The 225,361-nt window shown below is 64.4% G+C and carries 208 protein-coding genes, 2 tRNA genes and 1 other RNA gene (1 of these 211 running past the window's edge); 87 read left to right on the top strand and 124 right to left on the bottom strand.

Annotation, left to right across the window (positions count from 1 at the left end; translation table 11 throughout):
* Positions 1–466: 466 nt before the first annotated feature.
* On the bottom strand, positions 467–1,666 hold the full coding sequence (tyrS, locus tag CK498_RS10490; protein WP_095620791.1) for a tyrosine--tRNA ligase: 1,200 nt from the start codon (positions 1,664–1,666) through the stop codon (positions 467–469).
* 135 nt (positions 1,667–1,801) lie between these two features.
* Here tyrS and CK498_RS10485 point away from each other — a divergent pair, with 135 nt between their 5' ends.
* Entirely contained in the window at positions 1,802–2,932 is a 1,131-nt protein-coding gene (locus CK498_RS10485) for an anhydro-N-acetylmuramic acid kinase (protein WP_095620790.1), read from the top strand.
* A gap of 75 nt (positions 2,933–3,007) precedes the next feature.
* Here CK498_RS10485 and CK498_RS10480 read toward each other — a convergent pair whose 3' ends face one another.
* The gene (locus CK498_RS10480) at positions 3,008–4,042 is read right to left on the bottom strand and encodes a type IV pilus twitching motility protein PilT (protein ID WP_095620789.1); all 1,035 of its coding nucleotides are present in this window, start codon (positions 4,040–4,042) and stop codon (positions 3,008–3,010) included.
* 35 nt (positions 4,043–4,077) lie between these two features.
* On the opposite strand from CK498_RS10480, the gene CK498_RS10475 reads away from it, so the two are divergent.
* The 5 genes from CK498_RS10475 to CK498_RS10455 are packed head-to-tail and all read left to right on the top strand — an operon-like array spanning position 4,078 to position 7,667.
* Positions 4,078–4,785, top strand: a complete 708-nt coding sequence (locus CK498_RS10475; protein ID WP_095620788.1) for a YggS family pyridoxal phosphate-dependent enzyme — start codon at positions 4,078–4,080, stop codon at positions 4,783–4,785.
* Positions 4,786–4,833: 48 nt separating this feature from the next.
* Positions 4,834–5,424, top strand: a complete 591-nt coding sequence (locus CK498_RS10470) for a YggT family protein (RefSeq protein WP_095620787.1) — start codon at positions 4,834–4,836, stop codon at positions 5,422–5,424.
* 23 nt (positions 5,425–5,447) lie between these two features.
* On the top strand, positions 5,448–6,602 hold the full coding sequence (metX, locus tag CK498_RS10465) for a homoserine O-succinyltransferase MetX (protein WP_095620786.1): 1,155 nt from the start codon (positions 5,448–5,450) through the stop codon (positions 6,600–6,602).
* Positions 6,602–7,201, top strand: a complete 600-nt coding sequence (metW, locus tag CK498_RS10460; RefSeq protein ID WP_095620785.1) for a methionine biosynthesis protein MetW — start codon at positions 6,602–6,604, stop codon at positions 7,199–7,201. The genes metX and metW overlap by 1 nt, the downstream gene beginning before the upstream one ends.
* A 16-nt stretch (positions 7,202–7,217) precedes the next feature.
* Positions 7,218–7,667, top strand: coding sequence for a DUF4426 domain-containing protein (locus CK498_RS10455; RefSeq protein WP_095620784.1), 450 nt, complete (start codon positions 7,218–7,220; stop codon positions 7,665–7,667).
* Here CK498_RS10455 and sfsA read toward each other — a convergent pair.
* Positions 7,664–8,413 carry a DNA/RNA nuclease SfsA gene (gene sfsA / locus CK498_RS10450; protein WP_095620783.1) on the bottom strand — a complete coding sequence of 250 codons (750 nt, stop codon included), beginning with the start codon at positions 8,411–8,413 and terminating at the stop codon, positions 7,664–7,666. The two genes, CK498_RS10455 and sfsA, sit on opposite strands and share 4 nt — an antisense overlap.
* Entirely contained in the window at positions 8,413–9,579 is a 1,167-nt protein-coding gene (locus CK498_RS10445) for an aminotransferase class I/II-fold pyridoxal phosphate-dependent enzyme (protein WP_095620782.1), read from the bottom strand. The genes sfsA and CK498_RS10445 overlap by 1 nt, the downstream gene beginning before the upstream one ends.
* 244 nt (positions 9,580–9,823) lie before the next feature.
* On the opposite strand from CK498_RS10445, the gene dksA reads away from it, so the two are divergent.
* From dksA to CK498_RS10400, 10 genes are all read left to right on the top strand, one after another.
* On the top strand, positions 9,824–10,261 hold the full coding sequence (gene dksA, locus CK498_RS10440) for an RNA polymerase-binding protein DksA (protein WP_076746118.1): 438 nt from the start codon (positions 9,824–9,826) through the stop codon (positions 10,259–10,261).
* Between the two features lie 75 nt (positions 10,262–10,336).
* Positions 10,337–11,224 (top strand): tRNA glutamyl-Q(34) synthetase GluQRS, encoded by an 888-nt coding sequence (gene gluQRS / locus CK498_RS10435; RefSeq protein ID WP_095620781.1) that lies wholly within the window; start codon positions 10,337–10,339, stop codon positions 11,222–11,224.
* 35 nt (positions 11,225–11,259) lie between these two features.
* On the top strand, positions 11,260–11,436 hold the full coding sequence (locus tag CK498_RS26165; protein WP_163501664.1) for a hypothetical protein: 177 nt from the start codon (positions 11,260–11,262) through the stop codon (positions 11,434–11,436).
* A complete protein-coding gene (locus tag CK498_RS10430; RefSeq protein WP_095620780.1) occupies positions 11,426–14,383 on the top strand; it encodes an ATP-binding protein in 2,958 nt (985 codons plus the stop codon). The genes CK498_RS26165 and CK498_RS10430 overlap by 11 nt, the downstream gene beginning before the upstream one ends.
* The gene (locus CK498_RS10425) at positions 14,361–15,752 is read left to right on the top strand and encodes a sigma-54-dependent transcriptional regulator (RefSeq protein WP_095620779.1); all 1,392 of its coding nucleotides are present in this window, start codon (positions 14,361–14,363) and stop codon (positions 15,750–15,752) included. Before CK498_RS10430 ends, CK498_RS10425 begins: the two co-directional genes overlap by 23 nt.
* An 860-nt stretch (positions 15,753–16,612) precedes the next feature.
* Entirely contained in the window at positions 16,613–18,019 is a 1,407-nt protein-coding gene (gene pcnB / locus CK498_RS10420) for a polynucleotide adenylyltransferase PcnB (protein ID WP_095620778.1), read from the top strand.
* A complete protein-coding gene (gene folK / locus CK498_RS10415; RefSeq protein WP_095620777.1) occupies positions 18,012–18,509 on the top strand; it encodes a 2-amino-4-hydroxy-6-hydroxymethyldihydropteridine diphosphokinase in 498 nt (165 codons plus the stop codon). The genes pcnB and folK overlap by 8 nt, the downstream gene beginning before the upstream one ends.
* A 120-nt stretch (positions 18,510–18,629) precedes the next feature.
* Positions 18,630–19,421 (top strand): 3-methyl-2-oxobutanoate hydroxymethyltransferase, encoded by a 792-nt coding sequence (gene panB / locus CK498_RS10410; protein WP_095620776.1) that lies wholly within the window; start codon positions 18,630–18,632, stop codon positions 19,419–19,421.
* On the top strand, positions 19,421–20,269 hold the full coding sequence (gene panC / locus CK498_RS10405) for a pantoate--beta-alanine ligase (protein ID WP_095620775.1): 849 nt from the start codon (positions 19,421–19,423) through the stop codon (positions 20,267–20,269). Before panB ends, panC begins: the two co-directional genes overlap by 1 nt.
* A 142-nt stretch (positions 20,270–20,411) precedes the next feature.
* Complete coding sequence (locus CK498_RS10400) at positions 20,412–21,590, top strand: acetyl-CoA C-acetyltransferase (RefSeq protein WP_095620774.1); 1,179 nt, start codon at positions 20,412–20,414, stop codon at positions 21,588–21,590.
* Between the two features lie 70 nt (positions 21,591–21,660).
* Here CK498_RS10400 and CK498_RS10395 read toward each other — a convergent pair whose 3' ends face one another.
* The 17 genes from CK498_RS10395 to rlmE form a co-directional block, all read right to left on the bottom strand.
* On the bottom strand, positions 21,661–22,359 hold the full coding sequence (locus CK498_RS10395; protein WP_095620773.1) for a haloacid dehalogenase type II: 699 nt from the start codon (positions 22,357–22,359) through the stop codon (positions 21,661–21,663).
* Positions 22,340–23,575 (bottom strand): MFS transporter, encoded by a 1,236-nt coding sequence (locus CK498_RS10390; protein ID WP_095620772.1) that lies wholly within the window; start codon positions 23,573–23,575, stop codon positions 22,340–22,342. The genes CK498_RS10395 and CK498_RS10390 overlap by 20 nt, the downstream gene beginning before the upstream one ends.
* Positions 23,576–23,836: 261 nt before the next feature.
* Complete coding sequence (pnp, locus tag CK498_RS10385) at positions 23,837–25,969, bottom strand: polyribonucleotide nucleotidyltransferase (protein WP_176475763.1); 2,133 nt, start codon at positions 25,967–25,969, stop codon at positions 23,837–23,839.
* A gap of 365 nt (positions 25,970–26,334) precedes the next feature.
* Positions 26,335–26,604, bottom strand: a complete 270-nt coding sequence (rpsO, locus tag CK498_RS10380; RefSeq protein ID WP_095620770.1) for a 30S ribosomal protein S15 — start codon at positions 26,602–26,604, stop codon at positions 26,335–26,337.
* 108 nt (positions 26,605–26,712) lie between these two features.
* Positions 26,713–27,651 (bottom strand): tRNA pseudouridine(55) synthase TruB, encoded by a 939-nt coding sequence (gene truB, locus CK498_RS10375; protein WP_095620769.1) that lies wholly within the window; start codon positions 27,649–27,651, stop codon positions 26,713–26,715.
* A complete protein-coding gene (gene rbfA / locus CK498_RS10370; protein WP_095620768.1) occupies positions 27,651–28,043 on the bottom strand; it encodes a 30S ribosome-binding factor RbfA in 393 nt (130 codons plus the stop codon). Before rbfA ends, truB begins: the two co-directional genes overlap by 1 nt.
* Positions 28,044–28,060: 17 nt before the next feature.
* Positions 28,061–30,598, bottom strand: a complete 2,538-nt coding sequence (gene infB, locus CK498_RS10365; RefSeq protein ID WP_095620767.1) for a translation initiation factor IF-2 — start codon at positions 30,596–30,598, stop codon at positions 28,061–28,063.
* Positions 30,599–30,625: 27 nt separating this feature from the next.
* Positions 30,626–32,119, bottom strand: coding sequence for a transcription termination factor NusA (nusA, locus tag CK498_RS10360; protein WP_095620766.1), 1,494 nt, complete (start codon positions 32,117–32,119; stop codon positions 30,626–30,628).
* 46 nt (positions 32,120–32,165) lie between these two features.
* Positions 32,166–32,627 (bottom strand): ribosome maturation factor RimP, encoded by a 462-nt coding sequence (rimP, locus tag CK498_RS10355; RefSeq protein WP_095620765.1) that lies wholly within the window; start codon positions 32,625–32,627, stop codon positions 32,166–32,168.
* Between the two features lie 208 nt (positions 32,628–32,835).
* Positions 32,836–32,912, bottom strand: a tRNA-Met gene (locus CK498_RS10350).
* Positions 32,913–33,046: 134 nt separating this feature from the next.
* Positions 33,047–33,133, bottom strand: a tRNA-Leu gene (locus CK498_RS10345).
* Positions 33,134–33,163: 30 nt separating this feature from the next.
* Positions 33,164–33,523: a preprotein translocase subunit SecG gene (gene secG / locus CK498_RS10340; RefSeq protein ID WP_095620764.1), complete on the bottom strand. Its 360-nt coding sequence runs from the start codon at positions 33,521–33,523 to the stop codon at positions 33,164–33,166.
* 4 nt (positions 33,524–33,527) lie between these two features.
* Positions 33,528–34,277, bottom strand: coding sequence for a triose-phosphate isomerase (gene tpiA, locus CK498_RS10335; protein WP_095620763.1), 750 nt, complete (start codon positions 34,275–34,277; stop codon positions 33,528–33,530).
* Between the two features lie 84 nt (positions 34,278–34,361).
* Positions 34,362–35,708: a phosphoglucosamine mutase gene (glmM, locus tag CK498_RS10330; protein ID WP_095620762.1), complete on the bottom strand. Its 1,347-nt coding sequence runs from the start codon at positions 35,706–35,708 to the stop codon at positions 34,362–34,364.
* Positions 35,705–36,562, bottom strand: a complete 858-nt coding sequence (gene folP, locus CK498_RS10325; RefSeq protein WP_095620761.1) for a dihydropteroate synthase — start codon at positions 36,560–36,562, stop codon at positions 35,705–35,707. The genes glmM and folP overlap by 4 nt, the downstream gene beginning before the upstream one ends.
* A gap of 152 nt (positions 36,563–36,714) precedes the next feature.
* Positions 36,715–38,706, bottom strand: coding sequence for an ATP-dependent zinc metalloprotease FtsH (gene ftsH / locus CK498_RS10320; protein WP_095620760.1), 1,992 nt, complete (start codon positions 38,704–38,706; stop codon positions 36,715–36,717).
* Positions 38,707–38,865: 159 nt separating this feature from the next.
* Complete coding sequence (rlmE, locus tag CK498_RS10315) at positions 38,866–39,540, bottom strand: 23S rRNA (uridine(2552)-2'-O)-methyltransferase RlmE (protein WP_095620759.1); 675 nt, start codon at positions 39,538–39,540, stop codon at positions 38,866–38,868.
* 112 nt (positions 39,541–39,652) lie between these two features.
* Here rlmE and yhbY point away from each other — a divergent pair, with 112 nt between their 5' ends.
* Positions 39,653–39,979 carry a ribosome assembly RNA-binding protein YhbY gene (gene yhbY, locus CK498_RS10310; RefSeq protein WP_095620758.1) on the top strand — a complete coding sequence of 109 codons (327 nt, stop codon included), beginning with the start codon at positions 39,653–39,655 and terminating at the stop codon, positions 39,977–39,979.
* Between the two features lie 175 nt (positions 39,980–40,154).
* Here the strand turns inward: yhbY and greA are convergent, their stop codons facing one another.
* From greA to grpE, 13 genes are all read right to left on the bottom strand, one after another.
* Positions 40,155–40,631: a transcription elongation factor GreA gene (gene greA / locus CK498_RS10305; protein WP_095620757.1), complete on the bottom strand. Its 477-nt coding sequence runs from the start codon at positions 40,629–40,631 to the stop codon at positions 40,155–40,157.
* Positions 40,628–43,858: a carbamoyl-phosphate synthase large subunit gene (gene carB / locus CK498_RS10300; RefSeq protein WP_095620756.1), complete on the bottom strand. Its 3,231-nt coding sequence runs from the start codon at positions 43,856–43,858 to the stop codon at positions 40,628–40,630. The genes greA and carB overlap by 4 nt, the downstream gene beginning before the upstream one ends.
* Before the next feature lie 55 nt (positions 43,859–43,913).
* Positions 43,914–45,059: a glutamine-hydrolyzing carbamoyl-phosphate synthase small subunit gene (gene carA, locus CK498_RS10295; RefSeq protein ID WP_095620755.1), complete on the bottom strand. Its 1,146-nt coding sequence runs from the start codon at positions 45,057–45,059 to the stop codon at positions 43,914–43,916.
* A gap of 579 nt (positions 45,060–45,638) precedes the next feature.
* Positions 45,639–46,442, bottom strand: coding sequence for a 4-hydroxy-tetrahydrodipicolinate reductase (gene dapB / locus CK498_RS10290; protein WP_095620754.1), 804 nt, complete (start codon positions 46,440–46,442; stop codon positions 45,639–45,641).
* A 56-nt stretch (positions 46,443–46,498) separates the two neighbouring features.
* Entirely contained in the window at positions 46,499–46,801 is a 303-nt protein-coding gene (locus tag CK498_RS10285) for a HigA family addiction module antitoxin (protein WP_095620753.1), read from the bottom strand.
* 23 nt (positions 46,802–46,824) lie between these two features.
* Positions 46,825–47,106, bottom strand: coding sequence for a type II toxin-antitoxin system RelE/ParE family toxin (locus CK498_RS10280; protein WP_095620752.1), 282 nt, complete (start codon positions 47,104–47,106; stop codon positions 46,825–46,827).
* Between the two features lie 60 nt (positions 47,107–47,166).
* A complete protein-coding gene (locus tag CK498_RS10275) occupies positions 47,167–48,060 on the bottom strand; it encodes a DMT family transporter (protein WP_229359030.1) in 894 nt (297 codons plus the stop codon).
* Between the two features lie 11 nt (positions 48,061–48,071).
* Complete coding sequence (locus CK498_RS10270) at positions 48,072–48,350, bottom strand: DUF2218 domain-containing protein (protein WP_095620750.1); 279 nt, start codon at positions 48,348–48,350, stop codon at positions 48,072–48,074.
* 51 nt (positions 48,351–48,401) lie between these two features.
* Positions 48,402–49,649, bottom strand: coding sequence for an NAD(P)/FAD-dependent oxidoreductase (locus tag CK498_RS10265; protein ID WP_095620749.1), 1,248 nt, complete (start codon positions 49,647–49,649; stop codon positions 48,402–48,404).
* Between the two features lie 125 nt (positions 49,650–49,774).
* Positions 49,775–50,668 carry a DMT family transporter gene (locus CK498_RS10260; protein WP_095620748.1) on the bottom strand — a complete coding sequence of 298 codons (894 nt, stop codon included), beginning with the start codon at positions 50,666–50,668 and terminating at the stop codon, positions 49,775–49,777.
* A gap of 155 nt (positions 50,669–50,823) precedes the next feature.
* Positions 50,824–51,975 carry a molecular chaperone DnaJ gene (dnaJ, locus tag CK498_RS10255; RefSeq protein WP_095620747.1) on the bottom strand — a complete coding sequence of 384 codons (1,152 nt, stop codon included), beginning with the start codon at positions 51,973–51,975 and terminating at the stop codon, positions 50,824–50,826.
* A gap of 91 nt (positions 51,976–52,066) precedes the next feature.
* On the bottom strand, positions 52,067–53,998 hold the full coding sequence (gene dnaK, locus CK498_RS10250; RefSeq protein WP_095620746.1) for a molecular chaperone DnaK: 1,932 nt from the start codon (positions 53,996–53,998) through the stop codon (positions 52,067–52,069).
* 120 nt (positions 53,999–54,118) lie between these two features.
* Complete coding sequence (gene grpE, locus CK498_RS10245) at positions 54,119–54,748, bottom strand: nucleotide exchange factor GrpE (protein ID WP_095620745.1); 630 nt, start codon at positions 54,746–54,748, stop codon at positions 54,119–54,121.
* Between the two features lie 221 nt (positions 54,749–54,969).
* Between grpE and recN the strand changes: the two genes are divergently transcribed.
* Entirely contained in the window at positions 54,970–56,643 is a 1,674-nt protein-coding gene (gene recN / locus CK498_RS10240) for a DNA repair protein RecN (RefSeq protein WP_095620744.1), read from the top strand.
* A 79-nt stretch (positions 56,644–56,722) separates the two neighbouring features.
* Here recN and fur read toward each other — a convergent pair whose 3' ends face one another.
* Complete coding sequence (gene fur / locus CK498_RS10235) at positions 56,723–57,169, bottom strand: ferric iron uptake transcriptional regulator (RefSeq protein WP_076746082.1); 447 nt, start codon at positions 57,167–57,169, stop codon at positions 56,723–56,725.
* Between the two features lie 72 nt (positions 57,170–57,241).
* On the opposite strand from fur, the gene bamE reads away from it, so the two are divergent.
* Complete coding sequence (gene bamE, locus CK498_RS10230) at positions 57,242–57,778, top strand: outer membrane protein assembly factor BamE domain-containing protein (RefSeq protein WP_095620833.1); 537 nt, start codon at positions 57,242–57,244, stop codon at positions 57,776–57,778.
* Between the two features lie 11 nt (positions 57,779–57,789).
* On the opposite strand, the gene CK498_RS10225 is transcribed toward bamE, so the two are convergent.
* Together CK498_RS10225 and CK498_RS10220 are read right to left on the bottom strand one after the other, a co-directional pair.
* Positions 57,790–58,098: an RnfH family protein gene (locus tag CK498_RS10225; RefSeq protein WP_095620743.1), complete on the bottom strand. Its 309-nt coding sequence runs from the start codon at positions 58,096–58,098 to the stop codon at positions 57,790–57,792.
* A gap of 30 nt (positions 58,099–58,128) precedes the next feature.
* Positions 58,129–58,563 carry a type II toxin-antitoxin system RatA family toxin gene (locus tag CK498_RS10220; protein ID WP_089659560.1) on the bottom strand — a complete coding sequence of 145 codons (435 nt, stop codon included), beginning with the start codon at positions 58,561–58,563 and terminating at the stop codon, positions 58,129–58,131.
* Positions 58,564–58,691: 128 nt separating this feature from the next.
* Between CK498_RS10220 and smpB the strand changes: the two genes are divergently transcribed.
* Positions 58,692–59,174: an SsrA-binding protein SmpB gene (gene smpB, locus CK498_RS10215; RefSeq protein ID WP_095620742.1), complete on the top strand. Its 483-nt coding sequence runs from the start codon at positions 58,692–58,694 to the stop codon at positions 59,172–59,174.
* Between the two features lie 60 nt (positions 59,175–59,234).
* Positions 59,235–59,614, top strand: a transfer-messenger RNA (tmRNA) gene (ssrA, locus tag CK498_RS10210).
* 276 nt (positions 59,615–59,890) lie between these two features.
* Here the strand turns inward: ssrA and CK498_RS10205 are convergent.
* Both CK498_RS10205 and CK498_RS10200 read right to left on the bottom strand, forming a co-directional pair.
* Positions 59,891–60,616: a sulfite exporter TauE/SafE family protein gene (locus tag CK498_RS10205; protein WP_229359029.1), complete on the bottom strand. Its 726-nt coding sequence runs from the start codon at positions 60,614–60,616 to the stop codon at positions 59,891–59,893.
* Positions 60,617–60,700: 84 nt separating this feature from the next.
* On the bottom strand, positions 60,701–61,129 hold the full coding sequence (locus CK498_RS10200) for a fumarylacetoacetate hydrolase family protein (RefSeq protein WP_217987745.1): 429 nt from the start codon (positions 61,127–61,129) through the stop codon (positions 60,701–60,703).
* A gap of 639 nt (positions 61,130–61,768) precedes the next feature.
* On the opposite strand from CK498_RS10200, the gene CK498_RS26520 reads away from it, so the two are divergent.
* From CK498_RS26520 to CK498_RS10115, 15 genes are all read left to right on the top strand, one after another.
* The gene (locus CK498_RS26520) at positions 61,769–63,208 is read left to right on the top strand and encodes an SrfA family protein (protein ID WP_141246940.1); all 1,440 of its coding nucleotides are present in this window, start codon (positions 61,769–61,771) and stop codon (positions 63,206–63,208) included.
* Between the two features lie 18 nt (positions 63,209–63,226).
* Positions 63,227–66,289 (top strand): virulence factor SrfB, encoded by a 3,063-nt coding sequence (locus tag CK498_RS10185; protein WP_095620739.1) that lies wholly within the window; start codon positions 63,227–63,229, stop codon positions 66,287–66,289.
* The gene (locus tag CK498_RS10180; protein WP_095620738.1) at positions 66,286–69,006 is read left to right on the top strand and encodes a putative virulence factor; all 2,721 of its coding nucleotides are present in this window, start codon (positions 66,286–66,288) and stop codon (positions 69,004–69,006) included. Before CK498_RS10185 ends, CK498_RS10180 begins: the two co-directional genes overlap by 4 nt.
* A complete protein-coding gene (locus CK498_RS26160) occupies positions 68,999–70,126 on the top strand; it encodes a hypothetical protein (RefSeq protein WP_176475762.1) in 1,128 nt (375 codons plus the stop codon). The genes CK498_RS10180 and CK498_RS26160 overlap by 8 nt, the downstream gene beginning before the upstream one ends.
* Positions 70,126–72,096, top strand: coding sequence for a vWA domain-containing protein (locus CK498_RS10165; RefSeq protein WP_095620735.1), 1,971 nt, complete (start codon positions 70,126–70,128; stop codon positions 72,094–72,096). The genes CK498_RS26160 and CK498_RS10165 overlap by 1 nt, the downstream gene beginning before the upstream one ends.
* A gap of 66 nt (positions 72,097–72,162) precedes the next feature.
* Positions 72,163–72,804 (top strand): ABC transporter ATP-binding protein, encoded by a 642-nt coding sequence (locus CK498_RS10160; protein WP_217987744.1) that lies wholly within the window; start codon positions 72,163–72,165, stop codon positions 72,802–72,804.
* A 25-nt stretch (positions 72,805–72,829) separates the two neighbouring features.
* Positions 72,830–74,026 (top strand): ABC transporter permease, encoded by a 1,197-nt coding sequence (locus CK498_RS10155; protein WP_176475761.1) that lies wholly within the window; start codon positions 72,830–72,832, stop codon positions 74,024–74,026.
* A 1-nt stretch (position 74,027) separates the two neighbouring features.
* Entirely contained in the window at positions 74,028–75,575 is a 1,548-nt protein-coding gene (locus CK498_RS10150; protein ID WP_095620732.1) for a formylglycine-generating enzyme family protein, read from the top strand.
* Positions 75,576–75,602: 27 nt separating this feature from the next.
* Complete coding sequence (locus CK498_RS10145) at positions 75,603–76,337, top strand: hypothetical protein (protein WP_095620731.1); 735 nt, start codon at positions 75,603–75,605, stop codon at positions 76,335–76,337.
* 10 nt (positions 76,338–76,347) lie between these two features.
* Positions 76,348–76,848 (top strand): hypothetical protein, encoded by a 501-nt coding sequence (locus tag CK498_RS10140; protein WP_095620730.1) that lies wholly within the window; start codon positions 76,348–76,350, stop codon positions 76,846–76,848.
* Positions 76,849–76,884: 36 nt separating this feature from the next.
* Positions 76,885–77,958, top strand: a complete 1,074-nt coding sequence (locus CK498_RS25745) for a hypothetical protein (RefSeq protein WP_141246939.1) — start codon at positions 76,885–76,887, stop codon at positions 77,956–77,958.
* 94 nt (positions 77,959–78,052) lie between these two features.
* Complete coding sequence (locus CK498_RS10130; protein ID WP_095620728.1) at positions 78,053–78,499, top strand: hypothetical protein; 447 nt, start codon at positions 78,053–78,055, stop codon at positions 78,497–78,499.
* A 208-nt stretch (positions 78,500–78,707) separates the two neighbouring features.
* Positions 78,708–79,907 carry a saccharopine dehydrogenase family protein gene (locus CK498_RS10125; protein ID WP_095620727.1) on the top strand — a complete coding sequence of 400 codons (1,200 nt, stop codon included), beginning with the start codon at positions 78,708–78,710 and terminating at the stop codon, positions 79,905–79,907.
* Between the two features lie 3 nt (positions 79,908–79,910).
* Positions 79,911–81,089, top strand: coding sequence for a carboxynorspermidine decarboxylase (nspC, locus tag CK498_RS10120; RefSeq protein WP_095620726.1), 1,179 nt, complete (start codon positions 79,911–79,913; stop codon positions 81,087–81,089).
* A gap of 157 nt (positions 81,090–81,246) precedes the next feature.
* A complete protein-coding gene (locus tag CK498_RS10115) occupies positions 81,247–82,533 on the top strand; it encodes an aspartate kinase (RefSeq protein ID WP_176475760.1) in 1,287 nt (428 codons plus the stop codon).
* A gap of 5 nt (positions 82,534–82,538) precedes the next feature.
* Here CK498_RS10115 and CK498_RS10110 read toward each other — a convergent pair whose 3' ends face one another.
* A complete protein-coding gene (locus CK498_RS10110) occupies positions 82,539–83,282 on the bottom strand; it encodes a sulfite exporter TauE/SafE family protein (RefSeq protein WP_095620724.1) in 744 nt (247 codons plus the stop codon).
* 100 nt (positions 83,283–83,382) lie between these two features.
* On the opposite strand from CK498_RS10110, the gene rloA3 reads away from it, so the two are divergent.
* Entirely contained in the window at positions 83,383–83,940 is a 558-nt protein-coding gene (rloA3, locus tag CK498_RS10105; protein WP_095620723.1) for a retropepsin-like aspartic peptidase RloA3, read from the top strand.
* Here rloA3 and CK498_RS10100 read toward each other — a convergent pair.
* The 3 genes from CK498_RS10100 to CK498_RS10090 all read right to left on the bottom strand — a co-directional run bounded on the left by CK498_RS10100 (position 83,918) and on the right by CK498_RS10090 (position 85,032).
* Positions 83,918–84,319, bottom strand: coding sequence for a fluoride efflux transporter FluC (locus CK498_RS10100; protein ID WP_095620722.1), 402 nt, complete (start codon positions 84,317–84,319; stop codon positions 83,918–83,920). The genes rloA3 and CK498_RS10100 overlap by 23 nt on opposite strands.
* Positions 84,316–84,723, bottom strand: coding sequence for a CrcB family protein (locus CK498_RS10095; RefSeq protein ID WP_095620721.1), 408 nt, complete (start codon positions 84,721–84,723; stop codon positions 84,316–84,318). The genes CK498_RS10100 and CK498_RS10095 overlap by 4 nt, the downstream gene beginning before the upstream one ends.
* Positions 84,724–84,819: 96 nt before the next feature.
* Positions 84,820–85,032 (bottom strand): hypothetical protein, encoded by a 213-nt coding sequence (locus CK498_RS10090; protein WP_095620720.1) that lies wholly within the window; start codon positions 85,030–85,032, stop codon positions 84,820–84,822.
* A 330-nt stretch (positions 85,033–85,362) separates the two neighbouring features.
* Here CK498_RS10090 and ybiO point away from each other — a divergent pair, with 330 nt between their 5' ends.
* A complete protein-coding gene (gene ybiO / locus CK498_RS10085; protein WP_095620831.1) occupies positions 85,363–87,684 on the top strand; it encodes a mechanosensitive channel protein in 2,322 nt (773 codons plus the stop codon).
* A gap of 69 nt (positions 87,685–87,753) precedes the next feature.
* On the opposite strand, the gene CK498_RS10080 is transcribed toward ybiO, so the two are convergent.
* The 5 genes from CK498_RS10080 to hemC all read right to left on the bottom strand — a co-directional run bounded on the left by CK498_RS10080 (position 87,754) and on the right by hemC (position 93,820).
* Complete coding sequence (locus tag CK498_RS10080) at positions 87,754–89,127, bottom strand: NCS2 family permease (protein WP_095620719.1); 1,374 nt, start codon at positions 89,125–89,127, stop codon at positions 87,754–87,756.
* 213 nt (positions 89,128–89,340) lie between these two features.
* Positions 89,341–90,564 carry a heme biosynthesis HemY N-terminal domain-containing protein gene (locus tag CK498_RS10075; protein ID WP_095620718.1) on the bottom strand — a complete coding sequence of 408 codons (1,224 nt, stop codon included), beginning with the start codon at positions 90,562–90,564 and terminating at the stop codon, positions 89,341–89,343.
* Positions 90,561–92,081 carry a uroporphyrinogen-III C-methyltransferase gene (locus CK498_RS10070; RefSeq protein WP_095620717.1) on the bottom strand — a complete coding sequence of 507 codons (1,521 nt, stop codon included), beginning with the start codon at positions 92,079–92,081 and terminating at the stop codon, positions 90,561–90,563. Before CK498_RS10070 ends, CK498_RS10075 begins: the two co-directional genes overlap by 4 nt.
* A gap of 6 nt (positions 92,082–92,087) precedes the next feature.
* Positions 92,088–92,879 (bottom strand): uroporphyrinogen-III synthase, encoded by a 792-nt coding sequence (locus CK498_RS10065; RefSeq protein ID WP_095620716.1) that lies wholly within the window; start codon positions 92,877–92,879, stop codon positions 92,088–92,090.
* Positions 92,879–93,820, bottom strand: a complete 942-nt coding sequence (gene hemC / locus CK498_RS10060) for a hydroxymethylbilane synthase (RefSeq protein ID WP_095620715.1) — start codon at positions 93,818–93,820, stop codon at positions 92,879–92,881. The genes CK498_RS10065 and hemC overlap by 1 nt, the downstream gene beginning before the upstream one ends.
* A 234-nt stretch (positions 93,821–94,054) precedes the next feature.
* On the opposite strand from hemC, the gene argH reads away from it, so the two are divergent.
* The 7 genes from argH to CK498_RS10025 are packed head-to-tail and all read left to right on the top strand — an operon-like array spanning position 94,055 to position 100,101.
* Positions 94,055–95,452: an argininosuccinate lyase gene (argH, locus tag CK498_RS10055; protein WP_095620714.1), complete on the top strand. Its 1,398-nt coding sequence runs from the start codon at positions 94,055–94,057 to the stop codon at positions 95,450–95,452.
* The gene (gene lptM / locus CK498_RS10050) at positions 95,449–95,592 is read left to right on the top strand and encodes an LPS translocon maturation chaperone LptM (RefSeq protein ID WP_095620713.1); all 144 of its coding nucleotides are present in this window, start codon (positions 95,449–95,451) and stop codon (positions 95,590–95,592) included. Before argH ends, lptM begins: the two co-directional genes overlap by 4 nt.
* A 2-nt stretch (positions 95,593–95,594) precedes the next feature.
* Positions 95,595–96,872, top strand: coding sequence for a diaminopimelate decarboxylase (gene lysA / locus CK498_RS10045; protein WP_095620712.1), 1,278 nt, complete (start codon positions 95,595–95,597; stop codon positions 96,870–96,872).
* The gene (gene dapF / locus CK498_RS10040; RefSeq protein WP_095620711.1) at positions 96,872–97,705 is read left to right on the top strand and encodes a diaminopimelate epimerase; all 834 of its coding nucleotides are present in this window, start codon (positions 96,872–96,874) and stop codon (positions 97,703–97,705) included. The genes lysA and dapF overlap by 1 nt, the downstream gene beginning before the upstream one ends.
* 29 nt (positions 97,706–97,734) lie before the next feature.
* Positions 97,735–98,451, top strand: a complete 717-nt coding sequence (locus CK498_RS10035) for a DUF484 family protein (RefSeq protein WP_095620710.1) — start codon at positions 97,735–97,737, stop codon at positions 98,449–98,451.
* Positions 98,448–99,356, top strand: a complete 909-nt coding sequence (locus CK498_RS10030; RefSeq protein ID WP_095620709.1) for a tyrosine recombinase XerC — start codon at positions 98,448–98,450, stop codon at positions 99,354–99,356. The genes CK498_RS10035 and CK498_RS10030 overlap by 4 nt, the downstream gene beginning before the upstream one ends.
* A 10-nt stretch (positions 99,357–99,366) precedes the next feature.
* On the top strand, positions 99,367–100,101 hold the full coding sequence (locus tag CK498_RS10025; protein WP_095620708.1) for an HAD family hydrolase: 735 nt from the start codon (positions 99,367–99,369) through the stop codon (positions 100,099–100,101).
* Here the strand turns inward: CK498_RS10025 and yihA are convergent.
* A complete protein-coding gene (gene yihA, locus CK498_RS10020; protein ID WP_095620707.1) occupies positions 100,098–100,706 on the bottom strand; it encodes a ribosome biogenesis GTP-binding protein YihA/YsxC in 609 nt (202 codons plus the stop codon). The two genes, CK498_RS10025 and yihA, sit on opposite strands and share 4 nt — an antisense overlap.
* A gap of 277 nt (positions 100,707–100,983) precedes the next feature.
* Between yihA and CK498_RS10010 the strand changes: the two genes are divergently transcribed.
* The 5 genes from CK498_RS10010 to CK498_RS09990 all read left to right on the top strand — a co-directional run bounded on the left by CK498_RS10010 (position 100,984) and on the right by CK498_RS09990 (position 105,352).
* The gene (locus CK498_RS10010) at positions 100,984–101,604 is read left to right on the top strand and encodes a c-type cytochrome (protein ID WP_095620705.1); all 621 of its coding nucleotides are present in this window, start codon (positions 100,984–100,986) and stop codon (positions 101,602–101,604) included.
* A 196-nt stretch (positions 101,605–101,800) separates the two neighbouring features.
* Entirely contained in the window at positions 101,801–102,433 is a 633-nt protein-coding gene (locus CK498_RS10005) for a thiol:disulfide interchange protein DsbA/DsbL (protein WP_095620704.1), read from the top strand.
* Between the two features lie 2 nt (positions 102,434–102,435).
* A complete protein-coding gene (locus tag CK498_RS10000; RefSeq protein WP_095620703.1) occupies positions 102,436–103,251 on the top strand; it encodes an endonuclease/exonuclease/phosphatase family protein in 816 nt (271 codons plus the stop codon).
* Between the two features lie 136 nt (positions 103,252–103,387).
* Positions 103,388–103,939 (top strand): TRAP transporter small permease subunit, encoded by a 552-nt coding sequence (locus tag CK498_RS09995; RefSeq protein ID WP_095620702.1) that lies wholly within the window; start codon positions 103,388–103,390, stop codon positions 103,937–103,939.
* Positions 103,940–103,948: 9 nt separating this feature from the next.
* Positions 103,949–105,352, top strand: coding sequence for a TRAP transporter large permease (locus tag CK498_RS09990; protein ID WP_229359038.1), 1,404 nt, complete (start codon positions 103,949–103,951; stop codon positions 105,350–105,352).
* 4 nt (positions 105,353–105,356) lie between these two features.
* Here CK498_RS09990 and CK498_RS09985 read toward each other — a convergent pair whose 3' ends face one another.
* Positions 105,357–105,788 carry a YqaA family protein gene (locus tag CK498_RS09985; RefSeq protein WP_095620701.1) on the bottom strand — a complete coding sequence of 144 codons (432 nt, stop codon included), beginning with the start codon at positions 105,786–105,788 and terminating at the stop codon, positions 105,357–105,359.
* A gap of 62 nt (positions 105,789–105,850) precedes the next feature.
* On the opposite strand from CK498_RS09985, the gene thiD reads away from it, so the two are divergent.
* From thiD to dtd, 3 genes are all read left to right on the top strand, one after another.
* On the top strand, positions 105,851–106,663 hold the full coding sequence (thiD, locus tag CK498_RS09980) for a bifunctional hydroxymethylpyrimidine kinase/phosphomethylpyrimidine kinase (protein ID WP_095620700.1): 813 nt from the start codon (positions 105,851–105,853) through the stop codon (positions 106,661–106,663).
* Positions 106,664–106,821: 158 nt separating this feature from the next.
* On the top strand, positions 106,822–107,667 hold the full coding sequence (locus tag CK498_RS09975) for a universal stress protein (RefSeq protein ID WP_095620699.1): 846 nt from the start codon (positions 106,822–106,824) through the stop codon (positions 107,665–107,667).
* A 51-nt stretch (positions 107,668–107,718) separates the two neighbouring features.
* The gene (gene dtd / locus CK498_RS09970; RefSeq protein WP_095620698.1) at positions 107,719–108,156 is read left to right on the top strand and encodes a D-aminoacyl-tRNA deacylase; all 438 of its coding nucleotides are present in this window, start codon (positions 107,719–107,721) and stop codon (positions 108,154–108,156) included.
* A gap of 269 nt (positions 108,157–108,425) precedes the next feature.
* On the opposite strand, the gene CK498_RS09965 is transcribed toward dtd, so the two are convergent.
* A complete protein-coding gene (locus CK498_RS09965; protein WP_095620697.1) occupies positions 108,426–110,357 on the bottom strand; it encodes an ABC-F family ATP-binding cassette domain-containing protein in 1,932 nt (643 codons plus the stop codon).
* A 53-nt stretch (positions 110,358–110,410) separates the two neighbouring features.
* On the opposite strand from CK498_RS09965, the gene CK498_RS09960 reads away from it, so the two are divergent.
* The 7 genes from CK498_RS09960 (at position 110,411) to CK498_RS09930 (ending at position 116,450) form a co-directional block, all read left to right on the top strand.
* Entirely contained in the window at positions 110,411–110,956 is a 546-nt protein-coding gene (locus tag CK498_RS09960; RefSeq protein ID WP_095620696.1) for a TIGR02444 family protein, read from the top strand.
* An 89-nt stretch (positions 110,957–111,045) separates the two neighbouring features.
* Positions 111,046–112,062 (top strand): TRAP transporter substrate-binding protein, encoded by a 1,017-nt coding sequence (locus tag CK498_RS09955; protein WP_095620695.1) that lies wholly within the window; start codon positions 111,046–111,048, stop codon positions 112,060–112,062.
* 201 nt (positions 112,063–112,263) lie between these two features.
* The gene (locus CK498_RS09950; RefSeq protein WP_095620694.1) at positions 112,264–112,851 is read left to right on the top strand and encodes a TRAP transporter small permease; all 588 of its coding nucleotides are present in this window, start codon (positions 112,264–112,266) and stop codon (positions 112,849–112,851) included.
* 16 nt (positions 112,852–112,867) lie between these two features.
* Complete coding sequence (locus tag CK498_RS09945) at positions 112,868–114,151, top strand: TRAP transporter large permease (RefSeq protein WP_095620693.1); 1,284 nt, start codon at positions 112,868–112,870, stop codon at positions 114,149–114,151.
* 29 nt (positions 114,152–114,180) lie between these two features.
* Positions 114,181–114,615 carry a universal stress protein gene (locus CK498_RS09940; protein ID WP_095620692.1) on the top strand — a complete coding sequence of 145 codons (435 nt, stop codon included), beginning with the start codon at positions 114,181–114,183 and terminating at the stop codon, positions 114,613–114,615.
* A 93-nt stretch (positions 114,616–114,708) separates the two neighbouring features.
* Positions 114,709–115,395 (top strand): FKBP-type peptidyl-prolyl cis-trans isomerase, encoded by a 687-nt coding sequence (locus CK498_RS09935; RefSeq protein ID WP_095620691.1) that lies wholly within the window; start codon positions 114,709–114,711, stop codon positions 115,393–115,395.
* Between the two features lie 5 nt (positions 115,396–115,400).
* Positions 115,401–116,450 carry an extracellular catalytic domain type 2 short-chain-length polyhydroxyalkanoate depolymerase gene (locus tag CK498_RS09930; RefSeq protein WP_095620690.1) on the top strand — a complete coding sequence of 350 codons (1,050 nt, stop codon included), beginning with the start codon at positions 115,401–115,403 and terminating at the stop codon, positions 116,448–116,450.
* A gap of 193 nt (positions 116,451–116,643) precedes the next feature.
* On the opposite strand, the gene CK498_RS09925 is transcribed toward CK498_RS09930, so the two are convergent.
* Entirely contained in the window at positions 116,644–117,234 is a 591-nt protein-coding gene (locus CK498_RS09925) for an SCO family protein (protein WP_095620689.1), read from the bottom strand.
* Positions 117,231–117,743: a hypothetical protein gene (locus CK498_RS09920; protein ID WP_229359028.1), complete on the bottom strand. Its 513-nt coding sequence runs from the start codon at positions 117,741–117,743 to the stop codon at positions 117,231–117,233. Before CK498_RS09920 ends, CK498_RS09925 begins: the two co-directional genes overlap by 4 nt.
* Positions 117,744–117,850: 107 nt before the next feature.
* On the opposite strand from CK498_RS09920, the gene CK498_RS09915 reads away from it, so the two are divergent.
* A complete protein-coding gene (locus CK498_RS09915) occupies positions 117,851–118,768 on the top strand; it encodes an AEC family transporter (protein WP_095620688.1) in 918 nt (305 codons plus the stop codon).
* A 240-nt stretch (positions 118,769–119,008) separates the two neighbouring features.
* Here CK498_RS09915 and trmB read toward each other — a convergent pair whose 3' ends face one another.
* Genes trmB through thiS form a run of 3 tightly spaced genes read right to left on the bottom strand, consistent with a single transcriptional unit; the run spans position 119,009 to position 120,788 of the window.
* A complete protein-coding gene (gene trmB / locus CK498_RS09910) occupies positions 119,009–119,749 on the bottom strand; it encodes a tRNA (guanosine(46)-N7)-methyltransferase TrmB (RefSeq protein WP_095620687.1) in 741 nt (246 codons plus the stop codon).
* A gap of 30 nt (positions 119,750–119,779) precedes the next feature.
* Positions 119,780–120,577 carry a thiazole synthase gene (locus CK498_RS09905; RefSeq protein WP_095620686.1) on the bottom strand — a complete coding sequence of 266 codons (798 nt, stop codon included), beginning with the start codon at positions 120,575–120,577 and terminating at the stop codon, positions 119,780–119,782.
* A gap of 10 nt (positions 120,578–120,587) precedes the next feature.
* Positions 120,588–120,788, bottom strand: a complete 201-nt coding sequence (thiS, locus tag CK498_RS09900) for a sulfur carrier protein ThiS (RefSeq protein WP_076746030.1) — start codon at positions 120,786–120,788, stop codon at positions 120,588–120,590.
* 102 nt (positions 120,789–120,890) lie between these two features.
* Here thiS and CK498_RS09895 point away from each other — a divergent pair, with 102 nt between their 5' ends.
* The gene (locus CK498_RS09895; RefSeq protein ID WP_095620685.1) at positions 120,891–121,283 is read left to right on the top strand and encodes a DUF423 domain-containing protein; all 393 of its coding nucleotides are present in this window, start codon (positions 120,891–120,893) and stop codon (positions 121,281–121,283) included.
* Here the strand turns inward: CK498_RS09895 and CK498_RS09890 are convergent.
* Both CK498_RS09890 and CK498_RS09885 read right to left on the bottom strand, forming a co-directional pair.
* On the bottom strand, positions 121,259–121,672 hold the full coding sequence (locus CK498_RS09890) for a PaaI family thioesterase (RefSeq protein ID WP_095620684.1): 414 nt from the start codon (positions 121,670–121,672) through the stop codon (positions 121,259–121,261). The genes CK498_RS09895 and CK498_RS09890 overlap by 25 nt on opposite strands.
* A gap of 151 nt (positions 121,673–121,823) precedes the next feature.
* Complete coding sequence (locus CK498_RS09885) at positions 121,824–123,998, bottom strand: malate synthase G (RefSeq protein WP_095620683.1); 2,175 nt, start codon at positions 123,996–123,998, stop codon at positions 121,824–121,826.
* 216 nt (positions 123,999–124,214) lie between these two features.
* Here CK498_RS09885 and CK498_RS09880 point away from each other — a divergent pair, with 216 nt between their 5' ends.
* Both CK498_RS09880 and CK498_RS09875 read left to right on the top strand, forming a co-directional pair.
* Positions 124,215–125,195: an alpha/beta hydrolase gene (locus tag CK498_RS09880; protein ID WP_095620682.1), complete on the top strand. Its 981-nt coding sequence runs from the start codon at positions 124,215–124,217 to the stop codon at positions 125,193–125,195.
* Positions 125,192–125,683: a hypothetical protein gene (locus CK498_RS09875; protein WP_095620681.1), complete on the top strand. Its 492-nt coding sequence runs from the start codon at positions 125,192–125,194 to the stop codon at positions 125,681–125,683. Before CK498_RS09880 ends, CK498_RS09875 begins: the two co-directional genes overlap by 4 nt.
* A 12-nt stretch (positions 125,684–125,695) precedes the next feature.
* On the opposite strand, the gene CK498_RS09870 is transcribed toward CK498_RS09875, so the two are convergent.
* Both CK498_RS09870 and CK498_RS09865 read right to left on the bottom strand, forming a co-directional pair.
* Complete coding sequence (locus tag CK498_RS09870; protein WP_095620680.1) at positions 125,696–127,207, bottom strand: YifB family Mg chelatase-like AAA ATPase; 1,512 nt, start codon at positions 127,205–127,207, stop codon at positions 125,696–125,698.
* A gap of 31 nt (positions 127,208–127,238) precedes the next feature.
* Positions 127,239–127,571 carry an accessory factor UbiK family protein gene (locus CK498_RS09865; protein ID WP_095620828.1) on the bottom strand — a complete coding sequence of 111 codons (333 nt, stop codon included), beginning with the start codon at positions 127,569–127,571 and terminating at the stop codon, positions 127,239–127,241.
* A gap of 292 nt (positions 127,572–127,863) precedes the next feature.
* On the opposite strand from CK498_RS09865, the gene CK498_RS09860 reads away from it, so the two are divergent.
* The 3 genes from CK498_RS09860 (at position 127,864) to glnK (ending at position 130,045) form a co-directional block, all read left to right on the top strand.
* Positions 127,864–128,202, top strand: coding sequence for a P-II family nitrogen regulator (locus CK498_RS09860; protein WP_095620679.1), 339 nt, complete (start codon positions 127,864–127,866; stop codon positions 128,200–128,202).
* Positions 128,203–128,311: 109 nt separating this feature from the next.
* Entirely contained in the window at positions 128,312–129,562 is a 1,251-nt protein-coding gene (locus CK498_RS09855) for an ammonium transporter (RefSeq protein ID WP_095620678.1), read from the top strand.
* Between the two features lie 144 nt (positions 129,563–129,706).
* Positions 129,707–130,045 carry a P-II family nitrogen regulator gene (gene glnK, locus CK498_RS09850; RefSeq protein ID WP_095620677.1) on the top strand — a complete coding sequence of 113 codons (339 nt, stop codon included), beginning with the start codon at positions 129,707–129,709 and terminating at the stop codon, positions 130,043–130,045.
* Between the two features lie 240 nt (positions 130,046–130,285).
* On the opposite strand, the gene CK498_RS09840 is transcribed toward glnK, so the two are convergent.
* A complete protein-coding gene (locus CK498_RS09840; protein WP_095620676.1) occupies positions 130,286–131,062 on the bottom strand; it encodes a ferredoxin--NADP reductase in 777 nt (258 codons plus the stop codon).
* 168 nt (positions 131,063–131,230) lie between these two features.
* Between CK498_RS09840 and CK498_RS09835 the strand changes: the two genes are divergently transcribed.
* On the top strand, positions 131,231–132,157 hold the full coding sequence (locus tag CK498_RS09835; RefSeq protein ID WP_095620675.1) for a LysR family transcriptional regulator: 927 nt from the start codon (positions 131,231–131,233) through the stop codon (positions 132,155–132,157).
* Here the strand turns inward: CK498_RS09835 and CK498_RS09830 are convergent.
* The 3 genes from CK498_RS09830 to CK498_RS09820 all read right to left on the bottom strand — a co-directional run bounded on the left by CK498_RS09830 (position 132,145) and on the right by CK498_RS09820 (position 136,672).
* The gene (locus tag CK498_RS09830) at positions 132,145–134,253 is read right to left on the bottom strand and encodes a methyl-accepting chemotaxis protein (protein ID WP_095620674.1); all 2,109 of its coding nucleotides are present in this window, start codon (positions 134,251–134,253) and stop codon (positions 132,145–132,147) included. The two genes, CK498_RS09835 and CK498_RS09830, sit on opposite strands and share 13 nt — an antisense overlap.
* The gene (locus tag CK498_RS09825; RefSeq protein ID WP_095620673.1) at positions 134,243–136,126 is read right to left on the bottom strand and encodes a methyl-accepting chemotaxis protein; all 1,884 of its coding nucleotides are present in this window, start codon (positions 136,124–136,126) and stop codon (positions 134,243–134,245) included. The genes CK498_RS09830 and CK498_RS09825 overlap by 11 nt, the downstream gene beginning before the upstream one ends.
* Before the next feature lie 117 nt (positions 136,127–136,243).
* On the bottom strand, positions 136,244–136,672 hold the full coding sequence (locus CK498_RS09820; protein ID WP_095620672.1) for a host attachment protein: 429 nt from the start codon (positions 136,670–136,672) through the stop codon (positions 136,244–136,246).
* Between the two features lie 201 nt (positions 136,673–136,873).
* Here CK498_RS09820 and CK498_RS09815 point away from each other — a divergent pair, with 201 nt between their 5' ends.
* Positions 136,874–137,359, top strand: a complete 486-nt coding sequence (locus tag CK498_RS09815) for a hypothetical protein (protein WP_095620671.1) — start codon at positions 136,874–136,876, stop codon at positions 137,357–137,359.
* Positions 137,360–137,368: 9 nt separating this feature from the next.
* Here CK498_RS09815 and phnE (CK498_RS09810) read toward each other — a convergent pair whose 3' ends face one another.
* Genes phnE (CK498_RS09810) through phnD form a run of 4 tightly spaced genes read right to left on the bottom strand, consistent with a single transcriptional unit; the run spans position 137,369 to position 140,838 of the window.
* Positions 137,369–138,178 (bottom strand): phosphonate ABC transporter, permease protein PhnE, encoded by an 810-nt coding sequence (gene phnE, locus CK498_RS09810; RefSeq protein WP_095620670.1) that lies wholly within the window; start codon positions 138,176–138,178, stop codon positions 137,369–137,371.
* Positions 138,172–138,981, bottom strand: coding sequence for a phosphonate ABC transporter, permease protein PhnE (gene phnE / locus CK498_RS09805; protein ID WP_095620669.1), 810 nt, complete (start codon positions 138,979–138,981; stop codon positions 138,172–138,174). The genes phnE (CK498_RS09810) and phnE (CK498_RS09805) overlap by 7 nt, the downstream gene beginning before the upstream one ends.
* Positions 138,968–139,771, bottom strand: a complete 804-nt coding sequence (phnC, locus tag CK498_RS09800; protein ID WP_095620668.1) for a phosphonate ABC transporter ATP-binding protein — start codon at positions 139,769–139,771, stop codon at positions 138,968–138,970. Before phnC ends, phnE (CK498_RS09805) begins: the two co-directional genes overlap by 14 nt.
* A 59-nt stretch (positions 139,772–139,830) precedes the next feature.
* On the bottom strand, positions 139,831–140,838 hold the full coding sequence (phnD, locus tag CK498_RS09795) for a phosphate/phosphite/phosphonate ABC transporter substrate-binding protein (RefSeq protein ID WP_095620827.1): 1,008 nt from the start codon (positions 140,836–140,838) through the stop codon (positions 139,831–139,833).
* Between the two features lie 154 nt (positions 140,839–140,992).
* On the opposite strand from phnD, the gene CK498_RS09790 reads away from it, so the two are divergent.
* Complete coding sequence (locus CK498_RS09790) at positions 140,993–141,586, top strand: histidine phosphatase family protein (protein WP_229359026.1); 594 nt, start codon at positions 140,993–140,995, stop codon at positions 141,584–141,586.
* Between the two features lie 30 nt (positions 141,587–141,616).
* Here the strand turns inward: CK498_RS09790 and CK498_RS09785 are convergent, their stop codons facing one another.
* The 6 genes from CK498_RS09785 to hemE form a co-directional block, all read right to left on the bottom strand.
* Positions 141,617–142,345 (bottom strand): amino acid ABC transporter ATP-binding protein, encoded by a 729-nt coding sequence (locus CK498_RS09785; protein WP_095620826.1) that lies wholly within the window; start codon positions 142,343–142,345, stop codon positions 141,617–141,619.
* Between the two features lie 90 nt (positions 142,346–142,435).
* On the bottom strand, positions 142,436–143,536 hold the full coding sequence (locus CK498_RS09780; RefSeq protein WP_095620666.1) for an amino acid ABC transporter permease: 1,101 nt from the start codon (positions 143,534–143,536) through the stop codon (positions 142,436–142,438).
* 9 nt (positions 143,537–143,545) lie between these two features.
* On the bottom strand, positions 143,546–144,736 hold the full coding sequence (locus tag CK498_RS09775) for an amino acid ABC transporter permease (RefSeq protein WP_095620665.1): 1,191 nt from the start codon (positions 144,734–144,736) through the stop codon (positions 143,546–143,548).
* 119 nt (positions 144,737–144,855) lie between these two features.
* On the bottom strand, positions 144,856–145,884 hold the full coding sequence (locus CK498_RS09770) for an amino acid ABC transporter substrate-binding protein (RefSeq protein WP_095620664.1): 1,029 nt from the start codon (positions 145,882–145,884) through the stop codon (positions 144,856–144,858).
* 266 nt (positions 145,885–146,150) lie between these two features.
* Positions 146,151–146,528: a VanZ family protein gene (locus CK498_RS09765; protein ID WP_095620663.1), complete on the bottom strand. Its 378-nt coding sequence runs from the start codon at positions 146,526–146,528 to the stop codon at positions 146,151–146,153.
* A 1-nt stretch (position 146,529) separates the two neighbouring features.
* Positions 146,530–147,597, bottom strand: coding sequence for a uroporphyrinogen decarboxylase (gene hemE, locus CK498_RS09760; RefSeq protein WP_095620662.1), 1,068 nt, complete (start codon positions 147,595–147,597; stop codon positions 146,530–146,532).
* A gap of 183 nt (positions 147,598–147,780) precedes the next feature.
* On the opposite strand from hemE, the gene ribA reads away from it, so the two are divergent.
* From ribA to CK498_RS09700, 12 genes are all read left to right on the top strand, one after another.
* Positions 147,781–148,416 carry a GTP cyclohydrolase II gene (ribA, locus tag CK498_RS09755; RefSeq protein WP_095620661.1) on the top strand — a complete coding sequence of 212 codons (636 nt, stop codon included), beginning with the start codon at positions 147,781–147,783 and terminating at the stop codon, positions 148,414–148,416.
* Positions 148,417–148,471: 55 nt separating this feature from the next.
* Positions 148,472–149,134, top strand: a complete 663-nt coding sequence (gene trhA / locus CK498_RS09750) for a PAQR family membrane homeostasis protein TrhA (RefSeq protein ID WP_095620660.1) — start codon at positions 148,472–148,474, stop codon at positions 149,132–149,134.
* A gap of 136 nt (positions 149,135–149,270) precedes the next feature.
* Complete coding sequence (locus tag CK498_RS09745) at positions 149,271–150,992, top strand: sensor histidine kinase (protein ID WP_095620659.1); 1,722 nt, start codon at positions 149,271–149,273, stop codon at positions 150,990–150,992.
* Between the two features lie 38 nt (positions 150,993–151,030).
* Positions 151,031–152,371, top strand: a complete 1,341-nt coding sequence (locus CK498_RS09740) for a sigma-54-dependent transcriptional regulator (RefSeq protein ID WP_095620658.1) — start codon at positions 151,031–151,033, stop codon at positions 152,369–152,371.
* 220 nt (positions 152,372–152,591) lie between these two features.
* Positions 152,592–153,932: an ABC transporter substrate-binding protein gene (locus CK498_RS09735; RefSeq protein WP_217987743.1), complete on the top strand. Its 1,341-nt coding sequence runs from the start codon at positions 152,592–152,594 to the stop codon at positions 153,930–153,932.
* Between the two features lie 107 nt (positions 153,933–154,039).
* Entirely contained in the window at positions 154,040–155,362 is a 1,323-nt protein-coding gene (locus CK498_RS09730) for an ABC transporter substrate-binding protein (RefSeq protein ID WP_095620657.1), read from the top strand.
* A 157-nt stretch (positions 155,363–155,519) separates the two neighbouring features.
* Entirely contained in the window at positions 155,520–156,419 is a 900-nt protein-coding gene (locus tag CK498_RS09725) for a branched-chain amino acid ABC transporter permease (RefSeq protein WP_095620656.1), read from the top strand.
* Complete coding sequence (locus tag CK498_RS09720) at positions 156,419–157,351, top strand: branched-chain amino acid ABC transporter permease (protein WP_095620655.1); 933 nt, start codon at positions 156,419–156,421, stop codon at positions 157,349–157,351. Before CK498_RS09725 ends, CK498_RS09720 begins: the two co-directional genes overlap by 1 nt.
* Positions 157,348–158,130, top strand: coding sequence for an ABC transporter ATP-binding protein (locus CK498_RS09715; protein ID WP_095620654.1), 783 nt, complete (start codon positions 157,348–157,350; stop codon positions 158,128–158,130). Before CK498_RS09720 ends, CK498_RS09715 begins: the two co-directional genes overlap by 4 nt.
* Position 158,131: 1 nt before the next feature.
* Positions 158,132–158,821 carry an ATP-binding cassette domain-containing protein gene (locus CK498_RS09710; protein WP_095620653.1) on the top strand — a complete coding sequence of 230 codons (690 nt, stop codon included), beginning with the start codon at positions 158,132–158,134 and terminating at the stop codon, positions 158,819–158,821.
* Between the two features lie 19 nt (positions 158,822–158,840).
* Positions 158,841–159,971, top strand: a complete 1,131-nt coding sequence (locus CK498_RS09705) for a zinc-dependent alcohol dehydrogenase family protein (RefSeq protein WP_095620652.1) — start codon at positions 158,841–158,843, stop codon at positions 159,969–159,971.
* 61 nt (positions 159,972–160,032) lie between these two features.
* Complete coding sequence (locus CK498_RS09700) at positions 160,033–161,076, top strand: cyclase family protein (RefSeq protein ID WP_095620651.1); 1,044 nt, start codon at positions 160,033–160,035, stop codon at positions 161,074–161,076.
* 71 nt (positions 161,077–161,147) lie between these two features.
* Here CK498_RS09700 and CK498_RS09695 read toward each other — a convergent pair whose 3' ends face one another.
* The 31 genes from CK498_RS09695 to CK498_RS09560 all read right to left on the bottom strand — a co-directional run bounded on the left by CK498_RS09695 (position 161,148) and on the right by CK498_RS09560 (position 199,334).
* The gene (locus CK498_RS09695; protein WP_095620650.1) at positions 161,148–161,777 is read right to left on the bottom strand and encodes a glutathione S-transferase family protein; all 630 of its coding nucleotides are present in this window, start codon (positions 161,775–161,777) and stop codon (positions 161,148–161,150) included.
* Between the two features lie 79 nt (positions 161,778–161,856).
* On the bottom strand, positions 161,857–162,615 hold the full coding sequence (gene djlA, locus CK498_RS09690) for a co-chaperone DjlA (protein ID WP_076746003.1): 759 nt from the start codon (positions 162,613–162,615) through the stop codon (positions 161,857–161,859).
* 444 nt (positions 162,616–163,059) lie between these two features.
* Positions 163,060–163,638: a hypothetical protein gene (locus CK498_RS25735; protein ID WP_217987742.1), complete on the bottom strand. Its 579-nt coding sequence runs from the start codon at positions 163,636–163,638 to the stop codon at positions 163,060–163,062.
* A 168-nt stretch (positions 163,639–163,806) separates the two neighbouring features.
* Complete coding sequence (locus CK498_RS25730; RefSeq protein ID WP_141246936.1) at positions 163,807–164,943, bottom strand: hypothetical protein; 1,137 nt, start codon at positions 164,941–164,943, stop codon at positions 163,807–163,809.
* 366 nt (positions 164,944–165,309) lie between these two features.
* Positions 165,310–165,561, bottom strand: a complete 252-nt coding sequence (locus CK498_RS25725; protein WP_141246935.1) for a hypothetical protein — start codon at positions 165,559–165,561, stop codon at positions 165,310–165,312.
* 57 nt (positions 165,562–165,618) lie between these two features.
* Positions 165,619–166,338, bottom strand: coding sequence for a hypothetical protein (locus tag CK498_RS09680; RefSeq protein WP_229359025.1), 720 nt, complete (start codon positions 166,336–166,338; stop codon positions 165,619–165,621).
* Positions 166,339–166,576: 238 nt separating this feature from the next.
* A complete protein-coding gene (locus tag CK498_RS26365; protein WP_217987741.1) occupies positions 166,577–166,948 on the bottom strand; it encodes a hypothetical protein in 372 nt (123 codons plus the stop codon).
* Between the two features lie 444 nt (positions 166,949–167,392).
* On the bottom strand, positions 167,393–168,139 hold the full coding sequence (locus tag CK498_RS09675) for a hypothetical protein (protein ID WP_095620648.1): 747 nt from the start codon (positions 168,137–168,139) through the stop codon (positions 167,393–167,395).
* A 325-nt stretch (positions 168,140–168,464) separates the two neighbouring features.
* The gene (locus CK498_RS09670) at positions 168,465–169,202 is read right to left on the bottom strand and encodes a hypothetical protein (protein ID WP_095620647.1); all 738 of its coding nucleotides are present in this window, start codon (positions 169,200–169,202) and stop codon (positions 168,465–168,467) included.
* A 14-nt stretch (positions 169,203–169,216) separates the two neighbouring features.
* Positions 169,217–172,552 carry a toxin VasX gene (locus tag CK498_RS09665; RefSeq protein WP_095620646.1) on the bottom strand — a complete coding sequence of 1,112 codons (3,336 nt, stop codon included), beginning with the start codon at positions 172,550–172,552 and terminating at the stop codon, positions 169,217–169,219.
* Positions 172,545–173,489, bottom strand: coding sequence for a DUF4123 domain-containing protein (locus CK498_RS09660; protein ID WP_095620645.1), 945 nt, complete (start codon positions 173,487–173,489; stop codon positions 172,545–172,547). The genes CK498_RS09665 and CK498_RS09660 overlap by 8 nt, the downstream gene beginning before the upstream one ends.
* A complete protein-coding gene (locus CK498_RS09655; RefSeq protein WP_095620644.1) occupies positions 173,490–175,550 on the bottom strand; it encodes a type VI secretion system Vgr family protein in 2,061 nt (686 codons plus the stop codon).
* Position 175,551: 1 nt separating this feature from the next.
* On the bottom strand, positions 175,552–175,839 hold the full coding sequence (locus CK498_RS09650; RefSeq protein WP_095620643.1) for a type VI secretion system PAAR protein: 288 nt from the start codon (positions 175,837–175,839) through the stop codon (positions 175,552–175,554).
* Positions 175,840–175,870: 31 nt separating this feature from the next.
* Entirely contained in the window at positions 175,871–176,449 is a 579-nt protein-coding gene (locus CK498_RS09645) for a GNAT family N-acetyltransferase (protein WP_095620642.1), read from the bottom strand.
* The gene (gene tssM / locus CK498_RS09640) at positions 176,433–180,083 is read right to left on the bottom strand and encodes a type VI secretion system membrane subunit TssM (RefSeq protein WP_095620641.1); all 3,651 of its coding nucleotides are present in this window, start codon (positions 180,081–180,083) and stop codon (positions 176,433–176,435) included. Before tssM ends, CK498_RS09645 begins: the two co-directional genes overlap by 17 nt.
* A gap of 79 nt (positions 180,084–180,162) precedes the next feature.
* Positions 180,163–181,593, bottom strand: coding sequence for a type VI secretion system protein TssA (gene tssA, locus CK498_RS09635; RefSeq protein ID WP_095620640.1), 1,431 nt, complete (start codon positions 181,591–181,593; stop codon positions 180,163–180,165).
* A gap of 8 nt (positions 181,594–181,601) precedes the next feature.
* Positions 181,602–182,243 (bottom strand): type VI secretion system-associated protein VasI, encoded by a 642-nt coding sequence (vasI, locus tag CK498_RS09630; RefSeq protein WP_229359024.1) that lies wholly within the window; start codon positions 182,241–182,243, stop codon positions 181,602–181,604.
* Positions 182,240–183,829 carry a sigma 54-interacting transcriptional regulator gene (locus CK498_RS09625; RefSeq protein WP_095620639.1) on the bottom strand — a complete coding sequence of 530 codons (1,590 nt, stop codon included), beginning with the start codon at positions 183,827–183,829 and terminating at the stop codon, positions 182,240–182,242. The genes vasI and CK498_RS09625 overlap by 4 nt, the downstream gene beginning before the upstream one ends.
* A 4-nt stretch (positions 183,830–183,833) precedes the next feature.
* A complete protein-coding gene (gene tssH, locus CK498_RS09620; RefSeq protein WP_095620638.1) occupies positions 183,834–186,455 on the bottom strand; it encodes a type VI secretion system ATPase TssH in 2,622 nt (873 codons plus the stop codon).
* A gap of 8 nt (positions 186,456–186,463) precedes the next feature.
* Positions 186,464–187,300 carry a type IVB secretion system protein IcmH/DotU gene (gene icmH, locus CK498_RS09615; RefSeq protein WP_095620637.1) on the bottom strand — a complete coding sequence of 279 codons (837 nt, stop codon included), beginning with the start codon at positions 187,298–187,300 and terminating at the stop codon, positions 186,464–186,466.
* A 2-nt stretch (positions 187,301–187,302) separates the two neighbouring features.
* Positions 187,303–188,637, bottom strand: a complete 1,335-nt coding sequence (gene tssK / locus CK498_RS09610; RefSeq protein ID WP_095620636.1) for a type VI secretion system baseplate subunit TssK — start codon at positions 188,635–188,637, stop codon at positions 187,303–187,305.
* Entirely contained in the window at positions 188,637–189,182 is a 546-nt protein-coding gene (gene tssJ / locus CK498_RS09605; protein WP_095620635.1) for a type VI secretion system lipoprotein TssJ, read from the bottom strand. The genes tssK and tssJ overlap by 1 nt, the downstream gene beginning before the upstream one ends.
* Positions 189,179–190,543, bottom strand: a complete 1,365-nt coding sequence (tagH, locus tag CK498_RS09600; RefSeq protein ID WP_095620823.1) for a type VI secretion system-associated FHA domain protein TagH — start codon at positions 190,541–190,543, stop codon at positions 189,179–189,181. Before tagH ends, tssJ begins: the two co-directional genes overlap by 4 nt.
* A 5-nt stretch (positions 190,544–190,548) precedes the next feature.
* Positions 190,549–191,565, bottom strand: coding sequence for a type VI secretion system baseplate subunit TssG (tssG, locus tag CK498_RS09595; protein WP_095620634.1), 1,017 nt, complete (start codon positions 191,563–191,565; stop codon positions 190,549–190,551).
* A complete protein-coding gene (tssF, locus tag CK498_RS09590) occupies positions 191,529–193,292 on the bottom strand; it encodes a type VI secretion system baseplate subunit TssF (RefSeq protein WP_095620633.1) in 1,764 nt (587 codons plus the stop codon). Before tssF ends, tssG begins: the two co-directional genes overlap by 37 nt.
* 23 nt (positions 193,293–193,315) lie before the next feature.
* The gene (gene tssE, locus CK498_RS09585) at positions 193,316–193,744 is read right to left on the bottom strand and encodes a type VI secretion system baseplate subunit TssE (RefSeq protein ID WP_076745989.1); all 429 of its coding nucleotides are present in this window, start codon (positions 193,742–193,744) and stop codon (positions 193,316–193,318) included.
* A 16-nt stretch (positions 193,745–193,760) separates the two neighbouring features.
* Positions 193,761–195,242, bottom strand: coding sequence for a type VI secretion system contractile sheath large subunit (gene tssC / locus CK498_RS09580; RefSeq protein WP_095620632.1), 1,482 nt, complete (start codon positions 195,240–195,242; stop codon positions 193,761–193,763).
* 55 nt (positions 195,243–195,297) lie between these two features.
* Complete coding sequence (gene tssB / locus CK498_RS09575) at positions 195,298–195,813, bottom strand: type VI secretion system contractile sheath small subunit (RefSeq protein WP_095620631.1); 516 nt, start codon at positions 195,811–195,813, stop codon at positions 195,298–195,300.
* 441 nt (positions 195,814–196,254) lie between these two features.
* Positions 196,255–198,180, bottom strand: a complete 1,926-nt coding sequence (gene dxs, locus CK498_RS09570) for a 1-deoxy-D-xylulose-5-phosphate synthase (protein ID WP_095620630.1) — start codon at positions 198,178–198,180, stop codon at positions 196,255–196,257.
* Between the two features lie 12 nt (positions 198,181–198,192).
* Positions 198,193–199,074 carry a polyprenyl synthetase family protein gene (locus tag CK498_RS09565; RefSeq protein WP_095620629.1) on the bottom strand — a complete coding sequence of 294 codons (882 nt, stop codon included), beginning with the start codon at positions 199,072–199,074 and terminating at the stop codon, positions 198,193–198,195.
* The gene (locus CK498_RS09560; protein ID WP_324615517.1) at positions 199,071–199,334 is read right to left on the bottom strand and encodes an exodeoxyribonuclease VII small subunit; all 264 of its coding nucleotides are present in this window, start codon (positions 199,332–199,334) and stop codon (positions 199,071–199,073) included. Before CK498_RS09560 ends, CK498_RS09565 begins: the two co-directional genes overlap by 4 nt.
* Before the next feature lie 244 nt (positions 199,335–199,578).
* On the opposite strand from CK498_RS09560, the gene serA reads away from it, so the two are divergent.
* From serA to CK498_RS09540, 4 genes are all read left to right on the top strand, one after another.
* Positions 199,579–200,829: a phosphoglycerate dehydrogenase gene (gene serA / locus CK498_RS09555; protein ID WP_095620628.1), complete on the top strand. Its 1,251-nt coding sequence runs from the start codon at positions 199,579–199,581 to the stop codon at positions 200,827–200,829.
* A gap of 173 nt (positions 200,830–201,002) precedes the next feature.
* Complete coding sequence (gene trhO / locus CK498_RS09550) at positions 201,003–201,968, top strand: oxygen-dependent tRNA uridine(34) hydroxylase TrhO (protein ID WP_095620627.1); 966 nt, start codon at positions 201,003–201,005, stop codon at positions 201,966–201,968.
* 175 nt (positions 201,969–202,143) lie between these two features.
* The gene (locus tag CK498_RS09545; protein ID WP_095620626.1) at positions 202,144–203,031 is read left to right on the top strand and encodes a DMT family transporter; all 888 of its coding nucleotides are present in this window, start codon (positions 202,144–202,146) and stop codon (positions 203,029–203,031) included.
* Positions 203,032–203,126: 95 nt separating this feature from the next.
* The gene (locus CK498_RS09540) at positions 203,127–203,360 is read left to right on the top strand and encodes a hypothetical protein (RefSeq protein WP_141246934.1); all 234 of its coding nucleotides are present in this window, start codon (positions 203,127–203,129) and stop codon (positions 203,358–203,360) included.
* Positions 203,361–203,367: 7 nt separating this feature from the next.
* On the opposite strand, the gene CK498_RS09535 is transcribed toward CK498_RS09540, so the two are convergent.
* The 11 genes from CK498_RS09535 to CK498_RS09485 form a co-directional block, all read right to left on the bottom strand.
* Positions 203,368–204,519 carry a mandelate racemase/muconate lactonizing enzyme family protein gene (locus CK498_RS09535; protein ID WP_095620624.1) on the bottom strand — a complete coding sequence of 384 codons (1,152 nt, stop codon included), beginning with the start codon at positions 204,517–204,519 and terminating at the stop codon, positions 203,368–203,370.
* Positions 204,520–204,550: 31 nt separating this feature from the next.
* Positions 204,551–205,735: an alpha-hydroxy acid oxidase gene (locus CK498_RS09530; RefSeq protein ID WP_095620623.1), complete on the bottom strand. Its 1,185-nt coding sequence runs from the start codon at positions 205,733–205,735 to the stop codon at positions 204,551–204,553.
* A gap of 16 nt (positions 205,736–205,751) precedes the next feature.
* Positions 205,752–206,660 carry a dihydrodipicolinate synthase family protein gene (locus tag CK498_RS09525; RefSeq protein ID WP_095620622.1) on the bottom strand — a complete coding sequence of 303 codons (909 nt, stop codon included), beginning with the start codon at positions 206,658–206,660 and terminating at the stop codon, positions 205,752–205,754.
* Positions 206,661–207,027: 367 nt separating this feature from the next.
* Entirely contained in the window at positions 207,028–208,599 is a 1,572-nt protein-coding gene (locus tag CK498_RS09520) for a rhodanese-like domain-containing protein (protein WP_095620621.1), read from the bottom strand.
* A 156-nt stretch (positions 208,600–208,755) separates the two neighbouring features.
* Positions 208,756–210,270, bottom strand: coding sequence for a tripartite tricarboxylate transporter permease (locus CK498_RS09515; RefSeq protein WP_095620620.1), 1,515 nt, complete (start codon positions 210,268–210,270; stop codon positions 208,756–208,758).
* 8 nt (positions 210,271–210,278) lie between these two features.
* A complete protein-coding gene (locus CK498_RS09510) occupies positions 210,279–210,785 on the bottom strand; it encodes a tripartite tricarboxylate transporter TctB family protein (RefSeq protein WP_095620619.1) in 507 nt (168 codons plus the stop codon).
* 74 nt (positions 210,786–210,859) lie between these two features.
* Positions 210,860–211,870 carry a Bug family tripartite tricarboxylate transporter substrate binding protein gene (locus tag CK498_RS09505; RefSeq protein ID WP_095620618.1) on the bottom strand — a complete coding sequence of 337 codons (1,011 nt, stop codon included), beginning with the start codon at positions 211,868–211,870 and terminating at the stop codon, positions 210,860–210,862.
* Positions 211,871–212,039: 169 nt separating this feature from the next.
* Positions 212,040–213,134, bottom strand: a complete 1,095-nt coding sequence (locus CK498_RS09500) for a tartrate dehydrogenase (protein ID WP_095620617.1) — start codon at positions 213,132–213,134, stop codon at positions 212,040–212,042.
* Entirely contained in the window at positions 213,127–214,218 is a 1,092-nt protein-coding gene (locus CK498_RS09495) for an isocitrate/isopropylmalate dehydrogenase family protein (protein WP_095620616.1), read from the bottom strand. Before CK498_RS09495 ends, CK498_RS09500 begins: the two co-directional genes overlap by 8 nt.
* A 44-nt stretch (positions 214,219–214,262) precedes the next feature.
* Positions 214,263–215,612 carry an MmgE/PrpD family protein gene (locus CK498_RS09490; protein ID WP_095620615.1) on the bottom strand — a complete coding sequence of 450 codons (1,350 nt, stop codon included), beginning with the start codon at positions 215,610–215,612 and terminating at the stop codon, positions 214,263–214,265.
* Between the two features lie 74 nt (positions 215,613–215,686).
* Entirely contained in the window at positions 215,687–216,766 is a 1,080-nt protein-coding gene (locus CK498_RS09485) for an AbrB family transcriptional regulator (RefSeq protein WP_217987740.1), read from the bottom strand.
* Positions 216,767–216,982: 216 nt separating this feature from the next.
* Between CK498_RS09485 and CK498_RS09480 the strand changes: the two genes are divergently transcribed.
* The gene (locus CK498_RS09480) at positions 216,983–217,708 is read left to right on the top strand and encodes an FCD domain-containing protein (RefSeq protein WP_217987739.1); all 726 of its coding nucleotides are present in this window, start codon (positions 216,983–216,985) and stop codon (positions 217,706–217,708) included.
* Positions 217,709–217,711: 3 nt separating this feature from the next.
* On the opposite strand, the gene CK498_RS09475 is transcribed toward CK498_RS09480, so the two are convergent.
* The 8 genes from CK498_RS09475 to CK498_RS09440 all read right to left on the bottom strand — a co-directional run.
* The gene (locus CK498_RS09475; RefSeq protein WP_095620613.1) at positions 217,712–218,440 is read right to left on the bottom strand and encodes a GntR family transcriptional regulator; all 729 of its coding nucleotides are present in this window, start codon (positions 218,438–218,440) and stop codon (positions 217,712–217,714) included.
* 89 nt (positions 218,441–218,529) lie between these two features.
* Positions 218,530–219,450 (bottom strand): alpha/beta fold hydrolase, encoded by a 921-nt coding sequence (locus CK498_RS09470; protein ID WP_229359023.1) that lies wholly within the window; start codon positions 219,448–219,450, stop codon positions 218,530–218,532.
* 36 nt (positions 219,451–219,486) lie between these two features.
* Positions 219,487–220,575, bottom strand: coding sequence for an AbrB family transcriptional regulator (locus CK498_RS09465; RefSeq protein WP_095620611.1), 1,089 nt, complete (start codon positions 220,573–220,575; stop codon positions 219,487–219,489).
* Entirely contained in the window at positions 220,575–221,321 is a 747-nt protein-coding gene (locus CK498_RS09460) for an SDR family NAD(P)-dependent oxidoreductase (RefSeq protein ID WP_095620610.1), read from the bottom strand. The genes CK498_RS09465 and CK498_RS09460 overlap by 1 nt, the downstream gene beginning before the upstream one ends.
* An 85-nt stretch (positions 221,322–221,406) precedes the next feature.
* A complete protein-coding gene (locus CK498_RS09455; protein ID WP_095620609.1) occupies positions 221,407–222,852 on the bottom strand; it encodes an MmgE/PrpD family protein in 1,446 nt (481 codons plus the stop codon).
* Positions 222,853–223,025: 173 nt separating this feature from the next.
* Positions 223,026–223,763, bottom strand: a complete 738-nt coding sequence (locus CK498_RS09450) for a sulfite exporter TauE/SafE family protein (RefSeq protein WP_095620608.1) — start codon at positions 223,761–223,763, stop codon at positions 223,026–223,028.
* Positions 223,764–223,871: 108 nt separating this feature from the next.
* Complete coding sequence (locus tag CK498_RS26860; protein ID WP_141246933.1) at positions 223,872–223,979, bottom strand: integrase core domain-containing protein; 108 nt, start codon at positions 223,977–223,979, stop codon at positions 223,872–223,874.
* Positions 223,980–224,648: 669 nt separating this feature from the next.
* A protein-coding gene (locus tag CK498_RS09440; protein ID WP_095620607.1) for a tripartite tricarboxylate transporter permease crosses the window boundary here: on the bottom strand, positions 224,649–225,361 show its 3' end. Its footprint extends 793 nt past the window's final position; the window shows 713 of its 1,506 coding nt (coding positions 794–1,506); the start codon falls outside the window, past its right edge; the stop codon is at positions 224,649–224,651.

Raw genomic sequence — 225,361 nt, 5'->3', positions numbered from 1 at the left:
CTGTTGCCGTGGCTCGTGAAGAGCCGCCGGCGCCCGACGAGGAAGGCGTATTCTACAGAAGCAGCGTGGCGTGTCAAGCCGTGGCGGGGCGCGTCATATCGATAGAACCGATCTCGTCGCGTCCTGCCAGGCGTCTTGCGACGCGCTGCCGAGTGGTGCGCATTCTACCGTCTCCGGCGGGTCTGTCAATCGCTTTCTCTTTCGTATCGACAAGAAAAAACCCAACAAAACCAACTGCTTGCACCTCTCTTCACCGCCACCAACGTATGCCCGTCGGCAGCAGCGGATGCGTACTTTACGGCTTTACCTTGAGGCCCGCAAGCCCCCGGCGAAGAAAAACTTATCCACACCCCAAAAGCCGCGAGCGCCTGTGGATAGTTGCCCACGAACAGCAGCCCGCCAGACGGGCCATGCAGACGACAACGCCCGCGCGAGGCGGGCGTTTCAAGACGAACTCATGCCAGCGTCAGACGAGGGTCACCCGGGCATAGCGTTTCTTGCCGGCCTGAATGACGTAGGCCTTGCCGGTATCGAGCATATGCTCCTTGGCCACCACTTCGCCGTCGACCTTGACCCGGCCGTTGCCCAGCATGTCCTTGGCCTGGGCACTGTTGTTGGCGAGCCCCGAACGATTGAGCACCGCGGCGATCGGCGCCTGGGGGCTACCTTCGAAATCGACCTCGACCTCGGGCAGGTCCTCCGGCAGCTCGCCCTCGGCGAGCTGATTGCCCGCCGACTTGTGGGCATTGGCCGCCGCTTCTTCACCGTGATAGCGGGCGATCAGCTCCCGAGCCAGGATCATCTTGATATCGCGCGGGTTGGCGCCCTGCTCGGCATCGCGCTTGAGCGCCTCGATCTCCTCGTTGCTCTTCAGCGAGAGCAGCTCGAAGTAGCGCCACATCAGGCTGTCTGGCATGGAGACCAACTTGTTGAACATCGAGCCCGGTGCCTCGTCGACGCCAACATAGTTGCCCAGCGACTTGGACATCTTCTGCACGCCATCGAGGCCTTCGAGCAGCGGCATGGTGATCACCACCTGAGGCTCCATGCCGAAGTGCTTCTGTATCTCACGGCCCATCAGCAGGTTGAACTTCTGGTCGGTACCGCCGAGTTCGATATCTGCCTCGAGCGCCACCGAGTCGTAGCCTTGTACCAGCGGGTAGAGGAATTCGTGGATCGAAATCGGCTGCCCCGACTTGTAGCGCTTGTCGAAGTCGTCGCGCTCGAGCATGCGCGCCACGGTGCTCTGGGCCGCCAGCTCAATCATCTTGGCCGCCGACAGTTCACCGAACCACTCGGCATTGAAGCGCACCTCGGTCTTGTCGGGATCGAGGATCTTGAACACCTGCTGACGGTAGGTATCGGCGTTGGCCTTGACCTCGGCCTCGGTGAGCGGCTTGCGAGTGACATTCTTGCCCGTCGGGTCACCGATACGTCCGGTGAAGTCGCCAATCAGGAAGATGACCTCATGCCCGAGATCCTGGAACTGGCGCATTTTGGTCAGCAGCACGCTGTGGCCCAAGTGCAGGTCCGGCGCGGTCGGGTCGAACCCCGCCTTGATACGCAGTGTGCGGCCGGAGGCGAGCTTCTTCTTCAGCTCGTCTTCCAGCAGAATCTCGTGGCTGCCACGTTGCAACAGCGCCAGGGCGCTCGCGACATCGGTCATCGTCTCCTACTCCCGTCAAGGCGGTGAATCCGGCAAGCCAAGGTGGCTCGCAAAATGATGCGCAATGGTAGCATGTCTTATTGATCACCGGTGACGCCCCACCGCCCATACCGAGCCGCGCTCAGGGAGCCGTAAATGCCACGTTTTCTGGGATTGATGTCGGGCACTAGCCTCGATGCCATTGATGCAGCGCTGCTGCACGTTGACGCCAGCGGCCGGCTGAGCCTCGAGCAGACCCACGCCGAACCGCTGCCACCGCCGCTGCGCCAGCGGCTGCTCAGGCTGTGCCAGGCCGACTCGGTGAGCTTTGCCGAGCTGGCCTATCTGGAGAACGCCTTCTGCCATCACCAGGCCAGCGCTGTGTCACGCTTGCTCGATAGCGCTGGCCTCACGCCAGGCGATATCGAGGCCATCGGCAGCCACGGCCAGACCGTCGAGCACGCCCCCTACGGCCATGCCGGCGGCCCGGCCTATACGCTGCAGCTCGACAACCCGAGCCTGCTGGCCGAGCTTACCGGCTGCACGGTGGTCGCCGACTTCCGCCGCCGCGACCTGGCCGCTGGCGGCCAGGCCGCTCCGCTGGCCCCGGCTTTTCACGAGGCGGTGTTTCGCCACCCCAGCGAATGGCGGCTGGTGCTCAACCTAGGCGGCTTTGCCAACCTGACCCTGCTGCCACCGTTGGACAGCGAGCTCCAGGTGATCGGCTTCGATAGCGGGCCCGCCAACGCCCTGCTGGATGCCTGGCACCAGCGCCACCGCGGCGGGAGCTTCGATGCCGACGGCGCCTGGGCGGCTGCGGGAAGCGTAGATGAAGCGTTGCTCGAGCGTCTGCTGGGCGAGCCGTTCTTTCATCGCCCGCCGCCGCGCAGCACCGGACGCGAGGTGTTCCATCTCGCATGGCTCGAAAGCCATCTTACCGGCAAAGAGCGCCCGGTTGACGTGCAGGCGACCCTGGCCGAATTGACCGCCACCAGCGTGGTGCTGGGTATCGAGATGGCACGCGAGCTCAGCGCTGCACCGCCGGCTTCAGCGCTTATCCCCTGCGGCGGCGGCGCCCACAACCGAGACCTGCTCGGCCGCCTGGCCCGCCGCCTACCCGATACCGCCCTGATGCCCAGCAGCGACTGGGGCTGGCCGGCCGACTGGCTCGAGGCCGCGGCCTTCGCCTGGCTGGCCTGGCAGCGCCTCGCCGGGCGACCCGGCAACCTGCCCTCGGTGACCGGCGCCGCCGGGCCGCGGGTGCTAGGCGGCCTCTATTTTCCCTAGACGTCGTCTTCGTCGCGCAACGTCAGATAGCCGGCATCCTCCTTGAGTTGCTCGATGCCACCGTCGTGGGTCGAGTCAGGCACCCAGCGTGCCCTTGGCCTGGGCCTGGGCCTCTTCGCGGGTCACCAAGCCCTCGCCGATCAGCTTCGCCAGCGAAGCGTCGAGGGTCTGCATGCCCAGGTTGCCGCCAGTCTGGATCGCCGAGTAGACCTGCGCCACCTTGCCTTCGCGGATCAGGTTGCGCACCGCCGAGGTGGCCACCAGGATCTCGTGGGCGGCGATACGCCCCCCGCTCTGGCGCTTGAGCAACGTCTGCGACACCACGCCCTGCAGCGACTCGGAGAGCATCGAGCGCACCATGGACTTCTCGTCGCCCGGGAAGACGTCGATGATACGGTCGATGGTCTTGGCCGCCGAGGTGGTATGCAGGGTGCCGAACACCAGATGGCCGGTCTCGGCGGCGGTCAGCGCCAGGCGGGTGGTCTCCAGATCGCGCATCTCGCCGACCAGGATCACGTCCGGGTCCTCGCGCAGGGCGCTGCGCAGCGCCGGGGCAAAGCCGTGGGTATCGCGATGCACCTCGCGCTGGTTGATCAGGCAGCGCTTGCTGCGGTGGACGAATTCCACCGGATCCTCGATGGTCAGGATATGGTCGTAGCGGGTGTCGTTGATGAAGTCGATGAGTGCCGCAAGCGTGGTACTCTTGCCCGAGCCGGTGGGGCCGGTGACCAGCACCAGACCGCGCGGCAGCAGGGCCAGGCGACGAAACACATCGCCCAGGCCAAGATCCTCCATGGTCAGCACCTCGGAGGGAATGGTGCGGAATACCGCGCCGGCGCCGCGACCGTGATTGAAGGCGTTGACACGGAAGCGCGCCACCCCCGGCACCTCGAAGGAGAAGTCGGTCTCGAGGAACTCCTCGTAGTCGCGGCGCTGGCGATCTCCCATGATGTCGTAGATCAGCTTGCGCACCTCACGGTCGTCCATGGCCGCCACGTTGAGGCGGCGAATGTCGCCATCGATCCGGATCATCGGCGGCAGCCCAGCCGATAGATGCAGGTCGGAGGCGTTCTGCTTTGCCGAAAACGCCAGCAATTCGGTAATATCCATGGACTTTCCCCGCTCCCAGTAAGGTCGTTATCAGTATGACAGAGGTTGCGATTGACGAGACACTCGAGGCCGCACGCCAGCGCCTGGCGCGCGCCCTGGACGCAGCGGGACGCCCCCCCTATGCCGCCGAGCTGCTGGCGGTAAGCAAGACCAAGCCGGCGGACCTGATCCGCGCAGCCTACGCCTGCGGCCAGCGCGCCTTCGGCGAGAACTACCTTCAGGAAGCGCTGGACAAGCAGCAGGCACTGACCGACCTCGATGACATCGCGTGGCATTTCATCGGCCCACTGCAATCCAACAAGACCCGCCAGGTCGCCGAGCACTTTGCCTGGGTGCACAGCATCGAGCGGGAGAAGGTTGCCCGTCGGCTCAGTGAGCAGCGCCCCGCGGATCTTGCGCCACTCAACGTCTGCCTGCAGGTCAATATCAGCGCCGAGGCCAGCAAGGCCGGCGTCAGCCTCGACGCACTGCCGGCGCTGGCAGAGGCCGTCATGGCGCTGCCGCGCCTGCAGCTGCGCGGCCTGATGGCGATTCCTGCGCCAAGCGACGACCCGCAGCACCAGCGCGAGCCCTTCGCCCGGCTGCGCCACGCCCTCGAGGATCTCCAGGCGCGTTATCCCGAGGCGCCGCTGGACACCCTGTCGATGGGCATGAGCGACGACCTGGAAGCGGCCGTGGCCGAAGGCGCGACCCTGGTACGCCTGGGCACCGCGATCTTCGGCCAGCGCCCGCCACGAGACTGACCCGGCAACCGCCGCCAATAACCAACACCCAACTGCAAGGAGCCCCGCATGGGCAATCAACTGGGAAGCGCAGGACTGCTACTGGTCAATACCCTGGTCAATATCTACCTGTTCCTGATGATGCTGCGCTTTCTGCTGCAGGCATCCCGCGCCGACTACTACAACCCCATCAGCCAGTCGGTGGTCAAGATCACCCAGCCGGCGGTGCGCCCCTTCCAGGGGCTACTGAGCCCGGTGGGACCCTTCGACCTGGCCACCCTGGTGTCGGCCCTGCTGATCAAGGCGGTGAGCATCGTGGTGATCCTGCAGATCGCCGGGTTCGGCATGCCGCCCATCGCCGGCATTGCCATCGCCAGCGTTGCGGCACTGGCCAACGCCATCCTCAAGATCTACTTCTTCGCACTGATCGCCATGATCATCCTCAGCTGGGTGGCCCCCAATGCCAGCCACCCCGGGGCCCTGCTGATCATGCAGCTGGTCGAGCCGATCATGGCCCCGGTACGCAAGGTGATTCCGCCGCTGGGCATGATCGACCTGTCGCCGATCGTGGTGTTCATCGGCATCAGCCTGATCGATGGCATCGTGGTCGGCGCGCTGACCCGCGCCGCCGGCATACCCGGCGCCCTGGTCGGCCTGTGACAGCCAAGGAGTCGACACGTCCGATGTCCGAGTTCGCCCCCGATTCGGTCGACCTGGTGACACCGCAGACCGCGCGCTTCGACGATCCGCTCGAGCTGGCCTGCGGGCGCACGCTGCCCGGCTACGAGCTGGTCTACGAGACCTATGGCACCCTCAATGCCGCACGCAGCAACGCCGTGCTGATCTGCCATGCGCTGTCCGGCCATCATCATGCCGCCGGCTACCACAGCAACGACGAACGCAAGCCCGGTTGGTGGGATGCGCACATCGGCCCCGGCAAGTCGATCGACACCGAACGCTTCTTCGTCATCTCGCTCAACAACCTCGGCGGCTGCCACGGCAGCACCGGCCCGACCAGCGCCAACCCCGACACCGGCCGCCAGTGGGGCCCTGACTTCCCGATGATTACCGTCGAGGACTGGGTGCACAGCCAGGCGCGCCTGGCCGACCGGCTGGGCATCCAGCGCTTCGCCGCGGTGGTCGGCGGCAGCCTTGGCGGCATGCAGGTGCTGCAGTGGACGCTGGCCTACCCCGAGCGTATCGCCAACGCCGTGGTGATCGCCGCCACGCCCAAGCTGACGGCGCAGAACATCGCCTTCAACGAGGTCGCGCGCCAGGCGATTCGCTCCGACCCCGACTTCTTTGACGGCTGGTACGCCGAGCACGCCACGCTGCCCAAACGCGGCCTCAAGCTGGCACGCATGGTGGGGCATATCACCTACCTGTCGGAAGACGCCATGGGCAGCAAGTTCGGCCGCGACCTGCGCAGCGACGACCTCAACTTCGGCTTCGACGTGGAGTTTCAGGTCGAGTCCTACCTGCGCTACCAGGGCGACACCTTCTCGACCTCGTTCGACGCCAACACCTACCTGTTGATGACCAAGGTGCTCGACTACTTCGACCCCGCTGCCAGCCACGGCGGCGACCTGGCCCGCGCCCTGGCGCCGGCCAGTTGCCCGTTCCTGGTGGTCAGCTTCTCCACCGACTGGCGCTTCACGCCGTCGCGCTCGCGGGAGCTGGTCAACGCGCTGATTCGTGCCGGCAAGCGGGTCAGCTATGCCAATATCGACTCGCCTCACGGCCACGACGCCTTTCTGCTGCCCGAGCCGCGCTATCAGGCGGTCTTTGGCGGCTTCATGGCCCGCGTGGCACGCGATCTCGATCTGGAGGGCAAGTGATGCGCGCCGACCTTGCGCTGATTCACCGCTGGGTGCCCGAGGGCGCTCGTATTCTCGACCTGGGCTGTGGCGACGGCACCCTGCTCGATGCCCTGGCCCGCGACAAGAACGTCACCGGCTACGGCCTGGAGATCGATCCCGACGGCATCACCGCCTGCGTCGCCAAGGGCGTCAACGTCATCGAGCAGAACCTCGACGACGGCCTGGCCAACTTCGACGACGATGCCTGCGACCTGGTGGTCATGACCCAGGCGCTGCAGGCGCTGCGCCGCCCCGACCTGATGCTCGACGAGATGCTGCGCGTCGCCGGGGAGTGCATCATCACCTTCCCCAACTTCGCCTTCTGGCGCCACCGCGCCTACCTCGGCTTCAAGGGCTACATGCCGGTCTCCAAGACGCTGCCCCACGCCTGGTACGACACCCCCAACATCCACCTGTCGACCTTCAATGACTTTGAACGCCTGTGCCGCGACAAGGGTCTGATCATCACCGACCGCGCCGTGGGCAACGGTGGCGGCGAAGGTAACTGGACCACGCGTCTGTGGCCCAACCTGTTTGGCGAAACGGCGATCTTTCGGGTCAGTCGCCGTACCCCGTGATCGAAGGAGGATAAGCATGCGTAGCGCGATTCTCGCCGCTCTTGGCCTGGCCGCGTGGCTACTGAGCCCGCTGGTCGGCGCCCAGCAGTTCGAGCAAGTCGGCGACTACCAGATCCACTACAGCGCCGTTAATACCAGCTTCCTCAGCGACGAGATCGCCGAGGAGTACGGCATCCAGCGCAGTCGCGCCCATGCGCTACTCAACGTCAGCGTGGTGGAAGAGCAGGACGACGGCACCACCCGCCCGGTCAATGCCGGAGTCAGCGGCAGCGCCGGGCCACTCTCGGGCGGCCAGTCGGCGCTGGCGTTTCGCAACGTGCGCGGTGCCGGCGACACCCGCGCCCAGATCGCCACCTTTCGCATCCACGACGACGAACCGATGCGCTTCGACCTCGACGTGACCTACGATCGCAACCGCGAGCCAGCCCGGGTCAGCTTCATTCAGCGCTTCTATATCGAGCGCTAATCCGGCGCCACGAAGGTGCGCGCCAGCGTCACCGGCAGGCGCTGCGCCAGGCGAATCGCGCGGGGCACGCCCTCCTCGCGCTCGATCGCACAGCGGTAGGCCAGCACCTCGACGCCACACTCGGCGACCTCGCGTAGCGTCGCTGCATAGGCCGGGTCGAGGTGCGCCGCCGGCGCCACCGCGTCGATTCCCTCGTGGGCCACGCAGAACAGCAGCACCGCCCGCTGCCCCTCGGCGGCGAGTCGCGCCAGCGCCGTGAGGTGCTTGCGGCCGCGCTCGCTCACCGCATCGGGAAAATAGCCGTGGCCGTCGCTCTCCTTGAGGGTGACCTGCTTGACCTCGACGTAGGTCGCGCTACCGTCAGCCGCGTCGAGACGGAAATCGAGGCGGCTTTGCGCCACCGTCGCCTCGCGCCTGAGCGTCTCGAAACCGGTCAGCGGCGCAATGACGCCAGCGTGCAGCGCCTCCTCGACGATGGCGTTGGCGCGCCCGGTCTGTACCGAGGCGGTGGCCAGGCCACCATCCGCCTGGGGCAGCTCGATCAGCTCCCAGGTCCAGGCCAGCTTGCGCTTGGGGTTGGCGCTGGGCGACAGCCACACCCGGCAGCCAGGCACGTTGACCGCGCGCATCGAGCCGGTGTTGGGGCAGTGGGCGACCACCACCCGGCCGTCGTCGAGCTCAATATCGGCAAGAAAACGCTTGTAGCGCCGCAGCAGGGTACCGGGCACCAGGGCCGGATACTCCATCACGCCCCCTGGCGGGCCAGGAAGCGCTCGAGGCGCTGCAGCGCTTCCTCGAGCCTGGCCACGTCAGTGGTGAAGGCAATCCGCACATGGTGCTCACCGCCGCGCACGGCGAAATCGATGCCCGGGGTGATCGCCACGCCCTCCTCGGCCAGCAGCCGCCGGCAGAACGCCTGGCTGTCGTGGCTGTAGCGGGCGATATCGAGCCACACATAGAAGGCGCCCTGGGGCGCCAGTGACGGCGCCAGACCGAGCCGCGCCAGCCCCGCCAGCAGCGCATCGCGGCGCCGGCCGAGCTCACGGCGCTGGCTCTCGAGAATCTCCCGGCACTCGGGGGTGAAGGCCGCCAGCGCGGCGTATTGGGACGGTGTCGGGGCCGCCAGGAAGACATTCTGCGCCAGCCGCGTGAGCGGCTCCACCGCCGCCTCGGGCGCCACCAGCCAGCCCAACCGCCAGCCGGTCATGCCGAAGTACTTGGAAAAGCTGTTGACCACGAACGCCTCCGGCGCCAGCGCGGTGGCCGAAAGCGGTTCCAGGTCATAGCTGAGCCCCTGGTAGATCTCGTCGACCAGCAGCTCGCCGCCGCGTGCTGTGACCGCCTGGGCCACCGCCGTGAGCTGGGCGGCATCCAGCATGTGCCCGGTGGGGTTGGAGGGCGAGGCCAGCATCGCCAGCCGCGTCGCGTCTCGCCAGTGGCGCTCGACCAGCGCCGCGTCGAGCTGCCAGCCGCTATCGTCGCCCACCGACACGCAGTCCAGCTCGGCGCCGGCCATGCTCATGAAGTGGCGATTGCAGGGATAGTTGGGGTCGGCCATCAACACCCGGTCGCCGTGCTCCACCAGCAGCTGGCTGGCCAGCAGCAGCGCCCCGGAGGCGCCGGGAGTCACGATGATCCGCGACGGGTCGACCGCTGCGCCGAAATGCTCGCGATAGTGGCCGCTGATCGCCTCGCGCAACGCCGGCAGCCCCGCCGCCGGCGTATAGCGCGTGCGCCCCTCGGCCAGCGCCCGCTGACCGGCGACCACCACCGGTGCCGGGGTGGCAAAATCGGGCTCGCCGACCTCCAGATGAATCACATCGGCCCCCGCTGCCTCCAGGGCCTGAGCCTCCTCGAGCAGGCCCATCACGCGAAAAGGCTGAACGCCCGCCAGCCGGCCACTCCACCGCATTGCCATCCTCCTGTGTCACGCCTCGTCTCGGCACCTGGGGCCACTCGTGTGGTCAAACGCCTAGTGTAAGCGGACTCTCCCGCCTTGCGCAGCGTCAAGAGCAGCATCGATAAGCACCATGACGATACAGGCAGTGGTTGCAAAGGCGGCGTTTTTTCGCTAAACAAGCAAACCTTTGGCACAAGTGTCTCTCAGCTTGGGTCAGGGTATTGTTCAGCAGTCACACAAGTAACGAGGCAGCCCCATGCCAGTAGCAGCCAAGAAAACGGAAGCGCCCAAGAAATTCACCCCCTACGAGCCGGCGGCGGGTGAAGAGTACATGAACGAGAAGCAGCTCGAGCACTTCCGACAGATCCTGCTGGGCTGGAAGCAGGAGCTCATGGAAGAGGTCGATCGCACCGTGCGCCACCTGCAGGAAGAGGCCAACAACTACGCCGACCCGGCGGATCGCGCCACTCAGGAAGAGGGCTTCAGCCTCGAGCTGCGCACTCGCGACCGCGAGCGCAAGCTGCTCAAGAAGATCAACGAGACCATCGACAAGATCGACGAGGACGACTACGGCTTCTGTGAAGCCTGCGGCGTCGAGATCGGCATCCGCCGCCTCGAGGCGCGCCCCACCGCTACGCTATGCGTCGACTGCAAGACGCTAGCGGAACTCAAGGAAAAGCAGCTGGGCGGCTAACGTCATGCGACCGGCACATACCCATCACGGCAACGGGCACCCAAGCGGTGCCCGTTGCTCTGTTGGGGTAGCGCCATGAGCGTCTACCGTGGCCGCTTTGCGCCGACGCCCTCGGGCCCGCTGCACTTCGGCTCGCTGGTAGCGGCACTCGGCAGCTACCTGGATGCCCGCCACGCCGGCGGGGAGTGGCTGCTGCGCATCGAAGACATCGACCCACCCCGCTGCCCGCCAGGCACCGCCGACACCATCCTGCGCCAGTTGGAGGCGTTCGGCCTGCACTGGGACGGCCCCGTGCACTACCAGAGCCAGCGCCACGCCGCCTACCAGGCCGCCCTTGAGCGGCTGATCAGCGCGGGCCTCGCCTACCCGTGCAGCTGTTCGCGCAAGCAGTGGCGCGACTACCCCATTTACCCCGGCTGGTGCCGCCACGGCGTGCGCGAGCCCGACAAGCCCCTGGCCTGGCGGCTGCGCAGCGACCTCGGGCTGCGCCCGGTGGCGTGGCAGGACCGGCTGTTCGGCCCCCAGCATTTCGACCCCGCCGAGCTCGGCGACGTGGTGCTCAAGCGCAAGGACTCACTGTGGGCCTATCAGCTGGCGGTGGTGGTCGACGATGCCGAACAGGGCATCAGCGACGTGGTGCGCGGCCTCGACCTGCTCGACAATACCCCCTGGCAGCGCCAGCTGCAGGACGCCCTGGGCTACCCCGAACCGCGCTATCTGCACCTGCCACTGATCGTCGCCGCCAACGGCCAGAAGCTCTCCAAGCAGAACTTGGCGCCGGCGCTGCCCGACGACGACGGTGCCGCGCTGCGGCGCCTGCTGCACCGGGCACTGCTGGCCCTCGACCAGGCCCCGGACCCGGCCGCGGGCGAGGCGCCGGTGGCCGCGCAATTGACCCAGGCGGTGCGCGACTGGGATCCACGCAGGCTCGCCGCCGAACGCCACCGGCGCGACACGAGCTGATACCATCGGCGCATCGGTATCGTTCGAGGACGCCCATGTACGTCTACCGCATCATGCTATTCCTGGTGTTCGGCGGCTACCTGCTGTCGCCACTGCTGATGAGTGGCTGGGCCAGCCCCGACACCGCCTGGTATCGCCCGTTCCTGATCTGGGCCGGGCTGATCGCCCTGACCGTGTGGCTGGAGCAGAAGAGGAAGCTCGATGAGCGCTAGTCTCAGCGTCCCCGCCGTGCTGCTGCTCGGCAGCGGCTATCTGGCGCTGCTGTTTCTCTGCGCGCTGGCGGTGGAGCGTGGCTGGGTGCCATCGCGTATCGCCCGCCACCCGGCGGTGTATACCCTGGCGCTGGGGGTCTACGCCAGCGCCTGGGCGATCTACGGCAGCCTCGAGCTGGCCAGCGCAGCCGGCTATGGCTACCTCGCCTACTACCTCGGCGTGGCCGGCGCCTTCCTGCTCGCCCCGGTGCTGCTGCTACCGATTCAACGCATGACCCGCACCCATCAGCTGTCATCGCTGGCCGACCTGTTCGCCTTCCGCTTTCGCTCGCGCTGGGTCGGCAGCCTGATCACCCTGGTCAGCCTGCTGGCGGTGCTACCGCTACTGGCCCTGCAGGTACAGACCCTGGGCAGCGCCATTCACCTGATGACCGGCAGCGCCACACCGGCACTGCTGGCGCTGGGCTTCTGTGCGCTGATCGCACTGTTCGCGATCCTCTTCGGCGCTCGCCACACCCGACTCCACGCCCGTCACGACACCCTGCTGGCGACCATCGCCGTGGAGTCGCTGGTCAAGCTCGCCGCCATGCTGGCGCTGGGCGGCGTAGCGCTGTTCGGCATCTTCGACGGCCCCGCCGACCTGCAGGCCTGGCTCGACGGGCCGGGCCTGGCCCAGCAGGCCGCCATCCCGCCCCTCGACCCGGCCCACTGGCGAACCCTGCTGCTGCTGTTCTTTGCCGCGGCTTTCCTGATGCCGCACATGTTCCACATGACCTTCGCCGAGACACTGTCGCGGCGCGCCCTGCTCCAGGCCGGCTGGAGCCTGCCGCTCTACCTGCTGCTGATGGCGCTGCCGGTGCCGCTGATCCTGTGGGGTGCCCAGCGCGTCGGCGCCGACCCCGCGCTGCTCGGCAACGCCTATCTGGCATTCGGCCTGGCCGACGCCTGGTGGGTCGACGCGCTGGCCTTCATCGCCGGCCTGGCCGCGGCCAGCGGCACCATGATCATCATCGCGCTGGCGCTGTCGGGGATGATCCTCAACCATATCGTGCTGGTCGCCCACCCGCCGACCTACCAACCCGACCTCTATCGCTGGCTGCGCTGGCTGCGCCGCGCGCTGATCGCCGCAGTGATCTTCGGTGGCTGGCTGCTGTACCGCACCGTCGGCGTACACCACGACCTCACCGCGCTGGGCATTACTGCCTTCGTCGGCATGGCCCAGTGCCTGCCCGGCATGCTGGCAGTGCTCTACTGGCCGGGTGCCAATCGCAAGGGCATGGTCTCGGGGTTGCTGGTGGGGGTGTCGATCTGGTTGGCCGGGCTATGGCTGCCGCTGCTCACCGCCCAGCCAGGGCTGGTGATCATCCCGCCCGGGCTCGAAGCCCTGGAGGGCGAGCCGGCCTGGTACGTGGTGACGCTGCTGGCCCTGGCCGCCAACATCATCACCTTCATCCTGGTGTCGCTGCTCACCCGCACCTCCGAAGGTGAGCGCGCCGCCGCCGAGGCCTGCTCGGTGGATGCGGTGATCCGCCCCAAGCGCTTGCCGCTGAGTGCCGCCAACGGCGCCGAGTTTCAGCACCAGCTGGCCCAGGCGCTGGGCGAAGAGGTCGCAGAACGCGAAGTCAGCCGCGCCCTCGGCGCGCTGCGTATGAGTGCCGACGACGGCCGCCCCTACGCCCTGCGACGGCTGCGCGACCGCATCCAGGCCAACCTGTCGGGACTGATGGGCCCCTCGGTGGCCCAGGACATCGTCGATCGCTTCCTGCCCTACCAGCGCAACGGCCAGGCCGAGACCGACGACATCCACTTCGTCGAAAGCCGCCTCGAGGCCTACCGTTCGCGCCTCACCGGCCTGGCCCGCGAGCTCGACGGCCTGCGCCGCTACCACCGCCGCACCCTGACCCAGCTACCCATCGGCCTGTGCGCCTTCGGCGACGACGGAGAGCTGCTGATGTGGAACGACGCCCTCGCCGAACTCTCCGGCATCAGCGGCGCCAGCGTCATCGGCGCGCGCCGCGACAGCCTGCCGGCACCCTGGAGCGAGCTACTCGGACGCATCCTCGAGCAGCAACACAGCCATCTCTACAAGCAGCAGGTCAACTTGACCCAAGGCACCCGCTACCTGACCCTACACAAGGCGGTGCTGCAGCCCGGCGACGCCGAACGCGGCGGCAGCGTGATCCTGGTCGAGGACCACAGCGAGATGAAGTGGCTGGAGGACGAACTGGTTCACGCCGCGCGGCTGGCCTCGATCGGCCAGCTGTCGGCAGGTGTCGCCCACGAGATCGGCAATCCCATCACCGGCATCTCATCGCTGGCCCAGAACCTGCGCTACGACACCGATGACCCCGAGGTGCTGGAGACCGCGGTACAGATCCAGCAGCTAACCGACCGCGTCTCGCGCATCGTCTCCTCGCTGGTCGGCTTCGCCCACGGCGGACGTCACGTCCAGGGCACCGTGTTCCAGCCGGTGGTGCTGGCCGAAATCGGCGACGAAGCGCTGCACTTGATCCATCTCGCACGCTCGGGCGAGGATGTGGAGTATCGTAACCTGTGCCCGCCGGCGCTGACGGTCGACGGCGACGCCCAACGGCTGGTACAGGTGCTGGTCAACTTGCTCAGTAATGCTCGCGATGCCAGCCCCGCAGGAGGCGAAGTGACCATCGATGCCTACCGCGACGGCGACGGGGTCAGCCTGACGGTCAGCGACCAGGGGCCGGGCATCGCTGCCGAGATCCGCGACCACCTGTTCGAGCCCTTCACCACCACCAAGGCGCCCGGTGAAGGCACCGGCCTCGGCCTACCGCTGGTCTACAGCATCATCGCCGAGCATCACGGCCAGATTCATATCGACTCGCCGCCCCCCGGGCGCGACGCCGGCACCCGCATTCGCCTGTGGCTGCCCATCACCAGAGAGGACGGCAATGAGCCGGATTCTGATCGTTGAAGACGAGAGTATCATTCGCAGTGCCTTGAAGCGCCTGCTCGAACGTCACGACTACCAGGTCAGCGAGGCCGGCTCGGTGGACGACGCCCTGGCCCTCGATCCGCAGTGCTTCGACCTGGTGATCAGTGACCTGCGCCTGCCCGGCGAGCCGGGGACCGCGCTGATCGACGCCGCTGCCCCGGTGCCGGTGCTGATCATGACCAGCTACGCCAGCATGCGCTCGGCGGTAGACGCCCTCAAGCAGGGCGCCCTGGACTATATCGCCAAGCCCTTCGACCACGACGAGCTGCTCGAGACCGTGGCCAAGGCGCTCGAGTCGAGTGCCAGCCGTAGCGCCGCGCCAGTGGCCAGCGCCAGCCAAGCCACCACCCAGACCATGATCGGCAACTGCGCCGCCATGCAGGTGGTGTATACGCGTATCCGCAAGACTGCCCCGGCAGACGTCACGGTGCTGATTCAGGGCGAGTCGGGCACTGGCAAGGAGCTGGTGGCCCGGGCCATCCATCAGCAGAGCCGGCGCGCCCGCGCGCCGCTGATCTGCGTCAACTGTGCGGCGATCCCCGAGACGCTGATCGAGTCCGAGCTGTTCGGCCACGAGAAAGGCGCTTTCACCGGCGCCAGCGCGGCACGTACCGGCCTGGTCGAAGCCGCCGACGGCGGTACCTTGTTCCTCGATGAGATCGGCGAACTGCCGCTCGACGCCCAGGCGCGCCTGCTGCGGGTACTCCAGGAGGGCGAGATCCGCAAGATCGGCTCGGTGGAAACGCGCCATGTCGACGTGCGCCTGATCGCCGCCACGCACCGCGATCTGCGCGCGCTGTCGAAGACCGGCGAGTTCCGCCTCGACCTCTACTACCGCCTCAACGTGATGCAGATCGACCTGCCGCCGCTGCGCGAGCGTGACGACGATATCCTGGCCCTTGCCGATGTGCTGCTCGACGGCGCCTGCAAGCGCCACGAGCGGTGTGGGCTCAAGCTGTCGCGGGCAGCACGTCGTGAGATTCGCGACTATCCCTGGCCTGGCAACGTGCGCGAGCTGGAGAACGCCCTCGAGCGCGGCGTGATCCTCGCCGAGGGCCACCTGATACATCCCGACGATCTGGGTCTCAACCCAGCGAGCCCCGCCACGCGTCCGGCCCAGCCCGCCAGCCAGCCGCCGCACGCCAGCAGCACAGCCGTCGAAGGCACCAGCGAGGAAGACCTGTCGCTGGAAGACTACTTCCAGCACTTCGTGCTCGAGCACCAGGACCAGATGAGCGAGACCGAGCTCGCCCAGAAGCTCGGCATCAGTCGCAAATGCCTCTGGGAGCGCCGCCAGCGGCTCGGCATTCCGCGCAAAAAGAGCGCCCGCAGTCGCGCCGCCGGCTAGCCGCCCAGCACAACCCGACCATGGTCTAAGCGCCTTCGCCCTACTCAGCGAAGGCGCTTTTGTCTCGCTAGCAAGCGCCCGTGCACCAGTTGTTACCATCCCACACAGGAATTGCCCCAGCATGGCTCCCAGGAGGTAACACAGCGGCCACCCATATCGGCGCAAGCTTATGCGACAAAGCATAACTCATTGTAAATAAAGACAATTCAACATCGTGGCACGGTCGCTGCTATAACTTAGGGCAAGAAAAACAACATCCGGACGCTGTCTCCTGCCACGTAACAACAACAAGGTGGCCAACAGCGCGACTCGACGCTCAACAACAACAAGTCTGCGTCGAGATACGACACGCGAGCATTCGGTAGGCTCTACGAGCCCAACAACAACAACACACCGTCGCCGCGACTCGACCACAACAATGACAACAGGGTCGAGAGTCCGGAAGATGAACCAGGACGCGACGCACCGCGCAGCCGCAACAACAACAGCAAGCGGCTCACAGGTGCACCTTCGGCAACAACAACAACACGCCGAAGGAAGGTAGCTTGCTACCGTCGTGGTTGGATTATTGTTTTGAATACGAGACGGTCGCCACCAGGAAGATCGACAACAACAAGAAGCGTTGCTTGCCTGCTGATCCCTTGGCTGACTGTGGTGCGTATTCAAGGCGATGCGCCATCACGAAGAAAAAATATCAGCACGGACCGCTGAACGCATGCTTCGGGGGAGGCCTTACGGCCTCCCCTTTCTGCGTGGCCAACTACACGGCTTGCGCCAACTTCGGCTACACGCGATGGTTTCCAAGGTGTCGGCGGTCGGCTACACTGGAGTTTTCGCCCATAGCGAGTCGATATCGCTGCATGTTCAAAGGATTTACCCGCTTTCTCCAACGCCCCGGTGAACGTTTGAAGAGTCTTTTCGGAAGCCAGGACGGCCCCGCTGTCAGCCACGGGCTCCAGATCATTCCCCGCGACCAGCACCCGGTCTCCCGCCGCCAGTTCAGCGAAGCGGCGCTCAAGGTGTTGTATCGCCTGCATAATGCTGGCTTCGAAGCCTATCTGGTGGGCGGCTGCATCCGCGATTCGCTGCTCGGCCAGACACCCAAGGATTTCGACGTCGCCACCGACGCCACCCCCGAGCAGCTGCGCGACCTGTTTCGCAACTCGCGTATCATCGGACGGCGCTTTCGTATCGTCCACGTGCGTTTCGGGCGCGAGGTGATCGAGGTCACCACCTTCCGCGGGCGCCCCAACGACGACCACGGCACCCATCTATCGCAGCAATCCGAAGATGGCCTACTGCTGCGCGACAATGTCTGGGGCGACGTCGAGGAGGATGCGCTGCGCCGCGACTTCACCGTCAATGCGCTCTACTACAATATCGCTGATTTCTCGATTCATGACTGGGCTAACGGTATCCGCGACATCGAATCGCGCACCCTGCGCCTGATCGGCGATCCCGAAACCCGCTACCGCGAAGACCCGGTGCGCATGCTGCGCGCCATCCGCTTCGCCGCCAAGCTCGACTTCGCCATCGCCGAGAGCACCGAGGCACCGATTCGCGAGCTGGCCCCGCTACTGCTACAGATCCCGCCCGCCCGGTTGTTCGATGAAGTCCTCAAGCTAATGCTGGCCGGCCAGGCGCTGGCGACCTTCCGGCTGCTCCGCGAGTACGGCCTGTTCGCCATGCTGTTCCCCGAGGCCGACGAAAGCATCGCCGAACTGCCCTGGGCCGAGGCGCTGATCGAGCGTGCCCTGGCCAACACCGATGCACGCATTCAGGAGGGCCGTCCGGTCACCCCGGCGTTCCTGTTCGCCGCCCTGCTGTGGCCCGGCGTCACCCAGCGCATGGCGCGCCTGGCCGAGGACGGGATGCCGCCGATCCCGGCGCTGCAGGCGGCATCCCAGCAGGCGGTATCGCGTCAGTTACAGCATATCTCGATCCCCAAGCGCTTCAGCCTGCCGATGCGCGATATCTGGGACCTGCAGCAGCGGCTGCCCAAGCGCCGCGGCAAGCGCGCCTTCCAGACTCGCGAGCATCCTCGCTTCCGCGCCGCCTATGACTTCCTGCTGCTGCGCGAGGAGGCCGGCGAGCTCGAACCCGGCCTCGGCGCCTGGTGGACCGCCTTTCAGGACGCCGACGAGCACGAGCAGCGCCGCCTGCTGGGCAAGGTCGACGCCGACCCCGCCGGCACGCCCGGACCGCGCAAGCGCAAGCCACGCAAACGGCGGCGGCGCGCCTCGTCGCCCTCCGAGAACGATGGCTGATAACCAGATTGCCTATATCGGCCTGGGCAGCAACCTCGACGACCCTCTAGCGCAGGTACAGGGCGCCCTCGACGCCCTCGGCCGCCTACCGCTGACCCGACGAGTGGCAGCGTCGCCATGCTATGCCAGCCGCCCGGTGGGCCCTCAGGACCAACCCGACTTCATCAACGCCGTGGCCGCCGTCGAGACCTGCCTCTCGCCGCTGGCGCTGCTCGACCAGCTGCAGGCACTCGAGCAGCGCCACCGGCGCCGACGCCAGCGCCACTGGGGGCCGCGCACCCTCGATCTCGACCTGCTGCTCTACGCCGACGTCTGCCTGGCCACGCCGCGTCTCACGCTGCCGCACCCGCACATGGCCAGCCGTGGCTTCGTGCTGCTACCCTTGAGCGATATCGCCCCCGAGCTGTGCCTGCCGGACGGCCGCCGAGTGGCCACGCTGGCCGCCCGCCATGCCGGTGATGGCTTGCGCGCGCTGTTACCCCACAGGTAGAGTTGCCGCACTAACGTTACTGTTTCACCCCTGTTTGCGCGAACGCCCGGCTCGGCGGTAACAGGTGGCGTAACACCCGAGCCGAACCACGCCAGCACGATAATGACGAGATCGGATACCATGAAAACGATCACCTTGAGCACGCTGCAGGCCTACAAGCGTGCCGGCGAGACGTTCAGCTGCCTGACCGCCTACGATGCCTCCTTCGCCCACGCCGCCTCCGAGGCCGGCGTCGAAGTGCTGCTGGTGGGCGACTCGCTGGGTATGGTGCTCCAGGGGCATGCCAGCACTCTGCCGGTGACCCTCGACGACATCTGCTACCACACCCGCTGCGCGGCGCGCGGCAAGGGTGCCAGCCTGCTGATGGTCGACTTGCCGTTCATGAGCAACACCAGCCTCGAGCGGCTGCTGCAGGACGCTGGAGCGCTGATGCGCGCCGGTGCCGAGCTGGTCAAGCTCGAGGGTGAGGCATGGATGGCCGACGGCATTCGCGAACTGACCCGCCGCGGCGTGCCGGTGTGTGCCCACCTCGGCCTGACTCCGCAGACCGTCTACCAGCTCGGCGGTTACAAGGTTCAGGGCCGCGACAGCGAGCGCGCCGAGCAGATCGTCGACGACGCGCGCACCCTGGTCGCGGCCGGCGCTTCGGTGATCCTGCTCGAGTGCGTGCCGGCAAGCCTGGGTCGCGCGGTGCGCGAGGCGGTCGAGGTGCCGGTGATAGGCATCGGCGCCGGCGTCGATGTCGATGGCCAGATCCTGGTGATGCATGACGTACTTGGCGTCACCCACGGCCGCACGCCGCGCTTCGTCAAGAACTTCATGGCCGAGGCCAACGATATCCAGGGCGCCTTCCGCCGCTACCATGAGGACGTCAAGGCCCGCCGCTTTCCTGCCGATGAGCACAGTTTCTGATGCACACCCTGTCAGATATCGCCGCCCTGCGTGCGGCACTGGAAACGCCACGCCGCCAGGGCCGTCGCATCGCCCTGGTGCCGACCATGGGCAATCTCCACGCCGGCCACCTGGCACTGGTCGAGGCGGCGCGCCAGCGCGCCGAGCTGGTGGTGGCGACGATCTTCGTCAACCCCATGCAGTTCGGGCCCGGGGAAGACCTCGACGCCTACCCGCGCACCCTGGCCGACGACCAGGCCGGGCTGGCCGGTGCCGGCTGCGACCTGCTGTTCACCCCGGATACCACCACGCTCTATCCCCACGGCCTCGAGACCCACACCCGGATCCGCGTGCCCCAGGTCAGCGAAGGGCTGTGCGGTGGTTCGCGCCCGGGACACTTCGACGGCGTGGCCACCGTGGTCAGCATCCTGTTCAACCTGGTGCAGCCCGATGTAGCCTGCTTCGGCGAGAAGGACTACCAGCAACTGGCGGTGATTCGTCGCCTGGTCAGCGACCTGCACCTGCCGATCGAGATCGTCGGCGTTCCCATCGTGCGCGCCGACGACGGCCTGGCGCTCTCCTCGCGCAACGGCTATCTCAGCGCCGCGCAGCGCGCCCAGGCGCCGGGCCTCTACCGTACCCTGTGCGAACTGCGCGATGCACTGCTGGCCGGCGAGCCCCGTGCAGCGGCCATCGATAGCGCCCTGCTGCGCCTCGCCGACCGCGGTTTCACCCCGGACTACCTCGAAGTACGCGCCCCCGACCTGAGCCCGCTGGGGCCCGGTAGCCGCGAGGCGGTGATCCTCGCCGCTGCCCAGCTCGGCCCGGCCCGCCTGATCGACAACCTGACCCTGACGCTGCCACAGTAGTCGACAATCCTGCGGCCTCACAGCCACCTTGCACTGAATCAGGGCATGCCGAATTAACGGCATGCCCTTTTTGGTGATTGCCGCAGCGCACAAGCCTCCCCTATGCTGAGAGTGTAGCCCTCACAAGTCCAAGGAGTCTCACATGCAAGACGTGGTGATCGTCGCAGCACGCCGCACCGCCGTCGGCACCTTTGGTGGTGCGCTGGCAGGCATTCCCGCCAGCGACCTCGGTGCCCTGGTAATCAAGGACATCCTCGCCCAGACCGGTGTCGCCGGCGACCAGGTCGATGAAGTACTGCTGGGCCAGGTATTGACCGCCGGCACCGGCCAGAACCCGGCCCGCCAGGCCGCCATCAAGGCTGGCCTACCCGACGCGGTCCCCGCCATGACCATCAACAAGGTGTGCGGTTCCGGCCTCAAGACCCTGCATCTCGCCACCCAGGCGATCCGCTGCGGCGACGCCGAGCTGATCATCGCCGGCGGCCAGGAGAACATGTCGGCCTCACCGCACCTGTTGCCCAACTCGCGCAACGGCCAGCGCATGGGTGACTGGAAGGCCATCGACTCGATGGTCCACGACGGCCTGTGGGACGCCTTCAACGACTATCACATGGGGATCACCGCCGAGAACCTGGCCGCGAAGTACGCCATCACCCGCGAGCAGATGGACGAGTTCGCCGCCGCCTCCCAGCAGAAGGCTGCCGCCGCCATCGATGCCGGCAAGTTCAAGAGCCAGATCGTGCCGGTGGAGATTCCCCAGCGCAAGGGCGACCCGATCGTCTTCGACACAGACGAAGGGCCACGCGGCGGCACTACCGCCGAGAAACTCGGCGCCATGCGCCCCGCCTTCAAGAAGGACGGCACCATCACCGCCGGCAACGCCTCGTCGATCAACGACGGTGCGGCCGTGGTGATGTTGTGCTCCGCCGACAAGGCCAAGCAGCTCGGCCTCGAACCGCTGGCACGCATCAAGGCCTACAGCAATGCCGGCGTCGACCCCAGCATCATGGGCATCGGCCCGGCACCGGCCACTCGCCGCTGCCTGGAGAAGGCCGGCTGGTCGCTGGATGACCTCGACCTAGTCGAGGCCAACGAGGCCTTCGCCGCCCAGGCGCTATCGGTCAACAAGGAGCTCGGCTGGGATGCCGCCAAGGTCAACGTCAACGGCGGCGCCATCGCCATCGGCCACCCCATCGGCGCCTCCGGCTGTCGCATCCTGGTCACCCTGGTCCACGAGATGATCGCCCGCGATGCCAAGAAGGGCCTGGCCACGCTGTGTATCGGCGGCGGGCAAGGCGTGGCGCTGGCCATCGAGCGGTAAGGCCTGAGCTCGACAGGTATGCATGAACACCAAACGCCCGACTTGCCTGTGCAGAAGGGCGTTTGGTTGGTTAATCGCTCACCAGCCGACCACTCAGTGCCACGAGATCTTCGGCCACCATATCCCAGTCCTCGTCAGCCTGCAGATCCTTGTCCTGATGGGGGCCATATTCGCTCGGCCGCGGAATGAAAGCGGTCTTCATACCCAGCGCGCGTGCAGCGTGCAGGTCATAGTTGTGTGCAGCACACAGCATCACCTCCTCAGGCAGCAGGCGCAGCAAGCGGCAGGCACCTAGATAGACCTCCGGATCGGGCTTGTAGTGCTGGAACAGCTCGGCACAAAACACCATGTCCCATGGCAACTCGGCGTGGCGAGCGACATCCACCATCAGCGACAGGTTGCCGTTGGTCAGCGTGGCGATGATATAGCGCTGCTTGAGCCGTTGTAGGCCCGGCACTGCATCCGGCCAAGGCGTCAGGCGATGCCAGAAGAGATTGATACGCTCGATGGTGGCCGCATCGAACCTCAGTCCGTGCTGGCCGAGCAGTTCGACCAGACTCTCGCGATGCAGATCATCCAACCCCGTCCAGGGCAGCTCCCCCTTGCGCACCCGATCCATCGAGGGTCCATAGCGACCCCGCCATTGATCTACGATAGCCTCCCCGGGAATGTCGATATCCAGTTCCAGGGCAAGCTGATGAAACTGCTCGATCAGGCTGGAACGCCAGTCGACGACAGTACCGAACACATCAAACACGATCGCTCTCATCACTCCCTCCTCGTCGCTGACTGGTCAATACCAACCCCAACAGCGTCATGCCAATCAGCAGGCCCCAGCCAGGCAGAAAGCTTCCACTCATATCCAGCATCCAGCCCAGTAGCGGCGGCACGGAGACGATGGCGACCTGGTTAATGGCCATCGCCAGCCCCAGCACGAAGCCAGTCTTGTCCGGCGGCGCCGACTCCGCCACATAGGCCACCCAGGGCCCATACCAGCCGAAACCGAAGAACCCCAGCCAGGCCATCAAACAGCCCAGCATGAAGGGGGAACTCAGCGGAAGCCAGACCAGCACACCTAACCCGACAATCACTGCCGCCATACACACTATCACCGGGAAGTAACGCGAGCGGCAGCGGTCGCTCCAGGCCGCCAACGCGATGCGCCCCACCACGCCTGCGGCCTGGGCGACGAACAGCAGCGTCGCCGCCTGCAGCACGTCCATCTGCAAGCGGCTGTGCAGATAGAGCACCGTAAAGACCAATATGCCGTATTGGACCGAGATCAAGCTGATCCCCGACGCCATGATCTGTTTCATGGCTGGCTCACGTATCATTGCCAGCCGCGACGATACGACGTTTCTCATGCTTCCCTGCGTAGCTCGAGTGGCCGGCAACACGTCAGCAGGAGCCCGGTAAAAGAGCATGAAGATTAGTGCGCCCAGGATAGCCACCATGCCACCGACCAGAAAGGAGGCACGCCACCCCCAGGTGACCGCCACCAGCGGCAACGTCACCGCCGCCAAGGCCCCGCCCAGCGGCAAGCCCGCCTGGCGGATCCCCATGGCAAAGCCGCGTTGGGACCTGTCGAACCACGCAGCGACGGATTTGCTTCCACCGGGTTGAGCGGTGCTGTAACCGGCCCCGACGACGATCAAGATCAGCAGCATCGCCCAGTAGCTTTCGGCCAGCATGGCGACACTCAGCGCAATGCCCACCACCAAGGTGCCAAGCCCCACTACCAGGCGCTCACTGAACCGGTCCAGCAGCTCTCCCGCGATCAGCAGTCCCACCAAGGGCACCAGCTGCGCCGCCGAGACCAGTGCCCCGATCTGCAGTGCGGAGAGGGCCATGTCCGCCTGGATATAGACGGCGATTGCGCCGATTCCCTGGACGAAGAAGCAGGCCGCCGTCTGCGCCAGGGTGGCGATCGACAGGATGACCCAGCGATAGCTGGCACGCCTAACAGGCGGATTGCCGGTACTCATGCTCTTGCCCCACGGTGTGCCGAAGGAGACGTCCCCTGACAGCGCTCAGCATGGCGTCGAATGCAGATGCTCAGGATTGACCAGGCTGCTCGATCATCTGACATTAGCGATGCGTCATCCCATAATATACCGCATGGGTTTCGATCGGCGTCATCTTGCTCCGTCCCCTCCTCCGCCCAGTGAGACCACACACGAAATCGCCCCCGCAGTTCACACTGCGGGGGCGATTCGTCTTGCGCCTGGATCTTTGCCGCTTAGGCGTTAGATCTCGGTCTCGGTCGCTTCGGCCTGGAAGGCTGCCTTCTCTTCCTCGGTGATCTCCTTGATCGACAGCTTGACGCGGTTGCGGTTGTCGATGTCGAGCACCTTGACGATCACGTCGTCGCCCTCGTTGAGGAAATCGCGCACATCGTTGACCCGCTCCGGGACGATCTGCGAGATGTGCACCAGGCCGTCGGTACCCGGCATGATGTTGACGAAGGCGCCGAAGTCGGCGATGCGCACCACCTTGCCCATGTACAGCTTACCGATCTCGGCCTCGGCGGTGATCCCCAGCACGATGTCGATGGCTGCCTTGGCGGCCTTCTTGTCCTCGGCGTAGATGCGTACGGTGCCGTCGTCGTCGAGGTCGATGGAGGCGCCGGTGTCGTCGCAGATCTTGCGGATGGTGGCACCGCCCTTGCCGATCACGTCGCGGATCTTGTCCGGGTCGATCTTGATGGTGGCCATCGACGGGGCGTTCTCGGAGACTTCGCTACGGCTCTGGCCGATTACCGCGTTCATCTGCTCGAGGATACTGAGGCGCGCCTCATGGGCCTGCTGCAGCGCCTGCTCCATGATCTCCTCGTTGATGCCCTCGATCTTGATATCCATCTGCAGGGCGGTGACACCCTCGGCGGAGCCGGCCACCTTGAAGTCCATGTCGCCGAGATGGTCTTCGTCACCCAGGATGTCGGTCAGCACGGCGAACTTGTCGTCGTCCTTGACCAGGCCCATGGCGATCCCCGCCACCGGTGCCTTGAGCGGCACGCCGGCATCCATCAGCGCCAGTGAGGTGCCGCACACCGAGGCCATCGAGCTCGAGCCGTTGGACTCGGTGATCTCGGAGACCACGCGGATGGTGTAGGGGAAGTCGTCCTCGTTGGGCAGCATGGCCTGAACGCCGCGCCGCGCCAGACGGCCGTGGCCGATCTCACGACGCTTGGGACCGCCCATGAAGCCGGTCTCGCCCACGCAGTAGGGGGGGAAGTTGTAGTGCAGCAGGAAGCGGTCTTTACGCTCGCCTTCCAGCGACTCGATCAACTGAGCATCGCGCAGGGTGCCCAGGGTGGCGATGACGATCGCCTGGGTCTCGCCGCGGGTGAACAGCGCCGAACCGTGGGTCTTGGGCAGGTTGCCGACTTCGATGTTCAGCGGCCGCACGGTCTTGCTATCGCGGCCGTCGATGCGCGGTTCCCCGCTGGTCACGCGGGCACGCACGACCTTCTTCTCGAGGCTGGCAAAGGCACCCTTGACCTCGTCGGCGTCGAACTTGCCCTCCTCGTCGCCGGCCAGCTGCTCGACCGCCTCGGCCTTGGCCGCAGACAGGGCGTCCTGGCGCTGCATCTTGTCGGTAATGCGGTAAGCGTCGCCGATCTTGGCCTCGAAGCCGGCCTTGACGGCGTCCTTGAGGGCGGTGTTCTCGGCCGGCGGCTGCCAGTCCCACTTGGGCTTGCCGGCTTCCGCCACCAGCTCGTTGATGGCGCCGATCGCCACCTGCATCTCCTGGTGGGCAAACAGCACCGCACCGAGCATTTCGTCCTCGAGCAGCTCCTTGGCCTCCGACTCGACCATCAGCACGGCCTTGTCGGTGCCCGCGACGACCATGTCCAGTTCGGAGGCGGCGAGCTCTTCCACGGTGGGATTGAGGAAATAGCCCTTGTCATCGTCGAAGCCTACCCGTGCAGCGGCAATCGGGCCGTTGAACGGCACACCGGAAATGCACAACGCCGCCGACGTGCCGAGCATCGCGGCAATGTCCGGATCGTGGTTACGATCGGTGGACAGCACGGTACACACCACCTGCACTTCGTTCATGAACCCCTTGGGGAACAGCGGGCGAATAGGCCGGTCGATCAGCCGCGAGGTGAGGGTTTCTTTTTCGGTGGGGCGGCCTTCGCGTTTGAAAAAGCCCCCCGGAATCTTGCCTACGGCGTAGGTCTTTTCCTGATAGAACACGCCCAGCGGGAAAAAGGGCTGTGCGGGGTTGGCGTCTTTCTTGGCCACTACGGTGCACAACACCACGGTATCGTCCATGGTGACCTGTACGGCGCCCGTGGCCTGGCGAGCAACGCGGCCCGTCTCGAGAGTGACGGTGCTGCGCCCGTACTGAAATGTTTTCTTTACCGGATTCACGGTAGCATCCTTCAACTTGTCTGTGTCGTTTAGGTCGTTTTGACTCGCCGACCATTTTAGTGGTTGACGCGCGCCGGAGCCACCGGTTAGCGACATTTCCGGCCTATAAACAGGAAACGGGTAGCCCCCTAAAGGGCTACCCGTTTCGAATGTCCTGAAGAAATGGAGGATTTCGCGTTGCGAGCGACGAGAGGCTGGTCGCCGCCGGAGCGCAGAACCGAGCGTAGCGACAAACATCCGGCGGATGACCCCGAAGGGGCGAGAAACCGAAGGTTTCGAGTCAACCGGAGTGTAGCTCGCTACATGAGGATTCCGAGCACCGCCGGCGACCAGGATATCGAGCGCAGTAGCGAAATACCCTTTTCTTAGCGGCGCAGGCCCAGGCGCTGAATCAGCGACTGATAGCGCTCGAAATCCTTACGCTTCAGGTAGTCCAGCAGCTTGCGGCGCTGGTTGACCATGCGGATCAGGCCACGACGTGAGTGGTGATCCTGCTTGTTGGTCTTGAAGTGATCCTGCAGGCCATCGATGTTGGCGCTCAGCAGGGCCACCTGAACCTCGGGGGAACCGGTGTCGTTGTCGCCACGGCCGAATTCATTGACGATCTCGGCCTTCTTTTCAGCGGTCAGTGCCATCTGTCTCTCCAGTAAGCAATATGCCTAAGTGATGAATGTCGAAGACCACGCATATTTGCAGTCTCCACGCCTGCCGGGCGCTGCCTCGGGCAACGCCTGGCGGGTTGCTTACGCGCGACCGTCGCTAGTAGCGGCAGCCGCGGTATTCAACAGACGCCGGGGGGCGATTTCCCCCGCCGTCTTGACCGTGCCGAGACCCAGGAAGGTCTCGTCACGGTAGAGTCTTGTCAGGCTGCCGGCGTCGAGTGCCAGCCGCTCGCTGTGGATCGGCTGGCCGTGCAGCAGACGCCCGGCCTGTTCGGCGTCAACGTCCAGCGCCGGCAGGTGCTCCACCAGCACGTCCACCGGCATCAGCTGCGCCTCGCGGGCAGCCTGGTCTTGCAGCGCTTCCAGTGCCGCCAGGTCGAGCATCGCCTCGCCGCTGAACGGGCCGGTCTTGAGCCGCCGCAGCGCGGTGATATGCGCTCCACAGCCCAACGCGCGGCCGATGTCCTCGGCCAGGGTACGAATATAGGTACCCTTGCTGACCCGCACCTCGAGCTCGAAGCCCTCGGCATCGTGCGCCAGGAGGCGCGCATCATACACCGTCACGCGGCGCACTGCACGCACCACCGTCTTGCCCTCGCGGGCCAGTTCGTAGAGCTTGCGGCCCTGATGCTTGAGCGCCGAATACATCGGCGGCGTCTGCTCGATCTCGCCGCGAAAGCCCTCGAGCACCCGCTCGATGTCGTCGGCCGTGAGTGGCGGCACCGCACAGCGCTCGACCACCTCACCCTCGGCATCGCCGCTGTCGGTCACCTCGCCGAGCTTGACCCGGGTACGGTAGACCTTGTCGGCGTCGAGCAGATACGAGGAGAACTTGGTGGCTTCGCCGAAGCAGATCGGCAGCAGGCCGGTGGCCATCGGGTCCAGGGTCCCGGTATGGCCGGCCTTCTGGGCCTGAAACAGGCGCCGGACGCGCTGCAGAATCTGGTTGCTCGAGGCGCCCTTGGGCTTGTCGAACAGCAGCACCCCATCCACCGGCAGGCCGCGACGGCGTCGCGCCATCAGCGCTGGCCCTCGTCATCGTCGCCATCCCGCGAGCGGTCGCTGGCGACCGCCTCGTCGATCAGCGACGACAGTCGCTGGCCGCGCACCACGCTCTCATCGTAGTGAAAGCGCAACTCCGGCACGTGGCGCAGCTTGATGCGACGTGCGATCTGGCTACGCAGGAACCCCGCGGCGCGCTTGAGCACCTTGAGGTTCTCCTTGACCCGCTCGGCGTCGTTATCACCCAGCAGCGTGATATAGACGTCGGCATAGCCGAGGTCGCGGCTGACCGTGACCCCACTGACGGTGACCATCCCCAAGCGCGGGTCCTTGACCTCGCGCTGGATGAGTACCGCCAGCTCCTGCTGCAGCTGGTCAGCAACCCGATCGGTACGCTTGAACTCGCTCATGCTGACTCCTGGCGCCGTTACAGGCTGCGCTCGACCTTGACCTGATCGAAGACCTCGATCTTGTCACCGGTCTGGACGTCATTGTAGTTCTTGACGCCGATACCGCACTCCATGCCGTTGCGCACTTCGTTGACGTCATCCTTGAAGCGGCGCAGCGACTCGAGCTCGCCCTCGTAGATGACCACGTTGTCGCGCAGCACGCGGATCTTCTTGTTGCGATGTACGCTGCCCTCGACCACCATGCAGCCGGCCACGGCGCCGATCTTGGGCGCGCGGAAGACGTCGCGAACCTCGGCCACGCCGACGATCTCTTCCTTCCACTCCGGCGCCAGCATGCCACTCATGGCCTGCTTGACCTCGTCGATCAGCTGGTAGATGACGCTGTAGTAGCGCAGATCCAGGCCTTCACGCTCGATGATCTCGCGGGCCGAGGCGTCGGCACGCACGTTGAAGCCGACCACGATGGCGTCACTGGCCAGCGCCAGGTTGGCGTCGGTGCCAGTGATACCGCCAACACCGGAAGAGACCACGGCCACCTGCACTTCGTCGGTGGAGAGCTCTTCCAGGGCGCCCTTGATGGCTTCCAGAGAGCCCTGCACATCGGCCTTGAGCACGATGTTGACCTTGGCCACCTCGTCCTGACCCATCTGGCTGAACATGTTCTCCAGCTTAGCCTTCTGCTGGCGCGCCAGGCGCACCTCGCGGTACTTGCCCTGACGGAAGTTGGCGACCTCGCGGGCCTTCTTCTCGTCGGCCAGAACCATGAAGTCATCACCGGCATCCGGGGTACCGTCGAGGCCCTGGATCTCCACCGGCATGGCCGGGCCGACGCTGTCGACCTGCTTGCCGAGCTCGTTGGTCAGCGCACGTACGCGGCCGTAGTGCAGGCCGGCCAGCACGATATCGCCCTTCTTCAGGGTACCGTTCTGGACCAACACCGTGGCCACCGGGCCGCGCCCCTTGTCGAGGCGCGACTCGACCACCACACCCTTGCCGGGCGCCTCGGGTACCGCCTTGAGCTCGAGCACTTCGGAGACCAGCAGTACCGCCTCGAGCAGCGCATCGATGCCTTCGCCGGTCTTGGCCGAGACGTGGACGAACTGGGTATCGCCGCCCCACTCCTCGGAAATCACCCCGTGCTGAGAGAGCTCGTTGCGAATCCGGTCGAAGTCGGCGCCTTCCTTGTCGATCTTGTTGACCGCTACCACGATCGGCACTTCTGCCGCCTTGGAGTGCTCGATCGCCTCGACCGTCTGGGGCATCACGCCGTCATCGGCGGCCACCACCAGGATGACCACGTCGGTGGCCTTGGCACCGCGGGCACGCATGGCGGTAAACGCCGCGTGGCCCGGGGTATCCAGGAAGGTCACGCCGCCGTGCTTGTCTTCGACATGATAGGCGCCGATGTGCTGGGTGATGCCGCCGGCTTCGCCGGTGGCGACCTTGGCCTTGCGAATATGGTCGAGCAGCGAGGTCTTGCCGTGGTCGACGTGACCCATCACGGTCACCACCGGGGCACGGGTGATCTCTTCGCCCTCGTAGGAGATGCCCTCGAGGACTTCGGTCTCCAGCGCATCGTCCTTGACCAGCTTGGGCGTGTGGCCCATCTCCTCGACGACGATCGCCGCGGTATCCTGGTCGATGGTCTGGTTGATGGTCACCGCGGCACCCATGGTGAACATCGCCTTGATCACTTCGTTGGCCTTGATCGACATCTTGTCGGCCAGGTCGGCAACGCTGATCGACTCGGGGATCGAAACCTCGCGCACGATCGGCTGGGTCGGCTTCTGGAAGCCGTGCTTACCGCCGCCGCTGTCGCGACCGCCGCGCCGCGTACCACGCCGCTCGGCGCGCTTGACCTTCTTGGCGCCAGCGCCGCGACGGCGCTCTTCGCGATCACCGCGATCGTCATCGTCGCGCCCACCACGGCCACCCTTCTTGGCCGCGGCTTTCTTGGGCACGCGGCGCTGCTCGCGGCCCTCCTTGGGCGGTGCCGGCGGCTGTTCGGCGTCGCCCGGTGCGGCGCTGAGGTCGGGAACCGGAACCGCCGGCTCGCTGACAGGTTCAGCCGCCTTGGCCTGCTCGGCCGTCTTGGCCTGTTCAGCCGCCGTGGCTTGCTCGGCGTCGGCAGCGGCCTGGCGCGCCTGCTCGGCCTCGGCGGCCTTGGCCTGCTCTTCGGCCTGCTGACGCGAGTCGGCCATGTCGCCGACCAGCTGGCGCGGACCGCTTTCCTCGGCCTTGGGCTCTTCCGCCGCCGGCTCCTCGCGCTTGACGTAGGTGCGCTTCTTGCGCACCTGCACCTCGATGGTCTTGCCGCGCTCGCCGCTTCTGATACGGCTCTTGGTCTGCCGCGTCAGGGTGATGCGATTGCGCGCCCCGGCGCTGCTGCCGCCGTGGCTCTTGGTCAGGTAGTCGAGCAGGCGCTGCTTATCCTCTTCGGACACGGCGTCGCCCTCGGACTTGTGCGGCAGCCCGGCTTCTTTCATCTGTTCCAGCAGGCGAGGCACGTCGCGCCCCACCTTGACTGCGAAATCTTTAACGGTCATTTCTGACATTACGACCCTCCTGAGCCCGTGACCTGATTACTGTTCGCTCTCGAACCAAGGCGCACGGGCAGTCATTATCAGTGCCGCGGCGCGCTCCTCGTCCACACCCTCGATGTCCTTGAGATCATCGACGGACTGCTCGGCAAGGTCCTCCATCGTGACGATCCCCCGGCTGGCCAGAATAAAGGCCAGATGACGCTCCATGCCGTCCATCTCGAGAAGGTCCTCGGCCGGCTGGGCGCCGTCGAGCTCCTCTTCGGAGGCGATGGCCAGGTTCAACAGCTCGTCCTTGGCGCGTGCGCGCAGCTCTTCGACGAGATCCTCGTCGAACTCCTCGATCTCGAGCATCTCCTCGAGCGGCACATAGGCGATCTCCTCCAGCGAGGTGAAGCCCTCCTCGACCAGGATGCGTGCCAGCTCGTCGTCGATTTCGAGGTGGTTGATAAAGTGCTCGACCAGGCTGTCGATCTCCTGCTCGCGCTTGCCCTCGGCTTCTTCTTCGGTCATCACATTGAGCCGCCAGCCGGTCAGCTCGGACGCCAGGCGTACGTTCTGCCCGCTGCGACCGATGGCCTGAGCGAGGTTGTCTTCGGCCACCGCGACATCCATCGCGTGGCTGTCCTCGTCGACCAGAATCGAGCCAACGTCGGCCGGGGCCATGGCGTTGATCACCAGTTGGGCGGGGTTGTCATCCCACAGGATGATATCGACCCGCTCATTCTGCAGTTCGGTAGACACGGCCTGAACCCGCGAGCCGCGCATGCCGACGCAGGCGCCGACCGGATCGATGCGGCGGTCGTTGGTCTTGACCGCGATCTTGGCCCGCGAGCCCGGATCGCGCGCCGCACCCTTGATCTCGATGAGCTGCTCGGCGATTTCCGGCACCTCGATCTTGAACAGTTCGATGATCAGCTCGGGGCAGGTACGCGACAGGATCAGCTGCGAGCCGCGCGCCTCAGCGTCGACCTTGACCAGCAGGGCACGCACCCGCTCATTCATACGGTAGCGCTCGCCGGGAATCATCTCGCCGCGCGGCAGAAACGCCTCGGCGTTGTCGCCCAGGTCGATGATCAGACCGTCGCGGGTGGTCTTCTTGACGATGCCGGCAACCAGCTCGCCCTCACGGTCCGTGTATTGGCGAACCACCTCGGCGCGTTCGGCCTCGCGCACCTTCTGCACGATGACCTGCTTGGCGGTCTGTGCCGCGATGCGCCCGAAGACGGCGTTGTCGATCTTCTCCTCGACCACGTCGCCAAGCGCCAGCGGCGGATCGCGCTGCTCGGCGATGCTCTGCTTGATCTCATGATCCGGGGTCTCGAACTCGTCGTCCTCGACCACGGTCCAGAAGCGGAAAGTGTCGTAGTCGCCGGTGGCGCGGTCGATCTTGACCCGCACCGTGGCCTCCTCCTGCTCGAAGCGCTTGCGCGACGCGCTGGCCAGGGCTGCTTCCACGGCCTCGAAAATCACATCACGGGGCACGCCCTTTTCGTTCGAGATCGCATCTACGACCGTCAGAATCTCTTTGCTCATGCCTTTGCCTCGCCAGAAAACCTATCCTTATTCATCGCCACCGGCCTCACTCCTCGAACTGCGGCACGACGCGTGCCTGATCGATGCCGTCGATGGGAAAGCAGTACTCTTCACCGTCGAGCTGTAGCAGCACGTCATCGCCTTCGATGCCGGCCAGCAAGCCCTGATACTTGCGACGTCCCTCGTAGGGGGCGCGTAGCTTGAGTGCCACGACGTGTCCGGCGTAGCGCTCGAAATGATCGAGGGAGAACAGCGGCCGATCCATGCCGGGAGAAGACACTTCGAGACGATATTCCCCGGCGATCGGATCCTCGACGTCGAACACGGCGCTAACCTGCCGGCTGATGTCTGCACAGTTCTCGACCGTCACCCCCTCGGGACCGTCGATATAGATCACCAGCCGGGAGTGCTTGCCCTGAGAAAGATAGTCTATCCCCCACAGCTCGAAACCCATGGAGGTCACCACCGGCTCGATTAGCGCGTGTAGCGCGGCGTCCTTGATTGCCACAGACGAAGACTCCTACAGCCGTTGCGTCAGGCACCTGGCCAGGAGATGAAGAGACAGCTAGGTGGCTGATTGGCGTGCTATCAGCACGGGCTGTTAACGAATGAACGGTCAACAGATGAGCTGCTAACAAAAAGCCCCTTCACTGGAAGGGGCCTTTTACAAGAAACCTTTCATACCAACTCGGCCCCTGATTGCATCAGATCCAAGATGGTAGCGGGGACCGGATTTGAACCGATGACCTTCGGGTTATGAGCCCGACGAGCTACCAGACTGCTCCACCCCGCATCACAGGTCGGCGAGTATAGCTAGCGGGCTATCCAGCGTCAAGGAAGCTCATTGAGCAAACCACCCTGGGCCGGCCGCTATCGCCGATGCCACTCTTGCTACTGAAATCCGCGCCTGGCGCGTGCTTCAGGTTTTGGTGCCGAAGGCGGGACTTGAACCCGCACGACCGTAAGGTCACTACCCCCTCAAGATAGCGTGTCTACCAATTCCACCACTTCGGCAACAGGGGAGTACTGAATCGGCAGCGCCAGTTAGTCGCTGCTTTCCTCGAGCACTGGCGCGGTATTATCCATGTCCGCGGCCTCATCGTCAAGGGTTGGTACGCCCTGCTGCTGCTCGATCAAGCGCGAATCGGGAATCCCCGCTTCCGGCGCCTGGCTGGCCTGGGTAGCGAAGTAGGCCAGCGCCATCGAGGTCACGAAGAAGGAGGCGGCAAGCAGCGCGGTGAACTTGGCGAGAAAGCTTCCAGAGCCGCGCGAACCGAACACCGTCTGAGAGGCACCGCCGCCGAAGGCGGCGCCGGCTTCGGCGCCCTTGCCCTGCTGCAGCAGGATAAGCGCAACCAGGGTGATGGCGATCACCACGTGAATCATGAGAATGGCTACTTGCATGGGTTCAACCTGCTGACTGACAAATGGCTAGAAAATCGTCGACCTTGAGCGAAGCACCGCCCACCAGGCCGCCGTCGATGTCCGGCTGAGCCAATAGCTCAGCCGCGTTGCTGGCATTCATGCTGCCGCCGTAGAGCAGCGGCAGGCGCGCGGCGAGGTCGCGGTCATAGCCCGCCTGATAGGCGCGGATCGCGGCCATCACGTCCTGCGCCTGCTGCGGCGTTGCGGTGCGCCCGGTGCCGATTGCCCAGACCGGCTCATAGGCGATCACCAGCCGCGCCCGCTGGGCCGGCTCTAGTCGCGCCATGGCGTGCCCGACCTGGCGCAGCACCACCTCCTCGGTGCGCCCGGCATCGCGCTCTTCGAGGGTTTCGCCAACGCATAGAATGGGCCGGATATCGGCGCTCAGCGCGGCGATCAGACGGTCGTAGACGTCGTCATCACTCTCGCGGTAAAGCTGGCGACGCTCGGAGTGGCCGACCAGCACATAGCCGACGCCGAACTCCTTGAGCATGGCACCGCTGACCTCACCGGTGCGCGCACCGCTATGCAGCGGATTGAGGGTCTGCGCGCCGAGCCCCAGCGGCGTTGCGGCGAAGGCCCGCCGTGCCGCCTCGAGGTAGGGGAACGGCGGATGAATCACCACCTCGACGCCACTCGGCAAGCGCGCCTCGGAAAAAGCACGGCCGAAGGCCTCGACCAGCTCGGTGGAGCCGTTCATCTTCCAGTTGCCGGCAATCAGCGGCGCACGCATCAGCTGTCCTCCCTCAAGATGGAGCGAAATGGTATAGGAGCGGCCCTAGCATGACAACCGCGGCTTGACAACCCGAGCCGTGATTCAGGCCAGCTGCGCCTCGACATCGCCGGCCAGGCGCCGCGCCAGCCCCTCTACGTCGAGATGCGGGCGCCCCTCGACCATCACCCGAATCAGCGGCTCGGTACCCGACGGCCGCAGCAGCACCCGGCCCTGGTCGCCCAGCACCTCCTCGACCGCAACCACTGCCGCCTGCAGCGCCGGCTTCTCCATCACTGCCTTGGCATTGGTGCCCTGGGTCAGGCGTACGTTGATCAGCGCCTGGGGCGCCTTTTCCAGCCCGGTCAGCAGGCTCGCCAACGGCACACCCTCGCGCACCATGATCGCCACCACCTGCAGCGCCGAGACGATGCCGTCGCCGGTGGTCTGCACGTGGCCGCAGACGATATGCCCGGAGGACTCGCCGCCCAGCTGCCAGCCGTTGGCGTTGAGCTTCTCGATCACGTAGCGGTCGCCGACCTTGGCGCGCTCGAAGGGCACCCCCATCGTCTCCAGCGCCGCAGCCAACCCGAAGTTGGACATCAGCGTGCCGACCACGCCGCCGCCCAGCTCGCCGCGGCCGTGGCGATCGCGGGCGATCAGATAGAGGATGTCGTCGCCGTCGATCTCGCGGCCGTCGGCGTCGACCAGCAGTACCCGGTCGCCGTCGCCATCGAAGGCGATGCCCAGATCAGCGCCCTGCTGGATCACCGCCGCGCGCAGCGCCGCCGGATAGGTCGAGCCAACCTCCTGGTTGATATTCAGACCATCGGGGTTGGCACCGATCAGGCTGACCTCGGCGCCCAGCTCGCGGAACACGCTGGGGGCGATGTGGTAGGTGGCACCGTGGGCGCAGTCGAGGACGATCTTCAGGCCATGCAGGCTGAGCCGATCGGGAATGGTCGACTTGCAGAACTCGATGTAGCGCCCCGGCGCATCGTTGATGCGCACCGCCTTGCCAAGTTCGGCGGCGTCCACCGTAGTCAACGGCTCCTCGAGCATCGCCTCGATGCGCGACTCCAGTGCGTCCGGCAGCTTGGTGCCCTCGGCGGAGAAGAACTTGATGCCGTTATCGGCGAAGGGGTTGTGCGAGGCCGAAATGACGATCCCGGCGTCGGCGCGAAAGGTGCGGGTCAGGTAGGCGATGCCAGGGGTCGGCATCGGCCCCAGCAGCGAGACGTCCACCCCTGCCGCCGAGAGGCCGGCCTCCAGGGCCGACTCGAACATATAGCCCGAGATGCGGGTATCCTTGCCGATCAACACCTTGGCACTCCCCTCCTCGGTCAGCACCCGCCCCATCGCCCAGCCAAGCTTGAGCATGAAGTCGGCGGTGATGGGGTACTCCCCCACCGTGCCGCGAATCCCGTCGGTACCGAAATAGCGTTTGCTCATGGTTCCAAGCCTTCCTGTAGCACAGCCCATGTCATGTTGACGGCGTCCACGCTGGGCCCCACATCGTGAACGCGCAGTATGCGCGCGCCGCGCTCGACGGCCAGCGCCGCCAGCGCCAGTCCGCCGGGCAGGCGCTCCTCCACCGGCCGCTCAAGCACCTTGCCGATCATGCTCTTGCGCGACATGCCCACCAGCAGCGGCAGCCCCAGCGTCTCGAGGTGCTGCATACGCCGCAGCAGGCGCAGGTTATGCTCGACGGTCTTGCCGAACCCGAAGCCCGGGTCGAGGATCAGCCGCTCGCGCTTGAGCCCGGCCGCCTCGCAGGCGTCGATGCGCTCGGCGAGAAACTGCGCCACCGCCTCTTCTATTGGCTCAGCATAGTGCGGGGCGCGCTGCATGTCGCTGGGCTCACCCAGCAGGTGCATCACGCACACCGGCAAACCGCTGCGTGCCGCCGCCTGCAGCGCGCCCTCTTGGCGCAGTGCGCGCACGTCATTGAGCATGCCGGCGCCGAGCGCTGCGGTTCCGCGCATGACCTCGGGACTGCTGGTGTCTACCGAGATCAGCGCATCGAGTTCGCGCACCAGCCGTTCGACCACCGGTGCCACGCGATCCAGCTCCTGCTGGGCGGGGATCGGCCGTGAGCCGGGACGCGTCGACTCACCGCCGACGTCGATGATCGCCGCGCCCTCGGCCAGCATGCGCTCGGCGTGGCGCAGCGCATCATCGACGACGATATGGCGGCCGCCGTCGGAAAACGAGTCCGGGGTGACATTGAGAATCCCCATCACTCGGGGATAGGAGAGGTCGAGACGGTGCCGCCCACAGTGCAGTACGGCGCTGCTATCGCTCATGAAGTGATCCTGATGCTGTGCGTGGCTCGCGCGGCCAGGCAAAGGCGTTCACTCTAATCAGCCCCTCGGCAAGGCGCAAGCCGCGCTGTGGCGGGTCGTAACGCAACGCAACGAGGCGCCTTGCGGCGCCTCGCTACATGGCTGACGGATGCTCAGTGGCCGGCCGGACCGCCCAGTGGGTCGGAGGGACGACGACGCGGCTCGTCGTCGTCCTCTTCGCCGCCATCGTCGAGATCATCGGCCGGCGCATCGGGCTTGGCCTCGGCCGCCGGCGCTTCTGCGCCAGGCGCGCCGCCGCTGGGATTGCTGGGATCTTCCCAACCTTCCGGCGGCTTCGGCGGACGCCCTTCCATGATGTCCTTGAGCTGGGTGGCATCGATGGTCTCATACTGCATCAGCGCCTCGGCCATGGCATCGAGCTTGTCGCGATTCTCCTCGAGAATGCGCTTGGCCTCGGCATAGCAGCCATCGATGATCTTGCGCACTTCCTTGTCGAGCCGCGAGGTGGTCTCGCCGGACTTGAGCTTGCCGCCCTGGCCCGGGCCGCCGAGGAACTGGTGCGACTCGTCCTCGTCGTACATGATCGGGCCCATCTCGTCGGAGAGCCCCCACTTGGCGACCATGTTGTGGGCCAGCTCGGTGGCGCGCTTGATGTCGTTCGAGGCACCGGTGGTAACGCCGTTGGGGCCAAGCGTCATCTCTTCGGCGATACGCCCGCCGAACAGCGAGCAGATCTGGCTGATGATCTGCTGGCGCGACAGGCTGTAGCGGTCCGCCTCGGGCAGGAACATGGTCACGCCCAAAGCACGCCCACGCGGAATGATGGTGACCTTGTAGACCGGGTCGTGCTCCGGCATCACCAGGCCGATGATGGCGTGCCCCGACTCGTGATAGGCGGTGTTGAGCTTCTCCTTGTCGGTCATGACCATCGACTTGCGCTCGGCGCCCATCATGATCTTGTCCTTGGCCAGCTCCAACTCCTCCATGCTGACCAGGCGCTTGTTGCGCCGCGCGGCGAACAGCGCCGCCTCATTGACCAGGTTGGCCAGGTCGGCACCGGAGAAGCCCGGAGTACCACGGGCGATCAGCACCGGCTTGACGTCGTCGGCCAGCGGCACCTTGCGCAGGTGCACACCGAGGATATGCTCGCGGCCACGGATATCGGGCAGGCCGACCACCACCTGGCGGTCGAAGCGCCCAGGGCGCATCAGCGCCGGGTCGAGCACATCGGGGCGGTTGGTGGCAGCGATCACGATGATGCCCTCGTTGGCCTCGAAGCCATCCATCTCGACCAGCAACTGGTTGAGGGTCTGCTCGCGCTCGTCGTTGCCGCCGCCCATGCCGGCGCCGCGCGAGCGGCCCACGGCATCGATCTCATCGATGAAGATGATGCACGGCGCCTGCTTCTTGGCCTGCTCGAACATGTCGCGCACCCGCGAGGCGCCCACGCCGACGAACATCTCGACGAAGTCGGAACCAGAGATCGAGAAGAACGGCACCTTGGCCTCACCGGCGATCGATTTCGCCAGCAACGTCTTACCGGTACCCGGCGGGCCCACCATCAGCACGCCGCGCGGGATGGTGCCGCCCAGGCGCTGGAACTTGGAGGGGTCGCGCAGGAAGTCGACCAGTTCCTCGACCTCCTCCTTGGCCTCGTCGCACCCCGCCACATCGGCAAAAGTGGTCTTGATCTGGTCCTGGGAGAGCAGCTTGGCCTTGGACTTGCCGAAGCTCATTGGCCCACCCTTGCCGCCGGCACCGCCCTGCATCTGGCGCATGAAGAACAGGAAGATGGCGAGGATGATCAGGATCGGGAAACTGGCAATCAGCAGCCGCGTCCACAGGCTCTGCTCCTGAGGCTCACGCCCCACCACGGTGACGTCGTTGGAGAGCAGATCGTTGATCAGCTGCGGGTCTTCTGCCGCCGGACGGATGGTCTGGAACTGCGAACCATCGGTGCGCTCACCGCTGATGGTATAGCCATCGATGGTGACGCTACGGATCTGCTGGTTCTGCACCTGCTGGACGAACTGCGAGTAGTTCATCGCCTGGGGTGAGCTGTCGACGCTGAAGTTGTTGAACACCGTCAGCAGCACTGCCGCGATGACCAACCACAGAATCAGGTTTTTCGCCATATCATTCAAGGGAGTACCCTCATTGCTGAAAACGGACTGCCAAGCGGGCATAGGTCTTCGACACTACAGCAGATGCGGGCGTTCAACCACATCCATGCTCGTCGATCGACATTGCCACACTTGTCTGCGGGTGTCTGTCTATCGTGGCGGTAGCCTGACGCTATCCGCTCAACCACGAAATCGCTCCGCCAGCAGGTAAACCTCACGGGAGCGCGCCCGGGAAGCGTCCGGCTTGCGAGTGACCACCTTGCCGAAGCTGCTGCGCAGCGCCTTGAGGTAGTCGTCGAATCCTTCGCCCTGAAAGACCTTGGCCACGAACCGGCCGCCCGGCCTCAGGGTCTGCTGCGCCAGATCCAGCGCCAGCTCGACGAGATACATCGCCTGGGGCTGATCGATGGCGGCCATACCACTCATATTGGGGGCCATGTCGGACATCACAAGGTCTACCGGGCGCCCATCGAGTGCCGCGAGGATCGCCTCGAGCACCGCCTCCTCGGTAAAATCGCCGTGGATGAAGTCGACCCCGGCCAGAGCGTCCATCTCGAGGATGTCCGAGGCGATCACCACCCCCTCTGGGCCGACCTTTTCCGCGGCGATCTGGCTCCAGCCGCCGGGCGCCGCGCCCAGGTCGATCACCGCCATGCCCGGACGCAGCAAGGCGTCCTTGGCGTCCAGCTCGAGCAGCTTGTAGCTGGCCCGGCTGCGGTAGCCATCCTGCCAGCTGCGCTGCACGTACTGGTCGTCGAAGTGCTCTTTCAACCAGCCTTTGCTGGTCTTGCTGGCGCCGCGCGCAGCAGCCGCAGCGGGCGAAGAGGACTTGCTGGAGCGGGTAGAGCGGCCCACGGCATCACCTGGTTCTGATGTCGGTTCGAAGAGTAGCGGAGGGAGGCTTTCGCACGCGCCGCTTTCGCCGTAACATGGCGGGTTCAGCGCAACTTTGGACCCTCAAGATACCATGAGCTTGTCACAGGCACAAAAGAAAGCATTTCGCAGCATCGGCCACCACCTCAACCCGGTGGTCACGGTGTCCGAGAACGGCATCTCCGAGGGCGTGCTCGCCGAGCTCGAGCGGGCGCTCAACGACCACGAGCTGATCAAGATCAAGCTGGCCCTGGCCGAGCGCGACGACCGCGCCGCGATGCTCGAGGAGCTGGTGACTCAGAGCGGTGCCGTACGCATCCAGACCATCGGCAAGGTGGCCCTGCTCTACCGCCACAACCCCAAGGCCAACCCCAAGCTCTCCAACGTCAAGCGCTTCGAGGGCCACCACGGGCGGCACTGACGCGCTTCGCGCGAGCTGGAAGCTGGAAGCTGGAAGCTGGAAGCTGGAAGCTGGAAGCTGGAAGCTGGAAGCTGGAAGCCAGCATGATGTAGCACCTTCAGATACCAAACACCCCGCGGCCATGGTCGCGGGGTGTTTTTTCTTCAAGCTTCCAGCTTAAGGCTTCGAGCTTGGGTCAGAGATGCTCGACGCTGAGGATCTCGTACTCGACCTCGCCGCCGGGGGTGTTGACCACCACCGCGTCCCCCTCCTCCTTGCCGATCAGCGCGCGGGCGATGGGTGAGGTGACCGAGATCCGGCCGGCCTTGATGTCCGCCTCGTCCTCGCCGACGATGCGGTAGACCACCTCGTCGTCGGTATCCAGATTGAGCAGCGCCACGGTCACGCCGAAGATCACCTTGCCGGTCTTGGGCAGCTTGGTGACGTCGATCACCTGGGCGCTCCCGAGCTTGCCTTCGATCTCCTGAATGCGCCCTTCGATAAAGCCCTGCTGCTCGCGAGCGGCATGGTACTCGGCATTCTCCTTGAGATCGCCATGCTCACGCGCCTCGGCGATGGCATTGATCACCTTGGGCCGTTCGACGCCCTTGAGCTGATCGAGCTCTTCACGCAGGCGCTGCTCGCCTGCGACGGTCATCGGGACCTTGTTCATTGTGGTGCTCCTGCATGCAGTTCCTGAAGCCGCCGCACGGTAATCTGGTTGCCATATTCCAATGCCATGCACACGGCCCTGGCACCTGCCAGGGTCGTTGCGTAGGGCACCTTACGGGCGAGAGCGGTGCGGCGGATCACCGAAGAGTCGTTGATGGCCTGACGGCCTTCGGTGGTGTTGACGATATAGGCCACTTCGTCGTTCTTGAGCATATCGACGATATGCGGACGACCTTCGAAGACCTTGTTGACGGCCTCGACGGGGAGCCCGGCAGCCTCGAGAGCAGCGGCGGTGCCGCGAGTCGCGCAAAGGGTAAAACCCAATCCTAGCAGAGTTTCGGCCACCTCGATAACGTCGGCCTTGTCCGGCTCGCGCACCGAGAGAAACGCCTTACGCTCGCCGCTCAGCGCCGGGATCGCCTCGCCGGCGCCGAGCTGCGCCTTGTAGAAGGCCTCGGCAAAGGTGTCGCCTGAGCCCATCACTTCGCCGGTGGACTTCATCTCCGGCGACAGGATCGGGTCGACGCCGGGGAACTTGTTGAACGGGAACACCGCCTCCTTGACGCTATAGAAGTGCGGCACGATCTCGCGGGTGAAGCCCTGGGCCGCCAGCGTGGTACCGGCCATGCAGCGCGCCGCCACCTGCGCCAGCGAAGTGCCGATGCACTTGGAGACAAAGGGCACGGTGCGCGAGGCGCGCGGGTTGACCTCGATGACGTAGATCTCGCCATCCTGCCAGGCCAGCTGCACGTTCATCAGCCCCTTGACGCCGAGCTCCACCGCCATGCGCTTGACCTGCTCGCGCATCTCGTCCTGCACCTCGGCGGGTAGCGAATAGGGCGGCAGCGCACAGGCCGAGTCGCCGGAGTGCACCCCGGCCTGCTCGATGTGCTGCATGATGCCACCGATCACTACCTCGTGGCCGTCACTGACCGCGTCGATATCGATCTCGATGGCGGCGTTGAGGAAGTGGTCGAGCAGCACCGGCGAGTCGTTGGAGACCTTGACCGCATGGGTCATGTAGTTCTCCAGCTCCGAGGCGTCGTAGACGATCTCCATGGCACGACCGCCGAGCACGTAGCTGGGGCGTACCACCAGCGGGTAGCCGATCGCCTCGGCCTTGGCGAAGGCCTCCTCGAAGCTGCGCGCGGTGGCGTTGGGCGGCTGCTTGAGACCCAGCTTGTCGATCATCTGCTGGAAGCGCTCGCGGTCCTCGGCGCGGTCGATGGCGTCCGGGGTGGTGCCGATGATCGGCACCCCGGCGGCCTCCAGCTCGCGGGCCAGCTTGAGCGGCGTCTGGCCGCCGAACTGCACGATCACGCCGACCGGTTTTTCCTTGTCGGCGATCTCCAGCACGTCCTCCAGGGTCACCGGCTCGAAGTAGAGGCGATCACTGGTGTCGTAGTCGGTGGAGACGGTCTCCGGGTTGCAGTTGACCATGATGGTCTCGTAGCCGTCGTCGCGCATGGCGAAGGCGGCGTGGACACAGCAGTAGTCGAACTCGATGCCCTGGCCGATGCGGTTCGGGCCACCGCCCAGCACCATGATCTTCTGGCGCTCGGAGACCTCCGCCTCGCACTCCTCCTCGTAGGTGGAGTACATGTAGGCGGTATCCGAGGCGAACTCCGCCGCACAGGTATCGACGCGCTTGTAGACCGGACGGATGCCGGCCTGCTGGCGGGTCTTGCGGAACTCCTTCTCGGAGACGCCCAGCAGCCTGGCCAGGCGTGCATCGGAAAAGCCCTTGCGCTTGAGCCCGAACAGCTCGCGGGGCGACAGCTCGGAGAGCGAGCGCTTGGCGACCTCGGCCTCGCTCTTGATCAGGTCCTCGAGCTGGACCAGGAACCAGCGGTCGATGTTGGTCAGCGCAAAGATCTCATCGACGCTGAGCCCGGCACGCATGGCATCGGCGATGAAGAAGATACGCTCGGCCCCGGCGGCCTGCAGCTCGCCCTTGATATGCGCCATGGCCTCGGCGGTGAACTCGGTAACGATGGGGTCGAGGCCGTCGTTGCCGGTTTCCATGCCGCGCAGCGCCTTCTGCAGCGACTCCTGGAAGGTGCGGCCGATGGCCATCACCTCGCCCACCGACTTCATCTGGGTGGTCAGGCGGTCGTTGGCCTGGGGAAACTTCTCGAAGGTGAAGCGCGGAATCTTGGTGACCACATAGTCGATGGACGGCTCGAACGAGGCCGGGGTGCGCCCACCGGTGATGTCGTTCTGCAGCTCGTCCAGGCTGTAGCCGATCGCCAGCTTGGCGGCGATCTTGGCGATCGGGAAGCCGGTGGCCTTGGAAGCCAGCGCCGAGGAGCGCGACACCCGCGGGTTCATCTCGATCACCACCATGCGCCCGGTGGTGGGATCGACGCCGAACTGCACGTTGGAGCCGCCGGTCTCGACGCCGATCTCGCGCAGCACCGCAAGCGAGGCGTCGCGCATGATCTGGTACTCCTTGTCGGTCAGCGTCTGGGCCGGGGCCACGGTGATGGAGTCGCCGGTGTGCACGCCCATGGGGTCGAAGTTCTCGATGGCGCAGACGATGATGCAGTTGTCGTGCTTATCGCGCACGACCTCCATCTCGTACTCCTTCCAGCCCAGCAGCGACTCGTCGATCAGCAGCTCATGGTTGTTGGAGAGCTCGAAGCCGCGGGTGCAGATCTCCTCGAACTCCTCCTTGTTGTAGGCCACGCCGCCGCCGGAGCCGCCCATGGTGTAGGAGGGGCGGATGATCACCGGAAAACCCAGCGACGCCTGGATGCGCCAGGCCTCGTCCATGCTGTGGGCGACCTCGGCCTTGGGGCACTCGAGGCCGATGCGGCGCATGGCCTGGTCGAACAGGTCGCGGTCTTCGGCCTTGTTGATGGCGTCGGCGTTGGCGCCGATCATCTCCACGCCGTACTTCTCCAGCACGCCGTGCTTGTCGAGTTCCAGCGCACAGTTGAGCGCGGTCTGGCCGCCCATGGTGGGCAGGATGGCGTCGGGGCGCTCGGCCTCGATGATCTTCTCCACCGCCTGCCAGGTGATCGGCTCGATATAGGTGGCATCGGCCATGGCCGGGTCGGTCATGATGGTGGCCGGATTGGAGTTGACCAGAATGACCCGGTAACCCTCCTCGCGCAGCGCCTTGCAGGCCTGGGCGCCGGAGTAGTCGAATTCGCAAGCCTGGCCGATGACGATGGGGCCTGCGCCAATGATCAGGATGCTGTTGATGTCGGTACGCTTGGGCATGACGGTTCCCGCGGCAAATCGGTGAAAGAACGGACTCAGTGGTGAGGGCCGGCGCTCAGCGGCGTGCCTTCATCATCTCGACGAAGCGGTCGAACAGCGGCGACACGTCGCGCGGCCCGGGGCTCGCCTCGGGGTGGCCCTGGAAGCTGAACGCCGGCCGGTCGGTACGCTCGATCCCCTGCAGGGTGCCGTCGAACAGCGAGCGGTGCGTGGCACGCAGATTGGCCGGCAGGCTCGCCTCGGCGGCGGCGAAGCCGTGGTTCTGACTGGTGATCATCACCTGGCCGCTGTCGAGGTCCTGTACCGGGTGGTTGGCGCCGTGGTGGCCGTGGCTCATCTTCAGCGTCTTGGCGCCGCTAGCCAGCGCCAGCAACTGGTGACCGAGGCAGATGCCGAACACCGGCAACTCGGTCTCGAGGATCTCGCCGATGGCCTTGATGGCATAGTCGCAGGGCTCGGGGTCGCCGGGGCCGTTGGCCAGGAACACGCCGTCGGGTTTCATCGCCAGCACCTCGCTGGCCGGGGTCTGGGCCGGCACCACGGTCAGGCGGCAGCCGCGCGAGGCGAGCATGCGCAGGATGTTGCGCTTGATGCCGTAGTCGTAGGCCACCACGTGGAAGGGGCGCTCGCCCTGCGTGGTGTCGGCATAGCCTTGCCCTAGGGTCCACTCGCCCTCGCTCCATTCGTAGGACGTCTGGCAGGAGACCACCTTGGCCAGGTCCATGCCCTTGAGGCCGGGGAAGGCGCGGGCTGCGGCCAGGGCACGCTCGACGGCGTCGTCACCTTCGGCATCAACGCCGGCCAGGATCGCACCGTTCTGCGAGCCCTTGTCGCGTAGAATGCGGGTCAGGCGGCGGGTGTCGATGTCGGCGATGCCGAGCACGTTCTGGCTCTTGAGGTAGTCGGAGAGCGACTGCTCGCAGCGGAAGCTGCTGGCCAGCAGCGGCAGGTCGCGGATCACCAGGCCGGCGGCGGCGATGGCGTCGGACTCGACGTCCTCGGCGTTGACGCCGGTATTGCCGATATGCGGATAGGTGAGGGTGACGATCTGTCGGGTGTAGGAGGGGTCGGTGAGAATCTCCTGATAGCCGGTCATGGCCGTATTGAACACCACCTCACCGCTGGTTTGCCCATCGGCGCCGATCGCGGTGCCGTGGAATACGCTGCCATCTTCCAAGGCCAATATCGCGGATCTGTTCAACGCAACTTCCTCCCATGCTCTTAAGAGACCGCCGACGAGTCACGCTCATCCGACAGATGTTTCAAGGGCGGGCGCCAGGCTGGGTCACGCGGCAGGCGAGCCGTAAAAAAGCGGGACGAAACCTGAAAGACCGGTTTCATCCCGCTTGTTGTCATTGCTCGGTGTGCCCGTGGCCGACTCAACAAGCGCTATGGTGGATGCAGCATCCGGCGCCCGGCCAAAATTTTTGGAATGTTACAGGATTCAGCCCCACCTGGCTACCACCTTGAGCCTAGCACCCCAGCCAGGCTGGCCTTTCCCGGGGCTGATCCGAGGGCAGGCCTACAGGGAGGCGCTGTAAACCCGTCCCTGGGCGCTACCTTCGCCCTGGCTTCGCTCTCGCATCCTGCTCCGCTTGCAGGGCCGGTGCTGGCCATCCATGGCCAGCCCGTTCGGAGCAACACTCCTCACCCATGGCGAAGAACCTCCCTTTCGACCTGTCCTCGGCGCCCCTCACCAAGGGCCTTTAGGCTTACCATCAGGAGCACCCGCTCGGGCCTCCCCATCAGCTTGCCCAAGGAGCTCCGGACACTTGAGCGCCTATAGCCCCAGCACATCCTGCATGCTATACCGCCCCTTGCCCTGCTCGGCCACCCAGCGCGCGGCACGCACCGCGCCCTTGGCGAAGGTCATGCGGCTACTCGCCTTGTGGGTGATCTCGATGCGCTCGCCCTCGGTGGCGAACATCACGGTATGCTCACCGACGATATCGCCGGCGCGCACGGTGGCAAAGCCGATCTCCTTGGCATCCCGCGGCCCACACTGGCCGACCCGCTCGAAGACGCCGTGCTCCTTGAGCGTCCGCCCCAGGGAATCGGCCACCACCTCGCCCATCTTCAGCGCCGTGCCGGAGGGGGCATCCACCTTGTGGCGGTGGTGGGCCTCGATCACTTCGATATCGTAGCCCTCGTCGCCCAGCGCCTTGGCCGCGGTCTCGAGCAGCTTCAGGGTCAGGTTCACCCCCACGCTCATATTGGGCGCGAAGACCATCGCCAGCTTGTCGCGGTAGCCGTCGAGCTCGGCGAGCTGCTCGTCGCTGAGGCCGGTGGTACCGATCACGATGCGCTTGCCGTGCGCGGCGCAGAACGCCAGGTTGGCCAGCGTTACCTGCGGCGCGGTGAAGTCGATCAGCACATCGAAGTCGTCGACGATATCGTCGAGCGTCGCCGCCGCCGCGACGCCACACTTGCCAAGCCCGGCCAGCTCGCCGATATCGGCACCGGCAAGCGAGCTGCCCGGCTCGACCACGCCACCCGCCAGGGTAGCCTCGGCATCCTGCTCCACGGCAGCGACCAGGGTGCGGCCCATGCGGCCAGCGACGCCGACGATAGCGATACGGGTCATGCGGACTCCTCTAGCAGCGATAGCAATTCGAAATGGGGCGGCAGTATAACAGAGCCTCAGGCGGCATCTCGCGGCGATACGCTACGCTTGATCTCGTCGCCATGGTCGAGCTCGACCCGCTTGAGTTCATAGGCTGCCTGCAGATTCAGCCAAGACTGGGCATCTCCACCGAAGAAGCGTGCCAGCCTCAACGCCGTATCGGCCGAGACGGAACGACGCTCCTTGACGATCTCATGCAGGCGCGTTGCTGGAACGCGCAGCTCACGCGCCAGGCTATTCACACTCAGGCCGAGTGGCTCCAGGTACTCTTCACGCAGCACCTCTCCCGGGTGAATGGGCCGCATGCCGTTGTTGATCATGTAATTCGCTCCCCCAGCCATGTTCAATGGTAATCCACGATTTCGACATCGAAGGCGCCGCCATGCTCAAAACGAAAACAGAGGCGCCACTGACCGTTGATCCGAATGCTGTACTGACCCTGTCGATCGCCCTGCAAGGCTTCCAGTCGATTGCCAGGCGGTGAGCGTAGAAAATCCAGCGTTGCAGCAGAATCCAGCAATTGAAGCTTGCGCTCAGCCTGCCGCTGAAAGGCGCGAAACGCCTTTGGGCAGTCTCTGCCCTCAAATAATTGGCGCGTGTGCTTGCAGGCAAAGGATTCGATCATCACCCAACAATATTACGCTATACGTAATACGTCAAACGGAATGTCCACACCTCGCCCCAATCAGGAGCAGCCATCGCTCCTTCCATCACGCAGCAGCAGCGCGATGGCCGTCAGCACCAACAGACTACCCGGCAGCCAGTGCCAGCCGATCTGCGCCGGGTCGCTAGCGAACAGCAGCAGCATCGAGACGAAGGGCACCAGGTAGCCGTAGGCGGTGACGGCACCGGGGGTCAGCGCCGAGGTGGCCCGCTGCATCAACCAAAAGGTCAGGGCACTGGAGAACAGCCCCAGATAGGTTACCAGCAGGAGGTCCTGCCAGCGCATCGAGGCAAGCTCGGCGACGGGCTCTATCGCCAGCCCCAGCAGGCCGATCCATACCCCGCCTAGCCCCAGGCTCCAGAAGGTGCGCACCGAGGCCGCCTCCGGCAACCAGCCATGGGCGAGCCCCCACTTACTGAGCACCGGGTAGAGCGCCGAGGAGACACAGCCGAGGAAGAACACCGCCTCGCCGATGCCGAACTGCAGCCCCTCGCCATGCCCCATCGACTCGGCCACGGCCAGACCCAGAGCCCCCATCGCGCCGAGCGCGAGAATCGCCGGCAGCTGCCAGGTCAGGCGCTCGACGCGAAAGCCGAGTCCCAGCACGAAGGCCAGCAGTGGCACGGTGACATAGAGCGTCGACATGGAGAGCGCGGTGGCATGGTGCGCCGCCCAGAACATGGCCCCGAAGAAGCCCGCCAGGCACAGCCCCATCAGGCTATAAAGCGGGAGCAGCCGCCAGCCGGGCAGGAAATCGGCGGCGCGGCGCGCCAGCCACCATAGTCCGGCACAGGCGATGGCAAAGCGCAGCGCGGTCAGTGACAACGGCGGCAACTGACTCATCTGCTCAACGGCGGGAAACGACAACCCCACCAGCAGCGCCCATAGCAGCATGCCAAGATGGGCACGGCGCACACGGGCAAGGCTCAATTTTCCCAGACGATGTCGAGCGATTCGCCGGCCATGCGGTCCAGATGGCTGCTGACCACGCCCTCGAGGTGATCGAGGGTCGGTTCGTCCAGCGCCTCGATGGCTATCGTTAGGCGTTCATCCGTGGCATGCATCAAACAGGTGCCCTCGGCGAACGCCACCCGGCCCTGCTCGGCGTCGTGCTCGACCTCGAGCTTGTGGGCCCAGTGCTTGCACAGGCGGTTGATCAGCTTGCTGCCGTCGATGGTGGCGATCTCAGTACGCGAAATAGGCATGGAACCTCCGTTGGGCGTCGGGCACCGTGCCCAACGCAGGGCAAGAAAACATTACGACGCGAAACGCGCCAACTGAAAGGGGGCGAGATCCACCGCCGGCGTTTCGCCACACATCTGCTCGGCGAGCACGCGGCCGGTGACCGGCCCCAGGGTAAAGCCCTGATGGCCGTGGCCGAAAGCCAGCCACAACCCGTCGTGGCGCGGCGCGGCACCGATCACCGGCAGCATGTCGGCCACGCAGGGGCGGCTGCCCATCCACGGCGCCACATCGCGCCGCTCACCGAGCGGCAGCAGCTCGCGGGCGACGCGCTCGGCGGCGTCGAGTTGGCCGTAGCGCGGCGCGGCGTCCAGGGTGGTCAGCTCGGCGCCGGTGGTCAGCCGCACCCCGGCACGCATCGGCGCCAGCAAGTAGCCGGCATCGGCGTCGCGCAGCCAGTGGTTGAGCCGGGCATCGTCCTGCATTGCATAGTGCATATGGTAGCCGCGCTTGGGAAACAGTGGCACGCGATAGCCAAGCTCGGCCAGCCAGCGCGACGACCAGGGCCCGGTGGCCAGCACCAGCTCCTCAGCCTCGTGCACGCCAGCCTCGGTATGCAACCGCCAGCCGCTGGCGGTCTGTTCCAGGCGCCGGGCCTCGGCCTGCTCGACGCGCCCCCCGGCGGCCTCGAAGGCCGCGGCATAGGCCTTGACCAGCGCGCCGGGGTCGCGCACCGTCCAGCCGTTGGTCCAGTGCACTGCGCCCAGCAAGCCGCCGCGCAGGTGGGGCTCGCAGGCCTTGAGCGCGGCGGCGTCGAGCACCTCATGGGTGACGCCGTACGCCTCGCCGATGGCCTCGGCGTTGTCGACCTGGGCCTCCAGTGAGGCCTGCTCACGAAAACCGTCCAGCCAGCCCTGCTTGCACACCAGCGACTCGGCACCGGAGGCGGCGATCAGCGCCTGGTGCTCCTCGGTACAGCGCACCGTCAACGAGGCGTAGGCCGGCACCGCCGCGGCGTGGCGCGCCGGCGTAGAGTGCCGCCAGTACTGCAGCAGCGGCCCGGCCGCGGCGAGCAACCCATGAGGGCGGTAGCGGATATCGATCTGGCGGTTGGGCAGCACCCGCAGCAGGGTCGCCAGGTCGCGGGGAAAAGGGTACGGCTTGACCGCCTCGCGCTGGATGATCCCGGCATTGCCGAAGGAGGTCTCCTCCCCCGGCCCGCGGCGGTCGAGCAGCGTCACCGCGCGCCCGCGCCGCGCCAGGTGGTACGCAACCGAAGTGCCAACCATGCCGGCGCCAAGCACCAGGGTCTCGCGGGTCATGTGGGTCGTCCTTGCTCACGGCCAGGCAGCAAATTCTGCCGTCTCAACAGCCTACCAAGAGTGCAGCGTCATGCGCACGCGCCTGGCGCGGTCAGCCGCACGAGACGCAGCGCAGTGGCCTCGACTCATCGCCGCCTAGGCCATCTGATCCTGCGCCCTTCGAACGCGGCCAGAATGGCTCCGGCCAGCACCAGGGGCAGGGCCAGCAGAAAGCCCACAGAGGGCGCCAGCCCGAAGATCACCAGGTCGGCCAGGACTGGCCAGATCAGGGCCAGGTACTCGAAGGGCGCCAGCCGCGAGACCTCCGCGTAGCGCAGCGCCAGGGTCATGCAGATATGCGCTGCGCCACCGAACAGCCCGGCGAGCATCAGCAGCCACAGCTGCGGTCCGGTCAGCACTGCCCAGCCCAGCGGCCAGGTGGCCAACCCCGCCAGTGCTGACATCAGGATAAAGTAGAACGCGATGGCGCCAGGTGTCTCGGTGCGCGAGATGCGCCTGACGGTCAACAGTGCACCCGCCGTGAGCAGGGCCGCCAGCAGCGCCAGCAAATAGCCGGCCAGTGAGGCCTCATCGGCGCCCAGGTTGGGCAGTATCAGCACGGCGACTCCCGCCAGCGCCAGCAGCAGGGCGGCGGCCCGATGCAACGTGAGCCGCTCACGCAGCAGCAAGATGCCGCCGAGCGCCATCAGTACCGGGGTCAGCTGTGCCAGGAGCGTCGCTTCGGCAACCGGCAGCAGCGCCAAGGCGGCGAAAGAGGCGAACATCGCCGCCGCACCCAAGCCGGAGCGCAGCAGGTGCCCGCCAGGCCGGCGGGTCGCCAAGCCAGCGGGGAACTCGCGCCGCCAGGCCAGGAACAGCACCACCGGCAGCAGTGCGAAAATCGAACGAAAGAAGACGATCTGCCCCAAAGGGGTCGCCTCACTGGCGCCCTTCACGCAGACCATCATCCCGGTGAAGAGCACCCCCGACAGCAGTCTCAGGAGGATACCGGCCAGCGGCCTATCGGGGAGCTCGTCCATGAATATCTGCGCCTGGCGCAATGAGAAGGGGCTAGTCTAATAAGGGAACACGCCCTTGCCCAGCAGCGGCGATGCTGAAGCCCGACTGCCGATACACTAAGGCCCCGGTATCCGAGGATAGCGGGGCCAGTGATGCCAGGACAGAAGCCGAGTGATTACGGCTTCATGTCCTCGAAGAACTTCTTCACGCCGTCGAAGAAGCCGCTCTTCTTGGGCGAGTGGCTGTTGCTCTCACCGAGGCTGTTCTGGAACTCGCGCAGCAGCTCCTTCTGGTGCTCGCTGAGCTTGATCGGGGTCTCGAGCACGACCTTGCACAGCAGGTCGCCGGGAGGGCCCCCGCGCACCGGCTTGACGCCCTTGCCCTTGAGCCGGAACAGCTTGCCGGTCTGGGTTTCGGCGGGGATCTTGAGCTTGACCCGACCGTCCAGGGTCGGTACTTCGAGCTCACCGCCGAGGGCGGCATCGACGAAGTTGATCGGCACTTCGCACTGCAGGTGGCGGCCATCGCGCTGGAAGATGTGGTGCGGCTTGATCGCCACCTGCACGTAGAGATCCCCGGGTGGGCCGCCGTTGATGCCGGTTTCGCCCTCGCTGTTGAGGCGAATGCGGTCGCCGGTATCGACCCCGGCGGGGATCTTCACCGACAGGGTGCGGGTCTCGCGCACGCGGCCCTCGCCGTTGCACTTATGGCACGGCACCTTGATGTGCTGACCGCCGCCGTGGCAGGTGGGGCAGGTCTGCTGCACGGCGAAGAAGCCCTGCTGCATGCGTACCTGGCCCATGCCGTTACAGGTCGGACAGGTCTCCTTGGTGGAGCCGGGCTCGGCGCCCTCGCCGTCGCAGCGCTCGCAGTCGACGTGGCGTGGCACGCGGATATCGACGCTGGTGCCGGCCACCGCATCCTCGAGGTCGAGCTCGAGGTTGTAGCGCAGGTCGCTGCCGCGCTGCGGGGCGTTGGGGTGACGGCGGCCACCGCCACCGCCGAAGATATCGCCGAACACGTCGCCGAAGATATCGCTGAAGCCGCCGGCACCCGCGCCGCCGCCGAAGCCACCACCGCCACCGAAGCCACCGCCCTGGCCGTCGACGCCGGCATGGCCGAACTGGTCGTAGGCGGCGCGCTTCTCGCCGTCGGTCAGGACCTCATAGGCCTCGGAGACCTCGCGGAATTTCTCCGCCGCGCTGTCGTCGTCCGGATTGCGGTCCGGGTGAAATTTCTGGGCCAGGCGCCGATAGGCCTTCTTGATCTCTTTCTGATCGGCCCCGCGCTCGACGCCGAGCACCTCGTAATAGTCACGTTTGGACATGGGTCTGTCCGCCTCCATAGCGACACTGCGGAAACACCAACGCGGGAGTCAGGCCCCCGCGCTGGCGTCATCCGAAGCTCAGATGTCGTGGTTACTGCTTTTTCTGGTCGTCGTTGACTTCTTCGTACTCGGCGTCGACCACGTCATCTTCAGGCTTGGCACCAGCGTCCTGCTCGCCGCCGGCTTCACCCTGAGCGGCCTCGGCCTGCTCGGCGTACATCTTCTGGGCCAGATTGCCGGAGGCCTCGGTGAGGGCGCTGAGCTTCTGCTCGATGTCGTCCTTGTCGTCGCCCTTGACCGCTTCCTCGAGCTCGCTGATGGCGCTCTCGATGGCCTGCTTCTCCTCGTCGCTGGCCTTGTCGCCGGCCTCTTCGAGGGTCTTGCGGGTGGCGTGGATCATGCCGTCGGCCTGGTTGCGCAGCGCTACCAGCTCCTCGAACTTCTTGTCCTCGTCGGCATGCGCCTCGGCGTCGCGCACCATCTGATCGACTTCTTCATCGGACAGGCCACTGGAAGCCTTGATGACGATCGACTGCTCCTTGTTGGTCGCCTTGTCCTTGGCCGAGACGTGCAGGATGCCGTTGGCGTCGATGTCGAAGGCGACCTCGATCTGTGGCACGCCACGCGGCGCCGGCGGAATGTCGCTGAGGTCGAAGCGGCCCAACGACTTGTTGCCGCTGGTCTGCTTGCGCTCGCCCTGCAGCACGTGGATGGTCACGGCGGTCTGGTTGTCATCCGCGGTCGAGAAGGTTTGGGTCTTCTTGGTCGGGATGGTCGAGTTCTTCTCGATCAGCGGCGTCATCACGCCCCCCAGGGTCTCGATGCCCAGGGTCAGCGGAGTGACGTCGAGCAGCAGCACGTCCTTGACATCGCCGCCCAGCACGCCGCCCTGAATCGCCGCACCCACGGCCACGGCTTCATCCGGGTTGACGTCCTTGCGGGCGTCCTTGCCGAAGAACTCGGCGACCTTCTTCTGCACCATCGGCATGCGCGTCTGGCCGCCGACCAGGATCACATCGTCGATCTCGGAAGCCGATAGGCCGGCATCGGCCAACGCGGTCTTGCACGGCGCCAGCGAGCGCTGCACCAGGTCTTCCACCAACGACTCGAGCTTGGCGCGGGTGACCTTGACGTTGAGGTGCTTAGGCCCGGTGTTGTCGGCGGTGATATAGGGCAGATTGACGTCGGTCTGCTGGGTCGCGGAGAGCTCGATCTTGGCCTTCTCGGCGGCTTCCTTGAGGCGCTGCATGGCCAGGTTGTCGCCGGACAGATCGATGCCGGAATCCGCCTTGAACTGATCGACCAGGTAGTTGATCAGGTGCATGTCAAAGTCTTCGCCACCCAGGAAGGTGTCGCCGTTGGTGGCCAGCACCTCGAACTGAGTCTCACCGTCGACGTCGGCCACTTCGATGATCGAGATATCGAAGGTACCGCCGCCCAGGTCGTAGACCGCGATGGTCTTGTCGCCGCGCGCCTTGTCCATGCCGTAGGCCAGCGCTGCCGCAGTGGGCTCGTTGATGATGCGCTTGACCTCGAGACCGGCGATGCGCCCGGCATCCTTGGTGGCCTGACGCTGGCTGTCGTTGAAGTAAGCCGGCACGGTGATCACCGCCTCGGTCACTTCCTCGCCCAGGTAGTCCTCGGCGGTCTTCTTCATCTTCTTCAGCACTTCGGCGCTGACCTGCGGCGGGGCCAGCTTCTTGCCCTTCACTTCCACCCAGGCGTCGCCGTTGTCGGCCTCGGTGATGGCGTAGGGCACCATCTTGATGTCCTTCTGCACCACGTCGTCCTTGAAGCGACGACCGATCAGGCGCTTGATGGCGTACAGGGTGTTGTGCGGGTTGGTGACCGCTTGGCGCTTGGCGGCCTGGCCGACCAGCGTCTCGCCATCATCGGTGTAAGCGATGATGGACGGCGTGGTGCGGCCACCTTCGGCGTTCTCGATGACTTTGGCGCTGTCGCCGTCGAGAACGGCGACACAGGAGTTGGTCGTCCCCAGGTCAATACCGATGATGCGTCCCATAGGAAATCCTCGAAAGTTGTCACTTGATTCGTACATCGCGGCCTTCGCCGCGGGGTTGTCGTCTATCTGGGGGCCGCCTGGCGCTTTTCAAGACCCGCGCCCCCAATCGCCTGACGTTGCTCAGTTCGCCGCCTGGCTGACCACCACCATGGCCGGGCGTACCAGGCGCCCGTTGAGCAGGTAGCCCTTCTGCATCACGTCCATCACGGTGTTGGGCTCGAGCTCGGGGTTGGGCACCATCGCCATGGCCTCGTGATACTGAGGGTCGAACGGCTCGCCGTGGGGCTCCACCGCCTCGACGCCGAACTTGGCGAACACGTCGAGCTGCAGCTTGAGGGTCATCGATACGCCCTCGCGGTGAGCGTCGCTGGCGCCGTCTTGCATGGCTTCCAGCGCCTTCTCCAGGCTGTCGACCACCGGCAGCAGCTCCTTGACGAACTTCTCGAGCGCGAACTTGCGCGCCTTGTCGGCTTCCTGCTCGGCGCGACGACGCACGTTCTGCGCCTCGGCAGCGGCACGCAGCGCCTGGTCCTTGGCATCGGCGGCGCTCTGCTCGAGCTCCTCGATGCGCGCGTTGAGTGCATCGACATCGGCGTCGCTGGCGACCGGTTCCTCGACCGGCTCGCTCTCGTCGGTGGCGGCCTCGATGGCCTCTTCGAGATCGCCATCCAGCGGCGTCTTTTGCGGCTCGGCGTCCTGCTCGGCACGCTCCAGCTCTTCGTCTAGCGGCGTCTGCGGCTGTTTGGCCATGAGTGTCTCCTGACATCGAAAGACGGCACGCGGCCGCCTGAACATTTCACGACATGCAGTATCTGCAAGGCTGATTACATCGATTTGCTGCCTATATGGGGATGCTGGCGTCAATCTCAAGGCGTACAAGCGTGCGGCGCGAGCACGAGCATTGTCGGCCCACATCAGCTACTGTATAAACGCACAGAGGGGTGATCCATACTGCAAGGAGATAGGCGGCCATGCTGGTACAGCTCGCAATTCGTGATTACGCCATCGTCGATAGCCTCGACCTGGAGCTTCACGGCGGCATGACCGCCATCACCGGCGAAACCGGGGCCGGCAAGTCGATCCTGCTCGGCGCCCTGGGGCTGTGCCTGGGCGAGCGCGCCGACGCCGGTAGCGTACGCCACGGCCGCGAGCGCGCCGACCTCTCGGCACGCTTCGATATTGCCGCCCTGCCCGAGGCGCGGGCCTGGCTGGAGCAGCGCGAGCTGCCCGGCGACGACTGCCTGCTGCGCCGGGTGATCACCGCTGCCGGGCGCTCCAAGGCGTGGATCAACGGCCAGCCGGCAACCATCACCGACCTCAAGGCGCTGGGCGAGCACCTGATCGAGATTCACGGCCAGCACGCCCATCAGGCGCTACTGCGCGAAGACACTCACCTGCGCCTGCTCGACGACTACGCCGGCCAGCGCGAGGCGGTCGCCGCCCTGGGCGAGACCCATCGCCGCTGGCAGCAGGCGCGGCGCAACCTCAAGCGGCTGAGCGAAGATGGCGATGAACTGGCAGCGCGCCGCCAGCTGCTGCGCTATCAGGTCGAGGAGCTCGACCAGCTGGCGCTGGCCGAGGGCGAGCTGGACGCCCTGGAGGAGGAGCAGACACGCCTCGCCCACGCCGAGGAGACCCTGCGCGAGGCGCAGTTTGCCGCCGACTGCTGCGACCACGATGACGGCGGCGCCCAGTCGCTGCTGGCCCAGGCGATCGGCCGGCTGGGCGCGCTGCCCGGCAGCGACCGCGGCAGCCTCGCCGAGACCCTCGGCATGCTCGAGGAGGCGCGCATCCAGGTCGAGGAAGCGGGTCGCGAGCTGCAGCGCTTCGTCGACACCACCGAGCTCGACCCGGCGCGCCTGGCCGAGGTCGAAGAACGGCTCGGCGCGGTGCATCGCATTGCCCGCAAGCATCATGTGCTGCCGGACGAACTGGTCGCGCTGCATCAGCGCCTGCAGCATGAGCTGGCCGAGCTCGATGGCGGCGAACATGACCTCGAAGCGCTCAGCCAGGAGGTCGAGCAGCTGCGCGACGCCTGGCGCCAGCAGGCCAAGGCGATCAGCGCGGCGCGCCACACAGCGGCGACGCGCTTCGCCGACGAGGTACAGGCGCAGCTGGGCTTCCTGGCCATGGACAAGGCAAGCTTCGCGGTGCAGGTCGAGGCCCGCGAGACCGCAGCCGCAGACGGCATGGACACGGTGCGCTTCCTGATCAGCGCCAACCCGGGCCAGCCGCCGCGGCCGCTGACCAAGGTCGCCTCGGGAGGCGAACTGTCGCGCATCAGCCTGGCGATCCAGGTAGTGGCGGCCAGCCACTCGACCATTCCCAGCCTGGTGTTCGACGAAGTCGACGTGGGTATCTCCGGCGCCACCGCCGAGATCGTCGGCCAGCTGCTCAAGCGCCTGGGCGCCGGCGGCCAGGTGATGACCGTGACCCACCTGCCCCAGGTCGCTGCCCAGGCCCACCAGCACCTGCATATCGAGAAGCAGGCCGAGGCCGACACCACCCTGACCCAGATGATGCTGCTCGACGGCGCCGGACGGGTACGCGAGCTGGCACGTATGCTCGGTGGGGTCAAGCTCTCCGAGCGCACCCTGGCCCACGCCCGCGAGATGCTCGACGCCAGCCAGCGCGCCCATCACTAGCGGCTGGCGCCGCGGCCCCACACGCACTCGGCCCCGATCATGGATCGGGGCCGAGAGGTGTGACGCAGCCGCCTTGCGCTTACTTCTTTTGAATGCCTTCCTGACGGGTCGCCTTGGAGCCCTTGGGGCGCACGTACAGCACCAGGGCGTGATCCACCAGTTCGAAGCCGTGCTCCTCGGCGATCTCCTGTTGACGACGCTCGATGGTCTCATCGAAGAACTCGATGATCTCACCGCTCTCGAGGCACACCATATGGTCGTGGTGCTCGTCCTGAGACAGCTCGAACAGCGCGTGCCCGCCGTCGAAATTGTGACGTATCACCAGGCCGGCAGACTCGAATTGAGTAAGCACGCGATAGACGGTGGCTAGGCCCACGTCTTCGCCGGCCTCCAGCAGTGCCTTATAGACATCTTCGGCACTCAAGTGGTGCTGACCCGGGGCATTCTCCAGGATCTGCAGGATCTTGACGCGGGGCAGGGTCACCTTCAGACCCGCCTTGCGTAATTCATGGTTCTGATCGGCCATGGTCGCTCTTCGCAGTAACGTGTAGGGTCGGGTATGATCGACCGACTCAACGATAGTGAAGAACAGGCTCAAATGCAAAAGCTGATCAAAACCGTCACCCTTTCCGTTGCCCTCACCACGCTGGTCAGCGGCTGCAGCTATTTAGGCGTCTACAAGCGCGACCTGGCCCAGGGCAACCTGGTGACCCAGGACATGGTCGGCCAGCTGCAGCCGGGCATGAGCCGCGACCAGGTGCGCGGTGTGATGGGCACCCCGCTGCTCGAGGGCCCGTTCGACGCCAGCCAGTGGGACTACCTGTTCCGCCTCGACGAAGCCTACGGCGGCGTTGACCAGCGCCGCGTCACCCTGACCTTCGACGGCGACCGCCTGGTCGACATCAGCCGCGACGGCGACCTGTCCCGCGATATCGAGCTGATGCCCGAGGATGGCCCCGGCCCGGCCCCGGAGGGCGTCGGCCCGGACGACGGCATGGCCCCGCAGAGCCCGCAGCCCGAGGCGCAACCCGAGCCTCAGCAGGGCGGCGGCACCGCCCCGGCCGGCGGCGCACCCGCCGAGCGCGCGCCGGAGCCAAGCGCACAGGAGCCGGTCCAGCAGGATCCGTCGCTCTGATCGCGACCTGGCTATCGATAGCGCGCCTTGCCCTGCTCGGCGCGCCGCTTGCGCGCCTGCTTGGGGTCGATCTGCAGCGGACGGTAGACCTCGACCCGATCGCCCTCGCTGAGCGGCTGGTCGTCGCGCTTGAGTGGCGTGCCGAAGATCCCTAGCGGCGCTTCGCGGAAGAACGCTTCGCCCTGCTCGGGAAACGCCTGCGCAAGCCCGGCCTGCAGCACCGCCTGACGGGCCGACGTACCAGGCGGCACCGCCAGCGCCACCAACCGCTGGCGCTCGGGCAGCGCGAAGGCCACTTCAACCTCGATCATATCGCTCATCACCCAGCTCCCGGCGCGCGTTTACTGCGCTCAGCGGCCATAGAGGTCATCTGCGCGGCGGGTAAACGACTCCACCAGTTGCCCGGCAACCTGCTGAAACAGCTTGCCGAAGGCCATACCCAGCAACCGGTTGGCGAACTCGAATTCCATCTCCAGACTCACCTTGCAGGCATCCTCGCCCATCGGCGTGAACAGCCAGCGCCCGCGCAGGCGCTTGAAAGGCCCCTTCACCAGCGACAGCTCGATGCGCTCCGGCTCGACCAGGTCGTTGCGGGTCATGATGCTGTGCTCGATACCCGCCCTGCCCAGGGTCATCTCGCCGATCAGGTGCTCGTCGTCGCGCTCCACCAGGCGTGCCCGCCGGCAGCCCGGCAGGAACTCCGGATAGCGCTCGAAATCGTTGACCAGGTCGAACATCGCCTGAGGGGAGTGCCGCACCAGGGCGGACCGATTGACCGTAGGCATTTACCTCTCCGCTGACTTTGCTGGGCCGTACGCGTATCATGGTCGGCTATTTCGTCAAGCCTTGAATCTTATCACGCTTCCCCCCATCTCGAACGGGGCTGCCAAGGCATATCGACACACGAGGTTCCATGGCCAACAAGAAAGGCAAGGGCAAAGGCCCGTCCAGTTCCGTCATCGCCCAGAACAAGAAGGCGCGCTTCGAGTACCACATCGACGAGACCTTCGAAGCGGGCCTCGCGCTGGCCGGGTGGGAGGTCAAGAGCCTGCGTGCCGGCAAGGCCCAGCTCACCGACACCTATATCCTGATCAAGAACAGCGAGGCCTGGCTGCTGGGCAGTCACATCACCCCGCTCAATACCGCCAGCACTCACGAGATCGCCGATCCGACGCGCACCCGCAAGCTGCTGCTGCACCGCAAGGAGATCGCCAAGATCTTCTCGCGCACCCAGGACAAGGGCCACACCTGCGTGCCGCTCAAGCTGTACTGGAAGAAGAACCTGATCAAGTGCGAGCTGGCACTGGTGACCGGCAAGAAGCAGCACGACAAGCGCGCCACCGAGAAGGAGCGCGACTGGAACCGCCAGAAGGCGCGGATCATGCGCGACCACTGAACGGCGCGCGCTTGAACTGGCGTCGCGCCGTCCCCACCTGATAGAATGATGAGGTTCCACGGGGGCGACATGGCTTCGACGCCGGTGACAACCTCCTAGGTGCATGCCGAGAGCGTGATGTATCTCGTAAATCCAACATCACGATTAAATAGTCGCAAACGACGACAACTACGCTCAGGGCGCGCTGGCAGCTTAATAGCTGTTAGCTTCTAGTCCGGCCCCAAAGTGATGTGCCCATTCATCACGGCGGGGATATGAGCGCAAACTGATGGGATCGCGGTTGGTGGTGTCCTCTCACCAATCGCTAAAACTTAGAGGAATCGCGTAGCTGGATCCTGCCCGTCGGAGCCAGTAGCGTTAAATCAAAAGACGGACCTAAGCATGTAGAGCCGAAGAGCGAGTGCCGGCGGACGCGGGTTCAATTCCCGCCGCCTCCACCAATCAAGTAGTCGAATCAAGCACCTACGGGTGCTTTTTTCGTTTACTGGCCATCCCAAGCGCCATCCAAGCCAAGGACATTTGACCCGCCCACTCGGCTCCATGCCAGTCGCGCCAGGCGCTGCGCTGCTCGCCATCCGGCATCGCACGCTCCCGTCAAGCCAGTGAGACCGAGGCCCCTTCGACAATTGGACGACGGGTCATCCTGCAATTGGACGATACTCTAGATGAAGTTGCTGGCCTATCGCACAGCCAGCCTGATCAACGTCAGCAATCTGCTACCCGTTCACCGATGTCAGCAAGGCATCCAGCAAGATGCGCATGGCGATCAGGAACAGCAGCGCCATGATGACCTTGTCGAAGACGTCTCGGGCCAGGTACTGCCCCAGGCGCCCTCCCAGCGGCATGGCCAGCCAGATCACCAGGAATGCCACCACGCTGGCCATGGCGAGCGGCCATGTGACGAGCCCAACGGAGAGCAGCGCAGGAAGCTGGACCACTGTGATGGCCGCAAAGAACGTCGAAATGGAACCAATGAAAACTCGCCGCTCAAGGCGCATGAAGTTGAGAAACGCCACCGACACCGGCGCCGACATTCCCACCGCGCCTTGCAGCACGCCCCCGCATAGGCCGGCAGGGATGACCAGCTTATTGGCTAGCGCGTACCCCAGCTCGGCATCGCGGCGCAACACGCGCAACCCCAGGTAGGCCAGCATGGTCACGGCGACGGTGATCGACAGCAGCTTCTCGTTGATACTCACCAGCGCCCAGGTGCCCAGCAGCACGCCCACCCCGCCCGCCACGGCAAACCCTGCCAGGAAACGCAACGGCAGCAGATGGCGGCGGTAGCGCCAGACCTGCAACATATTGCTCAGCAGGTTGGGTACCAGCAAGACGACGATGGCGGTCTGGATATCGTAGAGCACCGTGAAAATAGGCACCACGATCAGGGGGACTCCAGAACCAATAGCGCCTTTGACAAACCCTGCCAGTACCAGCGTCACTATTGACAGCAGTATCAGCATCGCGACAAGGGGCTTTTGAGCCGCCTCTCCAGAATTGATGCTGCAAACCAGCTGCCCGATAACTTACCAGCCAGCCACCACGCGTGTATGCAACTCACCAACACCTGCTATGCCTCCCTGCAAGGTATCCCCAATCGATACAGTACCAACGCCAGAGGGCGTTCCCGTCATGATGAGGTCACCAGCACGCAAGCGGAACAGTCGAGAGAGCTGGGAGATGACTTCCGGCACTTTCCAGATCATCTGATCAAGATTGCCCTGCTGACGCTGCTCACCGTTGATATTTAACCAGATTGCTCCCGAGTCGGGATGGCCGATCTTCGCGGCTGGCACAAGAGCGCCACAAGGAGCGGCACCCTCGAAGCTTTTCGCGGTATCCCATGGACGCCCCATTTTCTTCATCTCGGCTTGAATATCCCGTCGTGTCACATCGAGACCAACGGCATATCCATACCCATGCGCTAGAGCCTGATCAACGGGAATATTCTTCACCACCCTTGGCCAAGGCTACCACTAGCTCAACTGCATGGTGCACGGCACACACTGTGTGGACGCTTCGGCCCCACCCCCAAGCGAGCTGCCCCACCTCGAGATGCAACTGGGACCATCGGTGGATTATGCCGCACTGGTGAGTTGTCAGGCGATGGGTAGTTTGCCATGAACACTTCCTCAACTACTGATGCCAGGCGGCCTCCACGGATGCTCAACGAGCTTGTGCCTGCCCGCCATCAAGGTCGCGTGGTCACACTTCACCAACCAAACAAATCAATAGGACTGGCCAGCGGTGATGCTGCTGCCCCTCCTCTCACCGAACCAGGAAAATTCAAGTTTGCCGCCTGCAGGCCGATACATGCATTCAGGCTAAGCGGCAGCGCTGTTGGTATCTGCTGCTTTCAGCACTAACAAACATGTGCTAGCTTGAAATGTATCCAGACAATAACAGTTTTTTACACTAAGTATCAGAGCTGGCACTAGCCGGCCGGCAGTACGCGAGGGATTACATTACAGTGACAGCTGATCAACGATCTAGTCTGGTGCAAGAATTGTGCCTGGAAATAGCCCTTACTCTGACACTTGGCAGACCATCTGGCTGTGCAACCACCGCAGCTTGCCATGTCATGGGGGGCAGCCATGTCAGCGATACTGCTGCATAGCGATAAGTCCGAGCATTTTCGTGCCCTGGGTGAAACCGGGCAGCCCGTTTATCACTCCGCACTTCAACTGCGTAACGTCATTTCACGTCGGCTTCCCGGCAAGGAACGGCATCTAGCCATGCCGCAGCGAGATCAGCAGGGCGAAAGTGTCGACTGGTACAGTGATATCCGCGGCGACGTTATTCCCTGGCGCAGTGCCACGGAAGACGAGCGTGAAGATGCCCGCATACAGCTCGAGGCCTTCAGAAAGGAAGTGATCGACCTCAATAAGGCGCCTGCTGATGGTCAAGGCGGCGATCATGAGGTCTTTTCCCGGCTGGTCAAATGGGTATGCCATTTTCCAGACGAAAATTACGTCTATCTGGTCGATGGCACTCCCGTTATCACCTTCTGGGGGTTTATCCATCCTGAAGCGGATCGGCATGCCAATCCATTGCTATGCCTGTACCCCTCATCGGTTCCGCAGGCTGTCCAGCCTGCTGCAGCCAGTGCTGCAACGGCCCCGGTGGCGCCACCGGTAGTTCACCCTGAGGTGGTTTCCGTTCGGCCATGGTGGCGACGCTGGTGGTGGCTGTTGCCGCTTGCCCTCGCACTTGGCTTACTTCTCTTCGGGCTCAGGGCCTGCATGCCCTCTGCCACCCCTCCCAGCCTCTCCCCCCCGTCCCTGGATGTCGGTGCAGCATCGCCCTCTTTCCCACGCTCTCTATGGGCCGAATGGGATAACTGGCCCTTCAGCCGCTGGGGAGCCGGCTCGGCCTCCACTCCAAGTCTAACTTCTCCTAGGCTCGATGGCAGTCTGCCTGAGATTGGCATACCCGAAATGTCCACGCCAGAGGGTGAAATGCCTGGCCTGGCACCATCCAACGTCAGCCCTCCGGTCCCCGTAAGCCTTGATGAACCCCCGCCCGCCGAGATACAGGCACCAGATGTCCCTGGGTCAGCCGAAGCCGGCATGGCTCCGCCCGAGATTCCGCTCGATGCCCCCCCTGTGACGGCAGTCCCGGGAAGGGTAGACGCGGAGCCGACAGCCGCCGTCCCTACCGTGGCCCCGCTCACTCTGCCTGCCGACGCACCCGACGGAACCGCCGATTTCCTTGATGGCAACTGGCGAGGTGCTGGTGTGATGGATAGTCAGACTGGCCGCCCCCTGCAGGTGACCTACGCGTTCGATCAGGGCGAGGGGCATATGTACATCCGCCGCGGCGGCCAGAACGGAATGACCTGTGCGGGCCCTGTCAGCGCCGCAATGCAGAGCGGAGAGCTCCAAGTGGAAGCTCAACAGCGAGCGCGCTGCGAAGACGACAGCCACTACGAGATGCCACGTGTGCGGTGCCACCAGACCGAGAGTGGAGTTGCCAGCTGTGCTGCAAACTACGACGACGCACCCTTCCCCATTCAGTTGCGGAAAGCCAATTAACAGGACGGTCAACCGAGTATGCTGCCAGAAATCAACAAATTCGAAGAGGTCGCCACTCTGGTCAGTCATTCCGGGGTTCAGTTCATGGACTTCGGCCTGACGCTTGACCCGCGCAGGGAACCCGCCGGCGAGTTCAAGTACCTGGCCAACACCCCGCGCATACCGACTCGTCTCCTGGTCAATGAGGAAGACGGATCGCTGTTCCATGTTGTGGAAAGAGATGGTGTCAAAGAGTCAATCGAGACGGTTAAGCAGCCTGATTTTGACGTCGCTATGGCCACTAGCCTAGAGCAATTGAACGGTGCTTGGTTACCTATTCCTTTCCTGCGCTTCCGGCCTCCGGGTATGTTTGAACAAGGCCCGGCGAACTGGTCACGCATGCGCCTGGTGGCGCTTGACGAGCCGGATCTCGACGGGCAGACCCATCGACTGTCTCTGGCCTTTGATACTCGCACGCTGCCTCGTCGTGACAATACCGCCTATCTCTGCCCAACAGTGGATGACGTAAGCGCTGGCGCCAACTTCCGTCTTGCCACCATGATGATCGATATGCGTTGGTTCCTGGACCAGACCTGGGTCAGAGAGTGGCTCGAAGAGCTGTTTAAAGAGGCCAACCCGGGGCTCGACAGCCAGGAGATGGCAGCAGCCCTCGAAGAACGCCAGCACTTGGCTCATTATCTCAACGTACTCAGCCTTCTACACCAACCTATCAAACCACAGCACTGCGACCCAGCGCCGCGGGTCGCTATCCCCGACCTTAAGGTTATTGCCCAGAATGAGGGTGACATCCCGGTTGACTTGGTCCTTGATGTAGGGAATTCACGCACCTGCGGCATTCTGATTGAAGATCATGGCCAGTCGGGCATGGGACTCAAGCATAACTATGTGCTGCAACTGCGCGATCTGATCGATGCGGAGCGGGTCTACCATGAGCCTTTCGAGAGTCGCGTGGAGTTCTCCCAAACCTTCTTTGGCAAAGACCACCTGTCGGTAAAGAGCGGTCGGCCCGATGCCTTCCAATGGCCCACCATCGCCCGAGTCGGTGTCGAAGCGGGACGCCTGGCCGGACGCCGCCGAGGCACAGAGGGGTCCACCGGACTCTCCAGCCCCAAGCGTTATCTGTGGGATGAAGAGCTTTATCGGCACGGCTGGCGTTTTAACAGCGCCTACGTGCGTACCGATACCGAACCTCACGCTACCGCTGCTCCCTTCTCACATCTGATCAACGAACTGGGGGACGCGCTCTACACCCTGCCGGAAGCCGAGCAGATGCCGGTGTTCAAGCCGCACTACTCCAGAAGTTCGCTGATGACTTTCATGCTGGCCGAGGTGTTGGCTCAGGCATTGATGCAAATCAACAGCCCCGCGCAGCGCATCCGTCAAGGGCATACCAACCGGCCGCGACAGCTGCGCTCGATTACCCTGACCGTACCTCCTGCCATGCCACAGGCGGAACGCAGCCTGCTGGTCTCGCGACTGGAGCAGACTGTTGCCCTGCTGTGGAAAAGCCTCGGCTGGCATACCGACTTGGAAGAGAGCAATCCTTACGAGGCCGCCAACGATGGTACGCTACAAGTTCCCATGCCGAAGCTCCGAGTGGAATGGGACGAGGCCTCCTGCGGTCAGCTGGTCTACCTCTACACCGAGATCAAGGAAAACTTCGCCGGTCACCCCGAAGAGTTTTTCGCCACCCTGGCACGCCCTGGCAAATCCGCCCGGGAGAGTGTCAGCCTCGCCACCATCGATATCGGCGGAGGCACCACCGATCTAGTGGTGACCGACTACCACCTAGATCGAAGTGGCAATAATGGTAGCGGCAGTAACGTCTTTGTGGTTCCTGAGCAGCGCTTCCGCGACGGTTTCCGCGTTGCCGGCGACGACATCCTCCTCGACGTCATACAACTGTTCGTACTGCCCAGCTTCGAGGAAGCGCTCAAGCAAGCCGGTGTGGCCTCCCCCGATGCCATGATGTCACGGCTATGCGGCCAGGAGGGCGCCAATGCCCAGGAACAGGTGCTTCGTCAGCAGCTCAATCTGCAAGTTTTCACTCCTCTGGGGCTGGCCCTGCTGGAAGCCTACGAGGCATTCGACCCCGAGCAGCCCGGCGGTCCAGTAACGCTCACCTACGGTGAACGCCTCGGAGAGCACGCCGTCAGTGATTCGGTACACCGCTATGTAGAGAACGCCCTGCGTCGCGAATTGGGCGCCGACCTTGAGTTCGATCTGCTGAGCATTCCGCTGACCGTCAAGCTGGTGGAAGTACACCGAGCCTTTCTCAAGGACCGCTTCAATATCTGCAAGACACTGGCCTCACTTTGCGAGGTGGTATTCCAATATCAGTGCGATACCCTGCTCATTACCGGCAGACCCTCACGTCTGCCCGGTATTCAAGCCTATATCCGCAAGATGCTGCCGCTACCGCCGGGGCGTATCCTGCCGCTGCAGGGCTATCGCACCGGTAGCTGGTACCCGTTCCATCGCAATGGCCGCATCGATGACCCCAAGAGTACTGCCTCGGTCGGGGCCATGCTGTGTCTGTTATGCGCCCAACGCAACCTCTCCAATTTTTTCTTCCGGGCCGCCGCCCTACGCCCCTACTCGACCATTCGTCACATCGGCCTAATCGATAACAACAATACCGTCCCCGACGCCGATGTGACCTATCGCAACATCAAGACCCGTGAGGGTGGTACTGCGATACAGCTGGAAGATGACAGTGGCAACACACCGGTCATCGAGATGCGCGGCCCTCTACGCATAGGCTTCCGCCAGCTGGCCGCCCAGCGCTGGACAGCCTCACCGCTCTACACCCTGAATTTCACTGCCTCAGGCACCGAGAAGCTTGCCCGAGCAGAAGCCAAGGGGGGGCAGGCGCCGGTGTTGAAAGTCCAACTGGCCGTAGATGACAGGGCGAGTCGGGGCAGCTTGATCAGCGATCGGCTGAAGGTTGCCAACGTCGATGCCGGTGGTGACGCCAGCTTCAGCACACGCGACCTTAGGCTGCAGCTCAACACCCTTAATGATGCCGGGTTGGGCGACACCAACTACTGGCTGGATAGCGGGAGTGTAAAGCGTACATGAACCAGTTGACCCCCGAACAGCAGCGACTCAGCGAAGGCTGGCAGGCTTTTCACCGTGGCGCCGGTGAGGCCGTCGAGTGGATCGACGCCGTCCGCAATAGTGCCCCCAGCCTCGACAGCGAGGCCGACCAGCTCAGCCTGGAGCTCTACCGGGCTCGCAATCTTGCCCAAAGCCTGTCACGCGCGGCCACCACGCCGATGACGGTCGGCTTCTTTGGCCTCTCCCAGGCGGGTAAGTCCTACCTCATCTCGGCGCTGGCCGCCGGCGAGAACGGTAAACTGGAAACTTGCTACGGCCCGGCGCGCCTGGACTTCATCGAGCATGTCAACCCAGCGGGCGGTGGCAAGGAGGCCACCGGCCTGGTCACCCGCTTCAGCCGCACGGCTAGCTCCGGTCCCACGGAATTCCCGATCGAACTCAAGCTGTTCAGCGAGATCGAGCTCGCCAAAATACTCGCCAACGGCTGGTTCAACGACTTCGATCACCAGCGCGAGGACGTTTACGAGATCGACGAGAACAAGGTCGCGACGATACTGGCGCCCCATGAAGGTGAGCTAAACGATACCCTGCAGCCAGGCGTCACCCCCGAAGATGTCGTGGAGCTATGGGACTACCTAAGCGACAGTTTCCCTAAATCGGCCAGCAAATTGAACGCCCGCTATTGGCCACGGGCGATCAAGCTGGCCCCGCGTTTGACTATTCATGAGCGTGCCAGGCTGTTCTCCATTCTGTGGGGGGAACAGAAGGAACTGACGGATCTTTACCTCATGCTGACCCAGACGCTTAGCGCCCTGGGCCATGCACCGCGGGTCTATGCCCCGCTGCGCTGCCTGGTAGTGCCCGACAGCGACGGCTTCAAGCGGCATGAGAGCATCATGAACGTGGATATCCTCGAGCGGCTGGGCACTGCTAAGGACTTGGCGCTGGAGGTCTGCCCTGCCGACGGTGACGAAGTCGGCCCCCCAGTCAACCTGCCGGTCGCCCAGCTCGCGGCCCTCACCGCCGAACTGACCTTTCCGCTGGTGGAGCCCACTCGTGATCCGCGAGTCGAGCGGGTCGACCTGCTCGACTTCCCCGGCTACCGAACCCGCATAAAACTAAGGAAGTTTGGCGAGCCCGGTAGTGAAGAGGGGGTCTCCAAACTGCTGCTACGTAGCAAGGTCGCCTACCTGTTCGAGCGCTACACCGACAGCCAGGAGATGAACGGCCTGGTATTTTGCACTAGCGTCGAGAAGCAGAGCGAGGTCATCACAGTCGGCCCGGTGCTGTCCCGCTGGATCGAGAAGACTCAAGGGGCAACGGCCGAGGAGCGCTCTCATCGCGACCCCGGGCTGATCTGGGCGCTCACCATGTTTGATAAGCGCATCACCAGCGATCTAACGAAGTCCGCCAACCAGCTGCATGAAGGCTGGGAGGATCTGGTCTATATCACTATGTTGGAACGCTTCAGCACCTTCGACTGGATGCAGGAGTGGTCGCCCGGTCAGACGTTCAGCAATACCTTCCTGGTACGTAAACCTCGCCTGCCCGTCCCGTTCCTGGTCAGCGAAGACCAAGACGGGCGCGAAGTCGCCATCCATGACAACCATGCAGCCGCTCTGACACGCATGCACACCACCTTTATTGAGAGCCCTTCGGTGCTGCGTCATGTGAACCAACCGGCCGAGGCCTGGGACGCCATGTTAGCTCTAGACGATGGCGGCATGGCCCGTATCGGCGCTTACCTGGAGCGCATCGAAGGCCTTGAATACAAGCTCGGGCGTATCGAGAGCCAGCTCGAAGATACCCACCGCAGGCTGATTACCGGCCGCCTGGCCAAGTGGCACTTTGGCGACTCCGGCGGAGAGGTTGCCGAGAAGCGCGAGATCGCGACACGCTTCTGGAAAGAGCTCCAGACGCGCCTGCCATCGCTTGGCGAGCTGCAGCACCACCTTCAACTTCCCGACGAGCTGGTGCGCGACCTCTATCTCACCGACAGCGAAGATAGCCTGACGCCTGAGGCTGGCGGCGGCGAGGAGGACACGCCAGTCGATGATGCCGGGCTCTACGGCAGCAGCGGTCCGGTTAGTGGCTTCGGTGACCTACCCTTCGGCGCAGAGTCCGGCGCCTCGTTCTCCGCTGAGACGCCACAAGCCCCGGTACTGCAGAGCGCCGATCATCGCTTTTCTCGAGCAGTTTACAACGCCTGGGTCGGCCATGTCCGCGAACTGTCCCAACGACAGGGCCTGCTACGCATGCTTGGTCTAGACCGTGATCTGGTGAAGTTGCTGGGTGATGAGCTCATCACGGGTGCCAGTCGGTTGAAAGTTCAGGAAAGGCTGCACGAGGCGTTGCTACAGCGGGTACAGAGCGGCGCCCGTCGCGATCGCCTGGTCGCTCGCCAAGTATTGGCCGCCCAGCTTGTACTGGGCGACTTCATCGCCTGGCTGGGCTTCCACTACAGCAAGGTCGAGGAGCGCCCGAACAGCCTCATTGGCGCCAAGGACCGCCTGTTCGGCTACGAGCAACAGCAGATACCCCGTGACGAGCTACCCCAGCTACCCGAACAGCCTATCAACCAAGCCGTGGTCTATCTAGGCGACTGGCTCTCCGGGCTGTGCCTGATGACCCAGGAAAACGCCGGCCACAGCGGCGGGCGCGAAATTAGCATCGAACAGAATGAGCGCCTCGGCGAGCTGCTGGAAATATTCACCGCCAGGGAGAAGGCCCATGCGTAGGATTGAACTACGTCCACTGGATACCCACCAGCCCGGCTATGGCCAACTGGTCATCATCGGCTGGCAGGGCACCAGCGAGGGCCTCTCACTCGACATCCAGCGCAACCTGGATGAAAACTTCCTGCAGGACGATGGAGAGTGGCGCAGCCAGTCGTTCAAGTTCCACCTGCCGGCCCTACAAGCCAGCACTGACGGAATTCTGACAGCGGTGGTCGATAGCAAGATCGTCGACCCGCTTCTGGAAAACCCAAATGCCACCAATATGACGAGGCTGTATGGCCCCGATGGCGCAGAAGTCGGCAAAGCACGCCTGCGTCTCGCTCAGGGCCTGATGCCCTCAGGGGCCAGCGGCAGCTCACTCTCGCTGGAAGCCGGGGCTAACTTGAACACGCCTCAGCCCACGCCTGTCGCTAAACCTGAGCGCGAACCCGAGCTAGAACCAGATTCCGAGTCCGAGTCCGAGTCCGAGTCCGAGTCCGAGTCCGAGTCCGAGTCCGAGTCGCAAGCTGACCCGGCTCCTAGGGGCAAGAGCAAGCGCTGGCTATGGATCCTGGTTGCCATCCTGGCCCTCGCCGTCATTATTGGCGCCACCGCCTGGTTCGGATTGTCCATGCGCGACAGCAACGAAGCTGGTCTCGGGGACGAAACCACCGTCGACGAGAGCGAGACTCTGGATCTGGAAGAGACACCTGAGCCTAAAGAGATATCTCAGCCAGAAGAGGTACCCGAGCCGATAGCCGATGAGCCGCCCCTTGACGACGCCAGCGAGGAGAGCGCCTCAGCAGAGCCCTGCTCGCTGCAGCGGATGGGTGAGGTAGGCGAGCTGGAGTTCATTCAGTCCTGCGTTGGTAGCGACGACGGCGATATGCTGAACGTGGTGAATCAAGCTCTTGCCAATGATCACTGCGGTATTGCACGCCGCCTCTATGCTCACCAGGCGCTCAACGGTGATGCCGCCGCTGCCCTGGCCTATGCCCAGGAGTTCGATCCTGCTCAGCACACACCTAGCACCTGCTTCCCTGAGGCAGATGTGGAAACCGCCATCTTCTGGTACGAGACTGCGCTGGGCATCGACGCCGATAACGCCGAAGCCAGTCAGCGACTGGAGGAGATGCAGTGATGATGGCACCTCGGCCCTTATTGAGCCTGATAGTGGCGCTGCCGCTGAGCATCACCGCCCTGCCAGCGATCTCTGATGTGCGTCCGCTACTACAAGAAGGTAAGCAGACACTTCATCAGCGTGTGCTGACAACCCCCGGCTGCCAGCTTGCCGAGCAAGAAGCGGGCTCCAGCGGAGAACTTCAGCCAGCCTTCAGTCGCTTCTATGTCTACCAGCGCCGTGAACATAGTGGTGAGGAGTGGCTCGAGGTTGGCCCCGATAGCTATGGAAGTATCAGCGGCTGGTTGCCAGCCTCCTGCACCGTCGACTGGAAGATGCAGCTCACGCTCTCGTTCACCAACCCGGCTAACCGCGACCGCCTAATCTTCTTTGATGAGCAAGACGGCTTGATGACGATTTTCGACGACTTCGAACCCTCCGCTCAGGTCGCTCCGCTGCGCGCCCAGCTGCGTCGCGATGGCCAGGCCTCGGGCGTCGTCGCACAGGAGCCGGAATATTTCGTCGACCTCCATGAGCAGTTCTATCTGCTGCCGATCCTGGAAGGTGAGGAGATCATGACCGAGGCGGGCTTCATGACCCGCCTGCTGAGAGTCGCCTCGGTCAGTGAGGCCGCCGAGGAGGAGGTACAACAGGAGTCCGGCGACGTATCCGCCCAGCTACGCGAATTCAACGCTGGCGTGGTCTTCGTCATCGACTCCACCATTTCCATGGGGCCCTACATCGAGCGCACCCGTGAAGCGGTAGAGCGAATCTACCAGCGCATCGAGCAGGAGGACCTTACCGACCAGGTGCGCTTCGGCCTGGTGTCCTACCGCGACAGCGTCGACCACGCACCCGACACCGAGTATGTCACGCGTATGTATGCCGACCCCGGCCAGGTCGAAGACGGCCGCGATTTCATGGACAGAGTGGCTGGCCTGAGCGAAGCCCAAGCCTCTACCGTGGGATGGGAAGAGGACGCCTATGCCGGCGTGATGCAGGCAATCGACGAGGTCGAATGGAGTAACTTCGGTGCGCGCTATATCGTGCTGATCACCGACGCCAGTGCCATCGAAGGCGATGGCGAGCGCTCTTCTACCGGACTCGATGCTGATCAAGTACGCCTCGAGGCGGCTCGCCATGGCATAGCGGTCTATACCTTGCATCTCAAGACACCCGCCGGCGAGCAGCGCGGTGATCATGCCGTTGCCGAGGCGCAATATAGCAACCTTTCCACATTCACCGGCACCGGAACCTCGCTCTACTACCCGGTTGATACCGGTGACGTAGCCATCTTTGGCCAGCGGGTCGACGCACTGGCGGCGGCTATCACCGATCAGGTGCATGCCGCCTACCTCGGAGACGAAGCCATCGGCAGCGCACTTCATGCCGAGGAGCCGCTTGATGATCCCAGCCAGCAGCGACTGGTGGATGACATGGCGTTGATTGGCCATGCCATGCAGCTAGCTTATCTGGGACAAGCCACCGGCAGCCAGGCGCCACCAATATTCGAGGCGTGGATCAGTGATCGCGACCTGATCGCCCAGCATGTCCCTACCACCGAAGTTCGGGTGCTGCTAACCAAAGGCCAGCTGAGTGACCTCAGTGACGTGGTTAGCGAGATTCTCGACGCCGCCAACGCAGGCTTGATCTCACCCACCGACATGTTCGATCGACTACGTTCGGTGGCCGCTGCCATGGGTGCCGACCCCAACCAAATGCAGCAGAGTGACGGTCAGCGACTCGGCGAGCTAGGGCTGATGGGCGAATACCTCGAGGACCTCCCCTATCAAAGCGAGGTGCTCAACCTCGACGAAGAAACCTGGCTGAGCTGGGACGGCCTGCAACAGGAGCGCTTTATTCGCCGCCTGACTACCAAGCTGCGCCACTACCAGCGCTATAACGAGGATGTGGATCGCTGGGTATCGCTCGCCGAAGGCGCCGACCCACGCGACGACGTCTATCCCGTGCCACTTGAAATGATGCCCTGAGCCGCCGTGCTGACCTTGAGTGAACTCCGCGTCGTACGCGGTGAGGGAACAACCGGACGCCATGAGGTGTATCTCCCTCATCTGGAACTGGCCTCTGGCGACATGCTGGCCATCGTGGGTCCCAGCGGCTGTGGCAAGAGCACCCTGCTGGAGGCCCTGGGCCTACTGCTCCAACCGAGTGCGCTAGGCCGATATGTTCTGGGACCAAGCGCCACCGATCTAGCAGCGCTGCTACAGGTAGAAAACGAATCTGCCCTGGCCAGGATACGTTCCCGAGAGCTCGGTTTCCTGCTACAGAACGGCGGACTGCTGCCCTTCTTGAACGTCCGCGACAACATCTCTCTGCCCCGCCGCCTGCTCGGCTTACCAGCCAGCAGCGAACGGGTGCACCACGCCTGCGCAATCTTGGGCCTGGAGCCGCTGCTCGACAAGCGTCCTGGAGCGCTCTCTATCGGCGAGCGGCAGCGTACCGCCTTCGTTCGCGCCATGGCCCATGAACCACGCCTGCTACTGGCCGACGAGCCCACCGCCGCCCTGGATCCCCAGGCCGGCGAAGTGCTGTTCGGGTTAATCCTCTCACTGGTACAGGAGCTCGATATGGCCGCGCTAGTGGTTTCCCACGACCGCACACTGGTGAACCAATTCGGGCTACCAAGGCTGATCGCCACCCTGACGTCAGGAGGATCTCGCTTTGAGCCAGAGCCTTAGCCCATCGAGATCAGGTCGAACCGCCTTGATCCTGCAGCTTGCTGTTCAGGACCTCTGGCATGACCGCCAGGTATCGCTGTGCATCGCCGCCGCGCTGGTCGCAGTCATTGCCCCTCTACTGCTGCTGTTTGGGCTCAAGCACGGCGTGGTCAGCCAGCTGCAGCGCGAGCTACTCGACGACCCGCGCAACCTCGAGATCCGCATGCTGACAAGCGGCAGCTACGACGAAAACTGGCTAGATGAGGTGCGTGCGCTACCTGGCGTCAGCTTCGCCATCGGTCAGACCCGGTCTCTCAACACCCAGGCCGACCTGCTACGTGACCGTCAGCACTTTCTAAACGGGATAGAGCTGATTCCTTCTGCCGCTGGTGATCCACTGCTTAGCAACCAAACCGACTACCCGCAAGGCACCGGCATAGTACTTAGCGAGCCAGCCGCGCGACGCCTCGAGGTGAGCGTGGGGGATCGATTGACCCTGGCGGCCAGCCGCCGCCTGGAAGGGCGACAGGAGCGCGGCCGGTTGCAAGTGGAGGTGATAGGAGTAATCGCAGCAGCCCGCTTCCCGCGCCCGGCGGCTTTTGTGGAACTACCGCTGCTGATAGAGCTGGAGCGCTTTCGCGACGGCCACGCCAGCTCGTTGCTCGGCATAGAGCACGGCACCCAGCGTGACGACTATCCCGTGCGCTTCGCCCGGGCGCGCATATTCGCCAGCGAGGGAGATGCCGTAGCCGGCATTGTCGAAGCCCTGGAAGCCCAGCGCATCGAGACCGCCAGCCGACTGGCCGAGATCGATAATGTGCGCGCCATCAACAGAGTACTCGGGTTGATCTTCGGGGTCATCGCCATCACCGCCCTAGTCGGCTGCCTAGCCTCCATGGCCGGAGCCTTCATGGCCAATATCGATCGCAAGCGCCGCGAGTACGCCGTACTCCGGCTGCTAGGGTTCCAACGCCCCGCCGTGGCCGCCTTCGTGGCAGCACAGGTGGGCCTTTTGACGTTATTGGGCTTCATCATCGGCCTGGGGCTATTCGCTCTTGGCTCTGCCGTTTTCAACCGTGCCCTGGCCACTAGCCACATGGCGGCCGGCGTCGTCAGTCATATCACCCCGGCCCATGCCCTTATCGCCCTGGCACTGACCCTAGGAGTCGCCCTGCTGGTGGCAATCATAGGCGTCGTGCGTGCCTTCGGCATTCAGCCAGCGGAGAGCCTACGTGAAGCCTGAAATGTATCCTGTCCCCCTTCTCACCATCCTGGCGGCCGGCCTAGGCATCTCCCTTGCCGCTCATGCCCAGCCGGAATGGGATGAGCGGCTCTATAACCCAGCCCCCCTGCAGGAAGACGTTATCCTGCCGATGCCCTGTGGCGGTGCCATGGCGTTTCGCCAAATTCACGTGCCGGCCAGCAAGCCGCTTGACGATTTCCCAGTGCAGGTGGGCCAGGACGGCACTGGATGGGGGTACGTGGAACAAACCAGGCCAGCCTTTATCTCCGGCAGTTTCAGTAGCAACGATGGCGGCGCTTCGCGCCACTACCTGCTGGCCAAGTACGAGCTGACGGAGCTGCAGTACGAGTCGCTGATGGGCGACGAGTGCCCTGCGCCTTCCAACCGCAAGCGGCTACCCCGTGTAGCGCTAAGTTGGTTCGATGCCATGCAGCTCAGCGATACCTATAATTTGTGGCTACGTGAGCAGGCCCCGGAAGCCTTACCCATGGAGGACAGTGCCCAGGGCTTCTTACGTCTGCCTACCGAAGTGGAATGGGAGTTCGCCGCCCGCGGAGGCCTAGAGGTTAGCACCGCCGAGTACCGCGACTCCCGTTACCCAATGCCCGATGGGCTTAACGCCTACGAGTGGTTTGCTGGTGCCCAGTCCTCTAACGGGCGACTGCAGTTGGCCGGCTTACTGTCCCCAAACCCGTTAGGGCTGCACGACATGCTTGGCAATGCCGCCGAGATGATGTTCGAGCCTTTCCGCCTCAACAAGCTGGATCGTCAACATGGCCAAGCGGGGGGCTTCGTGGTGCGTGGAGGCAGTTATCTGACCCCCCGGGAAGACCTGCGTACCGCTATGCGTGGCGAAGAGCCCTACTACGGAAATGACGCACATAATCGCGGCCGCGCCAATGGCCTGCGTTTAGCGCTGGTCGCCCCGACTCTCACCTCCCGCGAGCGTATCGCCGATATAGAAGCTGGCTGGAAGGAGCTGGGCCTGGGGGACAACGAATTCGACGGTGCTCCGGGCACAGTGGTGCAGCTAGCCGAACTAGCCTCCGGCGTGGACGACGACGGCCTGCAGGAACAGCTGCAGTCTCTGGAGCGCCAGCTGCGTGCCAGCAACCAGCGTCAGGAAGAAGCTCGCAACCAAGCCATTCGGGCCAGCCTCAACCTGGGCGCCTTCCTATGCACCAAACTCGAGGATGACGGCGTCTTCTACGACTTCCTGGCTGACAACTATCGCCTCAACTGCGAAGGCGATGACCCAGATGCTAGCTGCGCCATGCGCCAGTCACGCCTTACCGAGCAGGAGCAGCGGCTTCAGGGACTGAGCCGTTACTACGCCAGCAGCCTAGTGGAGGCCGCCACGCTGTATGGCCATGAATCCATCGCACATCAGGTCGAGGTATTCAGCGAAATCCTCTCACGCAACCCGCAGACAAATGGGCTTGGCCCCTACCTGCAGACCTATTGGCAGCACCAGCACCAGTATCTTGAAGACCAGCACATCACCGCCGAGGCCTGGCTGGAAAGCTGCAAGGCCATTGCGAACCAGTAATCAACCTAAATACCAAGAGAAACCATCATGGCACTGACCGTCCCCACCTCATTCAAGAAATTACTGCTCGGCTCCGCCGTCGCTGGCGCAATGATGCTCACCGGCTGTGCTAGCACTGGCAGCGGTATGCTGGGTGCCAACCAGTCCGCCGATCCGCGCTTGACCCAGGGCAATGATGCCCAGTTCTTCAGCAAATCTGGCTATCAGGCATGTGCCGCCGGCGCCGCTGTTGGCCTTGCTGGTTGCATGCTCAGCGGCACCAGCAACCACGCAACCTGCATGATAGCCGCCGGTATTACCGCCTGCGGCGTGGCCATGGGCGCCAACTACTACCTTGACCAGCGCCGAAGCGAATACGCCTCCACCACGCAGCGCCTGGAAATGATGAGCCAGGACATTCAGCAAGACACCCAGAAGGTGGTCGCGCGTACCGAGACGGCTCGCCAGGTCATGGCCGAAGACCGTGCGCGAATCGAACGGCTCGAACAAGAAATGGCCGAGCAGCGAACCGATATGGGCACTGCCGAGCGCGAACTCGCCGCCATCGATAGCAATATCAACATCCTACGTCGTGACATCGGCAACATGCAGCGCACCGTCAAGGAATACAGAGATGTCGCTCAGCTTGAGCAGCAGGAGGCCAGCCCGCAGCAAATCAACAAGATCGAGCAGGAAATCAACGTCTTGAACCAGCAAGTTGTGGCACTGCAGCAGGAGGTCGATGATCTCTACAACATGCGTTCCGCCATTACCCTGAGCTGAGGAGGCCAACATGATGATTCGTGTTCTTCTTGCCCTGAGCGGACTCGCTCTGCTCAGTGGCTGTGCCACCACATCAGAGGCCTGCGACCCCTATAACCGCGACGCCAGCCTGGTAGCCAAGTTCTCCTGTGATGCCGGTGGCGGCTATCGCGCACGTATAGACGCCGGAGAGCAGCAGGTGCTGCTTGATCAGGAAGAGAATGCCTTGTTCCGCCAGATTGATCGTCAGATCGCCGAGCAGCAGCGCGCCACTCGTAACGAGCTACGTGTTACCAACCAGCAGCACTATGAGCTGGAGCGCGATCTTCACGCACTCATTGAACGGCTGCAGCAACGCACCCAAGACCAGCTTGGTCTGCAACATCAGCTCAATGAACTGGAGTTACAGGTTGATGCAGGGCCCGGCGAATCAGGCGCCGAGTCCGAAACGCTGCAGGAGCGCCAGGAGCGTCTAGAGTCGCTCCAACAGCAGGTCAACCGACTGCAGCAGAGCCTGGGCTATACCCCGTGATGCAGACCACCAGCCCCGCTATCAGGGAGAGTCGCCATGCAGCGTATATTGCGTGATGACGGTTATCCTCTGGTCGACCTGCAGGAGCCTGCACGTCTGCAGGGGCTGATACATCGCTATTGTCCTCCCAGTATCGGTAACCTCTTTGCCATTCCACGCCAAGGCCGCACTGGAGACCTGGAGTGGTGGACCGAGCTTACGGGTCAGCCCCGCCGCCTGGATGAGTTGTCTGAGGCAGAACAAGCACTCCTCCGGAGACAACTTTCCCAGCGCCTATTGGCGCTGGGAAACCTGATCGCCGAATTAGAGCAGCGTGACGACCCGTCCGCTGCCGCACTACGGGCACTGCCTACGGCAGCGGCGCCGGACACCCTCTATTCTGTAGGCGGCGAGCCCCTGCTGATTCGCTGGGTGCCCAACACGCCCGAAGGGGGCGCAGGCTCCTCACCGGCAGTAGTTGGCACCGCTCCGCGGTCTGTCATGCCAACGCCCTCCCCTGCAATTCGTCCCCGACGCCGCTGGGTGATTCCCCTGTTGTTGCCGCTGCTGAGCGTGCTAGCGCTACTTGGCCTGTGGCTAGCGTTCCATCATTGGGAGCGCTTCTCGCTGCCCTGGCAGCAAGGCCAAGATCCGGTCGCCCCCCTTGCCTCACGAGATGCAGTCACTTCGCCAGCGGAGTTCATCCCCCTTTCCAGTGAGAGCGATAGTGCGAGTACAGAGCCTGTTTTAGGGACCGGGGATATCCAAGTCACCTTGCGCTGGAGTAGTCGGGATGACCTGGATTTGGCCGTCACCGATCCTAACGGAGGCACCGTCTCATTTACCCGTCCCTCCATTCCCTCCGGGGGACGACTCGATGTCGACTCCAACGCCGGCTGCATATCGTATACACCCGTAGGCCAGAACCCCGTTGAAAACGTCTTCTGGAACTCCGGTAACACCCCTGAGGGAGAGTATGTGGCCACCGTCTCCCTCTATAAACGCTGCAGCGGCGATCGCGACCCCATTCCCTTTGATCTCTCCATCACACTTAACGGAAGCACCGAAATCCACACGGGAATGGTCTACGAGCAATCCCCCAGCCAATCCTTCGAGTTTAGCTTTCCCTAGGAAGCTCACTCGAGGCCTGAGTGGTGTGTTCAGCGTTAACGGATAAAACCGCCACGACCTCACCCACGTAAGACTTAGTACTCAAGGAAATGACATGTCTCAACTGAAAAATGACATCGCCCCCGCCCTGCTGCCCGCCGTGGTCAGCGCGCTGACCGTCTGTGTGGTTCGCTTCTTCACCATTCCCTGGAGCATCTGGAAAGGTGCCGCCCTACGACTGGCCGACATGCGCCAGCGTGATGAGGCCGAAGTGCTCGCCTCCAGCCGCTCGGAGTTCCCGGTGTTCGACTGGCTACGTACCGCCTGGGATGGCCTGATTTTTCTCTCCTGGTTCATCGGCGCCATCATGGCTCTGATGGCTTTCTTCACCGTTGCATTCAGCTTCTACGGAGGCTTTCTTTCAGGCATTTCCGCCATGATCGGCACCTTGGTCACCACCTACTTCTCGGTCATCGTCATGTCACTGGCCAAGGAGAGCCTGATCATCATTCTGTCGATTGCGCTCAACGTTGAACGCATCTCCAAAGAGAAGCGCACCTGACAAAAGGGATCACTGGGGACGCCGCCGCAGGGTGGCGTCACCACTACTAACAGCCCCTTTACCACCACCCGCGACCATAGGCCTTGAGCTTGACGCGAAAACCACTTGCGAGCAGCCTCAAGGGGAGCCATTATCTGCGCCCTCTCGCCGGCCCACCGGGTCCTGGGCGAGGCCACGACCGAACATTACCCGATCTGGATGCGAACCCATGAGCAAAGTCCTGATTATCGGCGCCGGCGGCGTCGGCGGTGTCGTTACCCACAAGTGCGCCCAGCACCCCGCGGTGTTCAGCGAGATCATGCTGGCCAGCCGCAACGAGGCCAAGTGCAAGGCGATCGCCGACCAGCTGGATCGCCCGATCCAGACCGCCCAGGTGGATGCCGATGACGTCGAGGCGCTGGTCGCCCTGATCGAATCCTTCCAACCCGACGTGCTGATCCACGTGGCGCTGCCCTATCAGGACCTGACCATCATGGAGGCCTGTCTGCGCACCGGCGTGCCCTACCTGGACACCGCCAACTACGAGCATCCGGACGAGGCCAAGTTCGAGTACAAGGAGCAGTGGGCCTTCCAGGACCGCTACAAGGATGCCAGCAACATGGCCACCCTGGGCTGCGGCTTCGACCCGGGCATGACCAACATCTACTGCGCCTACGCCCAGAAGAACCTGTTCGACGAGATCCACCACATCGACATCCTGGATGCCAACGGCGGCGATCACGGCTACCCGTTCGCCACCAACTTCAACCCGGAGATCAACATTCGCGAGATCACCGCGAAGGGTCGCTACTGGGAGAAGGGCGAGTGGAAGGAGACCCCGCCACTGGCCGAGAAGCGCAAGTTCGAGTTCGACGGCATCGGCGAGAAGGACATCTACCTCCTCTACCATGAGGAGATGGAATCCCTGTGCCAGAACATCAAGGGCCTGGAGCGCATCCGCTTCTGGATGACCTTCTCCGACAAGTACATCACCCACCTCAAGGTGCTCGAGAATGTCGGCATGACCAGCATCGAGCCGATCAAGGTCGGCGATGCCGAGATATCTCCGCTGGAGTTCCTCAAGGCGGTGCTGCCCGACCCAGCCTCACTGGGCCCGCGCACCAAGGGCAAGACCAACATCGGCATCATCGCCGACGGCATCAAGGACGGTAAGCGGCGCAAGGTGCATATCTACAACATCTGCGACCACGAGCAGTGCTATGCCGAAGTGCAGTCCCAGGCGATCTCCTACACCACCGGCGTGCCGGCGGTGACCGGTGCCATGCTGATGCTGGAAGGCATCTGGAAGGGGGCGGGCGTGTTCAACGTCGAACAGCTCGACCCCGACCCCTTTATGGCGCGCATCGGCGAGATGGGCCTGCCCTGGCAGGTGGTCGAGCTCGATCCCGACCACGACCCCCTGGCCTGAGCCATGGCCAACGCACGCGAGCAGGGCCTGGACTTCAAGCTCAATTTTGACATTATGGCCTGCCCCTCCCCGGCCTACGTAGTGGACGACGCCCTGCTGCGCCGCAACCTGGAGCGCCTTGCCGACGTCCAGGCGCGTAGCGGCGCGCGGATTCTGCTGGCACTGAAGGGCTTCGCCATGTGGGACTTCTTCCCCATGATCCGCGAATACCTGGTGGGCACCACGTCCAGCGGCCAGGACGAGGCGCGCCTGGGGGCGGAGACCTTCGGCGGCGAGGTGCACTGCTACTCGCCGGCCTTCACCGAGGATGAGCTGGCCGTGGTGCTGCGCTACGCCGACCACATCAGCTTCAACTCGCCGGGCCAGTGGCGGCGCTTCCGTGAGACCATCGCGGCGGCGCCGCGCCGGGTCTCCTGCGGGCTGCGGGTCAATCCGGAGCACTCCACTGGCGCGGTGCCGCTCTACGACCCCTGTGCGCCGGGCTCACGGCTCGGTACCCGGGCTCAGGATCTCACCCCCGAGGACCTGGACGGCCTCGAGGGGCTGCACTTCCACACCCTGTGCGAGCAGAACAGCGACGCCCTGGAAGAGACCTTGGCGGCCTTCGAGGCCAAGTTCGGCCACTACCTCGCCGGCATGAAGTGGATGAACCTGGGCGGCGGCCACCATATCACCCGCGCCGACTACGACGTCGAGCGGCTGGTGCGAGTGGTCCGCGACTTCAAGGCGCGCCATCCGCACCTGACGGTCTACCTGGAACCGGGTGAGGCGATCGCGCTGAACACCGGCTACCTGATCTGCTCGGTGCTGGATATCGTCGACAACGACGGCCCCATCGCCATCCTCGACACCTCCGCCACCGCGCATATGCCCGACGTGCTGGAGATGCCCTACCGGCCCGAGATCATCGGCGCCGGCGAGCCGCAAGAGAAGGCCCACACCTATCGCCTGGGCGGCATGACGTGCCTGGCCGGCGACGTGATCGGCGACTACAGCTTCGACGCGCCGCTCGAGATCGGCGACCGCCTGGTATTCACCGACATGGCCCACTACACCATGGTCAAGACCACCACCTTCAACGGCATCCGCCTGCCGTCGATCTGCCGCATCGACGCGGCAAGCCGCAAGGTGCGCACGGTCAGAACCTTCGGCTACGTGGACTATATGCAGCGGCTCAGCTGAGCGAGTCAGAGTGGCATTCGACAAGGCACCTTCGGGTGCCTTTTTGCTGCGCGCTACTGCGCCACTGGCGTGAGTCGCTTGTGCGACACGCCTCTTTCGTCCACCCCGGGATTGCCGCATGGTATTGGTGCTACATCCACCGCCAGGGAGAGACGGTATGACGACGGTATTCAAGTTCGGCGGCGCCTCGATCAAGGACGCCGATGCGATTCGCCACCTGGGTGATCTGCTCAGGCAGCTCGGGACGCGCCCCGACGTGGTGGTAGTCTCCGCCATGGGCAAGACCACCAATGCCCTGGAAGCCCTGCTTGCCGCAGCCCGCGGCAGCGACGAGGACGACTATCGCCAGCAGCTCGCGGCGCTGCGCAGCGATCACCTGGCCACCGTCGAGGCCCTGTTCAGCTCGCACAACAACGCGGTAGGTGAACGCGTCGAAGCACTGCTAAACGACCTCGACGCCTGCCACCGCCAGTATCGCGACGACGAGCGGGCACGCCACTACGACCAGACGATCGGCTATGGCGAACTGCTCTCCACCACCATCGTCAGCGCCTGGTTCAACGAGATCGGCCTGGTCTGCGACTGGCATGACGCCTGCCGCCTGATCATCACCGATGCCAACCACCAGGCCGCCAACGTCGACTGGGCCGAGACCTCGCAGCGGCTGCAGGCGCTCGCCAGCGGACGAATGGTCATCACCCAGGGCTTTATCGGCGCCAGCACCGACGGCGTCTCGACAACGCTTGGCCGCGAGGGCTCGGATTTCAGCGCAGCGATCATCGCCCACTGCCTGGACGCCGATGAGGTGGTGATCTGGAAGGACGTGCCGGGGCTGTTCAACGCCGACCCACGGCGCTTCGACAATGCCCGCCAGCTGATGAAGCTGAGCTACGACGAAGCCATCGAGCTGGCCTGGCTGGGTGCCAAGGTGATCCACCCCAAGACGTTGGCGCCGCTGCGCAAGCGCCACATACCGCTCAAGGTGCGCTCGTTCGAAACCCCGGATGCTCCGCCCAGCGTCATCTCGCAGCACGGCGACGACGACCCCACGCCAGCCTGCATCCTGGCCGAGGAGCAGGTGCTGCTGAAGATCCAGCCCCGCGACTTCTCATTCATGGACGAAGTCCGCCAGCACGAGGTGTTTGGCCGCCTGGTCGACGCCGGCCTGCACGCCAACCTGATCGACGGCGGCGCCATGCGCCTCTCGCTATGCCTCGACGCCCACCCCGCGCGCCTCGAGCCCTTTGTCGAACAACTCACCGCCGACTACGTCCTCACCCGCCACGACGACCTGACGCTGCTCTCGGTGCGTCACCCCACCCAGGCGCTGCTGGCATCGCTCAGTGCGGATCGCGAGATCCTCGCCGAGCGCCGCAACACGCAGACCGCCCAGAGGCTGTTTCGCACCGAGGAGTGCCCGGAGACCTGGCATATCCCGGAGTAAGCCCATCATCCCAGCGCCTTGACCATCAGCTGCACGCCGACGACGGCCATGGCGATGATGATCAAGCGGTAGAACAGCGTCTCGTTGACCCGGTGCTGCAGCCATAGGCCGCTCTTGACCCCGGCCCAGGCCACCGGCACCAGCGCCAGCGAGGCCCAGGCGCTGGTCAGGTTGATCTCGCCGAGCCACAGGTAGGGGCCGAGCTTCATCAGGTTGACGGCGGCAAACACGATGGCGCAGGTGGCGATAAAGGTGCGCTTGGCCAGGCGGCGGGGAATCAGGTAGAGGTTGATCGGCGGCGCACCGGCGTGAGCCAGAAAGCTGGTGAAGCCGCAGCCGATCCCCGCCGGCAGCGCCCAGAACGAGGCGATGGGACGTCCCGCAGCGGGCCTGAACAGCATGTAGGCGGCAAAGCTCAGCGACAGCGCCCCCAGCAGCAGGCGCACGCCGTTCTCGTCGAGACTGCCGATCAGCAGCGTGCCGATGACCACTCCCAGCACCAGCCCGGGCAGGATGCGCCACACCTCGGCGCGGTCGTGATGCCCCCACCACGCCTTGACGGTGAAGGCATCCATCACCAGCAGCAGCGGCAGCAGCAGGCCGGCCGCCTCGATGGGGCCGATGGCCAGTGCCATCAGCGGCACCGAGAGGGTGCCAAAGCCGCCGGCGAAGCCGCCCTTGGAGACACCGGTAAGATAGGTGGAGAAGATGATCAGGCTCCAGGCGAGCCACGAGTAGTCGGGTAGCATCGGTGCTCCTCGAGAGCTTGGCGCCAGGCTGGCAGCCAGCGAGGGAATTATTCGCCGCAATGGTACTCTATCCCTGCGTTGCATAAGACAAGGAGATCCCATGCCACCCCGTGCTGCACTTTCGCGTCACCTGGTCGGCGCCGCCAGTGCCCTGCTGCTGGCCATCCCATCGCTTACCGCCAGTGCCGACGAGCCGGTCTTCGGCTGGATCGAGATGGCCACCGTTGAACCCTGGGGCACCACCGTCAAGGCCAAGCTCGACAGCGGCGCCCTAACCTCATCGCTGGACGCCCGCGATATCGAACGCTTCGAGAAAGATGGCGAGGAGTGGGTACGCTTCCGCCTCGAGCTGGAGGACGAGCGCAGCGACGCAGTGCTCACCGAAGAACTCGAAAAGCCGATCTACCGCAGCATCAAGGTCCGCGGCGCGGGCGGTAGCGCCAGGCGCGCCGTGGTGCTGATGGAGTTCTGTATCGGTGATCGTCGCTATGAGGAGCAGGTCGGGCTGCGCGACCGCAGCGAAATGTTCTACCCGCTGCTGTTGGGGCGTCGCACCATCGAGCACCTGGGCCTGCTTGACGTGCGCGAAACCTTTATCAACGGCGCCAATTGCGACGACGATGCCGAGCTGGTGGCTAACGACCCGGACGCCGATTGAGCCATTCGCCAGCGCCGTTGCCCAACCAGGCGCCGGCCAGCCACAGCGCCACGGACAGGCCGATATAGAACAGCGCCAAGCCCGGCGCGCCGGTACCGGCCAGGGTCAGCACCTCGAGACTGAAGATTGAGAAGGTGGTGAAGCCGCCGCAGAAGCCGCCAATCAGAAACAGCTGCATGCGCAGCGACAGTGGCCAGCGCCCGGCGCTCAGCGTGGCAATCAGGCCGATGGCAATCGAGCCCAGCAGGTTGACACTCAGGGTGCCCAAGGGCAGCCCCCCCGGGCTTGCCAGCAGCCACAGCGAGACAAGGTAGCGCACCATCGCCCCCAGGGCGCTGCCGGCCGCCACCGCCGCATAGTTGGCGAGTGCCGCCTTCATAGCGAGCCTCCTGCCACCAGCCGGCCAATGATCAGGCCCAGCGATACCGCCAGCAAACACCCCAGCAGTGACCCGGCTATATTCAGGTAGCCGCGCCACGGTTCAGCGCTGCGCAGCAGCGTAAGGGTCTGCAGGCTAAAGGAAGAAACGGTGGTGTAACTACCCAGCACGCCCACGGCGAGCAGCCACCAGCTGGCGGTCGGCCCCTGCTGCAGCAGCACATCCAGCCCCCAGGCGCCGGCCAGCAGGCCGAGCAGCAGCGCTCCGCTGAGGTTGACCGCCAGCGTGCCCCAGGGAAACACCGCGCCCCAGCGAGCGGTGACGACGGCCGTGAGCCAGACCCGCAGTACGCCCCCAAGCGCCCCCCCGGCACCGACCCATATCAACGGATGAACATCCAACACGACACTTCCCCCTTACGCCAGCGGCCATATTAGCAGACACAAAAAACCACCCGCGAGTGGGTGGTGGAAGTTACCGCATGCTTGCCAATGTTCGGTTCAGACGGCGTTCAACCGCCGCGGGGTTTTCCCCGGCTGTGGCGTCAGGCTAGAGGCGGCCGCCAGCATATGCTGCTCCAGGTCGTCGGCGTGGCACTTGAAGGCCAGGCATTCGCCGCAGCGCACGTCCTGGTCCATGGCATCCGCGGCCGGGAGAGTGAAACGGTCGTGGCCGCAAACGTTGCAGCGCAGCTCCAAGGGGACTTCCAACATCGAGGGTTCCTCCTAATCCGTGATGCTCTTCCCTGATCACCAAGGCAGTAGCTGTTGACAATTACAGTGGCACAGTTATCACTATACGTACAATGTTTGTATAGATTAAATCTTGCGTATAATGAGGTCGGAATGTGGCTCGCAACCAGTGTCGTCGTGTCTCATGACGCGCACATGACGGTCATCGACTTGTCTGGCTTGGCGCCGGCATGTTGAGATGCGGCATCATGGCCGCGCTGTATCAATGTCGCCACTCGCCTTTTCACGCTGACTCACGGAGGTAGAAGCGTGCTTGCACCACGTCTCTTCACGATACTCGCCGGCCTGCTGATGGCCCTGCTGCTGCTGGCACCGGCTCATGCGCAGCAGGCTGACCCCACCGCGCCACCGCCGGCCTACGATACCCTGGCTGACCTGCTCGAAGACGAGCAATCACGCAACCGCCTGATCGAGGAGCTGCGCGGCCTGTCGCAGCAAGATCCGGTGGCGCCATTGGGCCTGGAGGGTGAAGTCTCCGCCGAGGCCATCGCCGCCACCGCGCCCAGCGGCCAGGCCGCCGAGCAGGTCTCGCTGCCGCGCCGCCTGGCAGAAGCGACCAGCAACATCGCCGGCGACATCGGTAGCCAGTTCAACAACCTGATCAGCGTGATCGGCGGCCTGTTCAGCGGCCAACCCACCGGCGAGCCGGGCTTCGATAGCGCCGCCTTCATGAACGCCGCGATCAACCTGGGGCTGGTGATACTGGCGACCTTCGCGCTATTCATCGGCTTTCGCTACCTGGCCAAACCGGCCTTTACGCGCATCAGCCTGTGGTCGCGGGAGGGCGCCGGCCTGACGCCGATCCTGCGCCTGGTCATCGCGGTGGCAGTGGCTGCGGTGATCGACGTGCTGGTGGTCGCGCTGGCCTATGTCGGCGGCAACCTGATCGCCACCTTCGCGGTGGGCGAGACCGGCGAGCTCTCGACCCGCGCTTCGCTGTTCCTCAACGCCTTCCTGGTCATCGAGCTGTTCAAGGCGGCGGTGCGCATGCTGTTCGCCTCGCGCTACGAGGGACTGCGCCTGCTGCCGATCGCCGCTGACGATGCCTCCTACTGGAACCGCTGGATCGCGCGGTTGATCGGCCTGGTCGGCTACGGCCTGCTGGCGGTGGTGCCGCTACTCAACTTCTACCTGTCGCCGGCCCTAGGCCAGAGCGTCGGCACACTGATCATGTTCGGCGCCTTCGTCTACGCCGTCGGCAAAGTGCTCAAGAATCGCCTCAAGCTGCGCCACGCCATCAAGGGCATGGCTGAGCGCAGCTCGCTGAGCGCCACGCGCATGTCGTTGCAGCTATTCGCACGGCTGTGGCACTGGCTGGCGATTATCTACTTCCTGATGGTGCTGGTGGTAACGCTGGTGCGTCCTGAGGATGCCCTGCCGTTCGTGATGATCGCCACCCTGCAGACACTGCTGGTCGTCGGCGCCGGCGCGCTGCTGTCGGCACTACTGACCCAGACCATCGGCCGCCATATTCGTCTCTCCGACGATATGCGCCGCAAACTGCCAATGCTCGAGCCGCGCCTCAACAGCTACGTCCCCAACGCTCTGCGGGTCGTACGCGCGGTGATTCTGATCGCCGTGATCATGCTGGTGCTCAACGCCTGGGGCGCCTTCGATGCTGCTGCCTGGTACGCCTCCGAGGCCGGCCGCGGGCTGATCGGCAAGCTGATCAGCGTGGCAGTGATCCTGGCCGTGGCCTTGGCCGCCTGGCTGGGCCTGGCCAGCATGATCGAACACAAGCTCAATCCCGAGACCGGCAAAGGTGAGCCCGACGCCCGCGCCAAGACGCTGCTGACGCTGTTCCGCAACGCCCTGGCGATCGCCCTGGTGACCATCACGCTGATGATCGTGCTGGCCGAGATCGGTATCAATATCGGCCCGCTGATCGCCGGTGCCGGTGTGCTCGGCCTGGCCATTGGTTTCGGTGCCCAGAAGCTGGTCCAGGACATCATCACCGGTGTATTCATCCAGATCGAGAACGCCATGAACACCGGCGACGTGGTCACCGTGGGCGGTATCACCGGTACCGCCGAGCGCCTCAGCATTCGCTCGGTGGGCATCCGCGACCTCAACGGCACCTACCATATCGTGCCCTTCTCCAGCGTGGACACCGTCTCCAACTACATGCGCGAGTTCGGCTATCACGTCGGCGAGTACGGCATCGCCTACCGCGAGAGCATCGATGACGCCATCATTGCCCTGCGCGAGGCCTTCGACGAACTGGCCGCAAGCGAGGATAGCAAGATGAATATCCTTGCCCCGCTGGAAGTCGCGGGGGTCGTCGCCCTCGCCGACAGCTCGGTGAATATCCGCGTGCGCATCAAGACCACGCCGGGCACCCAGTGGGCCACCGGCCGCGCCTTCAACCGCCTGGTCAAGCTGCACTTCGACGCCAAGGGCATCGAGATCCCCTTCCCGCACACCACTCTCTACTTCGGTGTCGGCAAGGAGGGCGAAGCGCCGCCGGCCAACCTGCGCCTCATGCAGCAGCCGTTCGATATCGACGGCCGCCCGGGTGGCCAGCCGCGCTCCGGGGAGCAGAGCCGCAGCGGGCAGGACGACCCGCGCTCGCAGCCCAACCCCGAGTTCAAGGGCGACTTCGACGAAGACTGATCGCGCCCTTGCCACCCACGCGAAAGGGGCTGCCGTTGGCAGCCCCTTTTTCGTCGACCAAGCGCTCGATCAATGGGTGGTGACCAGCATCACCACGCTGAGCGCCGCCGAAACCCACATCGCCGGCTTGATTTCGATACCGCGGCCGGTGAACAGCTTGATGATCACGAAGCTCAGGAAGCCGAAAGCGATCCCCAGGGTGATCGAGTAGGTCAGCGGCATCAGGATGATCGCCAGGAAGGCCGGGAAGGCCTGGTCGTAGCGCGTCCAGTCGATCTTGCCGATCGGCGCCAGCATGAACAGCCCGACCAGCACCAACGCCGGGGCGGTAGCGATCGACGGTACCAGCGAGAGCAGCGGCGAGAGAAACAGGAACGGCAGGAATAGCACTGCGATGACCACCGCCACCAGCCCGGTACGCCCGCCCTGGGCCACCCCGGCGCCCGACTCGATAAAGGTCTGGGCGGCGCTGGTACCGAGCGGCGCGGCGATCATCGAAGCGAAGGCGTCGACGGTCATCGAGCGCTTGAGGTTGCGCGGATTGCCGTCCTTGTCCTTGAGGTCGGCGGACTCGGAAAGCGCCATGAAGCACGACAACGCATCGAAGAAGTTGGTGAACAGCATCACGAAGATGAACGGCAGGTAGGCGACCTTCAGTGCGCCCCAGATATCCACTTGCATGACGGCGCTGAAGTCGGGCCAGGCGGCCAGGCCGCTCCATTCGACCATCACCTCGCCGCCCCACATCCGCCCCATCGGCGTGGCCAGCAGGGTGGTCAGGGCGATGCCCAGGATCAGCGCACCGTTGAAGCGCATGATGACCATGATCACGGTGGCCATCATGCCGATGAAGAAGGTGATCAGCGTCGGGTCCATGCTGCCCAGCGATACCAGGGTAGCGTCGCTGCCAACGATGAAGCCGGCGTTCTTGAGCCCGATGAAGGTGATGAACAGGCCGATACCGCAGGTGATGGCATAGCGCAGCGAGGCCGGGATCGCCTCGATGATCGCCTTGCGCACATTGAACAGCGCCAGGGTCGCGAACAGCACCCCCGACCAGAACACGCAGCCCAGCGCCACCTCCCACGACAGCCCGGCACCGTGCACCAGGGTGTAGGTGAACAGCGCGTTCATGCCCATGCCCGGCGCCACCAGAATCGGGTTGCGCGCGTACAGCCCCATCGCCAGGCTGCTCAAGAAGCTGATCAGCACGGTAGCCGAGAGTGCCGCCGAGAACGGAATCCCGGCATCACTGAGGATCGCTGGATTGACCACGATGATGTACATCGAGGCGAGAAAGGTGGCGACACCGGCCAGCACCTCGGTCCGCAGGGTCGAGCCACGATGACGTATACGGAAATAACGCTCCAGCCAGTTGCCCTCACCCGGGGCCTGGCTAGACGACGCTGATGCCGTGTCGGCAGTAGTGGAGGAGTGTTGCATCGTCATGGTCCTGTTGTTGTTGGCTGTCGTAGAGCAGGAGCGCCGCAGGCGACCCTGACCTTTCGGTCAAACAATCACAGGGTAGGCAATTTTTGACCACTTGGACAAGCAAGGATAGACCAATGACGTATACAAAAGAGAAAAACACTGGATACGTTTTTCCAGGTATAAAAAAAGGCGCCTGACGGCGCCCAGGAGAGCAAGATGGCAAGCTCAGCGATTGTCGTCGCTGGGCTGGGGAAGCGAGGGCAGCGACTTGTCGAGCAGCTCGACGCTCTGGCGATAGTAGAGCTGGCTCTTGTTGTGCTCGCCGAGGTTGGCGTAGAGCCGCGCCAGCTCGGCGCACACCACGCCGCTGGGGCGCTGGCGCTGGCTGGCCTCGAAGTACTCCTGCGCCTTGCCCCAGTAGGCGTTGCGCAGCGACAGCCGGCCCAGGGTGAGCAGCAGGTCGGGGTCGTTGGGGCGCTCCTGCAACCACTTCTCGGCGTAGACCAGCTGGCGCGCCGCATCGACGCTGAGCAGGCCGTAGCGTAGCACCAGGCGATGGTCCCAGTGCTCCTTGAGCGAGTGGCGCAGCAGGCGCTCGGCGATGCCCTCCTCGCCGCCGCGCACCAGCGCCTCGGCGTAGATCACCACCAGTTCGATGTCGCCGCGCAGGTAATCGGGCATGTCGGCCCACAGGTTGCGCACCCGTTCGATGTCGCCGGGCTGGCGCGCCGCCTGCACGATCAGCTCGCGGTAGGCGCGCTGCTCGAGGGTCTGGCGCTCCTCGGGGGCGATCAGCTGCTGGGCGGCGAGGCGCGGTATCAGCCGCCGCAGTCCGTCCCAGTCGTTGACGCTGAGATAGGCCTGCTTGAGCTGCTTGAGCACCTGGGGATGGTTGGGCAGCTGCTTGTCGAGGCGGGTCAGGGTGGCCAGGGCTTCCTCGAACTGATGACGGTCGAGCATCAGCTGGGCCTGGACCATGCCCACCGCGGTATCGGCGCCCTCGGTGCTCAGGTGAGCGCGCTTGAGCAGGGTGTCGGCCTGGTCGTAGCGGCCCTGGTAGTGAGCCGCCAGCGCCGCGGAGAGGTAGTTGACCAGCGGCGTACTGGAGTCGTCCGCCGACTTGACCAGCGCCTTCTCGGCGCGCTTCCAGCGCCCCTCGGCCAGCGCCACCAGGCCGCGCACGGTACTCTTCATGGCGTTGCGGTTGCGCGTGCGGCTGTTCCACAGCTTGAGCCGGCTGACCGGATGGCGCAGCCGGCTGAGCACGCGCAACGCGAAGTGCAGCGCCAGAAAGCCCCCCAGCAGCAGGATCAGCCCAAACCAGAACGAGGTCTGCAGCGAGGTGTCGCCGACCCGCACCAGCCAGTAGCCGGGCACGCTGACCATCAACTGGCCGAACAGGGCCCCCAGCGCCAGGCCGAGAACGACGATCAGGATCAGTTTTCTCATGCCTCGTCTCCCGCATCGTCGCCGTTATCCATGCGGCCGTTGAAGCGCCGCTCGATAAACTCGGCCAGCGCTTGCTGGGAGCCGCTGATATCCGGCAGCTCGGGGCGAATCGCCGCCTCACGCAGCTCGCCGAGCCGCTCGAGGACCCGCTGCACACCCTCGCTGTCGGTGTCGTAATAGGCGTCGACCAGGGCGAGCGCCTTGTCGAGGCTGGCCTCGTACAGCGCTTCCTCTTCCTTGAGCAGCGCCAGCTGGGCCTGTTCGATCAGCAGCCGGACGTTCTGGCGCAGGTAGGCCTCCTGCTCGGGAGCGATCAGTGCCTCCAGCGCTTCGTCGTGGCGGCGCACCGTGACCAGGTCGCGCAGCTCGGCACCGAAGCGCGACAGCTGCTGCTGCCAGTTGCCGGAAGGCGGCTGCTCGATGCCCGACTCGGCGGCGATCTGCTCGATGTCCTGGCCCAGCGGCAGGCCGGCGAGCTGTTCCTGCTGGGCGTCGAGAGCCAGATAGAGGCCGGTGCGGTCGACCCGTGGCACCGAGTCCAGGGCCGCCAACTCCGACGAGATCGCCCGGCGTACCGGGGTCAGCGCCGGATTGTCGGCATCGCGCAGGCGGCCGTCGGCGGTGCGCAGCAGCGCCGCGGCGCCGTCGGCGTCACGCTCCAGCTGCAGGCGCTGATTGGCCAGGCGCAGCAGGTAGGCGGCCTCGGCGTGGAGCCACTCGCGCTCGTCGGCATCCTGTTCGCTGGAGAGCTCATCGAGCACGCGGTCGAGGGTCTCGTCGACCTCACCGCGGTAGGCGCTGAACTCGTCACGCAGTTCGGCGAGGGCGCCATCCAGCGCAGCATCGCGCTCGCTTTCGCCCTCATCGAGGCGCTCCTCCAGCACCGCCAGTTCATCGCGCGTCGCCGCCTCGCCGCTGCGCGCCTCGAGATCGGCGATGCGCTGCTGCTGCGCCTCGAGCCGTTCCCAGCCCTGCCAGGCGGCCAGCAGCAGCGCCAGGCCGAGCAGTATCGCCAGCACCAGCGCAATCAGCCCGCTCTTGCTGCCGCCGCCGTCGCGGGGCGGCGGCGTGGCCGGCGACGCCGGGGGCGGCTTGCCCGCGCCGCCAGCCTTGCTCGAGGACGTTTTCGCCGCCGTATCGGCACCGGGCTTGGTGGCCGCGCTCGACGGCTTGCTGGTGGACTCGCCAGCGCCGGACTTGCTGGCGCCCTTGGCGTCAGATGTATCGCTGGCCTGGGCAGCGGCGGAGGCCTTCGGCGCGGGCGTTTCGCCGGACGTGGCCGCCGACGTCTCGCTTGGCTTGGCCGCGGCGCTATCGCTGGACTTGGCCGCGGCGCTGCCGTCGGCGGGCGCCTTGGCGCCGCGGCGCCGGCTACGCGAGCGGCCGCCGCTCTTGCCCGGCGCGGCGGGATCAGATGAGGTCGCGGCGGTGTCGCCAGCATCGCGGGAAGACGTCTCAGGCGGGGTCTCACCGGATGGCGTCTGGTTATCGTCCTGATCGTGTGGTTGCTTGCTCATCTGTCGCTAGCCCTTTTCAAGATCGTCATGATCGATTGCTGCGCCATCGTCCCGCGCGTCGATATCGGCGACTGCTGCACTCAGGGCCGCCACCGAGGCACCACCGGCACTCCGCACATCGGTGAACCCCAGGCTGCCTGCCAGTGTAGCCAAACGCCGACTGGAAACGATTAGCGGTTGGTTCAAGGCGCGTGATTGACACCATCCTGCCAGATATTCGAGCAGTTCTCCGCTGGAGATCACCAACGCCATATAGTCGCCGTGTTTCAGGCGCTCGGCGGCGGCGCCCTGCGGCGGCCGCAGCACTCGTCGATAGAGTGCCAGACGCGTGACCCGGGCGCCACGCGCCGCCAGGATCTCGGCGAGCAGCGGCCGGCCACCTTCGCCGGCCACCAGTAGCACCTTCTGCTCGGCCAGCCGCGCCAGCGACGCTAGCGCCAGCAGGTCTTCGCTGGTGTCGCCGCCACCCGCTGGCGGCACGTGGACCCGCACCCCCAGGCAGCGGTGCAGCGTCGCCGCGGTGGCCTGCCCCACCGCGTAGAAGGCCAGGCCCAGCGGCAGCTGCGGCCAGTAGCGGTCGAGCGCCTCGGCCAGCCGCTCGGCGGCGTAGGGGCTGACCACCACGATGCGCGCGAACTGGTCGATATCCAGCCACACGCTGCGCTGGCGGGCATCCTCCTCGAGCGGTTCGAGCTGCATCACCTCGAGGTGCTGCACGGTGTGACCCTCGGCGACCAACGCCGCGGCCAGCCGCGCGCCGCGTTCGCCGGGGCGCGTCAGCAGGATCGGCCACGCCATCAGGCGTCGCCGTAAACCTGAGCGAGGATCTCTCCAGCGCCCTGGTCGAGCAGGTCCTCGGCGACGCGGATGCCCAGCGTCTCCGGCTCGCTGGCCGAGCCGCGGCCCTCGGCGCGCAGCACGTGAGTTCCCTCGGGGTTGCCCACCAGCGCGCGCAGCCACAGCGTCTGGTCGTCGTTCTCAAAGATCGCATGGCCGCCGATGGGCACCTGGCAGCCGCCCTCCAGGCGCGTGTTCATGGCCCGTTCGGCGCGCACCCGGGTGGCGGTCGCGGGGTCATCCAGCGGCGCCAGCAGCTCGATCAAGGCGTGGTCGTCGCTACGGCACTCAATGCCCAGCGCGCCCTGACCGCAGGCCGGCAGGCACACCTCGGGCGGCAGTTCGGCGGTGATGCGCTCGGCCAGCCCCAGCCGCCGCAGGCCGGAGGTGGCCAGGATGATGGCATCGAACTCGCCGGCGTCGAGCTTGCCGAGGCGGGTCTGGACGTTGCCGCGCAGGCTCAACACCTCGAAGTCGGGGCGCGCCTCGCGCATCTGCAGGCCGCGGCGCAGGCTCGAGGTGCCAATACGCGCGCCCTCGGGCAGCGCATCGATCGAGTCATAGTGGTTGGAGACGAAGGCGTCGGTGGGTTCGGCGCCGGCGAGGATCACCGACAGCCCCAGGCCCTCGGGAAAGTGCATCGGCACGTCCTTCATCGAGTGCACGGCGATATCGGCGCGGCCGTCGAGCATCGACTCTTCGAGCTCCTTGACGAACAGCCCCTTGCCGCCGACCTTGGCCAGCGGGGTGTCGAGGATCTTGTCGCCGCGGGTGGACATCGCCACCAGTTCCACCTCGAGGCCGGGGTGCGCCGCCATCAGGCGGTCACGCACGTGTTCGGCCTGCCACATGGCGAGCAGGCTCTTGCGGGTGGCAATACGCAGGGTGGTATAAGCGGGCACGGAAGGCTCCCTGGATGAGCCCGGCCGATGGCGGCCGGGCGATGAGCAAGGCGAGGAGCGCACCCTCGCATGATGCCACCATCATAATGCACCGGCGCAAGCAGGAAAAATGCGCCGCGCTCGCGACGGTACGCAGCGTGGCCAGCCTGCGCGACTCTGGTACACTTTGCGGCCATGAGCGCGCGTCTTTGACCGTATCACCGCCGACAAGATCACAGCAGGATGCCCAGCCCGATGAGCAAACCAACCAACCAGTCCTGGGGCGGCCGCTTCAGCGAGCCCACCGACGCCTTCGTGGCCCGCTTCACCGCCTCGGTGGACTTCGACCAGCGCCTTGCCCAGCACGACATCCGCGGCTCCATCGCCCACGCCACCATGCTGGCCCGGGTCGGCGTGCTCAGCGACGCCGAGCGCGATGCCATCGTCGCCGGGCTCGGCGAGATCGCCGAGGAGATCGCCCGCGGCGAGTTCGCCTGGTCGGTGCCGCTGGAAGACGTGCATATGAACATCGAGGCGCGGCTCACCGACAAGATCGGCATCACCGGCAAGAAGCTGCACACCGGCCGCTCACGCAACGACCAGGTGGCCACCGATATCCGCCTCTACCTGCGCGACGAGATCGATATCGTCGACGCCGAGCTCGGCCGCCTGCGCGAAGGGCTGATCGAACTCGCCAACCGCGAGGCCGACACCATCATGCCCGGCTTCACCCACCTGCAGACCGCCCAGCCGGTGACCTTTGGCCACCACCTGCTGGCCTGGCAGGAGATGGTCGCCCGCGACCAGCAGCGCCTCGCCGACTGTCGCCGCCGGGTCAACGTGATGCCGCTGGGCGCCGCCGCCCTGGCCGGCACCACCTACCCCATCGACCGCCACGTCACCGCCGAGCTGCTGGGCTTCGAGCGCCCGGCCGAGAACAGCCTCGACGCGGTCAGCGATCGCGACTTCGCCATCGAGTTCACCGCCTTCGCCAGCCTGCTGCTGATGCACCTGTCGCGGATGAGCGAGGAGCTGGTGCTATGGACCAGCGCCCAGTTCGACTTCATCGACCTGCCCGACCGCTTCTGCACCGGCTCGTCGATCATGCCGCAGAAGAAGAACCCCGACGTGCCCGAACTGGTGCGCGGCAAGAGCGGCCGGGTCTACGGCCACCTGATGAGCCTGCTGACGCTGATGAAGTCGCAGCCGCTGGCCTACAACAAGGACAACCAAGAGGACAAGGAGCCGCTGTTCGACACCCTCGACACCGTCAAGGGCTGCCTGCGCGCCTTCGCCGACATGATCCCCGCCATCCAGGCCAAGCCCGACAACATGCGCGAGGCGGCGCGGCGCGGCTTCTCCACCGCCACCGACCTGGCCGACTACCTGGTACGCAAGGGGGTGGCCTTCCGCGACGCCCACGAGATCGTCGGCCAGTCGGTGGCCTATGGCATCGAACAGGGCAAGGATCTGTCCGACATGCGCCTCGACGAGCTGCGCCAGTTCTCCGATACGATTGGCGACGATGTCTTCGAGGTGCTGACCCTGGAGGGCTCGGTGGCGGCACGCAACCATATCGGCGGCACCGCCCCCGACCAGGTGCGCGCCGCCGCCCAGCGCGCCCGCGACGACCTCGCCAGGGGGCAGTCATGATCGCGCGCGCGGCACTGCTGGCCCTGGCGCTGCTGCTGCTGGCCGGCTGCGGCCAGAAGGGGCCGCTCTATCTGCCCGACGACCAACAGGCCGCCGAGCGCTACGGCGTCCCCGACACGTCCGACGACGACGAGAGCTGAGCATGGATCATTTCGAATACCGCGACGGGGTGATGTACGCCGAAGACGTGCCGCTGATGCAAGTCGCCGAGCGCATCGGTACGCCCTGCTACGTCTACTCCCGGGCCACCCTGGAGCGCCACTTCCGCGCCTACAGCGAGGCGCTGGGCAGCCATCCGCACCTGATCTGCTATGCGGTCAAGGCCAACTCCAACCTGGCGGTGCTGGGCCTGCTGGCACGCCTCGGCGCCGGCTTCGACATCGTCTCGGTGGGCGAGCTGGAGCGCGTATTGGCGGCCGGCGGCGACCCCGCCAAAGTAGTGTTCTCCGGCGTCGCCAAGCAGGAGAACGAGATGGCCCGCGCCCTGGAGGTGGGCATCAAGTGCTTCAACGTCGAGTCGCTGCCGGAGCTCGAGCGCCTCGACGCGGTGGCCGGCGGGCTGGGCAAGGTCGCGCCGGTATCGCTGCGCGTCAACCCCGACGTCGACGCCAGGACCCACCCCTACATCTCCACCGGGCTCAAGGCCAACAAGTTCGGCATTCCGGTTGACGAGGCGCTGACGGTCTACGAGCGCGCCGCGGCGCTGCCCAACCTCAAGGTGGTCGGCCTCGACTGTCATATCGGCTCGCAGCTCACCGAGCTGGCGCCGTTCCTCGACGCCCTCGACCGCCTGCTGCTGCTGCTCGACAAGCTCAAGGCGCGCGGCATCGAGGTCGAGCACCTCGATCTCGGCGGCGGCCTCGGCGTGCCCTACCGCGACGAGCGCCCGCCAGCGCCGTTCGACTATGCCGCCTCGCTGCTCGAGCGGCTCTCGCAGTGGCAGGGTCGCCAAGCGCTGACGCTGCTGTTCGAGCCCGGCCGCTCGATCGCCGCCAACGCCGGCGTGCTGCTGACCCGGGTCGAATTCCTCAAGCCCGGCGAAGAGAAGAGTTTCGCCATCGTCGACGCCGGCATGAACGACCTGATCCGCCCGGCGCTCTACCAGGCCTGGCAGGCGATCCTGCCGGTGGATACCCGCACGCCCCGCGACACCGGCACCTATGACGTGGTCGGCCCGGTGTGCGAGACCGGCGACTTCCTGGGCAAGGAGCGCGAACTGGCAATCGCCGCCGGCGACCTGCTGGCGGTGCGCTCGGCGGGGGCCTATGGCTTCGTGATGGCCTCCAACTACAACAGCCGTCCGCGCCCCGCCGAGGTGATGGTCGACGGCGACCGGCTGCACCTGGTGCGCCGCCGCGAGCGCCTCAGCGACCTGTGGGCCGGCGAAGCGCTGCTGCCCGAGCCCGAGGAGGCACGCTGATGCTGCTGCACTTCACCAAGATGCACGGGCTCGGCAATGACTTCATGGTCGTCGACCTGGTCACCCAGCGCGCACGACTCAGCGACGCACAGATCCGCCAGCTCGGCGACCGCCACCTCGGCATCGGCTTCGACCAGCTGCTGATCGTCGAGCCGCCCCACGACCCGGACATGGACTTCCGCTACCGGATCTTCAACGCCGACGGCAGCGAGGTGGAGAACTGCGGTAACGGCGCACGCTGCTTCGCGCGCTTCGTGCGCGACCAGCGCCTGACCCACAAGCACCAGATCCGCGTCGAGACCCAGGGCGGCCCGCTGACCCTGGTGGTGGAGGACGATGGCAGGGTCAGCGTCGACATGGGCGCACCGCGCTTCGCCCCCCAGGCGATCCCCTTCGATGCCGCCGAAGAGCGGCTGACCTACCCACTCGAGGTCGACGGCGAACGCCTCGAGATCGGCGCCGTATCGATGGGCAACCCGCATGCGGTAGTGCGCGTCGACAGCGTCGATGCCGCCCCGGTGGCGCGCCTCGGCCCGGCCATCGAGCGGCATCCGCGCTTTCCCCAGCGGGTCAATGCCGGCTTCATGCAGGTGGTATCGCCGCATGAGATCCGCCTGCGCGTCTTCGAGCGCGGCAGCGGCGAGACCCTGGCCTGCGGCACCGGGGCCTGCGCGGCGGTGGCCTGCGGCATCCGCCAGGGTATCCTCGAGAGCCCGGTCACGGTGCACCTGCCCGGCGGCGAGCTGACCATCGACTGGCCCGGCGACGCGGCCAGCCTGATCATGACCGGCCCGGCGACCCGGGTCTTCGACGGTCGGGTGGCACTGACCTGACCGCCCTGCTGCGATAGAAGGAGTCCCGTATGGCCCGAGCCCCGGCCCCCGAACCGCGCCAGACGCTGGCCCCCGAGCGCGTCGCCGAGTGGCTGGCGCGCCACCCCGACTTCTTCGTCGGCCGCGAAGGCCTGCTGCAGCAGCTCAAGGTGCCGCACCCCGAGACCCGCGGCGCCACCTCGCTGCTCGAACGCCTGGTCCACGACCTGCGCGAGCGCGCCGAGAGCGCCGAATGGCGCCTCGAGCAGCTGCTGGAGTCGGCGCGCCACAACGAGGCGCAGTACCGGCGCACCCGTGAGATGGTGCTGGCCCTGCTCGAGGCCGAGGACAACGACGCCATGGGCCAGGCCCTGGCCACCCAGCTGGCCGAGCGCTTTCGCACCCCGGCGGTGGCGCTATGGTGTCCGACCAGCCTCACCGATCGCGAGCCGCGCCCGCCGCAGCCGCCGCGACACGTCCTCGACGACGCCGCCGGCACCCGCCTGGCGGCACTCCTCGACGGTCGCACCAGCCGCTGCACGCGGCTCACAGTGACCGACTGGAAGCGCCTGCTGCCACACCTGCCGGCCCCCGAGCAGCCCGGCTCCTGCGCCATCAGCCGGCTATCGCTGGGCGAGCCGCTGGGCTACCTGGTGCTCGCCAGCCCCGACCCGGAGCACTTCCGCGCCAGCCTCGATACCCTGTTCACCGAGTACCTCGGCGACGTGGTGGCGCGGCTGCTGGTTCGTCACGGGCCGCCGGCGTGAGCGCCGCCAGCCTGCAGGATGAGGTCGCGGCCTTCCTCGCCGAGTTGGCCGCCCACGCCAGCCCGGCCACCGTCGCCGCCTACCGCCAGGACCTGGCCGCGCTGACCCATTTTGCCGAGGCCGCCGGACTCGACGCCTGGAATGCTCTCGATGTGGCGCTGCTGCGCCGCTTCCTCGGCGCCGAGCGCAGCCGCGGCCTGGCCGCGCGCAGCCTGGCGCGGCGCCGTGCGGCGCTGTCGCGCTTCGCCGACCACCTGGTGCGCCGCGGCCTGCTGGCCCACAACCCGGTGAGCCTGACCCAGGCGCCGCGCCAGCCGCGCCACCTGCCGCGCCCGGTCGACGTCGACCTGCTCGGCCGTTTCCTCGACACGCCCCACGACGACTCGCCGCTGGCGCGGCGCGACCAGGCCATGCTCGAACTGCTCTACTCCAGCGGCCTGCGCCTCGCCGAACTCGCCGCGCTGGATATCGACCAGCTCCAGGCCCAGCGGGTACGGGTGATTGGCAAGGGCAGCAAGCCGCGCCAGGTGCCGGTAGGAGCGCGGGCGCGCCAGGCGCTGGAGGCCTGGTTGGCGGTGCGCGGCCAACTGGCCGGCGACGCTGAAACCGCGCTGTTCGTCGGCCAGCGCGGGCGGCGTCTCGGGCATCGGGCGATCCAGCTGCGCCTCGCTGCCCTGGCCCGCCAGCGCGGCCTGCCGGAGCACCTTCATCCGCACCGCCTGCGCCACTCCTTCGCCAGCCACCTGCTGGAGTCGAGCCAGGATCTGCGCGCGGTGCAGGAGCTGCTCGGCCATGCCAACCTCTCCACCACCCAGGTCTATACGCGGCTCGACTGGCAGCACCTCGCCGCCAGCTACGACGCCGCCCACCCGCGCGCCAAGCGGCGCCGTGACCCGACACCCTGAGCTACCTGCCATGCCACCCATCGATGCGCTGACCTTCGATCTCGACGATACCCTGTGGGACAACCGCCCGGTCATGGAGCACGCCGAACACGGCCACTACCGCTGGCTGGACGAGGCACTGGCCGCCTGGCACGGCGCGCAGGCGGCGAGCCTCGGGCGCTACGCCGAGCGTTTCCCCCTCAGCGCCTACCAGACACGCCGCCAGCAGCTGGCCGAGCGCGTGCCGCTGCGCCGCGGCGACTTCACCTGGATTCGTGAGCGCGCCCTGCGCGAGCTGCTCGAGGAGTATGGCCTGCCACGCAGCGCCGCGGCGATGTGGGCGGCGGCGGGGCTGGCACAGTTTCTCGACCTGCGCCACCGGCTGACGCCCTATCCTGAAGTCGCTGCCCTGCTCGAAGCGCTCGGCAGCCGCTATCGCCTCGGCGCGATTACCAATGGCAATGTCGACCTGGCTCGGCTGCCCATCGCCGCGCACTTCCGGGTCACCATCGCCGCCGGCGAGATGCTCGCCCCCAAGCCCGATGCACGGCCCTTCCTGGCCGCCCTGGCGCGGCTCGGCAGCCGTCCGTCGCGGGCGCTCCACGTGGGGGATTCATGGCGTGAGGATGTGCTGCCGGCCCAGCGGCTCGGCATGCGCGTGGCGTGGATCGATGCCCGCAACGAAGGCGCTACCAGCCTGCCACCGGGGGTTCACCGGCTGCGCCACGTCAGCGAGCTGCCGGATCTCCTGGCCGGCCTGGATTAGCCGTCCACCAGCCACTCGTCCAGCTTGGCCTGGGCCGCGTCGACCCCCTCGCGCTTGAGCGACGAGAACAGCTGCACGCTGACCAGGTCCTCCCATTCGCGCAGCCGGCTGCGGACCTTTTGCAGCTCGCTCTTGGCCGCGCCGCTCTTGAGCTTGTCGGCCTTGGTCAGCAGGATGTGCACCGCCATGTCCTGCTCGTCGGCCCAGCCGAGCATCATCTCGTCGAACTCGCTGAGCGGATGGCGCACGTCCATCACCAGCACCAGGCCGCGCAGCGACTGGCGGTTACGCAGGTAGTCGGCGAGGTGGCGCTGCCACTCCAGCTTGACCTTCTCCGGCACCTTGGCGTAGCCGTAGCCGGGCAGGTCGACCAGCCGTTGGGACTCGCCGCCGACCAGCGAAAAGAAGTTGATCAGCTGGGTGCGGCCGGGGGTCTTGGAGGTCCGCGCCAAGGCCTTCTGCTGGGTCAGGGCATTGATGGCGCTCGACTTGCCGGCATTGGAGCGACCGGCGAAGGCGACCTCGGCGCCGGCATCGGGCGGGCACTGCGCCAGGGTCGGGGCGCTGGTGAGAAAGCGGGCAGTCTGGTAGTTGAGGCGCGACATGGGGAAGCGAGATCCTGTCTGGGGCCGGTATTCGACGATTGATGGCGCACGGCGCAGTGCGGCCGCATTCACGTTATCGGGCGGATTCGTTATAATGCGGTGTCTTTTGTCTGCGACCTGGGGCACGCTAGTGTACCACCGTGCTCTCGTCGACAGCGACCTGCCCACTTTCGGCATGGCTGTCGTGCGACTGGCGGGCTCGGCTGCGGTCACCGCGGGCCCGGGCGGCACCCAGGGTGCGTACCGGTAAACAACGAAACGGCATAGTGGATTAGCGATGAGAAAGTTACTGGCAAGCCTGGCAATTACCGTGGGCGCCGTGGGTGTGGCCCACGCAGAAGAAATCGAGGGTGATCCGGCCGCAGGCCAGGAATTGGCCGGCACCTGTGCCGCCTGCCACGGCCAGGAGGGCATCAGCCCGTCGGCTTCCTTCCCGCACCTGGCCGGCCAGCAGGCCTCCTACCTCGCCAAGCAGATCATGGACATCCGCGACGGCAACCGCGAGGTGCCTCAGATGGCCGGCCAGGTCGACGACTACTCCGACCAGGACGCCTGGGACGTGGCGGCCTTCTATGCCGAGCAGGACGCCAACATCGGCCAGGCCGATGACGAGGCCGAACTGCTGGCACGCGGCGAAGCGCTCTACCGCGGTGGCGACATGGCCAAGGGCATTCCCAGCTGTGCCGCCTGCCACACCCCCACCGGCGAGGGCATCGGCAGCGCCGTCTACCCGGGGCTCGCCGGACAGTTCCCCGACTATACCGTGTCGACGCTGCAGGACTTCGCCGCCGGCGAGCGCGCCAACGACCCCAACAACGTGATGCGTGACATCGCCGCCAAGATGAGCGATGCCGACATGCAAGCGGTGGCCAACTACCTCTACGGCCTGCACGACTGAAGCACCTGCGACATGCTGTCGCATCTCGCTGCGGCGAGACCCTCGAAGGCGGCCGACGGCCGCCTTCGGCGTTTTACCGCATGACGATTTGCTGCATCATGTCCTGGGAACCCTGGCCGGTGCGCCCGCTCCAAGAGTGGCGTCCGACCTGCCGGGCGTCATACGTTATGCGCGATGCGCCGAGGAGAATAACAGCATGTTCAAGACATTGATGGTCGCGGTGGCCGGCCTCGGCCTGTCGGGCCTGGTTGCCGCCCAGCAAGTGGTCGAGGGCCAGCACTATGAAGCGCTCGACGAGGCGGTGGAAACCCGCGTCGATGCCGATATGATCGAGGTCACCGAGGTGTTCTGGTACGGCTGCCCGCACTGCAACCGCCTGCAGCCCACCCTCAACGCCTGGCTCGAGGAGCTCGACGACGATGTTGCCGTGATCCATATGCCGGCGACCATGGGCGGCGACTGGAACAAGCACGCCGCGGCCTACTATGCCGCCGAGGAACTCGGCATTCGTGAGGATCTTCACGCCGACTTCTTCGCTGCCATCCACGACCAGGGCCGCGCACTCACCGATGACGACGACATCGCCGACTTCTTTAGCGACTACGGCGTCAGCGAGGACGAGGCGCGCCAGGCGCTGGGCTCCTTCGGCGTACGCAGCCAGGTCAACCAGGCCCACTCGCGGATGCGTGCCATGCAGCTGATGGGCGTTCCGGCATTGGTCATCGACGGCCGCTACGTGGTCAGCCCGTCGAGCGCCGGCAGCCTCGAGAACATGCCGCAAGTCGCCGATGCGCTGATCGACATGGTGCGAGAAGAGCGGAGCCAATAGCAGTGAGCCAGGCCGACGTCCTGCATCGCCCCCACGATGCCAGTCATCTGCGGCTGTTGACCTTCAATCTGCAGGTCGGCATCCATACCTCGGCCTATCACCACTACCTGACCCGCAGCTGGCAGCACTTTCTGCCGCACCCCAAGCGCGCCGGACGCCTCGACCTGATGAGTGAGGTGCTCGGCAAGTTCGATATCGTCGGCCTGCAGGAGGTCGACGGCGGCAGCTTCCGCTCCGGCAACGTCAACCAGGTCGAATACCTGGCCGGCCGCGCCGGCTTCCCGCACCACTTCCAGCAGCTCAATCGCAACCTGGGGCGCTTCGCCCAGCACAGCAACGGGCTGCTGTCGCGGCTGCCGCCGGCACGCATCGAGGAGCACCGCCTGCCCGGCACCCTGCCCGGGCGCGGCGCCATCCACGCCAGCTATGGCGAAGGCCCCGATGCCCTGCATCTGTTCGTCGCCCATCTGGCCCTCAGCCATCGCGCCCGGGTGCGCCAGCTCGACTATCTCAGCGAGATCATCTCGCCGCTGCGCCACGTGGTGGTGATGGGCGACCTCAACTGCACCCCCGAGCAACTGCACACCCACGACCGCTTCTGCCGCTCGCTGCCGTTGCACCCGGTGCTACCGCTGCCCAGCTACCCCTCGTGGCAGCCGCGCCGCGCGCTGGACCACATCCTGCTCTCGTCGTCGCTGGCCACCACCGAGGTACGCGTCCTCGACCAGCTGTTCTCCGACCACCTGCCGATCGCCGTCGACCTGGCCCTGCCGCTGGCCTGCCAGCAGGCACTGGGGCGTATCAAGTCCACGGGGTGAGCCGTCCCAAGCGAGGGACGCCGGGGGCAGGTCCTAGAGGAGGGCTGCGTACGAGGCAATGGTGGATGATTTTGTCGCCATAATCGGCGATCATGTCGCGCCACGCTAGAACAACCGTTTACCGTTGAGAGGTCCCATGAGCCGCGCGACTCGCGAGCCGGTGCTGCTGTCCCGACTCGATGCCTTCACCGAGGTCATCGGCCGCAGCATTGCCTGGCTGGTGCTGATGATGATGCTGGTGCAATTCGCCATCGTGGTGATGCGCTACCTGTTCAATGTGCACAGCATCGTCATGCAGGAATCGGTGATGTACATGCACGCCGCGGTGTTCATGCTGGCCGCCGCCTTCACCCTCAAGCACGATGGCCATGTGCGCGTCGATGTCTTCAACCGGCGCATGTCACCCCGCGGCCGCGCCTGGATCGAGCTGTTCGGCACCCTGTTGCTGCTGATCCCGGTGGTGCTGTTCCTGGGCCTTGGCAGCCTGCGCTACGTGGCCAGCAGCTGGGCGATCCTCGAGCGCTCCTCCGACGGCGGCCTGCCGGCGGTGTTCCTGCTCAAGACGCTGATCCCGCTGATGTGCCTGCTGCTGCTGCTGCAGGGCATCGCCCAGGCCTGGCGCCAGATCCTTATCCTGCGCGGGCGCCTGCCTGCCGAAAAGACCCACGAGCACGAGGAGATACTGTAAGTGGAAGCCGTGCTCGTCTATATGCCGTTCCTGCTGTTCTTCGCCGTGTGCGGCGTGCTGATGCTGGGCTACCCGGTGGCGCTGTCGCTGGCCGGCACCGCGCTGGCCTTCGCCGGCCTGGGGTTTGCGCTGCAGAGCCTGGGCGTGGCGGTGCCCTTCGAGGGCCGCTTCATGTCGGCCATGCCCAACCGCCTCTACGGCATCATGACCAACCAGACCCTGCTGGCGGTGCCACTGTTCGTGCTGATGGGGGTGCTGCTCGAGAAATCGCGGGTCGCCGAGACCCTGCTCGACGCCATGGCACTGCTGTTCGGCGCGCTGCGCGGTGGTCTGGGCATCTCGGTGGTGCTGGTCGGCATGCTGCTGGCCGCCTCCACCGGCATCGTCGGCGCCACCGTGGTCACCATGGGGCTGCTGTCGCTGCCGACCATGCTCAAGCGCGGCTACTCGCCGGCCCTTGCCACCGGCACCATCTGCGCCACCGGCACCCTGGGCCAGATCATCCCGCCGTCGATCGCCCTGGTGCTGCTCGGCGACGTACTCTCCAACGCCTATCAGCAGGCCCAGCTGTCGATGGGGGTGTGGAGCCCGCGCACCCTGTCGGTGGGCGACCTGTTTATCGGCGCACTGATCCCCGGGCTGATTCTGGTGGTCGCCTATATCGTCTATGTCGCGGCGGTGGCCTGGCTCAAGCCCGAGGTCGCACCGCCCGCCAACCGCCAGGAGCTGATGCGTGAACTCGACTACCGCGGCAGCCTATGGCCGCTGCTGCTCAAGGGGTTGGTGCCGCCGGTACTGCTGATCGTCGCGGTGCTGGGCTCGATCCTCGGTGGCTTCGCCACCCCCACCGAGGCCTCGGCGGTAGGCGCCTTCGGCGCGCTGGTGTTGGCGCTGGCCAAGCGCCGCCTGTCGCTGCCGGTGCTCAAGGACGTGGCGCGCACCACCACCCACGTCACCAGCATGGTGTTCCTGATCCTGATCGGCGCGGCACTGTTCTCGCTGGTGTTCCGCGCCTATGGCGGCGAGCACCTGGTCACCGAGCTGTTCGAGGCGCTGCCCGGCGGCGTCATCGGCGCCACCCTGGTGGTGATGCTGGTGATCTTCCTGCTCGGCTTCATCCTCGACTTCATCGAGATCACCTTCGTGGTGGTGCCGATCGTCGGGCCGGTGCTGCTGGCCATGGGCGTCGACCCGATCTGGCTGGGGATCATGATCGCCATCAACCTGCAGACCTCGTTCCTGACACCGCCGTTCGGCTTCGCACTGTTCTATCTGCGCGGCGTGACGCCGGACTCGGTGCCGACCACGGCGATCTACCGCGGCGTGATCCCGTTCATTCTGCTGCAGCTGGCGATGCTGGGTGCCCTGGCGCTATTCCCAGCGCTGGCCACCTGGCTGCCCTCGGTGCTGTGACCGCCTACTGGCAGAGCGGCGCCAGCCAGGCGTGGGCCAGGTAGAGCACCACGGCGTAGCGGGTGCCCTTGGCCAGCGTGATCAGCAGGATCGCCCGCCACCACGGCAACCGGAACACCCCGGCCAGCACGGTAAGCGGGTCACCGATCAGCGGCGCCCAGGAGAGCAACAGGCTCCACTCGCCGAAGCGATGGTACCAGCGCTCGGCGCGGGCAAGCCCGGCGGGGCTTGCCGGAAACCAGCGCCGATCCTGGAAGCGCCGCGCATAACGGCCCATCCACACGTTGATCAAGCTGCCCAGGGTATTGCCGCTGGTCGCCACCAGCCACAGCGCCAGTGCCGGCTGCCCCAGGCACCACTGGCGCGCCAGCCATACTTCCGAGCCGCCGGGCAGCAGAGTGGCACTGACCAGCGCCACCACGAACAGGCTCAACATGGCGTCCACCCCGTCATCTGCAGTAGCCTAGCCTTCATCGACACCACCCTGACGCCCTTGCCATGACCGCTCCCATTTCGATTGCCAATGCCCTGACCATTGCCGGCTCCGACCCCAGCGGCGGCGCCGGCATCCAGGCCGACCTCAAGACCTTTTCGGCGCTGGGCGCCTATGGTACCAGCGTGATCACCGCACTGACCGCCCAGAACACCCAGGGCGTGCGTGGCGTTCACCCAGTGCCCGCCGACTTCATCGCCGCCCAGCTCGAGACCCTGCTCGACGACGTCGAGATCGACGCAGTGAAGATCGGCATGGTGGCAAGCCGCGAGGTCGCCGAGGTGATCCGCGCGGCGCTGACGCGCCGTCGCCCGCGCTGGGTGGTGCTCGACCCGGTGATGGTCGCCAAGAGCGGCGACGTGCTGGTCGACAACGCCGGTATCGCCGCGGTGCGCGACATCCTGGTGCCGCTGGCCGACCTGATCACCCCCAACCTGCCCGAGGCGGCGGTGCTGCTGGAACGCAGCACGCCGACCACAGCCAACGAGATGGAGGCCATGCTGCCAGCACTAAGCAGCCTCGGCGCCCCCCATGTGCTGCTCAAGGGTGGCCACCTGCACGGCGAGCGCTGCCCCGATCTGCTCGCCGATGCCGGCAGTGCACGCTGGCTCGACGGTCCGCGCATCGCCACCGACAACCTCCACGGCACCGGCTGCTCGCTGTCGTCGGCGGTGACCGCCTGCCTGGCCCGCGGCGACGCCCTGCCCGAGGCCGTCGGCGCCGCCAAGCAGTGGCTGAACGAGGCACTCACCGCCAGTGTACGGCTGCGGGTCGGCCGCGGCCGCGGGCCGGTGCACCACTTCCACGCCTGGTGGTGAACGCGGCGAGGGCCCCGTCTCGGACGCCGCTTACTGTGATAACCGTGGGGTGGGAAATCCCTCAGCTTGCAGGCTTGGGCAACTGGCACCATGCTGGGGAGTGATGGCGCCATCGCCCCAGGCGGCGCCACGTGCCCCGCATCGAGGGAGGGAAGCTCATGGCCCACACCCTGCTGTTTGCCTGCGACCTGTCCGCCGAGAACCGCGCCGCCTTTGCCCGTGCCCTGCGCATGGCCAACGAAAGCGGCGCGCGCCTCGATGTCATCCACGTGCTCGACCCGCACCTGCCGCGCCAGGCGCTGCGCGACCTGGAACCACTGGTGGTCGAGGAGATGCAGCGCACCATGACCGACCTGCGCGAGGACTACGCCCTCGCCGAGCCGGCCACCCTGCTGCAGACCGTGGCCGGCGCGCCCTATGCCGAGATCATCCGCGAGGCCCATGAGCGCGAGGTCGACATGATCGTGCTCGGCGCCCACCGCAAGCGCGGCCAGCTCGATCTGGTCGGCGGCACCACCCTGGCCCGGGTACTGCGCGGCGCGCCCTGTCCGGTGCTCTCGGTAAGCCATCTGGCGACCCAGACCTGGCAGGACATCCTGGTGCCGGTCAACTTCTCGCTGACCTGCCGCCACACCCTGCGCGAGACCCTCAAGCGCTTCCCCGAAGCCAGCGTCACCCTGCTCCACGCCTGGAACATCCCCGGCGAGCGCGAGCTGGGCTCCGAGAGCCACTACGCCCAGTGGCGCGATCGTGAAGTGGCGCGCCTGCGCCAGCAGCTGGAGCGCGAGATCGACCAGCTGATGAGCGAGTTCGACGCCGTGCCCGAGGTGCACCTGGAGCTCGAGCAGGGCGATCCGCTGGAGGTGTTGATGAATCGCCTGCGCCGCCAGCCACCGGACCTGCTGGCACTGGGTAGCCGCGGCCCGCTGGGTCGTCAGGGCCAGCTCACCGAACGACTGCTGGCGGAGCCGCACTGCGACGTGATGGTGTGCCGCGCCTGGTAGATCACCGTGTTACGCTCTCGCTCCACATCCATGATTGCCAGGAGACGTGGCATGCGAGCCCTGATCCAACGCGTACGCCGCGCCAGCGTCGAGGTCGACGGCCAGACCGTCGGCGCCATCGACCACGGCCTGCTGGCACTGATCGGCGTCGACAAGGGCGACGACGAGGCGCGCGCCGACAAGCTGCTGCACAAGCTGCTGCACTACCGGGTATTCAGCGATGCCGAGGGCAAGATGAACCGCAATTTGCAGCAGGCCGAGGGCGGGCTGCTGCTGGTCTCGCAGTTCACCCTTGCCGCCGACACGCGCAAGGGCCTGCGCCCGAGTTTCTCCAGCGCCGCGCCGCCCGCCGAGGGTGAGCGACTGTTCACTTACCTGCTGACCCGCGCCCAGGCCAGCTGGCCGCGGGTCGCCTGCGGCGAATTCGGCGCCGATATGCAGGTGGCGCTGATCAACGATGGGCCGGTGACCTTTCTGCTCGAGAGTTGATCGCGCCACCGGCCTGCACTCACTAGGTAAGCACGAGTCGCGCCCCCCGGGTTGAAACCCTGGCGCTGCACTCGCGACCTGTCCGTCGGGGCACAACATAATCCCTCACGAGTGCCCCTCGCTCGCCATCCATGGCGAGCGCCGGACGTCGCTTCATTTGCGCCAGCAACCCGGGGTATATGTCGCTTTCGTGCTTACCCGTGAGTGCGCCGCACTTTACCCGGCGGATCTCGTGAGTGCGCCATGCATTGCACCAACCGTCAGCTAACTTACCCCTCGCTCAGCTCGGCTTCCATCGCCTCCAGCGCCTCCTCGGCGGCCAGCCAGTCGGCCTCGAGGTCGTCGAGCTGCGACTTGAGCTCGCCCTGGCGCGCCAGCGCCGCGGTCAGCTCCGCCTTGCGCGCGGGATCGGTGTAGAGCTCGGCATCGCCCAGCGTTTCCTCCACCGCGGCCAGTTGCGTCTGGATCTTGTCCATCGCCTGCTCGGCGCGGTCGCGCTGCTTCTTCAGCGGGCGCAGCTTCTCGCGCAGTTCGGCGGCGGCACGGCGAGCCGCCTTGCGATCCTCGCGGGGCGCCTCCTCGGCCTTGTCGACCCGCGCCTCGCGACGCTCCCCCTCCAGGCGCGCCTTGAGCCAGGCGCGGTAGTCCTCCAGGTCACCATCGAAGGGCTCGACGCGGTGGTCGGCCACGCGCCAGAACTCGTCGACGCTGGCACGCAGCAGGTGGCGGTCGTGGGAGACGATGATCACCGTGCCCTCGAAGCTGGCCAGCGCCTCGGTGAGCGCCTCGCGCATCTCCAGGTCAAGGTGGTTGGTGGGCTCGTCGAGCAGCAGCAGGTTGGGCTTCTGCCACGCCACCAGGGCCAGCGCCAGGCGCGCCTTCTCGCCGCCGGAGAAGCTGTCGGCTACCTCGAAGGCGTCGTCGCCCTTGAAGCCGAAGCCGCCCAGGAAGTTGCGGATCTCCTGGTCGCTGGCAGTAGGCGAGAGCCGCTGCACATGCATGAACGGGCTGGCGGCCAGGTCGAGCCCCTCGATCTGGTGCTGGGCGAAGTAGCCGATCGCCAGGTGCTCGCCGGGCACCCGCTTGCCGGCCAGCAGCGGCAACTCGCCGGTCAGCGACTTGATCAGCGTCGACTTGCCGGCGCCGTTGGGGCCGAGCAGGCCGATACGACTGCCGGGCAGCAGGGTGACCTTGACGTCATCGAGCTGCACGGTCTCATGGCCCGCGGCGTCGCGATAGCCGAGCCGCGCCTCGTCCAGCACCAGCAGCGGATGCGAGCTCTTGTCGGCGGCGGGAATCGTGAAGTGGAACGGTGAATCGGCGTGGGCCACGGCGATATCGCCCATGCGCTCGAGCATTTTCAAGCGGCTCTGGGCCTGGCGCGCCTTGGTGGCCTGGGCGCGGAAGCGCGCCACGAAGCGCTCGATCTCCGCCTTGCGCGCCTGCTGCTTGGCGGCCTCGGCCTGCTGCAGCGCCAGCTTCTCGGCGCGGGTGCGCTCGAAGGTCGAGTAGTTGCCGCGATACAGCACCAGGCTGCCGCGATCGAAGTGCACGATGTGGTCGCACACCGCGTCGAGGAAGTCGCGGTCGTGGGAGATCAGCAGCAAGGTGCCGGGATAGCGCGTCAGCCACTGTTCGAGCCACAGCAGGGCGTCGAGGTCGAGGTGGTTGGTGGGCTCATCGAGCAGCAGCAGGTCGGAGGGCATGAACAGCGTGCGCGCCAGGTTGACGCGCATTCGCCAGCCGCCGGAGAAGTCCGCCAGCGGCCGCGTCAGGTCGGCCTGGGCAAAACCCAGGCCGACCAGCAGTTGAGCGGCGCGGGCCGGGGCGCTATAGCCGTCGAGGGCCTCGATCTTGCCATGCAGCTCGGCCTCGCGGTGGGCCTGGCCGCTGGCCTGGGCCGCGGCCAAGGCAGCTTCGGTGGCGCGCAGCTCGCGGTCGCCGTCGAGCACGTAGTCGACGATGGCACGGTCCAGCGCGGCGATCTCCTGGTCCATGTGGGCGATGCGCTGACCGCCGGACATCTCGACCTGGCCCTTGTCGGGGGCCAGCTCCCCCAGCAGCAGCTTGAACAGGCTCGACTTGCCGGCCCCGTTGGGGCCGACGATGCCTGCCTTGTGGCCGCCGTGCAGGGTCAGCTCGGCGCCCTCGATCAGCGTCTGGGTGCCACGTTGCAGCGAGAGTTGGCGCAGTGCGATCATGCTGGCTCCGGTAGGTCGGCAGGGTGGCTCGCCACCCCGTAGGAACGAATGGCATGGATTCTACCCAATTGTTGGCGCGCTTGCGGGCCTCTCTGCGCGACGCGCCGCTGTGGGACTTCGCGCTGGCATTTTATGCCCGCGAGGGCGTCGCGGCAGCCTGCCTGCAGCTGCAGGACGAGGCCGGCGCCGATGTCTGCGAACTGCTGTGGCACTGCTGGCTGGCTAGCCACGGCCTCACCGCAGTTGGCGGTCTCGACGCCGAACTCGACGCGCTGCGCCGCTGGCAGGCCGAGCTGACCCGGCCGCTGCGAGAGCGTCGCCGCAGGCTCAAGCAGCGAGCGCTCACCAACCCCGAGATCGCTGAACTGCGCGACACCCTCAAGCGCGCCGAGCTGCTGAGCGAGCGTGAGGCGCTGCGCATGCTGCAGCGCAGTAGCGACGAGACGCTGCTGGAGGCGGGTGCGATACGTCCGCTACGCGAGACCGACCCGCCCCTGGCTGAACGCCTCTTCGCCAGGCTGCCAGAACAGAAAAAACACCACCTTTACGCCCTGCAAACCCTCGAACGCTGCCTTGACCCCTCACCGGCCGCGCGCTAGCCTGAAATCACAACTGCATGTTTTTAAACCTGCACTTCAGCCAGCCGGGACCTGTTTATGCTGGCTCAACCTTGTGAGGGAAGACAAAAATGATAGTACGCAACCTACTCACCGCCGCCAGTGTCGGCGCCCTGCTGTTCGGCCTCTCCGCCGCTGCTAATGCCGATAACTGGCGTTACGCCCACGAGGAGTTCGAAGGCGATGTTCAGGACGTCTTCGCCGTTGCCTTCAAGGAGTATGTCGAGGACAACTCCGATCACACCGTGCAAGTCTATCGCTTCGGTGAGCTCGGCGAGTCCGACGACATCATGGAGCAGACCCAGGCCGGCATCCTGCAGTTCGTCAATCAGTCGCCGGGCTTTACCGGGTCGCTGATTCCCGAGGCACAGATCTTCTTCATCCCCTATCTGCTGCCCACCGATGAAGAGACCGTGATCGAGTTCTTCAACACCTCCACGGCGATCAACGAGACCTTCCCCGAGCTGTATGCCGAACAGGGCCTCGAGCTGCTCAAGATGTACCCGGAAGGCGAGATGGTCGTCACCCTCGACGAACCCTTCACCAGCCCGGATGATCTGCGCGGCAAGAACATCCGCACCATGACCAACCCGCTGCTCTCCGAAACCTACCGCGCCTTCGGCGCCACGCCGACCCCGCTGCCGTGGGGCGAGGTTTACGGTGGCCTGCAGACCAATATCATCCAGGGCCAGGAAAACCCGATCTTCTGGATCGAGTCAGGCGGCCTGTATGAGGTCTCGCCCAACCTGGTATTCACCGGCCACGGCTGGTTCACCACCGCGATGATGGCCAACCAGGACTTCTTCGACGGCCTCTCCGAAGAGGACCAGCAGCTGGTGCGTGACGCCACCGAGGCCGCCTACGAGCACATCATCGAGCACATTTCCGGGCTCGCCGATGAGTCGCTCGAGGCGATCCAGGAGGCCTCCGACGAAGTCACCGTAACGCGCCTCGACGAGGAGCAGATCCAGGCCTTCCGCGAGCGCGCCCCACAGGTCGAAGAGCGCTTCGTGGAAATGACCGGCGATCGCGGTGCCGAACTGCTCGAGCAGTTCAAGGCCGACCTCGAGGCCGTCACCAACGAGTGATGCCGCGCCGTGCACGCCAAGCGTGCGACGCAGCTAACCGCACAGGGGGCAGCCGCAAGGCTGCCCCCTCGTCGTTGCCACCCGGCCAATCAGCGTTGATTCTGCGCCTGCAAGTGCCGGCGCGACGGCATAGGCTGGGGGTGTCACCGTTCGTTTACACGCCAACCGACACGCCATCCAGACCGCGAGGAGTCCTTCGACATGGACATGAACGAAGAAGACGTCGCCGAACAGCAGTACCGCTCCACCCTGCCCGGCCCGCTGGGCGTCGTCGACACCTGGATCAGCAAGGCCGAGGCCGTGATCCTCGCCATGGGGGTGATCCTGATGGCGATCAACACCGTGGCCAACGTCATCGGCCGCTTCGTGTTCGGCGAGAGCCTGCACTTCTCTGAAGAGGTCAACCGCATCCTGATCGTGATGATCACCTTTGCCGGCATCGGCTATGCCGCGCGCCACGGCCGCCATATCCGCATGTCGGCGATCTACGATGCCCTGCCCACCGGCGGACGCCGCTGGCTGATGATCTTCATCTGTCTGTTCACCGCACTGGTCATGTTCACGCTCTGCTACTACTCGATCGGCTATATCCAGACCACCTACAGCCGCGGCCGGGTGCTGCCGTCGCTGAGTATTCCGGTGTGGCTCATGTACCTATGGGTACCGGTGGGTTTCACCATCACCGGGATCCAGTACCTGCTAACCGCCATCAAGAACCTGACCTCTCGTGACGTCTATCTCTCGACCCATGTGGTCGACGGGTACAAGGACACGGAAACCGAAGTCTGACGCGGGGAACGCACCAATGACGACAATCATTATCTCCATCATGATCGTGCTGCTGCTACTCGGCTTCCCGATGATGATACCGCTGGTCACCGCCGCCTTCGTCGGTTTCTACATGACCTTCGGCGGCACCGGCCAGATGGAAACCCTGATCCAGCAGTTGATGGGTGGCATACGCCCTACTGCGCTGATCGCGGTGCCGATGTTCATCCTGGCTGCCGACATCATGACCCGCGGCCAGTCCGCGAGTCGCCTGATCAACATGGTGATGAGCTTCGTCGGCCACGTGAAGGGCGGCCTGGCGGTAAGTACCGCGGCCTCCTGTACGCTGTTCGGCGCCGTCTCGGGCTCGACCCAGGCCACCGTGGTGGCCGTCGGTTCGCCGCTGCGTCCGCGGATGCTCAAGGCCGGCTACAAGGACCCCTTCACCCTAGCGCTGATCATCAACTCCAGCGATATCGCCTTCCTGATCCCGCCGAGCATCGGCATGATCATCTACGGGGTGATCTCCGGCACCTCGATCGGCGAGCTGTTCATCGCCGGTATCGGCCCCGGGCTGCTGATCCTGTTCATGTTCTCGATCTACTGCGTGTTGTATGCGGTGATCAAGGACGTGCCCACCGAGCCCAAGTCAAGCTGGCGCGAGCGCCTCACTGCAGTGCAGAAGGCGTTATGGCCGTTGGGCTTTCCGGTACTCATCGTCGGCGGTATCTACGGCGGCATATTCAGCCCCACCGAGGCCGCCGCCGCCTGCGTGCTGTACGCGGTGCTGCTGGAGTTCGTGGTGTTCCGCTCGCTCAAGCTGCAGCATATCTACACCATCGCCAAGTCCACCGGGCTGATCACCGCCGTGGTCTTCATCCTGGTAGCGGTGGGCAACGGCTTCTCGTGGGTGATTTCGTTTGCCCAGATTCCCCAGGAGATTCTCGCCGCGGTGGGCATCAACGAGGCCGGACCGGTGGGGGTGTTGATTGCCATCTCGGTGGCCTTCTTCGTCGCCTGCATGTTCGTCGACCCCATCGTGGTGATCCTGGTGCTGACGCCGATCTTCGCCCCGGCGATCGCTGCCTCCGGCCTCGACCCGGTGCACGTCGGCGTGCTGATCACCCTGCAGGTGGCGATCGGCTCGGCCACACCGCCGTTCGGCTGCGATATCTTCACCGCCATCGCGATCTTCAAGCGCCCCTACTGGGAGGTGATCCGCGGTACGCCGCCGTTCATCTTCATGCTGGTACTGGCGGCAACGCTGGTGATCATGTTCCCGCAGATCGCGCTGTTCCTGCGTGACCTGGCGTTCCGGTGAGCCACTCGCCCCACAAGGAGAAGGTGACGATGTTCAAGCGAATCCTGGTCCCGGTCGACGGCTCCAAGCGCGCCCTACGGGCGCTGGACAAGGCCATCGAGCTGCAGCAACTGACCGGCGCCGAGCTCTACGTGCTGTGCGTGTTCAAACATCACAGCCTGCTCGAGGCGTCGCTATCGATGGTGCGCCCGGCCAAGCTCGACATTCCCGACGACGCGCTCAAGGAGTACGCCACCGAGATCGCCCTCAATGCCAAGCACCGCGCCATCGAGCTCGGCGTCGAGGGGGTGCGCGCCTTCGTCAAGGGCGGGCGACCGTCGAGCACCATCGTGCGCTTCGCCCGCAAGCGCGAGTGCGACCTGATCGTGCTCGGCTCCAAGGGCACCAACGGCGAGTCGAGCATTCTTGGCAGTGTCTCGCAGCGGGTCGCGAGCATGGCCAAGTGCCCGGTACTGGTCGTGTAGCCAACTGTTGCACCGTAATGGCGCGGGTGCGGAAACTCATGGCGCCTGATAGAGTCCGAGACACGACGCCTTACATTGAATCGAGGACTCTGCATGAAAACACTGGTTTCCGCTGCGGCATTCGGCACCCTGCTAGCCGCCGCGCCGCTGGCCCTGGCCGCCCCTGAAAGCGACGAGGAGAAGCTCAGCTACAGCCTCGGCGTGACCCTCGGCCAGAGCCTGGTACAGGACGTAGAAGCACTTGATCTCGATGCTTTCACCCAGGCCATCGAGGATGTCTATGCCGGCGGCGAACTGGCGATGAGTGAAGAGCAGATGGCCGAGGCGCTGACCCGCTTCCAGGAGAGCGCCATGGCCAGCCGCGAGGCCCAGGCATCCCAGGCCGCCGAGGCCAACCGCGAGGCCGGCGAGGCCTTCCTGGCCGAGAACGCCGAGGAGGAGGGCGTCGAGGTCACCGACTCGGGACTGCAGTATCAAGTGGTCGAGTCCGGTGACGGCCCGTCGCCGAGCGCCTCGGATAGCGTCGAGGTGCACTATGAGGGCACCCTGATCGACGGTACCGTATTCGATAGCTCCTACCAGCGCGGCGAGCCGGTCAGCTTCCGCGTCGATCAGGTCATCGAGGGCTGGCAGGAAGCCCTGCAGCTGATGAGCGTCGGCGATACCTGGATGATCTACCTGCCTTCCGAGCTGGCCTACGGTGAAGCCGGTACCGGCGGCCCGATCGGTCCCAACGAAACGCTGATCTTCAAGGTCGAGCTGCTCGGCATCGACGATTGATCGCGATGAAACCCACTCTGCTAGCGTGCGGTCTGGCGCTGGGCCTTGTTGGCCCGGCGCTGGCCGACAGCGACACCCCTCCCCCACTGCCCGTGCTCGACATCGACCCCAGCCGCGTCAGCGTGTTGGGTGTTTCGTCGGGTGGCTATATGGCCACCCAGCTGGCGGTGGCCTTTCCCGAGACCTACCGCGGCCTGGGTGTGTTCGCCGCCGGCCCCTGGGGCTGCGCCCAGGGCAGCCTGCGCCTGGCGCTGGGGCAGTGCATGAGCCAGCGCCACGGCTCACCCAGCCTGGCCGAGCTGGAGGGCCGCCTGACCGCCTACCGCGCCGAGGGGCGCCTGGGCGCGGCCGAGGCGCTGGCCCAACAGCGGGTCTTCGTGTGGCACGGCGAAGAGGACGAGGTGGTCGACCCGGCGCTCGGCGAGATGCTGGCCACGCAATATCGTGGATGGTTGGAGCGTCCTGAACAGCTGACGTTCGTCAGCGCCGAGGAGGTCGGCCACGGCTTGCCGGTGGGCGGCACCGGCCTGGCACACATCACCGAGCTGGCCGACTGCCGCCTCGGTGGCAGTCCTCACCTGCTGGCCTGTGACCGCGATGCGGCGGGCGAGGCGTTGAACTGGCTCTACGGCGGCCTTGAGCCCCCCGAGGAGGACGGCCACGGCACACTGCTGCCCTTCGATCAGGGCGAGTTCTATCGCGGCTCAGGGCTCGCCGAGCAGGGCCAGCTCTACCTGCCCAAAGCCTGCGAGGAGGGCGCACCCTGCGGCCTGGTGGTGGCGCTGCACGGCTGCAACATGGGCCAGCAGCAGATCGAGGACGCCTTCGTCCGCCATACCGGGCTCAATGCCTGGGCCGCGGCGAATCGCCTGGCCGTGCTCTATCCCCAGGCCGCCACCAGCATGGCCAATCCCCAGGGCTGCTGGGACTGGTGGGGTTTCGATGAGAGCAGTTGGGAACCCTCGGCCGGCTATGAAACCCGCGACGGCCATCAGGTGCAGGCGCTGCACGCCATGGTCGAGCGGCTCAGCGGCGGCCCGGCAAGGTCGCCCTGAGCTATGCAGATAGCCGACACCGCTCGAACTATTCCGTCGACAAGCCTACGAGGAGGCGCTGTAAACCCTTCCCTGGGCGCTACCTTGCGCCATCCATGGCGCAAACCTCCTCTTCGGCTTGCCCCCGGCGTCCCTCGCTCAGGAGTAACTGCGATCGCCTTGGCCCTGAGCCCTGACTGCTTGACGCCGCGCCTCAGCCGCCGTTGAACTCGTGCCTGACGGCCGAGATCAGCGAGTGCGGGGTCGGCGAGTAGAGCACTCGCTGGCGGATCTCGCCGTGGCGGTCGACCAGGTACATCGAGGAGCTGTGGTCGACGGCGTACTCCATCGCCGAGTCTTCCATGTCGTGCTTGCGCCAGAACAGGTTGTAGCGCTCGGCGATATCGTCGAGCTGCTCCTCGCTGCCGCGGGCGCCGATGAACTGCTCGCCGAAGTAGCCGACGTACTCCTCGAGGCGCTCGAGGGTATCGCGGTCCGGATCGACGGTGATCAGCACCGGCACCAGACGCTCGGCGTACTCCGGCTCGAGCTGCTGCAGTGCCTGGCGAATCACCGCCAGGGTCATCGGGCAGATGTCCGGGCAGTAGGTGTAGCCGAAGAACAGCACCGCCAGCTCATCGTCCTCCATGGATGCCAACGAAAACTCGCCCTGGGTGGAGGGCAGCGCCACCTCGCCGCCGCGCGGTTCACCGTCATCGCCCTGCTGCTGCACCCACCAGATGGTAGCGAGGGCCACCACCAGCACCAGCGAGGCGAGGCCCGCCCACAGCGTCTTGCGCGTCATACCGCACTCCTCTTGATATCGAAGTCGAACCAGCTGCCCTTGCGGCCCTGAGGGGTCTCGATCACCACCTGGGCGCGCCACGGCATCACCGCCTCGGTGCACACGCCGATCTGGGCGTCGCCGCGAAACACCCCGTTACCCTGCGACTCGAGGATAAAGCGATGCACACCCATGTGCATATTGCGCCCCACCAGCTCGACGATCACCGCCCGCGCCTCGACGTTGTCCAGTTGGACCTCGACGGGCAGCACCTCGAGCTCGCGCAGCTCGCCGTCGAAATTCAGCGATAGCCGCGACGCCATGCCCAGGCTCGCCTCGCAGGCGCCCTGATGGAGGTCGCAGGGCGAGCTTGGCGGATACCAGGTGACGTCGTCACTGCTGCCGCGTAGATAGTAGTTGCCGAGGTACCACATCGCCACGACCACCGTCACCAACGTGACCATGATCAGCAGATTGAGCAGCGCTGAGCGCGGGGTCGCCTCGTCCGAGGCTGGGGGCAGTGGCGTCACCAGGACCCTCCAATGCAGTGGCAATAGCCGGTAAGCTTATCAGCGTTTGCCTCATGGCAACCTGTGAAAGGTTGTCGCATCCCAAGGTCGATGACAAGGAGCGCCCCATGGGTGACGTGGCCGGAGCATTGGGCCCGCTGTTCTTGCTGATCCTGCTGGGCGCCGCGCTGGGCTGGAAACGCCTGCCGGGCGGTGATTTCTGGCCCCAGCTGGAGAAGCTGATCTACTTTTTGCTGTTTCCCGCCATGCTGGTGGCGACGCTTGCCACGGCGGACGTCAGCCAGGTGCCGGTGGGGCGGGTTGCGCTGGTGCTGCTCGGCGTGATGGCCGTTCTCGGCGCCCTGCTGTGGCGGCTGCGCCAGCGGCTGGGGCTCGATCCGGCGGCCTTTACCTCGGTGTTCCAGGGCGCGCTGCGCTTCAATACCTATGTCGGCGTGGCCGGCGCCAATGCCCTGCACGGCAGCGCCGGGGCCACCGTCGCCGCGGTAGCGGTGGCGCTGATGGTGCCGGTGGTCAACGTGCTGTGCGTGGCGAGCTTCATCGCCGCCGGCACATTAGGGCCGGCCAGCCTCGGCAAGAGCCTGCTGGCGCTGGTGCGCAACCCGCTGATCCTCGGCTGCCTGGCGGGGATCGCCCTTAACCTGAGCGGCATCGGCCTGCCCGGCTGGAGCGCCCAGACCGTCGGCCTGCTGGGCAGCGCGGCACTGCCACTGGGCCTGGTGGCAGTGGGCGTGGCGCTACGCCCACGGGCGCTGGTGCGTCTCGACCGCGGCGTATGGGCTGCCAACCTGCTCAAGCTAGTGGCGATGCCGGCACTGGTGCTGGCACTCGCCCTGCTACTGGGACTCGATCCGGTGAGCCGCGACGTGGCGCTGCTGTTCGCCGCCCTGCCGACCGCCACCTCGGCCTATATCCTGGCCCGCCAGCTGGGCGGCGACGCCGAGCTGATGGCCGCCTTGATCACCGGCCAGACGCTGCTGGCGATGTTGACGCTGCCACTATGGCTGCGCCTGGTCGGCGGATAAATAAAAAATATTCTCGTTACGCTTGACGGCGCGAATGCGAACGATTATCTTAACAACCGTGGCGCTTGCCAGGCGCCACACGCCATAGCAGAGAATGTCAGGTTTTCTGCCATGGTTTCTCCTCATCAAGCTAGTCACGGTCTTTCGCCGCTCCTCCCGGAGCGGCTTTTCTTTTCTATCCCTGCAACGAGCGCACCCCACCATGGAGATGGGGCGCAGCGCCGAATGCGATGCTGGCGTTCAGGAATCGCGGGCGTAGATCAGGTCCCATACGCCGTGCCCCAAACGCTCGCCGCGGGCCTCGAACTTGGTCAGCGGCCGGAACTCGGGGCGCGGCACATAGGGCGCCGTCTCTGCCGCCGCGGTGTTGCGATAGCCCGGCGCGGCATTCATCACCTCGGCCATCCACTCGGCGTAGGCCGCCCAGTCGGTGGCCAGGTGAAAGGTGCCGCCCGGCTTCAAGCGGGTGCGCACCAGCTCGACGAAGGCCGGCTGGACGATGCGCCGCTTGTGGTGCTTCTTCTTCGGCCAGGGGTCGGGGAAGAACAGCTGCAGGGTATCGAGGCTGGCCTCGGGCAGGCACTCCTCGAGCACGCGCAGGGCGTCCTCGCGGTACACACGCAGGTTGCTCAGGCCGCGCTTGTCGGCCTCGTCGAGCAGCTTGCCGACGCCGGGGGCGTGTACCTCGATGCCGATGAAGTCAGTCTCCGGGTGGGTTTCGGCCTGCTCGATCAGCGAAGCGCCCATGCCGAAGCCGATCTCCACCACCCGCGGTGCGCGCCGTCCGAACAGCGCTTCGAGGTCCTGGCGGCCCTCGGCCAGGGTCAGCCCCAGCCGCGGCCAGACCTCCTCGAGACCGCGAGTCTGGGCAATGGTCATGCGCCCGGCGCGCAGCACATAGCTCTTGATGCCGCGCCGGTGCAGCGGCGCCGCGGGCGCACCGGTGGCGGCGTCGGGTCGGTCGTGGTGGGTATCACTCATGCGTCACGCGGATCTCATCGTAGCGGGCAATCAGCCGTTGATACGGCCGGCGAAGGGCGAGGAAGGCTCGGCGCTCTGGCGGCGCGGCATGCGCCCGGCCAGAAAGGCGGCACGGCCGGCCTCGACGGCTTGCTTCATGGCGCCGGCCATCAGCACCGGCTGGCGGGCGTGGGCGATGGCCGAGTTCATCAGCACGCCGTCGCAGCCCAGCTCCATGGCCATGGCGGCGTCGGAGGCGGTGCCAATGCCGGCATCGACCAGCACCGGCACCTCGGCCTGCTCGATGATCAGGCGCAGGTTGTGCGGGTTCTGGATACCGTGACCGGAGCCGATCAGCGAGCCCAGCGGCATCACCGCGCAGCAGCCCAGGCGCTCGAGCTCCTTGGCGACGATGGGATCGTCGCTGGTGTAGACCATCACCTCGAAGCCGTCGGCGATCAGCGTCTCGGCGGCTTTCAGCGTCTCCACCACGTTGGGGTAGAGCGTCGCGTCATCGCCGAGCACTTCGAGCTTGACCAGCTTGTGGCCATCGAGCAGCTCGCGGGCCAGTTTGCAGGTGCGCACCGCATCCTTGGCGGTGTAGCAGCCGGCGGTATTGGGCAGCAGGGTATAGCGCTCCGGCGGCACCACGTCGAGCAGATTGGGCTCACCGACTTGCTGCCCCAGGTTGGTGCGCCGCACCGCGAAGGTCACCACCTCGGCACCGGAGGCCTGGATGGCGGCGGCGGTCTCGTCGACATCGCGGTACTTGCCGGTGCCGACCAGCAGGCGCGAGGCAAAGCGATGTCCAGCCACCTGCAGCGGCTGGTCCTGGAAACGATCTGTCATGATGGCTCCTCTAGCCCCCGCCGATGGCGTGGACGATTTCGACGCGGTCGCCGTCGGCCAGCCCCTGCTGGGCATGCTGGCTGCGCGGCACAATCTCTTCGTTGACCTCGACGGCGATGCGTCGGCCGGTCAGGTCGAGGGAGGCGATCAGGTCGCTGATCGTGGCCTCGGCCTCGAGGGTTCTGGCTTCGCCGTTGAGCAGGATCTGCATATTGGTCCTCCAGCGAATCGCAGCGGTTCGGGGGTCACTATTGTAGCCTGTAACGCGCCAGCGGGGTACGGTATGGGCGCCTTCGACAAGGAGATTTCCCCCATGCGCGACACCCCCTGGTGGCTGGCGATAGCGCTTAGCGGCGGCCTGGCCGTGGCCCTCGGCGCCTTCGCCGCCCATGGCCTGCAGGGCCAGCTGCCGGCACGCCTGCTGGCGGCCTTCGAGACCGGCGTGCGCTATCAGATGTGGCATACCCTAGCGATGCTCGGGGTGCTGGCCTGGCGCGCCGGCCAGCCCCTGCGCGGCCAGCAGCTGACGCTGGGCCTCTGGGCGCTGGGCATAGTGCTGTTCTCGGGGTCGCTCTACGCCCTGGCGCTAAGCGGCATCGGCCGCTTGGGCATGATCACGCCGCTGGGCGGCGTCGCCTTTATCGCCGGCTGGATCACACTGGCCGTCAGCGCGCTGCGTGCTCAGTCAGCGTCGGGAAGTACATAGGTCGCCGTCACCAGCGCTACCGGCTCCTCGTCGCCGGCGGAGAACAGCTGCACCTCGCCCACCGCCAGGCGGCGGCCGAGCTTGACGATGCGCGCGTTGGCGATAAGGTCGCGGTCGCCGCGGGCGCGGCGCAGGAAGTGGCAGTTCATGTCGCTGGTCACCGCCATCGGCTCAGGGCCGATCTGGGCCAGGATCGCCACGTAGAGGCAGACATCGGCCAGCCCCATCATGCTGGGCCCGGAGACGCAGGCGCCGGGGCGCAGGTGCTCGTCCTCGATGGCCAGGCTCATGGTGGCGCGCATCTCGTCGACGCCCTCGATGGTGCCCTGGCGATGCGGAAACACCTCGTCGAGAAATTCCTCGATGGCGGCTGCGGTCATTACGGTCATGGCGCCCTCCTGGCGGCTCGGCGGCGAGTGTCGCTGCGCCCAAGATAGCGCAAGGTGCGCTGTACGGCGATATCCCTGCACCGCGCTTGGCCCATGACACAACGGGCCCCGGTGCAGTGCACCGGGGCCCGTTCATTGCACGCGGCCGGGATTACTTGGCCTTGTGCACCTGACGCCACTCGTGGAGCAGCGGCTCGGTGTAGCCCGCCGGCTGCACGCGCCCCTTGAACACCAGGTCGCAGGCGGCCTTGAAGGCGCTGGAGGCCGAGAAGTCGGCGCTCATGGCGGTGTAACCGGGGTCGCCGGCGTTCTGCTCGTCGACCACCTTGGCCATGCGCTCCAGGGTCTTCTGCACGCGCTCGGCGTCGACCACCCCGTGGTGCAGCCAGTTGGCCAGGTGCTGGCTGGAGATACGCAGCGTGGCGCGGTCTTCCATCAGCCCGACGTTGTGGATATCCGGCACCTTGGAGCAACCCACGCCGTGCTCGACCCAGCGCACCACATAGCCGAGGATGCCCTGGCAGTTGTTGTCGAGCTCCTGCTGGATCTCCTCGTCGGACCAGTTGGCGCTCTCGGCCACCGGCACCGTCAGCAGGTCGTCGAGCAGGTCGACGTCGCCCTGGCCTTCCAGTTCACGCTGCACTGCCGCAACGTCGACCTGGTGGTAGTGCAGGGCGTGCAGTGCCGCGGCGGTGGGCGACGGTACCCAGGCGGTGTTGGCGCCAGCCTTGGGGTGGCCGATCTTCTGCTCGAGCATAGCCGCCATCAGGTCGGGCATGGCCCACATGCCCTTGCCGATCTGGGCGCGCCCGCGCAGCCCGCAGGCCAGGCCGACCAGCACGTTGTTGCGCTCGTAGGCAGCGATCCACTTGGCGCCCTTCATGTCACCCTTGCGAATCATGGGACCGGCTTCCATGGCGGTGTGCATCTCGTCGCCGGTACGGTCGAGGAAGCCGGTATTGATGAACACCACCCGCGAGGCCGCAGCGTTGATGCACGCCTTGAGGTTGACGGTGGTTCGCCGCTCCTCGTCCATGATGCCCATCTTGAGGGTATCGCGAGCCATGCCCAGGATGTCTTCCACGCGGCCGAACAGCTCGTTGGCGAAGGCGACTTCCTGGGGGCCGTGCATCTTGGGCTTGACGATGTACACCGAGCCGGCGCGCGAGTTGCGCGGCTCGCCGTCACCCTTGTTGAGGTCGTGCAGCGCCAGCAGGCCAGTGACCACCGCATCGAGGATGCCTTCCGGCAGCTCGTTGCCGTCGGCGTCGAGCACCGCGGGGTTGGTCATCAGGTGGCCGACGTTGCGCACGAACATCAGCGCACGGCCGGGCAGGATCAGGCTGCCGCCATCGGGGGTCTGGTACTGGCGATCCGGATTGAGGCGCCGGGTGATGGTCTTGCCACCCTTCTCCAACTGCTCTTCGAGGTCGCCCTTCATCAAGCCCAGCCAGTTGCGATAGACCACCACCTTGTCTTCGGCGTCGACCGCCGCCACCGAGTCCTCGCAGTCCATGATGCTGGTCAGCGCGGCCTCGACCAGCAGGTCCTTGACGCCAGCCGGGTCGGTCTTGCCGATCGGGTGGCTGGTATCGAATTGGATTTCCAGATGCAGACCGTGGTTGGCGAGCAGGATCCCCTGGGGCTTGGCGGCGTCGCCCTGGAAGCCGACCAGCTTGCCGGGGTCCTTGAGGCCGGTCTCGCGGCCACCCTCGAGGGTCACCACCAGATGGCCGTCGCGCAGCGCATAGTTGACGGCATCGCGGTGCGAGCCGGTGGCCAGCGGCGCGGCGCGGTCGAGGACGCCGCGGGCATAGGCGATGACCTTGTCACCGCGCTTGGGGTTGTAGCTGGTGCCCTTCTCGGCGCCGTCCTCCTCGCTGATGGCATCGGTGCCGTAGAGGGCATCGTAGAGGCTGCCCCAGCGGGCATTGGCGGCATTCAGCGCATAGCGGGCGTTGTTTACCGGCACCACCAGCTGCGGGCCGGCCTGGGTGGCGACCTCGGCATCGACGTTCTGGGTGGTGGCGGCGACCTTGGCCGGGGCCTCGGCGAGGTAGCCAATGCGCTTGAGAAAGTCGCGATAGGCGGGCATGTCGCTGACCGGGCCAGGGTTTTCACGGTGCCAGGCATCGAGCTCGCCCTGCAGACGCTCGCGCTCGGCGAGCAATTCGCGATTCTTCGGGGTCAAATCGTGAAACAGCGCATCGACACCGGACCAGAAGGTCTCTGCATCGACGCCAGTGCCAGGCAGGGCCTGATCGTTGATGAAACGGTCCAACTCGGAGGCCACCTGAAGACGATGGCGGGTGACACGGTCAGTCATGAGAGTCTCCTGATGCGCTGTGACCGGTAGCGCATACCGGCCGTGGGTCGTTTTGGGTGTTCCCAAAAGTAACATTTTTTTATGGAAATGGCTTCCACATGCTACCTGAAAATGTCACCGCGGTCTGCCAGACTCGACCAAATGATGAAATGTTGCTGTCGCAATATGGCTTGCCAGGCCTGCCAGCGCTAGCATGAGCGTACTAGGGAGGGTTGGATGACCGATTTCGCACCGCTGCAGGCCCTCGGGCCCATCGCGCCGGCCCGCGTGCCCGGCAGTACCCCATGGACGCCACATCTCGATCACTATCTCGCGCACTACCAGCTCGCGCCGCTGCTGGGCGATCACGTCGCGCTACACGTCGGCTACCTCGATGCCCGCGGCTTTCGCCTATGGACCCAGATCTGGACGCCAACGGCGCCGCGCGGCACCGCCTTCGTGGTCCACGGTTACTTCGATCACCTGGGGCTCTACCGCCATCTGCTCGAGCGTCTACTCGCCCAGGGCTGGCGGGTAGTGCTGTGGGACCTGCCGGGGCACGGCCTGTCGAGCGGCGAGCGCGCCACCATCGATGACTTCGACGACTACGGCGAGTGCCTTGCCGAGCTGCAGGCCCAACTCGACCACCAGGGGCTGATTCCCAAGCCCTGGGTCGGCATCGGCCAGAGTACCGGCGCGGCAATCCTGGCCACCGATGCGCTGCGCCATGGCGAGCCCAGCACTTGGCAGGGCCTGGCGCTGCTGGCCCCGCTGGTGCGCCCGCTGGGCTGGCCGCAGTCGAGCTGGCTGCACCGCCTGGCCAGCCCTTTCATCACCACCCTGCCGCGCAAGTACCGCCCCAACTCCTCGGACAGCGACTTCACCGCCTTCCTGCGCGAGGCCGACCCGCTGCAGGCCGACTACCTGACGCTGACCTGGGTCAGCGCCATGCGCCGCTGGATGCCGCAGCTGATCGCGCTGCCGACAAGCCAGCTGCCGGTATTGATTCTGCAGGGTGAACAGGATCTGACCGTCGACTGGGCCTGGAATCTCGAGGTGATGACCCGCAAGTTTCCGCGCGCCCGGGTCTATCGCCACCCCGAAGCGCGCCACCACCTGGTCAACGAGGCCGAACCCATTCGTCAGGTGCTCTTCGATGAGCTAAGCGTTTTCCTCGATGATGTAGCGCCCTGCAACGTACAGCGGCTGGGCACATGAAGCGACTCACTCTCCTGCGAGCAGCGCTGCTCGGCCTGCTGCTCAGCGGCTGCGCCAGCGCCCCGGATGCTCCCACTCTACTGCGCCAGGCGCTGTTCGGCCTCGGCGAAACGGCCACCGCAAGCCTGCTGCGCGAACCGGTCTGGACCCGCGACACCCCCGACGTGGTGCTGCTACTGGCCACGCCCGAGGTCGACGACGGCCTGGGGGTCAGCCAGTCGCGCTTCACCGAGAGCCTCAGCCGGGCGCTGCTGGCCCCCAGCGACGGGCCGCAGGTCATCGACTGGGCGCCGGAGATGCAGGACAGCGACTCGCGGGACAATCAATGGCTGCTGGAGACTCGACTCAGCGCCGACGGCCCGCGGCTGACGCTCTCCGACCGCGAGCTGCTGCCCTATGCACTGCACATGCGTCTGCGCCGCCTGGGCGACAGCGAGCCGCAGTGGGAAGAGACGTTGTTCGGGGCCTTCGACGCCACCGCACTTTAAAGAGGACCTGGCTCAGCCGGCCTTGAGCAGCCGGTCGAGCTGCCGATAGCCGATCGCCTCCATCAGCTGGCGACGCTCGGGGCGCGCATCGCCCGCCAGGTCGGCCAGGGTCAGGGCCACGCGCAGCACGCGATGGTAGGCCCGCGCCGAGAGATTGAGCCGCTCCAGCACCCCGGCCAGCCAGGCGCGGGTGGCGCTGTCCAGGGCGCAGGCGGCTTCCAGCTCACGCCCCGGTAGATGAGCGTTGAGCGCACCGCGCCGGGCCTGCCGGGCACGCGCCGCCAGCACTCGTTCTCGCACTGCAGCGGAGCTCTCGCCGGCCTGCTGGGAGGTCAACTGCTCCGGCGGCAGCGCCGGCACCTCGACCTGCAGGTCGATGCGGTCCAGCAGCGGGCCGGAGAGACGCTGCTGGTAGCGCTGGATCTGCGCGGCGCTGCACTGGCAGCGGCTGCGCGGGTCGCCAAGGTGGCCGCAGGGGCAAGGGTTCATGGCGGCAACGAGCTGAAAGCGCGCCGGATAGCGGCGCTGATGGTTGGCCCGCGACAGCGCGATGCTGCCCGACTCCATCGGCTCGCGCATCACCTCGAGCACATGGCGCGAGAATTCCGGCAGTTCGTCGAGAAACAGCACGCCGTGATGGGCCAGCGAGATTTCCCCGGGGCGCGGCTTGGAGCCGCCGCCGACCAATGCCACGGCGCTGGCGGTATGGTGCGGGGTACGAAACGGCCGTCGCCCCCAGTCGTCGGTGAGCGGCAGCCCGATCACCGAGCGGATCGCCGCCACTTCCAGCGCTTCATCCTCCTCCAGCGGCGGCAGGATGCCCGGCAGCCGGCTGGCCAGCATGGTCTTGCCGGTTCCCGGCGGGCCGGCCAGCAGCAAATTGTGGGCACCGGCGGCAGCGATCTCCAGGGCGCGACGTGCCTGCTGCTGGCCGCGCACCTCGGCCAGATCCATGCCGCTGGCCACGGCCTCGAGGGGCCGCGATTCGGCGTGGTGTGCCGCCAGCTGCCGCTGACCCAACAGGTGCGCCACCACCTCCAGCAGATGCTCCGCCGGCAGTACCTCGAGCCCACTGGCCAGGGCCGCTTCGTCGGCGTTGGCACGGGGCACGATCAGGGTGCGCCCGGCACGCCGCGCCGCCAGGGCCACCGGCAGTACCCCGGTGACCGGACGCAGCTTGCCGTCCAGCGCCAGCTCGCCAAGGCACTCCACCGTCTCCAGCGCCTCCCCCGGCACCTGCCCCGAGGCGACCAGGATGCCCAGCGCAATCGGCAGATCAAAGCGCCCGCCTTCCTTGGGCAGGTCGGCGGGCGCCAGGTTGAGGGTAATGCGGCGGGTGGTGGGAAACTCGAGGCCGGCGTTGATCAGCGCGCTGCGTACCCGCTCGCGGCTCTCCTTGACCGCCGCCTCGGCCAGCCCCACCAGGGTCAGGCCCGGCAGGCCGTTGGCCAGGTGTACCTCGACCAGCACTTCAGGCGCGTCGAGCCCCAGGCTGGCGCGGGTATTGATGATGGCAAGCGTCATGGCGGTCCCTCGCCGGTGAAATGGCGTGGCGTCAGCGCGAAGGCTCGCCGCCGCCGGCATCTTCGGCGGGCGGGGTGTCGACGCTAGCCGCGCGGTGGCTTTCAGCGCTGGGTGTCGCGCCCTCGTCGAGCGCTGCTTCAAGCGTAGCGACCCGCGCTTCCAGCGCCTCGACGCGGCTGCGGGTGCGTTGCAGTACATCCATGAGAATATCGAAATCTTCGCGGGATACCAGCTCGAGACGCTCGCAGGCGCCGCGCACCACCTGCTGCACCCCCTTGTGAATCTCCTCCGGCGCCTGGGAGGCACCCTGCAACCGCTCGCCCAGCTCACGGGCCAGACGGCCAAATCGATCTTGATGGGTCACGTGATTCTCCTCGTCATCCAGCGGATATGCCTCATACCCAAGCATACGCAAGCTGCCAGTGGCACGCATGCCCAAGCAGCGCCCCATTATGAGGCATTAAGCTTTCCTCGGCGCTCCTATTTGGTGCAAAGCCCTCCATTCCCTCCCATGGAGACTCTGCACAATGGTGCATACCACCCCCTATACGACTGATTAAAAAGCGAAATATATAGCCTGGCACGCTTCACGCTATGTCCTAATCAGGCGCAAGCCGTTATGCACGCCTCAATCCTTTTCATCTGGGAGATTCGGGATGAAACTCATCACCGCCATTATCAAGCCGTTCAAGCTGGATGATGTCCGTGAAGCGCTGGCAGACAACGGCGTTCAGGGCATCACCGTCACCGAGGTCAAGGGCTTCGGGCGCCAGAAGGGCCACACCGAGCTGTACCGCGGCGCTGAATACGTCGTCGACTTCCTGCCCAAGGTCAAGGTCGAGATCGCCGTCGACGATTCGCGCGTCGAAAGCGTTCTCGATGCCATCCGTACCGCGGCCAACAGCGGCAAGATCGGCGACGGCAAGCTATTCGTCACTCCCCTGGAAGACGTCATCCGCATTCGCACCGGCGAACGCGGCGCCGACGCGGTATAAGCGGCGCCCCAGTGCTTCGCCCAAGGACGCAGGAATCCAGAAAAACGATGCTCAACGCGGACACTAACGCGGCCCAACCAGGCACGACATGGGCACAGGAGAACACCCAATGACAGAATTAGCAGAGCTGACATACGCGCTCGACACCTTCTACTTTCTCATCTGTGGCGTACTGGTCATGTGGATGGCCGCCGGCTTCTCGATGCTCGAGGCCGGCATGGTACGCTCCAAGAACACCGCCGAGATTCTGACCAAGAACATCGCGCTGTTCGCCATCGCCTGCACCATGTATCTGCTGGTCGGCTACTACATCATGTATTCCAGCGCCGGCGGCGGTTTCCTGCCTAACCTGGGCTTCCTGATCGGCAGCGAGAACACTCTCGACGCCATCACCTCCGGCGACGTGGATGCGCCCTACTACTCGATGCGCTCCGACTTCTTCTTCCAGGTGGTATTCGTTGCCACTGCGATGTCGATCGTCTCGGGTGCCGTGGCCGAGCGCATGAAGCTGTGGGCCTTCCTGGCCTTCGCGGTGGTCATGACCGGCGTCATCTACCCGGTCTCTGGCTACTGGACCTGGGGCGGTGGCTGGCTCGACGCAATGGGCTATTCCGACTACGCCGGTTCCGGCATCGTGCACATGGCCGGCGCAGCTGCCGCCCTGGCCGGTGTACTGGTACTGGGCCCGCGTAAGGGCAAGTACGGCAAGGACGGTGCGATCTACGCCATCCCCGGTGCCAACATGCCGCTGGCTACCCTGGGTACCTTCATCCTGTGGATGGGCTGGTTCGGCTTCAACGGTGGCTCCGAGCTGAAGATGTCTGACGGCATCTCGGCCAATAACGTCGCCCAGGTGTTCGTCAACACCAACGCTGCGGCCGCCGGTGGCGTGATCACCGCGCTGATCCTGGCCAAGCTGTGGTTCCGCAAGGCCGACCTGACCATGGCCCTGAACGGCGCCCTGGCCGGCCTGGTGGCGATCACCGCCGAGCCCCTCGCGCCCTCCGCGCTGGGTGCCACGCTGATCGGTGCCGTGGGCGGTGCCATCGTGGTGGCCGCCATCGTCAGCCTCGACAAGCTCAAGCTCGATGATCCGGTCGGTGCCATCTCGGTGCACGGTGTGGTCGGGATCTGGGGCGTGCTGGCAGTGCCGCTGTCGAATGCCGACGCCTCCTTCGGCGCCCAGATCATCGGCATCATCGGCATCTTTGCCTGGGTCTTCGCGGCAAGCCTGGCCGTGTGGCTGGTGCTCAAGGCGATCATGGGCATCCGGGTCAGCGAAGAAGAAGAGTATGAAGGCGTCGATATCGCCGAATGCGGCCTCGAAGCCTATCCCGAATTCAGCGTCGCCAAGAAGTAACGGCGCTATACCGAGTGAGCTGGCGTGCTCCCCTGGCCCCCTTCGGGGGGCCTTTTTTCATATCTGGCCGGGCGGTGTATGCTGGTAGGAGATAATGCTTGAACCTGGGGCCAGCCCCACCCATAGGATGCGAGGAGAAAGACCATGAAACTGGTGACTGCCATCATCAAGCCGTTCAAGCTCGACGACGTTCGTGAATCGCTCTCCGAGATCGGCGTTCAGGGCATCACCGTGACCGAGGTCAAGGGCTTCGGCCGCCAGAAGGGCCATACCGAACTGTATCGTGGCGCCGAGTACGTGGTCGACTTCCTGCCCAAGGTGAAGCTCGAGGTCGCCGTGGACGATGCCATGGCCGACAAGGTCATCGATGCCATCACCAACGTGGCCAACACCGGCAAGATCGGTGACGGCAAGATCTTCGTCTCGCCGCTGGAGCAGGTCATTCGGATTCGCACCGGCGAAACCGGCAAGGACGCGGTCTGACAGCTCGAAGCTCGAAGCTCGAAGCTCGAAGCTCGAAGCTCGAAGCTCGAAGCTCGAAGCTCGAAGCTCGAAGCTCGAAGCTCGAAGCTCGAAGCTCGAAGCTCGAAGCTCGAAGCCACATAGCATCACCACCGCTGGTGTAATGGAAAACCCCCGTGGCCCAGGCCACGGGGGTTTTCTCTTCCGGCGTCCAGCCGCGCAGCGGCGCTCTTCCAGCTTACAGCTCCCGGCGAAGCCGGGTCATTTCTCGACGAACGCCCGCTCGATCACGTAGTCGCCAGGCTCGCCCATGCGCGGCGAGATATTGAAGCCCAGGTCGTCGAGCAGCGCGCTGGTTTCGTCGAGCATCGCCGGGCTGCCGCAGATCATGGCGCGGTCCTGCTTGGGATCGAGCGGCGCCAGGCCGGTATCCTCGAACAGCTTGCCGGTGCGGATATGATCGGTGAGGCGCCCGGTGGTATGGAACTCCTCACGGGTCACGGTCGGGTAGTAGACCAGCTTTTCGGCGATTTCGTCGCCGAGGTATTCATGGGCCGGCAGCTCCTTTGAGATGAAGTCCGCATAGGCCAGCTCGCTGACCGTACGCACGCCGTGGATCAACACGATCTTCTCGAAGCGCTCGTAGGCCTCGGGGTCCTGGATCAGGCTCATGAACGGTGCCAGCCCAGTGCCGGTGGAGAGCAGGTAGAGGTTGCGGCCCGGCAGCAGGTCGTCGGTGACCAGGGTGCCGGTGGGCTTGCGACTGACCATGATCTGGTCGCCGACCTTGAGGTGCTGCAGGCGCGAGGTGAGAGGGCCGTCCGGCACCTTGATGCTGAAGAACTCGAGGTGATCCTCGTAGTTGGGGCTGGCGATGGAGTAGGCACGCATCAGCGGCTTGCCGCTCACCTCGAGGCCGATCATCACGAACTGGCCGTTCTTGAAGCGCAGGCTGCGCTCGCGGGTGGTGCGAAAACTGAACAGGGTATCGTTCCAGTGGTGAACGCTAAGCACTTCTTCCAGAGCGAACTTGCTCATGACCGGCTCCCGGGTGAGGATAAGACAAGTATTCCATTGGCGCATAAGCCGCCGCCGTGTTTATGCCATGTAGTTTAAGCGCCGCGCACATATCTGTTAAATGGGTTGTATGAATAAAGCATATCTATGATATAGATATACAGCATCGTCCCGTATGGGGGTACCGAGATGCGCTATACCCTGCGCCAACTGGAAGTCTTCGTGGCCGTTGCCCAGCACGAGAGCGTTTCACGGGCGGCCAATGCCCTGGCGCTGTCACAGTCGGCGGCCAGTACCGCCCTGGCCGAGCTCGAGCGGCAGTTCGACTGCCAACTGCTCGACCGCATCGGCAAGCGCCTCAAGCTCAACGCGCTGGGCTTTCAGATCCTGCCCAAGGCGGTGGCGCTGCTCGACCGCGCCGAGGAGATCGAGGAGCTGCTGCGCGGCCAGCGTGGCATCGGCTCGCTGGACGTTGGCGCCACCCTGACCATCGGCAACTACCTGGCCACGCTGCTGATCAGCGACTTCATGCAGCGCCATCCGGACAGCCGCGTACGCCTGCAGGTGCGCAACACCAGTGCGATCATCGAGCGCATCGTCCAGCACGAGCTGGACCTGGGCCTCATCGAGGGGGACTGCCAGCATGAGGACGTGGTGATGCAGCCATGGGTGGAGGATGAGCTGGTAGTATTCTGTTCGCCGCGCCACTCCCTGGCCGGCACCGGCACCCTGGAGATGGATCGGCTGCTGCGCGAGGACTGGATCATGCGCGAGCCGGGCTCGGGCACCCGGTTGACCCTGGAGCACGCCGCGCGGCACCGCCGCGGGCGCTTCAATACGCTGCTCGAGCTCGAGCACACCGAGGGCATCAAGCGCGCCGTGGAGTCGGGCCTGGGGATCGGCTGCGTGTCGCGTCTGGCGCTGCGCGACGCCTTTCGCCGCGGCAGCCTGGTGCCGCTCGCCACGCCGGAGCTGGACCTGAAGCGTCAGTTCACCTTCATCTGGCACCGCCACAAGTACCTGACCACCGGCATGCGCGAGTTCCTCAAGCTGTGCCGGCAGATGACTGCCGGCATTTCACGCAGCGACGAAATCGACCTGCCCTACATCCCCTGAGGTGGCGCCGGGCGCTCCAGCAGCGGTGCCCGGTCGCCATGCTCGGCCAGGGTGAAGCCGCCTATCACCGCAGCCAGCCGCAGCGACTGCTCCTTGAGCTGTTCGGCGGCCACCGTCGACTCCTCGACCATGGCGGCGTTCTCCTGGGTCATGCGGTCGAGCTCGGCCACCGCCACATTGACCTGGCCGATGCCCTCACTCTGTTCCCCCGCCGCCGAGGTGATCTCTCCCAGCACGTCGGTGACCCGGGCGATGCTGGCGACGATCTCGTCCATGGTCTCGCCGGCGGTACGCACCAGCTGGGTGCCGCTGTCGACCTTGTCGCTGGAGCTCTCGATCAGCCCCTTGATCTCGCGCGCGGCATCGGCGCTGCGGCTGGCCAGCTGGCGCACCTCACCGGCCACCACGGCAAAACCGCGGCCCTGCTCGCCGGCCCGGGCCGCCTCCACCGAGGCGTTGAGCGCCAGCAGGTTGGTCTGGAAGGCGATGCCATCCATGACGCTGACGATCTCACCGATCTTGCGCGACGACGCGGTGATCTCGTCCATGGTCGACACCACCTGGGAAACCACCTCGCCGCCACGACCAGCAACCGCCGAGGCCGACTGCGACAGCTGGTTGGCCTCGCGGGCCGAGGCCGCGGTGTGCTCCACGGTGCTGGTGATCTCCTCCATCGAGGCCGACGTCTGCTGCAGGCTGGAGGCGGCATTCTCGGTGCGCCGCGACAGGTCCTGGCCGCCGTGGGCGATCTCGCTGGCGGCAGTGTTGACCGCTTCGCTGCTGGCACGCACGTCGAGCAGCACGTCATGGATCTTATCGGCAAAGGCGTTGAACTGGGTGGCCAGCGCCGCGCCCTCGTCGCGGCCACGCACCGGCAAGCGCTGGGTGAGGTCGCCGTCACCCGAGGCAATCTCGCGCATCCGCTCCGCCAGACGCTTGAGCGGGCGCGAGATACTGGTCCCCACCAGCCACAGGGCCAGCAGTCCCAGGGCAGCCAGCACCACCCCCACCAGGCTCATGCCCAGGGTATCGGCACGCCGCTGCTCTGCGAGGGTCGTCTGCAGTGCGCCGAGCTCGGCCAGCACGGCCGGTTCCGGGAGACGGATCATCAGCACCCAGGGCGTATCGACATCGCCGATGGCGAACGGCTGGTAGCGCTCGAACATACCATCCTCGACCACGCTCACCGCCTCTCGCTGGTCACGCGCCTGCTCGGTGCGTGCCAGCTGGGCGGTTCCCAGCGCCTGCTCGGCAAGCCCGCCGAGCCCGTCACGCTCAGTCGTGTGCCCTGCCAGGCCACCGCCACCGGCCACCAGGGCCATTTCACCGGCACCGTCGTAGAGTCCGGCATTGGCCGCGACAAGGAGCTCCTGAATGAAGTCCAGGGCCAGGTCGACCCCTGCAACGCCGCGAAACTCGCCGTCGACTACCACCGGTACATTGAACGAGGTGACCAGCAGCGTCTCGCCGTCATAATCATAGGGCGCCGGATCGATGATGCAGGGGGCCAGCGTCTCACGCGGGCAGAGATAGTACTCGCCTTCGCGAATGCCGCTTGCCATGCGCGTGTCACTCTCCATGGTATCGCCCAGCGGCAGTACCTCGATGCCCCCCGTTTCGGTGCGATACCACCACGGCATGAACCGCCCGCTGCCATCGTAACCATCACGCTCGAGCCCGGCATAGCGGGCATCACTGCCAAAGGCATCGGGCTCCCAGCCGATAAAGGCATCGAGCAGCGAGGGGTTTTCAGCCACCGTCTGGCGCACCAGCTGGGACAGCTCACGACGACTGATCGAGAAGGCACGACGCCCGTCAGCATCGCGCTGCCCCATCAAGGCATTGGCATTGGCCAGCTGAGTCGCCAGGGTCAGCGCATGGGCAAGCTGGCCCTGGATGCGGCCAACCTCGGCTTCGGCCAGCGCTGACAAGCGCTGCTCGGCAGCCCCTTCCAGCAGCTCACGGGTATGCTGCTCGACGGTGTCCTGTGTCCGCGACGAGGCATACAGCGCATAGCTCACCAGCGCCACCACGACCATCAAGAGGCAAGTGCCAGCCAGCATGACCACGAACTGGCGAATCGATCTAGCCTGCATGTGCTAGCCTCCCTGCCACGCTATCGGCCTGCGGATCTCGAGTGAGCCGCGTCGCCACGGGCGATGACGACGACAGCGTAAAGGCCCCGATCGCCCGGCTGAGGTGCTCGGACTGCTCCTTGAGCTGTTCGGCGGCCACCGTCGACTCCTCGACCATGGCGGCGTTCTCCTGGGTCATGCGGTCGAGCTCGGCCACCGCTACATTGACCTGGCCGATGCCGTCGCTCTGCTCCCCCGCCGCCGAGGTGATCTCTCCCAGCACGTCGGTGACCCGGGCGATGCTGGCGACGATCTCATCCATGGTCTCGCCGGCGGTACGCACCAGTTGGGTGCCGCTGTCGACCTTGTCGCTGGAGCTCTCGATCAGCCCCTTGATCTCGCGCGCGGCATCGGCGCTGCGGCTGGCCAGCTGGCGCACCTCACCGGCCACCACGGCAAAGCCGCGGCCCTGCTCGCCGGCCCGGGCCGCCTCCACCGAGGCGTTGAGCGCCAGCAGGTTGGTCTGGAAGGCGATGCCGTCCATGACGCTGACGATCTCACCGATCTTGCGCGACGACGCGGTGATCTCGTCCATGGTCGACACCACCTGGGAAACCACCTCGCCGCCGCGACCGGCAACCGCCGAGGCCGACTGCGACAGCTGGTTGGCCTCGCGAGCCGAAGCCGCAGTGTGCTCCACGGTGCTGGTGATCTCCTCCATCGAGGCCGACGTCTGCTGCAGGCTGGAGGCGGCATTCTCGGTGCGCCGCGACAGGTCCTGGCCGCCGTGGGCGATCTCGCTGGCGGCAGTGTTGACCGCTTCGCTGCTGCCGCGCACGTCGAGCAGCACCGCCTCCATCTTGGCCACGAAGCGGTTGAAGGAGGCGGCGATCTGCGCCACTTCGTCATGGCCCTGTTCGGGTAGCCGCTGGGTCAGGTCGCCGTCACCGGAGGCGATGTTGTCCATGGCATCGCGGGCCGTCTGCAGCCGTCGGAAGATCACCTTGAGCAGTACGCCCAGCACCAGGCTGGCGACCAGTGCGACCACAACCAGCGTGGTCAGCGAGCTGGTGAGTACGCCGCGCAGCCCGGCGGTGGCCTCGCGCTCGTCGAGGGCAATGACCAGCTGCCAGTCACTCCCAGACGAGATGGGCTGCGCCTGCAGCAGACGCGGACGCTCGTTCATCATCAAGCGGCGTGGCGAATCCCGCGCAAGCAGCGCCTGCAGGTAACCGGCATCGAGCTCCGCGGCCAAGTCGGTGCTAGGCGCGAGAATCTTGTCTGCATCGGAGTGCGCAACCAGGGTGCCATCAGCCGCGACCAGAAATGCGAAGCTGGAGGGGGTAGGGGCAATGGCGGCGACGCTCTCGACCACCTCATCAATCGCGATGTTACCGCCCACGACGGAAGCCAGTGAGCCTCCGCGATAGAAGGGTTGTGCGATCGTCACCACCAGTTGGCCAGTGCCAGCATCGATATAGGGCTCGGTGACAACCGTCTCGCCGGATGACTTGGCCTGTTGATACCAGGGACGTTCGCGTGGATCGTAGTCGGCGGGCGGTTCCCAGCCGTCTGACGACACCATCTGCCCACTCCGCTCATCAGCGACGTAGGTCGCCAGGAAACCTCCCGAGGCCTCCAACTGCAACAGGGCATCCATCGGCGCGTCACTCTGGGCCCCTGACTCGACGGCCTGGAGCATGGCTATACGCGCCGCAAGCCACTCGTCGATGGCGCGGGCATTACCGCTGGCAACGGCATTCAGGTTGCCGGCGATCTGGGTGTCGTTATGCGTCTTGAGGGTAAGGTAGCTGGCAGCTCCGTTGATGATCAGTGCCAGGACGATCACCACCAGGGTGGTGGCCAGGATGCGGGCTCGCAGGGTGGATAGCATGGGGCGCTCTCGCTGATAGTGAGTCAAGACTCACCGACGCATGGCAGTCATGCGTCGACGTAGAGCTCGGGTTATCGGCAAGCGCACCCCAAACTTGATACGAAAGTCGCATCGTTATCAGCGCATGTCGCTGACGGCCTCCTGGATGTCGCCCAGCGATGACTTGGAGAGGTCCTTGGACAGCGAGTGAATCACCCGCTTGGCGGTGGGACCATCGAGCTTGTCGCGCAGCAGACCGAGAAACTTGGGCGGTGCCACCAGAATCAGCTTCTGCAGGGTATTGTCGACCCGCGCCTGGTAGAGCCGCTCGGCCACCTGCTTGGCAAACAGTTCGGCCTGGTGCTGAGATGCGGTGTTCTCGCCCCCGGAGGAGCGCGATGTGGTCGACATGGATTCGTGCACATTGGCACCGTTGTCGGTGACCAGGTCGCCTTCGTGGAGGCGACCTTCGGCGTGAACCAGACTCTCCTGCTCCTGCAGCGTCAGCGCATCGCGTGTAAACAGGCGAGCCCTGGCTGCATCTGCCACTACGATATAGGTCGTCATCGTGTCTCCTTGGCGGTTGCCCTGGGGTATGACGGTCGGCGGCCATCCGCCGACCTTGTCTTTGAGCGTGGCAAGGCCGCAGCAGCGGGTCAACCAATCAACTGACGCCAGGCGCGAACTGGGGTAGCATCTGGACGCCGTCACGGAAGTCGGCGCAACCTGCGCGTATCTGTGCGTCCGCTTACCAGGAGGTTTTCCCCTATGCGTCAGTTCCTGTTCCCCCGTGCGCCGCTGGCGCGCGCCACCCTGATCTCCTGTCATCTGCTGCTGCAAATCGGCCTGGTGGCCGGCGCGGCGCTGTGGCTCGCCCCACGCACGCCGTGGCTGAGCAGCGCCGGCTGGGCCGAGGCCTGGCCAACCCTGGCCCTGGGCAGCGGCGCGCTGCTGCTGGCGATGGTTGCGCTGCGCCTGCTGGCCGAGCTGTGGTTGCTGCCCCACCACCTCGGCCAACTACGCGGCGGTTTCGCTCCCAGCGCCGTGGTAACCCGCTCCTTCGAACGCCGCCCGGCCGTGCACGACAGCCAGGAGGCCTGGACCAGCCAGGCGCGTGAGATGCATCTCGAGGAGGGCGCCGTGGGTACGGCGAGGGTGGCCAGGCCACAGCGTCGCGGCGTCGACGAGCCGCCCCTCGACCTGGCCGCCAGCGCCGCGCCGGAAGTGGCGTCACGCCAGGAGCCGCACCTCTAGGCCACGGCGCTACAGCACCTTGCGACGCAGCAGGCTGGTGATCGCCTCGCCGATCAACACCAGCACCACGATGGCGATCAGGATGGTCGCCACCGTGGGCCAGGCAAAGGTATCGATGGACCCCTGCAAAATCACCCCGATACCGCCGGCACCGACCAGCCCGAGCACCGTCGATTCGCGGATATTGATGTCCCAGCGCAGGATCACGATGGCGAAGAACGCCGGCATCACCTGGGGTACGATGGCGTAGACGATCACCTTGGCCTTGGAGGCGCCGGTGGCCTCCATCGCCTCTACCGGGCGGCGGTCGATCTCCTCGATCGCCTCGCCCATCAGCTTGCCGATGAAGCCGATCGAACGAAACATGATCGCCAGGATCCCGGCCAGCACCCCAGGGCCGAAGATGGCGACGAACAGCAGCGCCCAGATGATGGTGTTGACCGAACGGCTGGAGACCAGGATGAAGCGCCCCAGCCATAGGCAGAAGCGGTTGGGCGTGGTGTTCTGCGCAGCGATATAGGAGACCGGCAGGGCCACGAAGATGGTCAGCAGGGTCGCCAGGGTGGCGATATGCACCGTCTCGATCATGGCGTTGAGGATCGCCGCCAGGCGGCTCGGGTCCGGTGGCCACATGCGCGCGCCAAGGCTCGATATCTGGTTGGGCGCATCCCATACCCAGGGCCAGAAGATATCGATGTCGCGCACCGCCCAGTAGACCACCATCATCGTCACCAGCAGCACGGCATAGCGGATCAGGCGCTCGCGGCGGTCATAGCGCTGCCAGACGCGGTCGGCCAGCGCAGTGGCGTGATCTACCATATCTTCTTCCTTACCCAGCCGCTGATGCCCTCGCTGATCAGGATCACCGCAATGATGGTCAGCAAGATGGCGAACGCGAAGTCATAGTCGTAGCGCCCGAAGGCGTTCATCAGGGTGCCGCCGATGCCCCCGGCACCGACGATGCCGACCACCGCCGAGGCGCGCAGGTTGCTGTCGAGCTGATACATCGACAGCCCCACCTGACGCGGTAGGATCTGAGGAAACACGGCATAGATCAGAATCGCGAAATAGCCCGCGCCGGTCGCCTTCATCGCCTCGACCTGGCCCCAGTCGATCTCCTCGATCTCTTCGGCGAGCAGCTTGCCGACGAAGCCGATGGAGTAGAGCGTCAGGGTCAGGATGCCGGCCAGCGGGCCGAAGCCCACCGCGGCAACGAACAGAATGGCCACGATCACCGGATGGAAGCTGCGCGACACGATGATCACCGCGCGGCCGAACAGGTAGACCGGCAGCGGCGCGACGTTGCGTGCCGCCATCACCGCGAAGGGAATCGACAGCGCCACCCCCAGCAGGGTGGCCAGAATGGCAATCTGGAAACTCTCCTTGAAGCCGGTGAGCAGCAGGCCGCCGCGCTCGAAGCTGGGTGGAAAGCCGCCACCGAAAATACGCGCGGCCCGCGGCAGGCCCTCACTGATACGTTCCCAATTGAAGGGTAGCGTGCCTAACGCCCACACCAGGTAGACCACAAGCACCAGCCACAGCCCGTAGCGCAACCAAGGATTAGCAATGAACGGCGGCTTGCGCCAGGTCCTGGCCGGCGCGCTGGCGTCAGGCCTGGTCATGGCTCACCCCTTCCGCCGTGGGCGGCACTTCAGCGACTTCCTCCTCGGGCGCCTCGATGCCGCCGTAGATGGCATCCAATGCGTCCTGGTTGAAGTCGCTGGGGGCGCCGTCGAAGATCATCTTGCCGTGGCGCAGCCCGACGATGCGCTCGGTATAGGTCTTGGCCTGGGATACATTATGAATGTTGATCAGCACCGGCAGCGACAGCTCGCTGGCCAGGCTCTGCAGCAGGATCATGATCTGCTCGGAGGTACGCGGATCCAGCGAGGCGGTGGGCTCATCGGCCAGCAGCACTTCCGGCTCCTGCATCAGCGCTCGCACGACCCCGACCCGCTGACGCTCGCCGCCAGAGAGCTCGTCGGCACGCTTGTTGGCATAGTGGGCGATGCCCACGCGCTCCATCAGGCTGAAGGCGCGCTCGATATCGGCCGGCGGGTAACGCCGCGAGATGGCCTGGTAGAGACTGACGTAGCCCAGTCGGCCGGCCAGCACGTTCTCCATTACCGTCAGCCGGTCGATCAGGTTGAAGCCCTGAAAGACCATGCCGATCTTGCGCCGCGCGCGGCGCAGGGCGGCCCCGCGCAGCTTGACCAGTTCGTTGCCGTTGAGCTTGATCGACCCCGAGGTGGGTTCGACCAGGCGATTGATACAGCGCAGCATGGTGCTCTTGCCGGCCCCCGAAGCGCCGACGATGGCCACCACACTGTTGCCTTCAACCGTGAGGTCGAGGCCTTTCAAGACGGCTTCATCGTGGCCATAACGCTTGACCAGATTGGAGATTTCCAGCATCCGTCACCTCGTCTAGATGATCGTCGTGTCCCGGCCGCTTGACGGCCGGGCACGCGCCTTTACTCCTGATCCAGGTCTTCGCGGGTATAGCTCACATCATTGGCGGCCTGGATGGTGCGGATGACCTGCCAGTGCTCCTGGTAGTTGATCGGAATGAATTTCTCGACGCCTTCGAACTCCTCACCCAACGCAGTGCCGGCGAAATCGAAGCTGAAGAAGGCCTCTTCGATCTTCTCGACCAGGTCGGGATGCAGGTTGTGTGCGTAGTTGTAGGAGGTGGTCGGGAAACGGTCGGACTCATAGATGATCTTGACCTCATCCTCGTCATACAGGCCACGGGCCGCCATCCGTTCGACCACCTCTGACGCTACCGGGGCAGCATCATAGTCACGGGCCACCACGCCGAGCATCGACTGGTCGTGGCTGCCGGAATAGACCACCTCGTAGTCCTCATCGGGCACCACGCCGAGATCGGGGAACAGCGCCCGCGGTGCCTGGTTGCCGGAGTTGGAGGTCGGCGAGGTATGCGCGACGCGCTTGCCCGCGAGGTCCGCCATTTCGTCGATGCCGGAATCAACGTGGGTGTAGACCTGCAGGGTATAGCCGAACTGGCCGTCGTCGGACCCCATCAGGGCGAAGGGCACGGCCCCGGCGAGGTTGACCGCGAAGGGTGTCGGCCCGGTGGAGAAGCCGGCAATGTGTAGCCGGCCACTGCGCATCGCCTCGACCTGGGCCGAGTTGGACTGCACGGCAAAGAAGCGCACGTCGCGCTCGGTCACCTCTTCGAGGTGGTCGATGAACGGCTGCCAGATGTCGGAGTAGATGGCTGGATCTTCCACCGGGGTATAGGCGAAGATCAGCGTGTCGGGGTTGGCCCACTCGGACTCGTCGGCGGGGCGGTCGGCGACCATGTCGCCATCTTCGTCGCAGTAGATGCTGTCCAGATCACCGCGCGGGCAGTCGGCCTGGGCACTGGCCGAGGCCAGCATCGCCAGCGGCAGCAGCGAGATCAGCGCCAGCGAAGCGAGTGGGCGTTTCTTGAACGGAGCCGCCTGGACCGCGGCCATATCGATCTTGGTTTTCATGGCGTGCCTCATGGTGTTGTTTTTTTATAAGAAAATTTATCGAAATTCGGATGCGCCTTTTCGTTATTAGACATTAGCCGCATGGGATGATTGATTTCGAAAACACAACTTCCAATCTAGGGTTTATGACGAACGCATGTCAAACACTTTACCGCGCCCTCCGGCGACCTGGCGAAATCGCTATTTACTGATGCGTCACGGCCATAGCCAGGCCAACCAGCAAGGGCTGATCATCAGCCATCCCGACAACGGCCTGGACGCCTTCGGCCTCTCAACGCTCGGCCAAGCCCAGCTCGATGAAGTCATTGCCGAGTGGCCCTGGCCCGCGCCCACGCATATCCTGCACTCCGACTTCCTGCGCACCACCGAGACCGCCGAACGGGTCGCCCGCCACTTCGGCCTCGCCATGGCGCCAGAGCTGCGACTGCGTGAGCGTGGCTTCGGCAGCCTGGAACGCCAGGCCGACAGCCACTACCCCAGGGTCTGGGCGCTGGACGCCGAGGATCCGCAGCATGGCGAGTACGGGGTGGAGAGCGTGGCCAGCGTCGCCGCCAGGCTGCAGGCGGTCATCGACGAGCTAGAGGAGGCGCACCGCGATGCGACCATCTTGCTGGTCAGCCATGGCGATCCGTTGCAGATCCTGCTGACGGCGCTTGGGGGGCGTGCACTGAGCCAGCATCGGCAGCAAACGCCGCTGATGCCGGCCAGCGTCACGCAGGTGGGGCGCTAGGGAGGCCCGCAGGGCCCAATAGCGCCTGCCTCAGTGACCCAGGATCTGGCTGAGGAACAGCTGGGTCCGCTCGGACTGCGGGTCGTTGAAGAACGGCTCCGGGGCGTTCTCCTCGATGATCTGGCCCTGATCCATGAAGATCACCCGGTCGGCCACGGTCTTGGCAAAGCCCATTTCATGGGTCACGCAGAGCATGGTCATGCCCTCGTTGGCCAGCTCGACCATGACGTCGAGCACCTCCTTGATCATCTCCGGGTCGAGCGCCGAGGTCGGCTCGTCGAACAGCATCACCTCGGGGTGCATGCACAGCGAGCGGGCGATCGCCACGCGCTGCTGCTGGCCGCCGGAGAGCTGCCCCGGGTACTTCAACGCCTGCTCGGCGATCTGCACCCGTTCGAGGTACTGCATGGCCCGCGCCTCGGCCTCCTTGCGCGGTTTTTTCTGCACCCACATCGGCGCCAGGCAGCAGTTTTCCAGCACCGTGAGGTGGGGAAAGAGGTTGAAGTGCTGGAACACCATGCCGACGCTGCGGCGAATCTGCTCGATGCGCTTGATGTCCTGGGTCAGCGGCATGCCGCCGACCACGATCTCACCCTGCTGATGCTCTTCGAGATGGTTGATGCAGCGAATCAGTGTCGACTTGCCCGACCCCGAGGGACCACAGATGACGATCCGCTCACCACGCCGCACCTCGAGGCTGATATCGCGCAGCACGTGGAAGTCGCCGTACCACTTGTTGACGCCGCGCATCTCGACCATCAGATCGCCGGCGCCGGCCTGGGATTGCATAGCGTGTTCACTCATGATGCCCATCCTGTATGCGGTTATTGCTGTTGTCGTTGGCGCCGGTCAGCGTTTGTGGCCGGTATGCAGCTTGCGTTCGAGATACTGGCTGTAGCGCGACATGCTGAAGCAGAAGATCCAGAACATGAACGCCGCGAAGATATACCCCTCCAGCGCGAAACCCAGCCAGCGCGAGTCCGACAGCGCCGCCTGGACGATGCCCAACAGGTCGAACAGGCCGATGATCATCACCAGGGTGGTGTCCTTGAACAGCGAGATGAAGGTGTTGACGATGCCGGGGATCATCATCTTCAAGGCCTGGGGCAGCACGATCAGGCCCATGCGCTTCCAGTAGCCCATGCCGAGCGCCGCCGCGGCCTCCTCCTGGCCGCGCGGAATGGCCTGCAGGCCGCCGCGCACCACCTCGGCCATATAGGCACTCTGGAACAGGGTGATACCGATGAAGGCGCGGATCAGGCGGTCGACGCTGACGCCGGTGGGCATGAACAGCGGCAGCATCACCGAGGCCATGAACAGCACCGTGATCAACGGCACGCCGCGCCAGAACTCGATGAACACCACGCAGAAACTCTTGACGATGGGCATCTGCGAACGCCGCCCCAGCGCCAGCAGGATGCCGATCGGCAGCGCGCCGACCATGCCCACCACGGCCAGCACCAGGGTCAGCATCAGACCGCCCCAGCGATGGGTCTGCACCACCGGCAGACCGAAGTGGCCGCCATAGAGCAGGAAGTAGGCAAACACCGGGAAGCCGACCAGAGTGGCCAGCGTCACCCAGCGCTTGAACGGCAACCGCGGGATCATCAACCAGCCGATCAGCCCGGCGAAGGTGGCGAAGGTCAGGTCGACCCGCCACAGCTCGCTACGCGGGTAGAGGCCGTAGATGAACTGGGTGAAGCGGGCGTTGATGAACACCCAGCAGGCCCCTTCGCGGGAGCAGTCGTCGCGGCTGGTGCCCACCCAGTCGGCATTGATCAGCCCCCACTGGATGGTCGGTACCAGCATCAGGTAAAGCAGATACAGCCCGAGCAGCGAGAAGAAGCTGTTGACCGGTCCGCTGAACAGGTTGGCACGCAGCCAGGCCAGGGGGCCAATGGTATTGGAGGGCGCCGGTCGCGCCTCGATCATCTTATGGTGGTGAATCATGGCCCGCCCCTATCGTTCGACCAACGCCATGCGGGCGTTGTACCAATTCATGAACAGCGATACCGACAGGCTGATGCTCAGGTACACCGCCATGGTCATGGCGATGACCTCGATGGCCTGGCCGGTCTGGTTCAGCGTGGTACCGGCAAACACCGAGACCAGGTCCGGGTAGCCGATGGCGGTGGCCAGCGAGGAGTTCTTGATCAGGTTGAGGTACTGGCTGGTCAACGGCGGGATGATGACCCGCATCGCCTGGGGGATGATCACCAGCCGCAGCACCAGCCCCTGGGGCAGGCTCAGCGCCTGGGCCGCCTCGGTCTGGCCGTGGGAGATCGCCTGGATGCCCGAACGCACGATCTCGGCGATATACGAGGCGGTATAGATCGACAGCGCCAGCCACAGCGCCAGGAACTCGGGGATCACCGTGATGCCACCGCGGAAGTTGAAGCCGCGTAGCTCGGGCACGTCCCAGGTGACCGGGACCCCGGTCGCCACCAGCACCAACAGCGGCAGGCCCAGGATCAGTGCCAACGAGATCCAGCCGGCCGGAATCCGCTGGCCGGTGGCCTCGTGGCGGCGCTTGTTCCAGACCAGCAGCGCGATGCTGGCAGCGATGGCCACGCCGAAGGCCAGCGGAATCAGCCCGAAGCCCGACTCGAACAGCGGCTCCGGCAGGTAGAGCCCGCGCACGTTGAGGAAGATCACCTCGCCGAACGCCAGGCTGTCGCGGGCGCTGGGCATGGCACGCAGCACCGCGAAGTACCAGAAGAAGATCTGCAGCAGCAGCGGGATATTGCGGAAGATCTCGATATAGGCGTTGGCCAGCCTGGCGATCAGCCAGTTGGGCGACAGCCGCGCAATACCCACGATGAAGCCGATGATGGTCGCCGCCAGCACACCGAGGCCACCCACCAGCAGGGTATTGAGCAGGCCCACCAGGAAGGTGCGGCCGTAGGTGCTCTGGGAGGAGTAGTCGACCAGACTCTGGACGATGCCGAAACCGGCGGTGTTGTTGAGGAAGCCGAAGCCGGTGGTGATGCCGCGTGCGGACAGGTTGTCCTGGGTGTTGCCGATGATGTAAAGCAGCGCGGCAACCACTGCCGCCACCAGCAACGCCTGAAAGATCAGCGCCCGTTTGGCGGGATCACGCCAGAACGGGGGCTTGGGGCCTATCTGTGAGGCCTTGGGTCGAGCAGACATGAGAATCGTCTCCGCCTGGAGGGGCTGGATGATACATGCCATCGCCTGGCGGGCCGCATGGCGGCCAGCCAGACGCTGGCGTCAACGCGCCGACAGCGCCGGCGCATCAGGCGGATCGCTTAGCGAACCGGAGGCGCGTACTGAATGCCGCCATCGGTCCACAGAGCGTTGATGCCGCGTTCGATCTGCAGCGGCGAGTCCATCCCCACGTTACGATCGAAGCTCTCGGCGTAGTTACCGACCTGGCTGATGATGTGGTAGGCCCAGTCGGCCTCGAGGCCCATGCCCTCGCCGTAGTTGCCGTCTTCACCCAGCAGGCGAGCGATGTCCGGATCGTCGGAGCCCAGCATCTCATCGACGTTGTCGCTGCTCACGCCCAGCTCTTCGGCGTTGAGCATGGCGAACAGCGACCACTTGACGACGTTGAACCACTGGTCATCACCCTGGCGCACGGCCGGACCGAGCGGCTCCTTGGAGATGATCTCCGGCAGCACCATGGCGCCATCCGGATTGTCGAGCTGGATGCGCAGCGCGGCCAGCTGCGAGGTATCCGAGGTCAGCACGTCGCAGCGTCCGGCCTCGAAGCCCCCCACGGTCTGCTCGGAAGTATCGAAGACGATGGGGTCGAATACCATGTCGTTGACGCGGAAGTAGTCGGCCAGGTTGAGCTCGGTGGTCGTACCGGATTGTACGCAGACCGCGGCACCGTCGAGCTCCGTGGCACTGGAAATCCCCAGATCCGACGACACCAGGAAGCCCTGGCCGTCGTAGAAGGTAACGCCGGTGAAGTTGATACCCAGCGTGGTGTCGCGGGTGGTGGTCCAGGTGGTGTTGCGCGACAGCACGTCTACTTCACCGGACTGCAGCGCAGTGAAGCGCTCGACGGCGTTCAGCGGTACATAGCGCACGGCCTCGGCATCGCCGAACACGGCGGCGGCCACTGCGCGACACACGTCGACGTCCAAACCCTGCCACTCGCCGGCGTCATCAGGCGACGAGAAGCCCGGCAGGCCGTCACTCACACCACACTGCACAGCGCCACGCTCGACCGTATCTTCCAGCGTCGAGGCAGACGCCATCGCGCTTGCACCTACTACCAGTACCGTGGCCGAAGTCAGCAGTACCAGCTTGTTGTTGTTGTACGACATGGAGGATCCCCTCGCGTAGTGGTCAATATATTGGGACATGCGTTTCAAAAGCATGTGCCAAGACCATAGCAAAGAGTGTTCCAACACGTGCAGCAATCGGAAATAACATTTATTCAACGCAGGAAAAGCAGGCAAATCGCCGGATCTTACGCTAACGCGCAAAGTCCCGACGATAATCGCCTCGCTTTTCATGCACCTACGCAGTGCATTACTCAACGCCACATGCGTGGTGCGCACCATTAACGACTCGTCGGGAGTGTCTTGCCTCAATCCGTACCGAGCAGGCGCCGACGCAGCCAAACCAGCAGCAGCAAGGCGCAGCCGGCGCCCAGGGTATTGGCCAGGATGTCCCAGCCATCGCCGCCGCTGCGCCCGGGCACCGGAATCTGGGCATACTCGACGGCAATGCCATAAGCCACCACCATGGCGAAGGCGCGCAGGGAGCGAACGCCGGCCAGCGACACCAACGCGGCCAGCCCACCGTAGCCGACGAAGTGGTTGAACTTGTCCCACGGCAGCCGCTGGGGCATCTCGCTGCCCGGTGTCAGGCTACCCACGGCGATTACCAGCGCCGCTAGCAGCGCCAGGGCCAACCACAGCCGGCAGCGCTCATGCCAGCGGCGCAGGACTTCTTTCGCATCCACCTCAGCTGCCCTGATGGTACGCCGGGCTCAACTCGTGCAGCGCTTCCATGAAGGCGGTGACATGGTCCGGGTCGGTGAACTGGCTGATGCCGTGGCCGAGGTTGAAGATATGGCCCTCGCCCGGTCCGAAGCTGTCCAGCACTCGCGCCACCTCGGCGCGAATCGCCGGCGGCTTGGCAAACAGCACGTTGGGGTCGAGGTTGCCCTGCAGGGCGACGCGGTGGCCGACCCGGGCCCGCGCATCGGAGAGCTCGGTGGTCCAGTCCAGGCCTACCGCATCGCTGCCGGCGCTGGCGATCTGCTCCAGCCACTGGCCGCCATTCTTGGTGAACAGGATCACCGGCACCCGGCGGCCGTCGTGCTCGCGGATCAGCCCGGCAACGATCTGCTCCATATAGCGCAGCGAGAACTCCAGGTAGGCCGGCGTCGACAGCACGCCGCCCCAGGTATCGAAGATCTGCACCGCCTGGGCACCGGCGCGAATCTGGGCATTGAGGTAGTCGGTGACTGCCGTGGCCAGGGTATCGAGCAGCTGATGCATGGTGTCGGGGCTGCCGTAGAGCATCGACTTCACATGGCGGAAGTCCTTGCTCGAGGCACCCTCGACCATATAGGTGGCCAGCGTCCAGGGGCTGCCGGAAAAGCCGATCAGCGGCATCCGCCCGTTGAGCTCGCGGCGGATGGTGCGCACCGCGTTCATCACATAGTCGAGGTCGCGCTCGGCATCCGGCGCCTTGAGCGCGGCCACCGCCTCGGCAGTGCGCACCGGGTGTCGGAATTTCGGCCCTTCGCCGGTCTCGAAGTATAGCCCCAACCCCATGGCATCAGGGATGGTGAGGATATCCGAGAACAGGATGGCGGCGTCGAGCGGGTAGCGCTCCAGCGGCTGCAGGGTCACCTCGCAGGCCAGATCCTGGTTGCGGCACAGGTCCATGAAACTGCCGGCATCGGCGCGTGAGGCGCGGTACTCGGGGAGGTAGCGGCCGGCCTGGCGCATCATCCATACCGGCGTGCGATCCACCGGCTGACGGGCCAGGGCGCGCAGGAAGCGATCGTTTTGCAGTTCCATGGGGGGCTCTATGCTGACGAATTTGCCCGCATTGTACCCAATGCCGCCGCTCGAGGCTTGATTACGGACCGCTCACCCCCCACCTATAGGCATTATTCATCGCGCCGTGAGCGCCATGGCTGAAGCTGTTAGAATAGTTGACCACTCGCCGGCCAGGCCGCCGTCATTGCATCGAGGTTCTCCGTGTCGATTCGCTTCATCGCCGCCTCCCAGCTGCCCACCCCCTGGGCCACCTTCACCATGCATGGCTTCGAAGACGACGCCACCGGCAAGGATCATATCGCCCTGACGCTTGGTGAGATCGACGACGGTGCCCCGGTGCTAGGCCGCGTACACTCGGAGTGCCTAACCGGCGATGCCCTGTTCTCGATGCGCTGCGACTGCGGCTACCAGCTCCAGGAGGCGCTCAAGCGCATCGCCGCCGAAGGCCGCGGCGTACTGCTCTACCTGCGCCAGGAGGGCCGCGGCATCGGCCTGCTCAACAAGATCCGCGCCTACCACCTGCAGGACCAGGGCGCCGACACCGTCGAAGCCAACGAACAGCTGGGCTTCGGCGCCGACATGCGCCGCTACGACCTCTGCGTGCCGATGCTCGGGCACCTTGGCGTGGCCTCGCTCAAGCTGATGACCAACAACCCGCGCAAGGTCGAGGCGCTGACCCGCGACGGCGTCACCATCAGCGAACGCCAGCCGCTGACCACCGGTCTCAATCCGCACAATGAACAGTATCTGGCCACCAAAGCTGGCAAACTGGGTCATATGATGGCGCTGGGTGACTTCACCAACGCCAGCGACGTGGATATCGATCGCAAGCGCTGAGCCGCGTGCCGCTATCGGGCATCCACCCGACAGAGTGCAACCAATGTCTCGAGCTATGCCACACGCCATCCCGCCGCACCACAGCAACGTCGAGGAGCTGCTCAACAGCGTCAGTCACGGCATCGGCGCGGTGCTGAGCCTGGTCGGTGTCGTGGTGCTGATCGTGCTGGCCAGCCTGGCCGCCCATGTCGACCCGTGGAAGGTGGTCGGCATCAGCTTCTACGGCGTTACCCTGGTGCTGCTCTACGGCATCTCGACGCTCTACCATGGCGTTCGCCATCCGCGCCTCAAGCGCATCTTCCAGCATCTCGACCACTGCGCCATCTATCTGCTGATCGCTGGCACCTATACGCCCTTCCTGCTGGTCAACATGCGCGGCACCACCGGCTGGACGCTGTTCGCCATCGTCTGGAGCCTGGCGTTGGCCGGAATTGCCTGCAAGCTCGCCTGGCCGCAGCGCTTCACCGTCCTGCGGGTGACGATCTACCTGGTCATGGGCTGGCTGATCGTCTTCGCCAGCGGCGAGATGAGCGCCAGCCTGCCCACCGCCGGCATCGCCCTGCTCGCGGCCGGCGGTATCACCTACACCCTCGGCGTGATCTTCTTCGCCATCAGCGCGATCCCCTTCAACCACGCCATCTGGCACCTGTTCGTGCTCGGCGGCAGCACCTGCCACTACTTCGCGGTGTACGCCGCGGTGCTGCCGTTCGAGGCCTAGGCGCTTTCCAAGTGCCCTCTCTCTACTTGCCGGGCAGGGGAGGAAACGCCGGGAAAAATCTTGTGCTTCATGAATAAGGCTTCTTTCGTGTAAAACATGGGAAAAGCCCGGCTCACTATAACAACAAAGGATTCGCATGAAGCCCCGGCTCAGTCTGGTCGCTCGCTACTCCTTCCTGTCGCTGACACTGATGATCGGTTCGGTGGCGGTGCTGAGCGCGCTCTATGCCACGGTCGCGGATTCGGTCACGGAGCGCCTGGCCGGTGAGCGGCTGGAAGCCCAGGTCGCAGGCACGGCCAACCGGCTGACCAACTTCATCGAGAACCGCATCTACCAGCTCGAAACCCTTTCGACCCACCCCTCCATGCCCCTGTACCTGCTTTACAGCGATGCGGTGCCGGAAGGCCTACAGGAGCTCGTACGGGTGGAAGCCGACGCGCCCGATCTCTATGGCATTCTGTTCTTCGGCGCCAACGACAGACTGTCCGAGGTGATCCCCGGGCAGGCGGCATCCGGGCAGCCCTACTGGGGCCGCGACAACTGGTCAATCCGCGAACTGCCTGCCGTCCATCTGGGCACCAGCGAGATCATCGGCCCGAACCTGACCTCGGGCGCCGGCCCCGGCTGGCTGCTCATCCGCCAGCCGCTGAGAGACATCGCCGGCCAGAACACCGACGGTACCATAGCGCTTCATGTGCGCCTGGCGTCGCTGACCGAACTGATGCGCACCGAAAGCCTGGCCGGCGTGCTGCGGCCGTTCCTGAGAACGCCCGCCGGCGACCTGCTGGACCCGACGGGGAACCTCAAGAGCAGCGAACCGGAAGGGCTGCGAAGCGGCCCGGAAGTGCTGCCCGGCTGGCGCATCGACTACCTGGTGTCCGCCGGAGACATCCTCAGCCCGCTGCGCAATGCACAGTTCGGCCTGTATGCGTTTGCCGGCGTGATGGCACTTGGCATCGTCGCCCTGTTCTGGGCGTTGGCAAGAAGCCTGCGCCGACGAGTCAGCCGACTGGTGGCAGGGGCCGAAGCCTTCGCCTCCGGCAACCTGCACTTCCGGCTACCGACCCCCAGGAACGACAAGGATGAAATCGATGTGGTCGCCCATGCCTTCAACGCCATGGCCGACCGATTGCAGGAGATGATCGAGCGAACCGTACAGGCGGAGAAGATGGCAGTGCTGGGTGAATTCGCCACTGGCGTGGCCCATGAAGTGCGCAACCCGCTGGCAACGATCAAGCTGACGGTGCAGGCTCTGGAAAAGGGCGAGCCGGACAGCCGGCGCCGGGACCTGCTGATCTCCGTGGAAGAAGAGATCGACCGGCTCAATCGTGTCGTCGGCGACCTGCTGGATTACGGCCGGCCGGTCGCCGGTGAGCCGCAAGCCGTGGCGATCGGCCAGGTATTCAGGCACGCTTCCATCTTGACCTCCGGCCTTGCCGACAGGCGGGGCGTTGCCGTCACCGTCAGTGGCAATCCGTGCCTCGCCGTCTATGCCAGCCCGGACCAGGTGATCCAGTGCCTGGTCAACCTGGTCGCCAATGCCATCCAGGCGTGCGAGCCGGGCTGCCAGGTGCAGCTGAAGGCGTTTTCCAGCGGTGATAGCGTGACGATAGCGATCATCGACGACGGCTGCGGCATGGATGAGACGATCCTGGCCCAGGTGATGGAGCCGTTCTTCACCACTCGCCAGGAAGGCACGGGCCTCGGCTTGAGCATTACCCGTCAACTGATAGAACTAAACGGTGGCAGGCTGGAGATCCATAGCACACCGGGAAAGGGCACGAGCGTCTCCATGCGACTCCCCCTGGTGCCGGTCGACGCCATAGCACAGCAGGAGTCAGCACAGCAGCATTCGTAGCGCTACTACCATAAAAAGAGCAACAATCAGAAAACGCCATGCACACAGATATCCTGATCGTCGATGACGAAAAGAGCTTCGTCCGTTCGCTGACCTTCGCCCTGGAAGAAGCCGGCTTCACCACCCGCAGCGCCCATTCCGGCGAAGCAGCCCTGACCGCACTGGCGGACGCCCAGCCAGGGCTGATGCTGCTGGATCTGCGGCTGCCGAAGATGAGCGGCATGGAGGTGCTCGATACCGCCGCCCGCCTTTACCCGGCGCTGCCGGTAGTGATGGTGTCGGCCCACGGCGATACACGAGCCGCCGTGCAGGCCGTCAAGGCCGGCGCCACCGACTACCTGACCAAGCCCTTTGCCCTGGACGAGCTGCTGCATCTCGTCGGCGCCATCACCGAGCGCACTCAGCTGCGTGATGAGCTGGCCTACCACCGTAGCCGTGGCGCCTCCTCCTCGGGGCTGGTGGGAAGCAGCGATGCCATGCAGCAGCTCTGGCAGACCATCCAGCGCATCGCCGGCAGCAGTGCCGGCCGCATCCTGCTGCTGGGCGAGTCCGGCACCGGCAAGGCCGTGGTGGCCAGGGCCATCCACGACCAGAGCCCGCGCAGCGACAACGCCTTTGTCGAGATCAACTGCGCCGCCCTGCCGGAGCAGTTGATCGAGGCCGAGCTGTTCGGTGCAGAGAAGGGGGCTTACACCGGCGCGCATCAGAAGCGATCTGGCCTGGTGGCCCTTGCCCATGGTGGCACGCTGTTCCTGGACGAGATCGGCGAGTTGCCCCTGCCCCTCCAGGCCAAGTTCCTGCATTTCCTCGAGAATGGCGACTACCGACCGGTGGGAGGGGCTGCCAGCCATACCGCCGATGCCCGTGTCATCGCCGCGACCAACCGCTCACTGGAAGCCGAAGTCCGCAACGGGCACTTCCGGGAGGACCTGTTCTTCCGCCTCAATGTCATTGAACTCTCCATCCCCCCGCTGCGCGAGCGGGGCGCGGATATCGAAGAGCTGCTGCATGTCTTCATCGACGCCCAGGCCCGGGAGGAGGGTTGCCGCCCCATCACCGTGCCCAGGGAGACGCTCGACCTGCTGATCGCCTATAGCTGGCCAGGCAATGTGCGGGAGCTGCGCAACCTGGTAGAGCGCCTGACCATCCTGCACCCCGGCCAGCGGATTCGCCCCGGTCAGCTACCCACCGAATTCCATCAAGGCCCGGCAGCGAGCGATCAGGCCCCCTCTCTCGGCGAGCGCCTGCAGAGTACCGAACGCCAGCTGGTGCTCGATGCGCTCGACAAGGCCGGTGGCCACAAGGGCCAGGCCGCCCAGCAGCTGGGGCTGTCGCGCCACGCCTTCAAGCGCCGCCTGCAGCGCCTGGGGCTGGCCTAGCCGAAAGCCCGGACTGGCCGCAGATCCTAGCCGAGCGGTAACCGCTCACCCTCTCGCGCCGATGAGCGCTATCCGCTCACCTCCCGTACCGCTGTGGCCGGGAGAACCCCAGGCATGGGGCTCTCTCGGCATGGCACGCTTTTTGCCAATGTTATGGAAAACAGGCTTATAACAACAATCAACGACCACACGCCGGACTCAACCGGTCCAGGAGGCAACCTTGCCGGGACTGATAACTCGCCTGCGCTCCGCACAGGGCGCTCGCGTTTTCGCCACCACCCTGATGCTGGCCCTGTACGGCCTGCCTGCCGCCCATGGCACAGAGGCCATGAACGAGACGACCTCAGTGGGCCGGGTGGAACTGGGGGCGGACGCCGCAGACGCCGACGCCACCATCGCCTGCCTGTATCCGATGACCGGGCGCTCCGCCAGCTATGGGCGCGACAGTATCGTCGCGATCCGCATGGCCCTCGACGAGCTGGCCACCGATCCAACGGCACCGCGCCTGCGCGTCATCGTCGATGACTCCCGCTCCAAGGCCTCCTTCGCGGTGCGCATGGCCGAAGACTTCATCGAGCAGGATAGCGCCAACATCCTCTGCGGCATGGTCAGCTCCGGCGTCGGCATGGCCGTCAGCCGCCTGGCACGGCAGCGCAAGACCATCCTCATCGGCACCGACCATGCCTCCTCCCGCGCCGTGCTGGAAGAGGGTCATCGCTACTACTTCAGGGTCTCCAGCGATACCTGGCACTCCCAGGCCGCCGGTGCGCGATACCTGCAGGAACTCCAGCAGCAAGAAGGCTGGAACAAGGTCGCCTTCCTCGGCCCCGACTACGAATATGGCCGAGTCGCCTGGCGCGACCTGCAGGAGGCCTTTGACCTCTACGACGTCGACTACCAGGTCACCGGCAGCTACTGGCCGAAACTCTACGAGCCGGATTACTCCCTGTATATCCAGTCACTGCTCGAGTCGCCGCCGGACGTGCTGGTGGTCGCGCTGTGGGGCGGGGATTTCACCGCCTTCATCGACCAGGCCCGCACGACCCGCCTGTTCAGCCTGATGCGGGTGGCCAACTTCGATACCGGCGGCGACTACGAGACCCTGGTTGCCCTCGGCGATACGCCGCCGGAAGGCCTGATTCTCTCCGCACGCCACCACGTCAACTGGCCCCCGACGGCGCTGAACCGCCAATTCGTGGAGCAATTCCACGAGCGCTCCGGCCGCTACCCCAACTATTCGGCCCAGGGCGCCTGGGCCGGCATCCTCACCGTCGCCAAGGCCATCACCCTGGCCGGTGACGTGACCGACACCGAGGCGATGGTCGAGGCGCTGAAAGGCCTGGAGATCCACTTGCCCAAGGACCCGGAAGGCTACGTCTCCTATATCGACGCCGAGACCCACCAGATCATCCAGGCCCAGGCCATCGGCACGCCGGTGCCCAGCCAGGATTATCCCCCCGCCCAGGTGGTGCTGGGGAACTGGAACGTCTACGACGCCGAGTCCCTGAAACCCTCGCCGGCTCTCGTCGAGAGACGACGCGGCACGCCCGGTGGTGGCTAGACCCTCCACCGTTTCCTTCACGTACCACCCGCACCAGGCAGGACAACGACGCACCACAGAACACAACAACGCCATATGGCACACAACAACAACCCAGGAGTAGAACCATGAAGCACGCCACTCAACCCGTAAGCTTGAAGCGTACTCTGCTCAGCACCACCGCCGCCGCGGCCATCGCCTCGGCGGGGATGATGGGTATCAGCGCGACAGTCCAGGCAGAAGAGACCTTCAAGGTCGGACTGGTCACCTTCCTCTCCGGCGGCGCCTCGGGACCCTTTGGCGTTCCCGCCGCCCAGGCGGCGGAAACCGTGATCAAGGCGATCAACGCCGGGGAGCTTCCACCGCCCTACGACACGCCAGGCATCAACGGCTTGCAGCTGGAATCCGTGGTCGTCGACGAAGCCGGCGGGCCCACCCAGCAGGTCGAGGAGTACCGCAACCTGGTGCAGCGCCAGAACGTGAATGCGGTGATCGGCTATATCTCCAGCGGTGACTGCCTGGCCGTCGGCCCCGTGGCAGAGGAGCTGCAGACCTTCACCATCGCCTTCGATTGCGGCACCCCGCGCATGTTCGAGGAACTCGACAACCCTACCTACTTCTTCCGCACCGGCCTCGATGCCGTCGCCGACAACGTAGGTGCAGCGCGCTATCTGCAGGACATCCACCCCGACGTCACGCGTGTCGCCGGCATCCAGCAGAACTACGCCTGGGGGCAGGACTCCTGGCTCGACTTCACGCTCTCCATGGAGCAGCTGATGCCGGACGCCGACATCGTCAACAACCAGACGCCACAGCTCTTCTCGGGCAGCTACGGCAGCGAGATTTCCGCCCTGCAGACCCGCCGGCCCGAGATCGTCCATTCCAGCATGTGGGGCGGCGACATGGAGTCCTTCGTCTCCCAGGCCAATTCCCGTGGCCTGCTGGGCCAGGCAACCGCCATCCTGACCACCGGCGAATCCGGGCTGCACCGGTTCGAGGGCCAGGCCCCCAACGGCACCATCCTCGGCGGACGTGGCCCCTTCGGTGCCTTCATGCCGGAAAACGCGCTGAGCGAGTGGTTCAACGACGCCTACCAAGCCGAGCACGGCACCAAGCCCAGCTACCCCTCTTCGAAAATGGCCCAGGCCATCCTTGCCCTGAAGTTTGCCGCCGACAATTCCGGTGCCGACGGGGTACCCACCAGCGAGCAGCTTGCCAGCACCCTGAAAGGGGCGGAGTTCGAATCCGTCAGCGGCACCGTGCGCATGGCCCTGGCCGGTGGCCACCAGGCCATGCAGGACATGCTCTATGGCGAGTACCACTACACCTCCGGCGAAGGTGCCGAGCTGCGTAACGTGCGCTCCTACCGCGGCGAATGCGTCTCCGCGCCGGATGGCCAGAACGCCCAGGAGTGGATCGAAGCCGGGTTCCCCGGCGCCCAGTGCGACTGACACTCTCCGCCGCCGGCAACCTTCGGGTTGCCGGCCCCCGGGAATCACTGCACCCGACTCGGTACGCCCGCCTCTTGCCTCGTCACGTTCCCGACGACCGGCAGGCATGGCGCCGGGTACCCGCAGCGTTTCCTAACCGATAACAGGAGCACGCGAGATGTTAACGGTCTGGGCAATACTGATCGATGGTTTCATCTATGCCTCATGGCTGTTCCTGGTGGCGGCAGGCCTGACCGTCATCTATGGCGTCATGAGAATTCTGAACATGGCCCACGGCAGCCTCTATGCCCTGGGCGCCTATGCAGCGGCGTCGGCCATCGGCTGGTACTACGCCGGGGGCGGCAGCCAGCTATGGATGGCCTTCGCCATTCTAGCCAGCTGCGCCCTGCTCATCGGCGCCATCAGTGGGCTGCTGATCGAGCGCGGCATCCTGCGGCTGATGTACGGCCGCGACGAGATACTCATGCTGATCGTCACCTTCGCGATCCTGCTGATACTCGAAGATGTGATGAAGCTGCTGTGGGGCACGACCCCCTATTTCGCCTGGCAGCCCTACGCCGCGATGGGGCGAGTGGAGATCGACGTCCTGACGGTCTCCGGCTACGACATCATGGTGCTGTGCCTGTCCGCCGTCATCGGCCTTGGCCTGTGGTTCTGGCTGGAGCGCACCAACACCGGCAAGATCCTGCGCTCCATCATCCATGACCGTGAAGTCTCGGAGGCCATGGGCGTCAACGTGCGCCGCATGTTCACCATCACCTTCATGATCGGCGCCACCCTCGGCGCGGTCGCCGGTGGTATCACCGCGCCGATCATCTCCGTGGTGCCGGGTATCGGTATTGAGGTGATCGTGCTGGCCTTCGCGGTGGTGGTCACCGGCGGACTGGGCAGCATTACCGGTGCGGCGGCGGGTGCCATCATCGTCGGCCTGGCACGGGCCACCTCGATCCACACCATGCCCCAGTTCGAGTTGTTCATCATCTACGCCGTCATGGCCGGGGTCCTGATCTTTCGGCCCAACGGCCTGTTCGGCCAGGCAATCGCGAGGAAAATCTGATGAGTCTCCAGAAATCCGAAGCCCTGATGATTGCCGCCGCCGTGGCCATTGGCCTGGTCGGCTTGATGAGCCCCAACTGGCTGGTCTTCACCACCACGCTGGCGGTCGCCAAGGCGCTGGTGGTACTGGGTGTGGTCATGCTGATGCGCTCCGGGCTGGTCTCTTTCGGCCAGGGGCTGTTCTTCTGTATCGGCGGCTATGCGGTAGGCATGGGGGGGCGCTTCTGGGGCATTCAGGACGCCCTGCTGCTGATTCTCCTGGGCGTACTGGCCTCGACCGCGCTGGCCATGATTCTCGGTCTCCTGCTGACCCGCTACCGAGAGATATTCTTCGCCATGCTGACCATGGCGTTCTCGATGATCCTGTTCGGCGTACTGGTCAAGAGCCACAACCTGGGCAGCACCGACGGCTTCAGCGTGGTGCAGTGGTCCCTGCTCGGCTGGGTGCCGGAGTCCGGCATGGGCGTGTTCTGGCTCGCGCTGGTCCTCGGCCTGCTGGTCGCGCTGTTTCTCAATCGCTTCTTCCAGTCCAGCATCGGCCTGGCCTGCGAGGCCATCCGCGAGAACGAGGTCCGCGTCGAATACATGGGCATCTCACGCCGCCAGGTGCTCTACATCAACTACGTACTGGCCGCAGCCATCGGTGCCATAGGCGGTTCGCTGACGGCACTGGCTGCCGGCCACGTCGATCCCGAAATGGCCTACTGGACGATTTCCGGTGAGTTCGTCTTCATCGCGCTGCTGGGCGGTACCGGCCATGTGGCCGCGGCCTTCATCGCCGCCATGCTCTTCGCCCTGGTGCGCACCTACGCCGTGGAGTTCATGCCCCACACCTGGCAAATGATCCTGGGCATCGTACTGCTGCTGATCATCCTGTTCCTGCCCAAGGGGATCTGGAGCCTGTTCACCCGCCACAGGAGAGCCGCGCCATGACCGAGATTCTCAAGACCCAAGGGCTGTCCCGCTACTTCGGCGCGGTGACGGCCGCAGAAGACATCAACGTGACCATCACCCAGGGCGAAATCGTCGGCGTCATCGGTGCCAACGGCGCCGGCAAGACCACCTTCATCAATATGGTCACCGGCTACCTGCCGCCCTCGGAAGGCAGCATCTTCTTCGATGGCCGGCCGATCAAGGGCCTGGGGCCGCGCAAGCTGATGCGCGAGGGCCTGGCACGCTCCTTCCAGATACCCCAGCTGTTTCTCGAACTTCCCGTGATCGACAACCTGGCCATCGCCCTGTCGGCTGCCCAGAACGATCACCTGCAAATGCTGCGCCCGGTGCGCACCACAAAGCGACTTGCCGCAGCGGACGACATCCTCGAGCAGATGGGCATCACCCAGTATCGCGATGAGATGGTCACCGCCATGCCTCAAGGGGCCCGCAAGTTGCTCGACATCGCCATTGCCATGCTCGGCAACCCCAAAATGCTGCTGCTGGATGAGCCCACCAGCGGGGTCAGCATGGAGGAGAAACATGCGCTGATGGATACGGTGATGGAAATCGTCAAGCGGCGCAGCCTGACGGTGCTCTTCGTCGAGCACGACATGGAGATCGTACAGAAATACGTGACCCGGGTGATGGCCTTCGCCAGCGGCGTGGTGATCAAGGATGGCCCGGTCGAGGAGGTGCTGGCCGACGAACAGGTACAGACGCTGGTCACCGGCAAGCGGCGCCACACCAGCACGGCAACGGAACAGGGGGACGTCTGACATGAGCCTGGAGATCGCCAACCTCAATGTCTCGATCGATCGCATCGCCATTCTGCGAGATATCGACCTGACCATTCCCACCGGGCAGATGGCCGGCCTGATCGGTCACAACGGTGCCGGCAAGACGACCCTGATCCGCGCCATCATGGGCCTGCTGCCGGCAACATCCGGCTCCATCCGCTTCAAGGGAGAGGAGCTGACGCAATTGGCTCCCCATCGGCGCGCCAAGCTGCAGATCAGCTACATGCCCGAGGACCGCCGGCTCATCCCCGAGCTGACGGTGACCGAAAACCTGCTGATGCCGGCATGGGCCAATCACATCCGCGACGGCGAGAAACGGCTGGCATGGGTCTATTCGCTGATGCCGGAAATCGCCGACTTCGGTGAGCGCAAGGCGCTACAGCTCTCCGGCGGCCAGCAAAAGCTGGTGGCCCTGGGCCGCGCACTGATTCCCGGCCGTGAACTGATCCTGCTCGATGAGCCCTTTGAAGGCGTGGCGCCAGTACTGGCACAGCGCCTTACCTCTGTCATCGGCGACCTGCGCGGCGAAGGCCTGACGGTGCTGATCGCGGAGTCCGACGACAGCCATTCCGCCGGTCTGGTCGACCAGACCTGGCGCATCGAGCGGGGTGCCGTTGCCTTTGGGCGCAAGGCGTCCGCCGCCTCTGCGAACCACCAACACCCAGCCTGACAACAACAAGGAGTCAGCCATGAAAATACGTGCTGCGGTACTGCAGACCACCGGCGCCAAGCGTCCCTATCAGGGCAACCAGCCGCTGGTGATCGAAGAGCTGGAACTGGACCCGCCCGGCGACAACGAAGTCCTGGTACAGATCAAGGCCGCCGGCCTGTGTCATTCCGACCTCTCGGTCATCGACGGCAACCGACCGCGCCCGGTGCCCATGGTGCTGGGCCACGAGGCCGCCGGCATCGTCAAGGCCGTGGGTAACGGCGTACACGACCTGCAGGTCGGCGATCACGTGGTGACCATCTTCGTGCCCAGCTGCGGTCACTGCTCGCCCTGCGCCGAGGGGCGCCCCGCCCTTTGCGAGCCGGCGGCAAAGACCAACAATGCCGGCACCCTAGCCAGCGGCGAGCGCCGCCTGCACCGGGCGGACGGCAGCGATGTCCATCACCATATCGGTGTTTCCGCCTTTGCCGACCACGCGGTGCTGTCCCGCCACTCCCTGGTCAAGGTCGACCCCGACCTGCCGCTGCATCACGCCGCGCTGTTCGGCTGTGCGGTGCTGACCGGGGTCGGTGCGGCGATCAACTCGGCCGAGATCAAGGCCGGCCACACGGTCGCCGTCGTCGGCCTCGGGGGCGTCGGGCTCAATAGCGTGCTCGGCGCGCTGGTGGCGGGCGCCTCCGAGGTGATCGCCATCGATCTCGATGAGGACAAGCTGGCGCTGGCCAGGGAGCTGGGCGCCACCCATGCCTTCAACAGCGGCGAAGCGGGCTGCGTCGACAAGATCAAGGCGTTGACCAACGGTGGCGTCGACTGTGCCATCGAGATGGCTGGCTCCGAGAAAGCCCTCGAGTTCGCCTATCAGGTCACGCGCCGGGGTGGTATCACGGTGACCGGCGGCCTGCCACACCCCGACAAGAAGGTTGCCATTCAGCAAGTCAGCCTGGTGGCGGAAGAGCGCACCCTGAAGGGCAGCTATGTCGGTAGCTGCGTGCCGGTCCGCGATGTCGCCCGCTACATTGCCCTGTTCCGCCAGGGCAAACTCCCTGTGGATAAGTTGCTTAGCGACACCCTGACCCTGGACCAGATCAATGACGGTTTCGAGAAGCTGGCGGCTGGCAAGGCGGTACGGCAGATCATACTGTTCGATTGATCCACGCGTAATGCGACGACATCGAATCCTGACAACAAAAAGTCAAACTAAGGAGAACGCCATGCAAAACAACAGATCCATCCAGAAGGTTGCCATGGGTGTCGTAGCGGCCGGACTCATTCTGGCAGCACAGACGGCCGTCGCCCAACCTTCCATGGAAACCCTACAGCGGGATGCCCCCTCAAACTGGGGCAAATGGGGCGACGCGGATCAGGTCGGAGCCTTGAACTACCTGGGCGACGCCGAAGTACTGGAGGCGGTCGGCGCAGTACGCAGCGGCAAGACCTTTACCCTGCAAGTGCCCATGACCTCCGGTGACGGCCCCGTTTTTCCGGGACGCATCCCGACCCAGCACTACATGTCACAGGATGAAGGCCTCTACGCTTCAGGCAAAGCCGACCCACTGGCGGGCGGGGTCAAATACTCGGACGATGTGGTCTTCATGTACCTGCAAGGCACGACCCATGTGGATGGCCTCGCCCATGGCTGGTACGGCGATCAGGTCTACGGCGGTGAAAGCGCCCAAAGCACCATACACGGCCATGCACACGGCGACGTGGGAGCCATCGGTGAGAAGGGCATCGTGGGTCGTGGCGTGCTGCTGGATGTCGGCCGTCACATGGGTAGCGGCGAGCATCATCGACTGGCGCCCGACACCTGCATCAACCTCGATGATCTGAAGGCCACGGCAGACGCCCAGGGCACCACCATCAACCCGCGAGACATTCTGGTCATCCGCACCGGGTCCATCGAAAGATACTGGGACGAAGAACCGGATGCCGCCTGGGACGCCATGACAGAGCCGGGACTGTGCTACAGCCAGGAGCTGCTGCAGTGGATAGACGAGCTGGAGATTCCCGCCATTGCGTCGGACAACCTGGCGATAGAGAAAGTCGCCCAGGAGATCGACGGCGAAACATTCGTCATTCCTCTGCATGGCGCCCTGATGCGGGATATGGGCGTGGTGCTATCGGAAATCTGGTGGCTGAACGACCTGGCCGCGGATAGCGCCGAGGATGGTCAGTACAGCTTCCTGCTGGTAGCCGCGCCGCTCAAGATGATGCAGGGGTCCGGCTCGCCGGTGAACCCCGTCGCCATCAAGTGAAATGAAACGAAAACCGGGCCTTGGCAGGCCCGGTTTTTATTTTTTCGTTTCCATACTGGGCGACTGCGCCGTCACTCTGGCTCGGCCGCCCGCTTCTCACGCTCGACCGCCCTGGCCAGCGCCGGGCGCGACATGCAGCGTTCGCGATACGCCTCGAGTTCCAGCGGCAGGCGGTTCTTGAACCGCACCGCCCAGCTCAGGGTATGCCCCATAAACACATCGGCCAGCGTGAAGCGCCCGCCCACCAGCCAGTCGTCTCCGCTAAATCGCCTCTGCAGGGCCGCCAAGGCACGCTGGAACTCCCACGCCGCAGTGGGTAGCACCGCCGGCACGCGGCGCTCGCCGGGCAACGCGAACTTGTGCTTGCCCTGGGTCCACAGCGGCTGCTCCAGCTCGCTGACCACGAAACTCATCCACTGGTCGACCTGGGCCCGCTCGACCGGCGAGGCTGGCAGCAGACCGCTCGTTTCGCCATAGCGTTCGGCCAGGTAGCGACATATCGCCAGCGACTCGAACAGCACCAGTTCGCCATCTTCCAGCACCGGTACCTTGCCGTCGGGGTGGCGCGCCAGATGTACCTCGCTCTGCCCCTCGCCAGCCATCATGTCGATCGAGTGATAGTCATACGCCAGGCCCAACTCCTCCAGCGTCCAGGCGGCCCGCAGCGAGCGGGATGCGGGAAAACCGTATAGCGTGATCATCAATCCTCCTTGTTGGCGCTGCCATAGGCAGAGAAATTTCGCCGAGACGCATGTTGACGGCGAATGCTTAGGCGCGCGATCAGCCGCGGGCCGCGCGAATCCGCTCGTGAGCGTTGCTGATTTCGCTCGTTCGCGCCTGGGCCACCTCGCGCATGCTCTCAGGCAGCCCTTTGCCCGCCAGTTTGTCGGGATGGTTCTGGCTCATCAGGCGCCGGTAGGCCTTTTTAATTTCGGCGTCGCTGGCGTCTTCCGATACCCCAAGTACCCGGTAGGCATCGTGAAGGGCTTCCTCGCTGGCGCCCTGCGAGTTGGCGGCAGCGCCGTGCAGCATGGCTTCGATTTGCTGTACTTCGGCCTCGCTACAGCCCACGCCACGAGCCACACGCAGAATCATCTCGTGCTCGGCGGGATGCAGCACGCCGTCAGCCGCAATCGCCGACAGCTGTACCTGCAGAAATACCTGGCGCATTACCGGCTGGTGGCGGGTGAGGCGATTCACGCTGACAAGCTCGGCGTCTAAATCGAAGTCGTCGGCCCGGCCGCGCTCAAACGCAGCGCGTGCCCTGGCTCGCTGCTCGCCTTGCAGGCGCATCTGATCGAAGAGTTTTTCGGCAACGCCCAGCTCGCCATCGGTCACCTTGCCGTCCGCCTGGCACAGGCAGCCCATCACCGAAAAAATCGATTCTAGAAAGCCTTCCTGGATACGCATTCGCGCAACACTCAAGCGGCGTTTGAGCTGCCGCCCCAGCCACCAGCCCAAGCCGCCGCCCACCAGCAGGCCAATGGGGCCGCCAACGGCGAGGCCGATCAGGCCAAATACGATGATCAGAAATAACATTGCGATCTCTAACGTCGAGGAAAACAGGGATTATGGCAGCCGGGCGCAGATCGTGCGTTCGATGCCTTCGGCATCAAGGCTTCAGTCGCTCACTACCTCATGCCACCCTTATGGTGCACTTCCTGGCCGGCTTCGACCAGCTGGGCGCGACGTGATCTCGGCTACCGGCAACCCGGCCATTCTCGGCGGCGGCGCGGCGCTCCTGGGTGAAATCATCGTCAGCCGGACCCTCGCGCCCTGCCCGGCGCAATCTTCGGCCTGGTCGGCGTCGCCGCCGCCTCGTGGCTATTGCGCGCCCATCCACAGCCGCTGGGTCCCGCCTGAGCGATCTGCCATGCCACGATGGCAGAAACAGGCCGAAGGCAATCACTCTAGCGTACTGGTGTGTACACTCTCAGGTACCGACTTGGACACGGAAAGCTGCAAAAAGTCGTCACCTTGAAGCTAATCGTCATTCCTTTTATTGGCGGCCAGACCACTAATTATTGTAAACAAAACACGCACCCACATGATCATAAATAAAAAACCTAGTGAAATAATAGTATAACCATGAATTGCCCCTCTTGCTCCAGAAAAATAATCGAAAGCCCCCACTGTACCTGCCCATACATTCCAAACACTCCAAGCACCAAACGGAATAGCCATAGCCGAGAAGACAAAGAAACTTCTCAATAGCTTACTCATTTCTCTCTTCGTGGAAAAAGATATTGTATGCCTCTTCCGGAACAAGCCTTTTAAGATAAAAAAATACATTACCGCAGATGCCGTACAAAAAATAAAATCAACTATAGTTATCGGAACTCCCCACTCCACCCTAGCAAGCTCCAGAATCATACCAACCAAAAAAACGACCACAATAAAAAGAGCAAATATAGCCATATAACGAACCATATAGTTAGAAAACACTGTAACACCAGCGCTACTCCCACAGCGTCGTGCCAAGGGAGTAGCCAAGGTTAAAGTAGTGAAAGTCGCTGCTTTAGAACTTCCCCCTTGTACCGCAAATCGCCAAGCCTGTGTCACTAAGACGACTTATAACAGGCAATCCAAATATGCTCGGAGTGAAAGGATACCCGAGGTGGATGTAAGGAAGCGTCGATGAAGAGCCCGGCCCTAGCGTGGCGGGCTTTTTTTGCCATGTATATCCAACCGGCACCAATAACACTTGCCCATTTTTTTTGATAAAAAAGGTTACCCGATTTTCTCCTTAGCAGAACGTACCGTAGCAACACACTCGTCAAACTCAGCACGATATCTGTAATAACGATAAAAATAGAGGGGCGCACTAATTAAAAATACCAACCCCACGATAAGGAAGAAAAAAGCAACAGCCATGCTTCGCGGCTGAAAAAGCTCACCAGAAGAAAGCATAACGATAAAGTCGGATGGATCAAGCATAAAAAATCCAGCCATCAGCGCTAATGCTGAGACACAAGCCGGACCCGCAAAGGGAATCCAATTTTTTCTTGGCTCAGGCATTGTCTCGACTGATAGACCTTGCGCACTGTGTAAGCTAGCGCCACCATATGGCGAGACTACTATTTCGTACTCCTTTGGGCGAGCGTCACTTACTAAAAATTCGCGCCAAGGAAGAGGGACCGTAACCATTTCCAAGGGGCCTAAATCAACAACATACCCTAAGCCTCCACGACGCATAACAGCCTTAACCTTAAACATTCTATAACCTTCTCCTTCACCCTTACAAAAACCCATGCTGAAAAAAGAAAAAGAAAAAAACAGGAAGAAAGGAATCGGAATAAAGAACAAAAGAGCCCAAATACTTATTTGTAACCCCAGGACAGTCAGCAGCAGAAATCCAAACACTGCTAGCAAATGAAGTGACGAGAAGTAAAACTTTTCGGAATCGACTCGGTCGTCATAAACGCCCTTACCTTCACAATCGGCCACACTGATAACTTCTATACTTTCTGCCTTTCTATCACCTGACGATCCATACAACACCCCTAGCGTGCCCTCTAAAAATCTCACTGGAAACTGAAACCCTTTCCTTTCTACGGCCTCCTCTAAATCAAACACATCATCGACTTTGATCACACCCATCTTTCCATTACCCACATCAACCAAATCAATTACGCTATTTTCCTTAATAAAATCTAGCGCATCAAATGCAGGAATAATTTCCACACCGCCCGCCTTATACCTGACCTCAGTAACGATCCCTCTATGCCTCAACTTATATTCACTCAAAGGCCCTGTGATTCTATATGCACCGCCCCCCTGATAACTGTGGCCAGCAAAGGTCAGCCCTAGAGTCGCAATTGTCTTTTCTTTTTCAGTCAACGGCCGACATGGATTGCCATCTAGCATGCTTTCCCTGACTCTTCTCGCGTCAAAAAAGCTCTTCAGTGCAGAAGACAACAAGAATAAATTAAACAACAAGACAAGCAAGACTATTACTCTGATATCCAACACACACCCCAAAAATGCCTTGAATTTATTTCACAAAAAAGCCAATGACCTCATAGCACTATGATTCTGAGCTCAAAGAAAGCCACATTGATAGCTATCAGGTATCTACTCCTCCGCCGCGACACGATCATGCTCCGGCCGAATTTCCTTTACCACGACCTCGGCATAATAAGCCGCTAGAATCAATGAAACTGGACTTCCCCCGAAAAGCATGCCCCCTGCCAGTACATGATTGAAATCAGCAGCAAGGGAATCAGTACAAGACTAAAAAACAAGAATAAAGGCCCTAGTATACTGGTAAACAAAAACGTTAGGTGAACCGGCACCATAGTCGAGCCAGGTATCGTTCAGATTGCCGATGGCCTGACTGACATCTACCGGTGGCATGCCGGTGGGCAGCGGCAATGGCGCCAGATAAGTCACCTTGCTGGTGCCGATACGTTCGGTATCGCCGGCTCGGTGGGGTTGGCCCAGTGTTGGTTCAGGAAGCGCTTCGCTGTGGGGGCTTTTCGCCATCAACAACTCACTGATTAACGACAGCCTGAGCGGCGTTATCCTTTTGGTGTCCGATGATCACGCGGACTGGGCCTTCGCGCTAAACGGAAACGACGGATAGGCCTTGTGGCTGGCCGCTGGCGGCGTGACCCCAAAGCGCTTTTCGATATCGCCCATCTCGGTAAACTTTTCGCCGCGCTGGTAGGCGGCGCGGAGCTGCTCGCTCAGCTCGGTGACGACGGCAGAGGGCTTGGCCCACTGCGCCTTGGGCAGCGGCTGGGACCACTCCGCCAGCCAGTCCTTGGGAACCGCCTTGGGCAGCACGTGCTTCATACGATACTCGGTGTACCAGTGGGCGAAGCGGGCGTGTTCCCACAGGCGCTTGCGCCGGAAGCGCCGCCAGCGCACCTTGTCGTTGGTACGTTCGCATGCCGCCTTTTCACGGGCGACATAGGCGTCGTACCACTCAAGGCCCCACTCCTTGGCCGAGGGCGTAATCGCTTCGGCGCCCTCTTCCATAAAGCGGCAAATATACTCCCACTGCGCCAGCGCCCCGGGCAGCCCGCCAACGCCGACCATAATCCCCGCCCCGGGCAGGGTATAGCCCGGCCGCTCGGGATCGGGGGGCAGCAGGGCAAAGTTCCAGCCAAAGCCAGTGATGGCCCCCGGCCCCAGGCTGGGGTTAAAGCCGCACACCGCGACGACATCTTCCCAAGGCACCAACACCGTACGCCGCTCACGCTTGAATAGGCGGCAGATGGCATCGTAGACCGGAGGATAAATAAAGAAAAAAGCCATAGCGCTAATATGCAGCATCGTCAAACCAAGTGGAAAACTCTCCCGAGCGCCGCGCAGCCATTCACCAATCTCAATTATTCCCATGAAACCTGGTGCAGCTGCTGCTAAACCCACCGCCGATATTAACCAAAGATTATGAGGCGCTGGCAGCCAATAGCGTCCCGGCGGATCCACTACAAATGCCACTTCACGGCGCTGGCGATTTAGGCGGATAGACGGGATATGCTGTAACACCAGGTTAACCGCAACAATGCCTGTGACAAACGCCCACAGAAAGACGAAATAGAGCCCCCCAGCCTATAAGCACCATCTCATACAGCGAGCCTTTGGCAACAGCTATCATAAGTAATAGTAGAAAGAAACCACTCATAAACACACTGCCAAAACTAAAAACATGCCCCGCTGTCATTAAGCTTTCGGGACTCGCCCCCTGGCGGATATCCATGGTGACGTCATCATGGCGAACATCGATATGGGCCACATCCACTCCATGTTCGCTATCCACGGGTAGCGGTAAGGGGCTAAGGCAGTACTGTTCCCCCCCGGCGCGGCTTTCGCGCTCGCCAGCGCGCATCGGGGGCAGGGCCTCTTTGGGGCTGGTGTTAAACATCGATCATCCTTGTCTAGGGTGCCCAGGGCGTAAGCGGCATACTCGACCAGTTGCCTGCCTTGATACTACTAAAGAAACTATTCGTCAGGGCACTCACCTCACGCCACTCACTCGGCAGTGAGCGGCCACGCCGGTGTAGCTCATAGACCCGGGTGGAGGATTCGCCGTTAAGCCGCGACTGCACGACGAGTCGTACAAAGTGATACTGACTCAGCAAATCAGGCGCTAAGTGGTAGATCACCGCCGAGCCAGGCGCGTCGGCCTCCCCATGCGCATGTGCCAACACATCACCCGTCAGCTCTTGGTGTGAGCCGCTCATAGGCACGCCCCATAACCCGAAGGAGAGCGTCTCTTCATTGGGAGGCTCGCCACCCGGCATGATAAGGCGGAAGGCCAAGTCGCTGGCAGCCGGGCCGGGATCAGCAAGGATCAGCTTGCATGCCCTTAAGACAACGTCGCAAAGTGCGAGTGGACTCGAAGTTTAGCCTCTCGATACGGTGCATCAGGCAGCTGCTGACGTATAAAGTCCAGCACCTCATCAAAATTATAATCCCTACAATACACTTTAGAATAGACAGAATAATGTGTACCGTCTTCGTTATGCCATGTGAAACGTAACCCTATGAGGCGCCGCCTTCTCCAGACAACGATATCTTCAGCATGCAGCCAGTCAATCTCATGGTACTGATCATCTCTAACCAACGACTGGTAATTTTTCGACGTTCCCATCAGCGCAGCCATAATACCAATCCCTATGGGACCGATGCCGGCAATAATAAAACTCGGATTGATGATCGATGCGATGACCACAGCTATACCAGATACAATCGCCGTCCACTTCATGACGGGCTTAACGGAGTCAATCTGCGGCTTCCATGAGAACACCTCAATGCGTTTATCGGTCAAGCGATAGACGATAATAGCAGTTTGGTGGGTCATACTCATGGTGATCAGCACGCCAAACAGAAACATCCCTCCTCCGCCCAATAAAGAGGGAAGTAGAGAGTTCTCTATCATGAACAACCAAGAGCCTACGCCTAGGCTTATGAAGAACATAACAAAAAAAAGTATATTGGCAGGCAATGTATAATAATCACGTGCACGTATCTGCCACGTCATCACCGCCGGTTCATCGGTATGCTTCCAGGGCATCTGCGCCACGTAGTCCTGCTTAGGCTGAATAAACCACATACTTGACACTCTCTCTTATGATTCAGGGTTCGCAGGTACTGTTAACGTAACGGTCGAGGACGAGCTCAGGTAGCGATATTCATCGTTGATTTCCACCTCATGCCCGCCTTCGCTAGCCTTCTACTTGTAAAAGGTAAAGCTCAGCTCGCCGTTGCTATCATGATATACCGCCTCATCGTAACGGATATTCAGCGCAAAAGGCGCATCCTCCGCTAGCTGTTCCGCAGGAATCCACGCTTGCCAGATACGAAAAGGGGCGTCCTCATCATAGCGGGTGCCAGGACAAAACTATTCCCAAACCATAGTATTCTATTTTCAGCTTAACTCAGGAGTAAATCGTAACGGGCCCCTCCTCATATTTGGCATCGGGAAGGTGCTCCTTGAAAAAGGCAATACGCTCCTCCAGCTCATGCTTGTGGCAAAAGAGGTATTCAGTACGCGGCCGATAGCGTGAATTTCTTTTGAATGGTTTATAGGGATACGTCAGTGCAATAACATTACGTTTCCGCCAGACACGGATCTTCTCCGTCTTGCGCCATTCAAATTCGTGATGTTTCTCTTGACGCCATAAGTTATATTGCTTTTCCGAGTTGCCCATAGCCAACGCAGCAATACCCAACCCTACTGGGCCAATAGAAGCAACAATGAAAGCGGGATCGATAAGGACAAGCACTACGACTATCGCAGCGCTACCAATGGCTGTCCACTTCATAAGCGGCTTCACGGCATCAGCTTGTGGATTCCATGAAAACACCTCTCCTCGACTCTCTGTGAAGCGATAAACAAGAATAGCTGTCTGGTGAGTCATACTCATCGTCACGAAAACACCGACAAGAAAGACTCCGCCCCCCATCATAAGTGAAACAACAAAGCTCTCTTTCTCCCAAGAACTAAAAAACCAGCCCACGACCAACGAAAAAAACAACATTACATAAAACATAACATCAGCAGACTTAACGCTATAATTTCTTGCCCTTATCTGCCAACTAGCAACAACATCATCATCCACATTCTTCCATGGCACTGATGCCTTATAGTCTTCTCTTGGCTGTATAAACCACATCGCACTGGACTCCTTTACACCTGAGACGATGACAACGGAACTGTAAATGTAAGACCAGAGCCCCAACTTTCTCTAGCAACTTTTGCATCTATAATACGCTTACCTCTGCCTGGATCCTCCTTTTCAAAGATAAACAAGCTTCTTGTCTCCCCCGGGGGAGCCAATGAAGTGTCTATATATGAAACCTTTAACTCAAATGACTGACCACTGGAGTGCTCTGACGAGGGAAGCCACGCTTGCCAAACTCTTAATGCATCATCTTCACTATAGGCCGCTGATTCATGGAGTGATATCTCACTCGGTTGCTCAGCAAAGCTGCTTGCCGGCACCCAGGTACCGCGTGCAGCCTCCATTGAGATTCTCACTCTTTCTCCACTTATGCTGGCAGGCAAGGCCAACTGAATCCAGTAGCCGCGCTCGCGGTTAGTAAAACTGCCCAGCAAACGTGAATTCAAAAGTGGTGAAGCCCCCGCCCCGACCGGGTTACCCAAGGCCGCTGGTGTAAGGCGTAGCGTAGGACGAAGTAGTAACTCCATTAGCTCGCGCCACTCTTCAGCTCGTTGTTCATCATCACCATCTGTCCAACGGCTAGCCGTACCCCAGGAGCTTTCATGCAGCCACTGCCGAAAACTATCGCGATGGAAGTAATCGGCAATCCAAGAGGACAGTAGATATGCAGCACTTGCGATAGCAATGGTCCATACGGCCCATGGCCCCATAACCCAAGCAAAAGAGGCGGTGGCAATGCGACCTCTAACCGCCCCGATTAGTTGCGCGCCAGTTGTTAGTGTTATAACACCTGTAGACATACCCTTCCCGGCTAGGGCTATGCGCTCTTCTCTACTATTTGATTGTCCGTAGCGATGATAAACCTGAAGAGCCTCCAAGCCAGCCCCAACCACCCCTAACGTAGTCAATCCTGCCACACGGGAGGCCAGCCTAGCGGCCAAACGACTCGCTGAAAAGCGACCTTGATGCTCCCACGCTCTGACACCGGCAGAGGCGATGGTTCGCGCTTGTCGGTTGCCCGTCAAACGTGCTGTTGCTCGATTCCAAAATGGCATGACCCATAGCGCCATCAGCGCACTACTGGCATAGCCTAGCTGACTGCCAAGCTCGATCCACTCATCGGTACCGGCCCCATCTCGACGGATCTTTTCTAGTGTGTTCGATACGTTAGCCACATTGAGTCCGGCAATTAACAAGGCGAGTGCCCCGGGAGATTGCTGATACCAGCGGCGTGCCTGTTGCGCTCCTGCACCCACTCGATCCGCCATCAGTCGTTGATGATCCTTTAGCCACATCATACCAGCACTGGCCAGGTGCGGATGCCCATCACCTGCAAATCGCCTAGGTTGCGCCAGCACCAAGGCTTCGCGTTCACGCTGTAACCCATCCAGCAAATGTACTTCTCCTGGATTTGCTTGACCGAAAGAGATACGCCGCCTTACTGATTCGATACGTTGTTCCAAAGCGGTCATCTCGCGCTGCCACGTGGCCAGCTGGGTGTCGTACTCGCCATTCTGGGTTAGGTTCTTACCTCGGAGTTCTTGATGGGTTGCCCCATTGATCACGACATATTTCATCGCATAGGAAACCGTCTCTCCGTTATGGCCTCGCCCATTAAGGGACGGCAATGCTTGGACAGTTAGGCTTTCCCAGAGCGCTTTAGCGGAGTCACTCACTATGTCTTTCAGTACCTCGATAACCTTGCTGGCGCTCTCTCCGGCTTCTGTTTTGACCCCTTGGAGCAGGCGGCTATCTTGGACCGAATCCAACGACAGGACGCCTTGAACGGCAGCAGCTAGATCAAGCGCTGGGATGACATCTCCCGGCTCAACCATAGCGTGGCTACTATCTGACGTACCTGTTTCAATGAAACTGTGGGCGATACCCACCAATGCCCGGTCGACACCGGGATCGAAGCCAGACAGTGTGAGCCCTAGTAAAGAGTCACTATTGCGCAGGGCCTCATTAAACCAAGCCTGTCCCTCCTCTGTGGAACAGAGCGGGAGGTTGACCATCCCGACGAGTTCTAATAACGCCCTTAACTGCTCCTCCTCACAAACATCAAAGCCCTGCGCTAAGGCTGATGGCGGCAATCGCTCCAACCATACGATCAAGTCGCTACGCGCCATGGCAACGCGTTCCAAAAGCCGCTCTAACTCAGGGGCATGCTCACGGACATAGTCAATCGCTTCATCGAAACGCACGTCCGCCCGCCAACGCTCCTTGGCATTCCAGGCTTCTATCGCGTCCTGATCGATATCGTTGATACCAAGCGCTGATAGCTCTTCAGCGATGGCATCGGCGCGTGTCTGGAATTGGTCAGGGTCATAGCCTGGCAGCCCGGTAGCATAAATATTCCCAACTTCTTCCAGCCCCCGCGTCCGCTCAGCGTCATGCCGTTCATACAAAACACGCAACGCCTCACGGCGCGTGTCCGTATCCATCCCTTCTGGTAACAAGGCCTCATCGACGCCGCAAAGCCGCTCGACCGCTTCGGCGATACGCAACTTATGGCCTTTATCGTCATCGAAGGCTTCCCATTCGGTGACACAGCTCGACAAGTTCAGTGTTAAATCATTAACGATGCCGAGATCGTCATCCAGGGCCACGAACACGGCTTCGTCGTGCTTCTTGACCTTGGCCAGTACGCTGTCTTGGCTGATTTCCGGCTTATGGGCCAGTACCTCGTATACGCTCTCTTCGTCGTCACCTCCGACGTCTGTTACATCGCTATCCCATTCGACGGTGGCCACGGTGGTGGAGGTAAAGTCGTCCACCGCACCGTTCGGGGTGATATCGGCCACATGTTCGTCAAGCTCGGTCAGCGGGCCAACATGCGCGGGCAGTGGGTCGTTACCAGTGGCCAGGGTGGCGCCCAGGGCCGCCATCAGGTCGAGCGGCCGCATCAGGCGCTGGCGCGCCTCGGCGTCTGCGAGCATGCGTTCATGGATACGCTCGGTCCACTGCACCGGCGAATAGGCCAGCTCGAGGTGGGCGCCTGTGGAGTAGGTAAGGTGCGGCTCGCCATTGAAGGTCGCGCCGTCTATGGCGTATTCGTCGATACGCTGTTCGTCACCCTCTTCGACATATACGTAAAGCCAGCCATCGCGCAGCTGTCGCAGCGTGTAGCCGCGGGTTGTCAGGCGGGGGTAATCCGGGCCCTGCCAGCGCTCAGACAGTGGGTGCGGCGCCGGCTCATCGGCCTGGCGGGGCGCTTCGTCGATGGCGTAGCGCACGGGAAACAGGGTGACATCCATCAGCAGCGGACAAACACCACTGCCGAAGGATGTTTCATCGAAGGCGCCATCTCGTGCCGTGCTCTGGACATCCGTGTCAGCCATGGGGGACCTCGCTTGATGAAGAGGGGGATAGGACAGTGGGTGAAGTGACGATGCCCCCTGGCGGCCTCTCGCCTTCGCGGCACCAGGCCTCCAGGGCATAGAGGCTGTCGGGACGCGGGGGACGCGCACCCGGCGGCAGCCGGGCCAGCCAGCGAGCATAGAGTCCATCGTGAGCGGTCATGAAGTTCGCACCCCAGTGCAGGCTGAGGTCCACCCAGATGGCGATCTGCCGCTCGGTCGTCGCGCCCCAGCCGATAGCGTCGTCGAGACGTGCGTCGAGCCAGTCGCCGCGCTCCGCTGGAAGCAGTGCTCGCCAGGGCTTGGGCGCATGGGCGGCAAAGTGGTTCGTCAGCCGCTCCTTGAGCCGCCAGCGCTCCACCGCCTCTAGGGCGGCGAGCTGGGCCGGCCCCATAGGTGGAAAAGGCGGTGCTGGCGCCGCCGTGGATGACGCGGGGCCATCGTCGGGGCGAAACGGCTGCCACACCAGTGGCGAGGCGTCTTCCCAGTTGGGTGACCAGGCCGCCACCCACCAGGTGGTGATGAGGCCCATGAGAGCGGCGGGCACGGCGTCGCCATAACTGGCCAGCCAATGGCGCGTTACCAGCGGATCGGCAAAGCGCAGCAATTTTTCATATTGGCCATCTATCGTGAAGGTCACGCAGTGACGCAGCTGTTCACTCAGTGCCTCGCTGCTGGCATCGCTATGCAGCAGTGAGAGCGCGCGGGCCAAGTCGTCGTCGCCGTCGAGTTCATCGAGTAGCCCAGCGCCGTTAAGCCGCACCAGGATCGGCCCGTGGTCAGCCAAGGAGGCCCAGCGGGTCGTCAGGTAGAGCGGCTCCACCTCGCTGACGTCGTCACGGCCATACAGGCGCGTCAGTGCTTGCGGATAGCGTACGCCATCCACCAGGGCGTGACTCACCTCGCGCGGCACGCTCACTTAGCTATCCTCCTGGCCGCCTGTGGCATCCTCACAGATCTCGCAGCTGGCCGGCTCCTTGAGCAGCGTCTTGAGCTGGGCTGGGCGATCGACGGGCTGAATCGCTTGATGACTCTCGCCCTCCACCTCCCGCGGCAGCTTGGGCCCTTGCGCCGCCTGGCCGGAGCCCGAGCCGGGGCTGCCGCCGGAGTTGATCTTGACGCTGGGGCCGACAATGGTGACGCCGCTGGGGTCGAGTTTGACGAAGCTGCCGCCGGCGTTGAGGGTGATCTCGGCGCCGGCGTCGATCACCACCTTCATGCCGGCCTTGTGGTGGACCTCCTGGCCGGCCTCGACCAGCTGGGCGCGGCCGTATTTCTCGTGGCGCGTGGCGTCGACGATCAGGTGGTCGTCGCCGTCGACCTGGGTGTGGCGGCTGCCGTGCACCGTGAGATGGTCGTCGTTGTCGATCTCGCTGATGCGGTCGTGGTGGACCTTGAGATGGCTGTCGTTGCCGATCTCCTCGGTGCGGTCGTTGTTGGTGAGCAGCTCCAGGTCTTTCTGGGCGTGGAGCCAGATCTGTTCCTGGTCGGCCTGGTCCTCGAAGCGCAGCTCGTTGAAGCCGTCGCCCTGGTGGCTCTGGGTGCGGATCACGGTGCGGGTCTTGTGCTCGGGCAGCGTGTAGGGCGGGGTGTTGACCGCGTGGTAGGTGCGCCCGGTGATCAGTGGCTGGTCCGGGTCACCCTCCAGGAAGCTGATAATCACCTCATGCCCGATCCGCGGGATGGCGATGCTGCCGTAGCCGCCGCCGGCCCAGCCCTGGGCGACGCGGATCCAACAGCTTGCGCTGTCATTGGGTTCGGCGTAGCGGTCCCAGGGGAACTGCACCTTGACCCGGCCGTGCGCGTCGCAGTGGATCTCTTCGCCCTCGGGGCCGACCACAAAGGCGACCTGGGGGCCGTCGACGCGGGGCTTGGGGTCCGGTTCGGGGCGCCAGGCGGCGTCGCCGGGGGTGAGCACGATCTGGTTGTAATAACGCGTCATTCCTGCGGCGTCGCCCTGGGTGACGCCGTCCTCTTCCAGGGCCTGGGGCTGTTCGCCGCGGTGGGTGACGCGCACCACCTGCCAGTCGCGGTTGAGGCTGTCAGCGTCGTGGTCGCTCAGCGTGAAGCGGCTGCCGGGGGCGAGCTCGGGCAGGTCGCTCTCGGCCTCGGCGGTGGCGGCGTCGCGGCGCAGCGCGTCGAGGCGGATCCTGGTGAAGGGCTCGCCGGAGGCGTCGTACTTGTAGCGCCCGGGGTAGTCGTAGTGCTCGTAGTCGTCTCGTTGCGCATGTTCCTCGAGGCCCCCGGCCACGTGCTCGTGGAGCTGTGAATAGGCCGGCTGCTTGAAGGAGTAGTCCTTGAGGGTGGCGCTGGCCGGGGCGACCCGGGCGACCTGCTTGAGCCGGCGCACATGGCGGGTCGGCGGGGTGCCGCCGGCGCGGCTGTGGTAGCTGCGCTCGCCCAGCGCGGTCAGTAGCTGCGGGTCGTCGGCGAACACCAGGCGGTGGGCGCCGCCAACCTCGTCTTCGAACTCATGGAAGTAGAACAGCCCCTCTTCGGCGGCCAGGCGCTGGATAAAGGCCAGGTCGGTCTCGCGGTACTGCACGCAGTACTCGCGCTCTTCGGGCTCGCGGGTGACGGCGAAGGCGACGTCGGTGATGCCGCGCTCCTCGCACAGGGTGTTGATGATGGTCAGCGGCGAGACCTGCTGGAAGATGCGCGAGTTATGACGCAGCGAGAGGCGCCACAGCGCCGGGCGGATCACCAGCGAGTAGAAGGTGCGGCGATGGCCGCGGTCGCCGCGGCTGAACTCGGCGGCGATGCCGTGGATGCGGCGCAGCGGCTCGCCGTCCTGCCAGATCGTCAACGTCAGCTCGCGGTCGAGGAAGGCCTCGGGGCTGAGGTCGGGGTCGCGGCTGGCAAACTCGACCTCAAGGCGGAACGGCGCCGAGAGCGACTCCTCGAGGGTGAAGTCGATCACCGCCAGGTCGAGGGCGTCGTCACTGGCCAGGGCCAGGGTGAATTGCAGTCCGGTGGCCATCTCAGCTGCCCTCCCCGGTGGCGGAGCCGATCACCACGCCGCCACAGTCCACCGCGTGGCCGGTGAGCGCAGCGGGCTTGCCGTCGATCAGGATCGAGCCCGAGCCCTCGGCGATAGTGCGCGGGTGCTGCGGGTGCTTGGGCTTGTCGTGGGGGGCCAGGGGGTCGCCCAGCCGCGCCACCGGCTTGCCATCGATCATGGTCGTGGGGCTGCCGGCGGTGACCGGTGTCGGCGGAAAGCCGTCATGGTCGGTGCCGATATCGCCTACGAGTACGAGCTTGCGTCCCATCCGTCGTCCTCCTCTGGTCAGGGCGTCGCCGTCAGTGCCACTCGGCCGGCGCCTCGAAACTGGCCACCTGGGTGGCATCGGTATGCATGTGTTGGAAGCCGGCGGCCTCCAGGCTGTTAATGGCCGCCTTGCAGCTGACCGGAAGGCGCACCTGCAGCGGGCTGCCGCTGAGGCTACGGCGCGCCGCCATCAGCAACCGGGCGCCGTGACCGCTGCCTTGCCACTCCGGCTCGATGTAGAAGAAGCGCAGCTGCCAGGCGGCTTCGTCGTCGGGGCGGCAGGCCAACAGCATGCCCAGCGGCGGCCCGTCGGCGTGGCGCAGCGCCAGCAGCCGGCCCTGCCAATGGGCCACGCCTTGCGCCTCGCGCTGCAGCCACAGCCCGCGATGCAGGGTGAACTCCAGCGACCGGCGCAGGGTCTCGATGCGCGCCTCGTCGCGCAGCACCCAGGGCGCCTGATTGCGCTCGTCGGCGCGGCAGGCAGCGTCGAGGAAGCGCTGGATATCCTCCTCCCGGGCCGCCGCCAGGCCACCGCCAAGCGCCTGGCCGGCTTGCCGCGCAGGCGGGGAGGCGCGCTCGCCCCCCAGCAGCCGCTTAAGTGTCCTCAGCATCCAGGCCTCCTTCGGCGTAGAGGGCGGTGGGCAGCTGGAAGCCGGCAGCCAACGGACGAGTAAAGGGATTGCGTGAGCCATTGGCGTTCAGGCGGTAGCGCACGCTGCCGCCGTCGACGCTGAAGCGCAGTTCCAGTTCACGCTCGCTGGCCGAGGTGATCTCGGCCTCGTCGAGCAGCCGGAACCAGGCCCAGGCGCCGTCGCGGGTCAGGCTACGCGGCGAGCGGTTGACCTCGCTGGGCACCAGGGTCACGCGGCTCTCGGTGCCACCGCGCAGCGCATTGGGCCAGATCATCGAGACCCGGCTGCTGGCGCTGTGGGCGTACTCGATCAGTTGCCCGTCGACGCTGATCACGCTGCGCCGCTTGTCGGGGCTGAGGCTGATCGGCTCGAGGGAGAACTCCACGTCGAGGGCACCGTCGCGGCCGAAGTAAGCCTCGCGGATGCGCTCGGCGCGCTGCACGGCAGTAAACACATTGTCGCGCAGCAGCGAGTTGCCGTCGGCATCGAGCAGCTCCTGGGGCGCCTCCTCGATGAACGGTCGCAGGTTGTCCTGATAGAAGGCATCGAGGGTGCCGCCGGGGGCGAAGAAGGTCTCGAAGTCGGCGAGCGCCACGTCGCGCGAGGCATCCGGTGCCAGCGGGTAGCGGCCGGCCAGGCGCTCCTGGTAGGGCGCCACCACGTCATCCAGCCACTGGTGCTCGAGGTGGCGAATGGCGCTGGCCATCAGTAGCTGCCAGCTCTGGTCGGCGAGGCTCTCGAGCATGCCGTCGACCGGCGCCGGGGTGTCCTCGGCGATGCGCTGCAGGTTATGGATCGGGTCGCCACCGCGCAGTGCCAGGCGGTCGCGGGCGCTGACGAAGGCCGCGCGGCCCGGATCGCTGGCGCCCTGTACCTGGCGCAGGTAGTCGCGCAGCTCGGCGATCGCCTCCTTGATCTCGGTGAGCTGCGCCGGGTTGCCGTTGCGCGCCTCGAGCAGGCCGTTGAGATCGCGGAAGTGGCGCTCGATATCGCCGGCCAGGCGGTAGCGCGGCGAGCGCTCCAGCGCGCGGCGCGCGGTCTCGTCGTCCTCGGGCAGCTCGGGATAGAGCCGGGTATGGGTGGCGACCTCGCCGAGCAGCCGGTCCAGCGGGCGGCTGGCGCCGAGCAGCGCATCCGCCACTACCACCGCCTGGTCGATGTCGGGGATCGGCACCAGCGCGATATCGTCGAGGGCCTGGCGCCAGGTGACGTGATAGTCGCTGACGTAGCGCTCGCGCAGGGCATCCTGTAGCTGGCGCTGATCGGCCTCGCTGAAGTCGATATCGTCGCGCTGGCCCAGCACCCACAGGTCGATCAGCGCCAGGTCAGTGGCCTGATCCAGCTCCTGGAGGAAGTAGCCCTCGAAGCCGTTGCGCGTCGTCAGGCTGGGAATGCGCACATTGTCCGGGTCGTCGTCGCGCGCCATGAACACCGCGCTGAAGGTCGGCCCAACGCCCTGGCGCAGGTCCAGCACGGCGCCGCTGCGGCGGTCGCTGCCGGCCTTGAGGGTGGCGTAGACGCGCTCGTCCATGGGCTGGCGGGCGAGCTCCTGCTGGGCGCTCTCGATGCTGCCGCGCAGCGGCTGCATGGCCAGTTCGGCCTGGCGGTCGCCGGCGGCGGCATGGCCTTCGAGGTCGGTGAAGGCCAGGGCGTAGTCGAGGTGCGCCAGCAGGCGCTCCTGGACACTGCCGCGCTGCGGGAATTCGCGCTGCCAGCGGCGCGCCATGAAGTCATGCACCCGCTCGGCCTGGCGACCGCTGGCATCCGACATCATGCGCAGGATGCGCAGCAACGCCAGCTGCTCGTTGCTGCCATCCTCGGCACGGTTCATGTCATCCATGATCCCGACCATCAGCGAGGGCAGGAAGTGGTACTCGAGCATCGCCAGGTAGGCGCTCTCGACGTCGCGACCCACGGCGCCCTGGTAGAGCCCCATATCAGCGATCAGCGGCATCTGCTCGCGGTGGTCGCCGAAGGCCAGGGTGGCGCCGCGCAGGCGATCGAGCGGTTCGAGCAGGGCGTAGCCGGTGGGGTCGTCGCTGTGCAGCTCGGAGGGCTGCGCGGCGAGGAAGGCCTCGGTGCGCGCCTCGACATCGGCCAGCGCTGCGGCGTTCTTCTGGTAGAAGTGGCTCCAGCCGCCGACCATGGCCGCCCCCACGAACAGGCACGCCAGCATGCTGACGCGGCGCAGCCGCTGGCGGCGCCGGGCGGCGCGGGCGTTGTCGCCGGCCAGCCCCGCCTCGGGGTAGATCACCTTGTCGAACAGCTCCTCGGTGAAGTAGAGCGCACTACGTGCCGCCCGATGGGCCGGCTGCACGCTGTCGGCCATGCCGTAGCGGCGCGCCGCGGCGTCGACGAAGGGGTCTTCGGGCACGCCCTGCTGATACACCGAAGTGAAATAGGTGCCGCGGACCATGGCCGCGGTGGAGAAGCGGTCGCTGGACAGCGCCTCGGTCAGGAAGCCCTGCAGCACGTCGCGCAGCCCGGCGAGCTGGCGCACGAAGCGGAACACCGCCTCGCGCTCCTCGCGGTCGCGACACTCGGCGAGCAGCGTCGGCAGGCTGGCGTTGAGACGCTCGAGCATGGCGTCGAAGGAGTCGCCGAACTCGCTCTCCCACAGCCCGGGACGCTCGATCGACTCGGGGCTGAAGGTGAAGCCCAGCGGCGCGCGGCGGGCGGCCCGCGAGTAGTGGCGGAAGAAGTCATCGAAGCCGTGCAGCAGGTCCATCTTGCTGAAGGTCACGTAGACCGGCAGGCGCGCGCCGTGGCGCTCCATCAGCTCGCGCAGGCGGGCACGCAGCAGCGAGGCGTAGGCCTTGCGCACCGCGACCCGGGCATCGCTGAGGCGCGCCAGGTCGAGTACCAGCACCACGCCATCCAGCGGGCGTTGCGCACGCTGGCGCTCCAGCCAGTCGACGAAGTGGTCCCACAGCCGGCTCTGTGCCTCCTGGGGCTCGCCGCCCTCCAGCGCGCCCTGGGTGAGCAGCTCGCCGTCGGGGTCGATCAGTACCGCCTTGTCGCCGATCCACCAGTCGAAGCCGAACTGGCCGTGCTTCTTGCCCTGGCCGGAGGCCTTCATCACGTGGGTGAGGGAGAAGTTCTGCCCGGAGCGGTTGATCAGGCTGGTCTTGCCGGCATTCTCGATGCCCATCACCAGGTACCAGGGCAGCTTGTAGCGCGCACTGCTGCCTCCGCCCAGGCTATCCTCGAGTTCCTCGAGGGTGGCATCGAGGGTCTCCTCCTGGCGCTCTACCTGGGCCTGGGTGGGATCGAGCTGCAGGCGCTCGGCGTGGCTGCGCTCCTCGTCGACCTGGCGCAGCCGGCGCGCCAGGCGCACGCCCCATACCAGTGCCACCACGGTGACCAGCGCCAGGGTCGCCAGCAGGCGATTGGGCCAGGGGCCGAGCGGGAAGACCTCACGGACCTCCCAGCGCGGCCCCAGCCACCAGATCGCCACCACCAGGGCGATCAGCAGCAGCCACCACAGTGCCACGATGACGCGCTTGAGCCCCTTGGCCTTGTTGGCGTGGCCCTTGGCCTGATTGACGTTGCTTTGGGCGCGTGATGCGCCAGGCACGAAGCGGCCCAGCGCCGACTTGATTCCTCTCCACATGAGCCTTATCCCTCGTCCCTGTCGTGCGTTGTGTCATGCATGGTCGTGCTCCTGCGCCGGCGGCGCCTGTTGCTTGGCATCAGCCCTTGAGCGATGCCCGGAGCCGTGCGACCAGCGCCGGCTCCCACTGCTCCAATTCGAGTTCGGCCACTGCGTCGTGCAGGGCCTGGTAGTGCTGCTGGGCCAGACTCTCGAGTCCGGCCGCCGCCATCAGGTCGGCACTGGCCAGCCGCCAGTAGGCGCTGTCGCGGGGCGAGCGCGCCGCGGCCAGGCCCTGGTCGAGCATGCCCAGCGCCGGCGCCAGCCCTTCGCTGTCGAGGCACTCGCGGGCGGCGTCGAGGGCCACCTGCCACGGCTCGGCGTCGCCACCGCCGCGCGCCTCGCCGGCGGCCCCGGGGGCACTGTGCAGCCAGCGCAGCGTCTCGTCGTCGACGAACGGGCTGGCATCGTTGAAGCTCAGCGCCTCGATGCCCGGCAGCCGTTCGAGAAAGCGCGCCGCCTCGTCGCGGATCGCCGCCGCACAGCGAGCGTGGCCGAGCCGCTCGGCCAGCTGGGCGCTGAGCCGGTGGCCCTCCAGCCAGTAAGGGCTGACCGCCAGGCTGTTCTCGATGCGCCGCCACAGCGCCAGGTCGCCGCCCTTGGCCAGCGCCTCGCGGTAGTCGGCGATGCGGTCGGCGGAGACCGGCGCCAGCTCGGTACGGCCGCCCTCCCGCGACGCCGGCAGCGCCTGGATCGCGGACCAGATAGCGTGGCGGCGCAGGCGATAGCCGAGCGCCTCGCCGGGCGACTGCTCGTTGAGGAAGTCGGCCAGCTTGAGCAGCACCTGGCGGTTGGCGCGCTCGTTGCCCGCCTCCAGGCGCAGCTCGGGCAGCTTGGTGGCGCTACTCGCCGGCGGCGCCCCCGCCCCCGGGGTGTTGGCTGCCGACGCGGCATTGGCCGCCGCCGCGGGAGGCGGCGCTTCACGGCTTGGCCGCAGGGCGTGCAGCTGGCGCGCCAGCTCGGCCAGGGCATCGTCGGGCAGCTGGCGAGCCTTGGCCGCCTCGCGCAGCGCCTCGAGGGCCTGCTGGCAGGCCTGGTGCTCGTCCTCGGCGCTGCCGAAGTCGAGCGCGGCGGCGAGCTTCACCGCGCGCTGGGCGAACTGCGCGAACAGCCGCGGACGGCGCTTGGCGCCACGCGGCCCGGCATAGGGGTAGGCGGCGTCCCACCACTGCTCGAGGCTACCGGCCAACAGCCGCAGCGACAGCGCAAAGCGCACCGCGTCGCCGTCGCGCTGCAAACAGTGCAGCAGATGCCCCAGCACCCGCAGGTCCTTGCCCGCCTGGCCGAGCAGGCGCACGGCGCGGGTCTCGGCGCCCTCCCAGTCGACCTCGCCATGCTGCAGCGAGCCGACCTTCATCATCTCCTCGTCGAGCCACAGGTAGTCGGCGCTCTCCTCAACGTCGGCGCCGACCCGCGACTCACCCAGCGGGGCGAGCAGTGCGGCAAGCTGAGTGTCGGACGTGATACGCATGGATTCCCTCACCAACGACAGCTGTCGCGCAGTGGCTGGATCCGCTGACGCAACTCACCGATATCGAAGCGCAGCCCGTCGAGCGTGGCGACCTCGCTGGCCAATAGCAGTTCGTCGGCGTCGAGCAGCTGACGCAGGGTCTCGATCGCCGGCAGGCCGCGACCACCGCTGACCACATGGCCGGCATCACGCACCCGCCACGCCTGGCTCAGCGCCCGGCCGCCGGCGCTCAGGGTCAGCTCCGCCCGCGGCACATCGAGGGCCTCGGGCAGGTGCAGCTGGAAGCGGGTGATCGACTTCTCGCAGGCGATCACCAGCAGCGGCCGCGGCGGCGTGGTGCCGCGGGCCGGGGCGCTGAGCAGCACGTCGCCGTTACGCGCGTCGACGCGCAGCGAAAAATCGTTGGCGTCGCGGCCGGCTTCGAGGCGCTCGATGGCGTGCCACAGCGGTGGCAGGCCGACCTCGTCCGCCGCGTCGTCCAGCTCCTGAAACAGGGCGTCATAGCAGCCCAGGCGCTCGAGGCGCGAGGGCTCGGCGGCGCACTCACGCGCCGCCTCGAGCGGATCGGCAAGGGCCGCTTGGCTCAGCGCGAGCAGCAGCCCCACCAGGGCGGCCTGGCCGCTCGGCCATATCACTCGCATCACATTCATGGGGCATCCACTTCCAGCAGTCGGCACTTGTGTGCCAGGGTTCGCTTGGGCACGCCGAGGCTCTCGGCGGCCAGGGCACGGTTGCCGTCGAAATAACGCAGGCGCTGACGAATCAGCTCGGCCTCGAAGTCGCGCAGCGCCTGGCGCAGGTCATCGACCCGCGCGGATGCCGCCGGCGGCGCTGCAGCGGGCGCCTCTACGGCCGGCTCGCTGGCCTCGCCGGGTAGCGCCGCGGCCTCGAGGTCGGCCCCCGGCGGCGACATGGCGCAGGCGTAATCGATCAGGTTCTTCAGCTCGCGCACGTTGCCTGGGTAGTCGCGCTCGCGCAGCTGGCGCAGCGCCGCCGGCGTGATACCCACCTCGTCGCGCCCCTCGCGGGCGCAGAAGTCGGCGACGAAGGCCTGGGCCAGGGTGGCGATGTCCGCGCGCCGCTCGCCGAGCGGCGGCAGGCTGAGCGGAAACTGGCCCAGGCGGTAGTAGAGGTCGGCGCGGAAGCGCTGGTCGCGGATTCGCTCGCGCAGCGGCTGGTGGGTGGCGGCCACCAGCCGCAGGTCGGCGCAGCGCTCGTCGCTGGCCCCCAGCGGGCGGTAGCGACCGCTCTCCAGCACGCGCAGCAGCTTGGCCTGCAGCGCCAGCGGCATGTCGCCGATCTCGTCGAGAAACAGGGTGCCGCCGTCGGCCTGGCCGATCAGCCCCTCGCGGGCCTGGTCGGCCCCGGAGAAGGCCCCCTTGGCGTGGCCGAACAACTCCGACTCGAGCAGCGCCTCGGGGATCGCCGCGCAGTTGATGGCCATGAACGGCCCCTCGGCCCGCGCCGAGAAGTGGTGAATGGCGCGCGCCACGCAATCCTTGCCGGTACCGGTCTGGCCCTGCAGCAGCACCGCCAGCTGGGTTTCGGCGGCGCGAATCACCTGGCTGCGCAGGCGCTGCATGGCCGCCGAATCCCCCAGCAGGTCATCGGCCAGCCGGTCGGCCAGGTTCTGGCGCCGGGCGCCATCGTTGAGCTTGGCCAGCGAGTCGCGCAGCACCGCCGAGCGCTGACGCTCGCCCTGGGCCCGCGCCAGCCGCGCCCACAGCCGGCACAGCAGCGCCTCGAAGGCGACAAACTCGGCGTCCGCGGCCAGCCCGGCGAGGGTGTCCGCCTCGCCGGCCAGCGCCAGCGCCCCCAGCCACTCACGCGGGCCATCCAGTGCGCGCAGCGGCCGAATCTGCAGCCGCAGGGCGCCTGGCAGCGCCGCCACCTGAGCCTGGAAATCGGGGTGGTCGAGCCGCGTGCGCGCCTCGGCCATGCCCAGATCAAGCGGCTCGCCGCGGCGGATGGCATGCGCATAGGGGTGGCGAAAGTCGTCGCAGTCGAGGCGCACATCGGCATCATCGCGGCCCAGCCAGCGCCCGCTGCCCTCGACGAACAGGCACTCGACCCAGGCCAGTCCCAGGCTGTCGCGCAGCAGCCGGCTACTGCACTCGCGCAGGGCCGCTGGGGTGGCGCACTCGACCAGCGCCAGCGCTGTGGGCATGGCGGCGAGCCCCAGGCTCGCGGCCTGCCGCGCCTCGCCCTGCGCCATGTCGATCGCCCGCGCACTCATGGTGTTACGCCACCTCCGCGGTAAAGGCGCCGCTCTCGGCATCCACGCCCAGCGCCACTCGGGTCACCGTCTCACGCCGTGCCATGCGCTCGAGCAGCGCCTGGGAGAGCGGCGGCAGCAGTTCGCCGTCGATCACCGACTCGAGCATGCGGGCGCCGTTCTCGCTGCGCGTGGCGCGGGCGCAGATGGCGTCGCGCAGGGCGTCGTCGAGGTGCACCTCGGCGTGCCGGTGGCGCTCGCCGATGCGCCGTGCCAGGGTCTCGAGCTTGGCGGCGACGATGGCCTGCAGGGTCGCGCCGGAGAGCGGCAGGTAGGGCACCACTTCCATGCGTGCCAGCAGCGCCGGCTTGAAGAAGTCGGCCAGCACCGGGTAGAGCGCGGCGTCCAGCGCCTCGCGGTCATCGCCATGGGCGACGATGGCCTCATAGCCGAGGTTGGAGGTCAGGAAGAACACCACGTTCTTGCAGTCGATCAGGCGCCCCTCGCCGTCGGCCAGCTCGCCCTTGTCGAAGGCCTGGTAGAACAGGTTGAGCACGTCGGGGTGGGCCTTCTCGACCTCGTCGAGCAGCACCACCGAGTAGGGGCGCTGACGGATCGCCTCGGTCAGCAGGCCGCCCTCGCCGAAGCCCACATAGCCCGGCGGCGAGCCGATCAGCCGCGATACGGTGTGCTTCTCCTGGTACTCGGACATGTTGATGGTGGTGAGGAACTGGCGGCCGCCGTAGAGGTGCTCGGCGATCTGCACCACGGTCTCGGTCTTGCCTACGCCGCTGGGCCCAACCAGCAGGAAGGCGCCCAGCGGCCGGCCGGGGCGGCGCAGGTCGGCACGCGCGGTGAGCAGGTGGCGATGCACCCGCTCGATGGCAATCTCCTGGCCTTGCACCAGCCGCCCCAGGTGGCTGGGCAGCTCGGTGAGGCGGGTCAGCTCGTCGCTGGTCATGCGCTCCACCGGCACTCCGGTCCAGTCGCCGATGACCTGGGCGATCTGCGCCTCCTCGACGCTGGCATTGACCAGCGCGAACTCCTGCTGCAGTTCGCGCAGGCGCGCCTCGTGCCCGGCCAGGGCGGCGTGGGGATCGGCCGCGTCCTGCTCCTCGCTCGTGTCCTCCTCGCCGTCGAGCAGCTGGCGATGCAGGGCGACGATGGCATCGACGCACTCGCGCTGCTGCTGCCAGGCCGCCTCGAGGCTGGCCAGTTCGTCGTTGAGGCGCTCCAGGCGTGCGGCCAACTCGTCGCACTGCTCGGCGTCGGGGCTGCGGCCCAGCAGCGCCTCGCGCTCGAGCTGGTCGCGCTCGCGCAGCGTGGCCAGATGCTCGCTCTTGAGGTGGCTGAGCCGTCGCGGCGGCGTCTCCAGCGCCTGGGAGAGCCGCGCGCAGGCGGTATCCAGCACGTCGATGGCCTTGTCGGGCAGCTGGCGACCGGCCAGATAGCGCGCCGAGAGGGCCGCGGCAGCGCGCAGGCCGCTGTCGCCGATCAGCACGCCGTGGGCACGCTCGTAGACGTCGCGCAGGCCGCGCAGGATCACCAGTGCCTGGTCGACGCTGGGCTCGGCCAACGCCACCGGCTGAAAGCGCCGCGACAGCGCCGGGTCCTTCTCGAAGTACTTCTTGTACTCGCGCCAGGTGGTGGCGGCGATGGTGCGCAGCTCGCCCCGCGCCAGTGCCGGCTTGAGCAGGTTGGCGGCATCGCCGCCGCCCTCCTGGTTGCCGGCGCCGATCAGGGTGTGCGCCTCGTCGATGAACAGCAGGGTCGGCTTGGCGGCATGCTTGACCTCGTCGATCACCGCCTTGAGACGCTTCTCGAACTCGCCCTTGACCGCGGCACCGGCCTGCAGCGCGCCGAGGTCGAGGGTCATCAGCTCGACATCGGCCAGCGCCGTGGGTACCTCGCCGGCCACGATGCGCGCCGCCAGCCCCTCGACCACGGCGCTCTTGCCGACCCCGGCATCGCCGATCACGATGGGGTTGTTCTTGCGCCGCCGACCGAGGATATCGAGCATCTGGTCGATCTCGGGATCGCGGCCCAGTACCGGGTCGAGCTCGCCACGCCGGGCCTGCTCGGTGAGCGAGGTGGCGAAGCGCGCCAGGGCGCTGTCGCCTTCGCCGGCGGCGCTGCTGCGCCGCGCTGGCGCTGCGTCGCTGTCACGCGGGGCCTCGGCGGAATCCGCGCTGAGGCGTTCGAGATTGGCGCGCAGGCTCTCGCGGTTGATCCCGGCGAGCAGCGCCTGGCTACGCGGCCCCAGGTAGCGCGAGGCGTTGTGCAACAGCGCGGTGAAGATCACCCCGCTACGCAGCGTCTGGTGGCCATACTCGGTGGCGGCCAGCAGCCAGGCGTCCTGCAGCAGCTCGACCAGCAGCGGCGAGAAGCTTGGCGTGGCGACCTCGAGATCCTGGGCCGGGCGAGTCTCCTCGGCCAGCCGCGCACGCAGCGTCTCGGCGTCGATCTCCAGCGTGTCGAGCAGGCTGCGCAGGTCGCACAGCGGCTGGTCGATCAGCGCCTGCAGCAGGTGCCCGGCGGTGACCTCCGGCGCCTGCTGTTCGGCGCACAGCACGGCGGCCTGCTCCAGGCCCTGGCGGGCGATGGCATTGAGTCGGCCGATGAGTGCCGGAAGCGCTACCCTGAGCATGTCGTCTCCTAACGATGAATCTGATCGAGCAAGGCACCGACCTGGCCGGCCTGCTGGTCGAGGGACCAGGCAAGCCCCAGATAGATGCCCACCATGGCCACGCCAAACAGCGCGAAGATCGCCCATATCGGCAGGCCACGGCCGCCGCGGCGGCGACCACGCACCACGTTGTCGAGCGGCCGGGTGAGCATGTCGTCCGGCGCTTCACCGAGGGCCGCCAGCTGGTCGCCCAGGGCGCGCACCACCTGCTCATACTCCTCGCGCCCCTGGGTCATGACCCGGTAGCGCCCCTCGAAGCCCAGGCACAGGCAGAGGTAGATGAAGGCCAGCATGTCGCGGTAGCGCTGCGGCTCCTGCTGCAGGCGGGCGAGGATCGAGAAGACCTTCTCGCCGCCCCAGGTCTCGTTGTGGAAGCGGGTCAGCAGCGAGTGCTCCGCCCAGGCACTCTGCTGCCCCCAGTCGCTGCCCATCACCGCTTCGTCGATGAACGAGCAGAGCACGTAGCGGTAGGCGAGCAGGGTCGGGCGGTCGTAGCCCTGCTCGGTGAGCTCGACCTCGATCGCGGCGATCTCGTCGACCACCTGGCGGTAGAGCCGTTCGATGTCATCCATGCTGTCGAGCTGGCGTACCCGCACCACCATGCCCAGCAATGAGCTCGCCGCATCCACCAGCGGGTTGAGACTGTGGCCGCGCAGCCGGAACCAGTAGTCCTCGTCGGCATCGAGATGCTCGGCGTGGCTGTGAATCAGCTGGTCGAGGCCCTTGTTGTCGATACGGTCTTCGTGGCGTAGCGGACTGTAGCGCTCCGGGGCACCACTGCCGCCGGTCATTGTGATGTCTTGCATGCTTAGCTCCTGATCGCCCAGAACTGCATTTCCAATCCAGGGAAGTCGCCCGCCACGTGGAAGGCGAAGCCGCTGGCCCCATCGAGCATCTGCCAGGCCTGGCTCTGGCGGTCGAGCTGGAAGTAGCTGTAGCCGGCGTGATAGGGCAACTCACGCGGCGCTACCGGCAGCGGTGTCAGTGGCACCCCGGGCAGCTGCAGGCTGATGAGGTCGCGAATGCGCTCGACGCTGGCGACCTTGGTCTGCTGCAGGAACAGCTTGCGCAGCCGCTCGTGGGGCATATCGGCACGCACCGCGAGAATGAAGTCGGCGGCGTCGAGCAGGCTCGGGTCCGAGAGTGGCGCCACCAGCAGGCCGAAGCGCCGCGACTGCAGTTGGATGGCCAGCGCGCGCGGCTCGAGCACCGTCGACAGCGACTGGCGCAGGCTCTGCATCAGCGGCCGGAAGGCGCGCTCGGGGTGGTCGTGGTCGTAGGCCGGAAACTCCGGCGGCAGCCGCGACTCATCGGTGAAGGTGACCAGTTCACTGGCGGTCTCGAGCATGGTGTCGTAGAGCCGCTCGGGGTGCAGCTGGCCGAGCCGCGCCAGATGCTGGAAGCGCGGCTGGGCGCGGTTGAGCAGCTGCAGCAGCATGAAATCCGAGACGTCGGCGACGCCGGTCTGGTGCGGCGTGGCCAGGCGCTGCGAGATATTGCGGGCGCGCTCGCGCATCAGCCCGGCCATCTCGCCGACGAAGCGTTGCAGGCCGCTGGCGGCCTGGACGTTAAGCAGGGTCGGCAGGAACTGGTCATCGAGTACCAGGCTGCCGTCGGCGCGCCGCTCGACGATGCGCGCCACCGCCAGGCAGGCGTAGGCGCTGCGGTCGTCGCGCTCGAGCAGTAGCCGCGGCGCCACCCGCGCCACCTCGAGATCGGCGTGGTCGCCGTCGCGGGAGTGCAGGTCGCGCACCTGGCGGGTCGAGGCGCGGTAGCGCGCCGGCAACGCGTCGTCGGGCCAGTGCACTTCGCCCACCGCATCGGTGGCCAGCGGCAGGCCCAGGTAGACCACCTGATTGGTGATCGAGGCATCGTCGATCTCCAGCGGCGCAGGCTCGATGTCATCGTCCGGCAGCTGGAAGGCGGTGCCGTCGGGCATCACCCCGCTGGCGCGGCTGATAGCGATGCGCCCGAAGCTGAGGAATTCGGCGTTGAGCGCCAGCGTCAGAAAGCCGTAGAGGTCATGACTGACGCCGCGCAGGCGCATGTCGACCAGCCCCTCGAGGCTGCGCTGCTGCTGCTGGAAGTGCTGCGGCTTGATGAACAGCCCCTCACTCCAGACCACTCGGTTGCGGCTGGCCATCAGTCTTCCTTCCTCAGCTCGGCTTCCAGGGCGCGCAGATGCACCAGCAGGTGATAGTGCTGGCCCCGCGACTGCACCTTGACCACCTTCTTCCACTCCGCCTCTTGGGTGTTGGCGTAGAAGGCGATGAGGCCGATATAGCGCGTCTCTTCGTCGACCTCGAACGGTTCGTAGAACTTCCACTGACCGGGCAGCAGCGTGAAGTCGTCATGGGCCAGGTAGTTGGTGCCCAGCGCCTCCTCCAGGTCGTCGCGCAGCTGGCCGAGGTCGGCGGCCATCAGCATCGAGTCGTCCTTGAGCTGGAGGATCTGGAAACGCAGCGGCGTGCCCTCGCCGTCGACGTTGGGATTGACGTCGGGCTCGGCGATCATCGCCAGGTCGACCCGCGTCGGGCGGTCCTCGGGGTGGCCCACCGGTATCGACGGATCGCGCAGCACCTGCCAGGTCTTGCTGCCGGCCTCACGGGTCGAGGCGCAGCCGCTGAGCAGCAGAGCGACCAGTACCACACAGCACCAGCCGGCGTAGCGGGAGGTCAGTTGAGTCATGCTCCCTCCCGCTGCTGGCGACGCACCGACTGGTCATAGGCCTGCTCGAAGACTTCCCAGAACAGCTTCTCGAAGCCCTGCTGGCGTCCGGAGTTGAGCTCCTGGAAGTAGTGACGGTACATGTCCCAGGCCCAGCCGCCTTCGTCTTCGACCCGGCTGCCGGCGCCGCGGTAGGCGTGAAAACGCTTGAGCAGCGCCTCGGGAGCGAAGGCCGAGAGAATCGCCTGCAGCGCCTCGCCGATGGCATCCTCCACCGCCGCCTGGTGCTGGCCCTGGTGGGCCAGGCACTCGGCCACCGCCGCCGGCGCCGAGAGGTGCACTGGGCTGCGCTCGGCGGCAAACAGGGTGGAGACGGTCTCGCGGTAGGGCTGGCCCAGGCGCAGCGGGTTGTCCTCGATGGGCTGCAGGCGGCGGTCGCGCAGCGGGTAGCGGCTGTCGTCCTGGGCCTGGTGCAGCGCCTGCAGGCCTTCGATGGCCGCGCGCAGCGTGTTGCCGGCTTCCTGCAGGAAGGCCTGCTGCTCGGTCGTGTCGCGAAAGCGCAGCTCGGCGCCCATGGCGCGCAGCAGCGGATCGGCGCCGACGTGCCCTGCCGCCGAGGGGGCCGGCTCCTGCCAGCGGTCCTCGAGCTGCTCGCCCACCGAGCGTTCCAGATCGTCCAGCAGCCGTTCGTCCATTTGCGTACTCCTGTCCATGCCCGTCTCCTCGCGTTGTTTGATGGCCGGCATGCGCATCGCCGCCTGACGCCGATCGTGTAGGTCATATGCCCTGTCGCCCGGGGCTTGGGACTCGTCCCAGGCGCTGTCGAGCACATCGATTACCGTCTCGTCGTCGCCGGCCGGGTCGGCCAGCGCGCTGAGCGGGTCGCGCTGGCGCGCTCCCGGGGTCGACTCGCCGAGCGCCTCGAGCGGGTCGTCATGGCGTGCCGGGACAGCCTGCTTGAGCGGCGCCCCGCTGCCGTCCAGCGCCTCCTGCTCCTCGGTGACCAGTGCGGCCAGCGGCTGGGCGCCGGGCTGGGCCGCCTGGCGGTCGCCGAGGTGAACCCGCAGCCGGTACTCGCCGACCAGCAGCTCATCGCCATCGCGTAGTGCGACTCGCCGGTCGCGGCCGACCGGCAGGGTGGCGTGATTGACGAAGGTCTGGCCGCTGCGGTCGACCAGGCAGAAGCGCCCGTCCTGGCGTTGCAGCTGGGCGTGGCCCGGCTGGATACGCCCGGCGTGGTCCTGCAGTAGCCAGTCGTCGCTGCCGCCGCTGCCCAGGGTGCCGCCCGCCTCGTGGAACACGTGGCTGCTGGTCGAGCGCCCCTCGAGGCGCTCGCTGTTGGTGACCACCAGGGTGATGGCCGAGTGTCGGGTCGCGTGCATGGGCATTAACCTGTCATCTGGATGCGCACTCGGCGGCGCCGCGCGGCACCGCCGGATTCGGGATTGACGAAGGTGGTCCAGCCGAGCTGGCAGCTGCCGGCCTCGCCGAGTCGCATGGGGCGCACCGCGCTCTCCAGCAGCTCCAGCTCGAGGTCGTAGGCGAGCGGCTCACGCAGCACGAAGTCGACCAGTGTCTTGAGCGGCGCGTGCTCACGGCCGTCGGGCAGAAAGTCGCGAAAGCGCTCGAGGCTCAGGCCGCGCAGGCACAGCGCGAACTTGCCGCCGACATCCGCGACCCGCTCGCCGGCGACCATGTCCTGACCCAGGGTCATGCCGCTCATGCCGCTGCGGCTGCGCTGGTCCGCGGGGATCTCGACCCAGCGCATCACCCACTCCTCGACCTCCACGCCGTCGAGATCGAAGCAGTGGCCGACCACGCTGCTGACCACCTCCGGGGAGCGCGAGCGCCCGGCCAGCAGGCCGGCATAGGCCAGCATCTTGCTCCAGTTGATCGGCGTCTCGCCGCGCAGCTCGCCGTCGGCCAGGCCGACCAGCGCGAACACCGCCGCCGAGAAGCCGTCACTGGCGCCATCCTGGTAGCGCACGTAGTGGCGATACTTGCGCCAGCTGCGGTGTACCAGGGTCAGCAGGCGGTGGTTGAAGAAATCGAGAAAGTCCCCGGCCACCCCCTCGCGGTGGGCGGCCTCGTGGGCCAGCGTCTCGAGGTAGTAGCCCGGCAGCGGCGACTGGGCGCCCTGCAGGCCGAAGAAGCTCACCTCCAGGTCGTAGTGGCCCGCCGCGGTCGGCGCCAGGGCCACCACGTCGCTACCGGGAAAGCCCAGCGATGCCGAGGCCTTGTAGCGCACCCGTTCGGCCACGCTACCGCCCCCACCAGCCTCGAGGTCATCCTCGTGGTGGCGGTGCAGCAGCTCGACGAGCTGGTAGAAGTCGTAGCGGCGGGCCCCTCGCAGCAGGGGCGCCAGCGCTACATCAGTGGCTGTTGTCCCGACTGCAAGGTCCATGTGTAGCGCTCGCGGTTGTGGCGATTGATGACGTGCAGCTCATGGAACGAGTTGATGCTGGCGTAGAGCGAAAAGAAGCGTGCCAGCACGCTGCCGAACAGATACAGGCTGCCCTCGTCGCCGAACGCCTCCTGGTCGAGGGTCATCACCGAGCGCAGCCCGCGCACCGGCAAGCCGCGCGCCAGGCGGTCGACGGAGCGCGTCTCGATATCGAGGATGCCGGTCAGGCGCTTCTGGGCGACCCGCTCGGCCTGGCGGTCGACCAGGGCCCGGAAGTCGTAGGCGCGCAGCACCGAGCACAGGGCGTCGCGCTCGAGCAGCGACAGGTAGTTGAGCGACAGGTTGGAGATCAGGGTCCACAGCAGGCTGCCGTCGAGGGTCGGGCGCAGCGCCGGGGTCGGTCGGGTGATATTGCGAAAGCCGGCATAGGCCGGGCTATCCTCGGTAGGCACGCAGACATCCCCCACCGTGAGGCGCTCGGGCAGCTCGCGGTTGCTGCAGGTCAGGCGCAGCGAGACGGTCTCGCGCAGGCCCAGGCAGGCGCGTTCGTCGCCGCGCACGAAGGCGATATCGTGGTCGAAGCCGTCGCCGCGCAGGCTGTCGCGCACGCGCACCCGGTAGTAGAGCGCTTCGCGCTGGCGGTCGCGCTCGATCTGATGCTGAAAGCTCTCGAACGGCACATAGCTGCGCGGTTCGCCGCGCACCTTGCCCGCGTCGCTCTCCAGCCAGCCGTGTACCGCATCGACGCTGAACACTTCGAAGTGCGACGGGTAGCGGCTACTGGGATGGATACGATATTCGCTGCGCTCGCCGCTGAGGTCGACCGGATCGGCATCGTGGGAAAACAGGTTGATGGCCGGCGTGCAGTAGAGTGCCAGATGCTCGTCGCGGACCCTGGCATCCGCCGGCAGCGTGCGCGAGAACACCAGCCGCAGCGTGACCCGCCCGGCGTGACGTGCCGGCAGGTGTTGCCCCAGCCCCACCAGGTCGAAGAACTGGAATGCTTCGGGAAAACACAGGTACTCCTGCAGGATGCGGTAGCCCTGGTAGACGTTGCGCGGATAGGGCAGCAGCGCATCCTCGCGAGAGAAGCCCACCGGCTGGAGCAGCTTGCTGGGCAAGGGCACCACCTGGCCATCCACCTCCAGTTCGAGGCGCGCCAGGTAGTGGCTCAGCCACAGGTAGAGCGTACGCGCCGTGTAGCCATCGCCGCCCAGGTGCAGGCGCAGGTCGTCGACCCCCAGGGCATCCAGCGGCTGGTCGCTGTGCACGTCCAGCGCCAACTCGACGACCGAGGACTCCCGCGAATGGCGCGCCTCGACCCCGGCATGCGCCAGCGGATACAGCGCCACCTCGTGACAGGTGCGAAAGCGGCACGCGGTGCCCTCCACCGGGCGACTGGCCAGGGCGGTACCTCGCGGCACCTGCTGGCTGGCGCTCAGCGCATGCCAGGTCGGCGTGAACTGCACCACCGTCATGCTCGGCACCGGGCGCAGGTAGTTGGGCCACAGCATGCCAAGCAGCGAATGCGTCAGCTCGGGAAACTCATCCTCGACCTTCTCGCGCATGCGCCCGGTGAGGAAGGCGAAGCCCTCCAGCAACCGCTCGACGTCGGGGTCGGTGCTACGCTCGGACAGGAAGCGACTCAGGCCGGGATTGCCCTCGGCAAATTCCCGTCCCTGGCGCTTCAAGAAGTTGAGCTCATCCCGATAATAACGATTGAGCATGCAAGCCTCGGTGGCAACGGCGATCAATCAAGACACTGATAGCGCTTGTTATTGAGCAGTAGATCGATGGTGGTCTGGGCGTTCTCGCGGCCCAGCGCCAGGGTGGCGTGCACCTGGAAGTGCAGTTGCAGGGGGTCGCCCCGATTGGGCACCGACTCGACCTCGACGCGACGCACCCGGGGCTCGAAGCGCTCGATGCACTGGCGTATCGCGCGCTGGATATTGAGCTCCAGATCGAGCACGCCGATGGTCGCGTCATTGAAGTCGAGCAGTCCCAGCGCCGGGGCACATTCGCTGTGCCCCGGATGGCTGTTGAGCAGATCCACCAGGTGGCGCTTGATCGACTCAACGGCCTCGGCCAGGCCAGTTTCCCCTGCTGCAGCGGCCCGTTCGGGCGCCGCGAGGCGCTCGAACAGCCGGCTTCCGAGCACGCCGCCAATCTCATCAGCCATGGCGGTGGCGCTCCCCTTATTCCTTGTCGAGACGCCCGACCAGCGACAGCTCGAAGTTGGCGCCCATGTACTTGAAGTGCGGGCGCACGGCGAGCGAGACCTGATACCAGCCCGGCTCACCCTCGACGTCGGAGACCTGGATCGAGGCGGCGCGCAGCGGCCGGCGGCTGCGTACGTCGGCCGGCGGGTTCTCCTGGTCGGCGACGTACTGGCGGATCCAGGCGTTGAGCTCGCGCTCGAGGTCCTGGCGCTCCTTCCATGAGCCGATCTGCTCGCGCTGCAGCACCTTGATGTAGTGCGCCAGGCGATTGATGATGAACATGTAGGGCAGTTGGGTGCCGAGCTTGAAGTTGGTCTCGGCGGCCTTGCCCTCGGCAGTGTTGGGGAAGACCTTGGGCTTCTGCACCGAGTTGGCGGAGAAGAAGGCGGCGTTGTCGCTGCCCTTGCGCATGGTCAGCGAGATGAAGCCCTCTTCGGCCATCTCGAACTCGCGCCGGTCGGTGACCAGCACTTCGGTGGGAATCTTGGCCTGGATCTGACCCAGCGCCTCATAGGTATGCACCGGCAGGTTCTCCACCGCGCCGCCGCTCTGCGGACCGATGATATTGGGGCACCAGCGGTACTTGGCGAAGCTGTCGGTGAGTCGCTCGGCGAGCAGGTAGGCGGTGTTGCCCCATAGATAGTGCTCGTGGTCCTCGCTGACGGTTTCGCGATAGTTGAAGCTCTTGACCGGGTTCTCGACCGGGTCGTAGGGCATGCGCAGCAGGAAGCGCGGCGCGGTCAGGCCCAGGTAGCGGGCATCGTCCGACTCGCGCAGGCTGCGCCAGCGGGCATACTTGGGCCCTTCGAAGATTGCCTTGAAGTCCTTGATATTGGGCAGCTCCTCGAAGCTGTCGACACCGAAGAAGCTGGGCGCCACCGAGGACAGGAAGGGCGCGTGGGCCATCGCCCCCACCGCCGAGGTGTACTGCAGCAGCTTGATATCGGGGGTCGAGGGCGAGAAGTCGTAGTGGCCGATGATGCCGCCCACCGGCTCGCCGCCGAACTGCCCATAGCCCGAGGCGTAGACGTGCTGGTAGAGGCCGCTCTGGCTCAGCTCCGGGGCGAATTCGAAGTCTTCGAGCAGCTCCTCCTTGGTGGCATGCAGCAGGTCGAGCTTGATGTTCTCGCGGAAGTCGGTGCGATCCACCAGCAGCTTGAGACCGCGCCAGGCCGACTCGATCTGCTGGAAGCCCTGGTCGTGGAGAATCTCGTCGACCTGGCCGCCGATCTTGCGGTCGAGCTCGACGATCATGCGGTCGACCACGGACTTGTTGACCTGAGGGGCCTCGCTGTCGCTGTTGAGCAGCTCGGCGATAAAGGCCGCCACGCCCTGCTTGGCGACGTCATAGCCCTCGTCAGCCGGTGCCATGCGCGTCTGCGCCATGACCTGGTCGAGTAGGGATTCCTCGGCCACGGCCTCGCTGGCCTGGCCCTGCTGCTGTGCCGTATCACTCATCACTATGCCTCGAATTCATGGATGACCGCGGCGCCCTAGGGCACCAGCGGAGAAATCAGCTGTCGCCCTTGGCGTCGCTATCGCCGTCGAGCAGCTCGAGTTCGGCGAGCAGCTGCTGGCGCGCGTCTTCGCTCTCCAGCAGCTTCTGCAGCCGGTCGCGGAACGCCGGCACGTTGCCCAGCGGCCCCTTGAGGGCTACCAGTGCCTCGCGCAGCTCGACCAGCTTGCGCAACTCGGGTACCTGGCGGGCCACGCTGTCCGGGGCAAAGTCGCTGAGCGACTTGAATTCGAGATCCACCGCCAGGTCGGCGGCGTCGTCACCATCGGTGAGACGATTGGGTACGCTGGCCTGCAGGCCAAGCCCGGCCTCGCGCATCACTGACTGGAAGTTGTTCTTGTCGACCGAGACCGCATCGCGCTCTTCGATCGGCGTCTCTTCGGCACCGCCCTTGAAGTCGCCGACCACCAGTAGCTTCAGCGGCAGCTCGGTTTCGGCCTGCTGATCGCCGGTGGCAGGCACGTACTTGATATTGATGCGCTCTTTCGGCGCGACGGTCCCTTCCTTCGCCATGCTGCGACCCTCTGCGGTGAATCCTGAATGATCGAATGATCTTAGTATCGAGGGCGCGAGGGTAGGCAGACGCAACCGGGGAATCCAGAGGGGGTACTGGCCGGCCAAGGGATACCGACGAGAAACAAGTGGATGCACGATAGGCGATATTGCTCTTGTGATCGCCAATCTTGCCGGAATTTGGCTGAATTTTTCAGCGTTCATCGCCCTCACGACACCACCACTGACTACATTAAATGTCAGATATGTCTTACATAAAATGACGGCAATTTCCTCGCCTGACCTCATCCATAACGTCGCCTCACGAGAAGCGTAGGGAAATGCTATTGGCGCTTTAGATAACTAAAAACAATAACTTCAGACCCTTGCGTGCTAAAAAGAACGCCCCGACCGAGGGCCGGGGCGTTGCTATGCCACGCAAGACGTTATGAGAGAGATGGACTAGCTGCCCGTCAGACGTCGCCGAATCGACGCCTCGATACCCGCTGCGTCGAGCCCGCACTCGGCGAGCAGTTCGCCGGGCTTGCCGTGTTCAACGAAGGCGTCGGGCAGGCCGAGATTAAGTATCTCGACCGCCACGCCCTCGGCGGCCAGCAGCTCATTGACCGCGCTGCCGGCGCCGCCAGCCACCACGTTCTCCTCCAGGGTCACCAGCAGGTCGTGGTCGCGGGCCGCGGCCAGTACGGCGTTGCGGTCCAGCGGCTTGACCGAGCGCATGTTGAGGTGGCTGGCATCGAGCCGCTCGGCGACCTCGGCGGCCGGGCCATTGAGACTGCCAAACGCCAGCAGCGCCACACCCTGCCCCTGGCGCCGCCGTTCGGCCTGACCGATAGCGAGCGGCTCGAGGTGCTCGGGGATCTCGCTGCCGGGACCGGTACCACGCGGGTAGCGTACCGCCGCCGGGCCAGGGTGGCGATAGGCGGCGCTGAGCATGGCGCGGCACTCGGCCTCGTCGGCCGGCGCCAGGATCACCATGCCCGGCACGCAGCGTAGATAAGAGAGATCCATGCTGCCGTGGTGGGTGGGGCCGTCCTCGCCGACCAAGCCAGCGCGGTCGATGGCGAAGGTCACATCGAGGTGCTGCACCGCCACGTCGTGAATCAGTTGGTCGTAGCCGCGCTGCAGGAAGGTCGAGTAGATCGCCACCACCGGCTTGGCGCCCTCGCAGGCCATCCCGGCGGCCATGGTCACGGCGTGCTGCTCGGCTATTGCGACATCGAAGTAGCGCTCGGGATACACCTGCGAGAAGCGGACCAGGTCGGAGCCTTCGCGCATCGCCGGAGTAATGCCGATCAGCCGCTCGTCGGTGGCGGCCATATCGCAGATCCAGTCACCGAAGACGTTGCAATACTTGCGCGGTTTGGCACGTATTACGTCGTTGCGTGGCGTCGCTTGCTGGGTCTGGGCCGGTGCCAGCGGCGCCGGATCGCGCTTCTCCAGCTTGGTGATGGCGTGGTAGCCGATGGGGTCGGCCTCGGCGGGCTGGAAGCCACGCCCCTTGCGGGTCTTGACGTGCAGGAACTGCGGGCCGTCGAGGTCGCGCATATTGTTCAGCGCATGGGTCAGGGCGTCGAGGTCGTGGCCATCGATGGGCCCGATATAGTTGAAGCCCATCTCCTCGAACAGCGTGGCGGGGCTGATCATGCCCTTCATGTGCTCTTCGGTGCGCCGCGCCAGTTCCAGCGCACCGGGAAGATGCGACAGCACCCGCTTGCTGTTTTCGCGCATCGCAGTATAGGGCTTGCTGGCGAGGATCCGCGCCAGGTAGCTGGCAATACCGCCGACGTTCTCGGAGATCGACATCTCGTTGTCGTTGAGCACCACCAGCAGGTTGGCATCGACGTGGCCGGCGTGGGCCAGCGCCTCGAAGGCCATGCCGGCGGTCAACGCTCCATCGCCGATCACCGCACACACCCGCCGCCGCTCGCCGCGAACGCGAGCGGCCAGGGCCATGCCCAGCGCCGCGGAGATCGAGGTGCTGGAGTGGCCCACGCCGAAGGTGTCGTACTCCGACTCGGCGCGGCGCGGAAACGCCGCCAGGCCGCCATATTGGCGAATGCCGAGCATCGCTTCGCGACGCCCGGTAAGGATCTTGTGCGGGTAGGCCTGGTGACCAACGTCCCACACCAGCCGGTCATGCGGCGTGCTGAGGGCGTGGTGCAGCGCCACGGTCAGCTCGACAACGCCGAGCCCGGCGCCGAAGTGCCCCCCGCTGCAACCCACGCTGTAGAGCAGATAGGCGCGCAGCTCATCGGCCACCTGGACCAGTTGGGCCGGGCTCATGGCGCGCAGCCCGGCCGGGGTGTCGAGCGTGTCGAGCAGCGGCGTGGCCGGGCGCTCGGCGGGAATTTCGTCGAACAGCTTCATGGAGTACCGTCGTCAGTGGTCGCGCTCGATCATGTAGCGAGCCAGCTCGGCAAGCACCGTGCCACGCTCACCGAGCGGCACCAGCGCCGCCAGGGCGTCATCGAGCAGCCCGTCGGCCTTGGCGCGGGCGCCATCGAGGCCGAGCAGGCTCGGGTAAGTCGGCTTGTCGCGTGCGGCGTCGGCGCCGGAGGTCTTGCCCAGCACCTGGGTATCGCCGATGACGTCGAGCACATCGTCGTGAATCTGAAAGGCCAGGCCGATGGCATCGCCATAGGCCGCCAACGCTGCCAGCCGCGGATCGTCCTCGGCGACAGCAATCACTCCCCCCAGGCGCAGCGCGGCGCTAATCAGCGCCCCGGTCTTGTGGCGGTGCATATGCGCCAGCGCGGCGACATCGGGCTGCCCACCCACCGCCGCCAGATCCAGCGCCTGGCCGGCGACCATGCCCTGACGCCCTGCGGCGCTGGCCAGGGTAGCCACCAAGGCGGCGAGACGCGCATGCCGGGTACCTGCCAGCACCTCGAAGGCCAACGCCTGCAGGGCATCGCCGGCGAGGATCGCGGTGGCCTCGTCGAAAGCCTTGTGTAGCGTGGGCTGGCCGCGGCGCAGGTCATCATCGTCCATCGCCGGCAGGTCGTCGTGCGCCAGCGAATAGGCGTGAATCAGCTCGATCGCCACCGCCGGTGCATCGAGTTCGGCATCGGTCGCCCCCAGGGCACGCCCGGCGGCATACACCAGCACCGGGCGCAGCCGCTTGCCGCCGCCCAGTACAGCGTAGCGCATGGCCGCCTCGAGGCGTGGCTCGACCGACGGCCGCGCTTGCCACAGGGCCTCGAGGCAGCCATCGACCCGCTTGCGGTCCTCGACGAGACGCAGCGCCAGCGGTGCCGTCACTGCGCCGGGCCCTCGGCGTCGAACGGTGCTTCACCAAGCTCGCCGGCGGGCTGCTCGATCAACTGGCGTACCCTGAGTTCGGCGGCGTCGAGGCGCTGCTGGGCATCGCGGGTCAGGCCCACGCCCTGCTCGAAGGCGGCCAGCGAGTCTTCCAGCGACAGCGAGCCGGACTCGAGTTGGGCGACCAGCGCTTCGAGGCGTTCGAGGGTGGCGGCGAAATCCTGCGGCGCCGGAGGCATGTCAGCCGGGCTATCGACCATGGCGTATGTTGCTCTTCGCACGTGGGAAAATGATGCCACAGTATACACGCTCCACCCCCGGGGTCGTCTGCCCCAGGTTATGCCAGCCGCTACATGCAGCCCGCTCATAGTAACGGCGCAGGATTTTCATCGCTGCCACCGGCCGAGGCGCGGGCCTGCTGTGCTAGGATAGCGACCCTGTTGCAACAGGCTCACCACGATACCGATAGCAAGCGGCTGCGCCGCACAAAGGGTTGATTCGACGATGGCCAAAACCTCCCTGGACAAGAGCAAGATCAAGATTCTGCTGCTCGAGGGCGTCCACCAGAGTGCAGTGGACAACCTTCTCAACGCCGGTTACACCAACATCGAGCACCTGTCGACCTCGCTGGACGAGGACACGCTGATCGACAAGATCCGCGACGTCCACTTCCTCGGCATTCGCTCACGCACCCAACTGACCCAGCGGGTGTTCGATGCCGCCGAGAAGCTCGCCGCGGTGGGCTGCTTCTGCATCGGTACCAACCAGGTCGACCTTGGTGCGGCGCTGACCCGCGGTATCCCGGTATTCAATGCGCCCTACTCCAACACCCGCTCGGTGGCCGAGCTGGTGCTGGCCGAGGCGATCATGCTGCTGCGCGGCATCCCCGAGAAGAGCGCCCGCGCCCACCAGGGCGGCTGGCTGAAGTCGGCCAAGAACTCCCACGAGGCGCGCGGCAAGACCCTGGGCATCGTCGGCTACGGCAGCATCGGCGCCCAGCTCTCGGTGCTCGCCGAGTCGCTGGGTTTCGACGTCATCTACTACGACGTGGTGACCAAACTGGGCATGGGCAACGCCCGCCAGGTGGCCAGCCTCGAGGAGCTGCTGGCGCGCGCCGACGTGGTCAGCCTGCACGTCCCCGAGCTGCCCTCGACCAAGTGGATGATCGGCCGTGAGCAGATCGCGCTGATGAAGCAGGGCGGCATCCTGATCAACGCCTCGCGCGGCAGCGTGGTGGTGATCGAGGAGCTTGCCGAAGCGCTCAAGGCCGGCAAGCTGCTGGGTGCGGCCATCGACGTCTTCCCGGTCGAACCCAAGGGCAACAACGAGGAGTTCGAGAGTCCGCTGCGCGGTATCGCCAACGTGATCCTCACGCCCCACGTCGGCGGCTCGACCCTCGAAGCTCAGGAGAACATCGGCGTCGAGGTCTCCGAGAAGCTGATCACCTACTCCGACAACGGCACCACCGTGACTTCGGTGAACTTCCCCGAGGTGGCACTGCCCGCACATCCGGACAAGCACCGCCTGCTGCACATTCACGACAACGTGCCCGGGGTGCTGTCCGAGATCAACCGCGTGCTGTCGGAGAACGGCATCAACATCTCCGGCCAGTACCTGCAGACCAACGAGAAGGTCGGCTATGTGGTGATCGACGTCGACAAGGCCTACGGCCCCCAGGCACTCAAGGCGCTCAAGCAGGTCGAGCATACCCTGCGCGTGCGCGTGCTCTACTCGGAGACCAACTTCGAGGATTGAGCCAGCCGCTGCTCGAGGCTCAACCTGGCCTCGTCACCACCGGTGACGAGGCCTTCTTGTATCGGCTTGACCTGGATCAGCCAGCAGGAGATGCAGCGCCCGTGGTGCTGTCGTAGAATGCCCGCCTCAACCCATGGTCCGCCCTTTGCGAGGGCGACAACCAGGAGCCAAGCATGCAAGAAAGCGTCGATTCGCCGCGGATCGTGGTCGCGGCGTTGTACAAGTTCGTCACCCTGGATGATTTCGAGGCACTCCGCGAGCCGCTGCGTCAGACCATGCTCGCGCACGGGGTCAAGGGCACCCTGCTACTGGCCCGCGAAGGCATCAACGGCACCGTGGCCGGCAGCCGCGAGGCCATCGATGCCCTGCTCGCCTGGCTCACCGCCGACCCGCGCCTGACCGATATCGATCACAAGGAATCGTACTGCGACGAGCCGCCCTTCTACCGCACCAAGGTCAAGCTGAAGCGCGAGATCGTCACCATCGGCGTGCCCGATATCGACCCCAACGATACGGTAGGCACCTATGTCGAGCCCGAGCAGTGGAACGAGGTGATCAGCGACCCCGAGGTGCTGGTGATCGATACCCGCAACGACTATGAGGTCGCCATCGGCAGCTTCGCGGGCGCCATCGATCCTCGCACCACCACCTTCCGCGAGTTTCCCGACTACGTGCGCCAGCACTACGATCCGGCCCGCCACAAGAAGGTGGCGATGTTCTGCACCGGCGGCATCCGCTGCGAGAAGGCCTCGAGCTTCATGCTCAAGGAGGGCTTCGAGGAGGTCTACCACCTCAAGGGCGGGGTGCTGAACTACCTCGAGAAGGTGCCCGAGGCGCAGTCGCTGTGGCGCGGCGAGTGCTTCGTGTTCGACAACCGCGTCACCGTGCGCCACGACCTCAGCGAGGGCGACTACGAGCAGTGCCACGCCTGCCGCATGCCGGTGTCCGTCGAGGAGATGCGCTCCGCCGCCTATGAGCCCGGGGTGAGCTGCCCGCACTGCATCGATTCGCTGCCGGAGAAGACCCGCGCCGCCGCCCGTGAGCGCCAGCGCCAGATCGATCTGGCCAAGGCCCGCGGCGAGCCCCATCCAATCGGCCGCGACCCGCGCACCATGAAGAATGCCGTCACCGAGCGCTGAGCGGACACCCTCACACTCTATGGCTATCACCGCTCGGCACTGACTCCGTCCTTCCGCCCCATCAAAGGGCGGCGGTTTTTGTTATGCTGATAACATCCCCCGGGAGGATTCACTGCTGTGACGCGTATTGCTGCGCAGCATATCCCGCCGGCCCAGCTTACCAAGGACGGATGCCATGCCCACCTCAGCGGCCTATCTCATCGTGGTACTGGTGTGGGCCACCACGCCGCTGGCCATCAAGTGGAGCGCCGAGGCCGGCGCGCCGGTGGGCAGCGTGTGGCTGCGCATGGCGATTGCGGTGCTGCTGGGGCTGGCGATCCTCTACGCCAGCGGCCGGCGCCTGAGCCTCTCCAAGCGCGCCCTGGCCAGCTATGTCGCGGCAGTGCCCGGGGTGTTCGGCGCCATGGCGCTGAGCTATCACGCCTCCCAGACCCTCGCCTCGGGGCTGATGTCGGTGATGTTCGGCCTGGCCCCGCTGCTCTCGGGGCTGATGCTGCAGCTGCTGCCCGGCGCCAACAAGCTGGCCCGCTGGCACTGGATCGGCTGCGTGCTGGGGGTGGTCGGGCTGGCGGTGATCTTCGCCGACTCGCTACAGGTCGGCCGCCAGCAACTCGGCGCCCTGGCGCTGATGGTCGTCGCGGTGACGCTGTTCAGCGGCAGCGGCATCGCCGTGCAACGCGTTGCCGCCGGCCTGCACCCGCTCAACCAGACCGTCGGTGCGCTGTTGCTGAGCATGCCGTGTTTCGCGGCGCTGTGGCTGGCCAGCGGCGAGCCGCTCATGGTGCCACTGAGCCAGCGCGGACTCTGGTCGGTGCTTTACCTCGGGGTATTCGGCTCGCTGCTGGGCTTTCTATGCTACTACCTGATCCTGTCACGGCTGAGCGCCGCTACGGTCGCCCTGGTGACGCTGATCACCCCGGTGCTGGCGCTGGGCCTGGGCATGGCCTTCAACGCCGAACAGCCATCGCCGTCGATGGTGGTCGGCGCGCTGCTGATCCTGACCGCACTGGGTGCCTATCTGTTCGGCGACCGCCTGGCGCGGCTGGCCGCCCCGCCGCGCTAGCCTCGAGAGGATGACCCGGCAGGCATTATTGCCCATAATGCATGATCAAACGCCCGCTTGAGAGGCGTGCGCCGAATCCCCGTGAGAATCAGCCCGTGAGAATTTCCCGTAGCAGCGGTGGACGCCGCGACAAGCATAACGAGCCGGCCCATACCGAGAAGCAGATCGAAGGCACGCTGATCATGCTGATCTACTCCGGCCGCCACACCAAGGCCGCCACGCTATTCGCCGAGGCCCGGCGCATGCTGCCCGGCGTCGACCCCTGGCAGATGGATCGCGTCGCCAACCGCCTGGCCACGAAGCTCAAGGAGAACGGTATCGAGCAGTGAGCCGCGCTCAGCCCCTCAGGCGATAGCCGTGGGCATCGTGGCTGCTCGAGGTGGCGAGCTGGGTTGCATCGAGACGCGCCGCCTCGAGCGCGTCGTAGTTGGGTGTGAAGCCGAGCCCCGGCGCCCCTGACAGCTGCATGCGACCGTTCTCGGGGTCGGGAGTGCCGTGGAAGAAGTGCTTGCCGACCTGCCAGATGCCGTAGTGGAACTCCACCGCGCCGCCGTTCATCAAGCCGCACAGCAGGTGCATGTTGAAGATCGGCCAGCCGCCGCCGTTGGTCATCGGCATATTGAAGGCTTGAGCCATGTGCGCCACCTTGATCGACTCGGTGAAGCCACCGTTGTAGATCACGTTGGGCTGGATGATGTCCACCGCCCGCTCGGCGATGAACTCGCGGTAGCGCCAGCGGTTACCCTCCATCTGGCCGACCGCCAGCGGCATGCTGACCTGGCTGCGCAAGTCGGCCAGCGCGCGCACGTCGTTCTGCTGGATCGGCTCCTCGAACCACAGCAGCCGGCAGTCGGCCACCGCCTGGGCCAGCTGGCGCGCCTCGAAGGGATCGAACCAGCAGTTGGCGTCGATGATCAGGTCGGCGGCGCCGCCGATCGCCTCGCGCACGCAGCGCACTCGCTCCACGTCATCCTTCCAGCTGCGTGACGGATCGCCGCCCACCACCATCTTGAGCATCCGGTGGCCATCGGCGAGGAAGCGCTTGGCGTGCTCGGCAAGCTGGTCGGTATCGAAGAACGGATAGCCGAAGGTGGCGTAGGTCGGTGCCCAGTCGCGATAGCCACCGATCAGCTCGTGCACCGAGCGCTGCTCCTGCTTGCCCCAGATATCCCACAGCGCGATATCGATGGCCGACAGCGCGTTGGAGATCACCCCGGTATAGCCGCGAATATTGAGCTTACGCCAGACGTGGGCGTGGATGCGCTCGCGGGACAGCGCCGGCATGCCTAGCAGCGCCGGCTTGAGGTGATGCTCGATGCAGGCCACCGCCGCCGCCGGCAGCATGGCGCCGGTCAGGCCGAATCCGGTAATGCCGGCGTCGGTCTCGACCTCGACGAACACGAACACGCGGCGCTCCACCGACGCCTCGACGCCGGGCACATCGACGTTGAGAGCATGGATCGAGGCGCGAATATCGGTAATACGCATGACAAGGCTTCCTGGTGGCTTTTGGTTGCGGTCAGGCGCCGCGGGCCAGGCGGCTGGTCTCGTAGAGATGCTCGCGGCTCAGGCCGCCGATCTCGGTGACGCCGAGCAGCGCCATGTCGCGGCGCACCTCATCGGCCAGCAGGGTCGCGGCATGGCGCACCCCGGCCTCGCCGGCGCAGGCCGCGGCATAGTTGAAGGGCCGCCCGAGGAATACGAAGCTGGCCCCCAGCGCCAGCGCCTTGATCACGTCGCTGCCGCGGCGGAAGCCGCTGTCGATCATGATCGGGATATCCGGCACATCGGCCACCACCCGCGGCAGCACCTGCAGCGGCGAGACGCTGCCGTCCAGCTGGCGCCCGCCGTGGTTGGAGAGGATGATGCCGTCGACCCCGGCATCACGCGCGCGCACCGCATCCTCGGGGTGCAGCACGCCCTTGACCACCAGGCGCCCCGGCCACAACCGGCGCACCAGGTCGAGGTACTCCCAGTCGAAGTGGCTGCGGCCGGAAAAGTCACGGGCCACGTGCCGCGAGATGATCGGCGCGCCGCGCTGGGCGTAGTTGTTCTCGAAGTGCGGCATGCCGTGGCGCAGCAGCGTGCGACAGAAGGTGTCCAGCAGCCAGCGCGGCCGCAGCAGACCGTCCAGCGCCAGCCGCAGACTGGGCTTGAGCGGTGATGAGAAGCCACTGCGGATATTGTGCTCGGGATTGGGGGGCACCGGGTAGTCCAGGGTCACCACCAGGTTCTGGAAACCGGCGCGCTTGACACGCTTGATCAGCGCCTCGATGGCATCCGGCGTGCCCGGCAGATAGGCCTGGAACCAATCGGTAGCCCCCTGGGCGGCGACCTCTTCCATGGGAATCAGCGAGGTGCCGCTGAGAATCATCGGGATGCCCGCCTGCTTGGCTGCCTGAGCCATCACCAGGTCGCCTCGATAGGCAGAGATGGCGCTGATGCCCATTGGCGCGATGCCGAAGGGTGCCTGGTGGGTCTCACCGAACAGCGTGGTCTCGAGCGAGATCGACGAGACATTGACGAAGGTGCGCGGCACGAAGCGGTAGTCGTCGAAGGCACTGCGGTTGGCCTGATAGGTCTTGCGGTCCTCGGCGGCGTTGTACACGTAGCCGAAGATCGGCCGCGGCAGTTTCTTTCTGGCCGCCACCTCGAAGTCGTGGAGATTGAGGATACCGGCCAGCTTGCGGTTGCGTTGCGTCATCGAAGGGTTCCTGCACTCACATGGAGAAGCCGTGCTCATCGAGCACGGTGGCGAGCTGACGACGCTGCGCTGCATCCAGCGCCACCAGCGGCGGGCGCACCCGGCACCAGTCGTCGCTGTCGCGGAAGTCGGCAATCGCCGACTTGAGCGCAGGGATCATCGGGAAGCCTTCGAACACCTCACGGGTGGCATTCAGCGCCAGCTGTGCCTGGTCGGCGTCGCTCTGCTGCCACTGCCTGGCCAGCGCTACGATAGCCCGGCCGTTGACGTTGGCGGTGGCACTGATGCAGCCTGCGCCACCCTCGCGCATGGTTTGCAGCAGGAATCGCTCATTGCCGGCGTAGACCTGGAAGCCATCGCCGGCGAACTGCTGGATCATGGTCCGGGTGTTATCCCAATCGCCGGAACTGTCCTTGATACCGACGAAGGTCTCGGGATAGGCCTTGCGCAGCCGCTCGATCAGGCCAAGGCTGATCGGTACCTGGGCCACCGGCGGAATGTGGTAGAGATAGATCTTGAGCGCCGCATCGCCGACCCGCTCGACCACTTCGGCGAAATAGCGATAAAGCCCCTCATCGGGCACGTTCTTGTAGTAGAACGGCGGTAGCATCAGCACGCCGTGGCAACCCGCCTCCAGGGCGTGCCGGCTCAGCGTCACGGCATCCTCGATGGCGCAGCTGCCGGTACCCGGCATCAGTCGGTTGCCCGGTATGCCGGCCTCAACCAGGCCATCGAGCAGCTGCTGCTTGTGACTTACACTCAGCGAATTGGCCTCGGAGTTGGTACCGAAGACGGCCAACCCCACGTCATTGTCGACCAGCCACTGGCAGTGCTCGATATAGCGTCGCAGGTCGGGGGACAAGTCTTCGTGAAACGGCGTTACTACTGGTGACCACACCTTGCCGCTGGCGCTGCTGGAATTCATTATTGTCTCCTCGTGCTTTACTATCACACTCGCCCTGCCACTTTATCACTAACAAACTGAAACACGAAGAAAAATGAATAAAAATTTATATCCTCGCAAACAGCAATGTCAAACCTGAGTCTAGATAAGAAGCATAGAATACCATTTGAACAATACATCAATCACTTAACGCTCGCCGATTAGTATTCGAATACTCTTGTAAAAAACAGAAAAAGATGTCTTCGCTGGAAGCGGCGAGGCACCTTCAGCCATATACCGACATTCTTTCTTACATATAAATATATTGGAAGCAACACTAACGTCTTGAATGAAAACTTTAGTGGCCACAGCATAAGAGCAGATAACACGAAAAACTCAACACTCGTTATTAAATCAAAAAAGAAGCGCGCTCATCGGCATCTAACTGTGCAAGTAAGCCAAGCTCCCAAGCCAAGTAGCGACGAGATGCTTCTAGGTTTCCATCGTGTCGATCATGGACGAAAAATAAATAGTCTATGCAGCTTGCGTCGCTGGGGTCATCAGGGCTGCTTTCTAGCCGAACGCCACTTTTCTTCCATGAAACAATATCGTCTCTGAGCCAACCGATTTTCTTGAACCCCTTTGCTGTAAGATCCGGCGCTAAGCAAGCGGCTCTTCCTGCATCGCCGACAAGCACTACCGGGTGAGTGATATCCACGTCTACCAGTTGGCATTCGAGCAGTGCGCGGTTAATCCATCGCGAGCCAGGTAAGTGGCCATTTCGAAATTCCATAGCCGATCTAACATCCAGCGTAAGGGTTCGTGGATCGAGAGCGGTTTCGATATCAGTAATAGCCGGAGGGGATGGAGCAGAGAAGGGCTGCATCGGTGGGTACGACGACGCCAACTCGGTCCACTCTGACTTTCCACCCTTTAGCCAAGCAACCTCTATACCCATCAACGCCAGCCAAGCGGCAACAACAGGGGCACGACACTCATCGTCATCAATTAGTACAATTCGTGAGCGATATACCCCGACCCACTGATCCGTGGCTTGGATCAGTTGGCCTCCTGGAGCATGTATAGCTCCAACGGCACTAGCCTTCCAGTACTCTTCAGCGCTGCGCACGTCGAAAAGATAGGTAGTGCGATGACTGTCATCTAACCATGAGCGCGCGGTCCGGGCTTCAATAGCTCTAGCACCATTTGCTTCGGCAAGCTGACGTGCCGAAACACCAAATGATGACTCATTTCGTATTTGGGGTGGAAGATTTCGCTCACTACCATGTTCGAGCTCGAAACCTGCTAGCCTCCAGCCTTGGGTGCCGTTCTCGAGGGCATAAACAGGATTCTCAATTCCTAACCATCGCAGAGTCTGGGCACCAATGATACTGCGGGTGCGGCCCGCACAGTTGATCACTACAGGGGTCGCGGTATCACCATCAAGTATCGACGGGAGTCGTTTGACTAACTCGCCATTAGGGCAACAAGTACTGTTAGGGATGTTCATCTTGCGATACTCGTCAATAGGTCGACCGTCAATGACGTATACGCTTCTCCCTCTTTGCTGCCAATCAGCCAACGTAACGGCATGTATCGACGGGGTATGATAGCGCTCATGCACCAGCTCACCGAACGCTTTACTTACCACATTGACACCAGAAAAAACACCATGGCCCGCTTCCCGCCAAGCTACAATACCTCCCTCCAACCATGAAACGTCGCAATAGCCAAGGTGCATTAGGCACTGTATAGCGTGACGGGCACGCCCTTCATCCTTCTCATCTATTACTACAATGGGCGTGGAGAGACGTGGCACCAAACGCCAGATACCTATTTCAAGTCGGCTTAGAGGTAAATTAACAGCATGAAATGGGTGACCCATGCCATACTCACCAAACTCCCGGATGTCAAGCAAGGCGATTTCCTTTCCAACAGTGGCCAAGCACTGCTTTAGAGCTTGGGGTGTCACTGCAAGCATAAATAAACCTCCGGTTTGTATGACATGGTTTAAAAACTAATTACTTGTAACTGCAAGCATCTGTATCGAGAGATCACAACTTCATCATAGGCTCAATAAAATATCAACAACAAAAGCCGGCCCTCCGAATAGAGCGCCGGCTTACAAATATAAAGCTTAACGACTAGCGGCTGTCAGCTCCCGACGTTTACGACGACGCTTGGCCCAAGCAGTAAATGCCATTGAGAATACAATGACACCAATAATCGCCATCGCTGCAGGACGATCAAACAAATAAGTAAAGTCACCACCACTCACCTGGTTAGAACGTAAGAGCTGTGTTTCTACTAATCCTCCCAAAAGCAAACCCACCACAACAGCTGCCACCGGATAACCGTATCGCGCCATCATCCAGCCGATCACTGAGAACACAAATAAAGTAATGGGACCTGCCATACTTCCATCTACCGCATAGGCGCCGAAGCAAGCCACTGAAAGAACCGTTGGAACTAGATAACGTAGCGGCACTCTCACTACAGAGCTGGCAACGAATACAAAACCGAGACCGACTCCTAACAGCAAAATCCCTTGAGCAAAATTGGAAAACAAGATCGCATAGACAATCTCTTGATTATTAGCGATAAAGCTAGGCCCACCAACGATATTGTGCATGGCAAAAGCCGCTAGCAGTATAGCCGTCGCTCCTCCCCCAGGGATGCCCAGTGCCAACATGGTAGCCATAGCGCCACCCTCCGAACTTGAATTGGCACTTTCTGCAGCTACAACACCCTTGGGATTACCTTCGCCGAAGGTTTCAGGATTGTCATCTCCGCGCTTGGTATAAGCATATGAAAGCAAATTAGAAATTGAGGACCCGACGCCTGGTATTGCCCCTATAAAAACCCCAATGAAAGAACCACGGAGAATGACGATAGGATGCTTGAATGCTAATCTAAACCCATAAAATATTTTTCCAGCATTAATCCCGCGCTTAGACTCATCTTCTACTAGAAAATTAGAGTTCACTAGATTGAATAACTGGCTAGCAGCCAGCAGCCCCATCATTGCTGGCACAACAGGAATACCGTCGAGTAGCCAAGGCACTCCCATAGTACCTCGCATATAGCCGGCTGTGTTCATTCCCACGGTACCCAGTATTAAACCAAATATTCCGGCTAATATACCCCTAGTCATATGCTTTCCCGCTAGTGAACCGAGCAGCAGAATGCCCCATAGAGCAATCACGAGCATCTCAAGCGGTCCAATACCCAGTACAATATCAGCCAGCGGTGAAATAACTAGAAATAGCACTGAATAACTTAGCAACATGCCAAAAACTGATGAGGTCAGCGCAACCCCCATGGCCTCATTATGTCGTCCGTCTCGAGCCATCGGATAGCCATCAAAAGTCGTTGCAACTGCTGATGACGTCCCGGGAATATTCATAAGAATAGCGGGCACGGACCCACCAAATCCTGCACCAGTATACATTGAAGTTAGAAAAATAATAGCCGGCAGGAAATCCATATATAGAGTGGCGGGCAAGAAAATTGCCATTGCCATGGTAATGGAAATACCTGGCATAGCGCCAAATACTAAGCCGATCATTAGCCCAGGTATAACCCACAGCCAGGCATCAGGAGAGGAGGCCAGTAACTGTAATGCCGCGCTGGAAGCGACTAAATCAATCATAATGGACCTCAGAAAATCAGCGTGTACATAGGATAAGGGATAAGGGCATTAAAGCCGACGACAATCAATGTGGTCGCAATTGGCGGATAAATCATCAAAGGCAATGGGCGACGCTCACCGCATATGAACAACCCCAAAGTAATAAACAGCCAACTGGCCACATCAAAGCCGATACGATCTAATAAATAGACATAGGTCCCAAAGCAAACAATTAAGAGCGCTATCCAGCCCAGTTCGGTCCAACTTTGGGTTGTAACCTGCTCACCTGGCTTAACATCTAGCCGGGTCTTTTCTCGCGCTCCCTTGACTGGATCTACCCGACGTACAATTTGCGGTAGGATTGCAAGACAAAGCAGCAACGCTACGATTACAGCAGGCAATACAAAAAGAATGTTGTTGACATGTGTCGAGGTGGCAAGTGTATCACGCAAGTATGCCGCAGAAATGACCGCGATCACAGTGACGACCAGCAAGTGCCCCCAATCGACGGTATAACGATTATTGCCGATTCGCATGGCAGAATACTCCACGACCGAAAGCAAACATAAAAACTAGCCCCCTAGCCAAAACTGGCCAGAGGGCAGACGCATTAAGATTCGCGAAGTAGATCGATATGCCGCTCGAGCGACTCGAAATTAGCCAAGTAATCTTCCTGAGATTGTTCCGGACCATACCAAGTAGTGGCCAGCTGCTGTTCCTCAAGCGCTTCGATGCACTCAGGATTCTTAGTAGCACGCTCAATAGCATCAACCAGTATTTCGTAACGGTCAGGGTGCTCATCAACAAAGGCCTTGGAGACAACCCACCCGCGCTGAGAACCTTCTACTGATTCGACTTCTTCGCCGATAGACTCTGAAAGCTCACCTGAGGACATAGTATCTGGATAGACATCTACACGATTATCAGAGAACGCCATCAATGGTTTGATGCGATCAATCAATGGTAAGAAGCCTTCACCGCCTACGAAGGCGACATCGACATGTCCCCCTGCCGCAGCATTGCGGGCTGGTCCGCCACCGTCATACGTTACCAGGCGAATTTCTGAACTATCGATGCCCGCTGCATCTAGCATTAGCATTAAATTGAGATAGTCTGCAGACGCTGGCTGCACACCCAGGCTCAGGCTGCGAGGGTCTTGACGCAGGCGCGAGATAACTTCCTCCATACTTTCCAGATCGGTGTCACCAGGGGCTGCAGCTAACGTAAAGTCCCTTGACGGCAGGTTAATCATCTGGAAATCTTCCGCCGAATAGGGTGCATCCTGCAGCAAGATGGTCAGCGGAATGTAGGGAGCTACAGAGTTGCATTTCAGTGTATAGCCATCGTTTGGCTGCTGTAGAAAATAAGTGTTACCTAACTGAGTGCCCGCCCCCGGACGATTAGCAACACTTAGTGGTTGGCCGAGCTCTTCCTGGAGAAATGGAATAAAAGCGCGAGCCAAGCGGTCGTTATAACCGCCAGTTGCAAAGGGTACCACCATGTTTAGCGGTCGCTCCGGCCAACCGTTGCCTTGGGCCATTAGCATAGTCGGCGTCAGCACGGTTGATGCAGCACCGGCGGCAGCAAATTTCAAGACGGTTCGGCGTGAGTAATTTGTCATTATGATATCTCCCTAAGGATTATTCGGCGACACTGTCGCTGCTGGCGTTCTGCTTTTTGGTTAACCATTCAACCATGGCTAGATGGCCACTACGACAAACCTCATCGGTCGATCAGCGTCAGAGAATGTCCATAAGCCACTAACCCTTTGAATGTAAGCCCCACCACAGTCAACTGTCAACAGTATTCAGATATATTTGTCGGAGCTGTTCGATCACAGCCTGCGTGACTGATGCGGTACCTGCTTGCCCGCCCAGATCTCGCGGCAAAACCGCATCATCACGCCCGGTGACAGACTCGATTGCCCGCATCAGATTTTCAGCAGCCTTGATCTCGCCCAGGTGCTCAAGCATCAGGCTTGCCGTCCAAAATGCCCCTATCGGATTGGCCGCTCCTTGGCCCACCAGATCAAAAGCAGAACCGTGGATCGGTTCGAACATAGAGGGTACGTCACGCTCAGGATTGATGTTACCTGTAGCGCCGATGCCTAGACTGCCGCCAAGCGCCGACGCAAGGTCGGAGAGGATGTCAGCATGCAGATTGGTAGCCAATACCGTGTCGATACTGCCAGGGTCGAGCACCATACGTGTGGTCATTGCATCGACCAGCATCCAGTCAACATCGAGCTTCGGATAATCGCGTATCACCTCGCGGCACACCTGATCCCACATCACCATGCCATGTCGCTGTGCGTTGGATTTGGTGACTACCGTCAGCTTACGACGAGAGCGCCCCATAGCTGCTTCACAAGCAAAGCGTGCTATACGCTCAATCCCCCCCCTAGTGAATACCGCCACGTCCATACCAACTTCTAGCGGCAGCCCGTGGTGGGCGCGCCCTCCCACTCCAGCGTACTCACCTTCTGAGTTTTCACGCACAATCAGCCAGTTAATAGCCCCTCCCAGTGCAGGCCTCAACGGCCCAGAAATACCTGGAAGCAACCGCGTAGGCCGCACATTGGCATACTGATCGAGGCCTTGGCAGATCGCCAGGCGCAGCCCCCACAACGTAATGTCGTCGGGAATATCCGTGTCGCCTACCGAACCAAAGTATATGGCGTCGAAGCCTTTGACTCTTTCGACACCATCGGCAGGCATCATTTCGCCATGCCGACGATAGTAGTCTGAGCCCCAGTTGAACCATTCGATATCTAATGAAAAGCCACCGTCGGCCTTCGCTAGGGCCTCCAGCACCTCGCAACCGGCCCCAATCACTTCCGGCCCGATGCCATCCGCCGGAATCGCGGCGATCCGATGATTACGCATGGCGAGCTTCCTTATCGATGGCAGATAGCATGCCTTCTACCATGTCGCTTAGGCGACCAGTCCCACGAATGTCAGGAGTGCGCTTGGCTGGATCAGCGAGCGCCGCCTCGATGCCTTTTCGCATCAGGTCGGCTGTAGCCTGAGCCTGGGGCAGTTCGTGACGCCGCCCTAACCACTCAATGAGCATGCGTGTCGACTCTATCATTGCATAGGGGTTGGCCAGACCAGTGCCGGCAATGTCGGGGGCCGAACCGTGTGTCGCCTGAGCCATCGCGATATCGCCGCGCCCAATGCATAAACCTGGAGCCATCCCTAATCCGCCCACCAGGCCGGCGGCCTCGTCGGTAAGGATGTCGCCGAACATGTTGGTGGTGACCACTACGTCGAACTGCTGAGGATTACGGATCAAGTGCATGGCGAAGGTATCAACGATGGCTTCGTCAACAGTCACATCCGGATAGTCCTCCGCCGCCTTATAGCACTCCTCGACAAACATGCCGCATCCCAACTTGTAGACGGTATTCTTGTGCACGACGGTGAGACGCTTGTTGCGGGCACGCGCCAGCTCAAGGGCCGCAGTGGCAACCTTGCGGCTGCCCTCGCGGGAAATCACGCGCACCGAGATGGTCACTTCCTCGGTGGGTCGAAACTCGCCCGAACCAGCGACCACATTGCGGTCGGGCTGGAAGCCCTCGTTGTTCTCGCGCACGATCACTAGGTCGATATCGTCGTAGATGCAGCCAATATCCGGGTAGGAGCGGGTCGGCCGCACGTTGGCGAACAGGTCAAACTTCTTGCGCAGGATGGGGTGCGGGTTGATCGCACCGTCCACCTTGGGATACTCGCGGTGGCCTATCGGGCCCAGTATGAAGCCATCAAAAGTGGCCAGCGTTTCCAAGGTGCCCTCGGGCATGGTGGTGCCGAGTTCGTCGAGGGCTTTGCGCCCCAGGGGCATGTGCCTCCAGTCGATTGACAGCCCACAATGCTCGGCTGCGGCCTGAGCCACCTGAACCGAGGCCGGCACGATTTCATGGCCGATGTCGTCGCCGTTGAGGACGCCAAGAGTGAGGTGATGCTGTGACATGCTGCTCTCCTTTCGAATCGTCGTGGTTGTGTGACGCGGCGAGTTCAACGTGGCAGGCTGGTAGCGGCCAGCTTGCCGACGCTTGCCATCTCGGGCAGTGTCCAAGCCTGTGCGAGCAGCGCTTCACAGGCTGCCTCGCCGATCACCAGCACTGCCTGGCCACGAAATTTAGTGTCGATCTGCTCATTGGTGAGTGGTTTCTCGAGCGAACCGATGGCGCGTTCGATGTGCTTCTCCAGGCGCTCTCCGCCCTCCAACGTCACTGTTATGGTGACCGAGGCTTCGTGGCAGGCCTTGTCCGTAGTTACCTCGACCTTACGTCGCATGGCCATCAACTCGGGATCTGTGACAGCCTCGTCGGTGAAGGCAGTGGGTGAGCCATCGCCGCGCAGAAGGGCCGCCGCAGCCGAGTGAAAGACACTGAACTTACCCTCAAGGCCGGTCTTAGGCTCGGTTTTGCCGGTGAGTTCCAGCACCAGTGGATGCGCCACTAGTTCAACACGCGATATCTTCCCCACATTGTCGCCTAACTCCTCGCGGAGCTGGATGCAGCCATCGATGGTGGGATGGATCACGATACCGCAGGCGAACGGCTTATAAGAGTTGAGGCAGGCTTCCCAGCTCTCGCCCAGTCCGCCAAGAATTTCCCGATAGTCCTGCTTGTCCGACATGACGTTGGCGAAGCCACGCGGCGCCTCGATTGACTGCTCAGATGAGTCGAAGTTGGCCTGTGCCAAATAGGCCGCCAAAGCACCGTTTTGGGCGGCGCGGCCTGGATGGAAACTCTTGCACATGGTGCCAAACATTTCGCGGAACCCAGACGACTGTGTAGCGGCGATGCCCAGCGCCCAAGTCATCTGCTGTACGTTCAGGCCCAGCAGGCGCCCCACTGCGGCAGCGGCACCAAACACTCCGGCGGTACCGGTGATGTGCCAGCCGCGGTCATAGTGGTGAGGATAAACAGAGTTACCAATCCGACACTCGACCTCAACGCCGACAATCAGTGCGTTGAGGAATTCACGGCCCGAGACCGGGCGAGTCTCGGCCACCGCCATGAGCGCCGAAGCCACCGGTCCGGCCGGATGGATGATGGTCTTTAGGTGAGTATCGTCATAGTCGAGCACATGCGAGGTGATGCCGTTGAGCAATGCAGCATGCAGTGCATCGAGTTTTTCACCCCGGCCCAGCACCGTGGAGGTCGGCTGACCCGAAAATGGCGTCACCGCTGCTAGTGCACGGTCGACTGTCTCATGGCTAGCACCGCCTACCGCGCAACCCAGCCAGTTCACAAAGGTGCGTACGCCTTCGCGCTGGACCTCAGCAGGTATCTTTTCCAAATCGCAGTCAACGATCCATTCAGCCAGGGCACACGTTACATCAGAGCGTAGAGACATGGTTTACTCCTCTTGGTTAGGCCGGCACGCAGCATCGTGGCATTGTATCCGGTCGCATTTGGCGCCACGCCACGCTAGCAAAGCGCGCTACGCAGCCGCCTCTCGATTCGTTCGAACAGGGAGAAGGTCAAAAGGATGGTTGAGGCGATCACAGCAATACGCATCACGTGAAAGGCCGCGACCACCTCGGCATCCAGGTTCATTACCTTGGCAGTGATCACCATCTCGGTCACGGCCGCCGGAGCCAGCGCTAGGAAGCTTGTCACATAGGGCAATCCGCTCAATGCCGCCATGATCCAGGCGGCTACAGCTGACGCCCCGATCATGTAGGCCGATACTATCAGGGCCGCCAATACTACCCTCGGTAGACGAAACATAAGCGTGCGCTTGAACCTGCACCCCAGCGAGATTCCAATCAGCCATTGCGCAAGTATGATCAGGAGTTCAGGGATCGCTACTGTCAGTAGGCCCGAGCCACTCATCGCTGCACCCAGGAAAATCGGCCCAACCAACCAAGGGTTTGGAAACGGCAGCGGGCGAATCAAAAGCGCGGTGGCCAGCGCCAATCCAAGCGCCAACCCCAGAGCTGCCAGCGAGTGGCTGGCCTGCGAAGCACTCTCTACCAGCACGCCGGGTTCACCGAAAGCAATTACCATGACCGGCACTACTGCCACTACTGATGCAACGCGAATTGCATGCATAAGAGAAACGACATCTGGGTCACCCCCACGTTGCTGAGCCACTGTAGCCATGTCTGCCATGCCCGCGGCCGCCGTGGCGAAGAAAGCAGTCCGAGCATCGACCCGCGCCAATGGCATCAACAGCAGCGCCGCCAGCATGGTCATGACAACCACGAACAGCGTGCCAGCAAACATTGCCGGCAGCAGGGTAAGGGTGGTGGCCAAGGCGGCGGTGGTCATGCGCATACCGATCGCCAGCCCAACCACCACTTGCCCTATCTCACGACCCTTTGGCAATCCCGTTAGCCTGAGCCCGGTGATCGAAGACGCTGCACATGCAAGGAACGGCCCTAGCATCCAAGGCAGCGGCACACCCAAAGCACTCGCCACTGCACCGCCCATCGTGCCGATCACTATGGCCAAGACCATGTCAATCCGCTGACGCTTGGTATCTGATGGAGCGCTGTTGATCATGGGCGTATCACGAGTCTTCTCGATCTTGGTGATGCACCGGGTCTACCGGTCGCACGTAATATTATTGCCACAAGGAACCACGCCTGCCGTAAACTGTCAACAATATTCAGTCGCCCGTCACTAACACTCTTGTCTGTTTGGCTGTAACGACGGTGAAAATTATGCTAAAGTCTTAATAGAAGATTGCTTACAGTTAACAGCCCGAGAGCAACAACCGTGAACAACATAGCCCCCGCAAACGGCCCGCTGCAGGCCCACTCGCTTACTAACCTTGCCCAGAATGAAATTGAGCGCATGATCCTTGGTGGCCAATTCATGCCGGGGGAGCGCATCAACGAGAACGCTCTGGCCAACCAACTGGGCATCAGCCGTGGCCCTGTCCGAGAAGCTTGTCGATCCCTATCAGCCATGGGACTAGTGCAGCTGGTACCCAACAGGGGCGTCTTTATTCGAGTGATTAGCGAGGAAGAAGCACGCGAAGTCTACGAGATGCGAGCGGGTATATTTGGCTATGCTGGGATGCTATTGGCCCATCATATAGACGATACCCAACTGGCCTACCTGAAGCGGCTAGTTGGGCAGATGGAGGCGGCGGCACAAGCTAACGACTTTGATCGGTATTATGCACCGAACCTGACCTTCCACGACTTCCTGGTGTCTGCGACTGGCAACCAAAGGCTGCTTGCGACCTACCATGATCTGGTGCGACAACTACATTTATTCCGTTCACGCGGGCTGGTCAGCGGCGACGGTATGCTTGACTCCAACCGCGAGCACCGAGACATAGTCGCCGCGCTTGAGGCTCGCAATCCCCAGCGTGCCTTCAAGGCGATGGCAGGACACGTCGAGGCCGGTCAGCGTCGAGCCCTAGGCGGCGCGGCCAAACACTCTCTGGCCACTAGCAGAGGAAAGAGTTTTGATCATCTAGAACCTTACAGCTAGCAGCTAGTGGGGGGCTCTCAGATCGTGAGGCTTGCCCTTTAGACTCTCCGCCAACGCCACCAAGCGCGCTTTTGCTTGCCAAACATGAGCTTCCATCGCATCAGCCGCCTTATTGGCATCGCCTTCCTCTAGCGCAGCCAAGATCTGATGATGTTCTTGATTAGACTGGTGGATACCGGCGGTAATGAGCGAGAGGTGGCGGAACAACTTGAGCTCCCGAGCAAAGCGTTCGCAGAGCTCGAGCAAGCGAGCATTGCCAGCCGCCTCATGGATAATACGATGGAACTGCAGGTTGCTATCAAAATAACCCTCGCGATCGCCCTCCTGCTCGCAGCGATCCATGGTAGCAACCTGCTCACGCAAGCGCGCCAATAACTCGGGGGACATGTTTCGTGCAGCGCCCGCCACCCCGGCGCGCTCAAGGGCTGCACGAATGTCATAGATCTCCAGTGCGTCCTCGACATCGATCACTCGGACGTAGGCGCCACGATTCTGGATCATCTCTACAAGCCCCGCGGCAGCTAGGCGCCCGATCGCCTCGCGGACCGGCCCACGGCTGATCCCAAAACGCTTAGCAAGCTGCGAGTCATTGATCCGCTCGCCAGTCTCCAGCTCGCCGGTAATAATCATCCCCTCGATCTCTCGAAAGGCCAACTCGGTAAGAGACGGAGCACGTATGGTCCGATTCGCCGGTGTCTTAGCAACTTTAGGTCTATCCGTCGAGAGCGCCATATGGTCACCACTGAAAGGTCATTTGGTCGACAGTGCACAATATTATACCGCAAGCCTTCAACATAGGCGATTGCCGGCAAACCACAGACCTAAGCCATAAAACCTAATAAAGCCTCGACTGTCTCGTCCGGACATTGCTCTGCTGGATAATGACCGGAGGCCAGTGGGACGCCGGTCACATCGCGTGCCCATTCACGCCAGGCCTCGACTGGCGAAAAATGACGACCAACATGGCTATTTTCCCCCCATATCGCCAACAGGGGGCATTCGACGAAATGCTTGCCACGGTCCGCTGCATCGAGTTCAAAGTCGATCGTGAGAGTCGCACGGTAATCCTCACACACCGCATGGATATTCTCCGGTGTGCAGCAGCGAATGTATTCAGACATCGCCTCCTCCGTGAACGGCCCAAGACCGACACCCTTCTTAGCCAGCTTGTAGCGAATGTAGTACTCAAGGTCAGCCCCAAGTAACTTCTCGGGAAACGGCGCAGCCTGCGCCATAAAGAACCAGTGATACGACTCGGTAGCCCAGCCTTTACTGATGTGTGTCAGCAAGTGATGAGTAGGCACGATGTCTAGCACCGCTAGTCGCTGGACCTTTTCCGAGTGGTCGAGCGCCATGCGATGGCCTACACGCCCCCCCCTGTCGTGACCAGCCACCCTGAAGCGCTCAAACCCTAATGCCTCCATTACCTCAACCTGGTCCTGGGCCATTGCGCGAAATGAATAAGCGCCATGGTCAGAACCACCTTCAGGCTTACCGCTATCGCCATAGCCCCGCAGATCAGGGGCCACAACCGTAAAATGACGGGCCAGTTGCGGAGCGACCTTGTGCCAACTTACATGAGTGAGGGGGTTGCCGTGCAGCAACAGCAAGGGTGGCCCTTCACCCCCGCACACCAGGTTGATATCGGTTCCAGAGGTAGTAACCCTCACCTGATGGAAGCCGGGAAACATACCCCCTTCTACAGGCCGGGCAGAGGAAGGGAGGTGTAAACGATCATTCATAGACATGTCCTTCTTGTGATGATGCTGGGGTCATGATTAGCGTTTCGAATCGCCTGCCCTCCCCTGGACGACCGCTTCAGGCCAGAGCGCGTCTGTTACCCGCAGCCATAAGGTGGCGACTGGCGCGGCAAAGAGGTTGACGACGAAGATACGTACGGTCTGAAATGCGACCACGTGGGCGATCCCCAACCCGAGGGCCGCAGCGGTGATGACCATCTCGGCGACCCCACCTGGTGCACCTGCCAGAACCATCACTGGTACCGCGATCCCCAGCGGAAGCGCCACCAATATCGCCGAGACAATAGTCAAAACCGATGTGAATAGGGATGCAGCTAGTCCAGCGGCGACCAAGCGCGGCATGCGGGCCACATCACGACGCTCGAAACGAGAGCCCAGCGCCAGTCCAATCGCCACCTGACCGGCGATAAAAAGGGGGTCGGGAATCCCTACGTCGAGTCCAGTAGAGACGGTGGTTGCCACCGAAACGGCCAACGCCCCAACGATGAAAGCATTTCGCACACCAAAACGATCAATGCTCCACCCCAGCACGAACCCAACGCCCAGTACGATCAACGTACCCAGACCCAGCTCGCCTCCGGCCAACGGTACCGCTAGCGGGCTTGAGGCCTCATCCAGTAATAGCGTCATCGCAAACGGCAAGATCAACACCAGCGAGCTCAGTCGCATCGCTTGTACTAGTGCAATGGCGGTGCTGGCACCCTCTGCTTTGCCGCCAAGGAAGGCCATTTCCGCTACCCCACCTGGCAGGTTGGCGAGCAGTGCGGTATGTCGATCCAGCCGAGCCCAGCGCGCCAGCAGCAATGATCCTATCGCCGACATCGCCAATGACCAGAGTGAAAACAGCACCATCCAGGGTATCAGCCAGGTAAGCGAGACCAGAATCGCAATAGTAAAACTCTGGCCAATCGCCGCCCCCAGCACCACCTGGGCCCATTGTCGCACCGCCTTGGGCTCAGGCAAGCCGTGGCCAGTCAGTGCCGCCAGCGCGCTGATCAGCATCGGGCCGAGGATCCATGGCAAAGGGACCCCAACTACCGCACCTTGATAGCCCGTAGCCAACGCTAGCGCTAGCACCCCGGCAACAATTAGCGCACGTTTAGCCATCACGGCATGAACCGACCGCCGTTAACGTGTACTGTCTGCCCCGTGACGTAGTAGTCTCGCGGGTCGGTAAACGACAACACTAGACGTGCCACGTCCTCACTGCTGCCCACTGGCCGGCCCTTGCCGGTCTCGGCTGCAGTAGGGTTGGATTGACCGGGCTTCCGCTCGGTCTCGATGGTGCCTGGCACCACGCAATTGGCACGAATCCGCCCAACGCCCTCCTCGGCCAGCGCTCGTGTCAATCCGATCAGGCCAGCCTTAGCGGCTATTACATGGGGACGCTGGACCTTGGGCACGTGGGCGCTCAATCCACCGAGGTTGACGATCGCCCCCTGGCGCCCCTCCGGCAAGCGACGGAACAACTGCTGCGCAGTCAGGAAAGCCCCTGTCAAGATTACATCGATCACCTCTTGCCATTGCTCTCGGGTGATGTCCACCAGTACGTTGTGTGGCCGGCTAGCCGCCCCATTGATTAGTATCGAAGCTATACCGAGTCGTGTCTCTGCATGATCGAAGATAGACTCTACATCGCGCTCATCTTCAACCGAAGCCAATAGCCCAGTAACAGTATCGCTCTCGCCACCAAGCACTTCCAGCGCCCGATTCAGCGCGGCACGGTCGGTGCCGCCAACGATGCATACCCTGGCGCCGTGATATTGCAGGCCTTGGGCAATTGCTAACCCGATGTTGCGTGTCCCACCGGTTACTACGGCAGTGTGCCCCTCCAGGTCCAAGGTCCAGCTCATGAGTCACCTCTCGTTTCGTTCGTATCAAACCGACTGCCCCGGGCCATGGCACCGGGGCAGTAGAAGTTCAGCACTTCGGTGAAGCTCAAGCGCTCATCAGCTTGGTCAACTCGCGCACCGACGAAAGCGTCTCTAGGTTGCGCACCGCCTCAATCAGTGCCTCGGTCTTCTCTTTGCTCCAGCCGGCAAACTCGGCACATCCGCGGAACTTGTCAGCCGCTTCATCGTAGCTCATCGGATTAGCCGGGCTGCCCTTTCCGAAATCGGCGCGACCAGAGATGGTGCGGCCATCCTTGAGATGGATGTCAATGATGGTGGTCATCTTGTCGTAGCCGGCGGCCTCGGCCTCTGGATGAACGCCAAAGTGCACGCGACCTATCATCTCTTGCACGTCGGCACGATTGACGACCTCATCGGTGAATTCCGGCAGGCTGCCACGGCGCTCAAGCAGCAAGATAGCCATGCAGAATTCCATGGAGAACTTAGCTTGCAGCTCATTCTTAGGGCGATGATGAATCAGCGCGTTGGGCATGTTATGGTTGGTGCCCACGTCGACGTAATCAACCTGCTCAGGCTTGATATCGTGCTCAAGGATCAGCTCCATCATTTTAGTCATACCCGGATGGGTCAATGAGCCAGAGGGGTTCGGCTTGATGGATACACCCGGGTCAAGGAAGGTCCATGGTGAGCCAAGCTTGCCCGAGATCGCTTCAAGCATGTAACCGCCACCATGTGCCTGGAAGAAACCGCGCGGCGACTCAAGGATCTTGTCCGTGGCAGTCCAGCCGGCACGTGCAAAATCGGTAGCTACCACACCTGACTCAGACGATCGACCAGCGTGGAATGGCTTGGTCATAGTGCCAAAATTCTCGCGCAAGCCCGCCGACTGGCTGGCAGCGATTGCCAATGCACGAAGCGTAGTTTCCTCGTCGAGGCCCAGCAGGCGTGAAGCAGCAGAAGCCGCTGCCAAGGTGCCACATGTAGCAGTGGCATGAAAACCATGCTGATAGTGGCGTGGCGAAATCGCTTCAGCGACCTTGGTCTCGACCTCAACTCCAATATGATAGGCAAGCATCAGATCCTTGCCACTCATGTCCTGGGTTTCGGCAATCGCAAGGGCTGCTGGCAGGCAGGGCGCAGTCGGATGCGTCAGCAGGCCGTAAACGCGATCTGGCCCTACTGCGAGCTGAGTGTCGTCATAATCGTCAGCGTGGATACCCACACCGTTAGCAAAGGCCGCGAAACGCTCCGGCACGCGCATGCCAGTCCCGATCACGGTAGCTTCGCCGGATACGCCCTGGCCCTTCAGATATTGCTGCACGATACGACCCGACTCAGCGACCGACCCAGACAATGCCAGGCCAATCCCGTCAAGGATCGACTTCTTGCCAACTTCGATCAGCTCATCAGGCAGTGAGTCATAGTCAATATCGCGAATGAACTGCACTACTTCTCGAGTCAAGCCTTCACCGTGCTTGGATTCGATATCCGGGGTGAACTTCTCGATGGACGCTTTGGTGTTCTCTGACATATGGGCTCCTTAGGTCGAACCAGTTAACGTTGTGAAAGGGGGGGAGTCTCCCGACCCGGCATGAACTCGCTCAAGCATGACTATCAACGCCCACTTGCCTTCTGTCAACTGTTAACAGTTGTTTGGCCGATTTTTTTGCTTCCAAGCCAGCTTGTACCCTGACCCGCCAGGCTTCACAAAGCCATGGCAACGCCCTGAATAAAATAGAAACCGCCGATAGCGGTAACGATCCAACGCGTCCAGGTACGGAAATTGGCATCTGTGAGACGCTGCAAAATGCGGTTACCGGCCTGAGTACCCAGCATTGCGAAGGGGGCAGCAAGCAAGATCATAGTCCAGTCCCCCTTGCTCAAGCTCAATGCGGCCCCTAGGTAGAACACGATCTTTATACCGTGAGATATCACCTGGATCATTGCCTTGGTGGCCACCACCTGACGCCGATCCATGTCGGTGCGGATAAAAAAGATATCGATCAGCGGCCCTGACAAGCCGGCGGCGATGGTCAGCCCTCCTGCCACGAAGCCACAGCTCAAAGCATGGCTAGTTTTCGCTGCATTAAAGTGGAACCAGGTCTTGGGCATCCACACCAGGATCGGCATCAGCCCGATCAGTAGCGAGACAGTCACTGCATTCGGCGTGTAGTTGACCAAAAGCAGGCAAATTGCGGCTATTACCACACCACAAGTCATCAGTGCCACGATTCGCCACACAATGAAACGCCGTGAAAGCCAGGCACGAGAAGCATTCGCTGTAAGCTGGATGACACCATGTACCGCAATCGCCGTAGCAACTGGGAACAGTAGTAAAAGAAACCAGAGCAGCACAAGCCCACCGGCCATGCCAAAAACACCTGATAACGCGGAGGTCGTAAAAACCACGGCCACAAACAGGAAGCCTGATATTAATGACATCCAATATCACCTGAGACAGCCGCATCTATCGGCATGTAATGACCTCCTAGTTTGCGCAGCCCCCTACGTGGCTAATGCCGGGTGCGCGCGGGGTGCCACATAACCCAACTACTGATGTGGCCGCTCATCTTTATAGTACCGGCCCCAGCGGCTGATGACCGATCGAGCTTGGCCCAGCGACTCGAACCGATGTTGCCAAATGCACTCCTCCTTCAAGGACTGGAAAAGCGCTCAACGAGCCCATTCTGCTACCGGCGTGTAGGGCGTCGTGAACTCCTGGGTGAGTCTGTAGGCCTTCACCGTCCCCGTTTAGTTGGCTGCTGAAGCGGAGGCCATTATCGGAGCGCAGAGCCAACGGCTGATGAATACGGCCCAGTGCGCCGAATCGACGCACCAGAGTCTCTTCCTGCGTAGCTTCAGCGGTCTTGCTGCTGCCGTTGTCCGATAATCGCCAGCCAAGGATCTCCCGCGTGCATCAGCCGATGATCTCCGCAGGTTAGCCCGCCGATCCTTGCCGCACCACACATCCGTCAGCTCGGTGGCCCAGCGCTCATCCGGCCGTGAGGCAATTTGATTCGCTCACGATTGGTGGTAATCGTGCCCTTGCTCCCGGCATCACGTTCAGCCTCGCAGAACCAGCTATGCGGGCTTCTCGTGTACACCCGACTTGGGGCAATGGCAGCGGCAGCCGCCCACTGGCATATAAAAATCGGCTATATGCTAAAAGGCCAGACGAACCGCTCGCTAACTCACTTTAGGGAAGTAACGTTTCGAATTCACTCCATGGCTCCGCCCTCTTCAAGGTTTGGAGCCTCATGGAATCCCGGCACCGCTCAGCTCGCGGCCTTATTTTAACACGCGGCAAGTTGGATACCAAGCTATAATTCAAGTCCTCCTTGCATTTTTACGCAAACTGCGCGATAAAGACATGATGCCGGGCGCCACCAATGATATAATAATCATTGCCAATATAACCATTGAGATTGGGCTAGCGATTAGCGATTCTAAGCCACCGATTCGTGTAGCTCTCAAGAAATTCGACTCTAGCATTGGACCAAGAATAATTGCCAGCATCAGTGCCGGGACAGGATAGCGGTGCACACGCATCAGAACCCCGATCAAACCGAAGATTATCATCAGCATGATGTCAAAGGCCAGGAAACGCCATGCATATGCGCCAGTAAAAACCAACACGGTGACAATTGGTACCAAAATAGCCGTGGGAACAAAGACTACGCGCTGCGCTACCCGACTCAGAAAAATCCCCAGAATCCCGATCAGAAGAGATGCAACAAACAATGAGAGCAAAATAGTGTAGGCCTCGACCTGAAAGTTATTGAAGAACTGTGGCCCCGGCCGAACGCCATGCAACACCAGAGCCGCCAACATCACTAAGGTAGAGGCGCTACCGGGCAAGCCTAGTGTTAACATGGGCACCATCGCTCCGGTAGCAGTAGCATTATTAGCAGAATCGGTAGCCACAAGCCCTTCGTTGTGTCCCGTCCCAAACTTTTCAGGCATGCGAGACCATTGCCGAGCCTGGCCATAGGCTAAAAACGAACCAATGGTGGCACCAGCACCGGGAATGACTCCGACAA

The organism is Halomonas salipaludis, from assembly GCF_002286975.1.
GTDB lineage: Bacteria > Pseudomonadota > Gammaproteobacteria > Pseudomonadales > Halomonadaceae > Franzmannia > Franzmannia salipaludis.
Note: the sequence above shows the minus strand (reverse complement) of the source record. Positions and strands in the feature narration are given on the sequence as shown.

Bases quoted from the DNA above. Each gene is read 5' to 3' on its own strand.
- CK498_RS09495 (WP_095620616.1), bottom strand. From the start codon at position 214,218: ATGTCACAGCATCACCTCACTCTTGGCGTCCTCAACGGCGACGACATC.
- phnE (WP_095620670.1), bottom strand. From the start codon at position 138,178: ATGGTAGATCACGCCACTGCGCTGGCCGACCGCGTCTGGCAGCGCTAT.
- CK498_RS10395 (WP_095620773.1), bottom strand. From the start codon at position 22,359: ATGAGAGCGATCGTGTTTGATGTGTTCGGTACTGTCGTCGACTGGCGT.
- CK498_RS10065 (WP_095620716.1), bottom strand. From the start codon at position 92,879: ATGGCGTGGCCGATCCTGCTGACGCGCCCCGGCGAACGCGGCGCGCGG.
- tssF (WP_095620633.1), bottom strand. From the start codon at position 193,292: ATGCTCAATCGTTATTATCGGGATGAGCTCAACTTCTTGAAGCGCCAG.
- CK498_RS09935 (WP_095620691.1), top strand. From the start codon at position 114,709: ATGAAAACACTGGTTTCCGCTGCGGCATTCGGCACCCTGCTAGCCGCC.
- rpsO (WP_095620770.1), bottom strand. From the start codon at position 26,604: ATGGCACTGACCGCTGAAAAGAAGGCCGAGATCGTCAATGAATTCGGC.
- tyrS (WP_095620791.1), bottom strand. From the start codon at position 1,666: ATGACCGATGTCGCGAGCGCCCTGGCGCTGTTGCAACGTGGCAGCCAC.
- tpiA (WP_095620763.1), bottom strand. From the start codon at position 34,277: ATGCGTGCGCCGCTGATTGCCGGCAACTGGAAGATGAACGGCTCCACC.
- dksA (WP_076746118.1), top strand. From the start codon at position 9,824: ATGCCAGTAGCAGCCAAGAAAACGGAAGCGCCCAAGAAATTCACCCCC.
- CK498_RS09675 (WP_095620648.1), bottom strand. From the start codon at position 168,139: ATGTGGTTTATTCAGCCTAAGCAGGACTACGTGGCGCAGATGCCCTGG.
- CK498_RS09960 (WP_095620696.1), top strand. From the start codon at position 110,411: ATGGATTCTACCCAATTGTTGGCGCGCTTGCGGGCCTCTCTGCGCGAC.
- CK498_RS10080 (WP_095620719.1), bottom strand. From the start codon at position 89,127: ATGCAACACTCCTCCACTACTGCCGACACGGCATCAGCGTCGTCTAGC.
- metW (WP_095620785.1), top strand. From the start codon at position 6,602: ATGCGCGCCGACCTTGCGCTGATTCACCGCTGGGTGCCCGAGGGCGCT.
- CK498_RS10225 (WP_095620743.1), bottom strand. From the start codon at position 58,098: ATGAGCGATATGATCGAGGTTGAAGTGGCCTTCGCGCTGCCCGAGCGC.
- CK498_RS09895 (WP_095620685.1), top strand. From the start codon at position 120,891: ATGCGCGACACCCCCTGGTGGCTGGCGATAGCGCTTAGCGGCGGCCTG.
- CK498_RS09950 (WP_095620694.1), top strand. From the start codon at position 112,264: ATGGACATGAACGAAGAAGACGTCGCCGAACAGCAGTACCGCTCCACC.
- CK498_RS09830 (WP_095620674.1), bottom strand. From the start codon at position 134,253: ATGCAGGCTAGATCGATTCGCCAGTTCGTGGTCATGCTGGCTGGCACT.
- CK498_RS10115 (WP_176475760.1), top strand. From the start codon at position 81,247: ATGACGACGGTATTCAAGTTCGGCGGCGCCTCGATCAAGGACGCCGAT.
- CK498_RS09475 (WP_095620613.1), bottom strand. From the start codon at position 218,440: ATGGCGCTCTCGACGGATAGACCTAAAGTTGCTAAGACACCGGCGAAT.
- phnC (WP_095620668.1), bottom strand. From the start codon at position 139,771: ATGCTGGAAATCTCCAATCTGGTCAAGCGTTATGGCCACGATGAAGCC.
- CK498_RS09725 (WP_095620656.1), top strand. From the start codon at position 155,520: ATGTTAACGGTCTGGGCAATACTGATCGATGGTTTCATCTATGCCTCA.
- CK498_RS09465 (WP_095620611.1), bottom strand. From the start codon at position 220,575: ATGGCTAAACGTGCGCTAATTGTTGCCGGGGTGCTAGCGCTAGCGTTG.
- CK498_RS09545 (WP_095620626.1), top strand. From the start codon at position 202,144: ATGCCCACCTCAGCGGCCTATCTCATCGTGGTACTGGTGTGGGCCACC.
- CK498_RS10390 (WP_095620772.1), bottom strand. From the start codon at position 23,575: ATGAGTACCGGCAATCCGCCTGTTAGGCGTGCCAGCTATCGCTGGGTC.
- CK498_RS09820 (WP_095620672.1), bottom strand. From the start codon at position 136,672: ATGACGACCTATATCGTAGTGGCAGATGCAGCCAGGGCTCGCCTGTTT.
- nusA (WP_095620766.1), bottom strand. From the start codon at position 32,119: ATGAGCAAAGAGATTCTGACGGTCGTAGATGCGATCTCGAACGAAAAG.
- CK498_RS09485 (WP_217987740.1), bottom strand. From the start codon at position 216,766: ATGATCAACAGCGCTCCATCAGATACCAAGCGTCAGCGGATTGACATG.
- dnaK (WP_095620746.1), bottom strand. From the start codon at position 53,998: ATGGGACGCATCATCGGTATTGACCTGGGGACGACCAACTCCTGTGTC.
- rloA3 (WP_095620723.1), top strand. From the start codon at position 83,383: ATGCCACCCCGTGCTGCACTTTCGCGTCACCTGGTCGGCGCCGCCAGT.
- CK498_RS09870 (WP_095620680.1), bottom strand. From the start codon at position 127,207: ATGACGCTTGCCATCATCAATACCCGCGCCAGCCTGGGGCTCGACGCG.
- hemE (WP_095620662.1), bottom strand. From the start codon at position 147,597: ATGGAACTGCAAAACGATCGCTTCCTGCGCGCCCTGGCCCGTCAGCCG.
- CK498_RS09740 (WP_095620658.1), top strand. From the start codon at position 151,031: ATGCACACAGATATCCTGATCGTCGATGACGAAAAGAGCTTCGTCCGT.
- CK498_RS09905 (WP_095620686.1), bottom strand. From the start codon at position 120,577: ATGACAGATCGTTTCCAGGACCAGCCGCTGCAGGTGGCTGGACATCGC.
- tagH (WP_095620823.1), bottom strand. From the start codon at position 190,543: ATGCACGCGACCCGACACTCGGCCATCACCCTGGTGGTCACCAACAGC.
- CK498_RS09655 (WP_095620644.1), bottom strand. From the start codon at position 175,550: ATGGCCACCGGACTGCAATTCACCCTGGCCCTGGCCAGTGACGACGCC.
- CK498_RS10470 (WP_095620787.1), top strand. From the start codon at position 4,834: ATGGGCAATCAACTGGGAAGCGCAGGACTGCTACTGGTCAATACCCTG.
- CK498_RS09700 (WP_095620651.1), top strand. From the start codon at position 160,033: ATGCAAAACAACAGATCCATCCAGAAGGTTGCCATGGGTGTCGTAGCG.
- CK498_RS10475 (WP_095620788.1), top strand. From the start codon at position 4,078: ATGACAGAGGTTGCGATTGACGAGACACTCGAGGCCGCACGCCAGCGC.
- dxs (WP_095620630.1), bottom strand. From the start codon at position 198,180: ATGAAGCTGTTCGACGAAATTCCCGCCGAGCGCCCGGCCACGCCGCTG.
- dapF (WP_095620711.1), top strand. From the start codon at position 96,872: ATGCTGCTGCACTTCACCAAGATGCACGGGCTCGGCAATGACTTCATG.
- CK498_RS09955 (WP_095620695.1), top strand. From the start codon at position 111,046: ATGATAGTACGCAACCTACTCACCGCCGCCAGTGTCGGCGCCCTGCTG.
- CK498_RS09515 (WP_095620620.1), bottom strand. From the start codon at position 210,270: ATGATTGATTTAGTCGCTTCCAGCGCGGCATTACAGTTACTGGCCTCC.
- CK498_RS09510 (WP_095620619.1), bottom strand. From the start codon at position 210,785: ATGCGAATCGGCAATAATCGTTATACCGTCGATTGGGGGCACTTGCTG.
- CK498_RS10400 (WP_095620774.1), top strand. From the start codon at position 20,412: ATGCAAGACGTGGTGATCGTCGCAGCACGCCGCACCGCCGTCGGCACC.
- CK498_RS09880 (WP_095620682.1), top strand. From the start codon at position 124,215: ATGACCGATTTCGCACCGCTGCAGGCCCTCGGGCCCATCGCGCCGGCC.
- CK498_RS10075 (WP_095620718.1), bottom strand. From the start codon at position 90,564: ATGAGAAAACTGATCCTGATCGTCGTTCTCGGCCTGGCGCTGGGGGCC.
- CK498_RS10285 (WP_095620753.1), bottom strand. From the start codon at position 46,801: ATGATCAACAACGGCATGCGGCCCATTCACCCGGGAGAGGTGCTGCGT.
- dapB (WP_095620754.1), bottom strand. From the start codon at position 46,442: ATGACCCGTATCGCTATCGTCGGCGTCGCTGGCCGCATGGGCCGCACC.
- CK498_RS10260 (WP_095620748.1), bottom strand. From the start codon at position 50,668: ATGGACGAGCTCCCCGATAGGCCGCTGGCCGGTATCCTCCTGAGACTG.
- infB (WP_095620767.1), bottom strand. From the start codon at position 30,598: ATGTCAGAAATGACCGTTAAAGATTTCGCAGTCAAGGTGGGGCGCGAC.
- CK498_RS10280 (WP_095620752.1), bottom strand. From the start codon at position 47,106: ATGATCGAATCCTTTGCCTGCAAGCACACGCGCCAATTATTTGAGGGC.
- CK498_RS10110 (WP_095620724.1), bottom strand. From the start codon at position 83,282: ATGCTACCCGACTACTCGTGGCTCGCCTGGAGCCTGATCATCTTCTCC.
- CK498_RS09695 (WP_095620650.1), bottom strand. From the start codon at position 161,777: ATGATCACGCTATACGGTTTTCCCGCATCCCGCTCGCTGCGGGCCGCC.
- gluQRS (WP_095620781.1), top strand. From the start codon at position 10,337: ATGAGCGTCTACCGTGGCCGCTTTGCGCCGACGCCCTCGGGCCCGCTG.
- recN (WP_095620744.1), top strand. From the start codon at position 54,970: ATGCTGGTACAGCTCGCAATTCGTGATTACGCCATCGTCGATAGCCTC.
- CK498_RS25745 (WP_141246939.1), top strand. From the start codon at position 76,885: ATGCAGCGTATATTGCGTGATGACGGTTATCCTCTGGTCGACCTGCAG.
- CK498_RS10425 (WP_095620779.1), top strand. From the start codon at position 14,361: ATGAGCCGGATTCTGATCGTTGAAGACGAGAGTATCATTCGCAGTGCC.
- CK498_RS10265 (WP_095620749.1), bottom strand. From the start codon at position 49,649: ATGACCCGCGAGACCCTGGTGCTTGGCGCCGGCATGGTTGGCACTTCG.
- panB (WP_095620776.1), top strand. From the start codon at position 18,630: ATGAAAACGATCACCTTGAGCACGCTGCAGGCCTACAAGCGTGCCGGC.
- tssB (WP_095620631.1), bottom strand. From the start codon at position 195,813: ATGGCGAAGGAAGGGACCGTCGCGCCGAAAGAGCGCATCAATATCAAG.
- CK498_RS10220 (WP_089659560.1), bottom strand. From the start codon at position 58,563: ATGCCTACGGTCAATCGGTCCGCCCTGGTGCGGCACTCCCCTCAGGCG.
- fur (WP_076746082.1), bottom strand. From the start codon at position 57,169: ATGGCCGATCAGAACCATGAATTACGCAAGGCGGGTCTGAAGGTGACC.
- CK498_RS09835 (WP_095620675.1), top strand. From the start codon at position 131,231: ATGCGCTATACCCTGCGCCAACTGGAAGTCTTCGTGGCCGTTGCCCAG.
- grpE (WP_095620745.1), bottom strand. From the start codon at position 54,748: ATGGCCAAACAGCCGCAGACGCCGCTAGACGAAGAGCTGGAGCGTGCC.
- tssA (WP_095620640.1), bottom strand. From the start codon at position 181,593: ATGCGTATCACGTCCGACACTCAGCTTGCCGCACTGCTCGCCCCGCTG.
- CK498_RS10100 (WP_095620722.1), bottom strand. From the start codon at position 84,319: ATGAAGGCGGCACTCGCCAACTATGCGGCGGTGGCGGCCGGCAGCGCC.
- CK498_RS09940 (WP_095620692.1), top strand. From the start codon at position 114,181: ATGTTCAAGCGAATCCTGGTCCCGGTCGACGGCTCCAAGCGCGCCCTA.
- CK498_RS09710 (WP_095620653.1), top strand. From the start codon at position 158,132: ATGAGCCTGGAGATCGCCAACCTCAATGTCTCGATCGATCGCATCGCC.
- CK498_RS09745 (WP_095620659.1), top strand. From the start codon at position 149,271: ATGAAGCCCCGGCTCAGTCTGGTCGCTCGCTACTCCTTCCTGTCGCTG.
- CK498_RS09525 (WP_095620622.1), bottom strand. From the start codon at position 206,660: ATGAATTCCAGCAGCGCCAGCGGCAAGGTGTGGTCACCAGTAGTAACG.
- CK498_RS09720 (WP_095620655.1), top strand. From the start codon at position 156,419: ATGAGTCTCCAGAAATCCGAAGCCCTGATGATTGCCGCCGCCGTGGCC.
- CK498_RS10005 (WP_095620704.1), top strand. From the start codon at position 101,801: ATGTTCAAGACATTGATGGTCGCGGTGGCCGGCCTCGGCCTGTCGGGC.
- CK498_RS09790 (WP_229359026.1), top strand. From the start codon at position 140,993: ATGTCAAACACTTTACCGCGCCCTCCGGCGACCTGGCGAAATCGCTAT.
- CK498_RS26520 (WP_141246940.1), top strand. From the start codon at position 61,769: ATGTCAGCGATACTGCTGCATAGCGATAAGTCCGAGCATTTTCGTGCC.
- CK498_RS10010 (WP_095620705.1), top strand. From the start codon at position 100,984: ATGAGAAAGTTACTGGCAAGCCTGGCAATTACCGTGGGCGCCGTGGGT.
- CK498_RS09855 (WP_095620678.1), top strand. From the start codon at position 128,312: ATGACAGAATTAGCAGAGCTGACATACGCGCTCGACACCTTCTACTTT.
- tssJ (WP_095620635.1), bottom strand. From the start codon at position 189,182: ATGACTCAACTGACCTCCCGCTACGCCGGCTGGTGCTGTGTGGTACTG.
- CK498_RS10180 (WP_095620738.1), top strand. From the start codon at position 66,286: ATGAACCAGTTGACCCCCGAACAGCAGCGACTCAGCGAAGGCTGGCAG.
- CK498_RS09780 (WP_095620666.1), bottom strand. From the start codon at position 143,536: ATGATTCACCACCATAAGATGATCGAGGCGCGACCGGCGCCCTCCAAT.
- CK498_RS09665 (WP_095620646.1), bottom strand. From the start codon at position 172,552: ATGGCTGACACGGATGTCCAGAGCACGGCACGAGATGGCGCCTTCGAT.
- CK498_RS09505 (WP_095620618.1), bottom strand. From the start codon at position 211,870: ATGACAAATTACTCACGCCGAACCGTCTTGAAATTTGCTGCCGCCGGT.
- CK498_RS09995 (WP_095620702.1), top strand. From the start codon at position 103,388: ATGAGCCGCGCGACTCGCGAGCCGGTGCTGCTGTCCCGACTCGATGCC.
- tssE (WP_076745989.1), bottom strand. From the start codon at position 193,744: ATGGCTGATGAGATTGGCGGCGTGCTCGGAAGCCGGCTGTTCGAGCGC.
- dtd (WP_095620698.1), top strand. From the start codon at position 107,719: ATGCGAGCCCTGATCCAACGCGTACGCCGCGCCAGCGTCGAGGTCGAC.
- carB (WP_095620756.1), bottom strand. From the start codon at position 43,858: ATGCCCAAGCGTACCGACATCAACAGCATCCTGATCATTGGCGCAGGC.
- rbfA (WP_095620768.1), bottom strand. From the start codon at position 28,043: ATGAGCGAGTTCAAGCGTACCGATCGGGTTGCTGACCAGCTGCAGCAG.
- argH (WP_095620714.1), top strand. From the start codon at position 94,055: ATGAGCAAACCAACCAACCAGTCCTGGGGCGGCCGCTTCAGCGAGCCC.
- phnE (WP_095620669.1), bottom strand. From the start codon at position 138,981: ATGACCAGGCCTGACGCCAGCGCGCCGGCCAGGACCTGGCGCAAGCCG.
- glmM (WP_095620762.1), bottom strand. From the start codon at position 35,708: ATGAGCAAACGCTATTTCGGTACCGACGGGATTCGCGGCACGGTGGGG.
- tssG (WP_095620634.1), bottom strand. From the start codon at position 191,565: ATGGACCTTGCAGTCGGGACAACAGCCACTGATGTAGCGCTGGCGCCC.
- CK498_RS10270 (WP_095620750.1), bottom strand. From the start codon at position 48,350: ATGCCTATTTCGCGTACTGAGATCGCCACCATCGACGGCAGCAAGCTG.
- CK498_RS09560 (WP_324615517.1), bottom strand. From the start codon at position 199,334: ATGGTCGATAGCCCGGCTGACATGCCTCCGGCGCCGCAGGATTTCGCC.
- CK498_RS09460 (WP_095620610.1), bottom strand. From the start codon at position 221,321: ATGAGCTGGACCTTGGACCTGGAGGGGCACACTGCCGTAGTAACCGGT.
- trhA (WP_095620660.1), top strand. From the start codon at position 148,472: ATGCCACACGCCATCCCGCCGCACCACAGCAACGTCGAGGAGCTGCTC.
- dnaJ (WP_095620747.1), bottom strand. From the start codon at position 51,975: ATGTCCAAACGTGACTATTACGAGGTGCTCGGCGTCGAGCGCGGGGCC.
- tssM (WP_095620641.1), bottom strand. From the start codon at position 180,083: ATGTGGAGAGGAATCAAGTCGGCGCTGGGCCGCTTCGTGCCTGGCGCA.
- folK (WP_095620777.1), top strand. From the start codon at position 18,012: ATGGCTGATAACCAGATTGCCTATATCGGCCTGGGCAGCAACCTCGAC.
- CK498_RS09975 (WP_095620699.1), top strand. From the start codon at position 106,822: ATGGCCCACACCCTGCTGTTTGCCTGCGACCTGTCCGCCGAGAACCGC.
- serA (WP_095620628.1), top strand. From the start codon at position 199,579: ATGGCCAAAACCTCCCTGGACAAGAGCAAGATCAAGATTCTGCTGCTC.
- CK498_RS09680 (WP_229359025.1), bottom strand. From the start codon at position 166,338: ATGGCTTTTTTCTTTATTTATCCTCCGGTCTACGATGCCATCTGCCGC.
- CK498_RS09815 (WP_095620671.1), top strand. From the start codon at position 136,874: ATGCGTCAGTTCCTGTTCCCCCGTGCGCCGCTGGCGCGCGCCACCCTG.
- CK498_RS09770 (WP_095620664.1), bottom strand. From the start codon at position 145,884: ATGTCGTACAACAACAACAAGCTGGTACTGCTGACTTCGGCCACGGTA.
- metX (WP_095620786.1), top strand. From the start codon at position 5,448: ATGTCCGAGTTCGCCCCCGATTCGGTCGACCTGGTGACACCGCAGACC.
- djlA (WP_076746003.1), bottom strand. From the start codon at position 162,615: ATGTTATTTCTGATCATCGTATTTGGCCTGATCGGCCTCGCCGTTGGC.
- CK498_RS26365 (WP_217987741.1), bottom strand. From the start codon at position 166,948: ATGTTTAACACCAGCCCCAAAGAGGCCCTGCCCCCGATGCGCGCTGGC.
- CK498_RS09470 (WP_229359023.1), bottom strand. From the start codon at position 219,450: ATGAATGATCGTTTACACCTCCCTTCCTCTGCCCGGCCTGTAGAAGGG.
- CK498_RS10145 (WP_095620731.1), top strand. From the start codon at position 75,603: ATGGCACTGACCGTCCCCACCTCATTCAAGAAATTACTGCTCGGCTCC.
- secG (WP_095620764.1), bottom strand. From the start codon at position 33,523: ATGCAAGTAGCCATTCTCATGATTCACGTGGTGATCGCCATCACCCTG.
- CK498_RS25730 (WP_141246936.1), bottom strand. From the start codon at position 164,943: ATGCTAGATGGCAATCCATGTCGGCCGTTGACTGAAAAAGAAAAGACA.
- CK498_RS10070 (WP_095620717.1), bottom strand. From the start codon at position 92,081: ATGAGCAAGCAACCACACGATCAGGACGATAACCAGACGCCATCCGGT.
- CK498_RS09500 (WP_095620617.1), bottom strand. From the start codon at position 213,134: ATGCGTAATCATCGGATCGCCGCGATTCCGGCGGATGGCATCGGGCCG.
- tssH (WP_095620638.1), bottom strand. From the start codon at position 186,455: ATGCTCAGGGTAGCGCTTCCGGCACTCATCGGCCGACTCAATGCCATC.
- CK498_RS26165 (WP_163501664.1), top strand. From the start codon at position 11,260: ATGTACGTCTACCGCATCATGCTATTCCTGGTGTTCGGCGGCTACCTG.
- CK498_RS09915 (WP_095620688.1), top strand. From the start codon at position 117,851: ATGGGTGACGTGGCCGGAGCATTGGGCCCGCTGTTCTTGCTGATCCTG.
- CK498_RS10485 (WP_095620790.1), top strand. From the start codon at position 1,802: ATGCCACGTTTTCTGGGATTGATGTCGGGCACTAGCCTCGATGCCATT.
- sfsA (WP_095620783.1), bottom strand. From the start codon at position 8,413: ATGGAGTATCCGGCCCTGGTGCCCGGTACCCTGCTGCGGCGCTACAAG.
- CK498_RS09860 (WP_095620679.1), top strand. From the start codon at position 127,864: ATGAAACTCATCACCGCCATTATCAAGCCGTTCAAGCTGGATGATGTC.
- tssK (WP_095620636.1), bottom strand. From the start codon at position 188,637: ATGGCCAGCCGCAACCGAGTGGTCTGGAGTGAGGGGCTGTTCATCAAG.
- thiS (WP_076746030.1), bottom strand. From the start codon at position 120,788: ATGCAGATCCTGCTCAACGGCGAAGCCAGAACCCTCGAGGCCGAGGCC.
- CK498_RS09450 (WP_095620608.1), bottom strand. From the start codon at position 223,763: ATGTCATTAATATCAGGCTTCCTGTTTGTGGCCGTGGTTTTTACGACC.
- CK498_RS09785 (WP_095620826.1), bottom strand. From the start codon at position 142,345: ATGGTCGAGATGCGCGGCGTCAACAAGTGGTACGGCGACTTCCACGTG.
- lysA (WP_095620712.1), top strand. From the start codon at position 95,595: ATGGATCATTTCGAATACCGCGACGGGGTGATGTACGCCGAAGACGTG.
- yihA (WP_095620707.1), bottom strand. From the start codon at position 100,706: ATGTCGCGCCTCAACTACCAGACTGCCCGCTTTCTCACCAGCGCCCCG.
- greA (WP_095620757.1), bottom strand. From the start codon at position 40,631: ATGAACAAGGTCCCGATGACCGTCGCAGGCGAGCAGCGCCTGCGTGAA.
- CK498_RS09530 (WP_095620623.1), bottom strand. From the start codon at position 205,735: ATGACGCAACGCAACCGCAAGCTGGCCGGTATCCTCAATCTCCACGAC.
- CK498_RS09520 (WP_095620621.1), bottom strand. From the start codon at position 208,599: ATGCTTGCAGTGACACCCCAAGCTCTAAAGCAGTGCTTGGCCACTGTT.
- CK498_RS09625 (WP_095620639.1), bottom strand. From the start codon at position 183,829: ATGAGTGCGCGGGCGATCGACATGGCGCAGGGCGAGGCGCGGCAGGCC.
- CK498_RS09645 (WP_095620642.1), bottom strand. From the start codon at position 176,449: ATGCTGAGGACACTTAAGCGGCTGCTGGGGGGCGAGCGCGCCTCCCCG.
- smpB (WP_095620742.1), top strand. From the start codon at position 58,692: ATGGCCAACAAGAAAGGCAAGGGCAAAGGCCCGTCCAGTTCCGTCATC.
- CK498_RS09730 (WP_095620657.1), top strand. From the start codon at position 154,040: ATGAAGCACGCCACTCAACCCGTAAGCTTGAAGCGTACTCTGCTCAGC.
- folP (WP_095620761.1), bottom strand. From the start codon at position 36,562: ATGAGCGATAGCAGCGCCGTACTGCACTGTGGGCGGCACCGTCTCGAC.
- phnD (WP_095620827.1), bottom strand. From the start codon at position 140,838: ATGGCCGCGGTCCAGGCGGCTCCGTTCAAGAAACGCCCACTCGCTTCG.
- CK498_RS26160 (WP_176475762.1), top strand. From the start codon at position 68,999: ATGCGTAGGATTGAACTACGTCCACTGGATACCCACCAGCCCGGCTAT.
- yhbY (WP_095620758.1), top strand. From the start codon at position 39,653: ATGAGCTTGTCACAGGCACAAAAGAAAGCATTTCGCAGCATCGGCCAC.
- CK498_RS25725 (WP_141246935.1), bottom strand. From the start codon at position 165,561: ATGGCGAAAAGCCCCCACAGCGAAGCGCTTCCTGAACCAACACTGGGC.
- ybiO (WP_095620831.1), top strand. From the start codon at position 85,363: ATGGCCCTGCTGCTGCTGGCACCGGCTCATGCGCAGCAGGCTGACCCC.
- CK498_RS09945 (WP_095620693.1), top strand. From the start codon at position 112,868: ATGACGACAATCATTATCTCCATCATGATCGTGCTGCTGCTACTCGGC.
- CK498_RS09985 (WP_095620701.1), bottom strand. From the start codon at position 105,788: ATGTTGAGCCTGTTCGTGGTGGCGCTGGTCAGTGCCACTCTGCTGCCC.
- CK498_RS10090 (WP_095620720.1), bottom strand. From the start codon at position 85,032: ATGTTGGAAGTCCCCTTGGAGCTGCGCTGCAACGTTTGCGGCCACGAC.
- CK498_RS10130 (WP_095620728.1), top strand. From the start codon at position 78,053: ATGTCTCAACTGAAAAATGACATCGCCCCCGCCCTGCTGCCCGCCGTG.
- CK498_RS10140 (WP_095620730.1), top strand. From the start codon at position 76,348: ATGATGATTCGTGTTCTTCTTGCCCTGAGCGGACTCGCTCTGCTCAGT.
- CK498_RS09965 (WP_095620697.1), bottom strand. From the start codon at position 110,357: ATGATCGCACTGCGCCAACTCTCGCTGCAACGTGGCACCCAGACGCTG.
- CK498_RS09650 (WP_095620643.1), bottom strand. From the start codon at position 175,839: ATGGGACGCAAGCTCGTACTCGTAGGCGATATCGGCACCGACCATGAC.
- CK498_RS09925 (WP_095620689.1), bottom strand. From the start codon at position 117,234: ATGACGCGCAAGACGCTGTGGGCGGGCCTCGCCTCGCTGGTGCTGGTG.
- CK498_RS09825 (WP_095620673.1), bottom strand. From the start codon at position 136,126: ATGCTATCCACCCTGCGAGCCCGCATCCTGGCCACCACCCTGGTGGTG.
- CK498_RS10455 (WP_095620784.1), top strand. From the start codon at position 7,218: ATGCGTAGCGCGATTCTCGCCGCTCTTGGCCTGGCCGCGTGGCTACTG.
- CK498_RS10035 (WP_095620710.1), top strand. From the start codon at position 97,735: ATGGCCCGAGCCCCGGCCCCCGAACCGCGCCAGACGCTGGCCCCCGAG.
- CK498_RS10480 (WP_095620789.1), bottom strand. From the start codon at position 4,042: ATGGATATTACCGAATTGCTGGCGTTTTCGGCAAAGCAGAACGCCTCC.
- trmB (WP_095620687.1), bottom strand. From the start codon at position 119,749: ATGAGTGATACCCACCACGACCGACCCGACGCCGCCACCGGTGCGCCC.
- CK498_RS09890 (WP_095620684.1), bottom strand. From the start codon at position 121,672: ATGACCGTAATGACCGCAGCCGCCATCGAGGAATTTCTCGACGAGGTG.
- CK498_RS09885 (WP_095620683.1), bottom strand. From the start codon at position 123,998: ATGACTGACCGTGTCACCCGCCATCGTCTTCAGGTGGCCTCCGAGTTG.
- CK498_RS09840 (WP_095620676.1), bottom strand. From the start codon at position 131,062: ATGAGCAAGTTCGCTCTGGAAGAAGTGCTTAGCGTTCACCACTGGAAC.
- CK498_RS09715 (WP_095620654.1), top strand. From the start codon at position 157,348: ATGACCGAGATTCTCAAGACCCAAGGGCTGTCCCGCTACTTCGGCGCG.
- panC (WP_095620775.1), top strand. From the start codon at position 19,421: ATGCACACCCTGTCAGATATCGCCGCCCTGCGTGCGGCACTGGAAACG.
- CK498_RS09705 (WP_095620652.1), top strand. From the start codon at position 158,841: ATGAAAATACGTGCTGCGGTACTGCAGACCACCGGCGCCAAGCGTCCC.
- CK498_RS09930 (WP_095620690.1), top strand. From the start codon at position 115,401: ATGAAACCCACTCTGCTAGCGTGCGGTCTGGCGCTGGGCCTTGTTGGC.
- CK498_RS09490 (WP_095620615.1), bottom strand. From the start codon at position 215,612: ATGTCTCTACGCTCTGATGTAACGTGTGCCCTGGCTGAATGGATCGTT.
- icmH (WP_095620637.1), bottom strand. From the start codon at position 187,300: ATGCAAGACATCACAATGACCGGCGGCAGTGGTGCCCCGGAGCGCTAC.
- CK498_RS10125 (WP_095620727.1), top strand. From the start codon at position 78,708: ATGAGCAAAGTCCTGATTATCGGCGCCGGCGGCGTCGGCGGTGTCGTT.
- CK498_RS10165 (WP_095620735.1), top strand. From the start codon at position 70,126: ATGATGGCACCTCGGCCCTTATTGAGCCTGATAGTGGCGCTGCCGCTG.
- CK498_RS10185 (WP_095620739.1), top strand. From the start codon at position 63,227: ATGCTGCCAGAAATCAACAAATTCGAAGAGGTCGCCACTCTGGTCAGT.
- nspC (WP_095620726.1), top strand. From the start codon at position 79,911: ATGGCCAACGCACGCGAGCAGGGCCTGGACTTCAAGCTCAATTTTGAC.
- CK498_RS10445 (WP_095620782.1), bottom strand. From the start codon at position 9,579: ATGCGGTGGAGTGGCCGGCTGGCGGGCGTTCAGCCTTTTCGCGTGATG.
- CK498_RS10150 (WP_095620732.1), top strand. From the start codon at position 74,028: ATGTATCCTGTCCCCCTTCTCACCATCCTGGCGGCCGGCCTAGGCATC.
- CK498_RS09670 (WP_095620647.1), bottom strand. From the start codon at position 169,202: ATGTGGTTTATACAGCCAAGAGAAGACTATAAGGCATCAGTGCCATGG.
- CK498_RS09775 (WP_095620665.1), bottom strand. From the start codon at position 144,736: ATGTCTGCTCGACCCAAGGCCTCACAGATAGGCCCCAAGCCCCCGTTC.
- CK498_RS10430 (WP_095620780.1), top strand. From the start codon at position 11,426: ATGAGCGCTAGTCTCAGCGTCCCCGCCGTGCTGCTGCTCGGCAGCGGC.
- vasI (WP_229359024.1), bottom strand. From the start codon at position 182,243: ATGAATGTGATGCGAGTGATATGGCCGAGCGGCCAGGCCGCCCTGGTG.
- tssC (WP_095620632.1), bottom strand. From the start codon at position 195,242: ATGAGTGATACGGCACAGCAGCAGGGCCAGGCCAGCGAGGCCGTGGCC.
- glnK (WP_095620677.1), top strand. From the start codon at position 129,707: ATGAAACTGGTGACTGCCATCATCAAGCCGTTCAAGCTCGACGACGTT.
- CK498_RS09875 (WP_095620681.1), top strand. From the start codon at position 125,192: ATGAAGCGACTCACTCTCCTGCGAGCAGCGCTGCTCGGCCTGCTGCTC.
- thiD (WP_095620700.1), top strand. From the start codon at position 105,851: ATGACCGCTCCCATTTCGATTGCCAATGCCCTGACCATTGCCGGCTCC.
- CK498_RS09455 (WP_095620609.1), bottom strand. From the start codon at position 222,852: ATGTCAGAGAACACCAAAGCGTCCATCGAGAAGTTCACCCCGGATATC.
- bamE (WP_095620833.1), top strand. From the start codon at position 57,242: ATGCAAAAGCTGATCAAAACCGTCACCCTTTCCGTTGCCCTCACCACG.
- CK498_RS09535 (WP_095620624.1), bottom strand. From the start codon at position 204,519: ATGCGTATTACCGATATTCGCGCCTCGATCCATGCTCTCAACGTCGAT.
- trhO (WP_095620627.1), top strand. From the start codon at position 201,003: ATGCAAGAAAGCGTCGATTCGCCGCGGATCGTGGTCGCGGCGTTGTAC.
- CK498_RS10025 (WP_095620708.1), top strand. From the start codon at position 99,367: ATGCCACCCATCGATGCGCTGACCTTCGATCTCGACGATACCCTGTGG.
- pcnB (WP_095620778.1), top strand. From the start codon at position 16,613: ATGTTCAAAGGATTTACCCGCTTTCTCCAACGCCCCGGTGAACGTTTG.
- lptM (WP_095620713.1), top strand. From the start codon at position 95,449: ATGATCGCGCGCGCGGCACTGCTGGCCCTGGCGCTGCTGCTGCTGGCC.
- truB (WP_095620769.1), bottom strand. From the start codon at position 27,651: ATGGCGCGACGCCGTCGCGGCCTGCCGGTGGATGGGGTGCTGCTGTTC.